Genomic DNA, 230,686 nt, shown 5'->3' on the forward strand with positions numbered 1-230,686 from the left:
ATGCTCACTTTTTGCCAGCTAATTTGCGGAAGGGAGGCGATGACGAGAACAGTGAAAAAAGCCACGGCCAGCGATGTGGCGCTTCTTGCCGGCGTATCGAAATGGACGGTATCGCGCGCGTTTATGCCCGGCGCTTCAATCTCTGAGAAGGCGCGCGAGAAGGTGATGCGCATCGCTAAAGAGCTGGGATATCGGCCAAATTTGCTGGCGCGTAGTCTGGTAAAAAAGAAGACGCATATTATTGGCGTGGTGATCGACGAGCTGAAAAATCCGCATACGCTGATGATTCTCAATGAAGCTACGCAGCAGCTACAACGTCGCGGCTATATGGCGTTGATCCTCAACATCACCGACGGCGAGCCGTATCGATCGGTAATGACGCAGGCGGATCAATTGCAGATCGACGGCATTTTGTTTCTCGGTACGGTGTTATCGGCGCAGCTGATTACGCTGGTGGAGGATATGTACAACATTCCGCTGGTGCAGCTGTGCCGCAATACGCATGCGCAGGGCATCGATGTGGTGGCGATTGATGGTTATGCCGCCGGCAAGCAAATCGCCGAGCTGTTGCTGGCGCAGGGCGCGCAACGGTTTGGTTTTATGCAAGGTCCGGATACACCAACGTCACATCTGCTGCGCAAAGAGGGATTTGAAGCGACGCTGCAACAAGCGGGCTGTCAGATTGATGTGCTGCTTAAAGCCGGCAGCTACGATCGTGCACGCAGCTGGCAAGCGATGAGCGATTATCTGCATCAGCCGGATGCGCCCGCAATTGATGCGCTGTTCTGTGAAAACGATGTACTGGCGCTCGGCGCGATGGAAGCGATGCGCGCCGCCCCGACCAGGCCAAGGATTGCGGTGGTGGGATTCGATGATATTGAAGAAGCCAGCGCGCCAGGCTGCCAACTCACCACCTTTAGCCAACGTATTGATCTGCTGATCGCCGAAGCGTTAAACCGATTGATTGATGGTCGCGAGAGTGCGGATGAGCATTGGCGGCGGGGTGAAATGCGAGTACGGCGTTCGCATTTGAGGTCGCCATAAATGACGACCCACGACGTAAAATCACTGTTCTATGCTGGTCAGTAACGCATTTTGAATAATTCTTTGCGCTTTCAGCGGGTTTTGCTCACGCTGCGCTTCCTGCAACGCGGCGATATCCAGCTTATCCAGCGCGCGATAGATATGTTTGAGGAAGCGAATCGACAGATTGGCGGCTTCAACATGATCTTCACGGAACGGGAATTGATCAAGCTGCCACACGCCGTCCCAGTTATTGATCTTCAGAACATAGAAGAACTCAAAAATCTCGGTCATGTGCACGGTACCGACCACCAAATCGTCATCCCAGCCGCGCAGGTTGTCGTTGACGTCCATACCAAACAGACGACCACGATCGATAATCAGCTGGGCGGAATCCGCTGGGGATTCACCGGCAAACAGTGCATGACCAAAATCGAGCAGCACGCCAACGTTATCCAGTCCAATATCCTCAATGCCAAGCAGCGTACGCGCAGCTGAATCCCAGGTCATTTTCACGCGTGGTTCGCGCGGTTTGTACTCGATAGCAAATTTGACGTCTGGATTGGCGCTCGCCAGTTCGCGCATACCCTCTACGGCCATCTTCCACAGGTTTTTATGATCGACCTGGAACGGATAATCCCAGCCATCCTGACCCGGCCAGACTTTCACGTAGTTAGCCCCCAGCTCACGCACTACGGTGGCGGCTTCGTGCATTAAATCAAACGCCTGTTGGCGAATGGCGGCGTCGGGATTGGTGAAAGCACCGCGTGAAAAGCGGCGCAGATAGATTTCTGGCGTCACGCCAATGGCTTTCAATCCGGCATCGGCGAGCGCTTGTTTAACCTGCGCTACGGTTACGCCTTCGGTGAAGGGATAGGGCACATCAACATAGGATAGGTCCTCGACGCTGCCAGCGAGTTTAATCTGATCGAGGGTACTAAGCGCTGGCCCGTAACCATCTACGGCGTAGCGATCGATATAGTTGGCGAAGTGCCACAATCCGGCACCGAATTTCGGATACGTGTAGGAACTCATTTGACCTTCTCCTCAGATGATTGCGTCATTGAATATATATTCATATATGGTTATATATTCCATTCTGCGCCTCGGCGTGCGCAGTTAACCAGCAATCATTGACGGAAATGCAACCGTAATCACACAATATTCGATGCCATGCCCCTTTGTTCAAACCTGTTTGCTGTGATATCCCATCCGGCTTAACCGGCTGAATAACTCTTTATTGTTGGCGCAGTTGAGCTTGCGAATAATACTCTGCCGATGATGGCTGATGGTTTTGCAACTGAGATGCAGTTTGTAGCCAATATCGGTGAGATTGCTGGTTTGCCCCAGCATGCGCAATAAGCCGAACTCCCGCGCTGAAAGGGTTTGCTTGGTGCGGCGAACATACGCCTCAAATTCTGTAGCCAACGGTAAACCTAATACAGCATCAGAAAGCGCTTTCAGACTGCACTTTTTAGAGAGAAAAGTAACACCTGGCAGCAAACTGACCACATAGCTTATGACCGCTTTCTCATGCAAATCGGTTAGCACGATAATCCGCGTGTCTGGCGAAGTCCGTTGGACTGTCAGCAATAATTCGGTAAAGAATTGCACATCGCGGCCATAAGCGGTTAATTCACTGATGAGCAAATCCGTTCCGGCGATCTTACTCAGCGCTGAGTCAATATCGTCACTATCTATATTTTTTACATGAATAAATTTCCCGGAAAAATAACGCGAAATCCCTTCAGTAATCCATTTGTTATTGTCTATCAGCGTTAATGACAACATAGTTATCCCCATCTTTATTATGCTGGCATTAAAGCGCGATCCCGGTGCTATGAATATCGGACTGGGGAAGGGAGGTTTGTACGAAATTTCCCAAATTCGCGATTACAGATTTAAACGCATGTCAGTGTTGTTGAGATATAACCGCTGGGTGAACGTATGGCCGCGTTGGGTGTTAGCCTTGCATCGGGCTTGCCGCTGGAAAAAATGTGCAACAAAAATAAGAACATGAAGCGATGCACAGCCAGGAAAGGCAGCGAGTGGTGTATCAGCCTGGCGCGTTTCATTTGCTGTTGAGGAAAATAGCCGACATAGTTAACTGGCGCAGCAGCTGGATATTTCTGAAGCGTCACCGTATGCGACGATGCTGGTGTAGGCTCTTCATAAAGTGGAGGAATGATGGAATTAGAAACAACCCGACTGCGGCTGGAACCCTTTGAGCTGGCGCATTTTGGCGGACTGCGAGCGATGGAAAGCGATCCGGAAATTATGCGTTACATCAGCAATGGCGTAGTTAAAACGCCAGAAGAAACCCTGACGAGTATCGAACGCGTTCAATCGCGCTGGCAGCAATATGGTTTTTCCTAGTGGGCGATGCGTGAAAAAGAGTCTGGCGAAATCGTCGGTGCTTGCTGTCTGCAGCATTTAGCCAATCAGGATGGTGCGCCATTGGAAATTGGCTGGCGTCTCAATGCCAATTATCACGGCAAAGGTTTTGCCACCGAAGCCGCACAGGCGATAGTTAAGTTTGCGGTAGAAAAGGTTGGCGTTAAATATTTGGTTGCGGTGGCCGATCCTGAGAATGCCGCTTCGCAAAAGGTGATGCAGCGGCTTGGCATGACCTACAAAGCGATTGAGCAACACTACGATGTGCCTTGCGTGGTGTATGAGCTTCATCTTTAGGCATTCGTGAACAAGTGCTATCAACATTTTATGTCATATTCCAATTCTTCTTATTTTACAGGATTGGAATATGAAAGAGCACGATATTGGTTTTAGCCACATAGCACTGCAAGTGAGAGATATAGAACGCAGCATCGATTTCTATCAACGTTACGCAGGGATGCAGGTGATCCATGAGCGGGCACCAGGCATTGCAGAAGCGCAAAAAGTCGCATGGCTTTCTGATTTAACGCGTCCATTTGCGTTGGTGTTGGTGCAATCTCAAACCACAGTGGATACGCCTCTGGGTCCGTTTGGTCATTTAGGCGTTGCGTGTGACAGTAAAGAAGAGATTGATGCCAGGGTTGCTCAGGCTGAATGCGAAGGTGTGTTACGCCGCCAAGCGCAACAATCAGCCGCTCCCGTCGGTTATTGGGCATTCTTCGCCGATCCCGATGGCAACACGCTTGAACTTTCATATGGCCAACAGATTGGCCTTGAGATTATTACCAGCCGCCTTAACGGGGGTGTTTAACGTTAAACGTCACTTGAAAGGGTGACGGTTGATATCGGGTTTAGACGTGGCTAGAGTGCGTGATGAGACACCTCATTTAACATAATCATGATTATGCGCACTTAGGTTGTGGGTGCTATTTGATAATGTCACCTGCTGGTTTACATCGATGACGCGACCGGTCGTCTGATGCACCTGCGCTTCTGCCAGAGTGAATCGGCCTTTGATTACATGATGGCCACGCGCGTTTTGCCCTTTATCCCAATACCCGCCATGTACCTGAAAAAGTACGAGCGTTCATCGATTTTTTACAGAGCAGAGTTGGAAGCCCCCAATAAAACTGATGCGAGGAGCATCAAACGACTCAATGACCATGCACTGTCAACCCCACCAACCGAACCACAATCGGGCGCACTACCAGTATGCAAACAAAAGCAGCGGGCATCGCAACTTGATATGCATTCATCACATTTTCCATATAATGCGGCCCGATGCCAAATTCGGCGAAGGTAATGAACAGGCTCATCAGAAACGCCATGATAGTCGCCATATACAGCGCGAAGATGTAAGGTGAAACGTGCTTTGGCAGGCGTAGACGAGCACTACTTTTCTCGGTTGCTGTTGTCATAGCGTGATCCTTTTCAGTAAGTTTAAGCAAAACAGCCGCTAACCTATCAAGTTAATCAGGATGCGAGTAGAACGCTTCTGCTTTAATCATTATTAAGTAAAAGTAACGAATCACGCATTGAGGGATCTATGGATTTACTGGGGTTGATCAACACTTTTATTAGCGTAGTTGAGAACGGCAGCATTGCCGCCGCCGCGCGGGCGAAAGGAATGAGTCCAGCAGCGGTAAGCCAAAGTGTCGCGCGTCTGGAGACACATTTGGGTGTGCGGCTGCTTTCACGCACTACCCGCAGCATGACGTTAACCGAAAGCGGTAAACGCTATTTCGAAAAAGTCCGACACATTCCCCATGATATTGACCTTGCCTCGCAGGCCGCTGCGATTGAAACCAAACCGCAGGGTTCGCTTTGCATCGCCACCACGGCGGCCTTTGGCAGACACGTTCTCGCTCCACTGATGCCTGCCTTTAAACAAACTTACCCCGATATTGATATCGAACTGATCAGTACCGATCGCAATGTTGACCACCGCCTGGAAGGCGTTGACGTCAGTATTCGTATTGAGGCGCAACTGAACGATCAATTGATCGCCCGCAAAATTGCCTCATTACCCTTTATCTTCTGCGCGGCACCCTCTTATCTGGCGCGTGCGGGCATCCCTAAAACGCCTGAAAATCTGAGCCAGCACGCCTGTTTGGTTTTCCGCTATCCAACCGACGGACGCTTTCTTCCGTGGACGTTTATGGTCAATGGCCAGCCGGTGAATGCAAAACTCAACCCAGAATTCATCAGCGATGATATTGATATCATCGCGAAAATTGCCGAAAACGGCGGTGGAATTGCCCGGCTGGCGAGTTTTATTGCTCAGCCGTTGCTCGAGAGTGGTCAACTAATACCTTTATTCCACTCAGATCAAGGTGAGAAAAGCGACGTAGTGGCTTCACCGATGAATATTTATGCCTGCGTCAACGAGCGTTCGGCGCTGAATGCAAAGGTAAGAGCGTTTATTGCCTTTCTGGAACAACAACTCGCCGATTGCGTTGATTAACTCTATAATATTGGGTGTTAAAGTCATTTTTGGATAATAAGCCACAATATGCTGGATTTAACTCTCAGGAAACCTGAAGAAATCGTCAAGCTGTTATGTGGGCGCTTACGTAAAGAGCGTCTGGCACAGCGGATGACGCAGGCGGATGTCGCGGCCAGAGCGGGAATTGGCGTAAATACGGTTTCCAATCTGGAAGCGGGTCGTAACGTCGGCTTTGAAAATTTGGTGAAAGTGGCGATGGTGCTCGGTCGGGTTAACGAGCTGGAAGCGCTGTTTGCCCCTCAAATCGATAGTCTCGATGACCTGCTTCGCTACGAAAAGAACGCCAGCCGCAAGCGGGTGAAAAGGAGCAATGTTGATGGTGAGTAAAGTCGATGTCTGGTACGACGGCTGGGGTGAGCGCTTTCATTGGGGCACGCTGGCCTCATCGACCGCCCTAACCGGCCGTCCGGTGATTATGTTTGAGTACAGCGAAGCGGCGGCGCGGCGCGGTCTGGAACTCGCCTCATTTACTTTACCTCTGAAAGGTCCCCGGTTGCGCAGAGATTTCCCTGCTCATCAATTGGGTTTACCCGGCCCGGTCTATGATGCGTTACCCGATGGCTGGGGTATGTTGCTGATGGATCGACTGTTCCGCCAGCACGGGCTTAACGCCGCACGCATCGGCCCGTTAGAACGGTTAACCTATGTAGGCAACAACGCGATGGGTGCGATGTCATTTAAACCGTCACAACCTGAAGCAGATGAACGCCCTGATAACATCGCGCTGGACCAACTCTCGGCCGAAGTCCAGCAGGTGCTGGACGGCGAAGGCGGAGAATTTCTGCAACGATTGCTGCAGATGGGCGGCTCACCGCAAGGTGCAAGACCTAAAGCCCTGCTCTATCGCGATCCCGCCAGCGGTGGCTTCACCACAGCAGCATCAGCAGAGTTAGAAGCCTGGCTGGTAAAGTTTCCGGCGCGGCAGGAACATCCTGAGGTGTGTGCCATTGAAGCTGCGTATGCGCAGTGTCTGCGTGATTGCAACATCAGCACGCCAGATACCGCTTATTTTGCCTTGCCCAACGGTCAGGCGGCTTTCGCTTCGCGACGTTTTGACCGCCAAAACGGGCTGCGCATTCCCATGCAGAGTCTGGCAGCGTTTACCGGCGCAAACTACCAATCACCCGGTGCACTGGATTGCACCAATTTTCTGCGCGCCACCCAACTCTGCACCAATGATGTCAGGGAAAAGGCGCGCGCATTTGAAAGAGTGGTGTTTAACGTCGTTTTCAATAATCGAGACGATCACCCTAAAAACTTCGCCTGGATCATGTCAGCCAGCGGTCAATGGCAATTGGCACCGGCCTATGACGTCACCTATTGCGAAGGTCCGGGTGGCTATCATCAGATGGATGTGATGGGTGAAGCGCTGGATATTAAACGCGCTCACCTGTTAGCGCTCGGGCAACAGGAAACTGAACTCACGCCAGCGCAGGCAGGCGATATCATCGATAATTACTGTTCGGTTGCAACTGGCTTTGCCCGCAAAGCGGCCGATATGTTCCCAGAGCAAATCACTGCGGAAACGCTGCGCTTTCTCCAGGCGCGCATTGACGAAAACATCAAAAACCTGGCGAAATAGATAGCCGCTGCGGCCCCGGAAAAGCGCCGTTTTCTCGGGCCATTCAGCGCCCTAACCTGCTTTTATTACTCCCGCTCATAAACCCATTTAGTGATTACGGATAATGCTTTCGCAGATGCCGACTATGCTTACCCTTCTAAAACCATACAAAAATAAGTTGTACCCCAACATTTAACCCTTTTACTGGAGGTTTGGCATGAGCAGCCAACACTTAACAACACCTGTGCCGTCAATGGTGCCGATCAGCTTCAAAGTCAACGGTATACAGCAGCAATTAAACGTTGATACCCGCACCACGCTGCTGGATGCATTGCGTGAACACCTGCATTTGACCGGCACCAAAAAAGGCTGCGATCACGGCCAATGTGGTGCCTGTACGGTGATGGTCAACGGACGTCGCATCAACGCGTGCCTGACCTTAGCGGTGATGCAGCAGGATGCAGAAATCACCACCATTGAAGGTTTGGGAAATCCGAATGAGCTGCATCCCTTGCAGGCGGCGTTCATCAAACATGATGGTTACCAGTGCGGCTACTGCACGCCTGGGCAAATATGTTCATCTATGGCGGTGCTGGAAGAGATCAAAGCGGGCATTCCCAGCCACGTCACCCACGATCTGGTTTCCGCGCCCAACGTGACTGCGGATGAAATCCGTGAGCGCATGAGTGGCAATATCTGCCGCTGCGGTGCCTATTCCAACATTCTTGCGGCGATTGAAGAGTACGCGGAGGGCCTGGAATCATGAAAGCCTTCACTTACCAGCGGGTCAAAACCCCGGCTGAAGCCGCTACCAGCGCTCAGCAACATACTAATGCCAAATTCATCGCCGGCGGCACCAATCTGCTCGATCTGATGAAGCTGGAGATTGAGACGCCCGCGCATCTTATTGATGTGAATGGTCTTGAGCTGGACAAAATCGAGGCCACAGCCGATGGCGGATTACGCATCGGCGCGTTGGTGCGTAACACCGATCTGGCGGCCGATGCGCGTATTAGCCGCGATTATGGCGTGCTGTCGCGCGCGTTAGTGGCTGGCGCTTCCGGCCAGTTACGTAATCAGGCGACCACCGCAGGGAATCTGCTGCAGCGCACGCGTTGCCCCTACTTCTATGACACCAACCAACCGTGCAACAAACGTTTACCCGGTAGCGGCTGCGCGGCGCTGGATGGCTTCAGTCGCCAGCATGCGGTGGTCGGAACCAGCCAGGACTGTATCGCCACCCATCCGAGCGATATGGCGGTGGCGATGCGTTTGCTGGATGCGGTTATCGAAACGGTCAGCCCGGATGGCCGTGAGCGCAAAATCCCGATTGCTGAATTCTATCGTGCGCCTGGCAATACGCCGCATCTGGAAACCGTGCTCACTCCTGGCGAGCTGATTGTGGCCGTTTCACTGCCGGCTCCGCTGGGCGGCACGCACATTTACCGCAAGGTGCGCGACCGCGCGTCTTACGCTTTTGCGCTGGTCTCTGTTGCCGCCATCATTCAGCCGGATAAATCCGGTCGCGTGGCGCTCGGTGGCGTGGCACATCAGCCGTGGCGGTTGGCAGAGGCGGACAATGCGCTGATTCAGGGCGCGCAGGCAGTGAGCGATCGGCTGTTCGCCACGGCGCAACCTACCGCTGAAAACGAGTTCAAGATCATTCTGGCGCAGCGAACGCTCGCTTCCGTATTGGCAGAAGCGAGGGGATAACTGATGAAATTCGAAAAATCCGCAGGCAATAACCCAATTGATCAGCTCAAGGTAGTTGGTCAGCCACTCAATCGTATCGACGGACCGCTGAAAACCTCCGGCCTGGCGCATTACGCGTACGAATGGCATCACGAAGCGCCCGATGCAGCGTACGGCTATGTGGTCGGCGCGCCGATCGCCAAAGGAAAAATCACCGCCATTGATGTGCAGGCAGCGCAAAATGCGCCGGGCGTGTTAGCGGTGGTGACGGCTAACAACGCGGGAAAACTGGGCAAAGGCGATAAAAATACCGCTCGCCTGTTGGCCGGCGACACCATCGAACACTATCACCAGGCCGTCGCACTGGTCGTGGCGGAGACGTTTGAGCAGGCGCGTGCTGCGGCCAGTTTAGTGAAGGTGGATTATCAGCGTGAGCGCGGCGCTTATGATCTCGCGCAGCAAAAGCCGGGCGTTACCTCCGCGCCCGAAGATACGCCAGATAAGTCCGTGGGTGATTTCGCCGGTGCGTTTGCTGCAGCTGACGTCAAGCTGGATGCGCACTACACCACGCCGGACCAAAGCCACACCGCGATGGAACCGCACGCCTCGATGGCGACATGGCAAGGCGATAAACTCACCGTTTGGACCTCGAATCAGATGATCGACTGGTGCCGCACCGATCTGGCCGCCACGCTCAACATGCCGATGGAGAAGATCCGCATCGTGTCGCCTTATATTGGCGGCGGCTTTGGCGGCAAGCTGTTCCTGCGCAGCGATGCGGTATTAGCGGCGTTGGGTGCGCGCGCGGTAAAGCGTCCGGTCAAAGTGATGCTGCCTCGGCCATTAATCGCCAATAACACCACACATCGACCGGCCACCATTCAGCACATTCGCATTGGCACCGATAAAGCCGGCAAGATTCAGGCCATCGCGCATGAAAGCTGGTCGGGGAACCTGCCGGGAGGCACACCTGAAACCGCCGTGCAGCAAACGGAACTGCTTTACGCCGGTGCTAACCGCTTTACCGGATTACGACTGGCGACGCTGGATCTGCCCGAAGGTAACGCTATGCGCGCACCGGGTGAAGCGCCTGGACTCATGGCGCTAGAAATTGCCATTGATGAAATAGCGGAAAAAGTGGGCATTGATCCGATCGCCTTCCGCATCCTCAATGATACGCAGGTCGATCCGGCCAAACCCGAGCGCCCTTTCTCACGCCGCCAGCTGGTTGAGTGCCTGAATACCGGCGCCGAGCGCTTTGGCTGGTCACGACGCAACGCCAAACCGGCAATGGTCAAAGAGGGACGCTGGCTGGTCGGCATGGGGGTTGCGGCCGGTTTTCGTAACAACATGGTGGCGCCTTCCGGTGCGCGTGTGCATCTCGACAATAAAGGCATCATCACCGTTGAAACCGACATGACCGACATCGGTACCGGCAGCTACACCATCCTCGCGCAAACGGCGGCGGAGATGATGGGCGTGCCGATTGAGCGTGTGGCGGTTCGTTTAGGCGATTCAGACTTCCCGGTTTCTGCCGGTTCCGGCGGCCAATGGGGCGCGAACACCTCAACATCCGGCGTTTACGCCGCCTGCGTGAAATTGCGTGAAGCGGTCGCCAGCAAACTGGGCTTTGATGCGCAACGCGCTACTTTCAGCGACGGTCAGGTGCATGACGGAAACCAGAGCGCGCCGCTCGCCCAGGCCGCCGCTGAAGCCACCATCACCGTGGAAGACACCATCGAGTTTGGCGATCTTGACGAGCAATATCAGCAATCCACTTTCGCCGGACACTTCATTGAAGTCGGCGTGGACGTCGCTACCGGTGAAGTGCGCGTGCGGCGCATGCTGGCGGTTTGTGCCGCCGGACGCATTCTCAATCCCAAAACGGCGCGCAGTCAGGTGATTGGTGCCATGACGATGGGACTTGGCGGCGCGTTGATGGAGGAGCTGTTCGTCGATGAACGCCTCGGTTATTTCGTTAACCACGATATGGCGGGCTACGAAGTGCCGGTTCACGCCGATATCCCGCAGCAGGAGGTGATTTTCCTTGATGACACCGATCCCATCTCCTCACCGATGAAAGCAAAGGGCGTAGGTGAACTGGGTTTGTGCGGCGTCAGCGCGGCAATCGTCAATGCCATTTACAACGCCACCGGCGTACGCGTACGCGACTATCCGGTGACGCTGGATAAGTTACTTAAAGGCTTGCCTGCCCTTGTCTAAAGCTGAGGAGAAGCGCATTGCAGCAGCTACTGATTGATGACGATCTGCATCCGCAGATCAAGCCGCAGCAGGCTTTACAGACCGATGACAGTGAAAGCATCCTGCGCTTCGCGCTTGAAGCAATGGAGGCAGATTCCGCTGCCGTGCTGGTCACGCTGGTTGAGATTCGCGGTGGCGCGGCGCGGGCATTGGGTGCGCAGATGGTGGTGCGGGAAGATGGCCGCTATTGCGGCTATGTTTCCGGCGGCTGCGTGGAAGCGGCGGCGGCTTATGAAGCGTTGCAAGTCATCGCCACTGGTAAAGATCGCTTTGTGAGATATGGCGAAGGATCGCCTTATCTGGATATTGTGCTGCCCTGTGGCGGCGGCATCACGCTGGCTTTCCATCAGCTACGTGACGCGCAACCGCTGAGAAACGTGCTGGATTTGCTGGCAACGCGTCAACCCGCAGCGCTGCGCTATCTGCCGACGTTTCAGCGGCTGGCGAGCGCTGCTTGCACTGAGATAACCGGCTGGCAGGAGGATGCCTTTATCACCGGCTATCTGCCAAAAACACGCGTGGCGGTATATGGACGTTCAGTCGAAGCGTTGGCGACGGCGTCGATTGCGCAGGCCGCTGGTTACGAGGTGCTTTCTGGCGAGGATGTGCAGGCGCAGGCCGTTGATCCCTTTACGGCGGTGATTTTGCTGTATCACGATCTCGATCGCGAACTCCCAGTGCTTCTGTCAGCGCTGCGTTCTGCACCCTTCTATATCGGAGCATTGGGAAGTCGGCGCACGCATGCAACGCGCGTTAAGAAACTGCTGTCGCTAGGGTTTAGTGAGGAAGAGATTGCGCGCATCAAAGCGCCGATTGGCATCTTTGCCCAGGCGCGCGATGCGCGCACACTAGCGCTATCAATTGTCGCGGATGTCGCGGCGGCTCGGCTCAACGTGGTTTAGCCACCACATCGAGATCGCGCTGTACAGCAGCGTCCGCTTCAAGGGTGACCAGTAAGCGCGGGTCCAGCAGCGCTCTGGCACCTTCATCGCCCTGCAAATTGCGTAACGCCTCAGCGTAGCATCCAGCAAACCCGACCGGATGGCCGGGTTTGCCTTTATAGGTAAGACGCACCTGCGCCGCGCCCTTTTCTAACGCCTCTTTTACTTGCCGATAATGATCCACCGTTAGCCACGGCATATCTCCCAGCGTAATGATCCATCCGTTCCAGTGAGCGGTCATCGCCACACCCGCTGCAATGGATTCGCCGCTGCCGCCACTTTCACACAGCACAAGCTGCACGCCCGCCTTTTTAGCATGCTGACGCACCGCCAGATAGTCGGGACGCGTCACCAGCGCCACCGGCAAGCCACTCAGCTTTGCCTGTTCAATCACCGTTTCAATTACCGTCGGCGCATCGTCTTTTATGCTGGCCAGCAACTTATTGCCGCTGCCGCCGCTGGCGATATAACGCGAACCTTTACCTGCCGCGAGGATGAGAATGCCCGGCGTTGCTGAATCCATAGAAGTTTTAAACCTTGCGTTACCATCGATTGTTAATAAAATTATAGCTAATCCTATGATTTATAATAGATATTAACAAAAAATAGCCAATCCAAATTAGATTGACTTCAATCTAATTTATGTCAATATATTCACGTTTTTCAGTCTCAATGACTGCAACTCTGCCTTAAAAATAGTGGTGATATGAAAGAGTTAAACGATGAAGTTTGCTGTGTAGGTCCTGAGAGTGAAGCGCCGGTGACTGTCGACCAGTTTCTCTGCTTCGCGCTCTATTCCGCGTCCCTTGCGATGACCAAACTTTATCAGTCGCGACTGAAACCACTGGGTTTGACCTATCCGCAATATCTGGTGCTGCTGGCGCTGTGGGAAAAAGACCATGTCACCGTTTCAGAATTGGGCGCGCGCGTGCAGCTGGATTCAGGCACGCTCAGCCAGCTTTTAAAACGACTGGAGCAGGCTGGCATTATCAGTAGAAAACGCGATGTCGGTGGCGATGAGCGCAGAGTGTTGATCTCCGTCACTGAGCAGGGACAAGAATTAAAGATCGCGGCGGCCGGCGTTCCGGCTGACATGGTGTCAGTGATGGATACGCCTTATGAAGAACTGGCCGATCTCACTGCACGTGTTACCACGCTGCGCCAGAAACTGATCAATGCCCTGCCCTGAGGGCGCGAAATAATACATTCCTATGAATGCTTTGGAGCAAGCTGAAAAATGTTAATTAGCAAAGGGATTAAGGAGAAGGTGATGTCAGACGAGAAAGCGGAAAATATGGATGACATTCATGCTGTCATTGGTCACGCCGTGTCATGCCTGCTTAAATCCGATCAACCTTTGCAACTTGATCACATTACTGCGCTATTGAAGCAGCAAGAAGAAGCCGCGCCCGTTCAGCTCAAGCAGGATTATGTCAACGCGATGAGTAAGATTGCGGAAAAGTGTTTAGCATCGTAATCAGTGCTTTTTCTGATTCGGGATATTAGCATGCTTCTCACTACTGAAATCTTGTCCGTCGCGTTGCGTGTTGGTCCTGACGCTATGATTTCTGACATCCGCCAGTGCGCGTTGGCAGGCAACTCGCCTGTAGCTTTCCTCTTCTGTTTCCGCCATCTCTTCAAGTTTGGCTATCAGCGCCGCAGAGGATACTGCAACCTGGTCTTCTAAAAGAGCAAGCAGCGCCTCACCAATCATTCGGTCCTTCATCTGTTCATCATAACTGCTGGTCATTTAATTCTCTGTGTAGTCATATTTACTCAAGCTTAAGAGTTATTAACCAATGGCGTTGTTATCTTGAGAAAATCAACGTGCGTCAGTCAGGTTAAGAGAAAACAATTGTTTTGTAAAATCCAATCTAATTCAGCACCGCTATCAGCAAGTCCTGCCGCATAAAAAATGATCGCCTCGGCGCGATGACATTCCCCGATAAAAACAAGCTCATCCAACTTGATTAAAGATAAGAAAAGTCTTAGTGGCCTCGCGTACGTTTTCATGGCGAAAAATCACCACGGGAAATAATTAGTATGAAAGCCGCAAACCCTGCTTTTCTCACCTCACTTTGCTTTACTGTTATCGGTTAGGATGCAGCGAAATTGAAAATCTATCAGTTCAGAAAATTCACTTTTAATGTGAAGAATCATGAAGTCACCTGCGACGGCAAGATGATGGCGGAGATAGCCACCACCGACTCTGCGCGTGTTATGCAAGGCGATGGATTGACCGTTATTTTCTATCACTATTTTCCGGAAAAAGCGGCGGTGATGAAGGATGGCCAGTTTGTCGATTGGGCCAGACTGAAACGTTAACGATAATGCGGGCAGCAAGGAGGCTGCTTCTCTTCTACAAACCTGATAAACACTCGCCAGCGCATTCCATTCGTCTGTGACTTTTATCAATGATTAATAATGTTAAATAAGCCGATTAAAAAGCGTTCACTAAACCGCTTTAGGGTATTACGCTAAAATATCTTTGTTTACAGTTTATAACGGTAGGATTTATTCCACTTACTACACTGGAAGCGTGTATTTACACGCTATTAACTTTATAAGGAATAAATCCAGTGCGTAAATTTTCTCTGATTGTATTAACTGCGGGCGTGCTGCTGTCGGTCACTTCTCAGGTCGAAGCGAAGGGCTGCATCAAAGGAGCGGTTGTCGGCGGCGTGGCGGGCCACGTGGCGCATCACGGCGTTGCGGGTGCAGCAGCGGGTTGTGCGGTTGGTCACCATATGGCGAACAAAAAGCAGAAAGAAGCGGACAGCAAACAGCAGCAGTCTAAGTAATTCCCTGAGCTGCCTGTGCAAACAGGCAGCTGTAACACGCGTTATAAACGTTTTTGCGAATCCGCATCAAACAGCATCGCGCGATCCGCATCAATGGTCACAGGCAGAATATCCCCCGCCTGTGCGCCAGAACGTTGCGTGGTGAATAGCATGATGTCATGCCCCAACAGCGATCCATGAATCAGCTCGGATAATCCCGTCGGCTCCACCAGCGACACTTCTAACGGCAGCGCATTCATCGCGCCCGCTTCGGCAATCGCCACATTCTCTGGTCGGATACCGTAAATTACCGCTCGCCCAGCCTGATGCTGCGACCAATGCTGATTCAACGGCAGCTGTGCGCTATCGCCAATACGCACGCCCTGCGCGGTCATCATGCCATTGATGAAGTTCATTGATGGCGAGCCAATAAAGCTGGCGACAAACTTGTTCGCCGGTGTGTCATACAGCTCGAGCGGCGTACCGACCTGCTGAATCACACCGTTGTTCAGCACCACAATACGATCCGCCAGCGTCATGGCTTCAACCTGATCGTGCGTCACGTACACAATGGTGTTGTTCATCTGCTGATGCAGCTTTTTGATTTCGACGCGCATCTGACCGCGCAGCTGTGCATCCAGGTTCGACAGCGGTTCATCAAACAGAAACACCTGCGGCTGACGCACGATGGCGCGTCCCATGGCCACACGCTGGCGCTGACCGCCGGATAACTCTTTGGGTCGGCGATCAAGCAAATGCGTCAGGCTGAGAATTTCCGCCGCACGCCTCACCTTCTCTTCAATTTCCGCACGCGGACGCTTCTGGATTTCCAGGCTGAAGCCCATATTGCGCGCCACCGTTAGATGCGGATAGAGCGCGTAGCTTTGAAACACCATCGAGATATCGCGATCTTTGGGTGCCACATCGTTCATCAGCTGGTTGCCGATACGAATATCGCCGCCGGTCGCCAGCTCCAGTCCGGCGATGGTGCGCAGCAGCGTCGATTTGCCACAGCCGGAAGGTCCCACCAGTACCACGAATTCGCCGTCTTTGATGGTGAGGTTAATATCGCGCAGCACCTCAACGTTGCCATAGCGCTTGTCGATCTGTTTGAGCGTGATTTCAGCCATGATTTACCCCTTAACCGCACCGGCGGTGAGTCCCTGAACCAAATAGCGTTGAATAAAGGCGAAGAACAGACAGGCCGGGATCAGCGCCAGCACCACCGCCGCCATCATCTCGCCCCAGGAAACGGCAAACTTCGACACGAAGCTGAGCAGCCCAACTGGGAAGGTCATCACTTCGTTTTTGTTGATCAGCATCAGCGAGAACAGCAGCTCGCTCCACGCTGCGGTAAACACAAAACCCAATGTGGCCGCCATGCCCGGCAAGGTCAGCGGCATCAGCACGCGATACAGCGCCTGAAAACGCGTGCAGCCTTCCAGCATCGCCGACTCCTCCAGATCTTTGGGAATCGCATCAAAGAAGGATTGCATCAGGAAGGTGGCAAACGGCACGTTAAACGCGGTGTAGATCAGAATCAGCCCCAGCAAGCTGTTGGTCAGGCCCAGCGGCGCCATCACCTTGTAAATCGGCGCGATGATCATCACCAGCGGAAACATCTGCGTGAACAGCAGCAGTCCGGCGATTAGCACTTTGCCGCGGAACTGGAAGCGCGAAAAGGCATAGCCGGCCGCAGCGGCAATCAGCGTGGTAAGAAACGCGGTGCTAAGCGAGACAATCAGGCTGTTGGTAAAAAAGGTCGGGAAATCACTGTCGGTCAGCACTTTTTTGAAATGACCAAAGGTCACGCCGCTCGGCAATAACCTTACGCCCTGACTAAACAACAGTTGCTCCGGCGTCAGCGAGATTTTGATGATCCAATACAGGGGAAACAGCGCGAACAGCAGATACGCCGCAATACTCAGGCGATGGCCAATCAGCGGTAAGAGTCGCATCGCCGCCTCCTATTTCAGCAGCTGATGACGGATGCGCAGCAACACCAGCGCATAACAGGTCATCAGCAGTAACAGAAACACCGCCATCGCTGAGGCATAGCCAAAGTCGAGCTTTCGATAGGCGGTGGTGAAGATGTAGCTGGAGAGAATCGAGGTCGATCCCGCCGGACCGCCATCGGTCATCACCACAATGAGATCGGCAAAATTGGCGATCCAGATGGTGCGCAGCATCACGGTGATGGCGATCATCGGTGCCAGAAACGGCAGCGTGACGCGACGAAACTGCTGCCAGCCGCTGGCACCGTCAATCGAGGCCGCTTCGTACAGGTCTTTGGGAATCGACTGCAGCGCCGCCAGCAGCGTGATGGCAAAGAACGGAATGCCAAACCAGACGTTGGCAATCACCGGTCCCCACATAGCCAACTGCGGATCGGACAGGATGTTATACGGCTCACTCAGCACGCCCAAATCGCTCAGCCACTGCGGCAGCGGCCCGACGACCGGATTGAACAACCATGACCAGGTCAAGCCAGAAAGAAATGCCGGAACCGCCCACGGCAAGAACACCAGCGCCTGCACCCAACGGCGAAAACGGAATTCGCGATTGAGCAGCAGCGCCAGCGCCAAACCGAAAAAGAACTGCAGCAGCAGCGAGCTGAGCGTCCAGTTCAGCGTGTGGCCCAGCGCTTTGAAAAAGCGCCGGTCATCAAACATCTCGCTGAAGTTATCCCAGCCGACCCAACCGGTCTCCAGCGGATTCAGCAGGTTAATGCTCTGAAACGCATAGGAGATGCCGATCGCCATCGGCACAAAGATGAACAAAGCGATCAGCAACAGGCCAGGCGAGAGATACCACCACGGCTCAGCCAGCCGACTCCAGCGGAGGCGGCGGCGCGCCGGACTGTTGGGCAGAGAAGCATCAAGCATCATAATCACACTCCGCGTGGTTGAAGGTTACTGCGTGGCAAGCCAGGCTTTCTGCTCTTTGCTGAGATAGTTCGCCCAATCCTTCACCATGCTTTCGGTATCGTTCTCACCCAGCAAGGTTTCCTGGCTGCTCTCTTTCACAATCACCGAGTTGAAATAGCCCCAGCCTTTGAGATGGGTTGGCATGGTTAGCGGCACATAGTTAGGATCGTTCAGCTCTTTGAACCAGCCGGCGAACTGCGGCGTTTGGTAGAACGGATCCTGCTCGGCGCCTTTGTAAATCGGCAGCGTGCCGACGAATTTTGACCATGCGAGGTTGTTGGTTTTGTCACTGAGGAAGGTAATCAGCGGCCAGGCGAGATCCTTCTGTTTACCCTGCTTAAACATCGACCAGCCGGTATAGCCAATGGTCGGAAAAGCTTTGCCTGACGGGCCAACCGGCATCGGAGCCACAGCGAAATCATCGGCCGCCATGCTGTTTTTAATCGCGATCAGCGCGTCGGGATCCTGATCGAGCATTGCGCATTTACCTGAATAGAAGCCCGAAACGATCTCATTGAAGCCCCAGTTAACGCTGTCTTTCGAGGCGCCGCCCTTTTGATACATATCCACCAGCAGCTGCGCGCCTTTCATCGCACCCGGCTCGGTCAGCGTGCTGTTACCTTGTTTATCGAAGAACTCCGGCGAACCGTTCATCGCCGCCATAAACATCATCCAGGCGTTGGTGCCGCCCACGCCACCGCGCATGCAGTAGCCGCTGATGCCATTCCCCAATTTGCTGATGCGCTGGGCATCGCTGGCGAATTCCTCCATGGTTTTGGGCGGTTCACTCAATCCTGCCTGCTGGAACAGCTTTTTATTCCAGAACAGCGCGCGCAGATAAAAGCCGTACGGCACCATGGTGGCTTTGCCGTTGGCGGCGCGCGCCATGGCCAGCGTTTTATCGGTGAGCTGCGGCGTGGCATCCCAGCTTTTCAGGCGCGGCTCGAGGTCTTCCAGCATATTGTTACTGGCATACAATCCTTGCCAGGTATCCGGCATTTCCACCACATCCGGCACCTGACCGCTCTGCAGCATGGTGCCGAGCTTTTCAAACGCCTGGCCCCACGGCAGTGAAATCAGTTCAATCTCCGTGCCGGGATGCTGGGTTTTATACTCATCGAGCATTTTTTGCAGCAGCGCGGTGCGCGGCGGGCTGGTAATCACTTCCACTACGGTAAGCTTGGCGGCGAGGCTGCTCATCGCCGCACTCAAACCCACGGCTAACACTAATGCTTTCACGGCAAAACGTTGCGTCATGACTTTTCTCCAGTGAGTGATTACGCGCAATTCGCGCTGGCAAGGGCTTGCTGCAAATCGGCCCACAAATCGTTGGTCTCTTCAAGGCCGACCGAGATGCGGATCAGGCGTGGCGAGACGCCGAAATCCACCGCCGAGTTAAATTCACTGGCCTGGTTGATCACCGAAATCGCCGGCATCACCAGACTCTCAAATCCGCCCCAGCTCACGCCCATGTGGAACAGCTCTAGCGCGTTACACAGCTGTGGAATATCCACCTGCTCCGCCACTTCAAAGGCAAACAGACCGCTGTAGCCGCGCAAGGTGGACCACGACTGCGGTTTCAGCCCCGGATGGCAGACGTCGGTCACTAGCGGATGCTCCGCCAGTTTCTCAGCAATAGTCAGCGCGCTCTGGTGGTGGTGTTTCATGCGCAGCGGCAGCGTGCGCAGGCCGCGCATCAGCAGTGACGCTTCATGCGCCGAAAGTTTGCCGCCGAGGTAAGGACTGATGTGACGCGTAATGTGGTTGATGTGCTGCTGGCTGGCGATCACCAGACCAGCCACCACATCGCTGTGGCCGCTGATATATTTCGACGCCGAGTGCACCACGATATCGATGCCGCACAGCAGCGGCTGCTGGAAAATCGGTGAAGCCCAGCTGTTATCGATCATGCTGACCACGCCCGCTTCGCGCGCCATCGCGCCGAGCTTATTCAGATTCTGTTCACTCATCACCCAGCTTGAGGGACTTTCCAGATACAGCAGGCTGGCATCCGATAAGGCCGCACCAATTGCAGCTTCGTCATCGCCATCGACAAACTCGGTGACGATGCCAAAGCGCTGGCAGAAGCCACGCAGAAAGCGATAGGTATCGGGATAAACGTGATTAACGCACACCACTTTTTTACCCGGCGCCACCACGCTGAGAATCGCATTGCTGATCGCCGCCATGCCGCTGCCAAAAGCCAGACAGGCTTCGCCGCCCTCCAGCGCCGCCATCTTGTCCTGCAGCGCTTTTACCGTCGGGTTATCGACGCGCGAATAGAGCGGCTGATCGCTCTCGCCGCGAAAGCGCGCGATCATGCTGTCGTAATCACTGAAGGTGAACAGCGAAGATTGGTAAATCGGCGTAGTGACCGCGCCCATTTCATGGCGTTGATCGTGAGTGAGCAGCGTTTGTTGCGAAATCAACTTATCGTTTGGCATTCATTACATCCTTCATGTCGCGTTCGGTGATATCGAGAATTTGATGGCAGATCGCGCGCGCTGCCGTGCAATCGCGCTGGCGGATAGCGTTAAAGAGTTCACGATGCAGCGGGAAAGAGTCTGAAAACAGCGCCTGTTCCGGCGGTGATTCAAAAAATGCATGAAATGAGTCGTAAATGCCGTTGAGCATTTGTAGCAGCAATGGATTTCCGGCAGCCCGATAGATACTGGCGTGAAATGCCCAGTCTTCCGCACCGGCAGAACCGATCGCCAGATGCACTTTTTCCATCTCATTAAGACGTTGTTCGATTTCGATCAGATCGGCAGCCGAGGCACGTTGAGCCGCCAACGCGCAGGATTCCGACTCGATAATGCGGCGCACTTCCAGCGCGTGCAGCATGTTGGCCGAATCGTTTTTAAAGCGCAGCGATAAGAAGCTGTCGTTGACGCCCACTTCCGCCTGCAAAAAAGTCCCGCTGCCCTTTTTACGCAGAATAATGCCTAGCGCTTCCCAGCGTTTGAGTGCTTCACGCACCGTATTGCGGCTGACGCCAAGCTTCTCCGCCAGTACGCGTTCCGGCGGCAAGCGGCTGCCGGGCTGCGCACCCGACTGCGCCATATAGCGCGTTAGCGCATCGAGAATCAGCGTATCGCTGCGCGGCGTGGAAATAGGATGAAGCTCAGCCGGTATCTGCATGGCAATGCCTTAATTGGTCCAACATCTCTACCAATCGAATAGCAACGCGCGTGCCAGATTATTAATCCGCTGAATTGAATGAATTTTGTGCGGGGTTATAAGTGGACATTATGAGTTTTGCTGGTGCAAATCGAGGGGATTTGCACCAGTTGGGTACGTGGCAAGGGTATTGATCATCCTGGGAGGGATGTAGCCGCGAGCAACTAACACGTTTTTATTTATTTAAAACCTGCCAGCGTTTATAGACGTCGAGCGCTTGCGGTCGAGGCTGATATTGCATCGGCAAGCGCCGTTGTTCAATTGGCTTGCTGTATTCAGCGTAAAAGGTGTCCAGTTCAAAGTATTTACGATCGTCACGGTAATACGTCGAGTATTCTTCGCGTTTGGTGATGTATATCACCTGCTTTGGACTGCAATAATAGAGTGCACCCAGACACATTGGACAAGGGCTGGCAAGAATGTAAATGTCGCAGTCGGTGAGGTTTTCGCTGCTTGATTGACGGCAGGCTTCGCGGATGGCCAGTATTTCAGCGTGAGCCGTGGGATCATTCGTCTGTGCGACCTGGTTTGCGCTCTCAGCGATTACCTTGCCGTCGCGAACAATGACTGTTGCAAATGGGCGACCGCCCTCTTCAACGTTTTTCATTGCTAAATCGATCGTGCGTTGTACAAAATCCATTCGTTCCTCGCTTGTATACATAATTAACCATGACATGTTGAGCCTGGTTCAGTTTTGTATAATGCGAAAGCGATGAGCAGGCTAAACGTATACGATTTAACCGGTGAATAAGTAAAAGTTTATTTCTGATGGCGGTGATGGGCAGCACCGCCTTTAGAAGAGTAATAATCTTAATCGCAAGCTCGCATTTTAAGACTACTTACTGAGGACTACCATTGATGAGGGTTACGCAAAAATTCAGCCTGGCTCGGCAAAATTTCAAGATCGCGTTTTCCACAAAAAGCCTGCGACGGCATATTTCCTGTTAACGGCGCAATGTCACGCAGTTTCATTTCACGATTAACTTTAGGTAACCACTCTTCGAACTGTTTCGCGTAGGAATCCGCCAGATTTTTATCATGGGTGCGCCCGACAAAAAGCTTGCTTTTAGCGAGACGGGAAATGTCCGTCGCATATATTTCGTAGAGATCGCCACACTGTACAATTTCAATTGCGGTGAAATGCATATTGGGCCAGAAACTCACTTTTGCTGAAAAATTGCTGTAATTCATAAAATATCACTTATTGTTGGATTTATCTGTGTGCCAGATTATTCTGGTCGGGCCAGTAATTATAACGCCATTCTCATGGCCTGATACTGTCAGATAAATCCTGAACTTTTAAAAATGAATCGGTTTAAAACCCACGTTCTTAATTATGGGAGATTATCTTAACTGAAAAAGCCGTCATCATCCGGCGTCTTTCCTACCACGATTTGCAGCGTATTCCGCAGGCAATCCTGGAAAATCACATCATCGGTGCTCTCAAGCTCTGCCAGCAGATAGGCAATAATGCTCTTATTGGTAACAGTTTTTTTGTCTTTTATGATAGCGGTGATAATTGAGCCCAATATTTCGGCCTCAGATTTCAGCTTTACAGAACCACAATTGAAATAAGCGATAAAATCGGTACTGATATTCATTTTTTGCATGCGTTTCCCCTGGCGACGTTAGTGCCAGCACTTTATTGAGTAATAAAAAATTAATGGAATAGTCTGAAAAATGAGATCGCAAATGATCTCGTTAAGTTGATTGAATTTAATAAAAGGGGAATGTTGTTAATTTTAGAGAAAATGTCTATCAAGAGAGCCTGCTGAAGTTTACATTGAGTAGCGTGGGTTTCGGGGTGAAAGAAGTTATGTCACCACTTGATCACAAAAATATACAAACACGTAATAAGAGTACAGAAGTTTCTTATAATAAAACCGCTGTTATTTTAAGCAATTGAAATAAAATCAGCGATAACAGTCAGTTGAGTGATAGTTAGAGTCCAAAGAGAATTGTAAATTAGTCCTGTTAGGTGATTAATGCGCATTGTGGTTTATCGGTTTACAGATCACAGAAGCGCACATTGATGCGCTTCTGCCCCGGTGTCTAAGGCGTTACCGCTTCGCCGCTCACCACTTTTGCCTGCTGCAGGCTGGCCTCTTCCTCGCGGAACTTCAGACGATCCCAGACCCGGAAGAACGGATAGTAAATCACCAGTGAAATTGTCAGATTCACCACCTGCAAAACGGTGCCGGAAATATGCCCGCCGGTGGCCAGATAGCCGCTGACAAAAATCGGTGTGGTAAACGGCAGCGCAATCCCCGCCGGAGGCGCCACCAAACCGGTGCTCATCGCCGCCCACGACACAATCACCAGCACCACCGGCGTCAGGATAAAGGGCAGGAACAGATACGGGTTCATCACCAGCGGAATACCGAACACTAATGGCTCACTAATGTTAAACAGCGCCGCCGGTGCGGCAATTTTACCAAGCTGTTTCATCTGGCGACTGCGCGAACGAATCAGCATGAAAATCACCAATCCCAGCAGCGCGCCGGTGCCGCCGGGCGCAATCCACAAATCATAAAACTGCTGGGTAAAGATGTGCGGGATCGGTTGGTTGTGCTGAAACGCCTCGAGGTTTTCACTCATATTCGACAGCCAAACCGGCTGAATGAATACCAGCACAATCGCATCGCCGTGCAGTCCAAGCGTCCAGAGAATCCCAATCAGCAGCACCGAGAAAATCATGCCAGGCAAGGTGCCGCCCACGTGATGCATCGGCAAACCAATTACAGTAGCAATCAGGTTATTGATATCGCCGAACGGCGATGCTTCCACCGCCAGACGAATCACCAACACCACCGCCAGCACGCAAAAACCGGGCACCAGCGCGAGGAAGGATTTCGCCACCGCAGGCGGCACGCCCTCCGGCATCTTGATTACCAAATTACGGTTGTGCACAAAGCGGTAGATCTCGGTCGAGAGCAGCGCAACCACGATAGCCACGAACAAACCCTGGCTGCCAATCAGTGAAATCGGCAACACGCCGGTGACCAACTGCGTCGGCGCGCCTTCCACCGGGGCAAACAGCGTCTGCTGCGGAATGGTCATCACAAATGCCACTAACGCCATCGCGCCGCTGGTGAGCGGATCGAGCGTGCGATACTTCTCCGCCAGGCGGTAAGCGATGCCGAAGCTGGAGATCAGCGCCATGATGTCGTAGGTGGCGCGCACCGGATAAAGCAGTTTGTTGCGCCACGTCTCGCCAAACAGATCCGCCATTAAATGGCCCCACGCCGGAATCGGCAGATAGGCAAAGATCAGGAAGAAGCTGCCAATCAGCATAAACGGCATGTTGAGAATGATGCCATCGCGCACGGAGAGGACATGCTTCTGACCGGCGATTTTCAGTGCGACGGGCAAGACATAACGGTCTATAAAAGTACGGTTAGACATAGGTGTTCCTCTGGCTCAGTGGCGCAACGGATTATGGCGTGGCGAACTGCGGCAGCCACGGCTTGTTTAGGGTCAGCACTTCGTCAAGCAAGGCTTCGGCGGTCGCGACATCACCGACTAACGGATTGCCGAGCAGCGCCATCAGCGCTTGCTCACGATCGCCATGCACCGCGGCTTCGATAGTCAGGCGTTCAAACGCTTTGATCTGCTGCGTCAGGCCATTCATCAGCGGCGGCAACTCACCAAACGCCAACGGATGCGCGCCTTGCGCATCAACCAGACAGTTCACCTCCACCACCGCGTCATCCGGCAGGCCATGAATCGCGCCATTGTTGCGACAGTTCACCACCAGATTTTTGCCGCTGTTATTGTGAATCGCACTGATCAGCTCAACCGCCACTTCGGAGTAATACGCGCCGCCACGGAAACTCAGCTGCTCGGGTTTGTGCGCCAGATGCGGGTCGGCATACAGCGCGAACAGTTCCGCTTCCACTTTCATCACCTGCTCCGCGCGCGTGCCTTCATGACCGTTTTGCGCTTTCTCCTGCTCTTCGGCCAGCATCTGCGGCGTTTGCCAGTAATAACGGTGATACGGGCACGGAATCGCTTTGAGCGCGCGCAAGAACTGCGGCGACCACGGCATATCTTTGATGTTGTTCATGGTGAGCGATTGGCCATCGCACAGTTGCTCGATCACCTGCGCGGTCACATCCTCGCCGCGACAGGTCACCTGATGCACCCACACCAGATGATTGAGCCCGGCGAAGCGCAGCTGCACGTCATCCCAGGGCGCGTCGAGCATGCCAGCAATCATGTGATGCATATTCACCGGCACATTGCACAGCCCGATGATTTTCGCCTTGCTATAGCGCGACACCGCCTCCGTCACAATTCCCGCCGGATTAGTGAAGTTGATGATGAAGGCGTCCGGCGCCAGCTCCTCGACTTTGCGCGCTACTTTGAGCATCACCGGAATGGTGCGCAATGCTTTGGCAAAGCCGCCAACGCCAGTGGTTTCCTGGCCGAGCCGACCATATTTCAGCCCGAGGCGCTCATCCGCCGCGCGCGCGGCCAACAGTCCCACACGCAGCTGCGTCAGAACAAAACGAGCACCGCGAATCGCGTCATCCAGCTCAAAATGGACGCTCACTTTTACCTGCTCCAGCCCGTTTTGCTGCAGCATGCGACGAGTAAGATCGGCGATGACATTAACCTTTTCGCGCCCTTGCTCAATATCCACCAGCGCCAGTTCCGTCACCGGCAGCTGCGCATAGCGATTGATGATCCCTTCCACCAGCTCCGGTGAATAGCTGCTGCCACCACCAATAATTGCGATCTTAAGCATCTGTGCCTCCTGCCGCTGTGCGGCGGTAGAGTTCAATGATTTCGCCAGCCAGATCCTGAATCAGCATGGCGTTCATCAGATGATCCTGGGCGTGCACCAGAATCAGCGTGACCGGCAACTTACCGCTGCCTTCATCCAGACCAATCAGCGCGGTCTGCTGCTGGTGCGCAGCGCTGATGCTTTCGCCTGCCGCCGCCAGCTGTTGCTGCGCCTCGCTAAAGCGCCCTTCTCGCGCCAGTCGCAGCGCGCTGATGGCCGCGCTGCGGGCTGCGCCGGCCTGCACCAGCAACAGCATAATTTCCTCTTCAAACTCGATAGCCACGATTTCAGACATGCAGAATCCCCCACAGCACAACGCCGTGTAATGTCAGTTGGATGGGTTAAAAAGGACGTTTAAGAAGCGTGTAAGGCCAGCGCTTTATCGAGCACCTGTTCGCCACGCATCATGCCGTAATCCATCATGTCAATGACGGCGACAGATTTGCCTTGCGGCGCGGCAATGGCGCTAAGTCGGGCTGCTTCGAACTGCACCTGCGGGCCAAGCAGAACCACATCGGCATCTGGCAGAATGCGTTCGAATTCCGCCACCGGCACGGCTTTAATGTCAATCTCCATACCGCGACCTGCAGCGGCGTGCTGCATTTTGCTCACCAGCATGCTGGTTGACATGCCAGCAGCACAGCAAAGTACGATGCGCATAATTTCTTCTCCTGTGATTTGTTCCGGCCATTTAAGACCTGTCTCAGAGACGCTGTAAAGTGGCTGTGGGCAGAGGATTTTCTGATGGATAGATAATTTATTAATACAAGTCAGATGGATACGATTAAAATCGTCATGAAAATATTTTTCATGAGTGTGATCTTAACCGTAATTTAACAGTAAAAAGCCCAACAAACGGCGCTAACACCCCGCGATGAGATGAAAAAAAACTCAACATGAAAAATAATTTCATGCATGATGGACCTTCGCTACTGAGGATGTGATGAGCTAATGGATATTGTCTGGCAATTACGACAGCAGTCGGAGCGCGCGGATGCGCAGGAATCGAGGCTGGCGCGTTTTATTCTGGCGAACCTGCACGCCAATGTACACGTCACCATGGAGAGTCTGGCTACACAGGCTGGTGTGAGTCCGGATGTGCTAAGACGCTTTGCCACTTCGGCGGGCTGTCAGGATCTTGATGATTTTCTCCATCAGGTGCGGAAAGCCGGTCAGCAGCAGGATGTTGAATTTATCGATGTCATCCGCCAGAGGCAATCGTCGCTGAGTCAGCAGGAGAAACGTGTTGCCGAAGCGATTCTCAGCGACACTGCTTTTGCCGCTTCCGCCACCATCGAGCAACTTGCCGGCCGCGCAGAAGTCAGCGCCGCCACCATCACCCGCTTTGCGCGTTCGCTGGGTTGCGAGGATATCCGCGATTTGCGTATGCGGCTGGCGCGCGCGCCACAGAGACAACCCCCTCACGCGATTGCGCCGATTGAGGCTATTACTCAAGCGTTAACCCAGCAATATGGTCAAGCGGAAGCGGCGACCTGGCAACGTGCCGCAGAGATGTTGCGTAAAGCCCGAAGCGTACTGCTGATTGGCGCATCGGGGCTGCAAACTACGCTGGTGGCGGACGTCCATCAGCGCCTGCAAAACGCCGGACTGGCCAGCGCGTGGATTCAGGATGACAACCTGCTGAGCATGACGCTGAGCCGTTTGCAGCCGGACGACCTGTTGCTGATTCTCGCGCCTGATACGGTTAACAGCCACGTGCTTAGCGCAGTACACCATGCGCACATTCAAAAAACGCCGGTGATTGCGCTTTGTGCGAAGACATTAGATCTCGCCAATCAGGCCGATATTTGGCTGCCGCTGCCGGAAGCGCAACACGCGCGCCGTTACGGCATTTTGTTTGCGCTGGATCGGCTGGAAGCGGCGCTTTAAGCACAGCGGTTACTGAAACAGATCGCCACGATATTTAAACAGCTCCAAATCCGACGCGATGCCGAGTTTTTTCATGCCGGTCTGCTTATGAGCGCTGATGGTTTTGCGGCTGCGATTGAGTTTTGCAGCGATTTCGAACACTTGCATGCCATCAATAAAACAGCGAATCACTTCCGCTTCACGCGCCGTGAGCAATTTACTCAGCTGTGAAACACGCGAAACCTCGTTCGAATCTTCCTGCAAAATAGGACGATCCCGCTTACGGCCTGGCAATTGGCTTAGCAGGCTGGCGATGTCATCCGGCAGCGAGCGCTTGCCAGCAGCAATATTACGGATTGCCGCAAAGTAAGCCGGGGTCTCTTCACGTTTAGTGATATAGCCTTTAATGCCCAGATGCAGAGCCGCACGAATTACCGCAACACTTTCCATCGACGTTGAGAGCAAAATTTTCAACTGCGGATGATGCATCCGGATGTGTTTAATTAGCGATAAGCCATCTAACTGGTCGTTACCCAGAATGTAATCCAGCACCAATACGTCGGCACTGTTCTGCCCAAGCCAGGCCAACAGCGCTTTGCTGGTGCCAAATGTCGCCAGCATGTTGATATCGGGTTCACGTGTGGCAGCAACTTCGAATGAGAAGCGCATCATGGGATGATCATCCAGCATCACCACCTTAATTTTGTTCGCGTGAAACACGGCCATCTGCCACCTCGGTAACCTGAAACTCATATTGATACGGTTTGGCCCAGCATAGGCATTACCGGGACTTTTCTGAAGCGCTGAATGCTTAGGCGCGCGTAGGAAAATACTTATATTGTTTTTCATACACTTACTACTAAAAACCAAGACCTGGCCTGGCTGATTCCAGGCAGTATTACGTCAAAATCAAGGTAGAAAAATTACCGATTATTTGACGATGAAAAACGGACTGCTTTTTTACCTCTTGCTTGCTCTCCTGACGCTGGTTTTTATGCCAGGGCTGCCACATGCGCAAGGAAACGTGCTGACGCTGGCCCCGCGCATTGAAGTCAATCCGCCGCCGGTGACCTTTGCCGCGAATGTTCGCGCGTGGCTGCTAACGCATCCCGTGGTGCGCGTCGGCGTCTGGGGCGCGTCACAACCGCCGGTTAGCTTGGGCATGGAGCGTGGACAGTTGGCGGGCATTGACGCAGATTACCTGGCGCTGCTCGAATCGACGCTACAGTTACATTTTGAGCTGACTCACTATCGCAGCCGTGAAGAGGCGATTCGCGCGATGAATCATAAAAAAGTCGACATGCTGGCGATCTGGACACCCGATCTCACGCCGCACATGTCGGTGCATGCTTCATTGCCATGGCTAAACGACCGAGCGGTGATCGTCACGCGCGCCGGACAGCAAGCGCCGCGCGGTAAGCTGCCGTTACTCATGCTGGATAGTCAAACGCTGCCAGATATCAGTCCTTCGCCGGAAGCGTTTGAAGATTACTATCAGGCGATCAATTCCATCGCCTTTGGTCAATCCGCTGCCGCCGGTTTTAGCCATGCTACCGCCAGCTATCTTCAGCGTAATAATCAACTCGATAATCTGTGGCTACTGCCGCATCCTTCACTCGGCGAGTTCCGGCTCACTTTTGGCGTGCCGGCTGCCGAACCGCAATTGCTGAGCGCCATCAATAATGTGCTCACTCATCTGCCGCTGGTAAGCCGTTTGCGCATTGCACAAGGCTGGGGCATGGATCGTGAAGCGGTGATCGGTCATCCCGCGTTATCACTCTCGCCGGAAGAGCTGACATGGAGCCAGCAAAATCCGGCCATCACTGTATTGCTGGATGGTCGTCGCGAACCTATCAGTTATATCAGCCAGCAAGGGGAACCCTCTGGACTGGCGGTCGATGTGCTGCGGCACATCAGCGAGCGCTTCGGCTTACAGTTCAACTATCAAATAGCTGAAGACGATGCACAGCTGACCGCGCTCTGGGTGAAATATCCGCAGGCGGTGCTGGCCAGCAGCCTGACCATACCGGGGGAACCGGAAGCCGCCGATCTGTCGATGACGCAAAGTGAGCCCTGGCTGGTGACGCCAGCGGTGCTGGTGATGCAACGCAACACCATTCAGCCTGCTTCACTGCACGAGCTGGAGGGCGAGAGAATTGCTATCCAGCAGAATAATCCGCTGATTCCGTGGCTGGAAACCTGGTATCCCACGTTGCAACTGATCGTCACCGACACGCTGCAGCAGGCGCTGGTGCTGGTCAACAACGGCGAGGCGCACGGCGCGATTGGATCGCAATTCTCGGTACAGTATCAGCTGAAGCGCAACCCATTCCACCGTCTACACCAGTCGCTTTCGCTGCCGGTAAAACCTTACAGCGTGGGCTTTGCCGCCCAACGAGCAGACTCACCTGCTCTCAGTATTCTCAACAAAGCGCTACAACAAACGCCTCCCGATAGGCTGATGAGTATTGCCAGTTCCTGGCGTGACACACTCCTGGCGCCGGATCAGAAATCAGCACGCGCGTTTTCCCCCACCTTAATCGCGATCACCCTGTTGCTGGGGTCGCTGCTGTTCCTGTTGGTAGGCTGGTGGATTGGTCGATTGTGCCAGTCGCTAAAGGCCCTGCGTGAACGTCTCAACAGTAATCAAACCTTGATTCGTCAACTGCAGGAAGCCAAAGCAGAGAATGATCGGGTGCTCGCGGCGCGTAACGCGTTTATGAAGAGCATGGGCCACGAAATTCGCACCCCGCTCAACGCTATTACCGGCCTGCTGGAGTTAGAGCTGGAGCGATTACACAGCCAGCATCAGCACAATGAAAATTTGCAAACGGTGTATGAATCCGCATGCTCGCTGCTCTCCATCACCGGCGATGTGTTTGATATTTTCCGCGCCGAAGCGCGTGATGAACAGAGCCGCATCCGCGTGGTAAACCTGCCTTCATTACTGAGCAGTACGGTGGCGCTATTTCAGCAGCAAGCTGAGGAGAAAGGTTTGCGCCTGCATGTCACACTCGATCCCCATGCGCCGCGCGTGGAGTTCGATCCGCTGCTGATCATTCGGATCACCTCCAGCCTGTTACGTAATGCCATTCAACACACTCAGCAAGGCGATATCACGGTGACGCTGTGCTGTGAAACGCAGGAACCTAATGGCTATTTACCGCTGGCGATCGCGGTTAGCAATCAGAGCGACGGCTTGCTGGCCGAGCGCTGGGAAAGCTTGCAAGGCGCTGACGATACGCGCGCCTGGGCGGAAACCGGCTTTAGCCTGGCCGCCTGCCAGCGTATGGCGCAGGACGCCGGTGCGCAGCTCAAAGTCAACAGCGTTGCCGGTGAAAGCAACAGCGTGAGCTTGCACTTCTCTGCGGCGCCGGTAAACGCATCGCCAGCTGCACCGCGCGCTCCGGCACAGCCCACCCCGAAAGTGCTAATTGTTGACGATTATCCCCCCGCTCGTCTGTTACTGAGCCAGCAGTTGCAAAAGGCAGGTTGCGAGGTACTGAGCGCGTTAGATGGCCAACAAGGTCTGACGCTTTGGCAGCAACATCGGCATGAGATTGGATTAGTCATTACCGACTGCACCATGCCGCAGATGGACGGTTTTGCCATGAGCCTTGCGATTCGGCAACAGGAGAAAAACCAGCAGCTGGCAGCAACACCCATCTACGCTTTAACAGCGATGAGCAGTTTTGATGCCGCCGAAGATTGCCGCAGCGCAGGCATTGATGGCTGCCTGACCAAGCCGATTACGCCAACAGAGTTACGTGAAATTCTGTCGAATTGTCTGCGCACAAAGGAAACCACAGATTCCGCCCAGCGCGCCGGCTTTTAACTATTTACTCCTCTTCGGCGATATCACTCAGAACCGCTGCACTCTCCAGCTGCGCCTGATAAGCTGCCAACCGCGTGACCAGCTCACTCAAGCGTGGCTGCAATGCGTCGCTTTGCTGTTGTGGATCGCGGCAGGCAATCTCCAGTTGCAGACAGGCATCAGCCAACCGATGCTGGCGGGCGATACGCACGCTGCCCGCGATGCGATGTACCAGATCGGCAATTTCAGCACGATGATGGTCGAGGTTGAAATCGTCTAACTGCGCCAAATCTTCCGCCAGCGTGGCAACCATTAAATCGCGCATGGCCGCTTCCATCTGGCGATCAACATCGCTACTCTCTGGCGCTGCAGGCACGGTGACGTCCGCTGGAGATTGTTCTGCACCAATCGCGCGCAGTGCGGCCGCCAGGCTGCTGATCGAGCAGGGTTTAAACAGACAGCTGTTCATGCCGGCTTCCAGGCAGCGTTTGATTACCACATGCATGGCATTCGCGGTAAAGCCCATGATCCAAATCGGTTCACGCCCTAAATCTTCTTCCGATTCACGAATAATCTCGGTTAGTTGATAACCATTTAAACCCGGCATATTGCAGTCGGTGATCACCACATCGTAATTGCCACGCTGCCACATCTGTAATGCTTCATGACCATCAGCGGCCAAATCCGCATGTTGCCCCAACCAACTCAACTGTTTCGCCAGCAGCATACGGTTAGCTGCGTTATCATCCACCACCAGCACCGAACGGAGCGGCAGTTTTTCACCCTCTTCCGCTTTCTCTTCCAGCTCGAGGCTCTGACTTTCCGCCATCGGCAACATCAACGTAGCGCGGGCGCAGGTTCCCACACCTTTTTCACTGCTCAGCGTTAAGGTTCCGCCCATCTTTTCACAAATGGTACGGCTGATATAAAGACCAAGCCCGGTTCCGGCGCGGCGGTTATCGGCCTGGCTGAAGGGTTTAAACAGCGCGGCCTGCTGTTTTTCATCAATACCAATGCCGCTGTCCTGCACTTCAATCACCAGATACACGTGGCCGGCAGCGACATCTTTCCGTTGGGTGAGTGTCAGTGAGACGCCGCCCTGATCGGTGAATTTGATCGCGTTGCTTAACAGATTGGACAGCACCTGCTTGATGCGCAACGGATCGGCGAGCACCTGCTCCAACCCATCTTCGGGAATGTGCCTGGTCAGCGTGATATTTTTGTCAATCGCTAGCCCCTGAAACACCTTCATCAGGTTATCGATCAGCTTGCCGGGATGCACCGCTTCCGGATGATATTCCAGCTGGCCGCCTTCAATGCGCGAGATGTCGAGGATATCGCCAATCAGCCCCACCAGACTTTCCGCTGAATCGTACGCCACTTCTAATGCCTGCAAATCCTGCTCGCCGCTGCGCCCTTTTTTCAGCGCCATATCCAGCATGCCGATAATGGCGTTCATTGGCGTACGGATTTCATGGCTCATGGTGGAGAGAAAAACTGATTTAGCGCGGCTGGAATCTTCGGCCCGCTCTTTGGCCTCGCGTAGTTCGGCAAACAGCGCTTCACGCTCGGAGATGTCCATCCAACCGGCGATAACACCGACCACGTTGCCATCGCTGTCGTTAAACGGCTGGATCCACTGATAAACGGTGACGCCAATCGAAGAATCCGGGTTGTCCCACAGGTCATAACGGCGATCTTCAACGATCGGAACGCCAGTTTTTACCACACCAATCAGCTGATTGTGATAAAACGCCGCCTGCTCTGGCGTGCGTAAGCCGGGATGTTCGGGCATGGTTTTGCCCAACGCCTCTTCATAAATCACACCGGTTTCCACTAAATAGCGCTGGTTACAGTAGGTTAAACGACCATCTTTGTCGCGCAGTGAAACCGGGAACGGCATGCTGGTGACTAACGCTTGTAGCTGCGCCAGCTGCACATTCAGTTCACGCCGCAGCTCGGCTTTTCGGCGAATAATTTGTCGCTGATACAGCGCCCAGCCAATCACCATCAACATGAGCAATACAAAAAAGATGATGCTGGCGATCAGCACCCCCTGATAGCGCTGCCAGAAGCTGTCGTAAACAATCAGGTCGCTGGGCCGCCAGCGGTTCGCCAGCTCCTCAATCTCCACCGGTGGAATGCTCAGCAGCACTTTATCGAGAATGCTGCGCAGTTCGGGATCGGCGCGTCCAACGCCAAACGAAACCCACGCGGGCGAACTGCCAATCGCGCTGACCATCTTTAACTTATTCTGGAAGTGAGTTTTGATCTGATAATCCACCATCACCAGAATATCGACGCCCGCATCGGCCTGGCCTTTTTCCACCTTCGCCATCATTTCTGTGATGTTCTGTACTGGCACAATCTCAATTTCCGGATAACGCGCATGCACCGTATTTTCGACGCTGGTGTTGGCGACCATCGCCAGCCGCTTGCCGCGCAGATCGGGCAGCGAATGAATATCGTTGTTACCCACGCGCGTGGTCAGGGCAAAGGTGCTGCGCAGATAAGGTCGGGTAAACAGAATTTGCTGCTCGCGCTGAGCGCTGGGTGTCAGCGAGGCGAACATATCAAAATCGGCGCTGTTGACGCGGTTAACCAACTCTTGTGAGGTATCGACGGTTTCAAAACTGAAACGCAAACCGGTTTTCAGTGTGACGAGCGTGATGAGATCGCTGACCATGCCGCGCAAGGCGCCACTCTGATCGATAATGGTCATCGGCGCGGCTTTGTCCTGGCTGAACATCACCATTTTTATCACCGGATGCGCCATCATCCATTTACGTTCCTCAGCGGTGAAAGGTGGGGTATTCAGCGACTGGTTCATCCCCACCATGTCGGGCTGCCAAATACGCAACAGTTCGTTTTTCTCTTCCTGCGGCACGTTACTGATTGCACGATTCACCAGCGTTTGAAGTTCTGTCGCCTGCTCGGAAAACGCAAAACTGATCATCTTCTGCGGCAGCTGGCTAAAGCGGACCATGCGCAAATTATTTAAAAAGTTACGGCTGAGGGAAAAACTGTTGCCCAGATAGACACGCGCGGTTCCAAAGGAGACGGCGCTCAGCGCATCCTGATAATTTTCATACATGCGGAAATTAGCGTGCGGATAAGCCTGACGCAGCAGGCTTAAAGGCAGATAGGTCTTCACCACGGCAACATCAATATTGTGGAGATCGCCGGGCAAAGGGTCGTTATCGTTGGCGCGCATGCCGAGAACCGGTTGTTCACTGGCATAAGGATCAGAAAAAAGCAGCGGGCTCTCATCCTGCCGCGCAGTGAGCGACGGCACCAAATCGATCTTGCCACTTTTCAACGCATTGAGTGCTTGCTCCAGCGACGCATATTGCTCAATGTGCAGCGTTAAGCCGAGCTGTTTAGCTACCAGTCCAGCATAGTCGGCGCTCAATCCTTCATATTCGTCCCGCATGTTAGTCATGCCATAAGGCGGTGACTCGCTGGGAAAAATGCCCATTACTAACTGCTTTTTATCCTGCAGCAGATGACGGTCTTCCGTCGAAAGCACTAGCGGTTTGAGCCCCTCAAATGAGGCGCGAGTCAGTAAATGAAACTCTTTCGCCTGCACAGGAACCCGCGCGGCACAGAGCAATATCAGGAAAATGCAGCAAAGCGTACGCATAGCACCGGCTATTTGATCAGGTTGTTACGACGGGCAAAATCGATTAGCTCGATCAGCGACTGCGCATTGAGCTTCTGCTTTAGACGATGTTTATAAGTGCTGATCGTTTTTTCACTCAGCAGCAATTGTTCGCCAATCTGTTTATTACCCATGCCCTTACCGATGCTAACTAACACGCTCAATTCACGATCGGAAAGTTGCTCTAACAAGCCGTCGTCATCATGATAGCTGTCAGTTTGCTCATACGATTGATAGGTTGATTGCGGAAAAAAACTGTATCCGCGCATCACCATTTTGATGGCATCTAATAATTCGCTCATATCATCAGATTTGGTGACGAAGCCATCTGCACCGGCTTGTTTACAGCGCTGGGCAAAATGGCTGCTGGACTGCGATGTCAGCACTAAGATCTTTAGCGACAAATTCAGGGTGCGCAGCCGCTCCAGCACCTGGAAACCATCAATTTTTGGCAGCCCAATATCCAGCAGCACTAAATCTGGCAAACATTCCCGTGTTTTCTGAATAGCGTCGACACCGTTATTGGTTTCGGCCACCACTTCCATCTCATTGCGTTCCAGCAACATTTTTACGGCAAATCGGATAACCGGATGGTCATCAACAATGATTACTTTTTTCATAGAAATGAGATCCTGATGACTACGCTGAGCGGGTTATCAATGAGTTCCCAGGGCGGATTACACTATCCGGTTTTAACAGAATGGTCTGTAGGAAATTACTTATGCTTCCTATTCCTGACCCTGAGCTTTTCAGCAGTTTTGTGCCAATCCGATCCTACTCGTCCTGCTGTAACAATATAACTTAACAACACATTTTACCAAATTGTAGGACTCAGAGAATTTTTACCCAGCGGGAAGATGGATGTGAGTCGTGGCATAGCTTTTTTCTGATACGCCCGTTGCAGAACGGTGCATAAGGATGAGAGGCGTGACCTGTGAATGAGCAGAACACTATTTTTTCAAAGTAGATAAAAATCTCGCTAACGCTGTTTGTACGAAATGCCTTACATAATTGCGATTCCACTCTGATGGAGTGCCGGTAAAACAATTATTAAAATGACGTCCAATCCCTAACTTTGCCTTTAGCACATTCCACTAAACGCGTGAATTCGAGTTTGTCATGAAGAAAATTATCGTCGCTATATTATTTTTACTGATTAATACCACAAGCCAATTGGCTTGGGCAGATCGCTGTGATTATGATCCCGGTTCTGGCCCGGTAAATTTAACTGTTCCGCTTTCAGTTGCGAATATTTCAGTTGGCGCTGACGTTCCGGTTGGCTCGACAGTGCATACCCTTAAGGTAATAGGCAGTGCAGGTAAACAACCTTGGTTAGTTTGTCGTCCTGAAGGAACATCAAATGGGTTCAGTATTGACCAGTATCTTAGCCTGACCAATGCACCGGCATTAGTTCCGGGCTGGACTGGAAATTATGCGGGCGCAGTATTTCAAACAGGTGTTCCCGGTCTAGGTGTCGCCATTGTCAATAATGACGGTACTACCGCCAATCAAGCCATTACCACTTCAGCGGTAAAAAAGTGGACGACGCCGGTGGGAAATACAGCCTATCATTTTTATTATGGTAACTCATTTACTCTTCATTTTATTAAGACCGGCCCAATGAGTGCAGGCACAGTTAATGGTGCACAGCTGCCAACCGTTTTATTAACCACCGGATCTGTTACGCCTGTAGTGAATATTCCTGATACGCCCTATCGACTTAACTTCTCCGGCAGTCTGAATGTGATCGCCGCCAGTTGCACCACACCCGATGTCAACGTCAACATGGGCAAATGGGAAATCAATAGCTGGTTTGGTACAGGCAAAGCCAATGCCACCTCATGGGTGCCATTTGATATTCGATTGACTAACTGCCCAGCATTTCAGGGTAATTATTCCAATCCCAGCGCACCGCCTACGTATCATACTGGCAGCGGATTTGCCGCAGGAACCTGGGTGACGAACAGTATCAAGATTAGATTCACACCGAGTAATGGGGTCATTGACGCCGCTCAGGGCATTATGAGTCTGGACAACAGTGCTGATTCCGCACAAGGTATAGGTATTCAAATTGCCGACGGAAAGGTTTCACCTGCACCGGTCAATCTCAACCAGACGCTCGATAAAAATATGGCCAGTAACGCGGTGGGGACGGTTTTACTGCCTTTCTCCGCGCGCTATATCAAAACAGGCGGCACCGTTTCGCCTGGTGTTGCAAATGGTAAAGTGATTTTCAATATAAGCTATTACTGATTAAGCATTGTTAAATGAGCGGGAATAAGGTTGTATACCTTATTCCCTTTTTTATATCTGAATCCCATCATGTTAGTAGGAAACACGCAAACCAACCGTTTTGGTTAGGTCGCAGTCAATCGCGTTCCATTCACCTGCAATACTCAACGATAGGTCGTCGTAATAATTCCTTTCTGCTTTGTATTATCAATCCACACTAACTTCATACTGCCTTGATGACCAGGCAAAGCCTTGAATCGGACATCAGAGTGAATTGCTGAAATACGCGGTTGAGTGGTTCTGGGACAATGGGTCTTAACGTTTTTTTGCTGCAAGGTTATCTCGCACGTCTCTTCTTTTAAATAACCCTGAAAATGAAGCGTGCTGCCCGAAGCTGGCACATTGGCTGAATATAAGCTGGAGAGAAAGGCAAACAGGATGGCGTTGCGGAAAGTCATGTTGTGGCCTCTTATCAAGAATGACATCTTAATAATCGGCCAGATTGAGTAAAACTAAAGTTTTTAGAGATGTTTAACTGCCCGGCGGAGTTGCTCCACCAGGCACTTGACATTTAGCGACCACAAACCGCATTAAAGGATTGCAGTGCAGGTTTGCTGTTTTTTGCTTCAGGCATACGTTTGTATGGTAACTGACACGATTGATTGGCATCGTTACCCCAGCGCACCGTCAATTTGCCCTGCTCTTGTTCTACCAAGGCGTATGCCTGTCCTGCCTGACCCACGGAACCCACCTGCTTGCCTTTGCTGTCCAGCACATCGGCGCCAAACGGTAAGGGTTTGCCTTGCCAGTTCGCGGAAATCAGTATTGGCAGACCACGGTGCGCCTTGTATTTCACTTTCACCACCGCACCTGAATAAGGTGCGACGCGTGAAGAGGTGTTCTCAAGCTCCACGCCCGCTGACGTGCCTTTGGGATCCACCACGATCTCATTCATCTGATAGGGATTGAGATAAGGTACCAGCGCATATCCGCTGTTATCGACAAACACGCCCGGATAGGACGACACGCTCGCGCCCTGCGCACCTTTGGCTTCCACCAGTGCATAGGTATCGCCGGTGTACGGGCTCAAGGTTACACCACCGCTGTGTGCCACGATCGTACCATTAAGTCCCACAGAACCGCTCTGGTAACCTTTACCCGTACTCAATGAACCGCTGAGGTTAGTAGCACTGGCGCGATATTGTCCATTGAGCGAGCCGCTGCTGCCATCACCTGCCGCAGCATGACGCGCCGTTGCGCCATAGCTGAACTGGTTATCATCTCCCGCCGTACCGGCGATCGAGGCGAGTTGCCCCCAACGCCCATCATTGTCATGTGAAAGTTCAGTGCGTAATAGCGGCGTATGGCGTTGATTATCACTACCCAACGGCATACTGAAACTCAGCAAGTAACTGTTTTGCGAGCTGCCATAGCTGCTGTAGCTACGGTTGACGGAAATGCCCCATGACACGGAACCAGTGCGATTGTTATAGCCAAGCTGGAACTGTTTCTGGTTGCCTTCACGATTCCAGTAATCCTGCATCGAGCCACTGAGGTAGACATTTCCCCATATATCCGGCAGCGTTTGTCCGGCGGTGACCGAGAAACGATTTTTGGCACGATATACGGAATCCAGGCTAGCGCCACGCTGTAGCACATCACGGCTTTGCATCGCTGTCATAAAATCCATATAACCGGACGTTGAGAAGCGGTAAGCAGCGATTGACAGATTACTGCCGCTTTCCGGCACCGCTTTGCTGTAGCTAATACGGTAACTTTGCCCGGTCATGCTGGCATCTTGCTGCTCATCAACATTGCGCAGATGGGTGCGTGCCTGCGTAATATCAAAAGCAAAAGCACCCAGAGGTGTACCTAACGCCGTTCCGCCTTGCAGCGCATAATAATTCTGGCTCGCCTGCAATCCTGCGTAACCGGTAACATTGTTAGTTAAGCCATATTGCCAAGTGCCCTGATAGAGCGCGACGTCATCACGAATGTAGTTGGCACGCAATTTACCCGCCGTCACGTTATAGCGGGATGTTCCTGGGCGCAGCAATTGCGCTACCGCTGCATAAGGCACGCGGAAACTGCTTTTGCTGCCATCCGCTTCAATCACCGTTACCTCGAGATCGCCACCGTAGCCGGTAGGATAAAGATCGTTGATTAGGAACTCGCCCGGCGACACGGTGGTTTCATAAATCACCTGACCTTGCTGACTAACCGTTACGCGTGCGTTGGTGCGCGCGATACCGCGAATTTCCGGCGCATAGCCGCGCTGAGATTCCGGCAACATGCGCTCGTCGCTGGCCAGTTGAACGCCACTGAACGGCAGCGTATCGAAAATCACACCGCTGGTATTTGATTGCCCGACGACAAGGCGTCCACGCAATGGCACTACATCATGCTGCACATAGGTATTAAGCGACTGATAACCGCTGCCGCCTTGTTGCTGCCAGTTGTAGTTGCCGTTGTGACGCAGGTACCAACCGCCGATGTTCAACCCTGCGTTCACGCCGCCAAAGAAGGATTTATACACCTGTCCCGCCGAGCGGCTGGTGTAGGCATTGGTCGAGTATCCCAACATGAAGGCCGGGATCCCTTCATCCCATAACGCTGGATCAACGTAATCCTGTGGCACCTTATTCAGATAGATTTGCGGAATGGAGATGTCGAGACGCAACTGGTTGCTGTCGTAGCTCACGCTGGCGTCCGGCAATACAGACGTTAAATCGCTGCAATCCTTTTCACTCGTGAGCAGATCCGCAGCCGACGCGGGCAGCGCCGAGGCATTAAACGGGATCTTTTTCAGCAATGATGAAGGTATGCAGGCGCGAACTTGCTTATCTGCCATCTCGCGGAAGTTGATATCCTGATTGGCAATCAAGTGTTCATTAACGTACACCAACGTGCGATAGGTGCCCGGTGTAGCCGATGCGCCCTGGTTAAAGCGCGCCAGATCAATGGCTCCCCCTTTGCTGACCTGTAAAAAACTGGCGTCAAACTCCGCCTCTTCAGCGGCAAAGGCTTGATTTGCGCCACTTAATAACGCGGTAAACACCGCGCTCGCTAATAAGGTGTAACGCAGTGGCATTGAAGATTCTCTGGTAAAAGTCATAAGCGTGCCTTCCGGCACGTCCTGACATGCCGGCTATAGGAGATAGAGATTCAAGAGAGAAGTTATTTAATGGCAGCGGTAAAAGGCTGAACGGCCCCGAAATCGTTAACGTAGTCGCCGCTGACGTTGGCACCTGCGCTGGCGCTGATTTTGAAAGTCAACGAGGAGAGTGGCGGCACCATTTCACCGTCAATCGTGCGTCCATTCACCGTAACCGTCACTAGCGAGACGTTGTAAGGCGTTGGATTGCTGGCTTTCAGCTGGCCATTACTCACAGACCAATTCAGCGATTTCACCGCTTCATTCGCATCGCCCTTCAGTCCTGCTGGACGATAAAACAGTTTGATACGGGTGCGGAACGCCATCTGTAAGGTATTAAGTTCCGCCTTGTCTTTGGTTTTAGCCGGAATCTCCAGCACGTTTAGCCATGACACTGATTCACGATCGTGTGCAAACGCACCAGAATTGCTTAAAGACAAACGTAAAGTCTGCCCTTTCCCTGCATCAACACGGTTCACCGGTGGCGTGATGATGTAAGGCGTTTGAATGTTCTCAGGTGTCGCATTGGCATCTCCGTTATCAACCCAGCTTTGGATCAACACGGGTGAAGCTCCCACGTTTTTCAGTTGCACGGAGACTTCTTTGTCATCCTGATGATAGATAACGCGCGTACCGGTAATGACGATGCTGGCTAATGCCTGGCCACTCATTAAAGTTGCCCAAAGCAAAGCAAAAAAAGGCAGGGTTTTGTTACGGGAGATGTTCATGTTGAAATCCTGAGAAAGAAAGGTGGGATTTCTCCCACCTGACGATGACTACTTATACATAATTGAGTAAACGACGTTGCTTGATACCAAACCCGGGGTGGTGGCATTTTCGGCGTAATACTGCACGGCATAGCTCAGCGTTCCACTTCCGGAGGCTACGTCGACGAAGGAATTGTTTGTGATTTGATTCTGGTTGCCCGCCTGAATCACGTTCGAGTTGTCCCCATCCAGCAACTGCAGGCTAACGTTGGTTGCACCACCGTTGGGGGCCGTGACCGTATTTTTCAGACGACCGGTTACGGTGTCCACTGTTGCACCCGCTTCGAAGAAGGCTGATGCCGTTTTCAACGTGCCGCTACAGTTATTCAGCGCCATGTTGAAGCCGGTACGACCCGCAACCTTAGACGCGGCTTTCAGGTCGGCAGTTGATACTATTGGCAGCTGGATAGTGGCATCTGCCCCCTGGCCGTCAACGATAACGTCACAGGTACTGGCAGTCAGTTCACCATTAAAGGTGATGGTACCGTCTGATGCCTGAGACGACGCGCTCATCACCAGCAGAGCCAAAGCGGAAGCAGCGAAAATAGATTGAGTAGTTTTGCTCACGAGAATGATTCCCTGTTTGTCGTTTTTACGTGGAGGCTAATCGCTCCGGTCCTCAGACTGAGTACCCTTAAGAAGACCTGGTGTTGCTTAAGGGAAGGTGTCCGTCTGATGGCGTAAAGATTACGGTTTACAGGGGATGTCAGGTATCAGAGCGGAGGCCTACATTTGTCAAGATAGGCTGTAATTCTTGTAGTCCATTTTGTAGGCCGCTGTAGTCCAATGTAAGCATTGATGCGGGCGTCAGGATTTATTGAGCAGAATGCTGCTCGAGGTAATCAGCAATACTGGCATTGATCTCTTCAACTGTTGAAGAGACTTCCGACCACAGATTGGCTAAGAGGATGTTGTCAGGGAGATATTGCAGGCAGGCTGTTTCTAACTGGCGACAGGCATGTTCAGCGCGACGAGCGCCGATGATCTGCGCGGCTCCGGCAATACGGTGCACGCTTTTGGCGAGTTCACCCCAATCCGCGCGGGCATAAAGCGCTGCAGCTACGTTTAAATCCGTGGAATTACTTTTTAGTGTCATGGCAAGCATGGCGTAAAGCAGGGATTCATCGTGGCCAGTTAACGTGCGCAGGCGCTCCAGGCTAAGTAGTGAATCTAAGGATTTTGCAGATTTAGCCAAGAGAGCCTCTTTCTGTGCAACGCAGCACACTAATCGAGATGATGACGACGCGCGAAATCGATTAATTCGAGTGTAGAATTCAGCGCCAGTTTGGTCAGGATGCGGGTTTTGTAAGTACTGACAGTTTTATTGCTGATGTGCATGATCTCAGAGATATCGATCACTTTCATACCGCGCGCCAGATGCTGCAGAACCTGAAATTCGCGGCTTGAGAGATTTTTAATCGCATCCACTTCCGCTTCGGGCATTTTATTGGTGCCCTTATTATCGCGGCGCTTCAGTGGGAAGTAGCCGTAACCGCGCATCACGGCGCGCACCGCATCACCCAGCTCTTCCAGATTATTACGCTTACCGACAAAACCATCGGCCCCGGTGCTCATACAGCGACTCAAATAGTGGTCATCATCGCGAGCGGTTAACACCAGAATGCCACCGCGATATTCCGCTGCGCGCAATTTCACGATCAGCTCAATGCCGCTTAGTCCAGGAATATCGAGGTCAAGCACGATGAGATCGGGATGATGTTCGTTGATCATTTTCAACGCCTGGTGGCCCTCTTCCGCTTCGGCTACCACCGTATGCCCATCTTTTTCCAGTAAAAAACGAACCGCAAGACGTGCGACTGGATGATCATCAATTATCAAAATACTCGCCATCTTCACCTCTTCTACGACGACAGGAGTTGTTCCATGTAGTTTAAAATAACTTACCAATAAAACAATCAGATAAGCGGTGCGATATTCCCAATTCCGGGGAAATGTCCTACAAAATGGGCGAAATGGATGACAAGCCAAATTTGCAAAAGTAAAACGATCGGTTTACTTTTTAAGGATGAAAAAGAAACTCGATATCATCAATGCCGCTGAGCGGCTGTTCTATCTCAACGGCTTTCACGCCATCAGCACCGATCGCATTTGCAGCGAGGCGAATGTCTCGACGCGCACCTTGTATCGCTATTTCCCCTCGCGTGAAGCGCTAACGGCCGCGGTGCTGGAGGCGCGACAAGATCGTTTCTTCGCCGCGTTGCAATCGCCGGACCATCCACAAGCGGTCAGCCACATGTTCGATGCGATGGCCGACTGGATGCAGCAATATGGCAATAATGGCTGCTTGTTTCTCAAGGCATGGGGCGAATACGCCGGAGAAGATGCCGCGCTAGCTGAACAGGCGCTGGCTTACCGCCACAAGATGCGCGATTACATTGCACGCGCCATTCAACAGGCGCTCGGCAAGCAGCATGTCGCGCTAGCGGATGCGGTTTGGCTGCTGTTTGAAGGTGTGCTGACTTCCGCGCTGATCATCGGCGCGGCGCAGGCGTGCGAAGCCGGTAAAAACGCCGCGCTGCAGCTTATCGCGTTCAGTGAACAGACATGAAGGGTACGGCGCTCGGCATCACCGGATTTGCACTTATCGCGGTGACCTACGGTATGGCGCGTTTCGCCTGGGGCTTGATGATGCCCGAGGTGATGCACGACATCCCCTTTACCCGGCGCGTTTCTGGCGTGCTTTCGGCCTGTAGCTTTGCCGCTTACTGTGTGGCGGTGTTGATCGCGCCGATGATGACCGCCCGCGCCGGGCCGCGATTTCCAGCTGCGATTGCCGCGCTGTGTGCCGCGTTGGGTTTGTTGATCATCGCGAGCGCGGTATCGCCGTGGATGCTGGGCGTGGGATTGTTTATCGCCGGTATGAGCGCCGGTCTCGCCTCGCCTGCGTTAGCGAGCGCCGTCAGCCAGCGTATTGAGGCTGAGCAACAGCCGCAGATGAACACGGTTATCAATGCCGGAACCAGCATGGGCATTATGTTGTCAGTGCCAATTTTGTACTGGCTGCCCGGCGGCTGGCGCATCGCCTGTGCGGTTTTTGCCGCGCTGGCGATGATCTGCCTGGTGCCGATTTGGCGCCTGCTACCCAATCACAGTGAAAACGCTCAACGTGAATCCTGGTTAAGCCACCTGCGGCAGCGTTCGCTGCAGCGCCTTATCTTCATTGCACTGTTCAGCGGCGTCGCCAGCGCGGCTTGGTGGAGCTTCGGCCCGGATCTGCTGCATCACATTCACGTCAGCGACCGCATGGTTAGCCTGTTGTGGCTCATCGCTGGCGCAGCAGGCATTATCGGCGCGCTCACCGGCCCGATGGCGAAATGGATGGGGATGAAGCGGGTTTATTGGCTGTCGCAATGCTGCCTTGCCGTGCCCTTATTGCTACTGGCGTTCAGCCATCACTATTCAGCCTGGCTGTTTCCCGCCGTGGCGCTGGGTGGCGCGGCGTATGTTACGCTCTCGGGCGTGTTGCTGGTGTGGGGCGCAGAAGCAACCAACAATGCCCCCGCCGTTGGCGTAGGCATCTTGTTCGTTATGTTGGCGGCGGGTCAGGTGATGGGATCACTGCTGTTTGGACAACTCTTTATGCTGGCAGGCGCGCCAACCGCATTAACGCTGTTTGCCGCGCTGCCGTTGCTAATGATGTTTGTTATTCGTCGTTAAACGGATCTTTTTTGTCGTCTTCACTGTCATCGCGCGTTCTGGGGATCTCACCGTGTTCGCTGGGATTGTCCTTGGCGGGATGCTTTTCATCATTCACGTCGCGTTTATCTTTAGGGTGATTGCTCATCTGAAGCTCCTTTGTTGATCACCCATTAAGTGTAGTTGATGGGGCGAGGCGTTCGCCCCATACGCTTACTGCAACGCTTTCAGAATCTGCATCGCGACTTTAACCCGCTCGGTATTGGGATAATTTTTGTTCGCCAATATCACAATGCCGACCTGCTTCTCCGGGATGAAGGCGACATAAGCACCGAACCCACCGGTTGCGCCGGTCTTATGCACCCACGACGCGCTGACACGCGGATGTGATTCGGCATCCCGCACCGGCTGCGGCCCAAGCGCCACCTTGTTATCCGCGCCCTTCACCGCCATCTCCGCCTGAGCGGGCCAATCCAGCATCTCCCACCCCAAACCTTGATAGAGCGCATCGGTGCGATAGAAACGCGTTTGCGCGAAATCCAGCGCCTGCTGCAGCGGCTTATCGTTAACCTGCTGCGGATCCATATTGGCCTGCATCCAGCGCGCCATATCTTTAATCGACGACTTCACGCCATAGGCTTCAGCATCCAGCATGCCCGGCGACACGCGCACCGGTTTGCCTTCGCGGTAGCCCCATGCGTAAGCATTTTTCGCGGCGTCAGGCACGGTTATAAAGGTGTGCTTGAGCTGCAATGGCGTGAATACGCGCTGCTGCATTGCCTGTTCAAAAGTCAGCCCGCTGGGTTTCGTCGCCAGCCAGCCAAATAAGCCGATGCTGCTGTTGGCATATTGACGCGTGTTGCCCGGCGCCCACTGCGGTTGCCACTGTTGATAGAAGTTCGCCAGCGCCTTTTCTTCGGTCACGGCATCGGGCACCTGCAGCGGCAAGCCGCCAGCGGTGTAAGTCGCCAGCTGCAGCAGCGTGATGTCGCGCCACTGCGGCGTGTTCAGTGCCGGCCAATATTTGCTGGCAGCATCGCTCAGCGCGATCTCTCCTTTATTCACCGCAACGCCACTCAGCACGCCGGTGAAGGTTTTACTCACCGAACCCAGCTCAAACAGCGTGTCTTGGGTGACCGGGCGCTGCTGTTTGACATCCGCCATGCCCCAGGTGAAATAGTGAGGCTGGCCTTTAATCACCACCGCTACCGCCATGCCGGGAATCGATTGCTGCTGCATTAGCGGTTTGATCGCCCGATCAACGGTTGCTTGCACATCTGCCGTGGTGGCAAACGCCATGGAGCACGCCGAGGTCAGCGCTGTTGCTATCAATGTTTGAGAAATCAATTTCACTGTAGTTAACCTTCCGGGTTGTTGTTCCGCAGGCAGTTTGACCAATTTGACAGGGTGCAACAAACTGTTAATTTTAGCGTCAGACAATAGAAAATCTTACAGGTTGGCGCATGACACGACCCTATATTCCCCTGAACGCGCTTAGAGCCTTTGAAGCCGCTGCTCGTCACCTAAGTTTTACTAATGCGGCGATTGAGCTGCACGTAACCCATGCAGCCGTGAGCCAGCAGGTAAAATCGCTGGAACAGCAGCTCGGTTGCCAGCTGTTTGTGCGGGTCTCGCGCGGTTTGATGCTGACCACAGAAGGCGAAAGCCTGTTGCCCGTGCTCAACGACTCATTCGATCGGATTGCCGATACGCTGGATCGTTTCTCATCCGGTCAAATGCGCGAAAAATTGAAAGTTGGTGTGGTGGGAAGCTTTGCCACCGGCTTGCTGTTGCCGCGCTTAGAGGATTTTAACCGCCGTTATCCGCACATTGAGCTGCAACTCTCCACCCACAACAATCGCGTCGATCCGGCTGCCGAAGGCCACGATTACACCATTCGCTTTGGTAGCGGCGCCTGGCACGGCACCGAGGCGCAGTGTATTTGTCCTGCGCCGTTATCACCGCTGTGTAATCCGGCCATTGCCCGGCAGCTACAACAGCCTGCAGACGTGCACAAATTTACCCTGCTACGCTCGTTCCGCCGTGATGAGTGGAGCCAATGGCTGCAAAGCATAAACGAACATGCGCCATCGCCTGCGCATCCGGTGATGATTTTTGATTCGTCGCTGACGATGATTGAAGCGGCGTTGTTAGGTGCGGGGATTGCGCTGGCACCGGTGAGGATTTTCAATCACCTGCTGCAAAGTGAGAAGCTGGTGCGCCCTTTCGCCGCTGAAATCGATCTCGGCGGCTATTGGTTAACGCGGTTGCAATCGCGGCCCGAAAGCTCCGCGATGACCGCGTTTTCTGGCTGGTTGATGAATACCTTTTTGCCCGGTGCGCACTAATTAAACGAACACGTGATTTATAGCGCGAATGCGCAGGCCGGAGTCACTTTTGGTCCGGTGGTCCTCGCGCCGCAGCAGATGTGTCAGCGCCCGCACGTAAGCCAGGCCTTACGCTATCTGTTTCGCCTTCGCCAGCGTGCGTGCAAGAAGTGCGGAGTACAGCGGTTTGCCGCCGAAGAATTGCGCGGCCAGCGTTGCGCCGAGACAGGTAATGATCATCGGCAAAATCAGCTGATAATTGTTGGTCATCTCCAGCACCAGCACAATGCCGGTCAGCGGCGCGCGCACCGACGCCGCAAACAGCGCGCCCATTCCGGCCACGGCAAAGGTTGCCGGCTCCAGATGTAAACCCGGCAGCCATTGCATGCAGAGCTGGCCGAAGCAGGTGCCGAGCAGCGTGCCTAGCGTCAGCATCGGGGCGAAAATACCGCCTGGCGCGCCGGAGGAGAAACAGCAGACAGTGATGAGCGTGCGCAGTGCGAAGAGCAGAAACAAGGCTAGCGCGCTATAGCTACCGCTGGAGAAATCGGGGATCAGGGCAATCCCGCCGTTGATGGCTTGTGGCAGCACCAGGCCAATCACGCCGCACGCGCCAGCCAGTAAGCTTCCCCACATCACCCAAGGTGCCACGCGACCTTGGTGCAAACGCTGAAACTGATCCTGCGCGAGGAAAATGAAGCGATTAAATGCCACGCCGCAGCCACCGAATAACACGCCTAATACCAGATAAAGCCACAGCGTATTAGTTGGCGCATCCTGCAACTGACCAATATTGATGATCGCCTCGTTACCATTACATACGCGGAAAACAATGCTGGAGACGATAACGCCGACAAACACCGCTTTGATGGAAATCAGGCTGTAACGAAACTGCGGACGCATCTCTTCAATAATAAACAGGATGCCCGCCAGCGGCGCATTGAAGGCGGCCGATAAACCCGCGGCAGCGCCGGTTGCCAGCAGCGTGTGGCGAGATTCAGAAGATTTAACGCGGAACAGATCGACACACATGCCGCCGATATTGCCACCCAACTGCACGGTTGGCCCTTCGCGACCCAACACCATGCCTGAACCTAATGCGCCCATACCACCAATGAATTTCACTGGTAGTACGCGCCACCAGCGCACCGGTCGGAGCTCTTCCAGCGCGCCTTCGATTTCAGGAATACCCGATCCGCCCGCTTCTGGCGCGTAACGTCGCACCAGGAAATAGCCAATAGCGCCTAGTAATGCCGAAAGGAAAAACGCACCGATTATTTTCACCAGCAGATTGTCACCGGCATCCGCGAGCCAGCTCAATCGCGTCTGCACCACAAAATTCACCGCTTTATCAAAGGCTACGCCAACCAAACCGGTTAGCACACCGACCAGCGCAGCCAGCAGTAATAGTGCAACGGGCGTTTTGTCGCGGCGTAATAGTTTCTGCATCAATAAGAAGCGCCCAGCACGTAAAATCGTTTTGGGCTCTGCGGAGTGATGATGAGCAGACATGCAAATCCCTCTGTATTCAGAACAGTGTTCAAACGTTAGTTTGAAAAAAGAGGGATTAGCATACTGAGAATGAAGTGATTTTTAACCCAGGAATTCGCAAGCGGATTTTTCAGGATCGAAGAGGTTGGGCATTTTTAGCCGATGCATCAACCTCTTCTACGGGGAATTAATCCTGCTCTTCAGCAATCAGCGTCAGTTTTTCATCAGTGGCTTTTTCTTCTTCCAGCGTTTCACCCAGTAACCTGGCGGCATCCTGATAATCCAGCTTCAGGGCTAAGGCGCGCAAGGTGCCGTAGGTGGCGATCTCATAGTGCTCAACTTTCTGTGCGGCACCGATCAGTCCAGCATCGCAAACCGGCCCTTTTTCTACTTCATCGATAATTTCCTGCGCCTCTTCGGCCAGACCTTCCAGCGCATGGCATTTCATTCGTTTGATCTGCACGCCATCCGTGAGCTCAACCAGTTGATCAATACGTTCAATTTGTCCGCGCGTTTCTTCGAGATGCTGTTTAAAAGCCGCAACCAGATTAGGATCAGAGGCTGCGCGAATCATTTTTGGTAACGCTTTGGTGATCTGTTTTTCTGCGCTGTAAATATCAGAAAGATCATGCACAAACAGATCTTGCAGTGTTTTAATCGTCATAATATGGCCTTTTAGTAGAATAGAATATCAGGTAGGTAAAAACGTGGGCGAGAGTGAATAAGGAATTACGCCGGCACATAAGCCTGACTTAATCCTGGCGGACAATAAATAATTCACAAGCGAAGCCTGAAAATAAACTCACCGCATTGTTTAAATCATTGCCAGACTTAAACCAGGTCAATCGGAGAGAACATAATGAAAAAGCCAGGCCCGCCAGAGCTCAACGGCGAAATTATTCACGAACGCAGATTAATGCCGCTCGGATTAATTTCTCTGTATGAAGTTACCTTCAACAATGGCAAATATGCCGTTATGCGTCTGGATAAAGTTCAACCCTTTCATCAGGGTGACGTTTTTAAACGCATTAATGACTGCTGGTATTGTGATGAACAACTGATACATCCTTACGCTTTTCAGTTTGTCGATCAGGCTGAAGCGCAACGGTCATTTATCGAATATGAGCGATAATATTATCTTGTGCTCTTTCATATCGGCGAATGAAACGCAGCGAGTTGGTCCGGTTGCGCTGGCGGCAATGACATCCAGAAATTCACCTCCATGCTGGTTTCATATTCCGCATGCGCTTCAAGGAAAATATGCTCGCCGCTGCGCGATTGCCCGCCATAAAGCCAGCCGCCCTGCACCTCACCATTTTCAAATTGCACGATGCACTCCTGCTTGTAGCCGGGCGCTTGTTCGTTTACATCAATCCATTCAAGAATATGGCGCATTCGCTTACTCCTTGGCAATAAACAGTGATTTACAGTGCGGGCACAACATAGCCTGTCCGCGCGCTTGCTTTAAGGAAGATTGTGGGCAAAACTTTTTACAGACTGGACACTGAGTTTTGACTTCCCGGCGTGATAAGCTTTCTAAAAATTGATTTAACCAGCTCATAATTTATTTCCTTTTTCCGTTAACTGATTCTAACACACCTGATTATTTTCATTGCCACTCACACTTGACAACAACGTTAAAGATCCTCAACCCCATCATTACGTTCAGTTAAATGTTTTAAATTAACTTTTATTTTATAAACCAACCGTAAGATCGATTTGGCACTATACTCAAAACAGACAAATATTTCCCTCGCCCTCTCTTATACCGTCAACTTTCCTGTTGATAGTGCTGACTTTTATAATCCATTGGATTTTTTGCGACGCCATTATGAAAAATAAATTTCCCACCGGGCCATTCATTAGCAGTAGTGCGCTTCCAGCAACGGCACGCAGTAGTTTTGAGTTTTTACATCACAGCGGTGTTTATCAGGCGAACCGGCCAGATGTTTTTTCCGAGCGGCAAATGGAAATATATGGCGAGCGTCTGGCAAAAACGCATCATCTTTCCGACGCCAAAAAAAGCTATAAATTATTGCAGCGGCTGACGGAAAACGAACAGGCGCTGATAAAAAGCGCTGAAATATTAAGTACCGGTGAGAAGCGTAATTTGACACCGGCTGGCGAATGGTTGCTGGATAATTTTTATATTATCGAAGAGCAAATTCGGATGGTGCGCCATCTGTTGCCCACCAAATTTGGTCAGGGTTTACCTGCGCTGAAAGACCCCGCGCACTCTTTGCGCATTCAGGCGATCGCGGATGAGATGATCAGCCACAGTGATGGCCGCTTAGAGTCAGCAGTGTTGGCGACCTTTATTCATGCTTATCAACGCGTGACGCCGCTGCTGATGGGTGAACTCTGGGCGCTTCCCGCTATGCTGCGCTTTGCGCTGCTCGATAACCTCGCACGTATTGCGCAAGGTGTTGCTGAGATTCATCAGGAGCGCAGCCAGGCCGAAGCGTGGATTAATGAGATCGTTCATCACTCCGCCAGGGACGCCACTCGCGTGATTCAGGTGATCGCCGATATGGCGCACAAAAACGATCAGCTTTCCGGCGCGTTTGTCGCCGAACTGGCGCGTAAACTGAATGGGCAGAATCACTCGCTGGCGCTAACGTGGGTGGAGCAACACCTGCTGAACACCGGGCGTAATACTGCGGATGTGATTGAACAATTCAACCGCCAGCTGGCACTGAGTCAGCTCTCAGTCAGCAACAGCATTGCCGGATTGCGCCAGCTTGGCGAAATCAACTGGCAGGATTTGGTGGAGTCGCTGAGCCTGGTCGAGCAGGTGTTGGCGCAGGATCCCGCCGGAATTTATCCGCAGATGCATTTTGACAGCCGCGATCAATATCGGCATGTGGTTGAAGAGCTGGCTCGCCAGAGCGAATTCGACGAGCTAAACGTTGCTAATCAGGTTTTGGCGCTGAGCCGTCAGGCCGCATTGCCAGCGCGCCAACAGCATATTGGTTACTTCCTGCTGGATAAAGGGCGTGCGCAGCTTGAGCAACAGCTAAAGCCGCGCCGTTCCTGGCTTAATCAGGCGCGCCATCATCTCAGCCAAACGCCGCTGCTCTCCTGGCTGGGCAGCCTGACGTTATTGACCACCGCTTTCAGCGCCGAAGCGCTGTTTTTCACTCATCAATCCGCGATGTCGGTGGTGCTGTGGCTGTTACTGGTGCCGGCGGTAATTTTAATCAGCAGCCAGCTCGCCCTGCAGCTGCTCAGCGAAGTGACAACCCGCACCCGCCATCCGGTACCGCTTCCGCGACTTGATTACGAGCGGGCGGTACCGGATGGCGATCGCACGCTGGTGGTGATCCCCTGTTTAATCAGCAGCAAACATGGCACCGATGCGCTGCTGAGGTCGCTGGAAACCAGCTATCTCGGTAACGCGCTCGACAACATCAGCTTTATGCTGCTGGCCGATTTCACCGACAGCGCGGCCGAACACGATGACGATGATGCTGAAATCATCGGTTATGCGGTGCTGAAAATTCAGGCGCTCAACCGCCGTTACAGCAGCAAGTCGCACAATGATGGGCTTTTTTCTCTGCTGCATCGCAACCGTATGCTAAACCCTTCGCAGGGCGTGTGGATGGGTTATGAGCGTAAGCGCGGCAAACTGCATGCGCTCAATCGCTGGCTGCAGGGCGAAGCGGAGATGTTTAACGTCATCGTCGGCGCCAGCCAGGCGCAAATGCGCACGGTGAAATACGTCATTACCCTCGATAGCGACACCATTCTGCCGCGAGAAACCGCGCACAAGCTGATTGGCATTATGGCGCATCCGCTCAATGCGCCGGTGTTTGATGACAGCCTGAATCGCGTGGTGGAAGGTTATGCCATTCTGCAGCCCCGTCTGGCGGAGGAGATTCCGCCCTTTGGCCAGGGCCGCTACGCGCGTCTCTCCAGCAGCGTGCCGGGCAACGATGCGTATTCATCGATGTCTTCCGATATCTATCAGGATCTGTTTGGCGAAGGTTCGTTTGTCGGCAAAGGCATTTACGATGTGGCGGCCTTTACCCGCGCGACGCGTAATACCTGCCCGGAAAATCTGGTGCTCAGCCACGATCTGCTGGAAGGCTGTTATGCGCGTTCTGGCGTGGTCAGCAATGTGGTGCTGTACGAACACTACCCGGATAACTATCTCAGCGATGTCGCGCGGCGTTTTCGCTGGGTACGCGGTGACTGGCAGCTGCTGAACTGGCTAAAACTGCGCGTGCGTCTGGAGGATGGCGGCTATCAGGCCAATCCGCTCAGTGCACTGTCGCGCTGGAAATTGTTCGACAACCTGCGTCGCAGCCTGATTGCGCCCGCCTTGCTGCTGCTGATGTTTCTGGCATTTAGTTGGGTGGCGAATCCGCCGTTTTGGCTCGGCTGCATTGCGCTGTTCCTGCTGTTGCCCAGCGCCTTAGCTTTGAGCATGGAAGGCATGCGCAAAAGCAAGACGCGCGCCTGGCAGCATCATCTCTCTATCCTGTCTTTGGATGCGTTAATGCGCCTGAGCCGCGCGGGACTGACGCTGGCGACACTACCGCATGAAAGCTACTGGTCGCTGAAGGCGATTATCGTCACGCTGTGGCGACTCAACGTGAGCGGGCAGTTTCTCCATGAATGGAAAAGCGCCTCGGCGGGCAGTTCATCGCCCACGCCGTCACTGCGCCATTTTTATCAGGCGATGTGGTTTAACCCAGCAGCTGGCGTTGCACTGTCACTTTTAACCGCGCTGGTTAATCCTGAATTGATTGCGCTGGCGTTGCCGATCTCGCTGCTGTGGCTAATCACGCCGTGGCTGTTGTGGCAGTTGAGTAAACCGGCCCATTCGCTCCAGAAAAAGCTCTCCGCTGAGCAGCAACAGTTTTTGCGCCACACCGCGCGTCACACCTGGGCTTGGTTTGAAGATTTCGTCACCGCCGAACATAACCACTTGCCACCGGATAACTTTCAGGAAGTGTTGCAGCCGGTGGTGGCGCATCGCACCTCGCCAACCAATATCGGCCTGTCGCTGCTGGCCAATTTAACCGCATGGGATTTTGGCTACATTACGCAGAAACCGGTGATAGCCCGTTCGCTCGCCGCGCTGGATAGCCTCGATCGCATGGAGCATTTTCGTGGACATCTCTACAACTGGTATGACACTTACACGCTGAAGCCATTAAATCCGCGCTACGTCTCCACCGTCGATAGCGGCAATCTCGCCGCGCACCTCGCCACCCTGCAGGCCGGGCTTGCGCAGTGGAAGCATCTGCCGGTGCTCGCCTTGCCAGTGATCATGGCCGGTCTGCATGACACCTTGCTGCTGGCGAAAGCGCAGATGGGCACAGAGCGTAACGATCGCTGGGATGAGTTAACCGCGCAGTTTGATGCGCTGCAACAGGCCGCGCCCGTTGCGATTGCCAGTCATCTCTCGTCGCTGATCGCGCAGAGTGAAATTCTGCTGGCGCAGATGCAGCTGCCGCCGTTGCAGGTGAAATGGTTCGAACGGTTTATCCACCAGCTCAGCGATTTGCAGCAGGAGTGGACGCTGTTTTTCAGCTGGATCACATCGGATGATGATCTGCCTGCCGCCTTACCTTCTCTGCTGTGGCTGAGTGAGTTGGAACTTCATCGCCCCGGCCTCAACTCTCAGCTCGCGGCGTCTGTGATGTGGGCCGCGCGTGAACGCATGGCGACCTTGCTGGAGCTGGAAGGACGGCTGGAAGATCATGCAAAAATGGATTTCCGCTTTCTCTATGTCGAAAAAACCGCGCTGCTCAGCGTGGGTTACAATCTTGACAGCGGCGCGCTCGATAAAGGCCATTACGATCTCTTCCCGTCCGAAGTGCGCCTGACGCACTACTACGCCATCTCTGCTAATCAGCTGCCGGTAAAAAGCTGGTTCGTGCTGGGCCGTTTGTTCACCCAACTGGATAACAAACCGGCGGTGATGTCGTGGAGCGGCTCGATGTTTGAGTACCTGATGCCGCATCTGGTGATGCCGGTTTACCCGGATACGCTGCTGGAAAAAATGGCACTGTCGGCGGTGAAGCAGCAGATCGCGTCCGGTGATGCCGCGCAGATTCCGTGGGGCGTCTCCGAGTCGGCTTACGCCGCGTTCGATGACAGCCAAAACTATCAATACAAAGCCTTTGGTACGCCAGAGTTAGGGCTGAAGCGTGGCCTCAACGATGATCATGTGGTTGCGCCCTACGCCTCGCTGTTGGCGCTGATGGTGCTGCCGCATCAGGCCACTGACAACCTGATGCGACTGAAGAAAATGGGTGCCTGCGGCAAATACGGTTTTTACGAGGCGCTCGATTTCACCGCGCAGCGCCTGGCGCGCGGCCAGCAATTTGTCGCGGTGAAAACTTACATGGCGCATCACCAGGGCATGGGTTTTCTGGCGATTTCGCACCTGCTGCATGAAGCGCCGATGGTGGCGCGGTTTATGTCGAGTGCGCGCTTCCAGTCTTCCTACTTGCTGCTGCAGGAGCGCGTGCCGGATGACATTGAGCTGTATACCCCGCGTCGGCAGTTCGTTGACACCAGCGAGATCAAACCGCGTTCAGATACGCCCGAACTGCGCGAGTTCAGCGGCTCGGCGGCGCATCTGCCGCAAATCCAGCTGCTGTCGAATGCCAATTATCATGTGATGGTGACGCAATCCGGCACCGGGTATAGCCAGTGGAAAGGATTGGCGTTAACCCGCTGGTGCGCCGATGGCACCAGCAATCAGCACGGTATCTTCTGCTACATCCGCGATCGCCAATCCGGCGAGCTGATTAGCCCGACGTTCCAGCCCAGCGGTGATGTGCGCCCGCAGCACATTGCGCGCTTTACCGACGCCGGCGCGGAGTTTGAATCGCGCATGGAAACGCTCAGCACCCGCACCCAGGTGGTGGTGTCGCCAGAAGATGATGTGGAAATCCGCCGCATCGTCCTGACCAACCATTCACGCCAGCTGCGTGAAATAGACATCACCAGCTATGCGGAAGTGGTGCTGGCTTCTGCCGCCAGCGATATGGCGCATCCGGCGTTCAGCAACCTGTTTGTGCAAACCGAAATCGTCACTGAACTGGAAGCGATTTTGGCGCATCGCCGCCCGCGCGATGAGAAAACCGAGCCGCTGTGGATGTTCCACGCCCTGCTGATTCACGGCACCAGCGAGCGCGATACGCATTATGAAACCGACCGCGCGCAGTTTATTGGTCGCGGCAGAACTGCCGCCGATCCGCAGGCGATGGCAGCCGATGGCGTACTCAGCGGCAGCGCCGGTGCGGTGCTCGATCCGCTGCTGTCGATTCGCCAGAAAATCGCCATCAAAGCGGGTAAATCCGTCACCCTCGATCTGGTGTATGGCGTCACCACGCAGCGTGATGTCTGCCTTGGCTTGATTGAGAAGTATCGCAACAATGTCTACGCCAATCGGGTATTTGAAATGGCGGCCTCGCACAGTCAGGTGGCGCTGCGTCAGCTGAACATCCTCGCTGAAGATGCCAGTTTGTATAACCAGCTCGCCAGCGCGGTAATTTTTGCCAGCCCTGAAATGCGCGGCGACAGCCAGCGTCTGCAGCAGAATCGCCTGGGACAATCGTCGCTGTGGCGACATTCGCTGTCTGGCGACTTACCGATTGTGCTGGTGCGCATCGAAAACGGTACCCAGCTCAGCCTGGTGAGCAATCTGATTAAAGCGCATCAATATTGGCGCCAGAAAGGATTGACGGCAGATTTGGTGATCCTCAACGGCGAGCAAATCGGCTATCAGCAGCTGTTGCAAAATCAGCTAATCAAAATGATTTCATCAGGCGAGATGCAGATGCTGACCGATAAGCCTGGCGGCATCTTCCTGCGCCAAAGCGAGCACTTTGCGCCCGAAGATGTCACGCTGCTACTCAGCGTAGCTGCCGTGGTGCTGGAAGGCCGCAACGGCAGTTTGGCCGACCAGCTGACGGTGCTGGTAAAACCGCAGCCGGTGGCGCCGCCTTGCCGCTTCCTGGCGCATAAACAGGCCTTTGCTGCGCCCGCCCGCCTCGCTGCGCCGGAAAGCGTGCAGTTGTTCAATGGCACCGGCGGCTACTGCGCCGATGGCAGTGAATATCACATTTTGTTGTCCCCACATCAGCAGACGCCCGCGCCCTGGTGCAATGTGCTGGCAAATAAACAGTTTGGTAGCGTGATCTCAGAAAGTGGTCAGGCCTACACATGGTATGAAAATGCGCATGAATATCGCCTGACGCCGTGGCACAACGATCCGGTGAGCGATACATCGGGCGAAGCCTTTTATCTGCGCGATGAGGAGAGCGGCGATGTCTGGTCACCTATGCCGCTGCCGATGCGCGGCGCCGGAGATTATCTGACGCAGCACGGCATGGGTTACAGCCGCTTTATGCATCAGGAGCAAGGCATTAGCAGCACGCTCACCACTTTCGTGGCTGGCGAGCAGGCGGTGAAAATCACCCTGATTCAGCTCAGTAATCTGTCTGGCAAAACCCGTCATTTGTCGATCACCGGCTACGTCGAATGGGTGCTGGGTGAGCTGGTGAGCCAATCTGCCCGCCATGTACAAACTTCTTCGGCGATAGTGGCGGATGGCAGCGCCATTCTGGCGGTAAATCCCTATACCAGCAGCGGATCGATGCGCACCGCCTTCTTCGCCGCATCCGGCAATCAGATTGCTTTCAGCGGTAATCGCCTTGAGTGCCTGGGCCGCAATGGCTCGACGCGTAAGCCAGCGATGATGCAAGCGCGAGGCTTGTCGGGTAACACCGGCGCGGGACTCGATCCCTGCGCCACTCTGCAAACGCTGACCACCTTGATTGACGGCGATACGCGCACGCTGGTGTTCGTGTTAGGCGCGGCGGAAGATACCGCAGCGGCATTGACGCTGATGCAGCAATTTCTTCCCAGCGAACAGGCGGAAGCCGAACTGGCGAAAGTGCAGCAGCAATGGCGCAATCTGTTAAACAAAGTCGAGGTGCAAACGCCCGATACAGCGGTGAATCTTCTGGCGAATAACTGGCTGCTGTACCAAACGCTGGCCAGTCGTTTGCTGGCGCGCAGCGGTTATTATCAGTCCGGTGGCGCGTTTGGCTTCCGCGATCAACTGCAGGATACGTTGTCGCTCACCCACGCCGCGCCCAACTTACTGCGCGATCAGCTGGTGCTGTGCGCTTCCCGCCAGTTCCTCGAGGGCGATGTGCAGCATTGGTGGCATCCGCCTGCCGGACGCGGCGTGCGCACCCGCTGCTCAGATGATTATCTCTGGCTGCCCTTTGCACTCTGCCACTACATCACCGCTACGGAGGATCTTGCGCTGTTAGAACAGCCGATTAGCTATCTTGAAGCGCCACTGCTCACCGCCGAAGAAGAGTCAGTTTACAGCCTGCCGAACGTCAGTCAGCTGCAGGAAAACCTGTGGCAGCATGGCTTGCGTGCCATTCAGCATGGTCTGAGGTTTGGTGAGCATGGTTTGCCGCTGATGGGTTCCGGCGACTGGAATGACGGCATGAGCGAAGTGGGTATTGCCGGTAAAGGTGAAAGCGTCTGGCTCGGCTTTTTCCTCTACAGCGTGCTCACGCGCTTTGCCGCGCTCTCCACACGTATCGATCAGCCGGAAGCCGCCAGCTTGTGCGAACAACAGGCGGAGAAGCTGAAAACGGCGCTCAATCAGCTCGCCTGGGATGGTGAATGGTTCCTGCGTGGCTACTTCGATAACGGTGAAACCCTGGGTTCACAGCGCAACGCCGAATGTCGCATTGATGCAATCGCGCAGAGTTGGTCGGTGCTGTCTGCGGCTGGCGATCACGAAAAATGCGCCTCGGCAATGCAGGCGCTCGATCAGCAATTGGTGGATAGCGATAACGGCCTGATTAAACTGCTGACGCCGCCGTTCAATGGCGCAGGCCCCAATCCGGGATACATTCGCGGTTATCTGCCTGGCATCCGTGAAAACGGTGGGCAATACACGCACGGCGCGCTGTGGGCAATTATGGCGTTCGCCGAGATGGGCCAGGTCGAGCGCGCATGGGCGTTGCTGGCGCTGATCAATCCGATCAATCACAGCCTTGATGCTGCCGCTGTTGCAACTTACAAAGTCGAACCTTATGTGATGGCGGCGGATGTCTACAGCGCCGAGAACCATGAAGGTCGCGGCGGCTGGACGTGGTACACCGGATCGGCGGGTTGGACTTATCAGCTGATCATCGAAAGCCTGCTCGGCATCACGCGCCACGGCGATACATTGCGGCTGCGTCCGCGTCTGCCCAAAGCATGGCCGGGCGCGAAGGTGATTTATCACGAAGGGGCCGCGCGCTATGAAATTGAGATGCTGCGCACGCCTGGCGCTTATCAGCTGTGGCTGGATGATGTGCTGAGTGCCGATGATGCCATCACACTCAGCTGCGACGTCGGGAATCATCAGGTACGAATTCATCTCGCTGAGTAGCAATCACTGCGGTCATTAGTTTTCACCATAGCCAGCAGTGGAAAATATCGCAGCGCCCTGCCAGCGGCTATTTTAGGGTTATTCTTCCCTACAAGGAGAATAATTCATGAGCCTCTTATCACCCGGCAATCGCCGGGATTTTCTCTCCGCCGGCATGAAACTCACCGCCGCAGGCACCTTGCTCAGCGTGGGCATGAGCCGCAGCCTTAATGCGGCTGAAACCTGCCAACCAGCCAATGCCAGCCGCGTTGATGCCACGCATTTTTTGCTGCGCAATGTGCGCCTGGAAGAAGCCTTTATCCGCAAACAGGATGTCATCACCGCCACGCAAACCGGTTTGTATGATGTTGAGGTGAATGCTGGCAAGATTGCCGCCGTTCATCCTTCGGGCGTCAGCCTTAATCTGCCAACGTGGGACGCCGCAGGTTATCTGCTGCTGCCCGCCACGCGCGACATGCATATCCATCTCGATAAAACTTTCTACGGCGAAAGCTGGCGCGCCCCGCTGCCGCGCCACAGCGTGATCGATATGATCCATCAGGAAGATCAGATCCTGCCCGAACTGCTGCCGACTTCTGAAATCCGTGCCGGGAAACTGATTGGCCTGCTGCAATCCAAAGGCAGCAGTTCTGCACGCAGCCATTGCAACATCGATCCGGTCAGCAAATTACACGGTCTGGAGCATCTGCAGCAGGCGATTGCCAGCCATCGCGATGATTTTCATGCCGACATTGTCGCCTTCCCACAGCACGGATTATTGCGTTCGCACGTTGAAAGCATGATGCGCGAAGCGATGAAGATGGGCGCGCACTACGTCGGCGGACTGGACCCAACCAACGTTGACGGCGCGATGGAGAAGTCACTGGATACCCTGTTCAGCATCGCGCTCGACTTCGCCGCACCGATCGACATTCATCTGCACGAAACCGAACCGCACGGTGTGGCGGCGATCCGCTACATGCTGAAAACGGTGCGCGGCAATCCGCAGCTGAAAGGCAAAGTCACCCTCAGCCACGCCTTTGCCCTGGGGACGTTACAGGGTAACGAACTGACGGCGATGATTGAGGAACTGAAAGAGCAGCAGTTTAGTATCGCCACCACCGTACCGATTGGTCGCGTAATCATGCCGCTGCCGCAGTTGCGCGCCGCTGGCGTGCCGGTGTGGTCGGGCACCGACACCATCGCCGATCACTGGCAGCCCTTTGGCAGCGGCAGCATGCTGGAGAAAGCCAACGTCTATTCGCAGCTCTATCGTGGGCCGGATGAGTATTCACTGAGTCGCGCGTTAGGTATCGCCACCAACGAGGTGTTGCCGCTGAATAGCCACGGCGAACAGCAATGGCCGAAAGCGCAGGACCACGCCACCATGATGCTGGTTAACGCCAGTTGCTCTGCGGAAGCTGTTGCGCACATCGCGCCGGTGATGGCGACGTTCTTTAACGGCAAACAGACGTTTGGCAGCCTGAAAAAGGTTTAAATATCGACCTGGTGCGCATCAATGCGCACCCTACGGGGAAAATCCTCACTTGCACCTGCGGGGTGCAGTTGCTGCTCCAACAGCGGCAGTTTATTCATCTCATCAAGCTGATACGCGAGCTATCAGGCCATCCGCAGACTGGCGCGTTTCTTGCGTGTAACAAATTGTGACTTATCGTTCCCTTTCGTCCAAAGAGGTCTGCGCTATGGAATTGAAATGGTTTGAAGATTTTCTCAGTGTCGCCCGCTGTTACAGTTTTACCCGCGCCGCCAATGAGCGGCATATCACGCAATCGGCGCTTAGTCGGCGCATCCGCCAGCTAGAAGAGTGGCTGGGCGTGCCGCTGTTTGACCGCAAAACCTATCCCGTCACCCTAACGCCGGAAGGCCAAACCTTTCTCGCCACCGCCAGCGAAACGGTATTCTCCATGACGCATCTGCGAAACGATCTGCATCAGCGTTATAGTTCACGCACCGCCGTGCTGCGCTTTGCGATGCTGAATACCCTTTCGCTGACCTTCTTTCCCGACTGGATCCAGCGGCTAAATTTGCAGCCGCACCTCAGCTATATCCGCTTATGCAATCAGAAGCCGAGCTTCGTCGAACACATTTCTACTCTGCACAGCGGTGAAACCGATTTCCTGCTGACCTACGCCAACGATGCTGTTTCCTTAATTCACCAGCTGGCGGCTTACCCGATGATTCAACTGGGCCGCGAGCGCGCTATCGCCGTGTGTCGCCCCGACAGCAGCGGCAGACCGCTCTATCCGGTACGCGCTGACGGCGGCCCAATTCCGTGGCTGAGTTACGGCCAGCACACCTTCTTCGCCCACGCGCTGGCGCAGATGCTGAGTAAACGGCCGCTGCCGCTGGAAGCCGTGTATGAAAACGGCATGTCGGTGAACCTCAAAGCGATGGTGTTGGCCGGCGCGGGTGTGGCCTGGCTGCCGCTGAGTTTGATCCACGAAGAGCTGACCAGCGGCAACCTGGTACGTGCCGATGAAAGCAGTTGGGATATCTCGCTGGCAATTCGGCTTTATCGTCAGCCGGTGCTGCAAAACCCGCAGGCAGAACAGCTGTGGTTGCGCGCTTGCGCCAGCGATACGGCAGACGCCGCCTGACGGCAAACTATGCAATTTTGGAATGGGGAGTGTGAATTGCTCATTGGCCTAACGCTGTTGTTTTCCTCCATGCTGCGAGTTCAGAGAGGCTGCCGCCTCTGGCGATACCTGACCAACCAAGCTGAGGACCATGATGGAAAACAAAGCGTTAGTGTGGAAATGGGTGGAAACGCATCAAGCGGACTTTTGTGATCTGAGCGATCGCGTGTGGGGCATGCCGGAAATCTGTTATACGGAATATCGCTCGGTGGCGGAGCATACCGCGATGCTGAAACAGCAAGGCTTTCGCGTCACGGAGAACGTGGCGGAGATTCCCACCGCCGTGATGGGCGAAGCCGGTGAAGGTGGGCCGATCATCGCGTTTCTTGGCGAATACGATGCGCTGCCGGGCCTGAGCCAGGCAGCCGGTGTTGCGCACTATTCGCCGCTGCCGGGCAACGGTCATGGCCACGGTTGCGGGCATAACCTACTGGGTTCAGCCGCTATGCTGGCAGCAACGGCGTTGAAAGCCTGGCTCGAAGAAACTGGCATGCCGGGTCGCGTACGCTATTACGGCTGTCCGGCAGAAGAAGGCGGTGCAGCAAAATCCTTTATGGCCCGCGCCGGTGCCTTTGATGGCGTCGATGTTGCTATTACCTGGCATCCAAGCGCGCACCATGAAGTCGCCAAACCGCTGTCATTAGCCAACACGCGGATGGATTTTGCCTTCAGTGGCCGGTCGTCACATGCTGCCGCCTCGCCACATCTCGGGCGCAGCGCACTGGATGCCGCTGAACTGATGAATGTCGGCGTGCAGTTTTTACGTGAACACGTGCCGCAGGATTCGCGCATTCACTACGCTTTTCTTGATGCCGGCGGCGTCGCGCCCAATGTGGTGCAGGCCAAATCCACCGTGCGCTACGCGATTCGTTCGCGCGATGTGCACGCCATGTTTGATCTCAATGAGCGCGTCAAGCGCGTGGCCGCTGGTGCGGCAATGATGACCGATACTCAGGTCGATATCAGCATCATGAGCGCCGTCTCCAATCTGCTCGGCAATCGCCCGCTGGAACAGGCGATGCAGTTCAATCTCGAAGCGCTGGGTCCAGTGCCGTTTGACCAGGCAGACCTCGCCTTTGCCGCTGAAATTCAGGCTACTTTAACCCCCGAAGAGATCGAAAACTGTTACCGCAAAACCGGCGTAAAGCCCGCCAATCCTAAACCACTCAGCGACTACATCATCCCGCTGGATACTCACGGCGAAGTGATGATCGGCTCCACCGATGTCGGCGATGTCAGCTGGGTGATCCCCACCGTGCAGGCACACGTGCCGACCATGGCGATAGGTACGCCCGGCCACTCATGGCAGCTTACCGCGCAGGGCAAAATGCCCGCGGCGCACAAAGCGCTGTCGCATGTCGCCAAAGTGATGGCAGCGACGGCGGTGGATGTGCTGACCGACAAAGTGCTACTGGCGCAGGTGAAAAAAGCACACTTCGAACAGGTGAGCGAGAAACCGTACCACTGCCCGATCCCTGCGGAGGTTAAGCCGCCGATTCAGCCAAGTCCGGACAATCTGTAACCACTCAGGAGAGAAGCATGACGATGAAAACACTCACTGCCGCCATCGCGCTGGCAGCAGGTTGCTGCGCCGCTTCGCAGGCCGCCACGCCGCCCGACTCGCTGGTGATGGCATGGAATATTGACGCCATCAGCACCTGGGATCCGGCACAAATTGGTGAAGTGGTTACTAGCGAGATCTACTCCAATACCTGTGACACGCTGGTGGATTTTCGCGTCAGCGATGAAACCCAGCTCGATCCCGGCATGGCGAAAAGCTGGGACGTTTCAGCCGATCGTAAAACCATCACCTTTCATCTGCAGGACAACCTGAAGTTTGCCGACGGCTCACCGGCGACGGCAGGCGATTTAGCCTGGTCGATGCAGCGCGTGGTGAAACTCGGATACGGCAACGCTGCCGCCATCAAGGAGTATGGCTTCAGCAAAGAGAATGTTGATAACCGCATCACCGCGCCGGATGATAAAACGCTGGTGATGAGTTTCGACAAAGCCTATCCCACCAATCTGGTACTGCAGGCAATCGCCGCCAATAACGTCTCATCGCTGCTGGATCGCAAACTGCTTGAGAAGCAAGCGGTGGACAGCGATCTCGGCCACAAATATCTCTCCACCCACACGGCGTGCGTCGGTCCGTATCAATTGGTGCGCTGGAACGCCGGTGAAGGCGTGGTGCTACAAGCCTCACCCAACTACTGGGGCAAAGCGCCGCTGCTGAAGCGCATTCTGATCCGTCACGTCGCCGAAACCGGCACACAGCGTTTGCTGGTGACGCAAGGTGATGTGGATATCGCACGCGATCTGTCGGCAGATGATCTGAAAACGCTGGATGAAGGCGGCAAGGTCAAAGTGGAGAAGGTGCTGAAGCCGCAGCTGTTCTTCTGGACCTACAACAACGAAGACCCGATTTTCAAAAATGAAAAAGTGCGTCTGGCGATGCGTTATCTGATCGATTACGACGGCCTCGGCAACAGCGTGATGCCTTATCTCGGCGTGCCGCGCGCCAGCTTTGTACAGCAAGGTGCCTTTGGCGCGTTGGATGCCAAACAAGGACAGCCCTTCCATCTCGATTTAGACAAAGCCAAACAGCTGCTGACCGAAGCGGGCTATCCCAACGGCTTTAGCGCCTCGGTGCTGTTTGGCACGCTGCCACACTCAGCGCCGATCGCGCAAAGCATCCAGCAAAACGCCGCTAAAATTGGCGTGAAACTCAATCTCGAACGCATGGCGAATGCGCAGCTGTTTAGCCGCGTGCGCGGCCGCGAGTTCCAGAGCGCGATGATGGCGTGGCAAACCTCGGTGCCGGATGCCTACGGCAACGCTTCGCGTCTGGTTTATAACCCGGATAACAGCAAAGAGGCGCGCGCCACGCAGTATCCGAGCTGGCGAGCCGCGTATTTCGACCCGCAGATGAACCAGAAAGTGGAGACCGCGCTGCTGGAGCCGGATGACAGCAAACGCAGCGCGCTGTACGCCGATTTGCAGCAAGAGCAGATGCAGAAAGGCCCGATGGCGATCATGTTCCAGATGTACAACAGCGCGGGCATTAACGCCGTGGTGAAGAACTGGACATGGAACGGTTTCCGCGTTTGGTACGGTGACGCAAGTAAATAATGGAGGTGGCTGATGTCTCAGGTGATCTCACCGCTAGCACAGAACACACCTTCCGCTGGCTGGCGTCTGTTGCGACGCCTTTCTAAGGGCGTTATTTCGATCGGTTGCACGCTGTTGGGGCTGGCCGCACTCACCTTCTTTATTGGCCGTTTGCTGCCGATCGATCCGGTGGTGGCGATCATTGGGGATAACGCCAGCCAGGAAGCGTACGACAAGATGTTCCAGCAGCTCGGCCTCGATCAGCCGCTGTGGCAGCAGTTTGTCGCTTACGTCTGGCAACTGCTGCATCTTGATTTTGGTATCGCGCTCACCACCAGCCATCCGGTGGCACAGGACATCGCCCGTGTGTTTCCCGCCACGCTGGAGCTGGCAACGGTGGCGGCGATTATCGGCGTGGGATTGGGCGTACCGGCGGGCGTGCTCTCCGCCATGTATCGCAACACCTGGTTCGATCATCTGATGCGCTTTGTCGGTTTGCTCAGCTACTCCACGCCGCACTTCTGGCTGGGACTAATGGGATTGCTACTGTTTTACGCCACGCTGGGCTGGATTGGCGGTCCAGGACGCATTGATTTCATCTACGAGTTCGATCTGCAACCGGTGACCGGCTTTTGGTTGATTGATAGCGCGCTGAGCGGCAAATGGGAGGTGTTCCGCAACGTGTTGGGTCACATCATTCTGCCCGCCTCGATTTTGGGTCTCAGCGCACTCGCCTATATCAGCCGCATGGTGCGCAGCTTCATGCTGGAGCAGCTTTCGCAGGAGTACATCATTACCGCGCGGGTGAAAGGTTTGTCGTGGGCGCGCTGCGTTTGGGTGCATGCGCTGCGCAACATCGCGGTGCCGACCTTGACCGTGGTTGCGCTGTCGTGGGCTTGGCTGCTGGAAGGCGCGGTGCTAACTGAAACGGTGTTCGCCTGGCCCGGTTTTGGCCGCTACCTCACCAATGCGCTGCTGGCCGGCGACATGAATGCGGTGGTTGGCTGCACCTTGCTGATTGGTGCCATCTTCGTTGCCCTCAACCTGCTGTGCGATCTGCTCTATCGCCTGTTTGATCCCCGCACGCGTCAGGAGGAACCATGACCGATTCCGTGAACAAATCCCCGACGCTGCCCGCCTCGCGGAGCTTACGCGCCTGGCTGCGCGATCCGGCACCGCAATCGCCGTTGCAGGCGCAAGTGCAGCTGATGTGGATTCAATGGCGCCGCTTTTGCGCCAATCACTCCGCGCTGTTTGGTCTGCTGGTGTTGCTGGTGATTATCGCTGCCGCGCTGCTGGCACCGTGGATCGTCAGCCACGATATCTACGCACAAAATCTGGCGCTGCGCCTGCAACCCGCCAACGCTGAGCATTGGCTCGGCACGGATGAGCTGGGCCGCGATATCTACAGTCGCCTGCTGTATGGCGCACGCATCACGCTGTATATCGCCGGGTTGACCGCCTTGATTATTACGCCGCTCGGGCTGCTGGTCGGCACCACCGCCGGTTATCTCGGCGGTTGGGTCGATACCGTTCTGATGCGGCTGGTGGATATTTTTCTCGCCTTTCCCAGCCTGATTCTGGCGCTGGCGTTCGTCGCCGCGCTTGGTCCCGGCATCGAGAATGCCATCATCGCGATTTCACTCTCATCGTGGCCGCCGATTGCGCGTCTGGCGCGCGCCGAAACGCTGGCCATCCGCAAAATGGATTACATCGCTGCCGTGCGCTTACAAGGCGCATCGTCGTGGCACATCATCGTGCGCCACATTGTGCCGATGTGTCTGCCTTCCGTGGTGGTGCGCGTCACGCTCAATATGGCGGCGATTATCCTCACTGCCGCCGGACTCGGCTTTCTTGGCCTCGGCGCACAAGCGCCGAGCCCGGAATGGGGCGCGATGCTGGCTTCCGGGCGTGAATTCATGCTTAACAACGGCTGGGTTGCCGCCATTCCCGGTTTAGCCATCCTGTTCACCAGCCTCGCCTTCAACCTGTTGGGTGATGGCCTGCGCGACGTAATGGATATCCGCCATGACTAATTCCCTGCTTCAGGTCAAGAACCTGAATATCGTATTCCGCAGCGCGCATGGCGAGCAGCATGCGGTGCGCGACGTTAGTTTTCAGGTCGGTCGTGAAAAAGTGGCGATCGTCGGCGAATCAGGCTCGGGCAAGTCACAAACCTGCCGTGCGTTGCTGAAGCTGACGCCGAAAATCGGCCACGTCAGCGCCGATCAGATGCAGTTTGGCGATATTGACCTGCTCAGCTGTAGCGAAAAACAGATGCGCGCTATTCGCGGCAATCGCATCTCAATGATCCTGCAGGATCCCCGCTTCTCACTGAACCCGCTGATGCGCATCGGCGATCAGGTGGCGGAAGCCTGGCGGCTGCATCGTCGTGTCAGCAAAGGCGAAGCACGACTGCGGGCGCTGGCGATGCTGGAATCGGTGCATATTCGCGATGTCGAAAGCGTCGCGCAGCGCTATCCGCATGAAATCTCCGGCGGCATGGGACAGCGCGTGATGATTGCTATGATGCTAATCCCGGAACCGGATTTGATCATTGCCGATGAACCGACGTCGGCGCTGGATGTGACGGTGCGCCAGCAGGTGTTGAGCATTCTCAACGAGCAACTGGCGCGCCGCCAAACCGGGCTGCTGTTTATCAGCCACGACCTCAATCTTGTGTCGCGCTTCTGTGACCGCGTGTTGGTGATGTACGCCGGGCGCATCGTCGAAGAGATCCGCGCCGACCGCCTTGAACAGGCGCAACATCCCTATACGCAAGCGCTATTAGCCAGCCAGCCGCGTCTGCATCAGCCGGTTGAGATGCTGCGCGTGCCGCTGCGTGAAGCCAACTGGCTTCACGGTCCCTGCTACCGCGATGGAGTGGCGCTATGAATATGATCCCAACGTCAGAACGCAGCATCGAACTGGTCGATCTCACCATCGCTTTCGGCAGCGGAACGCGTCGTCGTCAGGTGGTGGATAGCGTGAGTTTTACGCTGGCGTACGGCGAAAGTTACGGCCTGATTGGTGAATCTGGCTGCGGCAAATCGACAATTTTGCGCGCTCTGGCTGGCCTTAATCACGATTATCACGGCCATATTCTGTTCAATAACCGCGAACAGCAGCCACAGCGCGATAAAGCTTTTTATCGCCAGGTGCAGATGGTGTTTCAGGATCCGTATGCCTCACTGCATCCGCGCAAAATGGTATGGGCCAGCCTGCGTGAACCGCTCAAGCTGCACGGATTGGATCGCCATGAGGCGCGCATCAGCGAGGTATTGCACGCGGTGGGACTTTCCGATGCCTTCCGTTATCGCTATCCGCATCAGCTCTCTGGCGGACAGCGACAACGCGTGGCGATTGCGCGCGCGTTGATTCTTGAACCCTCGGTGCTGCTGCTGGATGAACCGACGTCGGCGCTGGATGTGTCGGTGCAAGCGGAGATTCTCAACTTACTCAGCAACATGCGCCGCCAGCGAGGGCTGACCTATCTGATGGTGACGCACGATTTAGCCGTAGTTACGCATCTGTGCAGCCGTGTTGGCATCATGCATCACGGCAAACTGCTGGAAGAGCTGAGCGCCGACAACGTGCGGCAAGGGCTGACGCAGGAAAACTACACGCGTGAGTTTCTCGCGGCCAGCGAGGCCTGACTATGAGGATTCGTTCATGACACTTATTGAAAAGCTGGCGCAGTGGTGCTTCACGCCGCCCGCCTTCTCGCCTCATGCACGCCAGTTAGCCTGCGATGCCATTGCCGATACGCTCGGCTGCATGGTCGCGGGGCGCAATGATTTCTCAACCCGAGCGGTGCTGCAAACCTGGCCCGAACACCCACGCACCCGCTCACTGGATGCGCTATTTAACGCCACCGCCGCGCACGCCATCGATTATGACGACAACTTTGCGCCTGGCATGAGTCACGCCTCGGCGGTGCTGGTGCCCGCACTGCTAGCGGTGGCGCAACAATGCGATGGTGCGCAGCTTATCCGCGCTTACCTGATTGGCCTGCAGGCACAGGCCTTTGTGGGTGAGTCGATTGGCTATCAGCACTACACCGCCGGCTGGCACGGCACATCCACCGTCGGCTGCATCGGCAGCGCGGCGGGCGTTGCGGCGCTGCTGGGCATGGATGCGGCGGGCATTGCGCGTGCACTCAGCATCGCGGTGAGTCTCGCCAGCGGTGTGAAAGGACAGTTCGGCACGCCGCTCAAACCCTTTCATGCCGGAATGGCCGCACGTAGCGCCGTCGATGCCGCGCTGCTGGCGCAAACTGGCATGCAAGGCCGCGCTGATATCATTGAATGCGCGCAGGGTTTTGCTGAGTTGTACGCGGGGAAACTCAGTGTTTCCGCATTGCCTGGTGAAAATGAACATGTTATCGAGCGCATCGGCGTGATGCCGAAAAAGCATCCGTGCTGCGGTTCAACGCATCGCATTCTCGACGCCATTGCCGATTTGCAGCAGCGCCAGACGCTATCGCTGGACGATATCGAAAGCGTGCATTGTCAGGTGGGCATCGCCAACTGGCGCAACCTCGCCTATGCACAGCCGCAGGATGAAATGCAGGCGCGCTTCTCGATGCAATATTGTGTGGCGATGATGCTGGAAAAAGGGGCGCTGAGCGTCACGGACTTTACCGCGCAAAGCGTGCGGGCGCAGACGGATAACGCGCTGATGGCAAATATCAGCATGTCGCCGTGGACAGCAGAACAGGAAGCGGAAAGCCGCGATTTACCCCACATTCTCACATTGCGCTTTAAAGATGGCCGCGAAATGGTGCATTCACGTCGCCATGCGCGCGGCGCGCACGATGAACCTTTTAGCGCAGCGGAGCGCGAGGCGAAATTTCATGACTGCTGTGCGGATTTGCCCAACGCTGGGAATATCTATCAGCAACTGATGCAGCTCGAACAACAGCATGATTTGGGGTTTATGCGTGAGTTGATGGTATGAGTTTTTGATATTGGCCGCCATGAATGGCGCCGCTACAACGAGTGCGCATTCATGCGCACCAGGTAAACATAGTCAATTTAGGCATTTGCCTGCGGCCGTCCTTTTCCATAGCTTGAAATCATCAACAGGAGAGGAACCTATGACAGCATCAGCACTACCGGTCGCGATTGTCACCGGCGGCAACAGCGGCATTGGCCTGGAAACCGTGAAGTTATTGGCGGCCGACCATCAGGTTTACGCGATTGGGCGCAATCAGCAAACGTTGCAGGCTTTAGAACAGGTCACCAATGTAATTCCGGTTGCACTGGATATCACAGATTTTGCCGCCGTGGCCGCGTTCACCGCCACATTAAATCGGGTTGATGTACTGGTGCATTCGGCGGCGATCTCGATTCTCAGCACTACCTTCTCCGCCACGCCAGAACTGTGGCAACAGCACCTGAATATTAATGTCATTGCGCCTGCAGAACTCACGCGCTTAACCTTGCCCGCCCTGCGCGCCTCACAGGGCAAAGTGGTGTTTATCAACTCCGGCTCCGGGACGCTGGCGTTAGCGGGACACGTCATTTACTCCGCCTCCAAATTTGCCCTTACCGCGCTGGCGCATGCGCTGCGTAGCGAAGAGAGCGAACATGGCGTGCGGGTTGCGACAGTCGCGCCCGGCCCAACCGATACGCCGATGAATCAAGCCTCGCGTGCCCGCGCGGGTAACCATGCACCGATCAATCCGCAGGAGTATCTCGATGCGAGTTCGGTGGCGCGCGCCGTGCGGTTTATTGTGGATAGCCCGGAAGATACGCAGATTGCAGATATTGTGATTCGTCCACGCCACGATAAAGCCAGGCGCTGATTCAGCAGTGAAAAATCCATAACGCGAGGCTGCCTTACGGCGGCCTTTTTCTTTTTTACGTTTTTTTAGCAATATTCTCACTGCTCATTCGTCTACCTCATCACCAGCAGTTATCCGTTAATGTCATGAGGACAAAACAGTGAGAGATTTTGATATGCACAGACGCGGTCATCGGGATCATTTTGGCGGTCATCGCCTGGCGAAACCGCTGCTGATGGGCGCGGTGATTATCGCCGCGCTGGGCTTGTTGGTGATGTCGCTGTGGAATGCGTTGCTGCCGGGCATCATCGGCGTGAAAAGCATCGGTTTCTGGCAGGCGCTGGGCTTGCTGGCGTTGTGCCGCATCTTGTTTGGCGGTTTGGGATTCCGTCCGGGCATGTTCGGTATGGCGCGTCGCCGCATGCACGAACGCTGGATGCAGATGACGCCAGAACAGCGCGAAGAGTTTATGCAGCATCGCCGCAATCGCTTTGGTCATCATGATCGTTGCGACTGGCATGGTCGTCGTGATGAGCGAGGTGAAACGCGTCCGCAGCCAGAGAATAATCCGCCCAAATCCAGCGACGCCGGGTAAGCGTGATGGCGCAGGATTCACTGCTGATGTCGGCAATCACCGCCTGCCGCACAAAGCTGAATGCGTTCATTCGCGGGCGAACTGACGAAATAACCGGATAACCCGATTGCCTGGCAATCGGGCATCATTTACCACCACTTTTTCTCTTGCTGCGGCTGCAAAAATTGCACGCCCTGCCCGAGTTGTGGCATCGACACATTAATCTGCTGTTCCTGCGCCAGCGTCACGATTTGATTAAGCGGATCATTCCATGCATGAAACGCTAAATCGAAAGCGGCATTGTGAATCGGGAACAGCCATTTCGCGTTAAGGTCAATAAAGGCTTTGATGGTGTCTTGTGGCAGCATATGAATATCGGCCCAGCGGCGGTCATACGCACCGTTTTCCAGGAAGGCCATATCGAACGGGCCGAATTTATTACCGATCTGTTTGAAACCATCGAAATAACCGGAATCCCCGCCATAGAACAGGCGGAAATCATCGCTGATAATGCTCCATGAGCACCACAGCCGCTTATTACTGTCGAACATGCCACGGCCAGAAAAATGCTGCGATGGCGTGGCGACAAATTGAATACCGCCGATATTCTTTGATTCCCACCAATCCAGCTGAGTGATTTTTTCCGGCGCAACGCCCCAGGATATCAGTAAATCACCGACACCCAGCGGCGTCAGGAAATAGCGCACGCGATCTTTGAGCTGCAAAATGGTGTGATAATCCAGATGATCGTAATGATCATGCGAAAGAATAACCCCTTCGATGGGCGGCAAATCTTCAAGCGCAATCGGCGCAGGCTGGAAGCGTTTCGGGCCAAACCACTTAAAGGGTGAGGCGCGCTGCGTAAATACCGGATCGGTCAGCCAGTATTTGCCCTGCATTTTAAATAGCAATGATGAGTGGCCAAGGCGAAATACGCTGTTATCCGCCGCAGCCGCAAGTTGCTGCGCGTCGAGTTTGATGAGCGGCAGCGCAGATTCAGGTGCGGTATTTTTCGGTTTGTTAAAGGCAAAATCCCAGAATAGTTTGGCGAACTCAGTTAATCCTAACTGCTGGCGTGGGATCTTATTGTTAAACCTTTTGCCATCAAACTGAGCGGATTGCGGATAGCGTTTTATATTGCAGCGACAAATGCTCGAACTATTCAACATTGATCTTTTACCTCTCATCCCGGGTCCTTCAGAATAGTCACTTTTACGGCAACGCACATCGCATATTGGGCGGTTGATGACTTCGCTAACGCCGAGAGTTAAAGTAACGCTTTTGCTTGATTTTATGAGGGAAAATGAAACGTTTATTTGTTTACGGTACGCTCCAGCCCGGCCATTCAAATGCGCATATTCTGGAAAACATCGGTGGCGAATGGCTGGCGGGAACGGTTTCTGGCACCTTTTATGAGCGCGGCTGGGGCGCAGCAGCAGATTTCCCCGGCATTGTGTTGCAGGAAAACGGCCCGCGCGTGCCGGGTTATCTGTTTATGTCTGACAAGCTCGAGCCACATTGGCCGATGCTGGATGAGTTTGAAGATGGCTACGATCGCGTGGAAGTTGATGTCACCACCAGCAATGGCGAGCTGATCACGGCGTGGATTTATCAGTTACAGCCGCAACTTTAACTTCACAATGCCAGTATTTACGCCCGATTTCGTATTACACCCCCAATGCGGTGCAACGTCCTCAATACAACCTGTAATGATCTGCGCACGTCATGATTTCGGCTTCTAGAATGAATCTCAAATAGACGAGAGGAATTCATGATGATCAAAGTCTGCACCGCCTGCGGCACATCTTACGATGAGCAACAGAGTCAAATCGAACACTGTAAAATATGTGAAGATGAACGACAGTTTGTGCCGGCCAGCGGGCAAAAATGGACTCCACTGCATAGCCTGCAAGCCATACACTGCAATAAATGGCAGCAGCACGCTGCCAACCTGTTCAGTCTGCAAACCGTGCCCAGCTTTGCTATTAATCAACGCGCGTTTCTGCTGCAAACGCCGCACGGCAATATTTTGTGGGATTGCATCGCTAATTTCGATAATGCCACCAAAGCGATTGTTACCGCGCTCGGTGGTATTCACGCCATCGCTATATCGCATCCGCACTATTACAGCACCATGCAGGATTGGGCAGCGGCATTCGACGCGCCGATCTATCTGCATGCTAACGATAGTCAATGGATTATGCGCGACAGCCCGCATATTCATCTTTGGCAAAATGACGAGCTGGAAATTGTGCCGGAAGTGAAACTGATTCGTCTTGGCGGACATTTTGCTGGCGGATGCGTATTGCATTGGACGCACGATGACGGCGTGCTGTTGAGTGGCGATATCGTGCAAGTTACGCCCGGCGCGGATGCGGTGTCATTTATGTGGAGCTATCCAAATATGCTGCCGTTACCGGCGGCGGCAGTCAGCGATATTATGCGTCGGCTGGCGGCGCTAAAATTTTCGCGCTTATACGGCGCGTTCGAGCATCGCCAAATTCTCACTGACGCGCAGCGGATCGTGATGCAGTCGGGCGAGAAATATATTGCCTGCTTGCAGAAGTCTCTCTCCTGAACGAATTGTAAGCAAACGCGCCGTGGATGGATGTACAGACGTCTAAACATCCATTATAGTCCGTTCCCTACGTTTAAAGGGAATCCGCGCAATGAAGAAAATTTTACTCACGACGCTGCTGGCTGCATCCGTGGCGCTGCTTAGTGGCTGCAACAAAGACGATGAAAATCAAATCAAAGTGGCCATTAATACCGGACCAGACCAGGCGCTGTGGGATACCGTGAAGCAAGTGGCGCACGACAAATATCAGCTGGATGTCGATGTGGTGGCCTTCAATGATTATGTGCAGCCGAATGAAGCGCTGTTCAACAAAGATGTCGATGCCAACGCCTTCCAGAGCCTGCCTTATCTGGAGATGCAATCCAAAGAGCGCGGCTACCACTTCGCCGTGGTCACCAACACCTTCGTGTTCCCGATTGCAGGCTACTCGCGCAAGATTAAATCGCTGAAAGCGTTGCCTGACGGCGCCACCGTGACCCTCTCCAACGAAGCCACCACGCTCGGCCGCAGCCTGCTGCTGTTGCAGGCGCAGGGCTTGATCAAAGTGAAACCCGAAGCGGGCTTGCTGCCAACCACGCTGGATATCACCGATAATCCGAAGAAGCTGAAAATTGTTGAGGTGGATACACCGCAGCTGGCGCGTACGCTGGACGATCCGCAGGTTTATCTTTCGATCATCAACAACAACTTCGCCGCGCTGGTTAATCTCTCTGCCTCGCGTGACGGCATGTTTATGGAAGGCAAAGCCTCGCCTTATGTGAATGCGATTGTGGCGCGTGAAGATAATAAAGACAGCGCCAACGTGCAGAAGCTGAAACAAGCCTTCCAGTCACAGGAAGTGCTGGATAAAGCCAACGAAATCTACAAAGGCGATATTATTAAAGGCTGGTAATTCGGCGATAACTGCGCAGATATTAACTGCGCAGTTTCAGCTTATTTAAAATCGACCTCCATCAACTCCGCAATAGTTGCATTACGCGTTGAAGCGACACAATGATGCAAATAGTCAGTAAACTTTGACGATGGCGGCATACCCAGCTCCAGCAATTTTTCATTGCTGAACACCACATTCAGTTTTGAAAAATGTCCATACAGATTCATGGCGCGTAATAAGATGCGTTCATTACAGGGACCAAACAGCGAAGAAAATGAGCTCCTGCTCGCTGCCAGTTCACGATAATTCACTTTCTGATACGTTTCGGCCACCGCAACGTGTCCCGAGGCTTGTGCCATCGCCTGATCAATCTCGGCAAACGTGACGCTGCTATTTTCGCCCGCTGAAATATGAATAATCGTTTTCTCCACGTTGGGAGCCGTCAATAACAACTCCAGCGCATCGGCACAGTAATCGACCGGCACCACATCGATACGGTCATTCAGCTCACACATAAATTTGCCTAACGTGAGCACCATGCGAAATACCCAAAAAATGCTCGGCGACGGCGCACAGCCACAGTCCGAATGCCCCACCACAATGGATGGTCGCGCGATGACTAAGGGCAGATTAGGTAACATCTCGCTCATCATTCTTTCAACCGTTGCTTTACTCCACGTATATTCCACAACGTGTTGTTCGCGCAGCGTATTCAACTCACTTTCCACCACCAGCGAATTGGCTTCGGGCGCACACGACATAGCGGTGCCGACATGCACAAAACGCTTGAGTCCTTTCACCCGTGCCATGCGACTGGCGAATGCGAAGGTGCCTTCTACATTGACTTTCCAGATCAGGGGATTCGCGCCAAACGAGGCGACAGCGGCGCAGTTAAGCACATGCGTAACCTTGGTCAAGCGCGCATCGTCAATAAACCGTTCCGGCTCAGCAAGATCGCCTATTAAGATGTTCTCGTGGGTGAGCCTGTTTAATTGACCGGCTTCAACGCCAAATTTAATCAGGTTTTCCTTAATTCGGTCTAATCCTGCAGCTTGACTATTAGCCCGCACTAATAAAAGTAGTCGGTAATGATCACTTTTCTTGAGCAGATTAACCGCGACCGCACCGCCCAAAAATCCAGTTGCACCCGTTATGAGTACTGTATTCATATTTTTTAACCCACCGGTTCGTTACAGGAAAAACTGTGCATTTAGCTGGCTCGAATCTATGCTCGCGTGGGTAAATGATGAATAAATGCCCTGTGCTTTCCTGCGGGCAAAACCGCTCCAGTGAGCATTGGTTTATATATGTTTAAATGTGATATTTGGGCCTCAGTGCGCAGTCAAATATTCCATTACCCTCAGCGTGAAAAATGAGCGCGATATAAAAATGGTGTAAAAATATCGGCGTTACGCGTAAAAATGCTGTACGTAAATTCGCCTGCCACTGTTCGCTTCGGTCGCAAACAGGTATGTTCGCCCTCATTAGCCTCAACCCTGATAAACCACAGGAAATCTATGAGTCAAAGTGAAAAACAGTCCTTGCCTGCTGGCATGCTGGCGGCCGCGGGGATCGTGTTTGGGGATATCGGCACCAGCCCGCTTTATACCCTTAAAGAGTGCCTCTCCATTTTGCCTAATGGCGCCGTCTCCACCACCGCAGTGATGGGATTTTTGTCGCTGATTTTCTGGGCGCTGACGCTGATCGTGACGCTGAAATACGTCTGCTTTGTGATGCGCGCCGATCATGATGGCGAAGGCGGCGTATTAACGCTGATGTCGCTGGCACGCCAGCATGTTGGGCCGAAAGCCTCGCACATCATTGTGTTAGCAGGCTTGATTGGCGGCGCGTTCTTCTACGGCGATGGCGTGATCACGCCGGCGATTTCGGTACTGTCGGCGATCGAAGGTATCGAAGTGGTGTCACCTGAGCTGGATAAATATGTGGTGCCGCTGGCAGTGGCGATTCTCACGCTGCTGTTTATGATTCAAAAACACGGCACCGAAAAGGTCAGTAAAGTGTTCGGCCCGGTGATGTTTGTCTGGTTTGTGTCGATTGCCCTGTTAGGCATTCGCGGCATCCTGCTTAATCCTGAAGTGCTTTACGCGCTGAATCCCTCCTATGCGCTGACGTTCCTGCTTAGCCACAAAGCGCTGTCGTTTGCCGCGCTGGGCATGGTGGTGCTGGCGGTGACCGGCGCGGAGGCGCTCTACGCTGATATGGGACATCTGGGCAAAGCGCCGATTCGCATGGCCTGGCTGGTGATCGCCATGCCCGCGCTGGTGCTCAACTACTTTGGGCAGGGCGCGCTGGTCATTGCCGATGCGCAGGCTCTCAATAACCCGTTCTTTAATCTCGCGCCGGGTTGGGGACAGATCCCGCTGATTGTGCTATCAACGCTGGCTACGGTGATCGCCGCGCAGTCGGTGATTACCGGCGTGTATACGCTGACGCATCAGGCGATCCGTCAGGGATTTCTGCCGCCGATGCGCATCATCTTCACCTCGCACACGGAATCCGGTCAGATCTATATTCCGGTGGTGAACTGGCTGCTGTTTGTCGCGGTGACGGTGATTGTGCTGGCGTTCCGACAATCATCAGCGCTCTCTTCGGCGTACGGCATTGTGGTGACCGGCACCATGGTGATCACCGCTTGTCTGGCGGGCGTGGTAGCGCTGCGTAACTGGAAGTGGCCGCCGCCGGTGGCGCTGGTTTTCCTGCTGTGTATGTTAAGCATTGATGTGCCGCTGTTCAGCGCTAACCTGATGAAACTGCTGTCCGGCGGTTGGGTGCCGGTGCTGCTGGCGCTGAGCATGATGGGATTGATGCTCATTTGGAGCAGCGAGCGTAATCGCCTAATCCGCAGGTTGAATAACGATCCTGAGAGCCTGCAGGCGCTGGTGCGATCGCTGGAAACCCATCCGCCCAGTCGTGTGCCGGGCACCGCAATCTTCCTCTCACGTAAAGAGCATGAGATTCCGCAGGCGCTGCTACATAACCTTAAACACAACCGCGTGCTGCATAAACGTGTGGTGCTGCTGCATATTCGCACCACCGATATCCCGCGCGTCTACAACCAGAAGCGTCTGAGCATCACTCAATTGTCGCCAACCTTCTGGCAGGTGACCGCCGCTTACGGCTGGCGCGAGACGCCATCGATGGCCGAGATCCTGCATTTGTGCGGGTTGGAAGGATTGGGTTGTACCGTCAATGAAGCCTCGTTCTTCACCTCGCACGACACGCTGGTGATGAAGAAGAGAAAAGGTTTGATGCGCATTAAAGGCGGTATTTTCCACTTCTGCCAGCGCAATGCACAGCGCGCACATGAGCAATTTAATATCCCACCGAATCGGGTCATTGAATTGGGCGGGCAGCGCGAATTTTAATCTGCCGATGACATAAAACGCAGGGATTGTAGCGGCGCAGTTCATTGCGCGATAAATCGCGCTGCTACTGTTCAGGCGTTATATTCAACCTCCTGTCGACTGTTAGGGTTAACACACCAAATGTAACCAGATGCAAAAATAGTCGCGTAAGGTTGAGTGAGTTGTGGCTGAATCTTTCTTAACATCTAATTAGCAATTAAAGCTAAAACGCTTAACTTGAAAAGGTGTTTATTAACTTCACCGGCAATCATCACTCGCCGTAAACATTTAGGGTGTCAGCACATTACCAACAATTGAAAGATTCGTAGCTGCGCCCATTGGCTCAGTTATTATTTGCGAGGAGTATCGCCATGAAACAATTAATTAATGACGTAATATCTATTTTCACACCGCAATCTGTTAAACCGGTTTTAATTCGCGGCGATTTAACCCATCGCGAACTTTCATCGATTCATCCGGTAGGCTTTACTTCGGTGAGCTGGGCGACTTCAATGGAAGAGCTGAATGACGCCTTTGTGCAGAAAGCCGTTGCTGCCGGTGCGGTGGGTTATCACATCACCGAAGTGGAATCCCACGAACCGGCGCACGATGGTCAGCACGTCATGGCCGCCACTGCCACCCTTTATCACATCAATAGCAAAGTGGCTTATGGCTAATGTTTATCTTCGATCTGATTAAATCACAGCCTGCCCTTCATCATCGGCAGGCTTTTTTTTGCAAAATAGTCGACAAGAAAATCAATAAACACTTTAATGCGCGGCGATTCAGACGCGCGCTGCGTGTAAACCGCCCAGACATTCGCTTCCTGATACCATTGCGGTAATACATGCACCAATTGGTTTTCGCTTAAATACGGCGCCACATCCCAGGCAGAACGCAACGCAATGCCGTGCGATTTTAATGCCCAATTCAGAATCACTTTTCCGCTATTCGATGAGTAATGGCTATTCAGGCGACAAACTATTTTATTTTCGCCATCGGTTAACGTCCAATGGCCAAACGTGTTGTTATTTTCATTAATAATAAGGCAGCTGTGATCGATTAAATCATCCAGCGTCTCCAGCGGACGCGACCGGGCTAAATAATCTGCAGAGGCACAAAGAATACGCCGATTGGCGGCTAATTTTCGCGCAATGTAGGCGTGATTCACATCATCGCCCACCCGAATATCCACGTCAGTGCCTGACTGCAATAAATCAATATCGCGATCGCTGAGCATCAGTTTGATATTCAGTGACGGGTGGCGCGTCATAAATTCGGCAATCGCATCGGACAAATAATCCTGACCAAAACCAAATGAGCAGGCCACAGTAAGATCGCCGGTCAATTCGCCGCGCCACTGCTGGAAGTTATTCAGAAAGGAATCCATTTCTTGCACCACGTGCAACGCACCTTCCAGCACCTTTTCACCTTCTGGCGTCAGGCGCATCACGCGGTTGGTGCGGAAAAATAGCCGGGTTTCCAGCTGCTTTTCGAGGATGGCAATCCGCTTGCTGATGTAGGATGGCGACTGGCCAAGCTCAATCGCAGCGCGGCCAAAACCTTCATAGCGCGCTACGCTGATAAAGACATACAGATCTTCGACTGACGGCCAACCCTGAAGCGGCTTCTGATAACTTTTTCCGGCAAGCTGTATTTTCATCACCATCACGGCGTTAGCGAAATTTAGCCGGTTATAACACAGAATCCAGAAAGCGCTGAAGCTGACTTAAAAACAGTTCAGGCACTTCCTCATGCGGTGAATGACCGCAAGGTAATGCGTTGCCCTGAATATTGCGCGCTTTATCCCGCCAGGTTTCCACCACGTTATATAACTGGCCAACCGTGCCCTTTTCTCCCCATAACAACAGAAGCGGCGCTTCAATGCGTTTAGCGCTGTCCTGCGCATCATCGTCTAAATCAATCGTCGCCGCGGCGCGATAATCTTCGCACACCGCGTGAATCATCTCTTTATTTTGATAACAGCGCAGGTAATCGTTGAAGATGACCTCCTCGGTGGCGCCCGGCGTTTTTAATTGCCCATCAATGTGTTTACGCAGGAATAACGCCGGATCGTGGCCGATCAGGATTTCAGGTAATGGATAAGGTTGAATCAGGAAGAACCACCAGAAATAGCGCGTGGCAAACGCTTTGTTGGTTAAGGCGTACATGGTCGCGGTCGGCGCAATATCAACAAACACGCAGCAGGAGAGTTTTTCTGGATGATCGAGCGCCAGCCGATGGCCCACGCGTGCACCGCGATCGTGCCCGACAAACGCCACGCGCTCTAAATCCAACGCCTCGATTAACAGGCTGATATCCTGCGCCATCACCCGTTTCGAGTAAGCGCGATGCGTCTCATCACTCGGCGGCTTGTCGCTGTCGCCGTAACCGCGCAGATCTGGCAGGATTACGCGATAATGCTGCGCCAGCTGCGGCGCAATTTTGCGCCACGCCAGATGATTTTGCGGATGTCCGTGCAGCATCAGCAGTGGCGGACCTTCGCCACCCATCGCAACGCGCAGCGTCACGCCGTTCGCCAGACGCACATCGCTCAGCGTAAAGCCGTCAATAAAGGGTGAATCACCGCGTGGCGTAATCTCACTCATGCTGGTGCATCCTGTTGGATTTGATCGCGCTTCAGCCACGGACGCTGGGAAAAATGCTGCGCTTCAAACTGGGTGATGTCAGATTCGTACTGTAACGTCCAGTCCACCGCGCTGCCGCCGCCCAATAACATCTCGCGTTTCAACGCACTGACCGAAAAGGCAATGCGTTGATTATCGAAGAGGATCGCCTGTTGTTCCAGCGACACGGTAATGCGATTACTGGCGGCATTGTTCGCAACCTCGCTCAGGCGCTGATAATCCTCTTCGCTTAACGTCAGCGTCAAAACGCCATTGCGCTGGCAGTTATCGTCGAAGATGCCGGCAAAACTGGTGCCGATAATGGCGCGGATGCCGAGCTGATTAAGTCCCCAAACCGCATGTTCGCGGCTGGATCCACAGCCGAAATTGGCGCCCACCAGTAAGAAGGTGGCGTTTTCCCAACCGGCTTGATTAAGAATGAAAGCGGGATTTGTACGGCCGTCGGGCAGGAAGCGCAGGTCGAAGAACACACCGCGATCCAAATTCTTACGATCGATGCCTTTGAGAAACTGCTTTGGCATGATCACATCGGTATCAATATTGGCCGCCGGTAGTGGCGCCAGCGTGCCCGTCATGTTGTTAAATGCTTCCATCTCAAACCTCTGCAGTCATGAATTTGCGGACATCAACCAGATGGCCGGCAATCGCGGCGGCGGCGACCATCGCCGGGCTCATTAAGTGCGTGCGCGCACCCGCGCCCTGGCGGCCAGGGAAATTGCGATTGGTGCCGGACGCACAGCGATCGCCGGGCGCTAACACATCTTCGTTCATCGCCAGGCACATTGAGCAGCCCGATTGACGCCATTCAAAACCGGCGTTGACGAAAATCGCGGCTAACCCTTCCGCTTCTGCTTGCTGACGCACCTGCGTCGATCCCGGCACGATAATGCCACGCACGTGCGGGGCGATTTTGTGTCCGTCGATAATCGCGGCGGCAGCGCGCAGATCTTCAATGCGCCCGTTGGTGCAGGAACCAATAAAGGCATGCGTGATGGCGATCTCCGCCAACGGCGTGCCGGGTTCCAGCCCCATATATAGCAGCGCGCTCCGCAGCGTCCGCTGTTTCACCGCATCTGTTTCCTGCGCCGGGTCGGGCACGTGGCCGGTAATGGCACTGGCTTGATCCGGGCTGATTCCCCATGTCACTTTGGGTTCAAGATCGCTGCAGTTTATGGCGATGCGGCTATCGAACCGCGCGTCCGCATCGCTGCGTAAATCGCGCCACTCCGCAACGGCCTGCTGCCACAACTCGCCGGTCGGCATTTGCGGTTTGCCGGCGATATAGGCAAACACTTTTTCATCCGGCGCGATAATCGCACCGCGCGCACCGGCTTCCACTGCCATGTTGCACAGTGTCATGCGCCCTTCCATGCTCAGCGCTTCGATGGCAACACCGGCAAATTCAATGGCAAATCCGGTCGCGCCTGATGCGCCAATCTGCTCGATCAGCGCCATGATGATGTCCTTCGCCGAACACCCAAACGGCAGCTCACCGCTCACCGTCACCAGCATGGTTTTTAGGGTGCGATAAATCAGGGTTTGCGTCGCCAGCAGGTGCTCGATTTCCGAGGTGCCGATGCCGAAACCGAGCGCGCCAAACGCGCCGTAAGTGGTGGTATGGCTGTCGCCTGCGGCAATCACCATACCGGGCATTACCAGGCCTTGCTCGTGTGCGACGACGTGTTCGATGCCTTGACGCGGGTCAAGCACATCGAACAGTTCGATGCCAAAATGCGCGGCGTTCTGGCGAAAGTAATCGACTTGTAACTGTCCGCCCGCGTCGGTCATCGCCTCATCACGCTCGGGGCGCGTTGGGTTAACGTGATCGACATTCAGCAAAATGGTGCCCGGATTGCGCACAAGACGCTGGTGATCGCGCAGGCCGCTAAACGCCTGCGGGCTGGTGTATTCATTGAGAATCGAACGATCGATATAGAGCAGCACATGCCCTTCATCATCTAACTTACGAACCACATGCTGATCGATCAGTTTTTCATACAGTGTTTTGTTAGCCATGCCGTTGCCCACGCGAAAAGTAAAACAAGTCATTAGAGATGTTAGGGTAAATCAGTTTGTGCGCGGGGAACGAACACGCTTCGTGAAGTGATGTTTTATGAAATGTGCAGTAGGTAAGTTGGTCGCCATGAATGGCAAAACATCGCGCACGCATTGTAGCGGCGCAATTTATTGCGCGATGAATCGCGCCGCTACGCAATGTGCGTAAAATAGCAGGAGTTTTATTTGACCTAAGTCGCATCTACCGATATAAAGAATAACCGCGCAGCTTAAGCGGTTTATCTCCGATTAATTCCCCCTTCTGCTTATATTTCACGCTATTTTCTTTTTTGTAAGTTAATTAATTAACACCAATACTTTATTAACTAAAAACAAGTTAATCATTCCGTAACAATCTCTTAATGTGCAAACCGAATTTTTAACGTTCACCTGCATTGCATAATAAGTAGGACTGGAATGACTCACACCAAAAAGATCGTGTCTGCCCTATCACTGGCAGCGCTGCTTGTCTCTTCAGCGGTTCGCGCTGAAGACGCACCAGAAAAAACTGACGTTCTGCTGATTGGCGGCGGCATCATGAGCGCCTCGCTCGGCACCTGGCTGCAAGAGCTGCAACCGGGCTGGAAACAGCTGATGGTTGAGAAGCTGGACGGCGTCGCGCTGGAATCGTCCAACGGCTGGAACAATGCCGGTACGGGTCACTCTGCTAACATGGAGCTGAACTACACGCCTGAGCGTGCAGACGGTTCAATCGACGTTAGCAAAGCGCTGGAAATTAACGAATCCTTCATGATTTCGCGCCAGTTCTGGACGTCGCAGGTGCAGCGCGGTGTGTTGCACGATCCGCACTCCTTCATTAACTCGACGCCGCACATGAGCTTCGTCTGGGGCGACAAAAACGTCGAGTACCTGACGAAGCGTTACGATGCGCTGCAGAAAACCACCCTGTTCCAGGGCATGAAATTCTCTACCGATCATCAGCAGATCCAGCAATGGGCACCGCTGGTGATGGAAGGTCGTGACCCGAACCAGAAAGTTGCGGCAACCTGGACGCCAGTCGGCACCGATGTTAACTACGGTGAAATCACCCGTCAGCTGATCGGTAGTCTGAAGAAAGATCAGAACTTCAAGCTGGAAACCTTGTCAGAAGTCACTGATTTCAAGCGTAACAGTGATAACTCGTGGCACGTCACCATCAAAGATGTGAAGAGCGGCGATAAGCGTTCAGTTGATGCGAAATACGTGTTCATCGGTGCAGGCGGCGGCGCGATTAAGCTGCTGCAGAAAACCGGCATTCCGGAAGCAGATAATTACGGCGGCTTCCCGGTCGGCGGTTCGTTCCTGATGACCGAGAACCCAGAGATCGCTAATCGTCACCTGGAAAAAGTATACGGTCAGGCTTCTGTGGGTGCGCCACCGATGTCGGTTCCACACATCGATTCACGTACCCTCGACGGTAAGAAAGTGGTGCTGTTTGGACCTTTCGCCACCTTCTCCACCAAGTACCTGAAAAACGGTTCGCTGTTCGATCTGCTGAGCGCGACCACCACCAGCAACATCATGCCGATGACGCATGTGGGCATCGACAACTTCGATCTGGTGAAATACCTGATTGGTCAGGTGATGCTGAATGACGACGACCGTTTTGCTGCGCTGAAAGAGTACTATCCGAACGCGCGTAAAGAGGACTGGAAACTGATTCAGGCGGGTCAACGTGTGCAGATCATCAAGAAAGATGCCGAAAAAGGTGGCTTGCTGAAACTGGGTACCGAAATCGTGACCGATCAGCAGAAAACCCTGGCGGCACTGTTGGGCGCGTCACCGGGCGCATCGACTGCTGCACCCATTACGCTCGACGTGATGAAAAAGCTGTTCCCAGAGCAGTTCGCTTCGCCAGAGTGGCAGCAGAAGATCCGCGCTATCGTGCCAAGCTTCGGTCAGAAGCTGAACGGCAACACCGCGCTGACGCAGCAAGTTTGGGACAACACCGCAGCGACGCTGCTGTTGACCAAGCCGCCGGTCATCAACATGGGTGATCAGACGGTTGCGCCAACGCAGGCTAAGCCGCGTACCGAATCAGGCAAACAGGATATGGCGCTGTAATTCCCGCCAGAAGTGAATCAAGCCGGACACTGTCCGGCTTTTTTATTGTCTTTTGTAGGGGCGCCATTAACGACGATCTCACGGAGATTTTTACGACTTTTTATAATCGGTGTAGGCGTTTTGTAAAACCACATGGTCGGCAATATATTTGGCATCGTGCCATACGCCATAAATAAACGATGATGCGCGATTCACCAGATTGGGCAAGCCAAGGAAGTAAATACCCCGTTCGGCGGAAATACCGCGTTTATGGAACGGCGCACCATTGGCATCAAAGGCATCCACTTTCAGCCAACTAAAATCAAATTTAAAACCGGTGGCCCAGATAATGCTGGTAATGCCTGCGGCCTGTAGATCCAGTTCTGATAATGGATTAATTAAACATTCTGGATCTGGCAATAATTCCCATGCTTGCGGCTCGGGCGGTAAGTCCAGGCCATTACGCTCAATATAAGCATCGGCATCACGCAGTACGTCGAAATACGCTTTGTCGCCTTCAGCAATATTGTCCATTATACCCTCAGCAAAGCTCAGCACGCCGTTATCCCAGGTTTTGGTGATCCCCACCAACGTAATGCCCATGTGCGCCAGTCGGCGAAAATCGACCGTTTTGCCACCTTCATAACCACTCACGGCAAAAGCAACGTGCTGTTTCTTCGGCTTGATTTTGACTTCATCCCATAAGCCCAGCGCGCCCAGCCACCAGCAATAATCGCGGTCACGATAGGAACGTGGCGGACGGTAATGTTCGCCGATGGAGAGCGTCACTTCACGGCCAGATTTACGCAACTCTTCCGCAATTTGTGAGCCTGAAGCACCTGCGCCCACCACCAGCACGCCGCCCTGCGGCAGCTGCTGCGGATTTTTATACGCCGATGAATGGATCTGATGCAGCGCAGCGCTTTCCGGCACGATCTGTGGAAAAGCGGGTTTCTGGAAAGGACCGGTAGCCGCCACCACATTGTCAGCTTCAAATTCACCGGCCGACGTCAGTATCTTAAAACCGCTACGTTCTGGTAGACGCTCAACCGAATGGACTTCCACGCCGGTACGCACCGGCGCATCGAGCATTTTTACGTAGTCTTCGAAATATTGCGCCATTCGCTCTTTCGGTGGGAACGCTTCCTGGGAAATATTATCGAATTTCATTGAAGGAAAACGATCGTGCCAGGCTGGGCCATTGGCAACCAATGAATCCCAACGTTCTGAACGCCAGCGTTCAGCAATACGGCTACGCTCTAACACCACATGTGGCACGCCCATTAACGACAGATGTTCACTCATCGCAATACCTGCCTGACCCGCTCCGACCACCACGGTATTAATTTTTTCTACTGACATGTGAGATCCCTAAAGATGATCGACCCCGATCTTTTCATGGAAAAGAGTAATCAGGTGCCGGATGACTACTATTCAGATTAATAAATGCTGTGCTATTCAATAAGCACAGCATTCCGTGCGAATACATTAATGCCCTGCTTCGACGTTCAATATTCTCCCCAAGCCTAAAAACTTATTCGCGATAATTAACATCGTCGCCGTTACGGCAATATAAATAACCGACAGTGCAGCCAGCGTTGGGTCGGCAAATTCACGCACATAGTTGTACATTGCCACCGGTAAGGTCTGCGTCGCTTGCGTGGTAATAAACAGCGAAGCGGTAAATTCGTTGAAGGAGAGAATTGCGGCAAATAACCAACCGCCAAACAAGCCCGGCAAAATCAACGGCACGGTTATGGTCCAGACCACGCGCAACGGCGAAGCGCCGAGGCTTGCAGCCGCCATTTCAATACGTTGCTCAAGGTTTTTCAGCGACACATACACGCTGCGCAGCACAAACGGCAGCACCAGCACGACATGGCAGAAGATCACCAGTGAATAACCGCGTCCAATGCCCAACTGCGAGACCAGCATCAGTAAGCCGAGGCCAATGGTGAAGTGCGGAATAAAAAGCGGTGACAACAGCACGCCTTCCAGCACCTGTTTACAGGGGAAAGTGTAACGTTCAATGGCAATCGCCAGCGTGGCGCCAATAATTACCGCCAGCGTTGAGGCCCACGCCGTCACAATCAATCCCGAATAAAAGCCGTGGCGGAAGTCATCGTAGTTCACTGCACGCTCAAACCAACGCAGCGACCAGCCTTTCGGTGGGAAGAACAGCACCGAGGTGCTGCTGAAGGAAGAGATCAACACCACAATGGTTGGCAGCAACACGAACAACAAAATCGCAATCACCAGCGAGCGTCCCGCAAGGGTAATCAGTTTGTCGTTGAGGGATCGGGTCATTTCAGTGGTCTCCCATCGCATGGAGGAAGCGGCTCATACGTTTCAGCGCCATCAGCAGCAGAATGGTCAGAATCAAACCCGCTATGCTGAGCGCAGCGGCAAACGGAAAATTCATCGATGAGAAACCCAGCTGATACACCATGGTAGCCACGGTGCTGACGCGTCCACCACCAATGAGCTGCGGCGTAGCGAAGGCGCTGAACGTCCAGGCAAACGCGGTGGTCAGGCTGGAAACGATGCCGGGAATCGATAGCGGAATGGTCACCGTCAGCAAGGTGCGAATCGGCCCCGCCCCCAGACTGGTCGCGGCTTTCTCATAATCAGGATTGATGTGAGACAGCGCAGTCGCCAGCATCATCACCATGATTGGCATGGTCACATGCACCAGCGCGACTACCACGCCGGTTTGGGTAAACATAAACTGGATCGGCTTATTGATCAGACCCATTGCCAACATCAGGCTGTTGAGGAAGCCACTGTTGCCCAGCACGATGATCCACGAATATGTCCGTACCACTTCGCCGAGAAACAGCGGCGTAATGGCGATAATCAAGATGGTGGATTTGATCCAGGTGGTGCGCGTTCTCACCAGCGCATACGCCAGCGGATAACTCATCAGCAGCCCAAAAATCGCCGTTTTCGCACTGAGCATCACCGTGTTGATAAACGCATCGGCATAGATTTTCTTGAATAGACCGTTAAAGTTCGCCAGCGTGAATCCGCCTACATCTAGCGATCCTGGAATATAGGCCCGCACGCTAAACTGCATCACGGCAAACATGGCCACCACCAGCCCAAGCGCCGTGAACGTAGCGGGGATAATGAACCAGGGTAAGAATGTCGGTTTTTTCGTCATAGACGTTGCTGCCTGAATAAAGTGTTGCGACTCATCGGGCGGCCAATCGGCCGCCGCTATTTATCAATGTGACATGATGTTTTCAGAGAACCACTGACGCCACTCGGCGGTTTTCTCCGCGCGCAGTTGCGGATCGGTGTTGATGGTGGCATTCCACTGCTCAGGTGTGGTCAGCATGCCAGGCAGCTTCGCCAGTTCTGGATCGATATGCGCATTGGTCACCGTTGGGCTGCCGCGATAAATTTTCGCCACTTCCTGCTGGATTTCCGGTTTCAGCGCGATATTTATGAACTTGTAGGCCAGTTCCGCATGTTTGCTGCCTTTATTGATACCGACGGTATCGACGCCCAAAATCGCGCCCTCTTTTGGCACTGCCAGCTTAATGTTGACGCCTTCTGCAATCATGCTGTAGGCGTTCATCGACAGCATCACCTGTACCGGCGTTTCGCCCGTGGAGATCAGCTGCTGGCTGTTGGCATCATCGGTATAGAAGGATTTGATGTTCGGGATCAGCGCTTTCAGCCTGGACTGGCCTTGTTCCCAATGCGCTGCATCCGAGCCAGAAAGTTTGGCGGACACCGCGATGATATGGCTCGGATCCCAATCTGGCAGCGCAATCGAGCTCTTCAGTTCCGGACGCCACAGATCGTTCCAGCTGGTAAATTCTTCGCCCTTCGGCACTAAATCTGGACGGTAGCCGATGGTGTAAACGTAGCCCCACACGCCAAGGTGATACGGGCTGACTTTGGCCTGCTGTACCAGATTCACCGCGTTAGGGATTTTGCTCATGTCGAGCTTTTCAAACAAACCGCTGTTGGCATACAGATAACCGACATGCGCGGTGGTAAAGGTGACATCAGTTTCCGGCGAACTTCCGGCCAGCTTGGCTTTGTTCAAACGGTCGATGGTGCCGCCGGTGACGAACTGCACTTCTACGCCGGTTTCTTTGGTGAACTCTTTGGCGATAGTTTGATCGATCAGATCCTTAAAGCTGCCACCCCAGGTGCTGACAATCAGCTTATCTGCGGCCACTGCATTCCCTGCGCTTAATACACACGTGGTCAATAACGTTAAGGCACCTATCTTACGCAACATATTCTTGTCCCCAATGAATGAAATGGCTGTTGTCGCTGCTTTGCACCACCGTCTGGTCCATCGCGTCGCATTGCTCTAAAACAGTGCGAAGGCGGCTCTCGGGTGTTGAAGCGATAATGCCGTTGCGGTGAGATTGGGTAAAACAGCATTTCCCTCGCTGTTGCATCAGGATTTCTGAGGCTAAAAAAGCGGCCTGCTAAACAAGGATTTTCTGAAGCAGGAGTGAGGCATACGCGAATGGTCGCTGGCGCAAGGACAGGTGATTATGCTGTGAGTCGGAATTTGGCATGAGAAATGCTTGAGTTGAATCGACCTTATTAGAATGACTGACGCGACATGAGCGTGTCAGCGATCTCAGGAGAACCTGCATGCTCAGTCGCATCACCCAGCGTCAGCTGGAATATTTTGTCGCTTCCGGTGAAGCGGGCAGCATTATTGGCGCCTCGGAGCGTATTCACGTCTCCTCTCCGTCAATTTCCGCCGCCATCACCCACATTGAGTCTGAGCTTGGCGTGCAGCTGTTCGTGCGTCACCATGCCCAGGGCGTTTCACTCACCGCAATCGGCCACCAGGTATTAAAAGAGGCCAAACTGATCCTCGAACAGATGTCGAACCTTTACACCATCGCATCGGAATCAATGAACAACGTGCGCGGCCCGCTGCGTGTCGGTTGCCTCGATACGTTAGCGCCAATGTTGACGCCGGAATTGGTGTTAGGCTTTGGCCGCGCCTTTCCCGGCGTGCGTATCTCGCTGGTGGAAGGCAATCATGAGTTGCTGCTAAAACAGCTGCGCTCAGCGGATATCGATATCGCCCTCACCTATGATTTGGTGCCCGCCAGCGATGTGACTTTCCAGTCGCTGGCGCAACTGCCGCCCTACGTGATGGTGGGTGAGCATCATCCGTTCGCCACACAGTCCGCGGTTTCGATGCAGGATCTGGCTGCAGCGCCGATGGTGCTGCTGGATATGCCGTGGAGTCGTGAATATTTTCTTGGCTTGTTCAGCGAAGCCGGGGTGACGCCAAATGTGGTGATGCGATCCAGTAGTATGGAAACGGTGCGCGCGATGGTGGCCAACGGTGTCGGCTTCGGTATCGCTAACGTACGACCTAAAGCGCATTTGTCGCAGGATGGTAAACGCTTGATTCGCGTGCGGTTGGCGGGGGTTAACAAGGCGATGCAGTTGGGTTATGCCACCATGGCGCAGGTACAGCAATCCAGGGTGGTGAGCGCTTTTGCCGAGCGTTGCCGCATGTTTATTTCCGACCAATATATTCCCGGCATGGCGGCACCGAGTTATTTCGATCCGCAAGTGGTGCGAGTGGCGTGAGATGTTTGGTCGCCATGAATGGCGACCAGAGGTTAATACCCCTGCTGCGGGAAGACCTGATGCAATACCGCTTCGCCGCGTGCGGCGCGCTGGATATTCGCGGCGACCTGCGGTGCCGCGCTGGCCGGAATGGCAACCGAAGCCAGATGCGGCGTGATCAATACATTATCCATACCCCACAGCGCATCTTCGGGCGGCAACGGTTCGCGGTCAAACACATCCAGCGTCGCCTCGGCGATCTGTCCACGCTGCAACGCCTGCGTTAACGCCGCCTGATCAACAATCGCTCCGCGCGACACATTGATAAACGCGCAGCCGTGCGGTAACCGTGCCAGTCGTTCAGCACTTAGTAAGCCCTGGGTTTGCGGCGTGAGCGGCAGCATCACTACCAAAATATCGCTGCTGGCGAGGAAAGCATCCAACGCGTCTATTCCGCTGCTACAGGTAATGCCATCGATGGTTTTCTGCGATCGTGACCAGCCGCGCACATTCAATCCCTGGCGCGCCAGCTCCTGCGCGGCGTGCGCGCCCAATTCACCCAATCCCAGCACGCCAACGCGCACGGTTTCCGGCGAACGCGGATGCAGGTAATGCCAGCGTCGTTCACGTTGTGCCCGCTCAAAAGCCGGAATGTCACGCACATAACGCAGCACGGCAAACAGCACGAAGCTGGCCATCATCCGCGCCATATGCGGATCAGACAAACGAACAATGGGAATATCCGGCAAATCATCGCGCCCGACCAGCGAATCAACGCCCGCGCCCAGATTTATAAGCAGTTTCAGGTTGCGATAAGGGGCGAAAAAACCTTGCGGCGGCTTCCACACCAACGCGAAATGCACCTCATCATCGTTTTGCACCTCTTCCGCCCGACAAAGCGTTACGCCCGGCAGATGCGGTGCGAGCAACGCTGACCACTGTTCAAAACTGTCGAACTCGCTGTAAAAGACCAAAATACTCATGCCGCATTCGCCTTGATCAACTCAACTACCGCATCGATTGCCAGTTCGTAACCAACCACGCCCAAGCCAGCAATCACGCCAGTGGCGGCTTTTGATACCAGTGAATGATGGCGGAACGGCTCGCGTTTCCAGATGTTACTCATGTGCGCTTCGATGATCGGGCCATCAAACATCAGCAATGCATCGAGAATCGGCACCGAACTGTAGGTTAAACCGGCGGCGTTAATGATCAATCCGGCAGCCTGCTGACGCGCTTCCTGAATCCAGTCAACCAGCACGCCTTCGTGATTGCTTTGGCGAAATTGCAGTGCGATGTTGTGTGATGCTGCCCGGCGCTGGCAGCGTTCATCAATGCTGGCAAAGCTTTCGCTGCCGTAAGTGCCGTTCTTGTCCATGCCGTACAGATTAGCGTTCGGGCCGTTAAGGAAAAAAATCTGCTGTGTCATCTGAGCTCCTGAGTCACTGTGCAGTTGTCGCCCGAAAGGGTGACCGAATGACGATTAATGGCGATCAATGCGGGCGCGTGGCGGCCATCGCGGGATGGGCGTCGAACAGGACGAACCACGCGGCAGTCAGCGGATGGTTTGCCCGCCAGACAAGAGCATCGAAGCGGAAATCGAGATAACCGAGCGCGCAGCCGATGGCAATCAAACCCACGTCATCAGGCTGCGTACTAAAACCCGCAACCTGACATTCAATTTCCCGTAGCGCCGCATGGACTTTTTTCAGCTGAGCATCGGCCCAGCCTTGCCACTGCTTTTCCAATGGGCGGGCACTGAACTCGTAACGCGCCAGCAAGGCAGCATCGATCAAACCGTCGCCCAATGCCTGGCGCGACAAACTCAACCAGCGCGCATCATCCTGTGACGGGATTAAATCGCCTTGCGCGCGGGCATTGAGGTATTCGCAAATCACGCGGCTGTCGTACAGACATGCCCCTTGTTCGGTTCGCAGTGCGGGCACTTTGGCTAACGGATTAACGATGGCGATGCGCTCATCGCGTTCAACCGGATGCGCCGCCGAATCCAGAAGCTCAATCTCATTCATGAGCCCAAGACAATGCGCAGTCACCATCACTTTGCGCACATAGGCAGAGGTGGTGGCGTAAAACAGTTGCATCATGCCAACCCTCCTTGCTGATCCACGCTCAGCAACACTTTGCCAATGTTGGAGTTGGCCTCAAGGATTCGATGTGCATCCGCCGCCTGCGCCAGCGGCAAAATTTGATGCAGCGTGGGTTTGATTTTGCCTGCTACGATCAGCGGCAGCAGATGTTTGCGGATGCACACCGCCAGGCGCGCCTTTTCAGCAGCGCTTTTGGGGCGCAGCGTGGAAGAGGTCAAACTCAATCCTTTACGCATCACCAATTGCAGATCGAGCTCGATCTTCGCGCCCTGCATAAATGACAAGCTCACATGACGTCCGCCTTGCGCTAATACGCTAAGATTGCGCGCCACGTAATCACCACCCACGTTATCCAGCACCACATCCACGCCTTGCCCTGCGGTTTCCGCTGCAATCACCGCGACAAAATCCTCTTTATGACGATCAATGGCGCGCCAGACGCCAAGCTGTTGCAGCGCCGCAATTTTGTCGGCACCGCCTGCGGTGGCCACCACACGTGCACCACAGGCGTGCGCACATTGGATGGCAAAGGTGCCAACGCCGCTGGCGGCACCGTGAATCAGTACGGTTTCACCGGGGGCTAAACGGCCCAGCTCAAACAGGTTGTGCCACACAGTAAACGCCGCTTCGGGGATGCCCGCTACATGCGCCAAAGGCAGATTATCGGGCACCGGCAAACACAACTCAGCGCGCGCCACGCAATAGTCGGCATAACCGCCACCGTTCAGCAGCGCCATTACTGCGTCGCCGATGGCGAAACCACTAACCCCTGCACCTAACGCCACCACGTTACCTGCTACTTCCAGACCGAATACATCTGAGCTGCCCGGTGGGATTGGCATGCCGTTACGCTGCATAATGTCAGGACGATTAACGCCCGCGCTGGCGACGCGAATCAATACTTCACCCGTCGCAGGTTGTGGCACGGCACGTTCTACCACCGTTAACACCTCTGCGCCGCCCGGCTGGCGGGCAATTACCGCGTTCATCATTTCAGGCACCATCGGATTTTATCCTTGCTTAGCGGCGGTAAAGGCGCACACGCCTTCATCATCAAAGGTGATGCCCACTACGCTACCCACTGGCCAGCGGGTTAGGGATTCCAGACCCGACTGGCGCGCAAACAGCGAGGCGCTGCCGAGGGCTGGCACATCAAGATGCACATCAACGTGATCGCCCTGAAACACATGGGTGATCACCGTGGCGCTCAGGAAACAGTGCGAAGAGAGCGGCCCCAATTGAATGTTTTCCGGACGCACGTACACATCGAGTCGCTCGCCAACGCTCGCCTGCACGCGTTCTGCCGGCAGACGCAGCGCGTTGCCGCCCAGCTCAAGCACCGCAGCGTGATCGCGCCCGGCATAACGTCCAGGCAAGATGTTGACGTCACCGACAAAGCCCGCCACAAACGGATCGCGCGGCTGGCGATAGATTTCATCCGGTGTACCGATTTGGCGCACATGCCCCGCCGACATCACCACCACGCGATCGCTCATGCTAAGCGCTTCGCCCTGATCGTGGGTGACAAACACCGTGGTGACGCCTAACTTGCGCTGGATGGCTTTCAGTTCGACCTGCATCGATAAACGCAGATTCTTGTCCAGCGCGGAAAATGGCTCATCCAGCAACAAGACTTTTGGACGGATCACCAGCGCACGCGCCAGTGCCACACGCTGCTGTTGTCCGCCGGAGAGTTCACGCGGTTTGCGATGGCTGTAACCCGCCAATTTGACCAACGCTAATGCTTGCTCAACGCGCTCCGCGATTTCGGCCTTTGGCACCCCGCGCATTCGCAGGCCATAACCCACATTTTTCTCCACCGTCATATGCGGAAACAGCGCGTAGTTCTGGAACACAATGCCGATTTCACGCTGGTAAGGGGGGATTTCCGTGACCAATTCGCCATCAATAAAAATCTCGCCGCCATCAGCTTCAGCAAAACCGGCCATCAAATTGAGCAACGTGGTTTTGCCGCAGCCCGAGGGGCCGAGCAGGGTAATAAATTCCCCTTCCTCAATAGTCAGGGAAATTTTGTGCAGTGCGATAGCGTCGCCAAACTTCTTCAGCACGCCATCTAACTGTACGGCGATGTTGCTGCTTTTCACTGCGGCGCGCGGCATATCCGGCTGTGGGAATCGGGTGATTTCTGCACTAACCATGAACTCTCCAAAGCAATTGGTGTGACGTTGTCACAGTAATTATTGACGCATCCATGCGGCTAAGCGCTGCAACATGGCGTCACAGGCATCCAACTGAGCGATGCTGATGAATTCGTCGGGTTTATGACCTTGCGCCATGCTGCCAGGCCCACAAATCACGCTGGGAATACCGGCCTGGTGGAACAAGCCGCCTTCGGTGCCAAAGGCTACCGTGCTGAAGTCGCTGGATTGAGTGAGATAGGCGATCAATCGCGCAGCGTCACTTTGCGCATCGGTTAATAACCCGGGGTAGCCACTGATAGGATAAAAACGGATCGCGCTGTCCACTGCGACTGCCTGCATACGCGGCACCAGCTCTGATTGCGCGAAGGTGTCGATCTCAGCGGCAACGGCTTGCGCGTCATGCTGGGGCAGGGTGCGCACTTCAAAGTCAAAGACGCATTCAGCGGGCACAATGTTCAATACGGTGCCGCCACGAATAATGCCGGTTTGCACCGTCGTAAAAGGGGGATCAAAACGTGTGTCATGTTGTTCAGTCTGCGCCAGGCGCTCGCCGATCGCCGTTAATTGATGAACAAGCTGCGCAGCATATTCGATGGCATTGACACCCTGCGGCGCATAGGCAGAATGGCAAGCCGCGCCCTTCACTTCGCAGCGCACACCCAGTTTTCCCTTATGACCGAGCACCGGTTGCAGTTCGGTGGGTTCACCAATCAGGCAGATTGACGGCTTTTCCGGGCGCTGCGACAGCGCCTCCAGCAAGGTGCGCACGCCCAGGCAGCCGACCTCTTCGTCATAGGAGATTGCCAGATGCAGCGGCTGCTTTAGCGGCTGTGCCAGAAAATGAGGCACTGCCGCCAGCATGCAGGCGATGTAACCTTTCATATCGGCGGTGCCGCGCCCGTATAACTTGCCATCACGTTCGGTGAGCGTGAACGGTGGCACGCTCCAGTTTTGTCCCTCCACCGGCACCACATCGCTGTGGCCGGAGAGCATCACGCCGCCATCGCCAGCGGGTCCAAGACGTGCATACAAATTGGCTTTACTGCGTTCCGCGTTGTGAATTAGCTCACCGCTTACACCCAAATCATTCAGGTAACGCCAGACGAAATCGATCAATGCCAGGTTGGATTCACGGCTGGTGGTGTCAAACGCCACCAGCTTTTCAAGCAGTTGTCGGCTGGTAAACATGGAAACTCCTACTCGTCGCCCGGCACGCCATAACGGGGTGCCTGCGTTGGATCAATGGCGCGCGTCACGTAATCGTTCATTTGCGGTTGATAAGCCAGCCACAACTGGACGAGTTCGCTAATTGGATCGCCATCCGTCCAGTCAACACGCAGATCGACAATCGGCCACACCTGATCATCAACGATCGACAAGGCAGAAGAGTGCACCGGCCCCGCTTCCCCGCCCGCCTGCATGCCCGCTTGCAGCGCCGCCATTAAGCGCTCGGCTAAATGACCGGAATGCTGTTCGAAGGCGCTTACCATCGCCGGAATCACCTCAGGATTAGCCAGCAGATTGCCCGCCGCAACACAGTGATGACCGGTTTGCGCGTTATGAATGCCCAGCGTTTTGTCGCCGCTAAAGCAGGCCGCTTGGCCATCGGCGGCTAACACCGTCACCTGGCGATAAAAGGAATAGTCGTCGCTGGCGAGTCCGGCTCTGAGCGCGGCTTCTGCGCTGTCGCCTTGTTGCAGGCGATCAAGAATGCGCGGGCCTAGCGCGGGTAAGGTAATGTTCTGGGTTGATACTGCGCCCACTGCCGCGCGTAGCCATGGGCAACGTGCGCCTACCGCAATGCTGGATGAGCTAATGGCAATGCCGATTTGACCGGTTGCGTCGCAGCGTCCCACAATGGATAACGTCATCGTTTCGCGCCTCTTATTCCGCTTGCCAGTCGTCAGGAATAACCGCGATCACATCGATTTCCATCAACCATTGCGGTTGACCTAAACCGGAAATCACCAAACCGGTGGAGATCGGGAACACACCTTTCAGCCACTTGCCGACCACCTGATACACCGGCTCGCGATAGCGGGGATCAATGATGTAAGTGGTGGTTTTGACGATGTGCGATAAATCGCTGCCCGCTTCTTCCAGTAGCTGTTTAACGTTTTTCATCGCCTGTTCGGCTTGCGCGGCGGGATCGCCTAATCCTACCAGGTTGCCCGCGAAGTCGGTGCCAATCTGCCCACGGACATACACGGTATTGCCTGCGCGCACCGCCTGACAGAGATCGTTATCCAGTGCCTGATTGGGATAGGTTTCTTTGGTGTTGAATTTACGGATGCGAGTATGTGTGGTCATGCTGGCCTGCTCTGCGAAAAAAGGGTTTCGCAAGGTATACCCTCCTACGCCTGGCAGCGAAAACAGCATTAACCGAGGTGTTGCTTTGAAAAATCCGAAGGAGCTAACGGTGATGATTTTTAGCATTAAATTGTGAACATCATCACCTGCCGACTAACCGGCGTTTACCGGACGTGCGTTCTGAGGTATACCACCCTGCTTATTCCCCTAACTCTCAGATAAGGATATAAAAATGTTTGCAAAGCAGTATGAGGTGGATGAAAAGCATATCGATTTTCAGGGCGTGGTCGATGGCCTTTATTATCCGTTTTATATGGAGTGGACGCGTCACGCTTATATGCGTGAAGCTTTAGGTATCGATATTGAAGAAGAGTTTAAACAGGGCAAAATTACGCTCCCGCACCGGATGGCGGTGCGGGGGGAACCCGTTTTCCCCTCAGCCTGTTAATAGAGAAATAAATTTCCACGTAACATCAGTGACTAAATGAGTGGAATCAGAACCCCCAATTTTTCATCACTGAGGGTGATGCGGTCCCGGCCCAACTGATTCACGCATAATTAATTCCCCGGCAAAGGTTTTGTCGTTGCGCATTTCGCCGCCATCCAGCATGGAAATCAGGCGTTCAATGGTTTCCTGAATCATCTCGGTTACCGGCATTTTCACGCTGGATAACGCCGGAATGGTAAACGGCGCCAGCGGGATATCATCGAAACCGATCACTGCCACTTGTGCAGGCACCGCAATCTGCGCGGCCGCCAGCGCTTTGAGCGCGCCCACCGCCATATCATCGTTACTGGCCACCAGCGCCGTGAAATTTCTGCCCTGGTTCAGTAACTGTTGTACCGCTGTCATGCCGTTTTGCGCCTGCCATTTTCCTTCGACCACCAGCGCATCTTCAACGGCAATGCCATGTTTGGTCAGCGCGGCGTGGTAGCCCGCCAGACGTTCGCGGCCGGTCGGCGAATCCAGCGAACCGGTGATAAAGGCGATGTCGCGATGGCCCAGCGCAATCAGCTGCTCCACCGCTGCGCTGCTGCTGCGCTGTTGATCCGAGTAAATGCAGTAACTGTCGTGCTGACGCAGACGGCGGTTGATCACCAATATCGGGTGTTTATGCTGCGCAATGATGCTGTCCATTTCATCGGTGGTGAGAAAACGCGGATAGATGATCACGCCATCGCAGCGCAAATCGAGCAGGAACTGAATGGCCGCACGCTCCTCTTCGGCGCTGTGTTTACCATCCACCAGCAACAACTGACGTCCCTGCTGTTCCATCAGGCGCGCAGAGTGCTGCATCAACTCGCTGAAGTAGCTGCCGGTGTAAAGGGTATTGGTGATCACTAGCCCAATCGTCTGGCTGGATTTGGTCGCCAGATTGCGCGCCAGCAAGTTAGGGCGGAAATCAGTAGCGGCAATCGCCTGATACACCTTCTCGCGTTTTTCCTGGCTGACATAGCCGTTGCCAGACAGCACACGCGACACAGTCGCTTTGGAAACGCCTGCTACTTTTGCCACCTCGATTATCGTCGCCATGATTCACTCTTTTTCCATGCTCATTGCAGCAGTGTACCTAAGCCACGAAATAGGCGGCAATTTTTCTGCCATTACCGCATAGCCGTCCAGTTACTCAAAGCGATCAACTTCACACTTTCAACTATCGAATTTTAAATTTCTTGCCTGGATTACATTGCATCTTCATGATTTTGTGAAACCGGTTTCTCATGATGAAAAATCACGCAGAAACTGTTGTACCCCTACCAAATAATCAGAGATTAAAAATCCATGGCTAAAAATTATGCGGATGTCTCGCGCGCCATCGTGGCTGCGCTCGGCGGCCTGAACAATATCGAAGCGGTGACGCACTGCATGACGCGCCTGCGTTTCGTGGTGAAAGACAGCGCCAGCATTGATAACGCCACACTGAAAGCCATTCCCGGCGTGATGGGCGTGGTGCACACCGACACGCAGTGTCAGGTGATCATTGGTAACAATGTGAACCTCGCTTATCAGGAAGTGTTGAAGCTCGGCACGCCGAACAGCGAAGGCGCCGCGCCAGTGAAACGCAAAATCACCCTACGCAGCATCGGTGCCGGTATTCTTGATGCGCTGGTGGGCACCATGTCACCGTTGATCCCGGCGATTATTGGTGGCTCGATGGTAAAGCTGTTGGCGATGGTACTGGAGATGAGCGGCGTGCTGGAGAAAGGCTCTTCCACAGTGATCATCCTCAACGTGATAGGTGACGGCGCGTTCTTCTTCCTGCCGATTATGGTGGCCGCCTCCGCCGCGCTGAAATTCAAAACCAACATGTCGCTGGCGATTGCCATCGCGGGTGTGCTGGTGCATCCCAACTTTGTCGATTTAATGGCGAAAGCCGCACAAGGCCAGGCGGTGGAATTTGCTTACATTCCGGTGACGGCGGTGAAGTACACCTACACGGTTATTCCGGCGTTAGTGATGACGTGGATTCTGTCGCATATCGAATACTGGGTTGATCGCATCACGCCTGCGGTTACCAAGAACTTCCTCAAGCCGATGCTGATTGTGCTGGTGGCCGCGCCGATTGCCATTGTACTGATTGGACCGCTCGGCATCTGGATTGGTAGCGGCATTTCCGCGCTGGTCTACACCATTCACGGCTATCTTGGCTGGTTGTCGGTGGCGATTATGGGCGCACTGTGGCCGCTGCTGGTGATGACCGGGATGCATCGCGTGTTTACCCCAACCATCATTCAAACCATCGCCGAAACCGGCAAAGAAGGCATGGTGATGCCGTCGGAGATCGGGGCCAACCTGTCGCTGGGCGGTTCTTCGCTGGCGGTGGCATTCAAAACCAAGAACCCTGAACTGCGTCAAACCGCGTTTGCGGCGGCGGCATCGGCGATTGTCGCGGGCATTTCTGAACCGGCGCTGTATGGCGTGGCGGTCAGGTTGAAACGTCCGCTGATCGCCAGCCTGATCAGCGGCTTTATCTGCGGCGCAGTGGCAGGGATTGGGGGACTTGCCAGCCATTCAATGGCCTCGCCAGGCTTGTTCACCAGCGTACAGTTTTTCGATCCTACCAATCCGATGAGCATCGTGTGGGTCGCTGGCGTGATGGTGCTGTCGGTGGTGCTCTCCTTCATTCTGACGTTGATTCTCGGCTTTGAAGATATCCCGGTCACCGAGCCCGCACAGCCAAAGCCGGTGACGGATGATGCCAAACCCGCCAACGTTAATTTATCCAAGGTGTAAATGAGGTTTTTATGTCTGAAGTGACATTTCCAGAGGGATTTTTGTGGGGCGGCGCATTAGCCGCTAATCAGTCAGAGGGGAGCTATCTGGCGGGTGGTAAAGGTTTAACCACGGTGGATATGATCCCCCACGGCGCGCATCGCATGCCGGTAAAGTTGGGCCAGGAAAAGCGTTTCGAACTGCGCAGCGATGAGTATTACCCAAGCCATGACGCCATCGATTTTTACCGTCGCTATAAAGACGATATCGCGCTGATGGCAGAAATGGGTTTTACCGTGTTCCGTACCTCGATTGCCTGGAGCCGTATTTATCCGCAAGGCGATGAATTGACGCCAAACGCGGAAGGCATCGCGTTCTATCGCAGCCTGTTTGAAGAGTGCCAGAAATATGGCATCACGCCGCTGGTGACGCTGTGCCACTTCGATGTACCGATGCATTTGGTGACCGAATACGGTTCGTGGCGCAATCGCAAAATGATCGAATTTTTCAGCCGCTATGCGCGCACCTGCTTTGAAGAATTTAACGGTCTGGTGAAGTATTGGCTGACCTTTAACGAGATCAATATCCTGCTGCACAGCCCGTTTTCCGGCGCAGGTTTGGTGTTTGAACCGGGCGAAAACCCGGAGCAGGTGAAGTATCAGGCGGCGCATCACGAGCTGGTGGCAAGCGCGCTGGTGACCAAAATCGCCCATGAAATTAACCCGGAAAACCAGGTCGGCTGCATGCTGGCGGGTGGCAACTTCTATCCGTGGTCATGTAAGCCTGAGGATGTATGGGCCGCGCTGGAGAAGGATCGCGAAAACCTGTTCTTTATCGATGTGCAGGCGCGCGGCGCTTATCCTTCGTATGCCGCGCGGGTATTCCGCGAGAAAGGCGTGGAGATTGCGATGGAAGCGGAAGATGCCGCTACGCTGCGTCACACCGTTGATTTCGTCTCCTTCAGCTATTACGCCTCACGCTGCGCCTCGGCAGAGATGAACGAGCAAAATAGCAGCGCCGCCAACGTGGTTAAATCGCTGACCAATCCGCATGTTAAACGCAGCGATTGGGGCTGGGGCATCGATCCACTCGGTCTGCGTATCACCATGAACATGATGCATGACCGCTACCAGAAGCCGCTGTTTCTGGTGGAAAACGGCCTCGGCGCGCACGATGAAATCAATGCCGACGGCGAGATCAACGACGATTACCGCATCAGCTATCTGAAGGAGCATATTCAGGCGATGGGCGAAGCGATTGCCGATGGTATCCCGCTGATCGGTTATACCACGTGGGGCTGCATCGATTTGGTGGCGGCCTCGACCGGCGAAATGAGTAAGCGTTATGGGTTTGTTTATGTCGATCGTGATGACAAAGGCAACGGCAGCCTGGAACGCATCCGCAAAAAATCATTCTGGTGGTACAAGCAAGTGATCGCCAGCAACGGGCGGAATCTGGAGGCGCTGTAAATAAGTGGTCGCCATGAATGGCGTAATGCCGATCAGTTAAGCGCCGTTTCAAATCACCGCACCTTCCGTAGCGGCGCGATTTATCGCGCAATGAATTGCGCCGCTACAATGTGTGCTCTCAGTAATGAGGGGTTTTCATGTCTTAACTGACGAGCATTACTCCATGGATGGCGACCCTACTTAATGATTGGCCACGCTTGTTGCGGGAACAGATAGAGCCGAATACTGAACAGATGGAACAGCGGCGTCAGCACCCTTTCGTCGCGCTTCGCCAGTTGTTCCAGCTTCAGCAACAGTAAATCCAGCTCCTCCTGCAAATCCGCATGCGGTGGGGTTTGCAGTGACTTCAGGCGGCGTTTGAGAAACAGCGCCAGCTCATGAAACATCTGTCCACTATCCAGATGATATTGCTGCAGCAGCTCTTTGTGGCGCGCGTAATAATCAAAACTGTTCACGCCCAGCCACACTTCCTTGAGCAACATGCCGGCTGAACGCATATCGGGATGCGGATCGAGCCGTAAGCGCGGCAACACCACATTCACTTTATCCAGCATCAGGCTGATAAAACGTTGCCGTCCCAGCAGTGACGAACCGTTTCGTTCGGTCTCTTTAATAAAGCGCAATAGCTCGCGCAGACCATGTCGCACGGCGCGGCGCGCGGTCCATGATGGGCGTTTGTTACGCATGATGGCGGTGATGATTACCGCAAACATCACGCCCGCCATGGTGGCAATCGCGTTATTGATTAGCAGCACCAAATCAGGTTTTAAATGGTGGCCGAGGCCGATAAAGCCGGGGAGCTGAATCGCTACGCTCAGGCCTATCATGTTGGTCGAGGGCCGCGCGATCATCAGCGCCAGAATCATCAGTCCGGGCGCGAGACAAATCATCAGCGCCTCAAACGAAGTGGCTTGCGGCAGCAGCAGCGCCACATAAATTACGCTGATAATGATCGCCACGATTACGCCACGCACAAACAGCTTCATTGAAGTCAGCGGCGTATCCTGGCTGGCGAGCAATGAGCAGAGAATCGCCGCCATCACCGGTGCCGATGCGCCATCACGCCAGCCTGATCCCATCCACAGCAAGCAGGAACCGAAGGTGGCACAGAACGCGGTTAGCGCCGAAAGCCGAATTAACCCTTTATCGAAAAAGCGGTGCGTGCGTTTGCCGCGCGCCAGTGTGGTGTCGCCCGACAGGTCGCTTACCAATCCACCAACGCTTTGATAGGCCCCGGCAATACGGACAAAATCCGCCAGCCGTTCCATTAATCCGGTAAAAAGCAGCCAGTTTTCAGTAGGCAAGTCGCCGTTTTGCCAGGCGAGGTTAAGTTCAGCCTGACAAGCGCTTAACGTCTGCTGGATGCCGCCGGTTTCCCCTACCGCTTCACCATCATTGAGCCACTGTAGAAACAGCTGAAAGGTTTGCGCCACGTTTTCCGGAAAGGCGATCTGCAGTATCGAGAGCCGCTGCAGGCGCATCTCGATAGCCGTGAGAGTCGGGATCAAATAGGAGAGATGTTGATACTGCACGCTAACCAGGCGAATCAGTCTCCGCGCGGCGTCACCTTCATAAACGCAGTGGGTGATCAGCACTTCCACCTGCTGCGGATGCGTTGCCATGCGGATCAGAATATCGTCACGCTCAGGCGAACTATCGCTGGGAATGCCGGAAAGCAAATCGCTGCACAGTTTGCGCGCGTTAAGATACCAGTGGCTGACACTCTGCTCCAACAGACTGCGCATCGATACCGGAAACAATAGCGCATGCACAAGGCTGCTGCAGACGATGCCGAGCGTGATCTCTTCTATACGCGAAATCACCGTGCTGGTGATCGACAGCGGCGTGGTGACTTCCGGAAAACCCATGATCGCCGCGCTGTAACCGGCCAGCATAAACACGTAACTCTTCGGCGTGCGGTCGTGCAGTGACAGATAGAGGCAAACGCTGACCCATAACGAAATGCAGAAACAGAACAGCAGCGGATGCTGAACGGTCGGCGGAAAGATAAAGAAGACGAATACGCCGCCCAATAGTGTCCCCAGCAGACGGAACACCGATTTGGAAATGGTTGAGGCGGAATAGAGCTGTGATGCGAGCAATACCGTGGTCACCGCCCACGCCGGTTTATCCAGATTCAGTTCGAGTGCGAAATAGAGTGCCAGAAAGGCGGCCAGACAGGTTTTTACAGCAAAAAAAACGGCGTTTTTTGAAAACCACTGCATGACACGGTGACCAGGATGTACTGAATGTTGCGTATCCTGCCAGAATGTGAAAAAGCCTCACCTCGATAAATATGTCGAATTATTTCGTAATCGAAAACCATGTTCATCGCGCGGTTTGCACGTGGCGCAGATGCGTAAGCACGGCTAATGAAAATCCACGTTAAAGATGCGGTTTTGTCGCTAATTTACCCGGCATCCGCGATTTCAGCCGTTTTTACACGTAGCAGTTATCAGGCCGATAAATGTGTGCTGGATCACATTTTAGTGAAATGCGCCCTTTTTGGTCGTTTATCCATAAAATAATTTCGCGCAATGCCGTCTACAAATATCGCAGAAATTTGTGGAATGCTCGGGTGAGTATTTTGCGAGAAAATCGCCATGAATAGCGACCCTACGAACTGTAGGTACATTTTTAACCGTAGCGGTGCTAATATTTGCGCGCTGAATAATGCGAAGAACTCTCGGGAACGCAGTATGTTACGTAAACATCAACTTCATCGGGAAGCCGACGTACTGCTTTCCCTGCTCCACATCTGTAAAATCGTCGTAACTGCCCTATTTCTGCTGCTGTTTATTTCTCGCTCAGCAATTGCTGAAATAAAAGACGATAAAGCCAATCGCATTGTCAGCGGTATTATTAGTTTTACCCATTGGCCGGGTTTAACCGGCGCGCCACAACTCTGCGTATTTTCCTCCGCGCAACATCTCTCATTGCCACAAAGTAGTGTGCCTTCAGCCGTTCCGTTTAGCGTGGTTTATCTCTCCAGCGAAAGTGAACTGGCAACGCAGCATTGCGATGCGATCTATTTTGGCGATCAGACGCCGCAACAACAGGTTGAACTTTTTAATCACCTCAAAGGTAAGGCGGTATTAACCCTCGCTGAAAACAATGCGGAATGTACCATTGGCGCCGCCTTCTGCCTGATTTTTAAACCCGACCACACGCTGTTCTCAGTCAACCTTGATTCGCTTGCCAGGAGCGGCGTCAAGGTGAGTCCGGACGTACTGTTGCTGTCCCGCAATGGAAGCAAATAAGATGAAAATAGAAAATTCACTAAATGACAAATCATCGATTCGTAACAAGCTGCGCAAGATTAGCACCATCAACTCTGCGGTGATTTTATTGCTGTGCTGGCTGCTACTCTCGTCGACTTCCCTGCTGTTTATTAAAAGCTACGAGAAAAGAAATCTGGAATTAATTGCCGCCACGCTCAGCACCACGCTGACGGCCGCCACGGTATTTGAAGACAGCTACGACGCGCATAATAAAATCGCGCGCCTCGGCAATGAAGGCATGTTCGATTCCGCAAAACTGGTGACTGACGATCACACTGTTTTAGTTGACTGGCATGATCGACAAGAACAGACCGGCTGGTATCCGCGATTATTACGTGAGTGGATTTATCTTAAACCGCTCAGCGTTAATATTAACCACTCGGAAGCCAATGTCGGTACGCTGACGCTGGAAGGCACCGTTACCGGTGCGGCCGATTTCATCCGTTATTCGCTGATGATTCTGACCAGCGGCATGCTGTGCGTGTTAATCATCTCCTTCCTGCTGAGTGAATTTCTCCATCGCGGCATACTTGCCTCGTTGCGTAATATCACCAGCTCGATCCACTACGTGATCCATTCTGGTGATTTTTCCTTACGTATCCCGGAAAGCCCGACGCGCGAATTTCAGCTGTTTTCCAATGACCTCAACTCGTTGCTGACAGAGATGCAGACGCTGCAGGCTTCTCTGATCCGCGATAATCGCACGCTGGCCGCCAAAGCGCTGGAAGACCCGCTAACCGGCCTCGCCAATCGCGCCGCCTTTGTGGCGCGTTTAACCCAACTGCTCGATCAGCAACTGGCGAAAGAGCGCTTTGCTTTGCTGTTTCTCGATGGCGATCGCTTTAAAAGCATCAATGATAACTGGGGCCATGCCGCCGGTGATGAAGTACTGAAAGCGATTGGTTCGCGCCTTTCCGCATTGGCGTATAAACAGGATTTAGTCGCGCGTTTAGGCGGCGATGAGTTTGCCATGCTGGTGAGCAGCCGCGCCAGCGAGGCGCAATTGCAGTTGCTGATGCAGGATATTAATGAAGCCATCAGCCAGAAAATAGTTATTGCTGAAGGCACTCCGATTTCCACCTCGGTGACCATTGGCTACGCCTGGTCGCAGCACGGCGATACGGTTGAGTCGATTCTGGAACGCGCAGATACGAACATGTACAAAAATAAGGGAAAGAGTAAGGTGCGGAGATGAAGATGAAAATTTTCCTGATGGTGTGTGTGCTGGCGCTGGTCGGTTGCCAGGCAAAGGGACGTTTCAGCGATGAACAGATCGCAGCGATGCGTAATGCCGGTTTCAGCCAAAATAGCGAAGGTTGGGGATTAGGTTTGTCGGACAAAATTCTGTTTGGCGTCAACGAATCTGAACTCACTCCCGCCAGTAAAAACACCATTCAGACAATGGCGAAAAATCTGGCGACGACCGGCATTAAGCATGTGCGTATTGATGGTCATACCGATAATTACGGCAAAGCGGCTTACAACCAGCAGCTGTCGTTGAAAAGAGCCAACGCCGTTGCGACACAATGGGCGCAAGGCGCGGGAATTCCGCGCGAAAATATCGTTACGCGCGGCTTAGGAATGAGCGCGCCGATTGCCAGCAACAATAACCCGCAGGGCCGGGCGCAAAACCGCCGCGTGGCGATTGTGATTACGGCGCCGTGATGATCTGGCGCTCGACTGCATAATCGTACAAACGGTCGCGCGCTAAATTCTTCATCTTCACTTCGCACATAATATCGAAGGCATCAAACGACAGCGCCCAATCATTTAAGCTTTGATTGAAGTAATAATCGGCATGGGCGCGAAGTTTGGTTTTCGACACCGCTAAATCCTGCTGATCCGGGAAACCGTGATCGGGAATCAAACCTTCCTGCGCAATCGAATAGTGCAAAACTGGCCGCACACCGCGCCACGACGCTTTTATCAGCGCGATGCGCGCATCATCAGCCTGAATATAGTGATTCTCTTTCACCCAATGATGGTGAATATCCAGTACTACCGGACACAACTCACGCGCCTGCAACACATCGTCCAGCGAACATGATATTTCATCATTTTCCACCGTCAGCATATTGCGCGCTTCAGGGGTGAGCCGCAGAAACGCGGCGCGGAATCCCTCAAAGCCCTTTTTGCCGTTCATATGGATGTTGATTTTGAAATCCTGAAACTGTCGGCCATAACCCATTAATACCGCACAGGTGGCGTGATACTCCACATCCTCAATCGCGCGATCGACCACGCCGTCATTATCGGAGGCCAGCACCGTATATTGGCCGGGGTGGAATGAAAGCCGAATATTATTAGCGCGCGCCAGCTCGCCGCAGCGGCGTAGTAACGGCGTAAGATCGGGCAATAATTCACCGTACAGCTGAGCCGCTTGCGGCACCGTGTAAAGCGGCAATAGATCGCTGCCGATGCGCATCATGCGCAGCGCGTCGGGCTGCGTGGCCAGCTTTTCAAGCGTGAGAGTGAGATTTTGCAGATTGTTTTGCGCCAGTTGGTTTAACAGCGTGATGCGTGATTCATCATCGAGACTAAGAAAGCGCGTGCGGGTGGTGCTTTTGAAGGGATACGGCTGTTTAGCCTGTTGATCCAGATACTTACAAGCAAAGCCTAATTTCATTTCATCCCCCGTTTAATCAGCGTGAAAGTGTAGCTGCGATCGGAGAAAGTGCCAGGTGCGCATCGCGGCGCACCTGGCTGACATCATACGTCTGGGAAGGTCATATTGCTGCCCGGCGCTTCACGATGCAGGTGGATAAAGTTCAGGTGACGTTCGTACTGATCGAGAATATCGATGATCACCTGCTCTTTGTTGTAGTCCATCAAATCATTGCCCTGGCTGCCTTCCAGCAAGAAGGTTTCCAGGCGGTAATAGGTCGATTTACCGCTACGTGCGCGATAGGTAAAGCCCGGTACCGAATACTGCTGTGGCCAGATTTGATAAACGAAATCCTGCTCCTCGCCCAGCAACACGCGCAGATCAAGGTGGCCCAGCGGCTGCCCCTCTTCTGGCTCGGCACGCTCCAGCGATACACGTCCACCGCGCAGCTCCAGCTCTTTCGCCACATCCTGCATCGCCGGGAACAGCACCTCTTCCATCATCTTCTGCGTATAGCGCGTGCCCGGATAGTTCATTAGACGCGACAGGCGCTTCTTCCAGCTCAGGCGATCGTTACTGGCCGGAATGTACGGCGCAGTGTCGCGGCTGGCGCTGGCGCGGCGGTGATCTTCCACCTTCAGGGATTTATACAGCCCGGCCATCACAAAGAAGATCACAAAGCTAAACGGTAAGCCCATGATCACCGTGGCGTTTTGCAGGGCAGAAATTCCGTTGGTCATTAGCATGCCCATCGTCAGCACACCAATCGCAATCGACCAGAAGATACGCAGCCAGTTCGGTGCATCGCTGTTGATGTCTTTCAGCTTCGAGGTGAAGTTACCCAGCACCAGCGAACCGGAATCCGCCGACGTCACGTAGAACAGCATGCCGGTGATGGTGGCCACCGAAGCACTGAATTTAAACGCCGGATACTGCGCCAGCAGGCTATAGAAGCCGCGTTCGGCATGCGCCATCACTTCCTGCGCAAAGCCGGCATCGCCGTGAATGATTTCATACAGCGCCGCGTTACCAAACACCGACAGCCACAGCAGCGTAAAGGTGAACGGGATAATAAGCGTACCCAACACGAACTCACGAATGGTACGACCGCGCGAGATACGTGCGAGGAACAGACCGACAAACGGCGACCAGGCAACCCACCACGCCCAGAAGAACAGCGTCCAGCTATTCATCCACTCGCGTGGCTGATCGAAGGCAAAGGTATTCAACGTCATGCCCATAAAGCGATTGATGTAATCACCAACGTTCAGCACCAGCGCGTTGAGCAGGAAATCGGTCTTGCCCATAAACAGCACGAAGAGAATTAAGCCCAGCGCCAGCGCGACGTTCAGCTCAGAAAGAATACGGATGCCTTTATCCACACCGGATGTTACTGAGATGGTGGCGATGATCACCGACAGCACAATTAGCGCGGCCTGCGCCGTGAAACCTTCCGGAATATCGAACAGCACGTTGAGGCCGTAGTTCAACTGCACCACACCAATTCCCAACGTGGTGGCGATCCCAAAGATGGTGCCGATCACCGCGGCGATATCCACCGTGTGACCAATCGGGCCATTAATGCGTTTGCCGAAAATCGGATAGAGCGCCGAACGGATGGTGAGCGGCAGATTGTAGCGATAGCTGAAGTAGCCGAGCGCTATGCCCATTAATGCGTACATCGACCAGCCGGTGACGCCGTAGTGGAACAGCGTCCACACCATCGCCTGACGCGCGGCTTCCATGGTCTGCCCTGCACCTTCTGGCGGCTGCATGTATTGGGTTACCGGCTCGGCAACCGAGAAGAACATTAGGTCAATACCGATGCCGGCGGCAAACAGCATCGCCGACCAGCTCAGCAAACTGAACTCGGGTTTAGATTGCTCCGGCCCCAGCTTGATAGCGCCGTAGCGTGAACACGCCATGTAGATGACAAACACGATGTACAGCGTGGCAGCGAGCATGTAGTACCAGCCAAACGTGGAGGTGACCCAGTTAACGGCGGTCAGAAGCCAGCTGGCAGCTAGTTCGCTGTAAAAAATCGTGACAAGTGAAAATGTCAGAATCAGTCCGGCGGAGGTGTAAAACACCACAGGATTGATTCTGTCTTTTTCACTGGCAGGTGGATTAATCATCGATTACCTCTGGTTAATTTCCTGTAGTACGTGCCAAAGAAGCTCGCGGAGATCGCCATTAACGGCATCCCGACGAGGCAAAATGCGGTTTTCGTGGGATGCGCGTGCATACGCATCCGCTGAGTCCCTTCGCTTCCCCGCTTCGTTTTTGTAACAATCCAAGCACAGCATCCTAACAAATTTCTTTTTTATATTGAACGTGCAATCAAAAAAAGTTTTAATAGTGTTCTAAGATTGAAGTGGAGCTGGAGTGTTATGCCAAAGGTGGGAATGCAGCCGATACGTCGTCGGCAACTGATTGATGCGACCCTGAGCACCATCAACGAAGTCGGGATCAACGATGCCACCATTGCGCAGATTGCGCGACGTGCTGGCGTATCGACAGGCATCATTAGCCACTACTTCAAAGACAAGAACGGTCTGCTGGAAGCCACGATGCGTGACGTAACACGTCAGCTACGTGATGCGGTAGCAGCAAGGTTAAAACCGCTGGCAGACGCCACAACGGAAGCGCGCCTGCTGGCGATTGTGGAAGGCAACTTTGATGATTCTCAGGTGCACAGCGCCGCAATGAAAGCCTGGCTGGATTTCTGGGCCAGCAGCATGCATCAGCCACAGTTGGGCCGCTTAGAACGCGTGAGCAGCCGGCGCCTGTTTTCCACATTGGCAGCCGAGTTTCGTCGCGTTATCCCGCGCGAAAAGGCGCGTCTGGCGGCACATGGCCTCGCGTCATTGATTGATGGCCTGTGGCTGCGCGCGGCGCTCAGCGGCAAACCGTTCGATTTGGCTATCGCCAGACAGCTCACCACCCAATTCATTCGTCAGCAATTGGCTGACCAGAATCACTGAGGAAGGAGAAATCATGTCCCGATTCACCGAGCAACACCTTTATATTGATGGCGCATTGGTTCCCGCTGCGGCAGGTAAGACATTCCAGACCATCAACCCGGCGAACGGCGAAGTGCTGGCCGACGTGCATGAAGCGGAACGCGCAGATGTTGATCGCGCTGTTGCCGCCGCGAAAAAAGGCCAGAAAATCTGGGCGGCGATGACCGCGATGGAACGTTCGCGCATTTTGCGTCGTGCGGTCGATATTCTGCGTGAGCGCAATGACGAACTGGCCGCGCTGGAAACCCTCGACACCGGCAAACCGCTGAGCGAAACCCAATACGTGGACATCGTCACCGGTGCCGACGTGCTCGAGTACTACGCGGGCTTGATTCCTTCTCTGGAAGGCCAGCAGATCCCGCTGCGCGATACCTCGTTCGTTTACACCCGCCGCGAACCGCTGGGCGTGGTAGCCGGGATCGGCGCGTGGAACTATCCGATTCAGATCGCGCTGTGGAAATCCGCGCCAGCATTGGCCGCCGGTAACGCGATGATCTTCAAACCCAGCGAAGTCACGCCGCTGACCGCGCTGAAACTGGCGGAAATCTATACTGAAGCGGGCGTGCCGAACGGCGTGTTCAACGTGTTGAACGGTCGCGGCGCGGTCACCGGCCAGCTGCTTACCGATCATCCGGGCATCGATAAAGTCTCCTTCACCGGCGGCGTTGCCAGCGGTAAGAAAGTGATGGCCAATGCGGCCGGTTCGACGCTGAAAGATGTCACCATGGAGCTGGGCGGCAAATCTCCGCTGATCATTTTCGATGACGCTGACCTCGATCTCGCCGCTGACATCGCGATGATGGCGAACTTCTACAGCTCGGGCCAGGTTTGCACCAACGGCACGCGCGTGTTTATCCCAGCTAATTTGCAAGCGGCGTTTGAAGCCAAAATCGCTGAGCGCGTGGCGCGTATTAAGGCCGGCGATCTCAACCATCCAGATACCAACTTCGGTCCGCTGGTGAGCTTCGCGCATCGCGACAACGTGATGCGCTTTATTGAATCCGGCATCAGCGAAGGTGCGCGCCTGCTGTGCGGCGGTAAACGTCTGAGCGGTGCGGCTTTCGATAACGGCGCATGGGTGGAACCGACCGTGTTCACCGACTGCCGCGATGAGATGACCATTGTGCGTGAAGAGATCTTCGGGCCAGTGATGTCGATTCTGACTTATGAAAGCGAAGAAGAAGTGGTTCGCCGCGCCAACGCCACCGAATTTGGCCTGGCGGCCGGTGTGGTAACCCAGGATCTTAACCGCGCGCACCGCGTAATTCACCAGATTGAAGCGGGCATTTGCTGGATCAATACCTGGGGCGAATCTGACGCCGCAATGCCGGTGGGCGGTTACAAACATTCGGGTGTGGGCCGTGAAAATGGCCTGATGACGCTGCAAAACTACACGCAGGTGAAATCTGTGCAGCTCGAAATGACCCGTTTTCAGTCCGTATTTTAATTTTGGCTTTTAACCTGAGGAACGACTAATGGAATTTGATTACATCATTATCGGAGCCGGATCCGCAGGGAACGTTTTGGCAACAAGACTGACCGAAGATAGCAGCGTCAATGTGCTGCTTTTAGAAGCCGGCGGCCCAGATTACCGCTTCGACTTCCGCACGCAGATGCCTGCGGCGCTGGCGTTCCCGCTGCAGGGAAAACGCTACAACTGGGCGTATGAAACTGAACCTGAGCCGTACATGAACAACCGCCGAATGGAGTGCGGCCGCGGTAAAGGTTTGGGCGGTTCGTCGCTGATCAACGGCATGTGCTACATCCGTGGTAACGCGATGGACCTCGATAACTGGGCCAGGGAGCCTGGTCTGGAAAACTGGAGCTACCTGAACTGCCTGCCCTACTATCGCAAATCAGAAACGCGCGATATCGGTGCCAATGATTATCACGGCGGCGAAGGTCCGGTGAGCATCACCACCTGTAAACCTGATAACAATCCGCTGTTTGCGGCGATGATTGAAGCCGGCGTGCAGGCAGGTTATCCGCGCACTGATGACCTGAATGGCTATCAGCAGGAAGGTTTCGGGCCAATGGATCGCTTTGTGACGCCGAAAGGTCGCCGCTCCAGCACCGCGCGCGGTTATCTCGATACCGCGAAAACCCGTCCGAACCTGAAAATCGTCACCCATGCGACCACCGACCGCATTCTGTTTGAAGGTAAACGCGCAGTTGGCGTGCAGTATCTGCTGGGTTCCAGCAATACCTCGCACCAGGCGCATGCACGTCGTGAAGTGCTGCTGTGCGCCGGAGCCATCGCCTCGCCGCAGATTCTGCAGCGTTCCGGAGTCGGATCCGCTGAATTGCTGAAACAGTTCGATATCCCGCTGGTGCATGATTTGCCGGGCGTGGGTGAGAACTTGCAGGATCACCTCGAAATGTACCTGCAATATGAGTGCAAAGAGCCAGTTTCGCTCTACCCGGCCTTGAAGTGGTGGAACCAGCCGAAAATCGGTGCGGAGTGGCTGTTTAATGGCACCGGCGTCGGTGCCAGCAACCACTTTGAAGGCGGCGGCTTTATCCGCAGCCGTGAAGAGTTCAGCTGGCCGAATATTCAGTATCACTTCCTGCCGGTGGCGATTAACTACAACGGCTCGAACGCGGTGGAAGCGCACGGCTTCCAGTGCCACGTTGGTTCGATGCGCTCACCGAGCCGCGGTCATGTACGCCTGAAATCACGCGATCCGCGTCGTCATCCAGCGATTCTGTTCAACTACATGTCACATGAGCAGGATTGGCAGGAGTTCCGCGATGCGATTCGTATCACGCGCCAGATCATCAACCAGCCGGCGCTGGATAAATATCGCGGTAAAGAGATCAGCCCAGGCCTGGATTGCCAGACCGATGAACAGCTGGATGAGTTTGTGCGAAATCACGGCGAAACGGCTTATCACCCGTGTGGCACCTGTAAAATGGGTAACGACGAGATGTCTGTCGTCGATGGTGAAGGCCGCGTTCACGGCGTTGAAGCCCTGCGCGTGGTAGATGCTTCAATCATGCCGCTGATCATCACCGGTAACCTGAACGCGACGACCATCATGATCGGCGAGAAAATCGCAGATAACATTCGTGGTCGACAGCCGCTGCCGCGCAGCGAAGCGGATTACTTTGTTGCCGGTGATAAACCGGTCCGCGCTGAACCGATGCGTGGTTGAGGTTGATTTGGGGGCGACGTTGGTCGCCCTTTTCTTTGGTGGCTAGCTAGCCCAATCCTGGAGATCCAAATCAACTACCCGAGCGAATTTCCGAATATTGTTAGGGACTAAAATTGTGCCTGCCGCAATGGCATGTCCGGCGATCGCCGCATCATTAGCACCAATCGGAGTACCAGACACATCCAAGGACATTGTCACTTTCGTCGTAGCATCTTTAGCCGCGTTTCACTGTCACAACGACAACCGCACTGCTGCCAGGCTCACGATTAAGGAAACAAGTAAAAGTATGTTGTAACTACAAACCTTAATGCTTTTCCCGTCGCATTTGTTCATACATAGCAACGCCCTCTTCATCTTTTCTGCTGATTTTTCTGCTTCAATAAATCGCCAATTTCATGAGGAGCTGCCATGGAGCGCCGCCATTTTTTGTCGTATCTCACTCTTTCCGCGCTGACAGTGCGCAGCGGGCTAATCTGGGCTGCTTCGAAACGCGTAACAACTCAAATCTTGCCGCTATGGCCAGATTTACCGCCGGGCGGTGGCGGTCCTGCTGGCGATCTGGTGATTTCTACCAAAGGCGCGCAGCGTAATATCGTACAGCCCACACTCACCGTATTAACCCCGCCCTCGCCTAATGGTCGCGCGGTATTGATTGCCGCAGGCGGCGGCTATACGCGCATTGAAATGGGTAAAGAAGCTTGGCCCGCTGCAGCCTGGCTGACGGCGCGCGGATATACCGCTTATGTGCTGAGTTATCGTTTACCGCATGAAGGCTGGAAAGATGGTGCGATGGTTTCACTGCAGGATGCACAGCGCGCGCTGCGCCTGGTGCGGCAACGGGAAAAATATGTCAGCGTGTTGGGCTTTTCCGCTGGCGGTCATCTGCTCGGTATGACGGTCACGCGAGCAGATTTTCGATCTTACAGGGCAACCGATACCCTGGATAACCTGCCCGCCACGGCCGATCGCGCGGCGCTGATCTATCCCGTCATCACGCTGGAAGCGCCTTACACCCACACTTCAACCCATAAAATGCTGGTTGGCAACCACGCGCCCGCCAGTGAAAACGCAGCATGGTCAGTGCAGGAGTTTGTCAATCCGCAATCGCCGCCCTTCTTTCTGGTGCAGGCAGAGGACGATCCGATCTCCGATCCGCATAACACGCTGATTATGGCTGACGCCTGTAAGCGTGAGCATGTGCCGGTTGAGATGCATCGCTACAACAGCGGCGGACATGGATTTGGTATGGGCAGGCCCGGCACGCCGACCATGGCGTGGCCAGAGCACTACGAAAAGTGGTTAAAGAGCTAATCCACCTCAACCGTTTGCTTGCTAATTAATCCCGCCAGCAAGGTCTGCGAACTGGCCACTGCACCAAAAATCCCGCCCTGCATATGGATCATGCTAAGCGCCGCTTCGTGGTGTTTCAGCTCCGTCGCCGCGCAGCAGTCTGACAACACCAAACACTCAAAGCCGCGATCGTTAGCCTCGCGCAGCGTGGTGTGGACGCAGACATCAGTGGTGATGCCGCTGATGATCAGATTGCGAATACCGCGGCTGCGCAGAATCAGTTCGAGATCGGTAGCGTAAAACGAGCCTTTGCCCGGTTTATCGATGATGATTTCTCCCGGCAATGGCGCCAGTTCCGGGATAATTTCCCAGCCCGGTTCACCGCGCACCAGAATGCGCCCGCACGGACCGGGCGCGCCGATTTCCGCCTGCATGCGTCTGGATCGCCAACGCTTATTCGCAGGCAGATCACTTAAATCCGGCCGATGCCCTTCGCGCGTATGGATGATCGGGAAGCCCAACTCGCGCATCGTTGCCAGCACCTGCTGCAGCGGCTTGATAGGCGCGCGCGTTAAGGCAATATCGTAGCCCATGCTATCGACGTAACCGCCCTTACCGCAGAAATCGGTTTGCATATCGATAACGATCAGTGCGGTATCCTGCGGGCTGCAGCGACCGTCATACGGCCACGAGTAAGGGGTTGAATCAATGGCGTAATCAGGCATTTTTTTCCTCCATCACAGTTACGGTGCTTTCACCTTTTAGTTTCACAATCAGCGTATAGCTGGCGGCAGCAGTCACCAGGCCAATCACCGCTTCACCGAACTGTGGGAAGGCGATGTGCGCAATCACTGCACACAAGCTACCAATCGCCCAGGCGGCAAAGGCGCTTCCGCGCATACGGCGCAATTGGCGCTGTTCGCTGATTTTGGCCATGAAGATCAAATCAACAATCATCACTGCGCCAAACGGCGGCACCACGATGCCGAGCAAACTCAGCCATTCGAGGAAATAGGACCACACGCCAGCCAGCGCCAGCGCCCCGCCGATCACGCCGAGGATCACCGTCCACAGACGCATTTTGCTGCTGAACAGATGACTAAAGCCGACTGCGCCGTTATACAGGCAGTGCGTACACACCGAACCGAGATTGATAAACACAAACAGGAAAGCAATCACCGACAGCAGCATGCCATGACCCATTAGCATAGGCAGGAAGTTGCCGCCGTTACTCGCCGGATCAACCGCCGCGCCCACCGCCACAATCACCACGCCAAACAGATAAGAGATGACGTTCGCCACCGGGAACGCTGAGAACGCGGCGATCACCGCCGATTTACCGTCTTTTGACCAGCGGGTGAAATCTGCCGTCATGGTGCCGGAATCGGCAAAACCGGCCACCACCATGGTGACGGCGGTGCCCATGCTCATCGCGCCGACTGCGCTGCTGCTGCCGGTAAACTGCGTGATGGTGCTGAAATCGTGATCCTTACTGATCAGCCACAGCGCCACCAATCCCAACACCACAAACAGCGGCGCAGCGATCATGCCGAGCACGGACAATGCGCGCACGCCGAGGAAGGTGATGGCGGTATACAGCACCATGGCAAACGCCGTCACCGCCAGCGCATTCCAGCCAAAGGTTTGATTAATCACCGTGCCGGTTAACCCGGTCTGGAAGGCGTACCAGCCGATCACCACAGTTGAAAGGAAGCCCGAAACCAAAATGTAGCCTTTGGTGCCAAAGGTGCGTTTCGCCTGCAGCGCGAAGTTCATGCCAGTATTACCGGCGAACCAGCTCAGCGCACCCACATAGGCAAACAGCACAAGATTTCCCAGCAGAATGGCGATAAGCGCCGGCCAGAAGCCGAGATGCCAGGTAATGATGCCGCCAAATAGCGCATTGGTGAGGATCATCGGGAAACCAAACCACACCGCCGACACCGAACCCGTCGAGTGGCGATGGCTGAGCGGAACCGGTTCATGCTCGAACTCCTGCTCTAAAGCTGGTGAATTTTTGTTAGTCATGGGCAACTCCGATTGAAACAGGTGTGATGTGATTCCAGGGTTGTATGCGCTCGAACGCGGCACTCGCCGCCAGCACCAGGCCATCGTCCAGATGACGACCCACGATTTGCATGCCAATCGGCAATCCGCTGGCGGTAAAGCCCGCAGGAACAGACGCCGCCGGTTGGCCGGTGAAATTGAACGGGAAGCAGAATGAGAGCCAGTGATCGCTGCGCACCATGCGGCCATCGATGATCTCCGGTCCCTGCATATTGAGCGGGAACGGCGGCACCGCCAGCGTCGGCGACAGCAGCAGATCGTAATGCTGCATAAAGCGCCACATCTGGTTACACAGCTTTTTGCGTGTGGTATTGGCGTCGGTAAAGGTTTCAGCGCGCCAGTCGCGTTGCAGCATGGCGCTGAGATGCGGTGACATGCGTGCCCCTAGTTCGGCGTGCATGTGACGCATGCCGGTGAGATCGCTCTCAAAAGCCACCAGCGCGGCAAAGGTGGCACCTTCATCGGCGATACCGGGATCGACTTCATCCAGTTCAGCGCCGAGCTCACGGGCAAAACGACGCGCGGCTTGCGTGACAATGTCACGCACTTCAGGATCAACGGCGATGTAGCCGAAATCCGCGCTGAAAGCGATGCGCAGACCGCTCAGCGGTTTTTCCAGCGAGGCCAGCCAATCCACGTCGTTGCAGGGAATCGAGTGGCGATCGCGCATATCTGGCCCCGCCATCACCGACATCATCAGCGCGCTGTCGCGCACCGAACGCGTCATCGGGCCGATATGCTCCAGCGACTCCCAGCTGGAAACGCCGGGATAGCGCTCGTCGCGACAGCCCGGCCATAAGGGTACGCGCCCCATTGACGCTTTCAGACCAAACACGCCGCAGTGCGCGGCGGGAATTCTTACCGAACCGCCGCCGTCGCTGCCCAGCGCAATCGGACACAGGCGCGCCGCCAATGCCGCACCGGAACCGGCGCTCGATCCGCCCGGCGTTTTAGAGAGATCCCACGGATTACGCGGTGATGGAAACAGTGGATTGTGCCCAACGCCGCTATAGCCAAACTCCGGTGCGGTGGTTTTCCCCAGCAGCACCGCATCGGCCGCCAGCAGGCGCTCAACGGTGATGTCATCTTCTTCCGGGACAAAATCAGCGTAGGCATGCGATCCAGAAGTGGTTTTCACGCCTGCGGTACAAATCAAGTCTTTCACCACCAGTGGAACGCCCGCCAGCGCCCCCAGCGTTTCGCCGCGCGCGCGTTTTGCATCAACAGCGGCCGCCTGTTGCAGCGCCAGCTTTGGCGTAGCGGTACAAAACGCCTGAATCTGCGGCTCGCGCTGCTCCATGCGATTGATGGCGGCTTGCGTCACTTCCTGCGCCGAAACGTCTCCGCCGCGGATTAACGCCGCCAGCGTAGTGGCATCTTCATCCAACAGTGCATCAAACATGCGAATACTCCCGATTTATCACTTATCGGAAACGTTGCAGTTTGCGTGCCAGAAAATTCCATAAACGAGGGCGCTAGCGGCCAGGCCAGATGGGATACGCTCTTGGATACAAGATCGAATACTTATGTTTCTTTACAATGCAGCGGTTGCGATAGGAAGCACGAAAATGGCGCAGTCTTGCGCCACGATGGAGAGCGGCTTAATCGGCCGCAGGAATTAACGCATCGACAACCTGTTCGATCACTTCCACCACACGTTTGACGCGCAGCGGGATAAAGCGCGCATCGGGGAATACCGCGTAGAGAAAACGGTCTGGCAGACGATATTGCGGCAAGATGCGTACCAGCGAAGCTGATTTTAATGCCTCCTGCACCAGCGGTAACTGCATGCCGCCGACGCCGATGTCCGCCTGCAGCGCCTGCAACAACCCTTCGCTGCTGTTGGCGCGAAACACGGTATTCACGGTTAGCGCTACGGTTTCCTGGTTGGATATCAGGCGCAGCGGTGCCTGTTTATCGATACCGCTAAAGCGAACATGCGGATGCGCGGCCAGCTCTGCCAGCGAGGTAATCGGTGTTGCGCGTACCCGCTCAGGCGCAGCAAACAGCGGCGTTTCAATACGCGCCAGTAATCGCGCCGGAAACATCTCCGGCGGTGTTTCACTCAGGCGCAACGCGATATCCACGCCTTCACTCACCAGTTCAGCCACACGATCGTCGAGCGCGATGGTCAGATGCAGTTCAGGATACGCGCGTTGCAGCGCCAGCAAAGGCGGCAGCAAGCGCTGGCCTAATCCGCTGGGTAATTGGATATGCACGCTGCCTTGCAGCGCTTGCTGCGCCGGGCGCAACTGGCTTTCAACGTCCTGCATCGCGGCCAGCAGCGGCTGCATCTGCTGTAAGTATCGCTTGCCCTGCTCGGTCAATTTCATCGCGCGTGTGGTGCGGTGCAACAACACGATGCCGAGTTCCTCCTCCAGCGCCGCGATTTGCTGGCTCACGGCGGATTGCTTCATCCCGCTCAGGCGCGCTGCTGCCGAAAACGATCCGGCTTCCGCCACGCGAAGGAAGGTATTGATGGCGTTGAGTTTATTATTCATTTAATGATTTTTCTGATAAGTGGCATCTGGATAGTGGGATATCAGCAATAAAAATAATAGATAACACTGTGCCTGTCTTGTTCACAGGAGAATCATCATGTCGAAAACACATCACGTCGCGCTGGTCGCGGGCGCAACCGGCATTGTCGGTAGTGAGTTGGTAAAAACACTGCGTCAGCAGGATTGGCAGGTGATCGGCCTGACGCGCCAGCCTGCAATCTCAACGCAGAATATCCCTTTCATCCATGTCGATCTGCTGGATGCGCAGCACAGTGCACAGGCGCTGGCCCCGCTCAATCAGGTCACGCATATTTTCTACAGCGCCTGGCTGAATGCAGCCAACTGGCGTGAAATGGTCGAACCCAACGTGACCATGCTGCGCAATCTGGTGGTTAACATCGATAAAAGCGCGCCGTTGCGCAGCGTTAGTTTGATGCAGGGATACAAAGTGTATGGCGCGCATCTGGGAGCGTTCAAAACGCCCGCGCGTGAAAGCGATCCCGGCGTCGCGGGAGCCGAATTCAATGCGCAACAGCTGCGTTGGCTAAGTGACTTTCAGCGCGGTAAAAGCTGGCACTGGCACGCCTTGCGACCCGGTGTGGTCGGCAGCGCGGTACCCGGTAATGCCATGAACCTGGCGCTGAGCATCGCGCTCTACGCATCTCTGTGTAAATCTCAGGGATTACCGCTACGTTTTCCCGGTTCATCGCACGCCTGGCACAGCATGGTCGATCATACCGATGCGGGATTACTCGCGCAGGCCACGCTGTGGGCGGCCAATGCGCCCGGCGCGCGCAATCAGGCTTTCAACGTTAACAACGGCGATTTATGGCGCTGGAGTGAGCTGTGGCCTGCGATTGCCCGCTGGTTTGAACTGGAAAGCGCGCCGGCGGTGAATCTGTCGTTTTCTCAGCTGTTTCAGGATTACCGCGCGCTATGGCAAACCATCGCTATAGAACATCAGCTGATAGAGCCAGATATCTTGCAGCTGAATGATGGGCAGTTTGCCGATTTTGTTTTTGGCTGGGATTACGACATGTTTGGTGATGGCAGCAAATTACGGCGCGCAGGTTTTAACGGCTATCAGGCGACGGATGAGATGTTCTTTGCTCTGTTTGCGCAATTACGCGCAGCACGCATTATCCCTTAACGCTAACAGGGAAGCCTGTGCTCCCCTGTTATTACTTCATTAATGCAGAATGGTTTTGGAGAAAACCTGAATCACCACAATGCCTAACCCGATTAACATCAAGCCCGCCATTGCAGCGAAATCCAGTTTCTGGTTGTAGAAAAAATAAGACATGACCGACACCAAAAATATACCCATTCCGGCCCAGATAGAATAAGCAATGCCGACATTCATCTGTTTAACCACTTGAGATAATCCATAAAATGAAATGGCATAACCTATTACCACAACCACGCTGGGAATAAGGCGTGAGAATCCTTGCGAGGCCTTCATCATGGTTGTGGCAATCGTCTCAGCGACGATGGATATCGCCAGTATCACGTAAACATTATTCATAAAGCCCTCTTAAATGCCCGAGAGTAAACACGCGTTATAGCGTAGCGGTTAGAGGTTGTTTTTCCAACGGATTAAATCGCGCTTCAGTAACGTCAGACCAATCGCCACCACCATGATATCTTTAAAAATAAACGAATCGAGTCCGCCTAACTGCGGTAACAGGCTCAGCGTGACTAACCCGGTGAGAATCAACAATCCAGCGCCTATCATGCCTAAATCCGGACGTTTAAAACCCGCAATAAGCAGAATAACCGTGATGAGTTCAACCACACCAAGAAAATAGCTGCTGCCATGCAGGCCAGGGAAGTAGGGAAAAATACTCAGCCATGTTTTGGTAAAGATGGGTTCCAGAGCCTGAACTTCGAATTCAAACCACTTCGCCATACTAAAACCAGGAAATAATAATCACCGATAATCGCAATACCATCAGTTCTTTGCTCGCGTGGAAATAGACCACTCGTGAAATTCAGACTTGATTAGCTGTTGTCAAAATAAACTCTTCAGTGATTTATGCAGCCAGCTCAATAAGAAATGAGCTGGCATAAAGTCATGGTTCATGATCTCGATTACATCTCAACGCTGTCGTAATAGGTAGCGGGCGCTGACACATCTGCTGCGTCACGGGCCGTCCTCGCGCCGCCGGTCCGTCAGGCAGACGAGCGAAGTGAAGGTACCGCGCAAGCGGCGCGAGGACCGCCGGACCAAAAGTGACTTCGGCCTGCGCACTCGTCGCTGGCTTAACTGACAAACATGAGGCCATGTATTGTGATGTTAAAAACAGTCATATCTCCGCTTACTTAATCGCTATATACTCCGGTGTATATCGAATTCAGGAGCTTTTATGCATACCTCTTTTAAGCGGATTATTCTGGCGGGATTACTGACTTCTACCTCGTTGCATAGCTATGCCGGCCGCATCGTCACCGATCAAATTGGCCGTAAGGTGGAGATTCCGGACAAGATTGATCGCGTGGTGGTGCTGCAGCACCAAACTCTGAACCTGCTAGTGCAGCTCAACGCCACCGATAAAATCGTCGGGATTTTGGCAAACTGGAAACAGCAGCTAGGTGAGGGTTATGCGCAATTAGTGCCGGAACTGACGCACAAAGCGATGCTCGGTGATTTGACGCATGTCGATCTCGAAAAGCTGGTGGCGCTGCATCCGCAGGTGGTGTTTGTCACCAACTATGCGCCTAAAGAGATGATCGACCAGATTTCTGCCCTGGGCATTCCGGTACTGGCGATTTCACTGCGTCACGATGATGCAGGTCAGCAAGGCAAAATCAATCCCAGCATGCAGAATGAAGATCAGGCTTATGATCTCGGCATTAAGGAAGGCATTACGCTGATTGGCAATGTGGTTAACAAGCCAAAACAGGCGCAGGCGCTGATTAATGCCGCCTTTGCCGGGCGCAAAATGGTCAGCGACCGTCTGAAAAATCTGCCTGAGCAGCAGCGCGTGCGCGCCTATATGGCGAATCCCGACCTCACCACCTACGGCTCGGGCAAATATACTGGCTTGATGATGGCGCATGCGGGCGCATTGAATGTCGCTGCCGCGACCGTGCAGGGTTTCAAACAGGTCAGCATGGAACAAGTAGTGGCGTGGAACCCGCAAGTGATTTTCGTGCAGGATCGCTATCCCAACGTGGTGCAGGAGATCCAGCAGGATGCGCGCTGGCAAACCATTGATGCGGTGAAAAACCATCAGGTATGGCTAATGCCAGAATACGCCAAAGCGTGGGGCTATCCGATGCCAGAAGCGATTGGCCTCGGCGAACTGTGGATGGCGAAAAAGCTCTACCCGGAAAAATTCCGCGACATCAATATGCAACAACAAGCCGATCGCTGGTATCAGCGCTTCTACCGGACGCACTATCATGACCACGCTGTAGATTCTGGCGGCCGGTAGTTTGCGCGGCGTGGCCGGATCTGGTGGCGGCATTTATCTCTTCAGCCACAGCGCAGCTCATCTTGCACCAGCATGGTTTTGCATCAGCATGGTTTCCAATCTACGGTTTAAACCGCGATAGCCAACAACACCATGCACAACAGCAGAACATAGACACGCGCATGCCAGACATCAGGCACCGCCGGAATACAGCGTCGGGCGAACACGATCCCGATAAAACCGGCGACCACCAGCAGCAACAATATCTTCAGGCTGATAAAGCCGAGATAACCGCTGACGGGAATCTGCTGCCAGCCGCTGATGGCGTAAGTTATCGCGCCAAAAACGGCGACCGGCAGCGACAGCGGATTGGCCGCGCTGACGCAGTCGCGCATGGCATAACCATGACGCCGCAGCAGCGGCACGGTCATTACGCTGCCGCCAACGCCGAGCATGGCGGCGATCACACCAATCATTGTGCCGCCCGCGCTGACGGTCAACCGCGACAACCTTCGCGGTGCAGTGCGGCTAAAGAAGCCTTTCCGCAGCAGGCAATCAGCGATAGTCACCACCATGTAAAGCATAAACAGCCTGCGCACCCAAATGTCGCTCATCATGCCCGCCAGCCACGATCCCATCACCGCTCCGAGCGCGATAAACCCGATTAGCGGCAGTAAAATATCTGTATTTAATTTGCCAGCCCGCCAGTTTTGATAACTGGCCCAGCCGGCGTTGAAAATCATCACGGCGGTCGAGGTCGCCACCGCGATATGCATCGCCTGAGCCGCCAGTAACGGCTGCTGCAACAACAATTGATAGACAAACGGCACCACGACAAAACCGCCGCCAAAACCAAACAGCACCGTGGTGATGCCGGTAGCAAAACCCGCCAGCCCAATGATTAACAGCTCGTTCATCGTCTTTCTCTGCGTCATGAAAAGAGTGATGTAGCTTACGCAGCAAGCTGCCCACTTCCCATTTGTGCAGCGCTCATTTACCCTTGCAAATCAGTCAATTTGCGGTGGATGTCGGGGATGCGAAATAGCCACATTGATGAATACGACCATATTGATCGTGACGTGGTGGCGCTGGGCAATGACTACGCGCAGAGATTTGTGCTGCCAGAGCATCGCCATCGTCGCGCGCAGCTGCTGTATGGCGCAACGGGTTTGATGCACGTCGCAACGCAGGCGGGCGAATGGGTGGTACCGCCGCAGCATGCGGTGTGGATTCCGCCTGACACCGCGCACAGCGTTAAGTTTGTGGGTGTTTCTACGCGCAGTCTGTATATCGAGCCGGTTTGTGCGGCAGCTCTGCGTGAAAGCGATCGCTGTCGCGTCATCAGCGTCTCGCCGCTGCTGCGACAGCTATTGATTGAAGCCGTTGAATTACCGCTGTTATACGCATCCGATCGCGATAGAGCGCTGGTGCAGTTGCTGCTGCTTGAGTTAGCGGCGATGCCTGTAAGGGAATTTGATATTCCGCTGCCGCAACATCCGGCGCTGTTGGCGCAATGCCAGAACTTCTTACAAGCACCAACCATTCACGACCCGGCCGAACGTTGGGCCAGCACACTGTTTATGAGTCCCAGCACCTTCCGCCGCCATTTCCTGCAGCAGACCGGTTTGTCTTTTTCCGCCTGGCGACAGCGCGCCTGCGTGGTGACGGCGCTGGCGTGGCTGGTGGCGGGCAAATCCGTTAACGACGTGGCGCTCTCGCTCGGCTATGACAGCAGCTCCGCTTTCTCCACCATGTTCCGTCGCGTCACCGGTCAGGCGCCATCATTTTACATCGACCATAACTGAGCAAAGTTTCACCACTCATTTGGCGATTTCAGGCTGAAATCGGCTTTCTGAGGATACGATCTCATGCATAACACACTGAAAATAATCTAATTTCTTTTGAAACAGATACGTGTCGAAATTCAGGCGGTTAACTGCTGCTGCACCGCATCTAAAAACGCCCGCAGCGCCGCCGGTTGCCGTTCGCGTGACATGTAGAGGCCATAGATCGCCAGCGTTTTTGGCTGATAAGCCGGCAGCACGGTTTGTAGCTTTCCATTGTCGAGGGCGTGACGTGCCTCCATTTCCGGCACCATCGCTAAACCGCAACCGGCAATCGCCGCATCACACAACACCGACGAGATACCGGCGCTGAAATTCCCGTGCACTGCCGCTGAGAGGGTTTCGCCCTGCGCATCGGAAAACTGCCAGCTCTGCCCGGCGAAACGGCTGTAATGCAGGCAATTATGCTGTGCGAGATCGGCAGGCGTTTGCGGCGCACCACGCGCCTGCAGATAGCCAGGCGAGGCGCACACCACCGAAACACATTCGCCTAAACGTCGGGCAATGGCGCCAGGTTCGGGATCGTCGGTAATCCGCACCGCCACATCAATGCGTTCGCCGATTAAACTCACCGGTTGATTGTTGATCTCCAGTTCGATACGCACCGCCGGAAAACGCGCGAGAAATGCCGGAATTATCGGGCCCAGAATATGCGTGGCGGTGGAATGTGCGCAGGCGACGCGCAAGGTGCCGTGCGGTTCGCTATCCGCGCCCTGATCGGCAATCTCTTCAGCCAATCTCGCCAGCGCGCGCGATTTTTCGAGGATCTTCTCGCCAGCGGGCGTAATGGTCAGTTTGCGCGATGATCGGTGCAGCAAACGTGCACCGGCCCACTTCTCCATTTCATCCAGATAGCGGCTGACCATCGGCCGCGAAATATCCAATGCACGCGCCGCAGCACTTAAGCTGCCCAGCTCGCAAATGCGGTTAAACACCGTTGCCGCCGTGACTCTGTCCATGTGAGCTCCATCTGATCGTTTTATGAAACTGATCATATCCAGTTTCGGGAATTCTACCAGCCAGCAATTTCTCTACAATAAAGCCCTCAAAGACGGCGAGGTGCCGGATAAAGGAAAATTCGATGAAAATGAAAACGTTGACGCTGGCATTGACCTTTACCGCCCTGCCGGCCTTCGCTGCGCCGCTGAATTTAGACGTGTATAACCCGCAGGAGAACGGCATTTTCCCGGTCTCTTCGACGCTGGTTTCTGGTCCGCATGAAGCGATACTGTTTGATGCGCAGTTCAGCACCAAAGACGGCGAGAAGCTGGTGCAGATGATCAATGCCAGCGGCAAGAAGCTGACGCAGATTGTTATTACCTCCGGCGATCCTGATTTCTATTTTGGTCTGGAACCGATTGTAAAAGCGTTCCCGCAGGTGAAGATCGTGGCAACGCCGGAGGTGGTACAACACATCGAAGCCAGTAAAGCCGCCAAGCTGGCATATTGGGGGCCGCAGATGAAGGACGGCGCACCAAAGCAGCTGTATGTTCCGCAGGTTACGCATGCCACGACGTTTAAAATTGATGGTGAAACGCTGGAACTGCGTCACGCCAATGATTACGCGGCTTACGTGTGGATCCCGGCGAACAAAGCGATTCTCGGCGGCACCGGCGTGGCTTCCGGCATTCACGTCTGGACCGCCGATACGCAAACGCCTGCCATTCGTCAGCGGTGGCGCAATGTGCTGAGCGAGATGCAAAAGCTGCAACCTAAGCAAGTGATTCCGGGCCATTATCTCGGCGAGCGCCCGGCGGGCGATGCGGCTGTTAGCTTTACCCTGAACTATCTGCAAACCTTTGAGAAAACGCTGCAGCAGCACAAAGGTTCCGCGCAGGTGATCGAGACCATGAAAGCCGCTTATCCGCATCTGCCGGAGGAGAGTTCATTGGATTTGAGCGCCAAAGTGAATACCGGCGAGATGAAGTGGTAAATAATGTTTCAGTGAGTGTGGTCGCCATAAATGGCGACCAGCATCGCAGCAGTAAATCGAGCAAATACAAAGCGCGTTTGATTTGATAGGATTTTGGCCCGAATTTGCGAAATAAGGTGGCGGGTCATGCCCCAAAAAAAGGCGACGCTGATTGGCATGCTGGCCATTCTGCTGTGGAGCGCGATTGTAGGACTGATTAAAAATGTCAGCGAAGGATTCGGCGCGGTAGGCGGCGCGGCGCTTATCTACAGCGCCAGCGCTATTATGCTGATTTTCACCGTAGGCTTGCCAAAGTTGCGCACTTTTCCGCGCAGCTATTTGATTATCGGCAGCGTGCTGTTCGTCTGTTATGAACTCTGCCTGTCACTCTCATTAGGCTTTACCCACAGCGGCCGCCAGGCGATTGAAGTTGGCATGGTCAATTATCTGTGGCCAAGTTTGACCATTGTTTTCGCGGTGATAGTCAATCGACAAAAAACCCATCCGCTGATTATTCCGGGTGTGTTGCTGGCGGTTGCCGGCATTTGTCGCGTGTTGGGCGGCGACCAAGGTTTTTCATTCAGCGAAATCACCCATAACGTGATGGATAATCCGTGGAGTTACGGCCTGGCGCTGAGCGGCGCGATTATCTGGGCGGTGTACTGTGTGGTAACCAAAAAAATTGCTGACGGCAACAATGGGATAACGCTGTTCTTTATCCTGACTGCGCTGACGCTGTGGCTGAAGTTTTTGCTCTCACCGCAGCCGCCGTTTGTGTTATCCGCTGAGGTTTGCATCAGTCTGGCGCTTGCTGCGATGGCGATGGGCTTTGGCTATGCCGCATGGAATGTCGGCATACTGCATGGCAACGTGACCCTTTTGGCCGCTGCGTCCTACTTCATTCCGATCATCTCTTCGATTCTCGCCGCCTTTATTCTGCGCTCGCATTTGACCGTCTCCTTCTGGCAAGGTACCGCGATGGTCAGCCTGGGATCGCTGATGTGCTGGTGGTCAACGCGCGTGCAGCAAGCATAATGCTTATCCTTAGAACAAAATTAACTCGTTAATCCTTTCCTGCACAGATGGCGATCTGTTGCTATTATAGCGACGCAACACACAGCAATGCGTTGCTACGAGAATTTCAGATTGGTAACCTTTACCTCGCCCGCGCTTAGCGGGCTTTTTTTTTGCCGGTTATAAATAACGCGGCTTTTCGGTGCGGAAGCCGAGGCCAATCAAGCGGCCGAACAGATGGCGCAGGAACGGAAAACGGCTGATGATCTGCGGCACTTTGCTTGGTGTGCTGCGTTTGCGCTTGTTGCTGCTCATTTTGATTTGCAGGAATTGGGTGGCGACGGTTGGGAACTGGCGGCGCTGCTGCACTTTTTGCAGATCGTGCAAGGCTACATTGCCCTGCTGCAGCGGTTTGGTCAGCATATTGGCTGCGGCCACCGCATCCTGAATCGCCAGATTAACCCCCACGCCGCCAATCGGCGACATGGCATGCGCAGCATCACCGATACAGAGCACGCCAGGTTTCATCCAGCGATCGAGGCGGTCAATGCGAATCGACAACAGCTTAAGTTTGTCCCACTCATCAACTTCCGCCATGCGCTCTGCACTGAACGGAGCCACCTGCGCCATGGTGCTTTTTAGCGCGTCCAATCCCGCCAGCTTTAACTCGTCGAACTGATTTTTCTGAATGGTGTAGCCGCACTGCCAGTAATCACCACGATCGATAACGATAAAGTTTTGCTTCGGACCTTTATGACCCATGCCGAGTTGCGGATCGTCGGGATGTTTCTCAAGCCGAAACCACAATACATCGCGTGGCGCACCAAAGCTTTTTCCGGTTAATCCGGCTTTGGCTTTGACCTGCGAATTGCGGCCATCCGCACCTACCACTAAAGCGGTGCGTATGATGTGACACTCGTTACCCTGTAACGTTTTTACGCCACTGATTACGCCATTTTCATAAATAAAGTCATTAAATTCGGTGGATTGCAGCAGGGTAAACCCCGGAAATTCGGCGGCTTTTTTAGCGAGAAAATTGAGGAAATCCCACTGCGGCATAAAGGCGATAAAGCGGCACTCAACCGGTAGACGTGAGAAATCGGCCATGGTGATCTCTTCACCCGCCACTTCCGCCTGCAGCTTCTCCGCGCGCTGGTGCGGCAAGGTTAGCAGCTCATCGAGCAATCCCAGCTGGCGCATGATCTCCAGCGTTGAGGGATGAATGGTGTCGCCACGAAAATCGCGCAGGAAGTCGGGGTGTTTTTCAATAACCACGGCGCGTAAGCCCGCGCGCGCCAGTAAATAGCCCAGCATTAATCCCGCCGGGCCGCCGCCAACGATACAACAATCCGCGCTTATCGCGTTTTCCTGTGCTACCTGCATCCTCTGCCTCACGCCAAAAATGATAATCGTTATCATTTATAGCATAACCTTGCGCTAATGTGATGAAACGAACGTCGAGGCCTGATGCGCCGGCGGCACGGCAAAGTTACGCTGCATGCGTTTGATCTCCTCGGCCGGCGGTAAACCGAACAGGCGTTTGAACTCACGATTAAACTGCGAGGCGCTTTCATAGCCCACCGCATGACAGGCCGCAGCCGCCGTCATCTCCTGACGCACCATCAACATGCGCGCCTGATGCAATCGCACCGACTTCACATACTGCATCGGCGGCTGATTGGTGATGCTTTTAAAATGGGTGTGAAAAGTGGGCACGCTCATGCCCGCCAGCGACGCGAGTTGTCCCAGCGTTAGCGGCTGCGCATAGTGCGCGTGAATGTGGCTCAGCGCTTTGCCCACTTTGCCAAATTGGCCTTGCAAGGTTAACGCCGCTCGCAGCGCGCTGCCCTGCGCACCGGTCAGCACGCGATAATAGAGTTCACGCACCAGCGCTGGACCCAGCATCTTCGCATCCAGCGGATGATTTAGCGTTGTGAGAAAGCGCAACACCGTCTCGCGCAACGTCTGATCCATGGGGCTCGACATCATGCTCTGCGCCGCCTGGCTCTCAAACGCCACATCTTGCTGCTCCAGCTGCAACAGCAATTCTGTCGCCACGCTGAAATCGAGATGCAGGTAAATCGCCAGCAGCGGATGTTCCGCCGATGCCGCGGTTTCCATGGTAAAAGGTACCGGCACCGCAACCGCCAGATAGTGCTGCTCATCGTAGAGATAAACCTGATCGCCAAAGAAGCCGCGTTTCGATCCCTGACAAACAATCACGATGCCCGGGTCGTACAGCACCGGCGTACGCGCCAGCGGCCGATCGGAACGCAGGATGCGTACGTCCGGCAGCGCGGTGAGGTTGTAACCTTCCTGCGGCGCTAACGTTTTAAGCAGTTTTACGGTTTGCTGCTGGAGCGTTTCTTTCATCGAATAACATCACATTCATAATATTAGGCAAGCATTACACAAGATAAGGCCTTATGGCCGTTTCAGCGCCAGAATATTATGCATCCTCTACTTTTTTGAGGAGAAACTGCAAATGTCCAACGTTAAAACATTATTCATCACTGGTGTCAGCAGCGGATTTGGCCGCGCGCTGGCACAGGTTGCGTTAAATCGTGGCTATCGCGTAGTCGGTACGGTGCGCAATGCTACGGCAAAAGCCGAGTTTGAAAATTTGCATGCGGAAAATGCCTTCGCCTATGAATTGGATGTCACCCATTTCGCCGCCATTGAGGCGGTAATTGCCGATGTTGAAACTCACGTTGGCCCAATTGATGTGCTGGTGAACAACGCCGGTTACGGTCACGAAGGCGTGATGGAGGAATCATCACTGGACGAGATGCGCCGCCAGTTTGACGTCAACGTGTTTGGCGCGGTGGCGATGATTAAAGCGCTGCTGCCCTTTATGCGCCAGCGCCGTCAGGGCCACATTCTCAACATCACCTCGATGGGCGGTTTTATCACCCTGCCCGGCATCAGCTATTACTGCGGCAGCAAGTTTGCGCTGGAAGGGATTTCGGAAACCCTGAGCAAAGAGCTGGCGCCGTTCAATATTCATGTGACCGCCGTCGCACCCGGATCGTTTCGCACCGATTGGGCCGGGCGTTCGATGGTGCGCAGCGCACGCAGCATCGCCGATTATGATGCGCTGTTCGATCCGATTCGACAGGCGCGTGAAGAGAAGAGTGGCAAACAGTTGGGCGATCCGTTTAAAGCCGCCAGCGCGATGCTCGATGTGATCGAAAGCAGCAATCCACCCGCGCATCTATTGCTGGGCAGCGATGCTTTGGCATTGGTGCGGCAGAAGATGGAATCATTCAGCGCGGAGATTGATCGCTGGGAAGCACTGACGCGATCGACGGATGGCTGATGGAATAATTGCGGTGATATTCAGGTGCGCATGAATGCGCACCCTATAAAATCTCGCCACGCTGACATTCATGGCGACCGGTTTACCCTCAACTGACAGGCATTATTGCAGCACTTCCAACCCCTTTCGCTCGATAAGATTGAGCAATCGCAGTGCTGCTCCGTTAGGTTTTTTCTCTTCTCGTTCCCACTTCACTACCGTCCCCACTGACATGCCGACGTAGGCGGCCAGCATCGCCTGGCTCAGATTATAACGTTGACGTAACTGATTTATTTCATCTCCCGACATCATATGCAGGACAGGTAGCGAAGCGCGCAATTCACGCAATCTCACACGAGAATCAATTTTTTCTTTTAGCTCATCGGTGACCACGCCAATTTCATTAAAATCCTTGGCGATCTCTTGTAAATCTTTCAGATGATTAACCATCACATTTTACCTCACGCATCTTGCCAGTATTGATGGCTACTTTTGCTTTTTCTGATGTCATTTCAAACAGTTGTTTGGCCACTTCCTTGTAGAGAGCGAGATCAGATTCAGATATCTCTCGACCACTACTTTTGAATGCAGATTTAGCATAGCCGTTGACGAAAAAAAGATGTTTTTCAGTTTTAAAGGCTACAACCGCCCGGGCCCCGCCACTTTTTCCAGCAACTAAAGGAATGCGCTTCTTGTAAACTCCCCTGCCGAAACTGGCTTCATAAATCCCTGCCATGACTTCCAGCGCCGCTTTGCATAATTTTGCACTATTGATAGCGTCACCTTTGGTGTTTCTATCGAATGGCTTTAAGACATAAATTGCCATGTGTTCCCTCCGTTCTTAATGAGGACTCTCCTTGTCCTGGCATGAAAACCTATTGTACTAAGTGCAATACATATACTCAAGAATAGCCTTCATCACTGAGCATTGTATGAAATACACTCAACCTCCCTGACCTGTTCCTTAAGTGATTGTTAACAATAAATTAGCACTTTTGGCCAAATGACTACGCTACTGATTCGCCATATTCCTGTACATATTAATTAAACTTGTATAAGTTTGATGGCTAAAGTTATACGTCAACCTTGAGGATGGAACCATGCGTCAGGATCGTAACTTTTCCACAGCGTCGGAAGCTATTGCACGCTACTTCAAAGAAGCCTCTTTGCCTTCGCAGCAGGAAACGCTGGGGCAGATTGTGGTTGAAATCTTACGTTCAGGACGGACGTTAAGCCGTAAAACACTATGCACCAAGCTGCTGTGCCGTATGGAGCAAGCACGCGGTACTGAAGCGGAAATTCACTATCAGCAATTAATTGGCCTGATGTTTTCCGTAGAACGAGAAGCCTAAATCAGGCGCCGCTGGCCTGAGAATTAACCAAGTGGTTTCCGCCTCATTCAGCTACTGGTTAGACTGAATCCACTTCGTTATTTGCCGCAGGTCTGCCGCGGTAATCAGAGAGAATATATGTACAGAAGTGATGAAGAACGGCTCACCGACATCATCATGGGCGATGCGATTTTACAGTTGCTGAAAAAATCCGGCCCGGTTTCTACTCGCGCACTGCTTGATAAATTGCGCGTGATGGCTTCGATTGAACGCGATCCGCCGCGCCAGCAAGCGCTGAGCCGTGCGATGTCGGAAGTGATGAATCATATCGAAACCCCGCAGCAGAGCGGAATAGCGATCAAAAACACCGATAACGTGACGCATATTTTCCGCAATCGTGACGGTTCAGGTAATGGAACCAAGCACTAAACGTTGGGCGAATGCTGGTTGATCCTCGTTCGCCCTTTTGTTTTTCAATGTAAACACATCACGCTTGTTTTCTTCGCGCGCCACACTGGACCGGAAGGATCGCCTTTCGCCGAGAGCAGCCTCCTGACTTAGCTTATTCCTGAAATGCAGATGGATGCATTGCAAGATCGGATATTGGTGAAGCGTTATCCTAATAAACTTACATCAACTCAATACCAAAACGCTTGAGCAGCGTGGCCCAAAGCAGAAATAGCAAGATTGTGAGTACGCAACTCGCGATCAACGTCGGCCAGAATCCGAGGCGTTGATAGAGAAATGGAAAGGCGACAAACATCGGCAAGGTCGGCACCACATACCAGAAGGTGTACCACGCGTGACTGGCAATTTTGGCCTGACTTTGGCCTTCCAGCTTCATCCAGATCAGCACCAGCACCGTCACCAAAGGCAGTGCGGCAATCAGCCCGCCAAGGCGATCGCTACGCTTAGCCACTTCAGATATCAGCACTACCATGCCAGCGGTTATGGCGTATTTGGCGATGAGCCAGAGCATCCGACTCTCCTTCCTGCTTCAGGCGATTAATGCCGAATCGCACATCCGCACTGCGACATTTCGCCCGGCACATGTTTGCCGTGATGCGAATGGCGCACCTGCATTTCGCCCTGCTGCCAGGCGTTACTGGTATCGGCACGGTTTTCCAGTAAACGATTCAGCGCTTCGGCCACCAGCAAATCCCGTCGCTGCGCCCAACTGGTGAGATGCCAGGTTGACGCGCGCGCCTCATCGACATCATCAAAACCCACCACCGCAACATGTGCGCCTTGCGCGAAGTCGCGCACCGCTTGTAACGCGCCGAACGCCAACACATCGCTTTCGCAAAACAGCGCATTGATGCGCTCGGCAGCGCGCGTTTTCTTCAAATACGCCATCATTGCCTGATAAGCCAGTTCGCGATCGTTGCCACCGGCAGAGAGCTCGATATTCAGTTCTTTCTGTTCAGCTTGCAGGCTAGCGACAAAACCGTCCATCTGGCGCGCGGGCGCGCTATTTTCCTGACTGTGCATAAAGCCGAAACGTTGATGACCTTGCGACAGCAACAGCAATCCCATCTCTTCGCCTGCGTCATAACCATCCGCAATCACAACGTTAGCATCCGCGCTGGCGCTGTGGCTGAGATGAACCGTTGTCGTCTGCGGCAGAATATCGGCCGCCACACTCAGTTCATCGCTAAACAGCGAAGTCAGAAAAACCAAGCCGCCAACAGGAAGTTGAGCCGCATTACGCAGCGCGCTTTGAAAACTTTCGCGGGAATTCGCATTCAGCAGCAGCGTAATAAAACCACGCTCATTCAACTGGCGCGTGACTTCATTAAGCAGCTTTACGGTGTTGGGATTGATGAACTCATCGCTGACAATGCCGACGATATTAGAATTAACGGCCATGAAATGACTCTCCTGCAACTTAGCGTGCGGTAATTATTTGTAGGTAACAAAGTTAAGCATTCCACGTTACCCGAATAATCCGCGAGCGCCAATCGCTGGTAGCGCTGAGCACGCAATGCGCCATGATAAATTCTCATTCGCTAAAGTTATTAGACCTAAGTGAGAAACAGAAGGATAAATATGAAAGCATTGACTATGCGTATTGCTAGGCCTGCAACTAACCTGACTGAAAGTCGCGATATGTATTGCCGCGGCTTAGGTTTAAATGAGATTGGAACGTTTGAAGATCATGCTGGATTTAACGGCGTTATGCTGGGATATCCCGGCTTGCCGTGGCATCTGGAATTCACCCATTGCAGTGAGCATCCGATTAAACCGCGTCCATCTGAAGAGGATTTGATGGTGATTTATCTACCAGACCACGATGAATGGCAGCAAACCTGCCATAAGATGATTGCGGCTGGCTTTGCCCGCGTCACATCATATAATCCTTATTGGGAGCAGCAAGGCCAGACGTTTCAGGACCATGATGGATACCAGACGGTGATTCAATGTCAACAATGGGCTCAATCATAATCCTCTTTTCCAGGTGCGTATAAATGTGCACCCTACGAAAATCTCGGCTGCAGGGTCGCCATTCATGAATGGCGACCATCCCAAGAGCGTGCAAAATCACGTTTGCTCTCCACTACGCCTCCAGCAAAATCGCGAATCCACCATAGATCATACGCTTACCATCGAACGGCATATTCTCGCCCATCTCTTTCATACGCGGATCGGACATCATTTTGGCATTGGCGGCGTCACGTACTTCCTGCGATGGGTATTCGATCCAGCTGAACACCACCGTTTCGCCCTCTTCGGCTTTTACCGCGCGATAAAAATCGGTCTGCGTGCCTTCGGGAACATCGTCTGCCCAGCACTCGACAACACGCGTGGCGCCAAACTCTTTAAACAGCGGCGCGGCTTTAGCCGCCATGGCACGATAATCCTCCTTATTAGCTTCCGGCACCGCTACGACAAAACCATCTACATACGACATAGCTCGTTACTCCGTCGTCATTTGCGCGGTCAGTAATAACCGCGCATTAATTGTATAAATGATGTGCAACCCGAGCCGAAACAGAGATGAAAATTTGCGCGCTTACTCGCAGATTCTGCGCGCGCCAGACGATTTACGTTACACTGACGCCTTTGATCGTTACGTCACCGAGAAATCTATGCGCATCACCATTGAACCGGCCGATCAGCCGTTTATTCACCGTTTGTTGGGTGAAGAGATTGAGAGTATTGACACCGCATCCACCGATGCCACGTTATTACAGCAGGCGCTACACAGCGCACGACAGCAGAAGAATCACGAAGCCGACCTCGACTGGCGCCGCAACGCGCTGTTTCTGCTACTGTTTGTATTTTTATATGCCGCACTCGGTGCGTCGTTAACGCTGGATCTCACGCCGCAGGCATCGAGCCATAAAAGCCTCGCTTACGCGCTGGAAGCGGTGCCGGTACTGATTGCTTTTTCTGGTTTATTCATCTCGCTGCTGTACGTATTTCTGACTCGCAGCGGCGCTCGACGCTTGCGTAACTGGGAACAGGGAATTTTTGTGCTGGAGAAATACAGCGGCGTGAATTTCAGTCGGCAAATTAATGAAATGGGATCACGCACCACGAATTATTCGCAATCGGCAATTAACGTTGCGCTGGCGCTGTTTATTTGTGTGACCTGGGTGGTGATGTATAACTATTTCACTTTCACCACCAGCGGCGTGATTGGCAGCGTGATTTCACTGTTCATCACCACCATGACCTACGTGATTCTGGATATTCAGCTGCTGAAATCTAATTCATCCATCGCTATTGATGAACCGCTGATTCCAGTTGAAGACGAAAAAGAGAAGCCATAAGGATCTCAATGTGCGACATCCCTGTCGCACATATTTCGCTAGAGTTCTTCGCCGTTGCTGGCGATGACCCGGCGATACCAGTCAAAACTCTTCTTCTTTGAGCGGGAAAAATCTCCGCTACCATCATCGTTTTTATTTACGTGAATAAAACCATAGCGCTTACTGTATTGGCCGGTGGTGAAAGATACGCAGTCAATACATCCCCAAGGGGTATATCCCATAAGATCGACGCCATCTTCGGTCACGGCTTTCTTCATCTGTTCAATATGCGCCCGCAGATAATCGATGCGGTAGTCATCATTGATCTCGCCTTTTTCATCCATTTTGTCGATGGCACCAAAACCGTTTTCCACCACGAATAGCGGCTTTTCGTAACGCTCATAAAGAATATTCAGCACATAACGCAGCCCGACCGGATCGATCTGCCAGCCCCAATCTGAGGCTTTAACGTGCGGGTTCGGTACGCTGCCCTCGAAGCCTGAAAGCGCCGTCCCGCTGCCGGCATTTTCTTTACTGACCGCATTACTCATGTAATAGCTCAGCCCGATATAATCGGCACAGCCTTCCCGTAGGATCTGCGCATCATCGGCTTCCATTGCAATGTGGTATCCCTTGCGTTGCCATTCATTGAGAATATAAGCCGGATAATGACCGCGCATGTGCACGTCACTGAATAGGAATCGCTCCCTCATCGCTTCCTGAGCATACATCACGTCATCCGGATGACAGGAAAACGGATAGAGCGGCACCATGGCGATCATGCATCCAATTTGTAGTGCAGGATTAATTTCATGTCCCAACTTCACCACTTGAGCACTCGCCACAAATTGATGGTGCAGAACCTGATACATGCACTCTTCAGGATTAGGCTCGTGGGTGAAAATAACGCCCGAGCAGCAATAACCAAACAGCGGGGTTTTCCAGTTGCGCTGATTATTAATTTCGTTGAAGGTCATCCAGTATTTTACTTTGTGCTGGAAGCGTTCAATAACTACCGCGCTGAAGCGGACAAAGAAGTCCAAAACCTTTCTGCTTTTCCAGCCGCCATATTCGGTGACCAGGAGGTTTGGCATCTCAAAATGGGACAGCGTAATTACCGGTTCAATCCCGTATTTCAGCAGCTCATCGAATAGCGCATCGTAAAAACGCAACCCCTCTTCGTTCGGCTCGGCTTCATCGCCGCGTGGAAAAATACGCGACCAAGCAATTGAGGTGCGGAAGCAGCGGAAGCCCATTTCTGCCAACAGCGCGATATCCTCAGGATAGCGATGGTAAAAGTCTGATGCCTCGTGATTGGCATAAAAGCAGTCATCCTGAATGCCGGCGGTGATGACGCGATCAACACCGTGCGCCCCGCTGGTCAGGACATCGACTATGCTCGGGCCTTTACCGCCTTTATCCCAGGCTCCCTCGACCTGATGAGCGGCAACAGCGCCGCCCCACATGAAATTTTCTGGAAATGGCTTATTCATAATCTGTATCTCTATTTATCAGAGGGTGCCAGGCTGCGGCACAGAGCGAACGTCAGGTTGGCTGTTTTCTTTGAATCCCGCGACCCAGGAGAAAACCATGCCCAATATGAAGGCGACGAATATGGATACCAGGAAGCCGAGGAACTGCGTCATGTGCCCCTCTTTAAAGAACACCGGCAGGACGGCAATGCCGGGAATGCAGTAACTCCTTGAAACCGCGTTGAAAGCCCCGGCGATCATGCCGCCGGCAGCGCCCGCCAGGCAGCCACAAATCATCGGTCGTTTAAGACGCAGAGCCACACCGTAAATGGCGGGTTCAGTGATGCCGAACAGCGCCGTTACACCCGCAGAGAGCGCCATGCGCTTAAGCTCAGCGTCTTTCGCCTTCAGGTATACGCCCAGCACCGCGCCCGCCATACCGAATACCGCGGAGGCTTGCAGTCCGGTAAAGGTGTCGTAGCCCAGGGTGGCATAGTTACCGACGGTCACTGGCGTGATGCCCCAATGCACGCCCAAGGTAACCAGTGGCATCCACAAGGCACCAACCACAAATCCGGCAATGGCAGGGCTGAGATGATAAAGGGTGTTATAGACGCCACCGATGGCGCCGCCGATCATATTACCGATCGGACCGAATGCCAGAAGCGTGAACGGAACCATGATGGCGAGGCAGAACATGGGCGTGAACAGGTTGCGTATCACCATCGGAAGCAGGCGCTCGAAGAAACGCTGTACATACGACATGCCCCACACCATCAAAATAATGGGGATTACCGACGAGGTGTAACTTAAATACTCTACCGGCAGCCCCATAAAGGTTAGCGGCGCGGCATCAAGCGGAATGCCAGCGATCTGCACCATTACCTTTGAAATCTCGGGATTTTCGACCGCGCCCTTCATCAAAGCCTGCACTGCGGGATCGGCTGAGTTAGCGTTAAGGATTTTGTTGGCCGTCAACATATTCAGATAATCCGGCGACACCAGCGCGCAGGCGGAGATAACCGCTGTGAACGGATTGACATTGAATTTTTTGGCGGCGGTAAACGCCACCATCACGGGCAGGAAGGTAAAGCCGGTCCACGAAACGAAGTTAAGGATGCGATAAGTGCCGCTTGCCGGATCCATCAGGTCGATGGCGGTCAGCAGCGAGATGATGCCCTGAAGCACACCGCAGGCTGCCAGCGGATAGAGAAAAGGCGCAAATATGCTGGAGATGATATCCATAATGCGGCTAACCATACCGACACTAGGCGGTGGTACCGCTGTACTTTCGTCGAAAGTGAGTAGATTCTGCACTTCGCGGTAAGCATCACCAACGTGATTACCAATCACCACCTGCATCTGGCCGCTGGCCTGCATCGCGGTGATAACGCCTTTTACCCGCTTTAGTGATTCAACCTCGACCAGAGAATAATCTTTCAGCACAAACCTCAGACGTGTAGCGCAATGTGTCACACTTATCACATTATTATCGCTACCTATCAGTCTAACGATCTCTTTCGCAGAATCCGCATAATCTATTGCCATGGTTTTCTTCCATTGCCAGAGGGAATTCAGTCCATCAGGAGCGGACTAATTCAGGCAATGTTAGAAAATCATCCCGGCAATGTCACGAGGTCACAATATGTTATAACGGGTCGCTAATTACAAAAATGTCACACCGCGTGACATATCGCTGAGATTATTCACCACCAGCTTTCTGCCTATCGATTCAAGAATAAAAATGACCGGAACCTGAGTGGTAATATCGTATTCGCTTTCAATCAAAATGCGAGAAACATGGTAAGGAACAATAAAGTCAGAAAGTTTTGCCAGTGTTGAATCCGGGTTGCAGGTAATAGAAATCACTTTGCACTTGTGAATAACAAACTGCCTGGCAAGCTTCAATATTTCGGGAGTTTCGCCAGAGACTGAAAGCACGATAGCTACTGAACTCTGCACCATATCGGTACTCACCGGATAATAGGGATCATCAATGTGATTACTGAACTTACCCACATTAGAGAAGAAACGCGCACCATACCTGCCAAGCGTGCCAGAGCTGCCTGCGCCAGCAAAGAATACCCGTTCGGCATCACGAATGTATTGAGCCGCCTGGTTGATCATCTCATCAAATTCATCGTTTCTGATGCTTTTAAAAAAGGTCAATATTTCCTCAGCTCCATGAGGAATCAGTAATGTGCTATTTTTGTTCAGGTGCAACTTCATACTGGCTTTGAGTTCTGAGTAACCTTTGAAGTCCATTTTTTTACAGAATCTCAGAACAGTCGCGGTAGATACGCCAGAATTATCAGCTAGCTCTCTTATCGTCATATAAATAACGGCATTGATGTTTTTAATAATGTAATTATGCACGCTGCTTTCGAGGGCATTTAAGGTTGATAGTTTTCTGGCGTTAAACATCTATTCAAACATCCTGACGATTCAATTATGACGCTTATCATGTCACAAACCGTGACATCTGAGGGATGTTTAACGAGTAAACCCGCGCGGCAAACCAAAAGAAATTGTATTAATTGTGATAGCTCGCACAATTTGGATCAAGCATGGCGGAATGCATATTAGTTTTCCAGCGCAGTAAGGATCGTCGCTTCCATTTTTTCTGGTTTGGTGATCGGTGCAAATCGCTTGATCGGTTTGCCGTCGCGTCCGATCAGAAACTTAGTAAAGTTCCATTTGATCCGCCCGCCCAACACACCGGGTAATTCGGCTTTCAGGTAGCGAAATACGGGGTGCGTTGCGGCGCCGTTAACTTCGACTTTATCGAACATCGGGAAGCTCACACCGTAGTTGATGAGGCAGGTCTGCGCGATATCATCGGCTCCGCCAGGTTCCTGCTTGCCAAACTGATTGCAGGGGAAACCCAATATCATCAGCCCATTGTCCGCGTACTTCTTGTAGAGCGCTTCAAGGCCTGCATATTGAGGAGTAAATCCACAATGGCTGGCGGTATTCACCACCAGAACCAGCTTCCCGGCGTAATCGGCCATAGAGATGGGCTGGCCTCGCAAGCTGATGGCATTAAGTTGATGAAAGGTGGTCATGTATCAATCCTCAGAGCAGAATCAGTTCGGCATTAAAGACGGTGCTTTAATCAGCGGCCTCTGCGCCTTATTCTATGATTAAAGCGCCTGCGATTCATGTTAGACGTGATGTGTGAAAAGTCATGACTACCGCACCAAGAAGTAATAAACCACTCAAGCCGAAAGCACTTTGCCAACCCAGACTGTCGAAAATCAAACCCCCAACGGTTGATCCAAGCGCAATGGAGAGTTGGATGACAGCAACCATCAGACCACCACCTGCCTCTGCATCTTCGGGTAGCGTCCGCGCGAGCCATGTCCACCATCCGGTTGGCGCGGCTGTCGCAAGCATTCCCCACAGGCTCAGCAAAACGGCAACGGTTACTCTGGAAGCGTCATTTCTCTATTATCCGCACCGCAATGTGTCACCCACTTTGCGCGCGGCTATTGATACATTGAGAATTTAAATGATTTTCAATGGAAAATATGTATACCTGTCAATATCATCATCTCTCTCATTCGCCCACTGTTAATTAATCCTGAAGTAAATAAAGGCTTCTTAGCAACCTGAAACTTTAATCAGCATTGGCACTCTCCCTCCCGACGTTTTCTGGAAATCGATTAAACACCAGCAAATACACGTATTTTTGCTGTTTGGCCGTGCATAATTTGACATGTTGGGAAGCGGCGCAAAAAGCAGATTTTGCTCTGGTATCAACAGCCTGAATAACCATGTTGAATTCAGATCTTATCTGAAAAACCATAGCCTTACATAAACTAAATACTTTTTCATCCTCTTAATAACGAGGACATTTAAATTAATTCTGTTAATTTTTTGCACTCGCCAGCAGGGGGAAGAATGAAGATTATCGTCGGTGGAAACGGCTACCCGGAAAAGAGAAACATCATTACAGACCCTGCAAATCGCTATCTGGATTACCGTCCCAGAAATATCTGGACCTGGATCAACGTTATAAGGCGGCGCTTATTGCATAAAAATAAACTCTTTATTTTTCGTCCGCTGCCTCTGATGTCTTCAGGTGATGCGGACATTATCCACCTTTTTAACGAAGTTTCTTCGGGGCCAGGCGACTGGGTAGCGACCTTTGAAACCGAACTGCCCCGTGTTCTTCCCGTTGAGGGAATACCCAAATTTGCCAACCCCGAGCTGGCGCGGGAACTCCGGTACGTCTGCTCTCCGCGCTGCAAAGGTATCATCGCTATCTCAGAAGCCACACGTCAGATCCAACTGCGGCTGCTGGAACATTTCCCCAGGGAGCAGGCTATCATCGGGCCCAAACTGCACGTACTGCATCCCCCGCAGCCGGTACTGCAGGAAAAAAATGCTCTGGTTGAAAGAGGTCCGCTGAATTTTACCTTCGTGGGCAAGGAGTTCTATCGCAAAGGAGGGGCAGAAGTTGTGCTAGCCTTTAGCCAGTTATTAAGGGAAAACCTGATAAGTGTGAACGACGTACGCGTAAATCTGGTTGGTGATCCTGGCAAAACGCATAACGTGGCTCACCAGGCGTTCCAGGATGATGACGCATTTAGAAGAAGCGTGGAGGATACACTTCGTGAATGCCCTCTATTCCAGCACTATACGTCGCTGACCAACGACGCGGTACTGGCGTTGATTAAGACCTCTGATGTCGGGCTGCTGCCCACATGGCAGGAGACATACGGCTTTTCCGTTCTGGAAATGCAGGCCTGCGGCTGCCCGGTAATAACGACGAATGTCAGAGCCTTGCCGGAAATCAATCCGGAAAATGCCGGCTGGCTGATTCGCTGTCCACTGAATAGCATGTCGGAGCTGACGGTTGGATCGCTCAACGATAAAGCCGCACTGAGAAGCACCATCGTTTCTCAGTTAAAAGCCCATATTTTACATATCTTAAGCGACAGAAAAATTGTCAAAGTGCGCGCTATACAGTCAGTCGCTCGCATACGTAATGAACACGATCCTGTGGAGTTCAGAAATTACCTGAGTGCGATATACAGGGGGTTTTGAGCCAGACAAATAAAGAAATTAACCGTTTTCTGTATGGGTATTGTTCACATTGCTCATACGGATAACCTGCCCTCCCAACATTTCGGGCATTCTTAACTGGAAAACAGACCTTTCCGCCACTATCATCAGCTCACTTATTCACCCACTGATAACTAAGGAGGATTACTATGCCACTGTGTGAATTGTTTATTTACTCACACTTCTACAGTAATTGGCCGCGTTCAGGCATTTCCGCACTCGTGCTGCGATAATCCGTCCTGAGCGAAGTTAACTGAAAATCTAATCCCTTCCTCCGGCTTACCGGGTTGTCGTCAGCGATTTCTGACGTCGGGCCTTTTTGCGCCTGCAACTTATGAGTAAGCACATGAGCACTTTACTGTCCGCCCACGCTGTCGGTTTCGATAACGCCTTCGGTACGCTATTTCACGATATCCATTTCAGCCTGAAAAAAGGCGATCGCATCGGTTTGCTGGGTGATAACGGCACCGGTAAAAGCACCTTATTGAAAATTCTCAGTGGTGAACTTGAAGCCAGCCACGGCAGCGTTACGCCGGCTAATCACTGTTTACTGGCGCGCATCGAGCAGCATCTGCCAGCAGAACTGCACAACGCGTCGCTGCTGGATGGCGTGATGGCGCGCTTGCCGGAACAAGCCGATCGCTGGCGCGCCGAAGCGCTGCTGGGCAGCCTGGGTTTTACCGCTGAGCATCAAACGCAAACTGCCGCAACGTTAAGTGGCGGTCAGCATATGCGCCTGCTGCTGGCGCGCGCGCTGATCCTGCAACCGGATCTGCTGCTGCTCGATGAACCCAGCAACCACCTCGATTTGCCAACGCTATTGTGGCTGGAGAATTTCCTCAACGGCTGGAGCGGCAGCTTCGTGCTGGTTTCCCATGACAGCACCCTGCTCGATCGGGTGACTAACTGCAGCTGGATTCTGCGCGATCGCGGTCTGCAATTCTTCCGTCTGCCCTGCAGCGCGGCGCGTCAGGCGCTGATCGAGCAGGATGACGCTGACACGCAGCGTTATCAGGCCGAGCAGAAAGAGATCGAACGCGTAGAGAAAAGTGCCAAACGTCTGGCGATCTGGGGCCGCACTTACGATAACGAAGGTTTGTCGCGCAAAGCGCAGCAGATGGAGAAACGCGCCAATTGGTTGAAAGAAGCACAAACCACGCTGAGCGAAGGATCGCTATGGCGGCTGCAGCTGCAAGGTGAAGCGCTGGATGCCGATCGCGTGCTGGCATTGCCGCAGATGTCGATTCGGCCGGCCGATGACGCACCTGCACTGTTTTCACTACCAACGCTGCAGGTGAAAAGTGGCGATCGCGTAGCGATCGTTGGCCGCAACGGTTGCGGTAAATCGTCGCTGCTGCGCCATTTGTGGCGTGAATTTCAACAAGCAGATAGCGCGCTTTTTCATCCCCGCGCGCGCCTCGGTTATTACGATCAAAGTCTGCATCAGTTGCACGATGCGGAAACGTTAAGTGATGCGCTGGCGCATTTTGCGCCGCTCAGCGATGAGCAGCGCAAGATGGCGTTGATCGGTGCGGGTTTTCCGTATCTGCGTCACCAGCAGCTGATTGGATCACTGAGCGGCGGCGAGCGCTCGCGTTTACTCTTTGTGGGGCTGACGCTGGCGCGCTATTCACTGCTGCTGCTCGATGAACCCACTAACCATCTGGATATGGTAGGGAAAGAGGAGCTGGCGGAGGCGCTGAATCAGTTCGAGGGCGCGGTGTTGCTGGTGTCGCACGATCGTCAGTTAATCGCCAACAGCTGCAATCGTTTCTGGCTGATAGAGGACCAGCAACTCAGCCAGTGGCACGATTTTGACGCGGTGACCGAGCGCCTGCGTGCTGAACAGGTGATATCCATGTCTGAGGTTGTTGCACCTGCGGCGACGGAAAACGCGTTGGATGAAGATGCTTTGCTGCTGGCGTTATTAGAGGTGGAAAGCAAACTGGATGAGGATCTGGCGCGTAAGCCGAAGCATCAGAAACCCGCGTTGCAAGCGCAGTGGCGTGAGGAGATCGCGAAGCTGAAAACCCAGCTCGATCTGTAAATCGGTAGTGAACCGGTCGCCATAAATGACGTAATGCCGCTCAGTTAAGCGTCGTATCAAATCACCGCACCTTCCGTAGCGGCGCGATTTATCGCGCAATAAATTGCGCCGCTACAATATGTGCTCTGGGTGATGAGAGGTTTCGTGGCTTAACTGACAAACATTACGTCATAAATGGCGACCCTACGCCCAATCAGTGACTCAGATACGCTGTAAACAACCCAGCCGCCCTTTCTATTCGGAAAACTTTAATCATTTTTCAACCAGCGCGCATTACCCAGATAAATCCGGCGAATTTTCTCCAGTTTGTTCCCTTAAGTGATTATGATTCTCGCTTCATATAAGGGACGCTTATGCTCAATATCTCAAAAAAGTGGCTATTCGCTACGCTCGCTGCCGTCATTCTCCTGCTGTTGATCTGGCATTTCGCCGGTTCACGCCATAAACCTAACGCGGTGGTCACCGCCGAAGTGCGTCAGGGAAATATCGAAAACGTGATTGCTGCCACCGGCAAAATGGATGCGGTTGAACGCGTCAACGTCGGTGCGCAGGTTTCTGGTCAGGTGAAAAAGCTCTATATCAAATCTGGCGATAGCGTCAGCAAAGGCCAGCTAATCGCCGAAATTGACGATCAACCGCAGCGCAGCGATTTGCGTAACGCGCAGGCGGCGCTGAGCGTGGCGCAGGCCGATTTGGAAACCCGCGAAGCCGCGCTGGTGCGACAGCAAGCGCAATATCAGCGCTTGCAGCAGATGATTAAAACCAATGCGATCTCGCGTCAGGATTTTGATACCGCCGAACAAGAGTGGCGCAGTGCACGCGCCGAGCTAACCGCGCAAAAAGCGCGCGTGATTCAGGCGCAGATTGAGGTGGATAAGAAGCAGCTCGATCTCGGTTATACCCGCATCATGGCGCCAATGGACGGCACGGTCATCGCCATCGTCACTAAGCAAGGTCAAACGGTGAACGCGGTACAAACCGCGCCAACCATCGCCAAGCTGGCGCAGCTCGGCACCATGACGATTAAAGTGCAGATCTCCGAAGCCGACATCAACAACGTGCAGCCAGGCCAGCAAGCGTGGTTCACCACCTTCTCCAATCCAGACAAGCGCTACAACGCCACGCTGCGCAGCCTCGAACTGGCGCCGGAATCGGTGATGAAAGATGACGCGCTGATGGGCAACAGCGAAAGCACGCCAGCCAGCAGCACCAACGCCGCAGTCTATTACAACGCGCTGCTGGATGTGCCAAACCCCGACAACGCGCTGCGCATCTCCATGACGGCGCAGGTCAACCTGCTGCGTGATTCCGCCAAAGACGCTTTGCTGGTGCCGGTGCAGGCGACGAAGAAAGACGCGGATGGCAAAACCTACGTGGAAATCCCCGATCAGGATAACCAGCCGGTCAAACGCATCATCACCACTGGCATCACTGACAGCGTTGATATTCAGGTGCTGAGCGGTTTAAAAGTCGGCGAGAAAGTGATCCTTGCTACGCAGACGGCGGGCGCTGACGAGGTGTTGATGTGAATATCATCGAACTGAAAAACATCCAGCGCAGCTATGTTAACGGTTCGCAATCTCTGCATGTGCTGAAAGACATTAACCTGAGCATTGCTAGCGGCGAGCTGGTGGCGATTATCGGGCCGTCCGGTTCGGGTAAGTCGACACTGCTGAATATTCTTGGCTGCCTGGATGCGCCGGATAGCGGCGACTATTTCATCAGTGGCCAGAACACCGCCACGCTGTCGCCGGATGCGCTGGCGAAAGTCCGTCGCGAGCATATCGGCTTTATCTTCCAACGTTATCATCTGATGCCGGATCTCAGCGCCTTGAGCAACGTCGAGATTCCATCGATCTACGCCAATCTGCAGGGCAAAGCACGGCTGCAGCGCGCGGCGGATCTGCTGGCACGTTTAGGTTTACAGGGCCGCGAACATCACAAACCGGGCGAGCTATCCGGCGGCCAGCAGCAGCGCGTCAGTATCGCGCGCGCGCTGATTAACGGTGCCGAAATTATTCTTGCCGATGAACCGACCGGCGCGCTGGATTCGCATTCCGGCGAAGAGGTGCTGCGCATCCTACACGATCTCAATCGCGAAGGTCACACGGTGATCATCGTCACGCACGACATGAAAGTGGCGCAGCACGCCGATCGCATTATTGAGATTCAGGACGGCGAGATTTTTGCCGACAGCGGCCGCAAACAGGATGCAACCCGCGCGCAATATGTCCCCGCCGCGCCTAAAAGCCAGAGCAAGCTGCGCGGCTTGCTCGATCGCTTTCGCGAATCATTGCGCATGGCGCTGAATGCCATGAACGCGCATCGGCTGCGCACCGCGCTGACCATGACCGGGATTATTTTTGGCATCGCGGCGGTGGTCACGGTGGTGGCGCTCGGCCAGGGCGCGCGGCAAAAAACGCTGGAGAGTATTTCCGGGCTCGGCACCAATGTGGTGTCGATCTATGCCGGTGGTGATTTTGTCGAGGATGAAGCGCATCCGGTGCTGACGCTGGTGATGGCCGATGTCGACGTGATTGGGCGTCAGCAGTTTGTCGCAGCGGTCAGCCCGGAAATGATCGCCAATCAGCCGATTCGCTATCTTTCCAACGCGTCCAAAACCTCGGTGTACGGCGTCGGCAAAGCGTATTTCCAGATTCAGGGCATTAAATTGCTGGAAGGCAGCAACTTCAGCGATGAACGCCACGCGCGTCAGGAGATCATTATCGATACCAACACGCGCAACAAACTGTTTGGCGAACACGGGGAAAGCCCAATTGGCAAGATGATCGTGCTGGGTTCGGTGCCGGTGCGCGTGATTGGCGTGGCGGATAATAACGATGGCATGTCGCCCAATCGCCTCAGCGTGTGGCTGCCGTGGAGCACTGTGATGTATCGCATCAGCGGGCAAACCGCGCTAACCAGCATCAGCATTAAGCTGAAGGACGATGTGGTGAGCGGCCCGGCGGTGGAATCGCTGACGCAACTGCTAACCGCGCGTCACGGCAGCAAAGATTTCCTGGTGTTCAACCGCGACAAATACCGCAAAGCGATTGAAGATGCCGCCGCGACGTTAACGCTGTTGATTCTGCTGGTCGCCTCTATTGCGCTGATGATTGGCAGCATCGGCGTGATGAATATCATGCTGGTGTCGGTAACGGAACGTACCCATGAAATCGGCGTGCGCATGGCGGTGGGCGCACGGCGCGGCGACATCATGCAACAGTTTATGATCGAAGCAGTTTTAGTCTGTCTGGTGGGCGGATCGCTCGGCGTCGCGCTGGCGCTGGTGATTGGACCGATTATCAGCCTGCTGGCGGGCGGCATGATTACCGCGATCTTCTCATGGCAATCAGCAGGCGCGGCCTTTGCCTGCTCCACCATTATCGGCATGATTTTTGGTTACCTGCCGGCGCGCAAAGCCGCACGCATGGATCCGGTGGCGGCATTGGCAAGCGAATAACTGAAATATCGCTTTAATCTATTAGCACTGTTCCGTAGCGGCGCGATTTATCGCGCTCTTTTGACCTTTTTACTTGTGTAAAAACGCGCAATAAATCGCGCCGCTATGGATTTGCCGTTTTACATCAACATCGGCAAGGTCGCCGTTGCTGTCTGCTGGCTGGCCGCCTGATACCGGGCATCATGCGTCATCAACTCGTTAATCAATACTTCCACCAACATCATTGCACCCACTTTACCGCTCAGCGCACCAGCGTTGAACGGGCCTTCCGGCCGCGCAGCCACTAACAGCATATCGGCTAAGCTGCCCATCGGGCTGCGCAGCGTGTTGCTCAGCATCAGCACGCGCGCGTTTTGCTTCTTCGCCACCTTAACCACATGCATTACATCTTTAGTCGAGCCGGAAGCGGAGATGGCGATCACCAAATCGCCCTCTCTGAGCGTCGAGGCATTCATCGCCGCGCGATGCATATCACCAAACAGCTGCGCCGATTTACCTAAGCGCAACAGGCGATAGTGCAAATACTCACCGGTAATCGCGCTGGCCGCCACGCCGTAGATCTGGATAGTTTTAGCCTGATGCAGCGCTTCCACCGCGCTCTGAAGCACCTCGCGGTTAATGAATTTCCCGGTATCGCGCAGCGCCTGCACCGTTTCCTCCACCAGCATGTCGATGCTGTCACCGCTAGCGACGGCGGCGGGCTGATTGTGTTGCACATCCAGCGCCAGCGCCATTTTGAATTCGGTATAGCCTTTGCAGCCGAGATGACGACACAGCCGCGTCACGCTTGCTTCGCTGGTGTCGGTCTCGCGCGCTAATTCAGTGATGGTGAGATACAGCACTTTCTGCGGGTCGGTGAGGATGAAATCGCCCAGCTTTTGCAGCGTCGGACTGTAGCCCGGCAAGCCCTGGCGCAGGTGCAGCAAGATGTTTTCGTTGTCCGTCATGGCGGCCTCTTCTTCACGACATTATGGCGCACAGTGTGCAGCAGATTAGGGCATAAGTGAAAGCTATCACAATAATGATGGAAATTTTCATCTTATGAATGAGATTGTGATAATAATTTTCACCACAAAATCACTTCAGGGATAAAAATTTATGTCATCACTGTTCAGCGGTGCCTCTTCAGGGGGTTGGTTTGAAAAAGCCCAGCGGTTTGGTAAGTCGTTCATGTTACCGATCGCCGTGCTACCGGCGGCCGGTTTGCTGCTGGGCATTGGCGGCGCACTTTCCAATCCCAACACCGTCAAAGCCTATCCATTCCTCGATGTCGCCTGGCTGCAAGGCATGTTCACCATCATGGCGAGCGCCGGATCGGTGGTGTTCGCCAACCTCGCGGTGCTATTTGCGGTTGGCGTAGCGGTAGGATTGGCCAAAAGCGACAAGGGCACCGCAGGATTGGCCTCGCTGCTGGCTTATCTTGTAATGAACGCCACCATCAATGCGCTGCTGACGCTGACCGGCGTGCTGGCGCAGGGCAACCTTAGCGCGGTGGGACAAGGCATGGCGCTCGGCATTCAGACGCTGGAAACCGGCGTATTTGGTGGCGTGGTGATCGGGCTGGTGACGGCCATGCTGCATAATCGCTACAACAAAATCGCCCTGCCGCAATTCCTTGGCTTCTTTGGTGGCTCGCGCTTCGTGCCGATTATCAGCTCCTTCGTCGCCATTCTGGTGGGTGCGGCGATGACCATCGTCTGGCCGCATTTCCAGAAGCTGATTTTTGGTATGGGCGGATTGGTGGATGCCACCGGTTATTTCGGCACCTTTATTTACGGCTTTGTACTGCGCATGCTCGGCCCGTTCGGCCTGCATCACATCTTCTATCTGCCGTTCTGGACCACCGCACTCGGCGGCAGCGAAGTAATCAACGGACATCTGGTGGAAGGCACGCAGCGCATCTTCTTCGCCCAGCTTGCCGATCCCCACACGCAACAATTCTACATTGGCACCGCGCGCTTTATGTCCGGGCGCTTCATCACCATGATGTTTGGCCTGATCGGCGCGTGTCTGGCGATGTACCACACCGCTAAGCCGGAAAACCGTCAACGCGTGGCCGGATTGCTGCTGTCGGCGGCGCTGACTTCTTTCCTTACCGGCATCACCGAACCGATTGAGTTCTCGTTCCTGTTTGTCGCGCCGGTGCTGTATGTCATCCACGCGCTGTTTGATGGGCTGGCGTTTATGATCGCCCACATCCTGCACATCACCATCGGCCAAACCTTCTCGGGCGGCCTGATTGATTTCATTCTGTTCGGCGTATTGCAGGGCGAAGCGAAAACCCATTGGTGGTATGTCCCGCTGATAGGCGCGCCGTGGTTCCTGCTCTATTACTTTACTTTCCGCTTGCTGATCACCCGCTTCAATTTCAAAACGCCGGGTCGCGAAGACGTCAGCGTTGAAACTGTGCCGATGGTCGCCGGAGAACGTCCACTGCAGGTGATCGCGGCTTTAGGCGGCAAGCAGAACATCGCCGAACTGGATTGCTGCGCCACCCGTCTGCGCATCACGCTCATCGACAGCAGCAAACTCGATGAAAACGCATTGAAAGCTACCGGCGCACGCGCCGTGATCCAACGTGGCAAAGGCGTGCAGGTGATTTATGGCCCGCACGTCACCATTATCAAAAATGAAGTAGAGGAGTTACTCGCGCTATGAAAGCACCGATGCTGGCCCAGATTCAGGGGAAACTGGTGGTCTCGTGTCAGGCTCTGGAAGATGAGCCGTTACACAGCCCGTTTATTATGTCGCGCATGGCGTTAGCGGCGATGGAAGGCGGAGCGGCGGCGATTCGCGCCAACAGCCTGATCGACGTACAGCAGATTATGCAAACCGTGGATTTGCCGATTATCGCCATTATTAAGCGCGACTATCCCGGCAGCGATGTGTATATCACCGCGACGCTGCGGGAAGTGGATGAGTTGATGGTGGCGAATCCGGCGATGATTGCGCTGGATGCCACGTTACACACACGTCCCGGCGATTTGCAGTTGCCGGCGTTGGTGGCAGCGATTCGCCAACGCTATCCGCAACTGTTGCTGATGGCGGACATCGCCACGGTGGAAGAAGCGCGTCAGGCGGCGCAATTAGCTTTCGATTGTGTCGGCACCACGCTGCACGGCTACACCGCAGAAACGCAAGGCTGCTATTTGGCCGCCGATGATTGCCGCTTCCTGCGTGACGTATTGGCTGCGGTAAAGGTGCCGGTGATTGCCGAGGGGAATGTTGAAACGCCGGAAATGGCGGCGCATTGTCTGGCGCTGGGCGCGCATGCGGTGGTGGTCGGCGGCGCGATTACGCGTCCACAGCAGATAACGCGCCGCTTTGTGAATGCCATCAATTAATTTTTGAGGTGCCCATTAGGCACCTCGCCTAAGGTTATCCACAATCCCCGTGCGTAGAGTCGCCGTTAACCTGTGGATAAAACTCGCCTCGCACCACACCGCGCCCGATGCGCGCAGGCGGTTATTTTTCGCACGATTGTGAATCTCAAACACGCTAACACACTTGATGCGTTAGCGTGTTTGGGTGAGTCAGTATCCGGCGTTAAACCGAATCTTCTTTTTCGATCACTAATACGCGCGCTTCGCCTTGCGGGTGCGCAACATGCTCGGTGCCGATGCTGGCGTAAAAAATGTCGCCGCTATTCAGCAGCACTTTCTTCACCTCACCTGCTTCGCGGTAATGCATCTCTACCACACCATCCAGCACCGCAAACACTTCCTCGCCATCATTGATGTGCCACTTGTAAGGTTGATTGGTCCAGTGCAGACGCACGCTGGTGCCGAAGAAGTTGGCGATGTCTAACGCATCCCAGGCTTTTGCGGGAGAGAAGTTTTTGCTGACGTAGATTTTCATGCGATATCCGTGTAGGGGAGAACTGCGTTGATGATACACACAGCCCGGGCGTGCGGCGGGACATGCGCAGGCCATTTACGGACATTCAGATACAACAAAGCCGCCCGAAGGCGGCCTTAACACAACTGCTTGTGCAATTAACTTATTTGTATAACTCGGCAGTCATGTGTACGCGGTTGTTAGTGTTGGCTTCAGTAATTTTATACTGAGCGCCCTGCTCTTGCGCCTGCGCTGCGATTTTCGCTTCTGCACCATCCAGAGTAGAAGACTCAACAGATATACTCTGTGCAAAGCTAGCAGCAGACATCATTGAAAGAGCAGCAACAGCGGCGATAGACAGTGTTTTGATAGTTTTCATGGTCATAATCCTTAGTGGTTTAACGAGAAGGCTGTGTGCCTTCGATGAGAATAATAATAACCTAGGTTATCGTTTCAATATTAACCATTAGTGCGATCACGATAACTTACGTAACTGTACAGTTACTGCGTTATATCGACAAAAAAGGCCGCCCGTAGGCGACCTGTTCTGGCACATCCGTATGCAACCATCCGTTATTTGTAAAGTTCTGCGGTCATATGTACGACGTTGCCGTTGCTCGCTTCTAAAATTTTGTACTGCTCACCATTCTGTTTTGCCTGCGCAGCGATTTTCGCTTCAGCACCATCCAGAGTCAGCGAGGTTGCTGAAACGGTCTGTGCGAAGCTGGCAGCAGACATCAGTGAAAGAGCGGCGGCAGCGGCGATAGTCAGAGTTTTGATAGTTTTCATGGTCGTATTCCTTTGGTTGTTTGATTTGAAAGCTGTGCGCCTTCGATAGAAACAATGATAACCATTGAAACTATTATCAGATTAACTATTAGTGCGATCACAGTTAATCAACTCACTATCACTATGCCAGCTCGAGCTCGGTGATGACCTTTTTGACTTTTGCCACATCCATAAGCGCTTTAGCGGTGCGCGGAAACAGTCCGCCGCACACGGAATACCACACTTCACAACCGGCGGTTAGGCCTGCTGCGGCAAAGACATCAGAAACAAAAATGCCCTCTTACGAGGGCATGGATTATCGCTACAAGTCGGGGATTATTTCAGCACGATGCGCGCAATCTGATCCTGGCCTTTGGTTGAGGAGTCTTTGTTGAACTCCGCTTTCAACGTGACATACAGCGTGTTGTTGTCCGGGCCAATCAGCAGGCTGTTTGGATTGTTATCAAACGACCAGCTGTTTTTCACCGCGTAAGTGGTGGCATCCAGCTGCAGCACTTTCTTCGATTCGCGCTGGCTGATGTAGATCTCATTACGCTTAGCGTTGAATTTAATCGCTAGCGCATCACCTTCAATACGCTTGATCACTTTCCCAGTGCGCTCATCAAATACCAGCGTGGCTTTGCCTTTTGAGTCATCGGTTACGAACAGGCGGCCGGTCGCCGGATCTTCCGCCATGTTCAGGAACAGATACTCTCTACCGTCGCCGGCGGTCCAGCGCTTCTCAATTTTGTGGGTGCGTGGATTGATCACCAGAATTTCGCCCGCGCCGTTGGTCGCGTAAATGCGCTCAGTCAGCGGGGAATAGATGATGCCGGTTACCCATTTGCCTGCATTCTTGATGGTGGCTTTCAGCTTGAAGGTTTCCTCATCAACCACCGAGATATAACCCGGATCGGCTACGCGACCGACATACAGCTCGTTGCCGTGCCACAGCACTTCACGCGCGCCCGCCGGATAACCTTCTTTATCTTTCTTACCTGGGAAGACTAAACGTTCCAGCACTTTGCCGCTCTGCGCATCCACTTTAGAGATAGCGCCATCCAGCGAGTTTGTGGTGTAGAACACGTTGCCGGCTTCATCGATCGCCGTACCAAAGTTTTTCAAATCGGTATGCGTAACGCCTTTGGTTTCCAGTGTGGTTGGGTCGAGACGATAAATTACACCACCGTTAACGTCTTTAAAGCTCTGCGCGCTGGCAACGTATAACGCTTTCGCAGCAGGCGAATACGCCATTTCATACAGGCCATCGCCCAGCGTGCGCTGGGTCAAAGAAGTATCAACTGGCTTGGCAGCGGCGGCTGGCGCTTCGGCTTTTTTCGCCGGAGCCTGACAAGCGGTCAGGCTGAATGCAGCGACGATCGCTGCCGCTACGGCGGCTTTGCGCGGGCTAAATAACGATTTCATGCTCAACTCCATCAATGGATGAACGGCTCCGTTACGCGCGTACGCGTACGGAAAATACAAGAAGAATGAGAATCATACGCATTAGCATAAACTTAGCAACTTTCTCGACGATCTTCCTTACGTTGCCGTAGATCGATTCCAGCATGCCGCACACCTTTCTTTACTAAAAACGTCCAAATATCGCCTGAAAAAATAGGAAAACGTGAGCAATTAACAGGTTATTTTCACCCGTAAGCCATTGATTCATAACTTACTTACACATTATTACAATTACAGTTGCAACCTTCCGCAGATTCTTTAAAGCAAATGATTATCATTGGCTTTCTCAATAAATACGCAGTGGCGGTTTGCGTGCCTTATCTTCTGCCCTTTTGGGCGAATGAGTCACGACGTAAACGATAAAAAACGAAGCAAAACAGCTTCCTATAACACGCGTTTCAACAGGAAATTTTATGTCTGGCATTAGGAAAACCTTTAACGTCTCACTGCTGGCGGTGACGATTCATGCCCTGTTTACGCCAAGCCCGGCGCAGGCAGCTAGCGATTCGCCGCAGGATTTGGTGGTCGAGGCATCCGCAACCGGCGACAGCGATAACAATGAAAAGCAGGATTACGCGGTAAAAACCACGCGAGCGGGCACTAAGCTGTTGCTGACGCCACGCGATGTACCGCAATCGATGAGCGTGGTAACGCAACAGCGCATGCAGGATCAGAACCTGCAATCGGTGAACGATGTGCTGACCAACGCCACCGGCATCTCGACCAATCTGATCGACAGTGAGCGCTCGGAATATTATTCGCGCGGCTTTAAAGTCACCAACTTCTCGTTCGATGGCATCCCGACCTCGGTTAATGACGCCTGGAACTACGGCGATGCCGCTTCTGATACCGCCATTTACGAGCGTATTGAGATCGTACGCGGCGCCACCGGATTGATGACCGGCGCGGGCAGCCCGTCAGCCTCGATCAACATGGTACGTAAACACGCCGACAGTAAAACCTTTACCGGTACGGTCAGCGCCAGCTACGGTAGCTGGAACAAACAGCGTTATGTTGCGGATCTCTCAGCACCGCTAAACCAGGATGGCAGCCTGCGCGGACGCGTGGTAACCGGTTACAGCGATGAAGACAGCTGGCTCGATCGCTACCACAAAACCAAAAAATTCCTCTACGGCGTGATTGATGCCGACATCACTGAGCACACCACGCTGTCGCTGGGCTACGACTACGAAGATGCTAATACCGGCAATCCAACGTGGGGCGGCTTGCCGATGTTCTACAGCAACAACGCCACCACGCATTACGATCGCAGCCTCAACTCCGCCGCCAACTGGGCGCGCTACAACACCAATTCGCGCAAAATATTCGCCGACATCGATCATAACTTCGATAACGGCTGGAACATCCACGTCAACGGCACGCACGCCGAGAACACCTTTAACGATAAGCTGCTGTATGTGATGGGCAGCGCCGATCAGGACAGCGGCGAAGGCACCACCGGCTTCGGCAGCATGGATCGCGGTAAACGTCAGATGGATTCGTTCGACGGCTACGCCAGCGGTCCGTTTGAGCTGTTAGGTCGTCAGCATCAGTTAATGGCGGGCGTGAGCTACAGCCGCCAGCACAACGCCACTTACAGCCAGGATGGCGTTACCGATCTGGAAAACTACAACATCGCCTCAAACGATATGGGCATTTTCAATAACAGCTGGAACGGCAACATTGCCGAGCCGCAGTGGCAAGGTTGGTATCAGAATGCCGACGATACCATTCGCCAGAAATCGGCTTATACCGCCGCACGCTTCTCGTTGGCCGATCCGCTGTCGCTGATTATTGGTGCGCGTTACACGCAGTGGAGCACCAACGGCAGCAGCGGTGATATGACGAACAATAACACCACGCCGTACGCTGGTTTGGTGTACGACATCAACGATACCTGGTCGGCGTACGGCAGCTATACCTCGATCTTCCTGCCGCAAACCGATCGTGACATCAACGGTAAATACCTGTCGCCGGTAACCGGCAAAAGCTATGAAACCGGTCTGAAGTCCGCCTGGTATGATGGTCGATTAACGGCGACGGTGGCGGTATTCCGTATTGAGCAGGACAACGTCGGTCAGGCGATTAATGGCGTCTACCTGAGCGGCAACGAACAGGCTTATGCGCCCGCCAAAGGTGCGGTCAGCAAAGGTGCGGAGTTTGAGCTGAATGGCGCGCTAACGGATAATCTGCAGCTGACGTTCGGTGCCACACGCTACGTGGCGCGGGATAAAGAGGGACGTTTCAACAGCTATCAGCCGCAGACTTCCTTTAAGCTGTTTACCCGTTATCAGCTGCCGATGTTGCCGGATCTCACGGTTGGCGGCGGCATCAACTGGCAGAACCGCGTGTTTGAAGATGCCACCAATGCCAGCGGCGATAGCGTGCGTGTTTATCAGGGCAGCATTCCGCTGGCTTCGCTGTTTGCGCGCTATCAGGTGACTAAACAGGTGGCGGTGCAGGCGAACGTCGATAACCTGTTTGATCGCGAATATTACAGCTACATGAACAGCTACGTTTATGGCGCACCGCGCAGTGTTTCGATGAGCGTTTCGTATCAGTTTTAATTAAAGTCTCAAGGTGCGCATTTATGCGCACCTCTCATCAAACCTTGTTTTTATAATTGAAACTGATCTGAGAATTCTGTTCTTTCGGCAAGCGCCGCGCCTCTAAATAAACCGATTTCCAGTATGGATTATTTAGCGAAGAGCGCATCACGCCCTGACTCACCGATGCGTGCAGGAACTGATGATCGGTGTCATAAAAGCCGACGTGCAGCTCACGTTTAATGCGGAAGAACACTAAATCACCGGGTTGCAAATGCGCCTGATCCACCGGTTTGCCCATGGCAATTAACTCTTTGGTGGTGACGCGATCCATCGGAATATTGAAACGATCTTTCAGCGTGCGCCAGACAAATCCCGAGCAATCGACGCCGGTTAATTGTGTGCCGCCCCACTGATATTTGGTCCCTTCCCACGAATGCATTTGATCGTGCAGCGCGGCAATCACCGGGATTAAATCGGGCTGTTTGCCGTTGTCTGCCGAGGTATCAACGCTTTCCTCAGCAGGCGCATGCGAAGACTTCGAAGAACAACCTGCCAGAGTGAAAACAAACAGGCAGGCGATAACTTTGCTGGCGGCAGAATTGATCATGTGTTGGTGATTTCGCTGAGGGAGACAGTGGTCAGAGATTTATACCGTAAAAAAGTTGCAGAAATAAATAGGCGTGCAGTGAAATCTTTTATTTGTCGGTTGATTTTACCTAAGTTTACGCAACGGTAACATCTTGTATTTGAGTTAAAAATCTATTTTCCACGCTGGGCTTTTTCTGTGCAGGAGAATATTTGCGCTCCTGCACAGAACGACATCAATTTCGGCTTACAGCTGTAAGTTTAATACTTGCCGGAGAAATTGGCGCTAATACGCTGCGCCAGATAATCCTTCGCGGAAATAGGCGGGTATTTTTTCTCCGGTCCTTCAATAATCACATCTTCATTCGCCTGGCAGAAAAACGCCAGGCTGTAGCGTGCCGGCACCGATTCACCAGGCAGCGGATTGCTGACGCGATGGAAGTTCGACGGTAACTTGTCATCACTCCAGCGCATCAACATATCGCCGATATTACAGGTAATTAAGCCTTCCAGCGGCGGGATCGGCGTCCAGATTTGCTCTTCCATCTCTTTGCCCGGACACACCTGCAAACCGCCCTGCCCATCACGCTGGAACAGCAAGGTCAGACAATCGAAATCGGTGTGCGCCCCGGCGCGCCACGGACCATCTGGCTCGCCGCTGATGGCAAAGTAGTGCAGCATCCGCAGCGTGCTTTGGTAGGTTTCGTGCGAAGGCTCATGCGCTTTGGCAAAGAAATCGTCGGGGAATCCCAGCTTCAGGGCAAAACAGGAGAGCAAGCGCATGCCAACTTCCCAGCACTGACGCTCGAACTTCAGTACATCATGCTGAAAACCCGACAAGGTGGCCTCATCCGGCCACAAGCCTGCCATGCGCGGACGCGTCACCTGGTACGACTCTTTTTGGTCCGGTTTACCGGTAGATGGACGGATTTGCGCGCGGTATTCCCAGCCGGCATTGCGGCTGAGTGGATGACGCGCTTTGTCACTTTGCGGCAGCGAGAAAAAGCGCTCTGCGTTAGCAAAAGCCGCATTGATGTCGTCGAGCGGAATACCGTGGCCGGAAACCTGGAAAAACCCAATCTCGGTGGCGGCTTGCCACAGCTGATCGGCTATTTCCGCTTTACGTTGGTCGAAATCGGAGAGATCGATGATGCGCACATCACGTGCAGCTTCTACGCCGCGCGCGCCCATACGCGATTCTTTCGCCAGTTCATGCATGTCATAAGTGGTCTTTTCCATTGGTGCACCTCGTTATTGAGCGATAACGGATGACTTACCCGCAGCGTGGCAGTCATCCCCGCGCCTGCTGAATGCCGCAGGCGATCGAGCAATGACCCACCGGGTGAAACCACGGTTGACAGCTTCTACTCAGTTTCAGCCAAGCAAAGGCTGTGCCAGCACGCTGCGCCGCTTAAAATCAATACGTTAGGGAATATCCCACATCCGGTCTGCACAATGGCGGTGCAAAACACGCTGATTTGCCTCATTAATGAGCGATCGATGAAGCAAAAGCCCGGCACCATCAATATCAACTATATTACTTTCAGTGGGTTGCACGAATGGCATGCGCTTTGCTAAATCCCCACTGAGTATAAGCGGTCAGCGTGACAACAGATGCACGCAGGACATTGCTCTACAGCATTAGCTGTACCTCGTCAGGGGACGATGCGCATACGCATCGTGAGCACGCCATGCGCCGCTACGCCCCTGATGACGACAACAAACTCAACGTTTATTGGGGGTTATATGACAATGTCGCGTTTCCGTTTCTCCTTATTCGCTGCTCTGCTGAGCAGCTCTGCACTGTCGCACGCCGCCGACAAACTGGTATTGCAAACCACTTGGGTCGCGCAGGCTGAACAAGGCGGTTATTACCAGGCGCTCGCCACCGGCATTTATAAAAAATATGGGCTGGATGTTGAGGTGCGTTCCGGCGGGCCACAGCTGAATAACATGACGCTGCTGCTGGCGAATCGTGCTGATGTCATCGTCAGCTATGACCTGCAAGTGCTGCGGGGCGTTGAGCGCAACTTCCCACTGAAAGCCATCGCCGCGCCGTTTCAGTTTGATCCGCAAGGCATTGTTACCCACGGCGATGTGAAGTCGCTGGATCAGCTGAAAGGTAAAACCGTGCTGGTTTCTGCCAGCGGGCAAGCCAGCTGGTGGCCGTGGCTGAAAGGCAAATATCAGCTGCAGGATGGTCAGGCGCGCCCTTACACCTTCAACATGCAACCGTTTCTCGCCGACAAAAACACCGCGCAGCAGGCTTATGCCACCTCCGAAGTGCAGCAAATTAAAGAGGTGCAGCCGGACAGCAAATTCTATCTGTTTGCCGATTATGGCTATCCGGCATACGGCGGCATTCTGGTGACGCGCGACGATTTGCTGCAAAAAGAGCCGGATGTCCTGAAGCGTTTTGTGGCGGCATCGATGGAAGGCTGGAAATCCTACCTTGCCAATCCGACTGCCGGTAATGCGCTGATCAAAAAGGAGAACCCGCAGATGACCGACGCGGTTCTCGCCTTTGGCGTATCACAGATGAAAGCCCTGCACCTGATTGACGGCGGCGATGCCGCGCAGCAAGGTCTAGGCGTGATGACGGATAAGCGCTGGCAGGCAACGCGTGACTTTATGGTCAACGCCGGTTTACTCAAAGCGTCCACCGACTGGCAGAGCGCGTTTAGCACGCAGTTTGTCGCGGCGAAAGTGGAGTGAGGTGCTCATGAGCCAACTGCTAATTCAACACTGCGCCGCGATCCTGACCGGCGATAAACAGCAACCGCGTAGCAGCGCGCGCGATATTCGACTGCGCGATGGCCTGATTGTGGAGATGGGCGAACTCGATGCTGTCGCCGATGAAACCGTGATCGACGCCCGCGATTGCGTGGTTTATCCCGGCTGGGTTAATACGCATCATCATCTTTTTCAATCGCTGCTGAAAGGCGAACCCCAAGGTCTGAATCAGAGTCTGGGCGGCTGGCTGGCGGCGACGCCGTATCGCTTTCGTGGTGCCTTCGACGAACAGACATTTCGCATCGCCGCGCGGGTGGGTCTGGTCGAGCTGGTGCGTTCCGGCTGCACCACCATCGCAGACCATCACTATCTTTACTGGCCTGATATGCCTTTTGATGGCGCAGAAATCCTGTTCGATGAAGCCGACAAGCTAGGCGTGCGCTTCGTGCTGTGTCGCGGCGGTGCGACGCAAAGCCGTGGCTTAGAGAGTGACTTGCCCACCGCACTGCGCCCGGAAAGCTTTGACAGCATGATGGCCGATGTTGATCGTCTGGTGGCGCGCTATCACCAACCGCAGAATAGCGCGATGCGCCGCATCGTGATGGCGCCGACCACCACGCTGCACTCCACCACGCCGCAGGAACTGCGCGAGAGCGCGCGCCTGGCGCGTCAGCTCGGTATTCGCCTGCACAGCCATCTGTCGGAAACCGTTGATTATCTCGATGCCGCACGCGCGAAGTTCGGTATGACGCCGCTGCAGTTTTGCGCCGAACACGACTGGATTGGCGATGACGTGTGGTTTGCGCATCTGGTGAAACTGCTGCCGGAAGAGATCGCCATGCTGGGCGCGGCGGGCAGCGGTATCGCGCACTGCCCGCAAAGTAACGCGCGCCTCGGCAGCGGCATTGCCGATTTGGTGGCAATGGAACACGCAGGCGTGAAGATCTCAATTGGCGTTGATGGCGCGGCCTCAAATGAAGCGGCGGATATGCAAAGCGAAGCCCACGCCGCCTGGCAGCTCCAGCGCGCACGCAAAGGCATGCTGGCGCAGCCGCGTTATGCCGGTGGAACCTTTGAAGGCGGTGGCGACGCCGCCCGCATTGAAGATGTGGTGCGCTGGGGCACATCCGGTGGCGCGCAGGTTTTGGGCTTAAACACCGGCCGCCTTGCACCTGGCATGGCCGCCGATATCGCCATCTATCGGCTCGACGACCCGCGCTATTTTGGCTTGCACGATCCCGCCATTGGCCCGGTGGCCAGCGGCGGACGCGCCAGTTTAAAGGCGCTGATTTGTGCCGGAAAACTGCTGGTGCAGGATGATGTGATGGCCGGAGTGGATTTAGCGGAACTGGGCCGCGACGCTGCACAAGCGGTAAAAACCTTGCAGCAACGCGCGGCGGTTTAACCGCGTTACGCCGCTGCGTCTTTCTTGCGCAGCGGTGATTCTGGCAGAAACAGCGACAGCACAAAGGCCAGCAGCATCACACCCGCCGCCATTTGAAAGGCTGAATGCACCGCATCGCCAAACACCTGCAAATAGGCTTGCTGGACATCATGCGGCAAACGGTGCACCGCATCAGGATCGAGCGTACGCGGCAATGCTTTGCCCTGCTCCACCAGCGTGGTCAAACCCGATTTCAGCACCTGACGAAACACCGCGCCAAACAGCGCCACGCCAATCGAACCGCCAACCGAGCGGAACAACGTGACCGACGAGGTAGCGACACCGATGCGATCGGGCGTTACGGTGTTCTGTACCGCCAGCACCAGCACCTGCATCACCATGCCCATTCCCATCCCCAACACGCAGGCAAACAGGTAGATATGCCACAGCGGCGCATCAATGGTCAGCGTGGTCAGCAGCGCCATGCCGATAGTCGCCAGCAAGGTACCGCCAATCGGGAACAGGCGATATTTGCCGGTACGGCTAATAATGCGTCCGCTGACGATGGAAGTGATCAGCAATCCGCCCATCAGCGGCAGCAGCTGTAAACCGGCTTCGGTCGGCTTCGAGCCCTTCACCACCTGCAGATAGAGCGGTAAAAACGTCACGCTGCCAAACAGCGACATGCCAACGATAAACGCCATCAAACTGGCGAGCGAGAAGCTGCGATTGCGAAACAGCGACAGCGGAATAATCGGTTCCCAGGCGCGGCGCTCCTCATAAATAAAACCGAGCACACCAATTACACCAAACGCCAGAATGCACCACAGCAGCGGGTCGGACCATTCACGTAACGCGCCACCTTCGCTGGTAAACAGCGTAATACCCACCAACGCCAGGCTGAGAAACACCGCGCCAGGATAGTCAATCTCATGCGGCTTGCGTTTGTTGTCGGTCTTAAACACCGCGTTGATGATCACCAGCGCAAATAAACCAAGCGGCAAATTGATGTAGAAAATCCAGCGCCATGAAGCGTGCTGCACGATAAAACCGCCCAATAGCGGCCCAATCACCGTTGCCAGACCGAAAACGCCGCCAAACAGGCCCTGATATTTACCGCGCTCTTGCGGTGGAATCACATCGGCGACCGCCGCCATGCTCACCACCATCAAACCACCGCCGCCTAAGCCTTGCAGCGCACGAGTGAAAATCAGCTGCTCCATATTTTGCGCCAGACCGCACAGCGCCGAGCCGATCAGGAATAGAATCACCGAGATCTGCAGCACCGATTTGCGACCAAACAGGTCGCCGAATTTGCCGTACAGCGGCACCACAATCGTCGAAGCCAGCATATAAGCGGTGACGATCCACGACAGGCGATCGAGCCCACCCAGTTCGCCGACGATAGTCGGCAACGCGGTGGAGACGATGGTTTGATCCAGCGCCGCCAGCAGCATCACCAGTAATAAAGCGCTCATCAGTAAGCGGACAGAAGGAGGATTCTCCTGCCCGCTGCCCGACTGCGGCGCGAGTGTTTGGGGTTTCATAACAGACACCAATTGAAATTAATTAAATACACAATTAATATTGCCTGCAGTCTGGCATGAATCAAGTGAGCGAATAAAGATGACCGCACGAAAAGTCCCTGCTGACGATATGGCCAACGCAGTCAAACCCCGCCGTCCCGGCCGTCCGCGCGGCGGCGCGATCAACGTGCAGCAGCGCGAACATCTGCTCGACATCACCTTAGCGCTGTATGCCGAAAACGGCATCGGCGAAACCTCGCTCAACGCGATTGCGCGCAAAGCGGGCGTGAGTCCAGCGATGCTGAATTACTATTTTCAGTCGCGCGAATCGCTGCTGGATATTGTGGTTGAGGAGCGTTTTTTGCCGTTACGCCAGCGCCTGGTGGCGCACTTTATGGATGACCCGCGCGATCCTGTCACCACGTTCAGCGCCTTTATCCGTGAAGTCGCGGACATCGTCACCACACACAACTGGTTCGCGCCGCTGTGGATGCAGGAAGTAATGCAAGGTGAAGGCGGTTTAGGTCAGCACATCAAAAAGCGCTTTGGTCACGGTGAACGTGATGAAGTGAAAAAACTGATTGAAGGCTGGCAGCAGCAAGGATTACTCAACCCACATCTGGAACCGCAACTGCTGATGACTTCGATTCTGAGTTTAGTGCTGGTGCCTTTCACCCGCTTTGCCAGCGATCCCGCGTACTCGCGTGAAATCATTGTCCAGCACACGTTGAGTTTGTTTTGTCAGGGGATCCAACCTACAGTGTAGAGTCGCCATTCATGGCGACCTGGAGTTAAGCAAATTTATTTCCTTAAAGGGATAAATTATGAGAATGGTGCCTGGAAAAGAAAACCCGATTCGCCTGTCGATTCACGCAGTAGCTGTTCCCAATCACTCGGTGGATGTCCGGCATCCAACATCCTCTTAAATGTTTTGTACGCATCAGTCTTACTTTCGTAAGCGCGTAATGTGCCAAAATCATTCACCCAGCCAAGAATGATGGTTTTACTCTGTTCGCTACAGCGGAAAAACAATCGAAACTGCTGCAAAAATTTCGCGCGAAACCAATATCGATTTTCATCCCCTAAAGTTCCCCCTTGTCGAAACTGAGGATTCAGCGGATCTCGCGCAATAACTTCTGTAACGACCTTATAAATTGCTGCCAGCAATTTCGTCTGTTTCTTTTTATGGTATTCATGCGGTTTTTCAACTCTAAGCTGCAACACTTCCTGCGCTAAAGACGTTACCTGAGCACTAAAACAAGCGTGGAAATAAAATTTCCATCCGTTGATTTCCATGTAATCCACACCCTTTCTCCCGCAGTTTAGTCATCCGTGAGCGGAGCATCTAAATCAACATCAATTCCAGCGACCAAATTTTCCATACCTGACCAAAATTCGACAGGAACTGAGTGAATATGCTGGGGATTACTCACCATATCTCGTTCGAGAAAAGTCAGAAAATGCTGTACGGCGGGATCATCCTGCTCATCATTTTGCTTAGACATGATGACCTTGCCGCCAGACAACAGGGAATATTCGATAATTTCACCCGGTTTAAGCTGTAGAGCATCGCGAATTGCCGCTGGAATAGTTGTTTGACTCCGTTCTGTCAGCCTCGACTCTGCACGGAGTGATACATCCACTAGATCAAATTTGAACACTTCTTTCTCCTCAGCCGCTCACAAAGCAACATCGCTTTTAAAGCCGCCTATCCGCCAAGATGCCCCACAGTAATGCATTTTCATTGTGCAATGCAAATGCATTACTGCACCTTTTTAAATTATTTTTCCCAGCACCGAAACTTTCCTCCCTGCCCCAGCGAACTGAACTACTGAGACATCCAAACCGGAACTCCCATACATCGCAGGAGCAGAAAATGAAACGCATCAAATCCCTCGTTTGTACCCTGACCATGACCGCAGCACTGGGTCTTTCCGCCTTCAACGCCGGTGCCGCATTGCCGGTGGGCGCGAAAGCGCCTAACTTCGAACTGCAGGGCGCGTTGGCCGGTAAGCCGTTGACCTTCTCGCTGGAAAAGGCGCTGCAAAAAGGTCCGGTGGTGCTCTATTTCTTCCCGGCGGCGTTTAGCGCGGGCTGTACCATTGAAGCGCACGATTTTGCTGAAGCCACAGACAGCTTCAGCAAAATGGGTGCCACGGTAATTGGCGTGACCGCGGGCAATACCGATCAGGTCAGCGATTTCTCTAAACTCGAGTGCCGCGATAAATTCACCGTCGCCGCCGATCCGGGTGCAAAAGTGGCGGCGCAGTATCAAACCACCATGCAGATGAAAGGCAAAACCCTTTCCGATCGCACCTCTTACGTGATCGCGCCCGATGGCGATATTCTGCTGAGTTACACTGACAGAAATCCGGACACACATATCGAGAAGGCGCTTGCCGCCGTTAAGCAGTACGACGCTTCTCACCCGCAAACTCATTAAGTAAAGAGGCCAGCGATGTTAACCGCCATGCTGGCCGCCTTCATCGGCGGCATCATTCTGAACTTAATGCCCTGCGTGTTTCCGGTGATCTCGCTGAAAGCGCTCGGCCTGTTGCGCCATACCGATAACGCCGCCAGCGCGCGTCGCGAAGGCTTGGGCTTTTTACTCGGCGTTGTGGTGACCATGATGGCGCTGGCGGGCATCCTGCTGGCGGCACGCGCCGGTGGTGCGGCGGTCGGCTGGGGTTTCCAGCTGCAATCGCCGCTGGTGATCGCCTTGCTGTCGCTGGTGATCCTCGCCGCCGCGCTCAACTTGCTCGGCGTGTTTGAAGTGGGCTTATCCGTGCAGCGCGTCGGCTCGGTTGATGTTGATCGCGGTGCCTTTACGCGTTCGGCATTAACCGGTGCGCTGGCAATCGTCGTCGCCACGCCGTGCGCCGCACCCTTTATGGCGAGCGCCATTGGTTATGCGTTGGTGCAGCCGCCTGCCGTCGCGTTAGTGATCTTCTTTGCGCTGGCCATCGGCTTCGCCGCACCGTTCACGCTAGTTTCACTGTTCCCGGCGCTGGCGAAATTCCTGCCGCGTCCCGGCGCATGGATGGATGTATTGAAACGCGGTCTGGCGTTCCCGATGTTTGGCGCGTATGCCTGGCTGGTGTGGGTGCTGGCGCAGCAAGCGGGAAGCGCGGCGCTGGCCACCTTGCTGGCCGCTTCCGTGGTGGTCGCCTTCGCCGGCTGGTTGTACGGCATGGCGCAACATCGCCACTTTGCCGGTAAAAGTCACAAGGTGCTGTTTGCCGTTACGGCGCTGCTGATTATCGCGGTGATCGCCCCGCTGCCAACGCTGATCAAACCCGGTGCAGGCCTGGCGGGCGATCAGTTGACGGCGGAAGTGACCAAAGCCAAATGGACGCCGCAGGCGGTTGAAGCGCAGCGCGGTCACGGGAAAGCGATCTTTGTCGATTTCACCGCATCCTGGTGCATCACCTGTCAGGTGAATGAAAAAACCTCGCTCTCAACCCAGGCGGTGAAAGAGGCCATCGCTAAAACCGGCACGCTGTACATGGTGGCAGATTCCACTAAATTTAACCCGGACGTGGATGACACCATGAGTGAATTTGGTCAGGGCGGATTACCGATGTATCTGGTTTACCCTGCCGACGGCGGACCGCCGAAAGTGCTGCCGCAGGTGCTGACACCGAGTATTGTGGTGAACGCACTGAACCAGGCGAGCAAAAAGGCGTAAGAACAACAAGGCGGATTATGCAAACAAGCGATAGCGCGCGCGAAGGTTGGCCCGCGCTAATGGAACAGGCGCAGGCGGGCGATCAGCTCGCCTATACCCGACTGCTGAAAGCGCTGGTGCCGGTGATTCGTTCGCAAACACGCAAACAGATCGCCGATGATGCACTGGTAGAAGATGTGATTCAGGATGTGCTGCTAACGGTGCATCGGGTGCGTCACACCTATGATCCTGCCTACCCTTTTTTACCCTGGCTGATGGCGATTATCTCGGCGCGCGCGATTGATGCGCTGCGGCGACGTGGCCGCCATCAGCAGTGGGAAGTTAACAACGCTATCGTGCCGGAAGCCGCCAGTGCGCCAGACGCACCGCAGCAGGACTCGCAGGAAGAGCTGGCCGGATATCTGCGTCAGCTCCCTTCGCGTCAGCGCGAAATTGTCGAACATGTGCATCTGCGCGAAATGAGCCTGACGGAAGCAGCCGCGCATAACAATCTGAGTGTGGCCGCGGTGAAATCGCTGCTGCACCGCGCGCTGACCAATCTGCGCCGCTTTGGAGCCAATCATGACCGATCATGACCTGTTAATTGAAAAACTCGGGCGCGAGATGCGACCGGTTAAACCGCTGCGATCCACTAGCTGGCGCGTTATCACCTGGCTACTGCTGGCATTGCCCTGCGGCATTGCCGCCAGCTTCATGGTGCAGCGCAGTGTCACCGACTGGGCGCAGCCGGGCGCGCTGCAGGCGATCTTGCAGCTGGTGCTGGCCTTTGTGCTCGGCACGCTGGCAATCCGCAGCGCCTTCAACATGAGCATCGCCGGACGCCGCAGTATCAGCTGGAAAGCGCTACTGCCAATTGGCCTGCTGTGGCTCGGCATGAGCATCAGCCAGATTCCCGGTGAAGTGCCAATCGAACATGACAATGACAGCGCGCGCTGCTTCACCTTTCTGCTGGTGGTCAGCACACCGATGATGGTGCTGATGATCGCCAGCCTACGCCGCACCCGCGCATTGCATCCGGTGCGCAGCCTGGCGATGGCCGGTTTGGGCGTCTCCTGCATGGCGGTCACGCTGCTGGCATTTTGCCATCCGGTGCATCTGCATCCGCTGGATTTTGTCATGCATCTGGCGGCGATAGCGACGATTGTGGCGATGACGGTGCTGGTGGGGAAACGTTGGGTGACGTTGAAGTGAGTCGAGTGAAAGAGTGCAATGGTTAAGTTAATTCTTTGGTGTGATATTTCCATGCAAAAGATTAAAAATCGGCTCACCCATATTGTAAATACGTTATTTCTAAACTATAGAATAATAGCAATAATTACATTCCCATCAATTACCTCATCCAAGGATACGTATGAAAAAGTTAATTTTCGTATTATTAGCAAGCTCGGTATCTTTCAGCTCACTCGCCGCAGACCTGATGAGCAAAGTTGAGTTTGAAAAGGTAAAAGATCAATATGTAGAGGTAGGGAACATTTCCACCTCAGGTGAAACGGATCCCGCCAGCGCCAGAGAGGAACTGTCTAAATTGGCTGAAGAAAAAGGCGGCGATATCTTTGTCGTAACCTCCGCGAATACCAATAACAAAATACATGGTACCGCCATCGTTTATAAGAAAAAGTAAGTTTCCATTTTGCCTCAGTATAAGCTTAAAAACCTGGCTTATACTGGGGCATTATTTTCAATAAATTAAATTGCCGATCCGGTTGCCTGACAATAAAGCGGATAGTGAGTCGCTATATTTTAATTATGCAAAAGCGGCACCTATGAGCCGCCCTTTTCAATCAAAATTTACTGCGGAATCACTTTCTCCGCTTTCAGTCGATCAAATAACTGCGTAAATGAATCCAGCGTTGAACGATAACCGGTGAAGCCCGCTTTGCGGCTCTTGCTCATATCGGTGAACGCTTCCATCGGGCGTCCCAAATCCGCGTCGGTATGCCACCAGGATGCCAGTTTAGTGATGTCCGCTTCACGCAATTGATAACGTGCCGCCACCTCGCGCCACGTATCAGCCGCATCCTGCATGCGTCCTTCCAGTGGCATCATCTGCGCCGGATACTCCGCCGCTTCCACGCCAAAGTAAGCCGCCAAACGTGGCCACAACCAGTTCCAGCGGAACACATCGCCGTTCACCGCGTTGAAATCCTGATTGGCCGCTTCTGCCGCCGTCGCGGCCCACAGCAGCTGTTCTGCCAGCAAACCCGCGTCGGTCACGTCGGACACACCGTTCCACTGCTCTGGCGAACCCGGGAAGATAAACGGCAAACCCTGCTCGCGGCACAGCGTGGCATACACCGCCAGCGTCTGGCCCATATTCATCGCGTTACCCAGCGCAAAGCCCACAATCGAGTGCGGACGATGTACGCTCCAGCGATAGCCATATTTCTCCGCACCGGCAAACACTTCGTCTTCCTGCGCGTAATAGAAGTTATCGACCGGCTGGCGGCCCTGCTCTTCGCGGAATGGCGTCACCGGCACTGCGCCTTTACCGTAGGCTTCGAACGGGCCGAGGTAATGCTTCAGGCCGGTCACCAGCGCCACATGCGATCCCTTCAGACGCTCGCCCAGTGCTTCAATGACGTTACGCACCATGCCGCCATTGACGCGGATGTTCTCTTTCTCATTTTCCTGGCGCGACCAGACGCTAAAGAACAGCGCATCCGGCTGCTCTTCTGCCAACGCAGCACGCACTGCGTCTGCATCCGTCAGATCGGCGGTCAGGCTGCGGCAACCTTCCGGCACTGCGCCACGTCCGCGCGATAGACCGCTGACCTGCCAACCTTCGCGCTGCAATTTTTCCGCCAGCGCACGTCCAATCACACCGCTAATGCCTACAATCAATGCCTGCTTTTGCATTTCAATTCTCCTTGGTTTCAGTAATGATAAGTTTAATAGAGAATTTAATTCCTATCATTGGCATTAATTCACGGCATTCACAACCTGAGTTCACGAATCCATGCACGATCAGCGCCTGAAAGACATCGTTCCTTTTGTTGCCAGCGTCGAGGGCGGCAGCTTTGCCGCCGCCGCTGAGCGCCTGCATCTCACGGGTTCGGCGGTGAGCAAAAGCGTGACGCGGCTGGAAACCCGCCTGGGTTCGCGCCTGCTGGAGCGCACCACCCGCAGCCTGAAACTCACCGACGCCGGAAACGCCTATTACCAAACCTGTTTACGCATCATGGAGGAGCTGGCCGAAGCCGAAGCGGTGCTGGCGGCGCAGCGCACCATTCCTTCCGGCCGCTTACGCCTGGCGGTGCCGAACACCTATGGACGCCTCGGCGTGATGCCGCTGCTGATTCCGTTTTGCCACCAGCATCCGGATGTGGAGCTCAATCTGACTTTTTCCGAACGCTTTATCGATCTGTTTGATGAGGGGATTGATGTTGCGGTGCGCATTGGTGGATCGCCGGATGTGCCCGCCTCGCTGGGCTGTCGCCAGATGGGCCGCGAACGCATGGTATTTTGCGCATCCCCCGATTATCTGGCGCGCGTGGGTCGGCCCACCAGCGAAGCCGAATTGTTGCAGCATCAGGCGATCATGTATGAACGTGTCGATGGCAGCACCAAGCCGTGGCTGTTCACCACGGAAGATGGCTATCCGCACTGGCGTAACCTGCCGCACCGCATGGCGCTGGGTGATGTGGATGCGCAGATGCAGGCGCTGTGTGCCGGATTAGGCGTAGCGCAGATGCCATCGTGGCTGGTGCGTGAACCGCTGGCGCGCGGTGAGCTGGAGATTATTCTGCCCGAGCAGCAGCCGGACGGCCTGGCCTTGACGCTGATTTGGCCGCGCCGCAAGCAGCTGCTACCCAAAGTGGATGCGTTGCTGGCGGCGTTAGAGGGATTGCAGATCAGATAGAAACATAAGATCAAAAGCGCGCGATGAATCGCGCCGCTATCCCTCTGCACACCTGGCGTAGCGGCGCAATTTATTGCGCTTTTCTTGATATCAACGGTGATTCAACCGGCGCGACAACCTGTCGCCAAAGAACTGCAGCACCGTCACCAATGCCACCAGCACCACAATCACCGTCAGCATCACCTGCATATCAAAACGCTGATAACCATAACGATACGCCAAATCGCCCAAGCCGCCCGCACCAATCGCGCCGGCCATCGCCGAGGCGTTAATCATCGTCACCAGCGTAATGGTAAACCCGCTCACAATGCCGGGCCGCGCTTCGGGCAATAAGACATGCCAGATAATATGCCAGCGATGAAAACCCATCGCCTGCGCCGCTTCGGTCAGCCCTTTATCCACTTCGCGCAGGCTCACTTCGGCGATACGCGCAAAGAACGGCGTCGTCGCCAGCGTCAGCGGCACCACCGCCGCCCACACGCCGTAGGTGGTGCCGACGATCCAGCGGGTAAAGGGAATCAGCGCCACCATCAGAATCAAAAACGGGATCGAGCGGAACAGGTTCACCACCCAGCCCAGCACGCGATTCAGCAGCGGGCTGGGAAACAGATCGCCGCGTCCGGTTACCACCAGAATCACCGCCATCGGCAAACCCAGCGCCAGCGCCAGCAGCGACGACACGCCCACCATCAGCAGCGTATCCAGCAGCCCAATCCATAAACGATCAATAGCCAGTGACATAGCCCGGTATCTCCAGTTGATCCGCAATCGGGGTTAAACGCGTCCGCGCGGTGTCAGCGTCATGCTGCGCATCAAGCAGTAGCAACATTTGCCCGGTGGGTTTGCTGTCCACCCACTCCACCGCGCTATACATTAACGTCAGTTCCCCGCCAACCCGTGCGCTTAGCGCCGCCAAATCCGGCTGTGCGCCCTGTCCGGTGTAGCGCAACCGCACCAGCAGACGCGAATCGCCACGCTCGCGCGTCGGCGTCAGCAGCGGTTGAATCACTTCCGGCAGCGCGCTGAACTGCGGATTGAGCAGCTGTCGCGTAGTCTCTTGCTGCGGATCGCTGTACACCTGCCACACCGGCCCGCTCTCAATGATTTCGCCCTGATCGATCACCGCCACCTGATGACAGAGATCGTGCACCACGTCCATTTCATGGGTAATCAGCACAATGGTGATGTGACGCTGTTGATTGATCTTCTTCAGCAGCGCCAGTATCGAGCGCGTGGTTTCCGGATCGAGTGCCGAGGTGGCTTCATCACACAGCAGCAATTCCGGATCGTGCACCAGCGCGCGCGCAATGCCAACGCGCTGCTTCTGCCCGCCGGACAATTGCGCTGGCCACGCGTGCTGGCGCTGCTCAAGGCCCACCAGCGCCAGCAGTTCATCCACTTTGCGCCGCCGCTGCGCCGCAGGCACGCCCGCCACTTTCATCGGCAACTCGATGTTTTCGCGCACCGTTTTCGCCGACAGCAAATTGAAGTGCTGGAAAATCATGCCGGTACCGCGTCGCCAATCCACCAGCTGACGATCGCTCAGCGTGCTTAGGTCAATCCCGTCAATCACCACCTGACCGCGAGTAGGCTTTTCCAGCCGATTAAGGCAGCGGATCAGCGTCGATTTACCGGCCCCGCTACGGCCAATGATGCCGAAAATCTCGCCGCGCTTAACCTGCAGATCGACCTCTTTCAGCGCATCCTGAGTTTGGCCGGGATAGCGTTTACTCAAGCCACGAATCTGCACGTGGATTTTCCCTGCCGTCTCGGCCGTCGGTGACAGCAACGCATCGCGCTCGCCGGGTAGCGTCAGGCTCACCATGCTTACTGGCTCCAGCCCGGCTGATACAGCTTGCCGTAAAAGTCATCCAGCTTGGCGCGCACCACCGGCGAATGCTGGTAGATATCAACGAACTTCGCCAGGCGCGGATCGTTCTGATGACCGTCGCGGATCACGAACTGAATTACGTATTCCGGATGTTCCAGGCCATCGAACAGCAGCGCGTTGTTCGGATCGATGGTCTTCGACAGGCGCAGATAGTGCGGATAACCCTGCGCTAAATCGACTTCATCCAGCGAACGCGACAGCTGCACCGCTTCCACTTCGATAATCTTCAGATGCTTTGGATTACTGACAATGTCATCCACGGTAGATTTGAGGCCCGCGCCCGGTTTTAAGGTAATCAGCCTGGCTTTTTGCAGCAGCAGCAGGCCGCGCGCGCCGTTGATCGGATCGTTGGCAATCGCCACCGTGCCGCCATCGGGAATCTGGTCAATCGCGGTATGTTTTTTCGAATAGAGCCCGATGTTGTTGATGATCGCCGGCGCGTACGGCACCAGATGGAATCCGCCCTGCTGGTTGGCGTTTTCCAGGAACGGTTTGTGCTGGAAAAGGTTCACATCAATATCGCTGTTTTCCACACTGACGTTCGGCGCGGTCCAGTCGGTGAACTCCACCAGCTCAACGTTCAGACCCTGTTTTTTCGCTTCGGCCACCGCGGTTTCCAGCGGCGGCGCAAAGGCTGCTGTAGTACCGACTTTCAGCGGCCCGCTGTAGTTTTCGGCGGCGACGGCGCTAAACGCCAGCAGTGCGACGCTGGCAGCCAGCGCAAAATGACGTGCAATGTTCATATCAGATCCCTGAGGTTAAATTAACGAAGGTTAACGCCGTCGCGCCAGCGCGCCGCCGGATGGCGATCGGGCAAGCGGTCCTGCTGTTGAAAAATTTTCTGCCGTAACGAACCGGGCTGATACGCGGTCTTGAAGCGGCCGCGCTGCTGTAATTCCGGCACCACCAGATCGATAAAATCGCGGTAGCTCTGCGGATTAAGGATGCGCGTCAGGTTAAAGCCGTCGATATCGCCTTCGTCGATCCACTTAATCAGCGCATCCGCGACCTGGCTCGGATTGCCAACGATCAGCGGATAGCGGCTGCCCATCGCGTGCTGCTCCAGCAAACGACGGCGCGTCCAGCCGCTAAAGGCTTTGCTCACCGATTCTATGGCGCGCGTGTCGCCGGTCTGAATCGGCTCATCGAGTTCGAACGCCGCCAAATCCAGGCCAATCGAGCTGGAGAAGTGCGCGATGCCGGCTTCCGGGCTGGCGTAGGCGAGGTAGCTTTGATGCTTCTCCTGTGCTTCACGTTCGTTAGGCGCGACAATCACGCTAACGCCCATAAAAATGCGCAGATCGTCAGGATGGCGTCCGGCCTCCACCGCCGCCTGGCGCAAGCGCGTCGATTGCTCGCGCATCGCTGCCGGTGACGCAGCATTCACAAAGCTGCACTCGGCGTGACGTCCGGCGAACTGCACGCCGCGCGCCGAGGAACCGGCCTGGAACAGCAGCGGCGTGCGCTGCGGAGACGGGCTGCTCAGATGACAACCCTGCACCTGATAGAACTCGCCCTGATGATTGATTTGGCGGATTTTATTGGCATCGGCGTATTGGCGATTGGCTTTATCCTGCACCAGCGCATCATCCTGCCAGCTGCCTTCCCACAGCTTGTAGGTGACATCGAGAAACTCATCGGCCTGATCGTAGCGGCGATCGTGCGCCAGCAGCTGTTGCTGGCCCATGGCACGCGCGGCGCTATCGAGATAACCGGTGACGATGTTCCAGCCGATGCGCCCTTTGGTCAGGTGATCGAGCGTGGAAAGGCGGCGCGCGAACGGGTACGGCGCTTCATAACTCAGGTTGGCGGTGACGCCAAAACCCAGATGCTGCGTAACGCTGGCCATGCCGGAAATCAGCATCAGCGGATCGTTCACCGGTAGCTGAATCGACTCTTTAGCGGTCAGGCCAATGCCTTGCTGATAGACGTCATACACGCCGAGAATATCGGCGATAAACAGCCCATCAAACAGCCCGCGCTCCAGCAAACGCGCCAGATCCAGCCAGTAATCCAGCGCGTTGAAATCCACCGAACGATCCTGCGGATGCGTCCACATACCGTGATGAATGTGCCCAACGCAGTTCATATTGAAGGCGTTAAGCAGAATCTGTTTTTGGCTCATATCGTCCCCCGACGCGGCGGCAACACGCCATTCAGCTGGTAGTTGCCGATGGCCGGATATTTCCAGCGCACCGGATCGTGCAAGGTGTGCGTACGCGCATTGCGCCAGTGGCGGTCAAAGTTGTGCTCACGCAGGCTGGAACGCGATCCGCCGAGTTCAAACAGCAGATTGCTGGCCTCCAGCGACACGTCCGTGGTCCAGGCGCGCGCTTTGGCAACTTCCACCGACGCCAGCGCGACGTTTTCAGCGCTGGGATCGCGCTGCGCCACGTCAACCGCATCACCCGCAATCGCCAGCAGCGCATCGCTGGCGCTCAAACGTGCGGCCAGACGACCGGTGCGATCAAGCGTCAGCGGATCGTCGCTCGCACGGTCGACGCCGCTGTCCGGCCACGGCCGCGCGCGCTGACGCAGGAAATCGAGCATGTCGTCAAACGCCGCCCGTGCAATGCCCTGATCGATAGCCGCATGCATAATCTGCGCAAAGGGCCCAACGGTGCTCGGACGCTCAAACGCCGTCTGGAACGGCACCACATCTTCCGGCGCAATCGCTACGTCGCGGAACTGCACGCTGCCGCTGCCGGTGGTGCGCTGACCGAAGCCGCTCCAGTCATCAATCACGTTGACGCCGTGCTGATGACGCGGCACAAACACCAGCTGCTCTTTGCCATCATCGGCAATCGCCAGCGTCGGAATGCGGTCGGCATACAGCGCGCCGGTGCAGTAAAACTTGTTGCCGTTGAGGCGCAATCCTTCCGCCTGCTGCGAAACCGCCGTAGAACGCTGATGCGCGGCGGGCGAACTGAATTCCGCCAGCGCGTTGCCGTGATGCACGCCTGCCAGCACTTCGGCGTAGAGCCGCTGTTTCTGCGCCTCGCTGCCGTTGATGCGCAGCACTTCCAGCGCGTAAAAATGGTTCTGCGGCACCTGACCAATCGAACCGTCGGCGGCGCTCAACGTCACAAAAATCCCGGCCAGTTCGGCAGTTGAAATCTCAATGCCGCCAAAGTCACGCGGTACGGTGATGGCACCGAGCCCGGATTGAAACAGCTGCTGTAATTCGGTGTGCGGCAGTTCACGTTCGCGGTCGCGCTGGGCAGAACCGGCACGAAAACGCTCCGCCAGCTCCTGCGCGACCTGCAACGCCTGCTGGGCATTCTCAATGCGCGTCGCGCGCTGTTTAGGCAATACCTGCGTCATGGTTGCTCCTTAAATCCACGCATGACGCGCAGGCAGCGCATCATTGAGGTAATAGTTGCCGATGGCATGAGTTTTCCAGCGCACCGGATCGTGCAACGTGTGGGTGCGCGCATTGCGCCAGTGACGATCGAGACCGTGGCGCAGCAAGGTGCCGCGACTGCCGCCCCATTCCAGCAGCTTCTCACTGGCACGCAGCGCCACTTCGGTGGTCAGCACTTTGGCTTCCGCTACCGCAATCGATGCGCGTGCGCAGTTTTCGGCGGTCAGCGCCTGTTGATCGATGCTATCGAGTACCCGGGCAGCACGAGCCAGCAGCGCGTTGGCGGCGCTCAGTTCGGTGCTGATGCGGCCCACGTCGGCGAGGATGTAGGGATCGTCGGCATTGCGGCTGACATTGGCATCCACCCAAGGTCGCGAGCTGCTGCGCACAAACTCCAGCGCCTCATCCAGCGCGCCTTGCGCAATGCCCGCATCAATCGCCGCCTGAATCAGCTGAGAAACTGCGCCGCGCAGCGTCGGTTTTTCAGCGGGAGGCAACGACATCAATAACGTGGGATCAACCACAACCTGATGCAACTTCACCGTGCCGCTGGCGGTAGTGCGCTGGCCAATACCGGACCAGTCATCCACAATTTCCACGCCCGGCGTCGGCAGCGGAATAAAGGCCATTTTCGGCTGCTGATCGTGCATCGCCGTGGTGACCAGAATGTCGGCGAACAGTGCGCCGGTAGAGTAGAACTTCTCACCGGTGAGCTGCACACCGTGTGACGTTGTCACTAGCTGCGCCTGTACGTCTCGCGTATGTTTGGTGTTTTTCTCCGGTCCGCCGTTACCCAGACGTTTGCCCTGCACCACCGCGCTCAGCAGCCGCTGCTGTTGCGCGGCAGAACCTTCGCCAAGGATGAACTGGATCAGACCAAAGTGGTTTTGCGGGATTTGCCCCAGCGACGGATCGCTGGCGGAGATCAGACGAAACACTTCGGCCATGGTTTGGTACGACAAACCCGCGCCACCCAATTCGCGCGGCACGCTGATGCTGCCAAGTCCCAACGCGGTGAACTGGTTGAGCAGCGCGATGGGGTAAATGCGCTGCTGGTCGCGCTCGACTGCGCCACTTTTCGCCTGCCCGGCCAGATGGCGTGCGGCGGCGATGGCTTCTTCATCGCTGTTTAATACCGCTGCGCGGTTAATAATCTCGTCACTGTTTTGCGTCATAGCTGATTTCACTTTTACTGCACAGCGAAGTGTAAGCCTGCACTGAAAAAATCAGCAGGCCGTGGAATGAATAATGGATTGAAAGCGATGATAATCATCGGGGTTAAAGCAAGTAAATAGCGCGGTTATGCTATATCCGACAATGCGTTGCCATTATTAAGCTATGGATTTATTGAAGCACAACAACAGGCTAGCGGCGGCGCTGCGGGCAATTAGCAAGTATAAAAAAGCGGCGAGTAATTCTTAAGATCAAATAACGCTAAGAAAAGTTTAATTCCGCAAATAATGTAGCGGCGCGATTTATCGCGCGTTGATGTTTAACTTTCAAAAACGCGCGATAAATCGCGCCGCTACGGATGGTGCGGAATTTAAAAGCGGCGCGAAATATTAATTATTTAATTGCGCATCAAACTGCGCGGCAGCGAAACTGCGGGTGGATTCGCTTTTCACACTATGCGGAATCTGCACGCTATCGATCAACTTCGCCAGCTGATAGGTTTTCACCGTCTCATTTTGCGTTAGCTGCTGCGCATAATGCGCGGTCAAATCCCCTTTCTTATTCTGCGTCACCGAGGTCTGGCTGCGCTCTTCATCATCGATCAAATGATACTTATAGTTTTGCGACGACTTCTGTTCGGTCAACTTCGCCGCTGAGACAGAATCCAGTGCGGTGTGGAAGCTGGCATTGAGTTTAAACAACGTTTGCTGGGTCAAATCCTGGGTATCACCATGCGTTTGCGTAGCCGTTTTCTGCGCCACGTTCAGGGAGAAGGTGTCTTGCTCTTCCGGCTTATAAGGATTACCGGAAACCGGCGTCTGCTGATAGCTCGCCGAGAAGTCCGCCAGTCCGCTGATTGCGCCGTTCTTCGCCGCATTGGCATCAATCGACTTCACACGCTGCGTATTGATGCTTTCAGCCGCTTTGCCTTCGGTGGTATTGAGCGCGCGGAAGCTATCTTTAAACAGCGTCAGCATGTCGCTATCGCCGTGACCGCGCGAAGCGGCCTGATCAAATTTGCTGCTCCACTGATCCAGCGCCGCTGCCTGCTGTGCCGCGCTGCCCGCCTGCGTCAGTTTCGAAACATCGGTATCGAGTTTGATGCTGACATCGCCGTTGTGGAAGCCGAGCCAGCGCGCCTGATCGTCGACATGCAAGTTCAGCGACTGCGTGACGTTATTGCCATTACGCAGATCGGTCTTCAAATCGACGCTTTTCAACACTGAAGTGTCGAACTTCATCAGATCGCTGATATCAAGTTTGGTGGTGCTGCCATCCAGGCCATCCAGCGCCTTCTGCAAACCGGCGGATAGCTGACCCATCGCCGCCGCTTCAACGTTGCTGAGCTGGCCGCCGCTGGTTTTCAGCTCCACCACCATCCCGCCCTGTTGACGCGTCATCTGCAAACTCACCTGCACACCAGATTGGGTAGTGATGGTCAGCGCCAGCGCACTTTGGCTGCTGCTCCGCGCACCGTTTACCGCTTCCGTCGCTGGCACGCTTAAGGTTACATCGCCGCGATGGCTGGCCAGATTACTCAATAAGGTGCTGCCGAGACCGTTCATGCCGACGCCGCTGGCATGCGCGGCACCGTTGAGCTGCGCCTGCAAGCTGCTGGTGACATTGACGGAACTCTTGACCTGCGCGGGCTCGATTTTGTAGATCGCGGCGATGGCATCACTCGCCTCGCTGAAGGTGACTTTGGTCGACGCTTCCGCCGTCAGGGCGTTTTGCGCGGATTTGTTGTTCACCGCCGGCGTCACCACCGCATTCGATGCGATTAAATTTCTCAGTACGCTGCTGCCAATCCCATTTAGCATGAAAATAATCCTCGTTGTGTACTATTCCTGAGAGTTATCGGCGAAATGTTCAGCGGCTTTAATGGTTTTTGCCCTCACCCTAACCCTCTCCCATAAACGGGAGAGGGAACCAATTGTGCACCGTCTGCTTCCTCTCCCGCCTGCGGGAGAGGGCTGGGGTGAGGGAAATGTATTGGCAGTTCTGACATAACATCTGTCCGCCTAAACACAGCCGTACTTTGCGCAGTGACTTAGGTTATTCATCAACACATCTCTCACTCACGAGGTAAGGTCACGATGAATAACCTGCATTACAAAAGCTTGCTGGAAATTGGCCGCTTGATTCAGTCGGGCGAAATCTCTTCGGTAGACGTCACGCAAACCCTGCTGACGCGCATTGATACGCTCGATCGCGACTTACACAGCTACTTCTACGTGATGCGCGATAGTGCACTGCAACAGGCGGCCGAAGCCGATGCCGAAATAGCCCAGGGCAAAATGCGCGGTCCGCTGCACGGCGTGCCGATCGCGCTGAAAGATCTGATCTGGACCAAAGACGCGCCCACCAGCCACGGCATGATCATCCACAAAGATCGTTACCCTACAGAAGACTCCACCGTGGTGGAGCGCTTCCGCGCGGCGGGTGCGGTGATTCTCGGCAAACTGACGCAAACCGAAAGCGCCTTCGCCGATCACCATCCTGATATCACCCGGCCCAATAATCCGTGGGGCAGCGCGCTGTGGACCGGCGTCTCCTCCAGCGGATCCGGCGTCGCCACCGCCGCAGGGTTATGCTTCGGCTCAATTGGCACCGATACCGGCGGATCGATTCGTTTTCCCTCCAACGCCAACGGCCTGACCGGCATTAAACCGACGTGGGGCCGCGTCACGCGTCACGGTGCCTGTGAACTGGCGGCATCACTGGATCATATCGGCCCGATGGCACGTAACGTCGCCGATGCCGCCGCCATGTTGCAGGCGATTGCCGGTCGCGATGATAAAGATTCCACCTCCAGCAGCGAGCCGGTGCCCGATTATCTGGCGCTGATGACGCGCGGCATCAGCAAGATGCGTATCGGTGTTGATAAAAGCTGGGCGCTGGAGAAAGTCGACGAGGAGACGCGTGCTGCGCTGCAATCGGCGATCGCCACCTTGAGTTCGCTCGGCGCGACGCTGGTAGATGTCACCTTGCCCGATACCGAAAAAGCCGCCGCCGAGTGGAGCGCACTTTGCGCCGTGGAAACCGCGCTGGCGCATGAAGAGACCTATCCGGCGCAGAAAGATCACTACGGTCCGGGCCTCGCTGGTCTGCTGGATCTCGGTCTTAGCATCACCGCGCTGGAGTATCAACGTTTGCTACTTAGCCGTGCGGCGCTGCGCGGCGATATCTCCGCGCTCTTTACCCAGGTTGATCTGATTCTGGCACCGGCTACCGCGTATGCCGGATTAACCTGGGACACCATGACCCGTTTTGGTACCGATCAGGCACTGTTTAACGGCGTGCTGCGCTATACCAGTGCATTCGATGCCAGCGGTCATCCCACCATCACCCTGCCGTGCGGCAAAACCGCAGGCGGCGCGCCGATTGGCTTCCAATTGGTGGCAGCACATTTCGCCGAAACCACCATGATTCAGGGCGCGTGGGCCTTCCAGCAGGTCACCGACTGGCATAATCAGCATCCTGCGTTATAAATCTGCGTTGTTTGCCGCCCCGATAGCTTCGGGGCGGTCATTTCACCCGCTCATGGCCTGAAACTTGCTTCAACTTCCTGACTTCCGCCCTATTTCGCCATGTTTAGGGGATGCTGATATGAAAGAGCTTTTCACCACCGACGATCTCGATAACCGTCATCGCTTCGATGCCTGGCGTGATGCGGTGTGCTCGCGTCTGATCAACGCCCAAGCGCGACAGATGCATTCAGGCACTTTTTCCGGCAGCTTTGCCTATTCGACGCTCGGTCACATGGATATTGCCAATCACGTATCGCATACCGCGCTGATGTGGCAACGCACAGCAGAATGCATCCGCCGCCATCCTAATCACGATTTCTATCTGGGCTACGTCTGCGCCGGCAGCGGCACGCTGCGGCAGAATGGCCATCAATCACGCGTCAGCGCCGGCGATGTGGTGATTTACGATGCTGCCACGCCGTTTGATTTTGCGATGGAAAAGGTGGCGATCAATATCGTGCATCTGCCACGTCACATCATGGAGAAGGAAGCGCCTGCCACCGCCAAACTGGCAGGCAAAACGCTGGATCTCACGCGCCCCGGCATGGCATCGCTCAAGCTGCTGCTGCAGGAAGCGTTCGTGTTTAATCCCGACCGCGAGAACCCGTTTCTGGCAGAGCAGTTTGCCAACACGCTGCTGAATATGATTTCGGTGAGCGTCAATTTGCAGCACAGCGAAGAGGCGCTGAAGCCGGATCTTTACTCACGCGTAGTGAGTTTTCTGCGTCACAACCTGCAGGAGCCAGAGTTGTCGGTGGCGCAGATCGCCAATGCGCATCACGTCTCGCCGCGCACCATCAGCCGGGTGTTTGCCGCGCACGGCACCACGCCGATGAACTTTCTCTGGCAGGAGCGTTTACAGGCGTGTCATCGCATTCTCGCCGAAGGCAAAGCGCGCAATATCACCCAGGTGGCGTTGGATCACGGCTTTAGCGATATGTCGCACTTCAGCCTTGCGTTCCGCAAAACCTTTGGTTATACGCCCAGCAGCCTGTTACGGCAGCCGGACGCGCCGCTACTTTTGTAGCGTGGTGATTACGCGCTCGGCGGTGTATTCCATGCTGCTGCGCGTGTTCATCGCTTCACTGCGCATCAAGCGGTACGCCCCCGATTCATCCAGCCCGAAGGTTTGCATCAGCACGCCTTTGGCCTGCGCCAACCTTTCTCCGCGCGCTTTACGCGCCTGCTGCACCGCACGCAACCGCTGCTGATGACGCACGGTTTTTAGCGTGCCAATCATTTGCACAATTAAGGCAAACGGATTGAGCTCACGCGCAGCGATGGCATTCGGCTGGAGTTGCAGCAGTAGCGGAAACAGCCGTGCGTTGTGGCTATCCGCCAGCGCGATGATGGGAATATCCCTTTCGCGCGCACTGATAAACAGCGGGGTTAACAGTGGCTGCTGATGCATATCGATCGCCACCAGCAGCAGCTGCGTATCCGTGGAGAGTGACGCGGCAGGCGGCCAGCTGTGCTGCGCGTGACAGCCCAGCTGCGTCAGCGAGGCGCAAAACGCGCGCACACTCTGTGAATCAGGATGGAAAATATGCAGCCGGACACCAGAAAGCGTTGCCAGTAATGATTGTTCAGTCATGGTTCACCCTATGCGCATCCCGAATGAGGAAGCCTCACAGTAAGCGAGCGGATGCGTTAACGCTGTGCTGATGCTGCCGGGTGCTGTGTCAGGGCGGACAAGGATGAGGAACGGTTTTGTAGGGTGCGCATTCATGCGCACCTTTTAAATGATGCTCAAACATGAAACCCCAAAAACGGCTCCGCCACGCTGGCGCTCGACTGGGTTTTCGGATCGATCTTCTGCACAATCTGCCCCTTTTCAATCACATGAATCTGGTCAGAAAGAGCGTAAAGAAACTCAATATCCTGCTCCACCAGAATGATTGAAATATCCATCTCATGGCGCAGCCGCCGCAATGTCTCGATAATCTCCTCGCAGATATTCGGTTGAATCCCTTCCGTTGGCTCATCCAGCAGCACCAGCTGCGGCTGGCCGCACAGGCAGCGCGCCAGCGCCAATAGCTGCTGCTCGCCGCCTGATAGCGCACCGCCGGGCTGCGCCAGCAGGCGTTTCAGGCGCGGAAAATACGCCAGCATCTGCTCGATAATCTCTCCGGCGCGGGAAAAATGTTTCACGCAGCCCATGCGCAGATTTTCCTCAACCGTCAGCTGCGGGAAAATCTGTCGGCCTTGCGGCACAAAACCGATGCCCGCCACCGCCCGCTGGTGCGCCTGATAACGGGTAATATCGATGCCGTTCAACGCGATCTGGCCTTGCCAGGCCGGCAGTTCGCCCATAATGGTGCGCAGCAGCGTGGTTTTGCCCATGCCGTTGCGGCCCAGCACGCCGGTAAACGACTTCGCGCCGACAAACAGCTCGGATAAGTTCAGCACCGGAATCTTGTTGTAACCCGAGACCATCTCTTTAATTTCAAGCATGTTTAATCTCCAGATTGCCGAGATACGCCTCTTTCACCCGCGGATTTTGCGTCACCTCGCGGAAGCTGCCTTCCGCCAGCACCGCGCCCTGGTTAAACACCGTCACCTGCTGCGCAATCATGCTGATGAACTCCATGTCATGTTCCACCACCACCACCGTGCTCTGCTGATTAATCGCCTTGATCAGCTGCGCGGTTTTACGCACTTCCTGATGCGTCATGCCCGCCGCCGGTTCATCCAGCAGCACCAGCTGCGGTTTGGAGATCAGGATCATCCCCAGCTCCACCCACTGCCGCTGACCGTGCGCCAGTTCCGAGAGCACCGCATGTTGCAGATCGACCAGACCGATATCCTCCAGCACCTGTTCTATCGCCGCCGGCAGCGCCGCTTTCGCCAGCTTATTTGCTGCCGCCTGCCACAGGTTTTCCCGCACGCTTAAGCCTTCGAACACGCTCGGCACCTGAGTTTTAATGCCAATCCCCAAACGCGCGATTTCCCATGGCCGTTTGCCGGAGATCACCTGTTCGCGATAGCGGCACTCGCCGCGCGTCGGCGTGACCTGGCCGCTCAGCATCTTGAAGAAAGTGCTTTTGCCTGCGCCGTTAGGGCCGATCAGGCAGCGCAACTCACCTTCACGTAGGGTGAAATCCACCTCTTTCACCGCATGCACGCCGCCAAAACTGACGCCCATTTTGCGGGTTTCCAGTAACACGTTGGCCGTCATGGTTTCACCTCACTGACCTGCGCGCGGCTGGCAGGCGCGGCGGGACGCTTGCGCCGCCACAGACGCTGCAACGTTGGCAGAATGCCGCCCGGAATCAGCAACACAAACACCGCCAGAATCACGCCGAGCACTAAATTGACATCCACGGTTTGCTGCGCGCCCAGCCGCGTCACCATCCACTGCAACAACACGCAGCTGATCACCGGACCCAGCAGCGTGCCGCGGCCACCGACAATCACCCAGATGATGATCTGCGCCGACTGGCTGATGCTAAACACGCCGGGACTGACAAAGGCACCCCAGTTGACGTACAAACAGCCCGCCAGTCCGGCAATGGCCGCGCCGATGGCGAAGGTTGCCAATTTATGCGCCGGCACGTTGTAGCCGAGCAATCCGGCGCGCTGCTCGTTCTCACGAATTGCCACCACGGTTTTGCCAAAACGGCTCAGCAGCACGAACTTCAGCAAGGCGTAGCACAGCGCCAGACATCCGGCGGTGACCATAAAGATCGCCTCGGGCGATAAAATCGCCTCCGGCTGGAACGGCAGGTTAAGCGTCGGCACCGAAGGAATGCCGTTAAAGCCGCCCAGCAACGCCTCGCCGATGTGGTATTCGCTGCCGGAGGTGGAGTTGACCCAGTTAAACAGCACCAGACTCACCGCCAGCGTGATGGCGCCGAGATAGACATCGCTGACGCCGCCATAAAAAATCACATAGCCGAGCAACAGCGAGAACAACGTTGGCAGCAGCACCGCCATCACCACCGCCCAGGTCGAATCGCCCCAGTTGATAGCGCAAATCGCATAGGTGTAGGCCCCTAAACCGAAAAATGCCGCCTGACCAAAGCACAGGATGCCGCCGTAACCCCAGATGAACGCCAGGCTGAGCGACAACAAACCCATCACCAGAAACACCGTCAGCGACAGCAAGGTGTAGAGCTCAATCGCGCCTGACAGCCACAGCGCCACCAGCACCATCGCCAGTGAGATGACGATAATCTGGATCTTTTCCGAGAACAGTTTCATTACAGCGATCTCCTGAAGAAGCGTCCGGTGATGCCCTGCGGCAGCAAGCGCAGCAGCACAATGGCGCTCAGCAATAGCGCGACGGCACCAAACACCGGCGTGGAGAAGTAGGTCACCAGCTGCGAAATGGTGCCGAATAACGTCGAGGCGGAGAGCGTTCCGGCGATGATGGCGCTACCACCGCCAATCACCGTGATAAAGGCTTTGGCGATAAAGCTGACGCCAATGGTCGGGATCACGCCGGTAATCGGCGCTAACAGCGCGCCGCCTAAACCCGACAGCGCTGCGCCCAGGCCAAACGTCAGGCTGTAGATTTTGCCCGGATTGCTGCCGAGCGCCGCCGCCATGCGCGCATTCTGCATGGTGGCGCGCGCGCACAAACCTAAAGTGGTGAAGCGCAGCAACAACCACAGCGCGCCGAGCAAGCCGATCGCAAACACAATCATGAACAGCGAATAACCGCTGGTGCTGTAGTTGCCGATATTGACGCTGGGCAGCGGTGAACTGATGCCCAGCGTGGTGTTGCCGAACAGCATGGTGGCGGCACCAATCAGCGCCAGACTCAGCCCCCATGTCGCCAGCATGGTGTCGATCATCCGTCCATACAGATGACGGATAATCACGCGCTCAATCACCGCGCCAAACACCCCCACAGTGAGCGGCGCAATCACCAGCATCGAGATCCAGATCGGCACGCCCCACTGATTGGTGGCGAGAATGGCGCTGTAGCCGCCCAGCATCATGAATTCGCCGTGCGCCATATTGACGATTTTCATCATGCCGAACACCACCGCCAGCCCGACGCTCATGATCACCAGCACGGCGATGGCATTAAGCACTTCAATGGCGAAGATAATGAACAGATCCATAGCGGCTCCTGTCACAGCTCAATTTGATACTGTTTGGTATCGCGCGGGTTTTTCTTCAGATCGCACACCATCGCGGTATCCACCGGCGCTTGATCGGTGAAGGTTTGCAGAATTTTCATCTGATGGTTTTCCACTTCGGCGATATGCACATCCAGCGAACAGTGATGCGTCGCAGGATCCACGCTCAGCTTGCCGCTCGGCGAGGTCAGCGTGACGCCGGACTCCAGTGCCTCGATCACCTTCATGCGATCGATATCGCCCGCTTTGCGCACCCCTTCCGCCCAGATCAACATGCCCTGATAAGCGCCCATCGCCAGGTCGCTGATGTACGGCGTATTGGCGCCGTAGCGCGCATGGAATCGCTCAACGAAAGCTTTGTTTTCCGGTGAGGGGATTTCCTGCATATAGTTGGCGGCAACCAGAATGCCGTTGCTCTCTTCCGGCGACAGAATGATATGTTCGTTGCCGCCGCCAAACACCGTGGAGGCAATCGGGATCTTGCCGCTCATACCAGCCGCATGCCACTGGCGATAGAAGGAGATGTGCGCGCCACCGACCAGCGCTGACCACACCATGTCGGGTTTGGCGCTCTGGATTTTAGAGATCGCCGCACCAAAATCGGTAACATCCAGCGGGAAGAATTCAACCGTTACCACTTCACCGCCATTATCGTGCACCGACTTTTTCACCCACGCCGAGACGATTTGGCCGTAGTTATAATCCGCCGCCAGCACGTAGACTTTTTTGCCCCACTTCTTCACCGCATAAGGCACCAGCTTTTCCACGGTTTGTGCCGGCGTAGAACCGGATGAGAAGTAATTGCGATCGCACACGCCGCCTTCATATTGCGCCGGATAAAAATAGAGTGAACGGAAACGATCCAATACCGGACGAATAACCTCACGCGAGGCCGAGGTAATACCGCCATGCACCACCGCCACTTTATCTTTCAGCGCCGCCTGCTGCGCATATTGCGCATAAAGCTGCATATTGGATTGCGCATCGTAATTAATCACTTGCAACGGTCGACCTAATAAACCACCCGCCGCGTTGATCTCTTCTGCCGCCAGATTAATGGCGTTCGACATCGGCTTACCGTAAATATCGAGCCCGCCGGATAAGTCGAGAATACTGGCGATTTTGATGGCATCTTTGCTGTCGGCGGCGAAAGAGAATTGAGGCGCAACGCCTGCAGCCAAGCCTAATGCCGAAACGGCTGAACCCTGGATAAATGAACGACGACTAATAGCCATAGCAACCTCTTGAAAAGAGAAGGATCAAACAGGAGTGTTTCCGGGAGGCCGGAGAGAATAAAAGCGATCTACAGACGGCGCTGTCTGCATTGAAAAGAGGGTTGCCACATCGTTGGGGCGTTGTTTTTAATAAAGCAAGAAGTGGGCCAAATTAATTAGACTCTGCACATTCACATAGCGGCGCGATTCATTGCGCGATAAATCGCGCCGCTACGACAACGTGCGCACTGTTAAATGGCAATGGGCACCAATTAGGTGCGAGGTCGCCCTTCATGGCGACCTCAATAACACTTAATTAAAAAACTTAATATCCGTCGGCGTGGCAATCTTCGCCACTTCACCCGCGGCTTTCAGCACACCGCTCTGTTCATCGAAATGGAACAGGGTGATGTTATTGGTAAACACGTTCGCCACATAAAGGTATTTGCCGCTGGCATCAAAGGCGAAAGCGCGCGGTTCAATGCCATCCGCTTTATAGCGCACCGGCGATCCCAGTGAACCATCCTGCTCAATGCGGAACACCACTAAGCTGTTATCCGATCCACGATTAGCGGCTATCACAAATTTGCCGTTCGGGCTGAGGATAATGCCGCCGCCGCTGCGATACTCGGCGCTGCTGTTTTCCGTATTCAGTTTGACGCTAGATTGCTGCTGCAGACGATCGTCCTTAACCGCAAACACCACCACTTCACCGGCCATTTCGGTTATGACATAGGCGTGTTTACCATCTGGTGAAAACACCATGTGGCGCGGGCCAGAACCGGCCGGGAAGGCGACATCGCGCGAGGTATCCGCTTGCAGCGGCTGAGCATTGCCGGCGTGATAGGCATAAGCGTGCAGTTTATCGCCGCCGAGATCTGCAGCGTAAAGGTATTTGCCATAATGAGTGAAGGTGGTGGAGTGCGCATGCCCGCTATCCTGACGATCTTTCACTGCCCCGCTGCCGCTGGCGAACGGGAAATTCTGTACCTGCTCGCCGAGCGAACCGTCGTGATGAATCGGGAATACCGCCACGCTGGCACCGCCTTTAGCCACCGAGTAGTTGGCGACAAACAGGAATTTCCCGTCCGGGCTAATGGTGGCATGCGTCGGCTGCTGGCCGTGGCTATCCACCGCGTTAATCACGCGCACTTCGCCGCCGTGATCAATCGCCAGCGCAGTGACGGCACCGGCGTTTTCTTCGTTAGTGGTATAGGCAAAACGTCCATCGTGCGATTTCACAATCCACGATGGGCTTTTCATTTTGATGAAATCGAGCGGCGTCAGCGTGCCGTCGCTATTGACCTTCAAACGGTATAAACCTTCGCTGGGATGACCTGGATTTTGCACTAACGGCGCATCCGGGATGCTGGTCCATGTGCCCACTAAAGCCGTTTGGTTGTGATGTTCCGCTGCAGTTGCCATTGCACTTCCCGCTAATGTGAAAACAGCTAGCGATAATGCCACGCTTAAACGTGACGCCATACCGCCAGACACCGTTTTATTGTGATTTTTCATTGTGGTACCCACCATAATCGGAATGTTCTTTATAAAAATCGTTCGCAGAGTTGGATTTTTTATTGTGATTGCGGCCAATGCTGCAGGCCGCATAACGACTATAGTGGGATTGCTTTGATTCGCGGCGAACAGGCGTGATCGTGTTCACATTATCGTGGATTTATCCGCCGGCAGAGCACGATTACCTCCAAACGTGGCAGCCGGAATAGCACAAATGCGTAATTCTTATTATTACTGCGTTTTCCTGCATGCTTTAATACAGCCCTATTAACATGCCAGGGATGCTGACGTTGCTATGCTGCAGTTTTCAAATGGTTTTCTGCTGAGTTTGTCGTTATGCCTTGATATTGGTCTCGCCAATATCGCCATGATCACGCTGGCGATGCAGCGCGGCTATTTTCACGGTTTTTGGTTGGGGATTGGCACCTGCATTGGTGACTTAGTCTATGCGGTGCTGGCGCTGGCGGGCATGGCGATAGTGCTGCAGTTCACCGCCGTGCGCTGGATATTGTGGATTGGCGGCGGTGTGATGCTGCTGTGGTTTGCCGGGAAAATGCTGTATGCGGCGTTGCAAAAGCAGGCTGCACTGCCGGAAACCGAACAACAGCCCTATCGATCGCTGCTGCGCGAGTTCAGTCGTGGCGTGATGCTGGCGATGTCATCGCCGACCGCGATTTTGTGGTTTGCCAGCGTCGGCGGTGCGTTGATTTCCCGCATGGGACACGGCAGCGCGGCGGCAACCTCATCGTTTCTTGGCGGCTTCTTTATTGCGGGCGTAGTGTGGACCTGCGTGCTGTGCCTGGTAGGGAGCATGGGCGGCAAGCTGCTGGGGCAGCGTTTGTTGAAGTATTCCTATCTTGCTTCGGCGTTGATTTTTGTTTATTTCGCCATCTATGTGATTTGGTCGGGTTACCGGGAATTTATTCTGGTTTGATAGAAGGTCGCCATTCAATGGCGACCGCAACCAACATCACAACCCGGCAATCCGCTTCAAATCGGCTTCCGCGCCTGGCGCAACCGCCAATACCTGTGCGCCTTTCAACAATCGTTCACCTTCGGTATTGAACGGGTGATACCAGCCGCCCGCTTCCTTCACCAGGCAATAACCGGCCAGGCAATCCCACGCATGCATGTACGGTTCGTAATAACCGACCACGCGCCCAGCCGCGACCCACGCCAGCATCAATGCGCCGGACCCAATGCGGATAAAATTCCCCCCTGCCGCCAGCAGCGAGGCGAGGATTTTCCCTACTTCATCCGGGCTGACGTGGCTGTTGGCACCAAAACCGGTGACGTGGTTTTGCAGCGTGCGCGACGCATCCACCTGCAAGCGCTTGCCGTTGAGCGTGGCACCCTGACCCATCGCCGCCACGTAACACTCCTGATAAGTGGGCGCGAAAATCACGCCAATCACCGGCACGCCGTCATGCAGCACCGCCACGGACACGCACCAGTTCGGCATGCCGTTAAGGAACGGGCTGGTGCCGTCGATCGGATCGACCACCCACGTATAACCCGATGAACCTTCCTGCAATCCGTACTCTTCGCCGAGGAAACCGTCGTCGGCAAACTGCGCGCGAATTTGCTGGTCGAGCATCTGCTCCACTTCGCGGTCAGCGCGCGACACCACATCCTGCAAATCGTATTTGGTCTCCACCACCAAAGTTTCACGCTGATGGAAATACTCCAGCGCCTTCGCGCCGCCGGCGCGTGCCACCTTCTCCGCCAGAATCAGGCGCGATAACAGCGGGTCATTGTCTAATTCACTCATCATCCATCCTTACATTAACCGGCAATCAGGGCCAAACCCTGAGGTTTAAAATCAATCGCGACGTTCGAGGCCAGCGGCAACTGCTGCTCCATCTCGGCATCGACAATAAACAGTGAACCCAATTCGGTGGCGACTTCATATTCGATATGGTCGCCGAGCCACGTGCTGTGCGTCACTTCGCCGCGCAGTGCACCTGCGCCTTCTCCGCGCAGGGTGATGAATTGCGGTCGCACCGACAGCTGTGCTGCGCCGGTTTTCAGGCCGTTGCCGCGCACGCGATAGCGCTGGCTGCCGAGTCGCACCAGCGCTTCGCTGCCATCAAGCTGCTCCACTTCGCACGGCAGGATATTGGCCTCGCCCATAAAGTCGGCGATAAACACCGAGTTCGGCGCGTGATAAAGACTTTCCGGCGCGCCCTGCTGGGCAATATCCCCCTCTTTCATGACAATAATCTTATCGGAGACCGCCAGCGCCTCTTCCTGATCGTGCGTGACGTACACCGCGGTGAAGCCGAGTCGCTGTTGAAGATCGCGGATATCGGTGCGCACCCGGCGACGCAAACGCTCATCGAGATTCGAGAGCGGTTCATCCAGCAGCAGCACCTGCGGCTCCAGCACCAGCGCGCGCGCCACGGCAATGCGCTGTTGCTGCCCGCCGGAGAGCTCAGATGGCAATCGCTGGCCCTGATGTTCGAGGCCCACCAGCTTCAACCCTTCGCGCGCGCGGTCCTGCGCTTCACGCTTATTCATGCCCGACGACTGCAAGCCATACATGATGTTGTCGAGCGCGCTCATGTGCGGGAACAGCGCGTAAGACTGAAACACCATCGCCACGTCGCGCTCATTGGCGGGCAAGTTGGTGACATCTTTGCCGCCAATCAAAATGCGCCCGGCGCTGGGATGCTCGAGCCCGGCCAGCAGGCGCAGCGTGGTGGTTTTGCCGCAGCCGGACGGACCCAGCAGCGTTACCAGCGTGCCGGGCTCCACCGTCAGCGAGAGATCGGGAATGGCATCAAATCCGGCAAAGCGTTTCGAGACGTGTTCAAACACCACAGATCCAGCGGTTACGCGTGTCATACGGCTCTCTCCTGCGTTAATGAGGTTGTTGCGGACGGCACCGCAATATCGACCGGACGGGCCACGCGGCGCAGACGCCGTTCGCCCACCAGCCACTGGAATATGCCGATGATCAGCAGCATCACCACAATCAAGACGGTTGAATAAGCAATCGCCACACCGTATTCGCCGTTTTCCACCAGCCCAACGATGTACGAGGTTGCCATGTTGTATTGCGCGCTCACGAGGAAGATCACCGCACTGATTGAGGTAATGGCACGCACGAAGGCGTAGACCAGCGCGGCGCTGATGGCGGGTTTAAGCAGCGGCAGTACCACTTTGCGCAGCGTGCGGAAGCTGTTAGCCCCGAGCGTTAATGACGCTTCATCCAGACTTTTATCCAGCTGGCTCATCGCCGCGATGCCGCCGCGCACGCCGACCGGCATGTTGCGGAACACAAAACAGGCTACCAGGATCATCGCGGTACCGGTGATCTCCAGCGGCGGCAGGTTATAGGCCATCACATAACTCACGCCGATCACCGTGCCGGGAATGGCGAAGCTCAGCATCAGCAGGAACTCGAAGGTCTGACGACCGGCAAACTTCTGCCGCACAATTAGCCATGCGGTGAGCAGGCCGACAATCGCCGTCAGCGGCGCGGCAATCAGCGCGATCTCTAGCGTGGTCCAGAACGAGTTCCACGCCACGCCGCTCCACAACAGATGCCCGTCGCTGAAGCTGACGCCGAAGGCGCGCACGTAATGCTCGATGGTCAGCGCATCATTCAATCCCCACGACTGCACAAAGCCGCCGACCACAATCATGCCGTAGATCACCAGCGTGAACAGGCCCCACGGAATCACCATGCCGTATACGCCAAAGCGCAGCACGCGCGGCAGCTGCACATGTTTGCCGCCGTCGCCTTTGCCGGTGACGGTGGCGAAGTTTTTACCGCCGAGCCACCAGCGCTGCAGCACAAAGGCCGTCAGCGTGAAGCACAGCAGAATCATCGCCAGCACCGCCGCACGACTTGGATCGTTCTGCGCGCCAACTACCGAGAAGAAGATCTCCGTGGAGAGCACGCCGTGACTGCCGCCCAGCACCATCGGATTACCGAAATCGGCCATGCTTTCGATAAAGCTAATCAGGAAAGCGTTGGCTAAACCCGGCGCCATCAGCGGCAGCGAAACGCGTGTGAAGGTGCGCCAGCGATTGGCACGCAGCGTCTGTGATGCCTCTTCCAGCGACGGACTAACACCTTCCACCACGCCAATCAGCACCAGAAACGCGATCGGCGTAAACGACAGCACCTGCGCAATCCAGATGCCGGTTAAGCCATATAACCAGCGGCCCGGCTCGATGCCAAACAGCGCCGCCAGATGTTCCGTCACCACACCGGAGCGACCAAACAGCAGGATCAGCGCCAGACCAATGACAAACGGTGGCGTGATGATCGGCAGAATGGTCAGCATGCGCAGCGCTTTCTTACACGGCAGCGGCGTGCGCGTGGCGGCTAAGGCAAACGCCAAACCGAGCAGCGTTGATCCGGCGGCAGTCATCAGCGCCAGCCACAACGTGCGCCATGCGGTGCCGCAGGTGCCGCCCGACAAACAGGACAAGCTCCAGATCGACGGATCCTGAATGTTGCTGATCAAGCCATCCGGTTTGAAGCTGCCGTCTACGTCCTGCACCGACACCACAAACATGCTCAGCACCGGATAGAGCACAAAGATGCTCACCAGCGCGGTGAGCAGCACCAGCGACGCCATCACAAAGGCGTCGCCTTTCATCACGCCGCGTTCAGCCAGCGCGAAGGAGAACAGCAGCAGGAAAGTGGTCAGCAACAGCAGCGCACCTGCGCCCATCGCCGGCTGGCCCGATGCGAGCGTGCCGAAGCGGTTTTCCAGCCACAGCCAGCTCCAGCCGCTGTAGCCAATTGCGTGACCTTCGATGATGAGGAACAGCACGCCAAGTGCGCTGAACAGCAGCAGCAAACGGCTGCGCGCCGCGCCCGGCAGGAGGCCGCAGCCAGCGCACAGCACAAACAGCGCGATGGCGATGATGAGCCACGGATGTTCGCCCACTTGCCACAACGCAGGCGCGTTGGCGCTATCGCTCCACAGGCTGGTTAACCAGCCGCGGCTGAAGAAACCGGCTTCCAGGCTGAACCACGGCAGCAGCAGTAACGCCACTGCGCCGATGAGCAGCGCGCCTGTCAGACGACGATTATTTGCATTCATCCAATCCCCCAAAACGTCATTGCGTGCACGTATGCGTAGCGGCGCGATTTCTCGCGCGTTTTTGCTTTTCAACATTCGAACCGCATGCACCGACGAACAACGCGCAATAAATTGCGCCGCTACGGTGTGCGCAAATTCTTACTGCGCGCTGGCACCGATCTCTTTATCCCAACGTCCCAGTAACGCTTTACGTTTGGCCGAATCGCCGTAGGTCTTGAAGTCGTAATCGATCAATTTGATGTTCTCAAAGCGCGGCGCGTACTCTGAAATCTCCGCGTTGCGGTTCGACGGCAGCTGGAAGGATTTGGCCTCTTTCATATGCGATTGCGCTTCGGCGCTCAGCGCCCAGTCGTACCAGACTTTGGCGTTAGCGAGATTGCGCGCTCCTTTAACAATCGACATTGAGCCAATCTCATAGCCGGTGCCTTCGCAGGGCGCCACGGTCTTAATTGGGAAACCGTCGACTTCCATCGCCACCGCATCATGCATAAACACAATGCCCACGGTGGTTTCGCCACGCGCCGCCGATTTCACCGGCGCCGAGCCGGATTTGGTGTACTGCGAAATATTGGCGTTGAGTTTTTTCAGGTAATCAAAGGCCTGATCTTCACCCATGATCTGCACCAGCGTCGCCAGCGTGTTGTACGCCGTGCCCGACGAGTTCGGGTTGGCGATCTGAATTTCTCCTTTGAAGCTTGGGTCCAGCAAATCGGCCCAGCATTTCGGCTCTTTCAGCTTTTTCGACGCCAGTAATTTGGTGTTGTAACCCCAACCGAGCGCGCCGGCGTAGATGCCCACCGTGCGGTAATGGGAGTTTTCCGCCTGCTTCTGCGCCCAATCCTGCTGCTGATCGAGCAGCGGCGATTTGTACGGCTGCGTCAGCCCCTCTTCCGCCGCCTGCATATGCGGATCGCCGGTGCCCGCCCACCAGATATCAGTGCGCGGATTGCGTGCTTCGCTGCGCAGGCGTGCATAAGCTTCGCCCGCCGAGAGGCGCACCATGCTGACTTTGATATCCGGATGTGCCTTGCTGAAGATGTTGGTCATGTGCTCGCACACCACCACATCGGCGGAGCAGACCATGTTCAGATTGCCCGCCGCCGAAGCGGCAAAAGGTATGGCAGTGCAACAGAGGGATAGCGCGATGGCCATTGAGGTGACTCGCATAGTGTTCTCCTGGATTGTAGGGTTGGTGCTTCATTGGCACCTTTTCTTGCACGTGTGTGCAAAGTAGTAATGAACAAGAAATGTCCTGTCAAACACCACGCTGCGCAATTGTTAGGCGATGTCACAAAAATGCAACAAATGAGATCTAAAGCGGTTTGCACAGCTTTGCAATCTGAGGCAGACTCAGTTTCAGCCAGATTGTGAAGAGGTGTTGAACATGCAGCATGAGAAAGCGGTGGTGAGCGCGCAGGATGTCGCTGAACGCGCGGGCGTATCGCGCTCAGCGGTGTCGCGCGCGTTTACGCCGGGCGCCAGCGTGTCACCGGCAACGCGAGAACGCGTGATGAAGGCGGCGGAAGAGTTGGGGTATCACGTCAATCATCTGGCACGCGGTCTGGTGCGTAATCGCAGCAGCATTGTCTGCCTGATCGTCTCGGAAATCGCCACGCCCTATCGCGCCAGTCTGGTACGCTGGCTGACGCAGTTTTTGCAGGAAGCGGGCAAAGTGGCGATGCTGATCAACACCGATCGCTCGGATAACAGCGTTTCGGCGGCATTGCAGCAGGCGATTAATTTCCGCGCCGATGCCTCAATCATTCTCTCCGGCATGCCGGATCGCACCATCACGCGCCAATGCTATAAACACGGCCAGCGCATCATTTTGATCAACCGCGATGAAGCGTTGCCGGGCTCGCTTAGCATCAATCTCGATGCCGAAAGCGCCGCGCAAACGGCGGTAATGGCGTTTCAGCGCGCCGGTTGTCAGCATCTGGCATTTGCCAATTCGCTGGCGGGCACGCCGAGCCTGAAAAAGCGCGAAGACGCCTTTGTGCTGGCGGCCGAACGGGCGGGATTAACCGTGACCATCGAACGTTTTGGTACCACCTCGTACGAGAGTGGGCAGATTCTGGCGCACCGCTTGCTAACGCGTCATCAGCGACCGGACGGCGTGTTTTGCGTCACCGATTTGGTGGCCTGCGGCTTTATGGATGAAGCGCGCCACCGCTTTGCGCTGCGCGTGCCGGAAGATCTCTGTTTGATCGGTTACGACAACATCGCGCAGGCCGGCTGGTCATCCTACAATCTCACCACGTTTTCCCAACCGGTTGAGCAGTTTGCACAGGATGCGGTGAAGTGGTTGATACAAACCGAGCAGGAGGAAACCGGCTTCACGCCGCAAGTTGAACAGCAGCACGACAGCCTGCTGTATCAGGCCGATGTAGTGTGGCGTGGTTCGGTGCGCGGCGGTTGACAAACCTTTTTTACCACGCCGCGTAACCAACGATGCGCCGCGTCATTTTCCAGTCTCGGATGCCACAGTTGTGACACTGTCATTTCTGGCGTGGCGAACGGCAGTTCAAACATCGCTAAGCGGGTGCTGTTTTTGATCAACGGATGATGCAGAAACAGCGAACGCGGCACCAAAGCGATGTGATCCGATTCCTGCGCCAGCGCCACCGCGCTGGAGAATGCCGCTACCACCGCCGCCACCTTGCGGGTTAATCCTGCCTGCTTTAGCGCATCGTGAATCGGCCCGCCAAGCTCACCGCGCCGTGACGCCACGATATGACCAAAAGCGGCGAACTGGGTGATATCCCGCTGCTGCGTGAGCGGATGCCCGGCGCGCACCACGCCAACGAAGCTATCGCGGAACAGCGCCTGCAGGCGAATCTCCGGGCCCATATTGCCCAGCACGCCAATCTCCAGATCGATGTTGCCTTCGCGCAAATCGCGCGCGCTTTTCTCCGGCTTGGGCACAAAACTGAGCCACGCGTGCGGCGCCTGGTGCGCCACGGCAGCGATGAGCGCGCTGCCAAAGGCTTCGACGAACCCTTCATTGGTGCGCAGGGTGAAGCAGCGGTCTAGCTGATGCAGATCCAGCGACTGCGCCGTTGGGCTTAACACCGCACGCGCCTCGCGTACCGTGTGATGCGTGCGCTCGCGGATCGCTTCGGCATAAGGTGTCAGCACCATGTTGCGTCCGGCGCGCACTAACAGCGCATCGCCGGTGGTGGCACGTAAGCGTCCCAGCGTGCGGCTCATCGCCGATTCGCTTAAGCCCAAGCGACGCGCAGCGCCAATCACGCTGCCTTCAATCAGCAGCGCATCCAAAGCAATTAACAGATTCAAATCGGCATCATTCATACGCTTTATCCTCGCCTATTGCGCACTTTGAGACAAGGCGTTTGGCGCAGGTTAATACTGCGAGTGCTGCGCGTTCCGCCTGCCCTAACCCGGCGCTACACTCTTCTTATCGCAAACACCAAGGAGAACAACATGAAGATATTACTGATTGGCGCATCGCGTGGCCTGGGTTTGGCACTGGCGGAAACCATGCTGCAGCGCGGTTATCAGGTGGTCGCCACCGGACGTGAAAACTCGACAGGAAATTTACAACAACTGGCCGATCGCTTCCCCGCACAGTTGACGGTGGAGAGCGTGGATATCAATGAACCGGAACAGGTCCAGGCGCTGCATACGCGGCTGGCGGATTGGCAGTTCGATATGCTGTTCGTCAACGCAGGGGTGAAAAATGATGACCGCGAAACCATCGCCGATGTTTCCACCGAAGAGTTCACCCGCGTGATGGTGACTAACGCGCTAAGCCCGTTGCGGGTGATTGAAACCTTTAAAGATCGCGTTACGCCCAGCGGCACTATTGCGGTGATGTCATCTGGCCAGGGCAGTTTGACCAACAACACCAACGGTAATTACGAGGTGTATCGCGGCAGCAAAGCGGCGCTAAATATGTTTATGCGCAGCTTCGCCGCACGTAGCGGCGGCGAGCGCACGTTATTGTTGATGGCACCCGGCTGGGTGCGCACCGATATGGGCGGCCCGGAAGCGCGCCTGACCATTGAGGAGAGCATTCCGAACTTGCTGAACACTATGGAAAGCTACGCTGGGCGACGCGGAATTCATTATCTGGATTATTTAGGGCGTGTGGTGCCGTGGTAAACGTGCAGGTCGCCATTTATGGCGACCTCATCAAAGCGGCTTACTCTTTATCAGCCCGCGCAGCCTCTCCCGCAGCCAGCGGCTGGCGGCATCTTCGCTGCGCGCGTTATGCCACAGCAGCGACACTTCATAATCCGGCATATTGACCGGTACTGGCGCGGCGCTCAGGTCATACAAATCGCACCAGGATGGCACCAAACCCTGCGGCACCGTAGCGAACAGCGGCAAACGCTTAAGCAGCATCGGCAACGCGGAGAAATTTGGCGTCATATAGCGCACGCGCCGCGCCACACCTTGTTGCTGCAGCTGCCGATCCAGCGCGCACAAATAGCGGATCGTCAAACATCTCGCGCAGCCGTTTTAACGCCGCGCTCACCGCCGGTTGTCCAAGATAGAGTCGATTTGCCGCTTGCGTGACGCTGCGCACCTCGTACATCACCAGCAACACCACCAGCAAATTCAGGTCGATGCGCGAGAAATCATTTTCGTTGATGCTTTGCATGATTCTAATCGATTTAAATAATGATCGAGCCGCCAGTATAGTGAGGCTTCTTCACTGCAACCAAAAACTTTAGGAGCCCCTGATGACGATTCGCGTCGGCGATTGCCTGATTACCAAAGTGAGCGAACAAACCGCCGCCTTCCCGCTGGGCGTGCTGTTTACGCCACATCGCGCGGAAATGAGTAACGAATTAGCTGAGCAGCCCGCCGAAATGTCGATTCATAGCTGGGTTGTGCGCACCGGCGAACACACCATCATTATCGATACCGCCACCGGCAACGGCCGCAGCCGCGACAACAAACCGCTGTTTCACCAGCTGAACACGCCGTATGCCGCAAACCTTGCGCATGCGGGCGTTGATCCAGCGGAAGTGACGCTGGTGTTGATGACGCACATTCATACCGATCACGTTGGCTGGAATACGCATCAACGTGATGGCGAATGGCAGCCGATGTTCCCGAATGCGCGCTATATCTGCTCGGCGCGGGAACTGGCGCACTGTCAACAGAATCCGGCGGCGCAGGAGCTCTATCGCGACAGCATTCTGCCGCTGATCGGAAGCGGCCAGCTTGAGACTATCAACGTGCAGGATTCACCTTTGTTTGCTGGCGTGCTGCGCTATCTCTCCACGCCCGGTCACAGCGTTGATCATGCCTCGATCGTGCTGGAAAGCGCCGGTGAATCGGCGATCTTTGCTGGCGACGTGATGCATAATGCCATCCAGTTTCAGTACCCGCACTGGAACTCACTGTTTTGCGAGAATAAAGCGCTGGCGGTCACTTCACGGCAACGGGTGGTGGACTGGTGCGCACAACATCAGGCAATCTGGTTCAGCACCCACTTTACTGGCAGCGCGTGCGGACGCGTCACGCGCGACGGGCAATGGATTCCGCTGGAGGTTTAACCTAATGCAATACGCTGATTATCTCACCGCTTCGATTAACGATTTACAGCAGGCGCTGACCCAGCAAACGGTGAGCGCGCGCCAGTTAGCCACCTTCGCGCTGCAGCGCATTGCCGAGGTGGATCAACCGCGCTACAACGCCATCACCTGGCTGTTTGCCGAACAAGCCTTAGCGGCAGCGGACGCCAGCGATGCGCGTCGTCAGCGCGGCGAGGCGGCAGGACCGCTGGAAGGGATTCCAGTGCTGATTAAAGACAATATCGAAGTGCAGGGCTGGCCGACCAGCGCCGGTTCGGTGCTGCTGCGTGAGGTTGTCGCCAGCGACGATGCGCCGCTGGTTAGCCGACTGAGAATGGCAGGCGCGATTCTGATCGGCAAAACCGCCATGCATGAGCTGGCGGCGGGCATTACCGGCGCGTCGTCGTTAAGCGGATTTACCCATAATGCGTGGGTTGAAGGCCGCTCGCCGGGCGGATCGAGCAGCGGTTCCGCCGTGGCGGTCGCAGCCGGTTACGTGCCGCTGGCGATCGGCAGCGATACCGCCGGATCGGTGCGCATTCCGGCAGCGTTTAACCATCTTTTTGGCCTGCGCATGACGCGCGGTGCAATCAGCACCGACGGCATTGTGCCGCTGTCGTCAACTCAGGATATTCCCGGCCCGCTGGCGCGGTCAGCGGCGGACTTACGTTTAGCGACTGAAATTCTCAGCGGACAACAGTTTGCGGAGAGCGATGAGCCGCTGCGCATCGGCATCTGGCTGGAAGGGTTTGCTGCCGATGAAGGCGAGATTAATCAGGCGGTGCGCGCGGCGCTGGTGGATTTCGCGCCGCGTGAGGTGAGTTATCCGCAGCTGGAGACGTTGGCCGCCGACGCTAATATCATCGGCTACGAATTTGCCGCTGCGCTGGCGGCGTATCTGGCGGATAAATCGCAGGCGCAGGTCCGCACGCTGGCGGAAGTGGTGGCGTCCGGGCGCTATCATCCTCAGCTGGAAACGGTGTTTACCACGCGGGCCCAGCATCCGGGCGTTGAGAGTGAAGGTTACCGGCAGGTGCAGCAGCGTCAGCGCGATCTGTATCAGCAGCTGGCAGACTTTTTTGCCGCGCAGCAGATCAATCTGCTGGCTTATCCGGTGGTGCGCCGTGCGCCGGTTAAGCACGGTGAGATGCAGGAAGGCAGCAACGCGCTGATTTCAGCGGTGACCGGCGCGCCGGCGATCAGCATTCCAGCGGGATTCAGCGCCGCAGGTTTGCCGATTGGGCTGGAGCTGCTGGCGCTGCGTGGGCGGGAAGATTTGTTGCTGAGCGCGGCGGATAGGTTTGTTTAGTAGTGCCCTCACCCTGGCCCTCTCCCGCAAGCGGGAGAGGGAATGACCAGGTGGAGCGAACGTCAGCTATTGAGCTGCACATTCGGTTCCCTTTCCCGCCCGCGGGAGAGGGAATGAGTAGGTGGAGCGAATGATCATCTACTAAGCCGCACATTCGGTTCCCTCTCCCGCCCGCGGGAGAGGGAATGAGTAGGTGGAGCGAATGATCATCTACTAAGCCGCACATTCGGTTCCCTCTCCCGCCTGCGGGAGAGGGTTAGGGTGAGGGAAAACGTGCTTTACCCGTGCAACGCCAATCCCTTAATCGCCTTATCCACCGCTTTCTTCGGACCGCGCAGCGCAATGCCGACCAGATTCAAATGATCAGCATTCTCCGCCATAAACACTTCGCGGTTCGCCGCGTCGTGGCCGGTGGAAAACATCGCTTCCACGTAAGGAATAATGGTTAACTCGCGCTCCAGTCCCTGACGGTGCGCACGCTGCAAACCGGCCAAATCCCCGGCAAACACCAGCATCGGTTGGCCCGCCATGTTGCCGTATTGTCGCGCTTTGGCATCAACATAGGGTTCGCCCATCATCTCGGGGGCGGCGGACGCCACGCCGGTAGCGAGGAACGCCACCACATTCAGGCGCTGCCAGGTGGCTAAATCATCACGTACGATCAGGGCGATTTTGGTATCAAACATCTGCAACAACTCTCCAATGACAACGAAAACCTCATCATCTAAGAGCAGGTGGGGAAGCGTATAGAACGTTTGTGCACTGACGTTGATAAGCGGCGGGCGTCATGCGATAGGCGCGCTGAAACCAGCGGCCCAAATGACTTTGATCGGCAAATCCTACCTGAGCCGCCACCTGCACCGGCTCAATGCCCTGCGCCAGCAACGCGCGCGCGCTGCGCAAACGCAAACGCACCAAATAGGCATGCGGCGATTGGCCGAACGCCTGTTTGAACTGGCGCGTCAGGCGAAATCGATCAATGCCGGAAAGGCGCGACAGCTCATCCAGACCAATATCCTGCGCCATAAAATCGTGCAGATAGTCGCGCAACAGCTGCATCTGACGCATCGCTTCGCTGTGCTGCAGGCTGGGTTTGGTATCCAGATGGCGTGACAGCAGGGTGAGCAAATGATCGAGGCTTTGATCGCGCGCCAACCGCCCTTCGCCCTGATGCACGGCAAACCAGGCTTGCTGAATGGCGCTGGCTAACAGCGCATCGTCAGTCAACGTGTGGCGGAAAGCGCCTTCGATATTCGACACATCACCCAAGCCGCGACGCTGCATCATCTCCGCCACCCAGCTCTGCGGCAGATAGAGCATCACGTAAGTGAAACCCTCGGCGTCCGGCGCATGGCCATCATGTACCGCACCCGGTTCAATCAGAATCGCCCGGCCCGGCGTGCTGGTGTGCAGTGAACGATGGCAGTTAAAACGTTGCAAACCTTGTTGCGTCACGCCCACCAGCAGTTCATCGTGATCGTGCGGATCGTAAGCGTGTCCGCGAAAGTGCGCGTTGACGCTTTCAATTCCGGTCTCATCATCACGACGAAAATCAACCCAATCATTATTGGCTGGCATAGGCAATCTCTGGCAAAGACATCAGGCATAGCCTAGCAGCCGAAACCACAGATAATCCAGGGGTAACAGCAACACCGCGCTAAGCAGAAAAATCAGTGCGCACAGCTGTAAACCGGCCTTCGCCGGAACGTTGCCGAGTCCCATCGCCACCACCACCGGCGATGCCTGATACGGCAGCAGCGGCGTAGCGTAGGCAAACACCTGCAACATGATCACGGTGAGCAGCGGAAAGCCAGACGCGTTCGCCAATTCTTGCGCCATCGGCGTCACCATCGCCGGTACGCCGTTGGCGGTGAGCACGAAATTCAGTAGCGACACCAGCGCATTGAGCACCGCGAAATTGCTGAAGGATGGGTGTTCGTGCAGCGGCAACACGTTAAGCATCGCGTTGGCGATCATCCGTCCCAAACCGGAATCTACCACCAATGTAGCGACGCCAAGGATCCCGGCAATGTAAATGCAGGTGCGGAAATTCACCCCGCTGGCAAAGTCCTCGCTGGAGATAAAACCTACGCGTGGCAGCAAACAGATACAGGCTGCGGCCAATCCCACCCACGCAGCCGGTAAGCCGTGCACGCTGTCGGTCATCCACAGCAGCAAGGTGATCGCCAGCAGGCCAATCAAGCGCCATTCGCTGCGGCTGAGCGCGGTTAAGCTGTCGCGCTGGTGAACCGCTTTAGGCTGCGCACGAAACAGAAAGAGCAGGCAAGCAATCAACAACAAGCCTTTAGCGATGCCCACCACCGGCAAATGTAGCAACCACCACGGCAACCATTGCAGATGTAGCTGATACGCGCTTTCCGCCGCGCCGCTCAGCACCAGATTCGGCACGTTGGCGGGCAAAATACTGGCGGAGAGCTGGAACGTGCCAAATCCCACCGCCAGCGCCAGGCCAATACTGCCTCGACTGCCCGCTTGGATTCCCGCACGTTCGCCCATCGCCAGCACCACCGGCATCAGCAGCGCGATGCGTCCCATATTTGAGGGCATAACAAACGCCAGCAGATAAGTCAGCAGCACGGTTCCCGTAATCATACGCGGCCAGCTTTGGCTGAGCGGCACCACCAGCCAGTTCGCCCAGCGCTGCGCCAGACCAACTTTGCGGATCGCCGCGCCCAGCACAAATCCGCTGAGCACCAGCCAAAACGCCGACGAGGCAAAACCGCTGAATATGCTGCTGGCAGGAGCCAACTTTAGCAACATCGCCGCCGTGAAAAACAGCAAAGCGGTAACGTATTCCGGCAAACGCGCGCTGGCCCATAGCAAAATGGTGATGCCCACCACCAGCGCGGTGAGCCAGAAGTTGAGATCGGTGGTCATTGATGAACTCCCTTTCTTTTCCAGGTCGCCATAAAGGGCGAAACTACGAGTGGGTACGTTATCCCGCCAGCTGCGTGAGCCAGTGGATTAGCGCAGCGCTGCCCGGCTGGCTGAGCGAGCGCTGCGGCCAGGCGAGGAAATAGGGTTTGCTGAGCGGCAAGCTAAGCGGATCGACAACCACCAGCTCGCCGCGCGCCAGTTGGTTGGCAATCAAACGCCGCTGACCGAGCAGCAAGCCCGCGCCTGCCACGGCGGCATCAATCGCCAGCGAGGTAAGATTGAAACTGAACGACGGCTGCGGCGGCGCATCGTCAATGCCTTTGGTCTGAAACCAGCTGCGCCAGTCAGGTAAGAAACGTCCTTCGTTGCCCCAGTCGAGCTGAATCAGCGGCGCATGCTGCAACACATCCATACCGGCAAAACGATGCAGTAGCGCCGGGCTCGCCACAGGCAACACCTCATCGAGAAACAGCAGCTGCTTATCCAGCTGCGGATAGCGATCTTCGCCGAAACAGATGACAAAATCGGCCGGCGTGGCGTTAAAATCTACCTGCGTATGGGTGCCGTGCAGCGATAAATCGATTTCCGGACAGTGCGCGCGCCACTGCGCGATGTTCGGCAGCAGCCATTTTGAGGCCAGCGCCGGCAGCGAATAAAGCGTTAATCGCGGTGCCGACGCCGCATGGCGCAGGTTTTGCTGGCCGAGGTGCAGAATGTCGAACGCCTCAGTGACATAACGCAGATACTCTTTGCCCATCTCCGTCAGCATCACGCCGCTTTGTGTGCGCACAAACAGCGTGCTGCCCAACTGCTCTTCCAGCTGGCGAATTTGCTGGCTCACGGCGGCGGGCGTTAACGCCAGCTGCGCAGCCGCTTTCGCCAGGCTGCCCAGTTCCGCCGCCACTTTGAAGGATTGAATGACGCTGATTTTGGGCAAACGCGGTGATGGCGCGGGCATTAAGGTTTCCTTAGCAAGGTGTTAAATTTTTATTGTTACGTATTAACATATCAGCGAGTTACAGTCTTTACACACCTGTAACACATGAGAAGTAAAACTATGTCTGCCTTGATTCGTTTCGATCTGCATCCGCTGGCCGATGCCGACTGGCGTCGCACCTGCCGTGAGCAACTTAATCAGCACGGCGCTTTAGTTTTGCGTCAGTTCCTACAGCCCGCTGCGCTGCAGGCCATCATTGCCGAAGGCGATGCGCAGCGCCATCTGGCGTATCACACCGCCAGCAAACACAACGTTTATCTGATGAAAAAAGATGAGGCTTTCAGCGCCGATCATCCGCGTAATCGCGATGTCATTAGCACCAAAGGCTGCATCACCGATGATGTGATTGCCGTCGATTCGCCGCTGCGCCAGCTCTACAACGATGAACTGTTCAAAAGCTTCCTGTGCGATGTGCTGGGTGAAGAGGCGCTCTATCCGTATGCCGATCCGCTTTCGTCGATCAATCTGCACTACGCGCCCGACGGCCAGGAACTTGGCTGGCACTTTGATAACTCGTCGTTCGCCATCACGCTGCTGGTGCAGAAACCGCGCGCCGGCGCCGTGTTCCAGTATGTGAAAGATCTGCGCGATGCCGATGCCGGTGAGATGAATTTCGACGGTGTGGCGGCGGTGCTGGATCAGCGCCAGCCGGTGGAAGCGCTGGCGATTGATGCCGGGGATTTGGTGCTGTTCCGTGGGCGCAATTCGCTGCATCGCGTTACGCCAACCGAAGGCGATATCACCCGCATGCTGGCGGTGCTGGCGTATAACACCGAGCCAGGCATTGCCCTGTCGGAAACCGCCCGCATGACGTTTTACGGACGCTTATAAATCGATCAACGCCCGCCAGCCACGCACAAAAATCTGCTGGGTGCGAAAAGCCACCAGCGCGCGCCAGTCAGCGTCGGCGGGCCAGAATCCTTCCACCAGCTCCTGCTTAATCGCCCGCCCGCTTTCACTGGCTGGATCGCCTTGCAGATGCAGCCAGTGATCGTCGCGCACGCGGCGATGCATCTCCTCGCCAGGATAGGTGCCGCACTCCACCACCAGCGGCAAAATCTGCATCTTCGGTAGCGACGTCAGCAGAAATTGCGACACATAGCCGGTAGCCGTCGCGGTCACGCCGGTTTCGCTGTCGCGCCCTGTTCCGGTGAATAGCAGCGTTAACCATTCTCCATAAATCTCCTTGCCCCAGTCATGTGCGGCAAAACGCTGCTCGGCAATCGACAGCAGCATCGGATGTCCCCATGCGCCCGCGCCGGTGTGCAGATCGAAGCTGATGATGGTTTTGGCCTGCGACAAGTGATCGGCGATGATGGTTTGCAGCGTGCGATACGACCAGCCTGGCTGCTGGCCGCCGTAAAAGAATCCGTCCGCCGCGCCATATTGCCCCGCTTCCACCACGCGTTTTATTGCCGGCCAACCGACGCTGTTGAGCGCGTCAGCTAACAGCTTATCGGCGCGGGCGCGATCGCCGTGGTAAATGCCATGCCACGCGGCGTAATCGGGATTGGCGGGTGTGGGCTGTGAAAAATCGATAAAGTGGCGATTGAGGTCGATGTTGTCTTCATTGACGCGGCGTAAATGCGCCGCGCCCCACGGATTGAGCAAATGCAGCATCACGATAGCGGTATCCGCGGGCAGCGCCGTGAGGTTGAAGGTATCCAGCCAGGCGATCTGGCAATCGGAGCCGTAATAGCCTTCTACGCCGTGCGTGCCGGAGATCACCAGCATCAGCCGTGATGCGTTGGCATCGCCGATTACCGCTACGTCAGTGAAAAGTTCCTCGCCCTGCGGGCCGGGTAACGGATGCGCGTAGGACGTTAATGCGCCGTTTTGCCGTTTGACGGCGGCGAGAAAGCGGGCGCGTTGAGTTGGGTAGTGCGGTAAGTTCGTCATGATTTTTGAGTGAGTGTGGGTGCGGTTGGTGGGCAAGGTCGTCATCAATGGCGACCTTGCGTGCAGATGAATTTTACGGATAGACCTTGAATTTGAAGTACTTCTTCGCCAGTTGATCGTAAGTGCCGTTGCTGTGCAGTTCGGCCAGCGCGCTGTTGATCAACTTCAGATTGGCCGCATCGTCTTTACGCAATCCAATGCCCACGCCATTGCCCAATACCTCTTTATCCACCAGCGTGGCGCTGATGACGTAGTCTTTGCCGGCTGGCGTGTTAAGAAAACCTTGTTCTGCCGAAACCGCATTGGCCAGGCTGGCGTCGAGCCGTCCCGCCACCAAGTCAGGATAGATCTCCATCTGATTAGGGTAAGAAACCACACTCACGCCCTTGGTTGCCCACTGCGCTTTGGCGTAGGTTTCCTGAATGGTGCCCTGCGCGACGCCGATTCTTTTGCCGCGCAGCGCATTAATGTCTCCCGTTAGCATAGCTTTCGCGGGTGTGAGCAACGCGCTCGGCGTGACGTAAAGCATGTCGCTGAAAGCGACCTGCTCGCGGCGTTTCTCCGTCATCGACATCGCCGAAAGAATCGCATCAAACTTTCTCGCCTGCAGCGCCGGAATGCTGCCATCAAAACCAATCTGCACCCATTGGCACGTCACTTTGGCCTGGGCGCAAATCGCGTTGCCGAGGTCGATATCAAAGCCCTGCAAAGAACCGTCGCTGGCTTTGGATTCAAACGGCGGGAACGTTGGATCAACGCCGAAGCGCAAGGTTTGCTGGGCAAATGAAGCGTGGCTAAACGCGCTCAGTGAAAGCAGTAAGGCAAAGGACAAACTTTTCTTCATTGTATCTCCGGCAGGTAGCTAAATTCACAACGTCATACAGAGTTAATAACATGGTGGACATGATCTCACTACAGAAATTACGGATTTAATGCAGAGGAAATACTTATTAAACAGAAGGGGTTAAGCGATTTTATCTTCGGCAGTAAGAGAATCTTAATGCCGAAGATGAACGTTATGCGGAAACAAACTTAGTTTGGATACACTTTATAACTTTGGTCACTGAAATAGTGTCACGCGCAAGCGTATTCATTCCATGTATCGCGGTAAATAATATTTCCTTCCGTGTACTTCCAGGTGATCGCCTCATAACGCAACTCTAATGTTTCAACATGAGTGTTGCTCTGACCATTTGGGGCAAGGTAAGGCGAAACCGTGGTGATTTTAACGTTATCCAAAATGATATTGAAATATTCGGACTCAATGCCTGATTCAAGAATCCGATACATCTTGATCGTAGCTTTTTTAAGTGTGCGCCCTTCACATACAGCGCGATAAAGAATTGGTGTTGTCTTGTCGAACTCTTTTACTATCACGATAGGTTGATGGACTCGCGTTGCGGTCAATTTTCCCCTATTTGGATCTACTGGGATGGTTATGCCGTGTGAAAATGATTTTAATTCGATAGAACCTAACCTCAGTGGGATTAAACAACTTCCAACAATAGGCGAGCCATTTTCATCTTCTAGCCATAAATGTGCGGGCGTCGACATACAATATCCTTATCTGTTAACAGTTTTTTAAACTTCATCATTTTATGTAACGAGCCACGATGACCAGCGCGAATATAAAGAAAACCGCAATAGGCCAAACTGGACTTCCTGGAAAAAAATGAGCCTGAAGTAATGCAAAGACAATGGTCAATATTGCCGGTCCGTATATCCATACTAACGATCTAACTAATGAACACATTGAGTCTTTTATAAATTTAATCATAGCTACCTAATCAACCGGGTAATGATATCTGCAATATTTTCTTCAGTTGCCCACTGAGCATCCAGGGCACTCGCGCGTTGCATTACGGGTTCAATTAGGAAATACATCATTTCCAGATTCTGTAAATAGAGCGCTGAATAATAGACGGGATATTGAGTTTGAAGGCGGTGCGCACTATCTGCTGCCCTCTGAACAATACCATACAAAGCTGCTGCTCCCACTACACCACCGGCTATTCGCCCTGTCAGCGCGCTGATCTCCATACTCAGGTTTAATCCCATGCGAACGGCGCTGGCTGCCGCCATAGCAAAACCTGCGTTAGTCAGTGAACTTGCAGCAATATGAACATTAACCGTCATAAGCTTTTTCTTTATGTATTCTAATTGCTGTGCAGTTTTATATTTTAGCAGTTCTTCAAAATATACTTTAAGCATCTCAAAGCCAATATCTCCATGACTGAGAAGTCGGTAAACCCCATCCCGAAAACGGACATCTTCATTTTTTTGCCGCAGGCATACATCGTTATATTCATCAGTGAAACAGGACGTGTAAAACAACGCTCGGGTAGCACCAGCACCGATTGATTTAACCTGTTCCGCTACCTGTTTCCGACGACATCAACGGCATTGTCAAGTTTCATTGCGAGAATTTTATTTGCTTGAAGATAACTGATGACTTCACTGTTGTTAAACATAACTTTTGCATCCTATATCCTTATAGTAACTGTGGTCTACGATACTGATTATCAAATTTTAGATCCACCTATTACGTTAGGTCATTTCTATATAACAAGTGCGCATGTCATTCTTTTGTCATAACTCGCTCACGCTGATGTCAGAGCCGATTGCATATCCTGATGGCCTACCTTCAAATCAGGAGTATTAAGATGAAATTGAACAAACTCACCCTTGCAGCGGGTATGCTGCTGGCTATCGCAGGCGGATGCGATTGACGTGCGCCTTTTGTCGCAGCGAATGCCTAAACAGGCGGTAGCGGAACTGCAGCCGCTGGTGGCGGCTTTCAATTAGATGCTGGGGCGCCTTGAACGGGGTTATCAACAGTTGAGCCAGGTTTATGTTGATAAGGCGCACGATTTGCGCACGCCGATCCGCAACTGCTGCAACGCGCGCTGGCGAATCTGATGGCAAACGCCTTGTGCTAGGGCGAACGAGATTCCACCGTGCGCATTTTCAATCGGGGCAGCGCTTTGATGGTGGAGAATCAGGGCCCGGCAATGAGCGCGGAACAGCAGGCTCACATCTTTGATCGCTTCTGGCGCGCCGATGCGTCACATCATCAGGGCAGCAGCGGCTTGGGATTGTCGATTGTGCGCAGCATTATGCATTTACATCAGGGAAGTTGTGAGATGCATAGCGAGCAGGGTGTGAACCGTTTTACGTTGCGGTTTCCGTATTGATCTTGCGCGATAAATCGCGCCGCTACAGAAACGTGCGTCCATCCGTAGCGGCGCAATTTATTGCGCGAAATATTTAAATAAAGGTAAAAATCTCGTCACGCGGCAAACGTGATTTCGGCAGCGCGGCGTTGAAATCCGCATCGCTGCGATAGCCCAGCGACACCAGCACCACGCTGGTAAAGCCTTTTTCACGCAGACCCAGCGCCTGATCCAGCGCACGCTGGTCAAAACCTTCCATCGGTGTGGCATCAATGTCCAACATCGCTGCGCCCAGCAACAATCCGCCCAACGCCAGATAAACCTGCTTTTCCATCCACTGCGGCACATCGCGTGATTCATAGCGATGCATATCGACATAGCTGCGACGCACCATGTCATTGTTCGCTTTGCTTTCCGGCTTGGCGTAACGGCCATCAGCATCTTCCTGATCGAGCACGTTCTGCAAATGCGCTTCATCCAGATCGGTGCGCATGCACAGCGCGATAACGTGCGAGGCATTGCGCACTTTCGGGCTGTTATAGGCAAAGGCGCCATCGGTGGATGCGGCGATTTGCTCGCGACCCGCTTCGGTGGACGCCACCACAAAATGCCAAGGCTGGGAGTTTACGGATGACGGGCTGTTGCGCAGCACGTTCAGCAGGGTTTCGATTTCATCCTGCGGCAGGCTTTTACCCTGTTCAAAGGCTTTCACAGTGTGACGACGAGCGACTGCATCATTGAGTGTCATGGCTTAATCCTTTTTCTTTGTAGCGCGATAAATCGCGCCGCTACAGAAGCGTGCGGATATCCGTAGCGGCGCAATTTATTGCGCGTGGTTTGCATGATTTATTGCGTTAATTTGGTTAAAACCCGCTCAATACGATCTTGCCGCGTGCACGACCGCTCTCGATCAGCGCATGCGCTTTGCGCAAATTGGCGGCATTGATAATGCCGTGATGTTCGCCGGCGGTGGTTTGCAGCGTTTGGTCATCAATTAACTGGCTCACGCGCTGCAGAATCTCATGTTGGCGCTGCATATCGGCGGTATGGAACAGCGAACGGGTGAACATCAATTCCCAGTGCAGTGAAATCGCTTTGCGCTTGAGCGGCACCGCATCCAGCGTCTCAGGATCATCGATCAACGCCAGCTTGCCCTGCGGCGCGAGCGCATCAATCAGCTGATCGTAATAGCTGTCGGTATGCGTCAGCGAGGCGACATAGCGCACCTCTTTATGTCCAATCGCCGCCAGCTGTTCGCCCAGCGGTTGAGAATGATCAATCACATGGTGCGCACCGAGTGAACGCACCCAATCCGCCGTTTCCGGGCGGGAAGCGGTGCCGATCACCGTCAATTTGGTTAGCTTGCTGGCGAGTTGCGTCAATATGGAACCGACGCCGCCACCTGCGCCAATAATCAGCAGCGCGGCGTTGTCATCGGCTTGTACCTCAAGACGATCAAACAGCAGTTCCCACGCGGTCAGCGAGGTCAGCGGCAGCGCGGCGGCATCGGCGTCATTCAGTGAACGCGGTTTGTGCCCGGCGAGGCGTTCATCCACCAGGCCATATTCGGCATAGCTGCCGGCGCGCGTGATATCACCAGCATAAAACACCTCGTCGCCCGGCTGGAACAGCGTGACGTCTGCGCCCACTGCTTCCACCACGCCTACCGCATCCCAACCGAGAATGCGCGGCTGATCGGTTGGCGCACCGGCGCGCACTTTGGTGTCCACCGGATTCACCGCAATGGCGTGAATTTTTACCAGCAGATCGCGCGCGCCCGGCGTTGGCTTATCAACCTCAAGCTCATACAGCGCATTTTCATCGGAAATCGGTAAACCGTTTTGGCTATAAACAATGGCTTTCATCAGGCAGATCCTTATTCATCAGCAGGTTTGGTGAAGTAAATTCAGCATAGCGGTCCGCAGCGCAATGAAAAATGCCAGTTGCAGGTGAACACTTTCACTCTTAGAGTGAAAATCCCTGCTGACTACCATGATGAATAAGAAGATGATCCGACTGGAAGATGTCACTCTGTTTGTGCGTTCAGCCGCACTCGGCAGCTTTTCACGCGCGGCGCGCGAGGTGAATTTACTGCCCGGACAGGTCAGCGCGGCAATTCAGCGGCTGGAGCGGGAATTGGATCGCCGCTTGTTCGCCCGTTCTACCCGCAGCCTGCGCTTAACCGCCGAAGGGGAAAAGTATCTGCCCTTTGCGCAGGAGATGCTGGCGCTGATGCATGCCGGTGCCGAAAGCTTGCAGAGCGATGAAGATGCGCTGAGCGGCGAGCTAAAAATCGCGCTGCCGTCGGATATTGGTCGCAATATTTTGCTGCCGTTGATCACTGACTTTTGCCGCGCGCATCCGGCGCTGGCGGTGCGGCTCTCCTTTTCCGACCAGATCAGCGATGTGTTTCGCGATCCGGTGGATATCGCCATTCGCTACGGCAAGCTGGAAGACAGCAGCTACGTGGCGTTGCCGCTGGCGGAGGATAATCGCCGCGTGATGGTGGCGTCGCCGGATTATCTTGATCGTCACGGTCGCCCGCAACAGCTGGAGGATATCGGCCAGCACCATCATGGCCTGCTGTTTATGATGGGCGGCCACGTGTACGACAAATGGACCTTCCCGCAGGATGGCATGCGCCGCCAGATCACGGTGAAAAGCCGCATGCTGTGTGATGATGCCGAAGTGGCGCGCCGCTGGGCCATCGCCGGTATGGGCATCGCTTATAAATCGTGGATTGATGTCTATGACGATGTGCTGTCCGGCAGGCTGGAGCGCGTACTGCCGAAGATGCCGGGCGAAAGCACGCCGCTGCACCTTATCTGCCCGCATCGCAAACAGTTTTCCCCGGCGATCCGCGCGCTGCATGAGGTGCTGCGTACGCCGCTGCGTGCGTTAACCGCGAAGCTCACCCAGCATGAGTAGCGTCGCGATTTATCGTGCAGCTTAGTCATTGAACTTTGCGCGCTGCGTTGTAATTACTGTCACACAGGGGCCCGCATTTAGGTCGTTATGCTCGTCAGTTAAGACGTGAAAATCCTTAGTTACCGAGAGCTCACATTGTAGCGGCGCAATGCATTGCGCGATAAATCGCGCCGCTACGGAAGAAGCGGTGATTTGATACGGCGCTTAACTGAGCGGCATTACGCCATGAATGGCGACCTCATTACATCAACTTACCCTGGAAAATCGGCACCGATTCGAACAGATAGCCATCAAAGTCTGGCGCATCGGCATCGGATAACTCCAGCAGCGTGTTCTTGACGTTTTCCAGGTGCTGCCACATTGCCTGCCAGGAACCCATCACATCCCGGCGTCGCAGCGCGGCCAGAATGGTTTGATGATCGCCCAGCCACTTCAGGCGATAGGCGCGGGTTTCATACTGCGGTCGCAGTTGCTGCCAGAGCGGGCTGGCTTCGTGATGACGCCAGACGCTGGTCACCGTATCGAGCAACATCTGATTTTGCGTCGCGCCTGCCAGTAGCAGATGAAATAACTTGTCGTTATCCTGGCTGCTGTCGTTGAGTGCAATGGCGCGCTGCTCCTGCTCCAGCGTGCGGCGCAGGTTTTCAATATCGGCTTTGGTGGCCATTTTGGCGGCGAAGGCCGCGATGTTGCTCTCCAGCAGCTGACGCGCCTGCAACATCTCGAACGGGCCGACATCGCTGCGGAAAAAGGCCTCTTCCGCATCCTCGCTTTCCGAAGGAATGCGCATCACGTAAACGCCAGAACTTTGACGGATATCCACCGTGCCTTCCAGCTCCAGCATTAGCAACGCTTCACGCACAATGGTGCGGCTCACGCCCCAGGTTTCGGCCAACTGCCGCTCTGGCGGCAGTCGTGATCCAACCGGATAATGACCATCAAGGATTTGCTGACGCAGATGCTGACCAATTTCCTGATACTGCTTTTTCTCTTGTGGCGCTTCGGCTTTTTCCACGCTCTCACCCTTTTGCATCATGGTGCATTCGGCCCGGCCGCGTCCTGTGCGAGCCAAAGCCTGACTGCTATCTGGGCGCTAGTGTACCAAAGCAAGTGCCTGATCGAGTACCTTTGCACCATTCAACGTGCCGTAAGCCACGGTATCGATCACCGCAATCGGCAGTTGATAGCTGTCGGTCAGCTTTTTATTCTCCTCCAGCTTAAAGCGCACCTGCGGTCCCAAAAGCACCACCACCACGTCCTGACCGTAGTTTTGTAACTCTTCACGCAGGTTTTGTTCCGGAATAGCGTAGATCTGATACTCAAGACCGCGTGCTACCGCCTCTTTCTCAATGCGGGTGACTAACATCGAAGTCGACATGCCTGCCGCGCAGGCCAGAATAATGCGTTTCATTGGTGGTCCTTATTTGGCTTCATCGTCAATGTTGAGGGTCAATTGCTGGGTATCGCGCAACTGACGGAACCAGTGCGCGGATTTCTTCATCCGCCGCTGCCGCTGGTTGTCGAGGTCGATCTCGATCAGTCCGTAGCGGTTTTTGAAGGCGTTCATTGGTGAAACGTTGTCGGTGAACGCCCACAGCATATAGCCCTGACAGTTGCTGCCCGCTTCACGCGCACGTACCGCCTGGTAAAGATGTTCGGCAATAAAGTTGATGCGGTAGTCGTCCTGAATTTCGCCCTGCGCATCCTTAAACTGCGCTTCGTTCTCGATGCCCATGCCGCTCTCGGCTACGAACCACGGCAAATTGCCGTACTCCTGTTTCATGCGCTGCGCCATGTCGAAAACGATGCGTGGCTGAATCTCCCAGCCGCGCGAACTGTTCATGCGGCGGCCCGGCAGCTCAAAATGCTCGTAGTAAAAAGCGGGATGGAATGGCGTCTCCGCATGCCAGGCGCGTGATGGCGCTTTAACACGATGCGGATAGTAAAGATTGAGCCCCACTTCATCGACGGTGTTGGCGGCGATGATGGCCAGCTCTTCCTCGGTGACATCCCACTGCACCTCATGTTTATCCAGCAGTTGCAGCAGTTCCGCTGGATAGACGCCTTTGATCGCCGGATCGAGAAACACCCGGTTGTAAAACAGATCGTAGATTTTTGCGGCTTTAACATCGTGCGCCGCCGACGAGCGCGGATAGGTCACTTCCGGATTGAGAATGGTGCCCACCGTACCCGTATAACCTTGCTGGCGGAACAGCTTGACCACCTTCGCCGTGGCGAGATTTTTATGGTGATTCCACTGCATCCACTTATGGGTGTTCTGCTCATACGGCCAGCGCAGCGCATCAAGATAGACGCGCGTCTGCACCACAATCGGCTCATTGAAAACAAACCAGCGCGTCACTTTTCCGGCGTAGCGGGCAAACACCTTCTCGGCATAGCGAGTAAAAAGCTCAACCACATGTTTTGATTGCCAGCCGCCGTACTCTTCCAGCAACTGCAGCGGCAGTTCGTAATGTTCGAGGCACAACATCAGTTCAATGCCCTGACGCTGCATCTCATCAATCAACTGGTCGTAGTAGGCCGCGTACTCCTCGTCAACCACCGCGTTTTCATAGTCGGTGAGAAAACGCGACCAGTTGATCGAGGTGCGATAGTGCGTCAGCCCCGCCGCTTTCATCAGCGCCACGTCTTCGCGGAAGCGGTTGATAAAATCCGTTGCTACCGCCGGTCCATAGCCGTTATGCCAGACGTGGCGATCCTGCTGATACCAGGCATCCAGATACGAATCCTGGCCGGCTTTTTTGCCGCTCCAGCCTTCGGTTTGCCAGGCCGATGCCGCCGCGCCGAGAATAAAACCCTGCGGCAGCGCAATGGTGTGCTTACTCATAGATCCTCCTTAATTTTGTGCCAGTTCGGCCTGCAGATTTTTTGCTTCCGCCGCTTCGGCGCGACGCGCAGCCACTTTGACAAAAGGCAGATAAATCAACACCGAAACCACGATGCAGATGATTTGCGTCACCACCGCGCCCATCGAACCGGCGGTAGAAAGCCACGCATTGATGATCGGCGGCGTAGTCCAGGGAACCATCACCACCGCTTTACCGGCAAAGCCCATCACCGTGGCGAAATAGCCAATCGAACCGGTTACCAGCGGCGTGATGATGAAGGGAATGGCGAGAATGGGGTTAAGCATGATCGGCATACCAAAAATCACCGGCTCATTGATGTTGAATAAGCCAGGTCCGAACGACAGTTTGGCGATTTCACGCATCTCTTTGCGTTTGGTGGCGATCATCACGGCGGTTAACAGTCCGATAGTCAGACCGGAACCGCCGATGCTCATGTACACATCCCAGAATGGCATGGTGATGATGTTTGGCGCTTCCTTGCCCTGCTCGAAGGCGTTCATGTTGACCAGAATCGCCCCCAGCAGCAGCGGCTCACGAATCGGTTTCACCATCTGGTTGCCGTGAATACCAATTACCCAGAACAGCTGGGCAACAAACATCAGCAGCAGAATGCCCCACAAGCTCTGCACCACCGATTCCAGCGGCTGCTGCACCACTTTGTACACTGCGTCGTACAGGTACATGCCGCTGATCTGATGGAAGATAAAGCCAAAGGTGGCGACCAGCGTGACGGTGATGATCGACGGAATCAGCGCAGAAAATGACGCGGCAACGTTCGGCGGCACGGTATCCGGCATTTTGATTTTCAGCCGTTCAACCTGCTCCAGCCGGCAGTAAATCTCCACCGACAGAATGGCGATAAACATGCCGAGGAACAGACTTTTGGTATCGGAGAACTGTTTTGCCAGCACATCGGTTACCACGTGCATCTGGCCATCCACCAGCATTTGCAGCGTGGTGGGCGTCACCGAGATGAAGCAGATGATCGCCAGCAGGCCGGGAAACAGCGTTTTAATGCCGTTAATGCGGCCCAGTTCGATACCAATCAGAAACACCGCGCCGATATTCAGAAAGCTCAGCGTGGCGTAGTTAATGCTGCTGGTGATCGGTTTCAGATCGGCGAGAAACGACAGCGCAGAGAAACTGGCGAGACCATTTTTCGGGTCCAGCACCATGTTGGAAATCAGCACCGAAAACGCGCCGACGATGATCACCGGCATCAGCGTAATAAACGAGGCTTTGATCGCCATGATGTAGCGGTAGCTGTTGAATCGCGTGGCAAAGCTACCCAGTGAATCGATAAGACGTTCCTGTAGAGACATTGGTCAACCCTCAGCGGTTTTAGGTGTTATGCATCAGCTTGATGGTTCGTGGCATACCAAAATGGCGATAATCGCCGTTAATTTCTGTGATCATGCTCGCGGAACTTCTTTTTGGTATTCCGGTAGCATCGTTATTACCAATTTGGCATACCAATAAGTGAGGCGGATATGGGTTTTGAACAAACGATGATGGAGTTGCTGATTAATGCCGGTGAGGCGCGATCGCAAGCCATGATGGCGATCCAGCAAGCGCGTAAAGCTGACTGGCAAGGGGCGGACGAGGCTTTAGCGGCATCCGACGAGGCCGCGAAAGCCGCGCATAAAATCCAGACCGCGTTAATTGGTGCCGATGAAGGCAGCGGCAAAGTGCCGGTCACGCTGATTTTGGTGCATGCGCAGGATCATCTGATGACGGCGATGCTGTGCCGCGATTTGGCAGGCGAGTTGGTGCTGTTGCGGAAGGAGTTGCACGGGAAGTAAGGGTGCAGCAAGGATGAATAGTTAAACCATTCTGGAAGAATGCAGCTTCTGGCGATATAACATTGGTTCACTTCCGCCATCGCAGAGGAACCTATGGCGCTGTCACATGAACTGATTCTGATCTACACCACCTATTTCGTCGCGACCGCCAGTCCCGGCCCGAGCAATATGGCGATTATGGGTACGGCGATGAAACAGGGACGCGGCGCGGCGCTGGCATTAGCGAGCGGCGTGATTGGCGGTTCAATGATGTGGGCGCTTCTGGCGGCTTGCGGGGTTCTCACCGTGCTGGCCACCTTTGCGCAACTGCTGATTGTGCTGAAGATTGGCGGCGGATTGTATCTGCTGTGGCTGGCGTTCAAAGCAGGGAAATCGGCGCTGCGTCGGCCAGATGCCAGTGAATTCGCACCGGTCAGCGAAAAAGCGCGCTTCGGCAGAATGTTTCGTCAGGGCATTTTGATGCACGTCGGCAATCCTAAAGCGATTTTGACGTGGGTAGCGATCATGTCGGTGGCGTTAAAACCGGGTGCGGCGGCATCAACCTTGCCGATGATTGTTGCAGGCTGCGCGGCAATTTGTGTGCTGGTGTTTGGCGGTTACGCGCTGCTGTTTTCCACTGCGGTGATGACGGCTTTCTACCGCCGCATCCGTCGTGGGCTGGATGCGCTGCTGGCTTGCTGCTTCACAGTTGCGGGATTGAAGCTGGTGTTTAGCCGGAGTTGATGTGGGCAGGTCGCCATCAATGGCGACCTGAAAAAACCATACTGGTGCGCATTTGTGCGCACCCATACATCAGGAATTATTCGGCGGCGTGGCGTCGGTTTCGCTGAACGCGGGCTTCTGGCGCGTTACAGAATAGACCACGTTTTTCGGGCTGTTCGGATCGGTGGTGACATCCACGGATGCGATGGTCACTTTGCCAAAACCAAACAGCGTCTGCACGTAACCACCAATCTGGTGTTTACCTGGCGCAACACGAATTTCTCGTTTTTCACCCTTCTTCAGCAACCCCGCATCCTGACCATCTACCGTCACATAGACAGAAGAACCGTCATCGGTACGCGTCACCAGGTGCGAAACGTTAATCACCGTTGGGCCGGTCTCGAATGGAGAAGGCGAATCATTATTGTCGATTGGCGCGCCGGTTGCAGGCTGAGCGGCGGACGCGTCCGCAGTCGCAGTGCTGTCATGAGATGTACCAGTAACGGCGGCAAGGCGGGCGCAGCCGGTGAGCATGATTGTTGCCATCAAAGTGGCTAAAGTGAAGCGCGATAACATCGTGACGAAAAACCCCTGCTAAATGAGAAGCGCGTATTTTAACGTGACTTGCAGAGTGATGACAGTCACACAAATACAGTATTTTCCGAAAACCGCTTAATAAATACCTGGCTGAAAAGCGCGTCGCACGGAATGCGAAACGAAACGGCGGCCACGCAGGCCGCCGGAGGGAATTACCAGCTGTAGCTGACGGAAGCCACAATGGTGCGACCGCTGCCGTAGAAGCAGGCGCTTTCATTACTGCATGATGCCACGTAGTGCTTATCCGCGAGATTATTGACGTTGAGCTGCAGCGTGGTGCCACGCAGCGAGTTCGCCGCTTCGCCCAGCTCATACTTCGCCATCGCATCATACAGCGTGTAGTGCGGTACTTTATCGACGCCAATTTCATCCGCTGGCGCGGTGCCGGTATAACGCACGCCGCTGCCCAGCGTAAAGCCGCTCAGCACGCCATCGAGGAAGGTATAGCTGCCCCACGCCGACGCCGCATGACGCGGAATGCTCGACGGTGAATGGCCGATGCGCTGCGTGATGCTGCTCTCTTTGGTCACCGCATCGGTGTAGGTATAGGCCGCTAACAGTTTGATCTCTGGCGTAATCTGCGCATGCGCTTCGGTTTCGATGCCTTTCGAACGCACTTTACCAATCTGCTCGTTATAACCGGTCACGCTGTTATAAGCAGTGATATTTTTCTGCGTGATATCAAACGCTGACACGGTAAACACCGCATCCCAACCTACCGGCTGATACTTCACGCCCACTTCGGTCTGTTCGCCGGTGGTCGGTTTAAAAGGATCGGTGCCTGGCGCGCCGCTGTTGAGGTTTGGCTCGAACGAGGTGCTGTAGCTGACGTACGGTGAAATGCCGTTATCGAATGCATAAAGCAGACCCGCGCGGCCAGTGAACTTGTTGTCATTCTGCTGGGTTTGGCTGTCGTCGGTGCGATCCTGCGTGCGCACTTCGCTCCAGTCGTGACGTCCGGAGAGCAGCAGGTTCCACTGATTCCACTCCAGCTGATCCTGCAGATAAACACCCACCTGATCGAGCTTCTTGCGCGTGCTGGTAGTGAGTGTCAAATCGCTCTCGTTGATGCTGATGCGCGTCGGATTCGCCCAGTCGAGGATGTACTGATCGCCGCTGTCGCGCCACAGTTTGTTATCGACGTCGCTCCACTTGTAATCGAGCCCGCCGAGCACGGTGTGCGCGATGTTGCCGGTTTCAAAGGTGGCTTTCAGCTGGTTATCAAGACCCAACTCTTTCGACTTGATCTTGTCATGCTGTGGACGACGATTGATGGAGTGATCGTTATCGGCATCAAAGGTATACACCAGATATTTGTACGATTCGTCCATGTTGCTGTAGCGCAGATTCTGCGTGAAGCTGATGTTATCGCTTAAATTGTGCTCGAAGATATAGCCGATCGAAGTCTGTTCGCGCTTGGCTTCGTTGAAGCTCGGATCGCTGACGTTGAAATCGTAAGGGATAAACCCAGCGCTGCTCTCTTTCAACGTACCGCTGGCCGGCAGGAAGTTACGGTATCCCGCTTTCGGCTCGTTCTGATACATCGTCAGCAGCGTAAAGCTGGTGTCCGCGTTTGGCAGCCAGGTTATCGCTGGCGCAATCGCCATGCGCTGCTGTTTATTGTCCTTAACGAACTCATGTTTGGTGCTGGCAATACCGTTCAGGCGGTAAAACAGCGTGTTGTCATCATTCAGCTTGCCGCCAAAATCAAACGCCGCTTCACCCAAATGCTGATTGCCGGTGCTGAGCTGTACTTTGTGAATGCTCTGCGCGGTCGGGCGCTTGCTGGTCATGGCCACGATACCGCCCGGATTCACCTGGCCGTACAGCACAGAAGCTGGGCCGTGGATCATCTCTACGCGCTCCAGCAACCAGGGATCGATCTGCCCCGCTGCGCCCGCCTGGCCGGATAAACCGTAGCTCAGGCCATCAAGGAATTTTGGCGCGTAGCGGAAACCGCGCGCGATGATCTCATCATTACGGTTGGAGTTACCGCGATAGTTGGTCAACACGCCGCTGCTGTAGCTCAGCGCATCCGCAACGGAGGCCGCAGCCTGATCGTCCATCTGCTCGCGGGTAATCACCGAAATGGATTGTGGGGTTTTGCGCAGCGGCGTCGCGGTTTTGGTGCCTGCCGCGCTCTCTTTCGCCACGTAGCCCTGCAGCGGCGAAGTCACGCTTTCACGCGTGTCGGCGTTGACGGTAAGGGTCTCTTCGGCGGCCACGCTGAAGGCGGCCGGAGCCACTAACAGAATTGAGGCCAGAGAAAGGTACAGAGGATTGAATCTGAACTGCCGTGCCACAGCAGGTATTGCTGAATTTTTAGCGTTAACGGACATAGTTGCCATCTCTATTTCAAACTGCCTTGTAAATGAAATAATCCGTTCAGTCGCCCTCGCCTAACGACAATGGCCGTAACGGATTGAAATATTAATCTCTTGCGTTATTGACGGTCCTAATTTCCCTGCGTGACGTCCTTCACAAAATAATCCACTGAAATTACGAAGGTTTATCAGGAACGAAAAATCATATTGCAAATGTAAATCGTTATCAATAGCATTTGCATTAGCTTTGGTTAAGTAAAGACAGTGAACAAAATGTGGAGATGGGTTGCAGGATGTTTCAAACAAGCGCAGAAAATACAACGCAGACGTGGTTGCCCGCCGGGACAGTTGCGCAATGGTTGCAGCAGGCCGAAGTAGGAAGCGAAAGCTGGTGGCAGCGGCTTTACGCGGTCGGTACGCCGCTGGTGGAGCGAGACGAAAGCGGCCAAACGACCATGCACTTCTTCTGGCGCGATCCCGAAGGACATTCCGCACGTTCTTCCACTAAACGGGTTTATGTCGATATTAATGGCGTCACCGATCACCACAGCGAAGCGCCAGAAAGTCTGGTGCGCGTCGGCGACAGCAACGTCTGGCATTGGTCGACTGCCATTGAATCTGACTGGCGCGGCAGTTATAGCCTGATCCCCGCCACCGCGCAGCAGTTACCGCCGCTGTTTTGTGGCGATGATGCCGACTGCCGCGCGCTGCAGCGTAAGTGGTGGATCTCGCTGATACCGCTGGCAATCCCCGACAAATTCAATCCCACGCCGCCGTTTCTCAGCAGCCGCCGTTTTGCGCTGAGCAACGCGCACATGCCGGATGCGCCGGATCAATCGGCCTGGCGCGCGCTGGATGCCGGCATGGCGGAAACCTGGCCGGATACGCTGCAAACCCTGCAGTGGCACAGCGCGTTGCTCAACGTCACACGCAACGTCTGGCTTTATAGCACCGGAACAACCGCTCAGCCCGAACAGCGTCCGCTGGCAATCCTGCTCGATGGACAAAACTGGGTCTACGGTCAACCGATTTTCAGCGCGCTGGATCAGGTCACCGCCGATGGCGCACTGCCGCCCGCCTGCTGGCTGTTTATCGATGTTATCGACAGCCAGCACCGCGAAGCCGAACTGCCGTGCAATGAAACCTTCTGGCAGGCGGTGCAACAGGAACTGTTGCCGCTGGCACGCCAGCACGCGGCCTTTAGTAGCGACGCCGACCGCACGCTGGTGGCCGGGCAAAGCTATGGCGGACTCGCCGCGCTCTATGCCGGATTGCACTGGCCGCAGCGTTTTGGCCGCATTCTTACGCAATCCGGCTCCTTCTGGTGGCCGCATCTGCAATACATCCGCGACTACGCCAACCGCGAGCAGCACGCGCCCGGCTTGCTACTGGAGCAGCTGCAACAGGGCGACTTACCGCCGGGCAAGCTGAAGATTTTCCAGGAAGTGGGCGATCGCGAGGCGGACATGGTGTACGTCAACCAGCAGATCGTCCCGGCGCTACAGGCCGCAGGCCATGAATTACATTTTCGCCGCTTCGCCGGAGGGCACGATGCGTTGTGCTGGCGTGGCGGTTTGATCGACGGCTGCCGCTGGCTGCTGGCCGATTTTCTCTCCCCTACATCAACCTCTGAAGGTAACCACCATGTCTGAACAACAGAATCCGTTTGATAACGACGCGCTCGATTTTTTTGTGCTGCTTAACGCGCGCCAGCAATACAGCCTGTGGCCCGCTTTTGCTCCGGTTCCGGCAGGTTGGCATAACGTGGCCGGACCGCTGACGCGCAGCGCTGCCATTGAGTTTATCGAAGCAAACTGGCACGACATGCGGCCAGCGACGCAACAGACGTCGTCTACCGCGCATTAAATTTTTTTAACTTTCTCTTTTTTAAATTGTTTTTCTCGACAGGAATTGTCCTTTGGCATCGCTAAACAACTATTCTCCAGCCTATCCACTCGTCGCGGCGCAGCCCGGCATCTGGATCGCTGACAGCATTGCGCAGCAGCGCAATCAATTTACCGTGGCGCACTACAGCGTGCTGCACGGCGACATCAATCGCGCGGCGCTGGACAGCGCTATTCAGCAGGCAATGGCGGAAGCCGATACCGTGCAGGCACGCTTCGGCCTGGACGAACAGGGCAATCCGGCGCAGTGGTTTGGTGCACAAGCGCCGGTCGCGCCGGAATGGCATGATTTCAGCCAGCGCGGCGATGCCAGCAGCCAGGCGCACAAACTGATGCAGGCCGATCTCGCTGCCGATCTGCCCGCCGACGGCGACAAACCGCTCTATCGTCATGCGCTGATGCGCATCGGCGACGGCAGCTGGCTGTGGTATCAGCGCTATCACCATTTGCTGGTGGATGGCTTCAGCTTTGAAGCGTTAACTCAACGCGTCGCAGCGATCTACGCCGCCCTTTGCGCCGGCGAAGCGCCCGCGCCCTCGCCGTTTACCCCGTTCACCACGGTGATTGACGAGATTCAGCAGTGGCAGGATTCGTCGGCTTTTGCCCGCTCCGCTAGCCACTGGCAAAGTTACGCAGCGGATTTGCCGGAAACCCTGACGCTTGCCAGTGAAAACGTCAGCGATCCCGGCGATCGCCCGATCAGCTGTCAGGTAACGCTGCCGCAACTGACCACGCTGCGTCAGCAGCATCCACTCGCCGACAGCAGCGAAGGCGATATCGTCAGCGCGCTGTTGGTGGCCTATCTGGCACGCTTCAGCAACAGCCAACGTTTGTCGATTGGCTTCCCGTTTATGCGCCGCATGGGTTCGGCGGCAATTTCTACCCTCGGCCCGGTGGTCAACGTGTTGCCGCTGATTTTCAGCGTCAGCGATGAGATGACCTTGCCGATGCTGGTGCAGCAGGTGCAAGGCGAAATCCGCAAAGCGCGCCGTCATCAGCGTTATGAAGCTGAACAGCTGCGCCGCGATCTTGGTCTGGTCGGCAGCAGCCAGGCGCTGTATGGCCCGGTGATTAACGTCAAGGTTTACCACGACGATCTGCAATTCGATGGCCATGCAGCCACAACGCACACGCTGGCGATGGGCCCGGTCGACGATCTCGAGTTTGAAGTTGGCTTCCGCGCTGGCGCATTGCAGCTGACGCTGGTGGCAAACCCCAGCCGCTACGATGCGCACACGCTACAACGTCACGCCGAGCGCATCAGCCACGTGCTCACGCAATTCGCGGCGGATGGCGACACGCAAATCGGCGCGCTGTCATTGCTGGCGCCAAAGGAACAGATCGATCTGCAACGCTGGTCGACCGGACCAACCATCGTGCCGCCCGCCGATACCCACACCATCGTCGATATCCTGCTGCAAGCCGCTGAGCACTACGGCGAGCAAACCGCGGTAGTGTGCGGCGAACGCAGCTTGAGCTATCGCCAGTTAGCCGATCGCGCGATGCAACTGGCGCATCTGCTGATCTCACGCGGTTTACAAGCAGACGACGTGGTGGCGATTGGCATTCCGCGCTCGGTGGATTCGCTGGTAGCGATGTTCGGCGTGCTGGCGAGCGGCGCGGCCTATATGCCGCTCGATCTCGACTATCCGCGCGAACGCCTGGTGCTGATGTGCGATGACGCGCAGCCGAAGCTGCTGCTGACGCACTCCAGTACGCTGGCGCAAATGCCAGAGTTGCCGCATCTGCTGATTGATCAGATTGCGTTGAGCACCCTTTCCACCGCACGACCCGATACCCAACTGTGCGGCGACGATCTGGCCTACATGATCTACACCTCAGGATCGACCGGCCGCCCGAAAGGCGTGATGAGCACCCATCAAGGGTTGCTCAATCTGTTCCTGTCGCACCGCGAGCATCTGTTTGGCCCGGCGATTGCGCGCTTTAGCGCCAGCAGCCCGCGCCGCATGCGCGCCGGTCACACTGCTTCCTTCTCGTTCGATTCCTCATGGGAACCGCTGTTTTGCATGCTGATGGGCTGCGAGCTGAATATCTTCGACGAAGAGCTGCGCCGCGATGCGTGGGGCCTGATTCAGCAGATGAACGCGGTGCCGGTCGATTTGCTGGATATCACGCCGTCATTCTTCTCGCAGATGATCGACAGCGGCCTGCTGGAAGCCGACAACCATCGTCCCTCCTTTGTGATGATTGGCGGTGAAGCGGCCACGCCAACGCTGTGGAAGCTGATGCAGCAACAGCAGCAGATGGAGATCCACAACTATTACGGCCCATCGGAATACACCATCGATACGCTCGGGGCCAGCGTTATGGCGTCACCGCAGCCGGTGATTGGTCGTCCGGTGGGCAACAGCGAAGTCTATCTGCTGGATAACCAACTGCGTCAGGTGCCGATTGGTTCTGCTGGCGAGCTGTATATCGCCGGAACCGGCATCGCGCGCGGTTATCTGCGTCGTCCCGATCTCACCAGCGGACGCTTTGTCGCTAACCCCTTCCGCGACGGCGATGTGATGTACCGCAGCGGCGACCTGATGCGCTGGCGTCAGGATGGACAGCTGGCGTTTATTGGCCGTACCGATCACCAGATTAAAGTGCGCGGCTTCCGCGTTGAACTCGGCGAGGTTGAAAACGCGCTTGTGGCGCTGCCGGAAGTCAGCACCGCCGTGGTGATCGCCGAAGTGATGGGCGCCACGCATCGCCTGATTGGTTACTGCTCGGTGCAGGATGACGCGCTGCGCGCCGATGCCGATCTCAACGCCCGTTTGCTGGCGCAACTGGCCACGCAGCTGCCGGATTACATGGTGCCTGCGGTGCTGATGGTGCTGGACGAATTGCCGCTCAACGTTAACGGCAAGATTGATCGTCAGGCGTTGCCAAAGCCGCAACAGGCGCAGCAAAGTCAAAGTCGCGCCGCCAGCACGCCGCAGGAGCAGCTGATTTGCCACGCGATTGCCAGTCTGCTGGGGCTGGAGAGCGTTGGCGCGGAAGATGATTTCTTCGCGCTCGGCGGCGACAGCATCTCAGCAATGGGGCTCAGCACCGCCGCCCGTCGCGCTGGCTATCTGTTGCGTCCACGCGAAATCTTTGCCGAACGTACCGCCGCCCGCATGGCGCGGGGTTTGCAGCCGCTGGCGCAGCACAACACCGGCGCGCGCGTGGCGCAACAGGGCGCGATTGGCGGCTTGCCGATTCTGCACTGGTTCAACGCCCAGGCGGGCATCAATGCGCGCTTTGCTCACGGCGTGCTGCTGTCGGTGCCGCCGCAGTTGCAGCTCGTTCAGTTGGAACAACTGATCGATCAGCTGGCGCAGGCGCATCCGGCGCTCAACGCCTTTACGCGCGGCGATCAGCTGATTGTCGGCGAAGCGCTGACGACGCGCCCTGCCCGCGTGCGTGCGCTGGAGGTGCAGGACCGCGACCGCGCAGCGGAACGGGCGTTTAGCGAAGATGCTGAGGCGCTCGACCCGACTAAAGGCGCGCTGCTGCACGCCACGCTGCTGCAGCAAGATGGCGCCAGCTGTGGGCTGGTGCTGACGCTGCATCACCTGATTGTCGATGGCGTCTCGTGGCGCGTATTGCTGGAAGAATTGCAACAGGCTGGGGACGCGCTGCTCAATAACACGCCGCTGGTGATCCCTGCCGAGGAAACCTCACTGCACGACTGGTCTGCCGCGCTGCTGGCGAACCTTGCGGCGCGCGCCAGCGAGTTACCGTTCTGGCAACAGATGCTGGCGGAACCGCTGCCGCTTGTCGGTCAACGGGCGATTCAGTCCGGCGATCGCCAACAGCATCAACGCACGCTGCTGGATGCATCAACCACGCACGCGCTGCTCAACACGTTGCCGCAGCACTATCGCGCCACCAGCGAAGAGCTGCTGCTGACCTTGTTGACCCTCGCTCTGCGCCAGCTCAACGGCAGCGCACAGCAGCGCGTCACGCTGGAATCGCATGGACGTGCCGAACTGCATGCGCAGCAGGATCTGGCGCGCACCGTCGGCTGGCTGACGTCCGAATTCCCGCTGCTGCTGCCGTTGCCAGAAAATCCACATGCGCCGCTCAATGAGTGCGTACGCGCGGTGAAAGCGGTACTGCGTGCGGTGCCGGATCGCGGTATTGGCTACGGGCAGCTGCGCTGGCTCGATGCGCATCGCGGCGTGACGCTGGAAAAATTGGCAGCGCAACATGCGCCGCAGGTGCTGTTTAACTACCTCGGGCGCTTTACACCGCGCAGCGGTGACTGGACGCCACAGCGCACCGCGCAACAGTTCCGTGACACTTTCGCGGTATTACAGGATGACGCGCTGCCGCTGCAGCACGCGCTGGAACTCAACGTCTTCGTTGAGGAGCAGCCACATGCGGCGCAGCTGGCGCTGAACTGGAGCTGGGCGGACGGCGTGCTCAACGCCGAAGCGATTGCCGATTTACATCGGGCAATGGCGGCTGCCGCGCAGGCGCTGATCGCGCTGGCCCAACAGCAACCGCAGCACGCCGCCCACACGCTGGTGGCCGCCGAGGTGGCGCTGGAAGGCGTCGATGACGCGCTGCTGCAACAGCTGCATGCGCGTCACGGTGCGTTTAGCCATGCGCTGCCGCTGTTGCAGCTGCAGAAAGGTTTGCTGTTCCACGCGCAAACCACCGCGCAGCAAGGCAGCTATAACTCGTTAACCCGCCTGACGCTGAGCGGCGATATCAGCCCCGCAGCGGTACAAACCGCGCTCGACGCGGTGTTGCAGCGTCATCCGCAGCTGGCGGCGCGCTTCGACGCCGAACTCAGCCTGCAACCGCTGCAGCTGATACCGGAAGGCGAATTGCACTGGCCGCTGACGCTGCTTCAGTTGGGCGAGGAAGAGAACATTCAGGCGTTGGAACATCAGGCGCTGGCGCAGGATCTGTTTAGCCAGCCAATCATGCTGCACGCCACGCTGATCGCCCATCGCGATGGCGCACGCTGGACGCTGCTGCTCAACGCGCATCACTTGGTGGTGGATGGTTGGTCAACGCCGGTGATCCTCAACGATCTGCTCAGCGCGCTGCGCCAGCAGATCTTGCCCGCGCACAGCAGCAGCTACGCCGACATCGTGCGTCAGCTCAGCCAGCGCGACAGCCATGAAGCGCGTCAGCAGTGGCAAGCTTGCCTGAAAGACGTGCGTCCGACGCTGCTCTATCCGCAGGCCGCCGACAGTGCGGTTAAGGAAAAGCGCATTACGCTGGATGCCACGCTGGAGCGGGAACTCTATGCGCTATGCCGGGCGCGCGGCTTAACCCTGAACACCGTGATGCAGGGATTGTGGGGCTTGCTGCTGTCGGTCGCCAGCGGCCAGCAAGACGTGGTGTTTGGTGCGCCGGTTTCTGGCCGTTTTGGTCAGATTGACGGCATCGATCAACACGTTGGCCTGTTCAGCAACACGCTGCCGGTGCGCGTGCGCTTCGATCATCAGCGTCCGTTACTGGCGCAGCTCGCCGATCATCAGGCGCAGCAAATCCAGCTGATTGAGCAGGATTGCCTCGGCCTCGCCGAGATTCAGCAATGTGTCGGCGCCGGTACGCTGTTCGATACCTTGCTGGTGGTGGAGAACTATCCGGACAACCAAACGCTGCTGGATGCCAACGCCACCGTGCGCTGCGAAGCGATCCATAATCGCGGTTACACGCACTATCCGCTGACGCTGCTGGTGCTGCCGGGCGAACAGCTGACGCTGCTGATAGAGTATCGCGACTGCGTTAGCGAGCCGGAACGTCTGGCCGAGCGGCTGTTATTGCTGTTGCAACAGCTGGTCAGCACGCCGGATCTGCCGCTGACGCAGTGGAAGTTGCAAACGCTGGCCGAGCAATCGCTGCTCGCCTGGGTGAATAACACCGGCGTGCAGCTGGAGAATGAAACCCTGCAACAGGCGATTGCCCAGCAGGCGGCGCGCACGCCGGACGCGCTGGCGCTAATGGATGTCGATCATCGTCTGAGCTACGGCGAAATGCAGCGTCAGGCCGCGCTGCTGGCGGATCGTCTGATTGAAGCGGGCGTGATGCCGGGCGATATCGTCGCCGTGGCGCTGCCGCGCTCGGTGCGTCTCAGCATTGCGCTCACTGCCATTCTGCAGGCGGGCGCGGCCTATTTGCCGCTGGATATCGGTTATCCCGATGAACGTCTGGCTTATATGGTGGAAGATGCGCGGCCGTGGGTGCTGATCACCGAATCCGCGCTGGAAACCCGCTTTGCCACGTTTGGCACGCTGATGATGTTTGATGGTTTAGCCGGTGAACACATTCAGCCGCGCCATCCTTTGCCGCAGGCGGATGCCAATCGCCCGGCTTACGTGCTTTACACCTCGGGCTCGACCGGTAAACCAAAAGGCGTGGTGGTGAATCAGCGCGCCATCGTCAATCGCCTGCGCTGGATGCAGGCCAGCTACCCGCTGCGCGCCGACGATGTAGTGTTGCAGAAGACGCCGTGCAGCTTTGATGTTTCGGTGTGGGAGTTTTTCTGGCCGCTGATGACCGGTGCGCAGCTGATGATGGCGCCGCCGGAAGCGCACCGCGATCCGCAGGCGCTGTGGCAGCTGATCGACGATTATCGCGTGACCACCCTGCACTTCGTGCCCTCGATGTTAGCGGCCTTTGTCGGCCATCTCGCCGCGCAAACCGATCGGGCTTGCCCAACGCTGCGCCGCGTATTCTGCAGCGGTGAAGCGCTGGCGTGCGACCTGGCGCGCAGCTATCAGGAGATGATCGCCGCGCCGCTGCACAATCTGTATGGCCCAACCGAAGCCGCCGTCGATGTCACCTGGCAACCGGCCAGCGGCAGCGCGCTGGAAGGCCTTAACGGGCCGGGCGTGCCGATTGGTCGTCCGGTGTGGAACACGCAGCTGCATATTCTCGATAGCCTGCTGCGACCGGTACCGGTTGGCGTGCCGGGCGATCTCTATCTCAGCGGCGTGCAGTTGGCCGATGGCTATTTGCATCGCGCTGATCTTACGTCACAGCGCTTTGTCGCCGCGCCGTTTGCCGAAGGCGAGCGCATGTATCGCACCGGCGATATCGCCAGCTGGCGCGCCGACGGCGCGGTGGAGTATCTCGGCCGCAGCGACGATCAGCTAAAAATGCGTGGACAACGTATCGAGCCGGGCGAAATCGAACAGGCGCTAGTGGCGCTGCCGGGCGTGGCGCAGGCGGTGGTGGCGGCGCGCGCGCTGACGCAGCACGCCACGCCGGGCGTCGATAACCGTCAGCTGCTCGGCTGGCTGGTGGCCGAAACGGGCGTGGCGCTGGATATCGACGCGGTGAAGCAGCAGCTCGGCGAACGTCTGCCGGCGCATATGCAGCCGGTCAGCTATCTGCTGCTCGACCATCTGCCGCTCAGCGCCAACGGCAAGCTGGATCGTAAAGCGCTGCCGGTGCCGCAGCTCAGCGCGCGCAGCGGCCGCCTGCCGCACAGCGCCAACGAGCGTTTGCTGGCGGATCTGTTCCAGCAGCTGCTTGGTTGCGACAGCGTGTTTGCCGATGACGACTTCTTCGCGCTCGGTGGGCATTCGCTGCTGGCGATGCGTCTGGCGGCGGAACTGCGTCGTCGTGAGGTGCCGCCGCTCAGCGTCGGGCAGATCATCGCCGCGCGCAGCGTGGATAAGCTGGCGGCGCTGCTTGACGGCGGTGCCAACAGTGAAAGCGGTGGCAACGGCGAACTGCTGCCGCTGCGCGCCGGTCACGGCCCGACGCTGTTCTGCATCCATCCGGCATCCGGCTTCGCCTGGCAGTACAGCGCCCTGCTGCACTATCTCGACGGCGACTTCCCGATTGTCGGCCTGCAATCGCCGCGGCCAAACGGCGTGATTGCTGCCTGTCACAGCGTGGAGGCGATGTGCGAACGCCATCTGCAGGCGATTCGCCAGCAGCAGCCGAGCGGTCCGTATTTCCTGCTCGGCTATTCACTCGGCGGCACGCTGGCGCAAGGCATTGCGTCACGTTTGCAGGCGCAGGGTGAAA

The 230,686-nt window shown here is 54.9% G+C and carries 209 protein-coding genes and 8 pseudogenes (1 of these 217 cut by a window edge); 93 read left to right on the forward strand and 124 right to left on the reverse strand.

Annotated features, from left to right (window positions below):
- The first annotated feature begins 39 nt into the window (after positions 1 to 39).
- Positions 40 to 1,044: a LacI family DNA-binding transcriptional regulator gene (locus PO881_RS19575; protein ID WP_110866908.1), complete on the forward strand. Its 1,005-nt coding sequence runs from the start codon at positions 40 to 42 to the stop codon at positions 1,042 to 1,044.
- A 21-nt stretch (positions 1,045 to 1,065) separates the two neighbouring features.
- Here the strand turns inward: PO881_RS19575 and PO881_RS19580 are convergent, their stop codons facing one another.
- Together PO881_RS19580 and PO881_RS19585 are read right to left on the reverse strand one after the other, a co-directional pair.
- Positions 1,066 to 2,058 (reverse strand): sugar phosphate isomerase/epimerase family protein, encoded by a 993-nt coding sequence (locus PO881_RS19580; RefSeq protein ID WP_101761489.1) that lies wholly within the window; start codon positions 2,056 to 2,058, stop codon positions 1,066 to 1,068.
- A gap of 150 nt (positions 2,059 to 2,208) precedes the next feature.
- The gene (locus PO881_RS19585) at positions 2,209 to 2,814 is read right to left on the reverse strand and encodes a LuxR C-terminal-related transcriptional regulator (protein ID WP_280173118.1); all 606 of its coding nucleotides are present in this window, start codon (positions 2,812 to 2,814) and stop codon (positions 2,209 to 2,211) included.
- 396 nt (positions 2,815 to 3,210) lie between these two features.
- Here PO881_RS19585 and PO881_RS24105 point away from each other — a divergent pair.
- Both PO881_RS24105 and PO881_RS19600 read left to right on the forward strand, forming a co-directional pair.
- Positions 3,211 to 3,714 (forward strand): annotated as a pseudogene (locus PO881_RS24105) (GNAT family N-acetyltransferase).
- Positions 3,715 to 3,784: 70 nt separating this feature from the next.
- Positions 3,785 to 4,228, forward strand: a complete 444-nt coding sequence (locus tag PO881_RS19600) for a VOC family protein (RefSeq protein ID WP_280173121.1) — start codon at positions 3,785 to 3,787, stop codon at positions 4,226 to 4,228.
- A 343-nt stretch (positions 4,229 to 4,571) separates the two neighbouring features.
- On the opposite strand, the gene PO881_RS19605 is transcribed toward PO881_RS19600, so the two are convergent.
- Positions 4,572 to 4,835, reverse strand: coding sequence for a DUF2798 domain-containing protein (locus PO881_RS19605; protein WP_280173122.1), 264 nt, complete (start codon positions 4,833 to 4,835; stop codon positions 4,572 to 4,574).
- A gap of 128 nt (positions 4,836 to 4,963) precedes the next feature.
- On the opposite strand from PO881_RS19605, the gene PO881_RS19610 reads away from it, so the two are divergent.
- The 7 genes from PO881_RS19610 to PO881_RS19640 all read left to right on the forward strand — a co-directional run bounded on the left by PO881_RS19610 (position 4,964) and on the right by PO881_RS19640 (position 12,340).
- Positions 4,964 to 5,881, forward strand: a complete 918-nt coding sequence (locus PO881_RS19610; protein ID WP_280173123.1) for a LysR family transcriptional regulator — start codon at positions 4,964 to 4,966, stop codon at positions 5,879 to 5,881.
- Positions 5,882 to 5,932: 51 nt separating this feature from the next.
- A complete protein-coding gene (locus PO881_RS19615) occupies positions 5,933 to 6,250 on the forward strand; it encodes a helix-turn-helix transcriptional regulator (RefSeq protein ID WP_280173316.1) in 318 nt (105 codons plus the stop codon).
- Positions 6,240 to 7,505: a type II toxin-antitoxin system HipA family toxin gene (locus PO881_RS19620; RefSeq protein ID WP_280173124.1), complete on the forward strand. Its 1,266-nt coding sequence runs from the start codon at positions 6,240 to 6,242 to the stop codon at positions 7,503 to 7,505. The genes PO881_RS19615 and PO881_RS19620 overlap by 11 nt, the downstream gene beginning before the upstream one ends.
- Before the next feature lie 196 nt (positions 7,506 to 7,701).
- Positions 7,702 to 8,250, forward strand: coding sequence for an aldehyde dehydrogenase iron-sulfur subunit PaoA (gene paoA / locus PO881_RS19625; RefSeq protein ID WP_277974976.1), 549 nt, complete (start codon positions 7,702 to 7,704; stop codon positions 8,248 to 8,250).
- Complete coding sequence (locus PO881_RS19630; protein WP_280173125.1) at positions 8,247 to 9,197, forward strand: xanthine dehydrogenase family protein subunit M; 951 nt, start codon at positions 8,247 to 8,249, stop codon at positions 9,195 to 9,197. Before paoA ends, PO881_RS19630 begins: the two co-directional genes overlap by 4 nt.
- Positions 9,198 to 9,200: 3 nt before the next feature.
- The gene (paoC, locus tag PO881_RS19635) at positions 9,201 to 11,399 is read left to right on the forward strand and encodes an aldehyde oxidoreductase molybdenum-binding subunit PaoC (RefSeq protein WP_280173126.1); all 2,199 of its coding nucleotides are present in this window, start codon (positions 9,201 to 9,203) and stop codon (positions 11,397 to 11,399) included.
- Positions 11,400 to 11,416: 17 nt separating this feature from the next.
- Positions 11,417 to 12,340, forward strand: coding sequence for an XdhC family protein (locus PO881_RS19640; protein WP_280173127.1), 924 nt, complete (start codon positions 11,417 to 11,419; stop codon positions 12,338 to 12,340).
- On the opposite strand, the gene PO881_RS19645 is transcribed toward PO881_RS19640, so the two are convergent.
- Positions 12,327 to 12,902, reverse strand: coding sequence for a nucleotidyltransferase family protein (locus tag PO881_RS19645; RefSeq protein WP_280173128.1), 576 nt, complete (start codon positions 12,900 to 12,902; stop codon positions 12,327 to 12,329). The two genes, PO881_RS19640 and PO881_RS19645, sit on opposite strands and share 14 nt — an antisense overlap.
- A gap of 183 nt (positions 12,903 to 13,085) precedes the next feature.
- On the opposite strand from PO881_RS19645, the gene PO881_RS19650 reads away from it, so the two are divergent.
- Complete coding sequence (locus PO881_RS19650) at positions 13,086 to 13,568, forward strand: MarR family transcriptional regulator (protein WP_101761502.1); 483 nt, start codon at positions 13,086 to 13,088, stop codon at positions 13,566 to 13,568.
- A gap of 81 nt (positions 13,569 to 13,649) precedes the next feature.
- On the forward strand, positions 13,650 to 13,856 hold the full coding sequence (locus PO881_RS19655; protein WP_101761503.1) for a hypothetical protein: 207 nt from the start codon (positions 13,650 to 13,652) through the stop codon (positions 13,854 to 13,856).
- On the opposite strand, the gene PO881_RS19660 is transcribed toward PO881_RS19655, so the two are convergent.
- The gene (locus tag PO881_RS19660) at positions 13,857 to 14,129 is read right to left on the reverse strand and encodes a hypothetical protein (RefSeq protein WP_280173129.1); all 273 of its coding nucleotides are present in this window, start codon (positions 14,127 to 14,129) and stop codon (positions 13,857 to 13,859) included.
- Between the two features lie 398 nt (positions 14,130 to 14,527).
- Between PO881_RS19660 and PO881_RS19665 the strand changes: the two genes are divergently transcribed.
- Both PO881_RS19665 and PO881_RS19670 read left to right on the forward strand, forming a co-directional pair.
- A complete protein-coding gene (locus tag PO881_RS19665; RefSeq protein WP_158238597.1) occupies positions 14,528 to 14,704 on the forward strand; it encodes a hypothetical protein in 177 nt (58 codons plus the stop codon).
- Positions 14,705 to 14,958: 254 nt separating this feature from the next.
- Entirely contained in the window at positions 14,959 to 15,180 is a 222-nt protein-coding gene (locus PO881_RS19670; protein ID WP_101761506.1) for a hypothetical protein, read from the forward strand.
- Positions 15,181 to 15,221: 41 nt separating this feature from the next.
- On the opposite strand, the gene ugpC is transcribed toward PO881_RS19670, so the two are convergent.
- From ugpC to PO881_RS19735, 13 genes are all read right to left on the reverse strand, one after another.
- On the reverse strand, positions 15,222 to 16,289 hold the full coding sequence (ugpC, locus tag PO881_RS19675; RefSeq protein ID WP_110866891.1) for a sn-glycerol-3-phosphate ABC transporter ATP-binding protein UgpC: 1,068 nt from the start codon (positions 16,287 to 16,289) through the stop codon (positions 15,222 to 15,224).
- A gap of 3 nt (positions 16,290 to 16,292) precedes the next feature.
- Positions 16,293 to 17,117, reverse strand: a complete 825-nt coding sequence (locus tag PO881_RS19680) for a carbohydrate ABC transporter permease (RefSeq protein ID WP_280173130.1) — start codon at positions 17,115 to 17,117, stop codon at positions 16,293 to 16,295.
- Between the two features lie 9 nt (positions 17,118 to 17,126).
- On the reverse strand, positions 17,127 to 18,047 hold the full coding sequence (locus tag PO881_RS19685) for a sugar ABC transporter permease (protein ID WP_192234862.1): 921 nt from the start codon (positions 18,045 to 18,047) through the stop codon (positions 17,127 to 17,129).
- 24 nt (positions 18,048 to 18,071) lie between these two features.
- Positions 18,072 to 19,343 (reverse strand): sugar ABC transporter substrate-binding protein, encoded by a 1,272-nt coding sequence (locus tag PO881_RS19690; protein WP_222183326.1) that lies wholly within the window; start codon positions 19,341 to 19,343, stop codon positions 18,072 to 18,074.
- 20 nt (positions 19,344 to 19,363) lie between these two features.
- Positions 19,364 to 20,530, reverse strand: coding sequence for a PLP-dependent transferase (locus PO881_RS19695; protein WP_280173131.1), 1,167 nt, complete (start codon positions 20,528 to 20,530; stop codon positions 19,364 to 19,366).
- Positions 20,517 to 21,227 carry a FadR/GntR family transcriptional regulator gene (locus PO881_RS19700; RefSeq protein WP_110866887.1) on the reverse strand — a complete coding sequence of 237 codons (711 nt, stop codon included), beginning with the start codon at positions 21,225 to 21,227 and terminating at the stop codon, positions 20,517 to 20,519. Before PO881_RS19700 ends, PO881_RS19695 begins: the two co-directional genes overlap by 14 nt.
- Before the next feature lie 214 nt (positions 21,228 to 21,441).
- The gene (locus PO881_RS19705) at positions 21,442 to 21,906 is read right to left on the reverse strand and encodes a nucleoside deaminase (RefSeq protein ID WP_277974981.1); all 465 of its coding nucleotides are present in this window, start codon (positions 21,904 to 21,906) and stop codon (positions 21,442 to 21,444) included.
- A 209-nt stretch (positions 21,907 to 22,115) separates the two neighbouring features.
- On the reverse strand, positions 22,116 to 22,457 hold the full coding sequence (locus tag PO881_RS19710) for a hypothetical protein (protein WP_192413004.1): 342 nt from the start codon (positions 22,455 to 22,457) through the stop codon (positions 22,116 to 22,118).
- 158 nt (positions 22,458 to 22,615) lie between these two features.
- Positions 22,616 to 22,867, reverse strand: a complete 252-nt coding sequence (locus PO881_RS19715; RefSeq protein WP_280173317.1) for a biofilm/acid-resistance regulator YmgB/AriR — start codon at positions 22,865 to 22,867, stop codon at positions 22,616 to 22,618.
- 451 nt (positions 22,868 to 23,318) lie between these two features.
- The gene (gene celB / locus PO881_RS19720) at positions 23,319 to 24,671 is read right to left on the reverse strand and encodes a PTS cellobiose transporter subunit IIC (RefSeq protein WP_137387379.1); all 1,353 of its coding nucleotides are present in this window, start codon (positions 24,669 to 24,671) and stop codon (positions 23,319 to 23,321) included.
- Positions 24,672 to 24,702: 31 nt separating this feature from the next.
- Entirely contained in the window at positions 24,703 to 26,016 is a 1,314-nt protein-coding gene (locus PO881_RS19725; RefSeq protein WP_280173132.1) for a 6-phospho-beta-glucosidase, read from the reverse strand.
- A complete protein-coding gene (locus PO881_RS19730; RefSeq protein WP_101761518.1) occupies positions 26,009 to 26,350 on the reverse strand; it encodes a PTS lactose/cellobiose transporter subunit IIA in 342 nt (113 codons plus the stop codon). The genes PO881_RS19725 and PO881_RS19730 overlap by 8 nt, the downstream gene beginning before the upstream one ends.
- A gap of 59 nt (positions 26,351 to 26,409) precedes the next feature.
- A complete protein-coding gene (locus PO881_RS19735; RefSeq protein WP_280173318.1) occupies positions 26,410 to 26,718 on the reverse strand; it encodes a PTS sugar transporter subunit IIB in 309 nt (102 codons plus the stop codon).
- A 288-nt stretch (positions 26,719 to 27,006) separates the two neighbouring features.
- On the opposite strand from PO881_RS19735, the gene PO881_RS19740 reads away from it, so the two are divergent.
- On the forward strand, positions 27,007 to 27,945 hold the full coding sequence (locus PO881_RS19740) for a MurR/RpiR family transcriptional regulator (RefSeq protein WP_137387377.1): 939 nt from the start codon (positions 27,007 to 27,009) through the stop codon (positions 27,943 to 27,945).
- A 9-nt stretch (positions 27,946 to 27,954) separates the two neighbouring features.
- Here PO881_RS19740 and PO881_RS19745 read toward each other — a convergent pair whose 3' ends face one another.
- A complete protein-coding gene (locus tag PO881_RS19745; RefSeq protein WP_192413008.1) occupies positions 27,955 to 28,650 on the reverse strand; it encodes a response regulator transcription factor in 696 nt (231 codons plus the stop codon).
- A gap of 268 nt (positions 28,651 to 28,918) precedes the next feature.
- Here PO881_RS19745 and PO881_RS19750 point away from each other — a divergent pair, with 268 nt between their 5' ends.
- Entirely contained in the window at positions 28,919 to 31,759 is a 2,841-nt protein-coding gene (locus tag PO881_RS19750) for a transporter substrate-binding domain-containing protein (protein WP_280173133.1), read from the forward strand.
- 4 nt (positions 31,760 to 31,763) lie between these two features.
- Here the strand turns inward: PO881_RS19750 and PO881_RS19755 are convergent, their stop codons facing one another.
- Both PO881_RS19755 and PO881_RS19760 read right to left on the reverse strand, forming a co-directional pair.
- A complete protein-coding gene (locus PO881_RS19755; protein ID WP_280173134.1) occupies positions 31,764 to 35,267 on the reverse strand; it encodes a transporter substrate-binding domain-containing protein in 3,504 nt (1,167 codons plus the stop codon).
- Positions 35,268 to 35,389: 122 nt separating this feature from the next.
- Positions 35,390 to 36,019: a response regulator transcription factor gene (locus PO881_RS19760; RefSeq protein WP_280173135.1), complete on the reverse strand. Its 630-nt coding sequence runs from the start codon at positions 36,017 to 36,019 to the stop codon at positions 35,390 to 35,392.
- 499 nt (positions 36,020 to 36,518) lie between these two features.
- On the opposite strand from PO881_RS19760, the gene PO881_RS19765 reads away from it, so the two are divergent.
- Positions 36,519 to 37,652, forward strand: coding sequence for a fimbrial protein (locus PO881_RS19765; protein ID WP_280173136.1), 1,134 nt, complete (start codon positions 36,519 to 36,521; stop codon positions 37,650 to 37,652).
- A gap of 143 nt (positions 37,653 to 37,795) precedes the next feature.
- Here PO881_RS19765 and PO881_RS19770 read toward each other — a convergent pair whose 3' ends face one another.
- The 6 genes from PO881_RS19770 to PO881_RS19795 all read right to left on the reverse strand — a co-directional run bounded on the left by PO881_RS19770 (position 37,796) and on the right by PO881_RS19795 (position 43,403).
- Positions 37,796 to 38,089 carry a hypothetical protein gene (locus PO881_RS19770; RefSeq protein WP_280173137.1) on the reverse strand — a complete coding sequence of 98 codons (294 nt, stop codon included), beginning with the start codon at positions 38,087 to 38,089 and terminating at the stop codon, positions 37,796 to 37,798.
- 113 nt (positions 38,090 to 38,202) lie between these two features.
- Complete coding sequence (locus PO881_RS19775; protein WP_280173138.1) at positions 38,203 to 40,746, reverse strand: fimbria/pilus outer membrane usher protein; 2,544 nt, start codon at positions 40,744 to 40,746, stop codon at positions 38,203 to 38,205.
- 62 nt (positions 40,747 to 40,808) lie between these two features.
- A complete protein-coding gene (locus tag PO881_RS19780) occupies positions 40,809 to 41,513 on the reverse strand; it encodes a fimbria/pilus periplasmic chaperone (RefSeq protein WP_210080349.1) in 705 nt (234 codons plus the stop codon).
- A gap of 48 nt (positions 41,514 to 41,561) precedes the next feature.
- Entirely contained in the window at positions 41,562 to 42,065 is a 504-nt protein-coding gene (locus PO881_RS19785; RefSeq protein ID WP_110866986.1) for a fimbrial protein, read from the reverse strand.
- A 301-nt stretch (positions 42,066 to 42,366) separates the two neighbouring features.
- Positions 42,367 to 42,747, reverse strand: coding sequence for an Hpt domain-containing protein (locus PO881_RS19790; protein WP_280173139.1), 381 nt, complete (start codon positions 42,745 to 42,747; stop codon positions 42,367 to 42,369).
- 29 nt (positions 42,748 to 42,776) lie between these two features.
- The gene (locus tag PO881_RS19795; protein ID WP_192413021.1) at positions 42,777 to 43,403 is read right to left on the reverse strand and encodes a response regulator; all 627 of its coding nucleotides are present in this window, start codon (positions 43,401 to 43,403) and stop codon (positions 42,777 to 42,779) included.
- Between the two features lie 175 nt (positions 43,404 to 43,578).
- Between PO881_RS19795 and PO881_RS19800 the strand changes: the two genes are divergently transcribed.
- Positions 43,579 to 44,121 (forward strand): TetR/AcrR family transcriptional regulator, encoded by a 543-nt coding sequence (locus PO881_RS19800; protein ID WP_137387367.1) that lies wholly within the window; start codon positions 43,579 to 43,581, stop codon positions 44,119 to 44,121.
- On the forward strand, positions 44,118 to 45,230 hold the full coding sequence (locus tag PO881_RS19805) for an MFS transporter (protein ID WP_280173140.1): 1,113 nt from the start codon (positions 44,118 to 44,120) through the stop codon (positions 45,228 to 45,230). Before PO881_RS19800 ends, PO881_RS19805 begins: the two co-directional genes overlap by 4 nt.
- Here the strand turns inward: PO881_RS19805 and PO881_RS19810 are convergent.
- Positions 45,217 to 45,357 carry a hypothetical protein gene (locus tag PO881_RS19810; protein WP_167391175.1) on the reverse strand — a complete coding sequence of 47 codons (141 nt, stop codon included), beginning with the start codon at positions 45,355 to 45,357 and terminating at the stop codon, positions 45,217 to 45,219. The two genes, PO881_RS19805 and PO881_RS19810, sit on opposite strands and share 14 nt — an antisense overlap.
- Before the next feature lie 65 nt (positions 45,358 to 45,422).
- Positions 45,423 to 46,556, reverse strand: coding sequence for a PSZ family class C beta-lactamase (gene blaPSZ, locus PO881_RS19815; RefSeq protein ID WP_280173319.1), 1,134 nt, complete (start codon positions 46,554 to 46,556; stop codon positions 45,423 to 45,425).
- Positions 46,557 to 46,672: 116 nt separating this feature from the next.
- On the opposite strand from blaPSZ, the gene ampR reads away from it, so the two are divergent.
- Complete coding sequence (ampR, locus tag PO881_RS19820) at positions 46,673 to 47,557, forward strand: LysR family transcriptional regulator AmpR (protein WP_280173141.1); 885 nt, start codon at positions 46,673 to 46,675, stop codon at positions 47,555 to 47,557.
- A gap of 108 nt (positions 47,558 to 47,665) precedes the next feature.
- Here ampR and clcA read toward each other — a convergent pair whose 3' ends face one another.
- On the reverse strand, positions 47,666 to 49,048 hold the full coding sequence (gene clcA, locus PO881_RS19825; RefSeq protein WP_192413031.1) for a H(+)/Cl(-) exchange transporter ClcA: 1,383 nt from the start codon (positions 49,046 to 49,048) through the stop codon (positions 47,666 to 47,668).
- Between the two features lie 166 nt (positions 49,049 to 49,214).
- Positions 49,215 to 49,691 (reverse strand): ferritin-like domain-containing protein, encoded by a 477-nt coding sequence (locus PO881_RS19830; RefSeq protein ID WP_101761525.1) that lies wholly within the window; start codon positions 49,689 to 49,691, stop codon positions 49,215 to 49,217.
- A gap of 195 nt (positions 49,692 to 49,886) precedes the next feature.
- Here PO881_RS19830 and PO881_RS19835 point away from each other — a divergent pair, with 195 nt between their 5' ends.
- Positions 49,887 to 50,159, forward strand: a complete 273-nt coding sequence (locus PO881_RS19835; protein ID WP_280173142.1) for a hypothetical protein — start codon at positions 49,887 to 49,889, stop codon at positions 50,157 to 50,159.
- Positions 50,160 to 50,176: 17 nt separating this feature from the next.
- Here the strand turns inward: PO881_RS19835 and PO881_RS19840 are convergent, their stop codons facing one another.
- Positions 50,177 to 50,422: a hypothetical protein gene (locus PO881_RS19840; protein WP_101761527.1), complete on the reverse strand. Its 246-nt coding sequence runs from the start codon at positions 50,420 to 50,422 to the stop codon at positions 50,177 to 50,179.
- Positions 50,423 to 50,426: 4 nt separating this feature from the next.
- Positions 50,427 to 50,588 carry a YnfU family zinc-binding protein gene (locus PO881_RS19845; protein ID WP_280173143.1) on the reverse strand — a complete coding sequence of 54 codons (162 nt, stop codon included), beginning with the start codon at positions 50,586 to 50,588 and terminating at the stop codon, positions 50,427 to 50,429.
- 405 nt (positions 50,589 to 50,993) lie between these two features.
- Here PO881_RS19845 and PO881_RS19850 point away from each other — a divergent pair, with 405 nt between their 5' ends.
- The 12 genes from PO881_RS19850 (at position 50,994) to PO881_RS19905 (ending at position 71,586) form a co-directional block, all read left to right on the forward strand.
- Positions 50,994 to 59,456 (forward strand): glucoamylase family protein, encoded by an 8,463-nt coding sequence (locus PO881_RS19850; RefSeq protein ID WP_280173144.1) that lies wholly within the window; start codon positions 50,994 to 50,996, stop codon positions 59,454 to 59,456.
- A gap of 106 nt (positions 59,457 to 59,562) precedes the next feature.
- Positions 59,563 to 60,933 (forward strand): amidohydrolase, encoded by a 1,371-nt coding sequence (locus PO881_RS19855; protein WP_280173145.1) that lies wholly within the window; start codon positions 59,563 to 59,565, stop codon positions 60,931 to 60,933.
- A gap of 205 nt (positions 60,934 to 61,138) precedes the next feature.
- The gene (locus PO881_RS19860) at positions 61,139 to 62,053 is read left to right on the forward strand and encodes a LysR family transcriptional regulator (RefSeq protein WP_280173147.1); all 915 of its coding nucleotides are present in this window, start codon (positions 61,139 to 61,141) and stop codon (positions 62,051 to 62,053) included.
- A gap of 133 nt (positions 62,054 to 62,186) precedes the next feature.
- Positions 62,187 to 63,614, forward strand: a complete 1,428-nt coding sequence (locus PO881_RS19865) for a M20 family metallopeptidase (RefSeq protein ID WP_280173320.1) — start codon at positions 62,187 to 62,189, stop codon at positions 63,612 to 63,614.
- Positions 63,615 to 63,631: 17 nt separating this feature from the next.
- Positions 63,632 to 65,224 carry an ABC transporter substrate-binding protein gene (locus PO881_RS19870; RefSeq protein WP_192413035.1) on the forward strand — a complete coding sequence of 531 codons (1,593 nt, stop codon included), beginning with the start codon at positions 63,632 to 63,634 and terminating at the stop codon, positions 65,222 to 65,224.
- A gap of 12 nt (positions 65,225 to 65,236) precedes the next feature.
- On the forward strand, positions 65,237 to 66,307 hold the full coding sequence (locus PO881_RS19875; protein WP_154157070.1) for an ABC transporter permease: 1,071 nt from the start codon (positions 65,237 to 65,239) through the stop codon (positions 66,305 to 66,307).
- The gene (locus PO881_RS19880) at positions 66,304 to 67,239 is read left to right on the forward strand and encodes an ABC transporter permease (protein ID WP_192234811.1); all 936 of its coding nucleotides are present in this window, start codon (positions 66,304 to 66,306) and stop codon (positions 67,237 to 67,239) included. The genes PO881_RS19875 and PO881_RS19880 overlap by 4 nt, the downstream gene beginning before the upstream one ends.
- Positions 67,232 to 68,098 carry an ABC transporter ATP-binding protein gene (locus PO881_RS19885; RefSeq protein WP_192234809.1) on the forward strand — a complete coding sequence of 289 codons (867 nt, stop codon included), beginning with the start codon at positions 67,232 to 67,234 and terminating at the stop codon, positions 68,096 to 68,098. Before PO881_RS19880 ends, PO881_RS19885 begins: the two co-directional genes overlap by 8 nt.
- A complete protein-coding gene (locus PO881_RS19890; RefSeq protein WP_192413038.1) occupies positions 68,095 to 68,859 on the forward strand; it encodes an ABC transporter ATP-binding protein in 765 nt (254 codons plus the stop codon). The genes PO881_RS19885 and PO881_RS19890 overlap by 4 nt, the downstream gene beginning before the upstream one ends.
- A 16-nt stretch (positions 68,860 to 68,875) precedes the next feature.
- Positions 68,876 to 70,162: an MmgE/PrpD family protein gene (locus tag PO881_RS19895; protein ID WP_280173148.1), complete on the forward strand. Its 1,287-nt coding sequence runs from the start codon at positions 68,876 to 68,878 to the stop codon at positions 70,160 to 70,162.
- 139 nt (positions 70,163 to 70,301) lie between these two features.
- Positions 70,302 to 71,012, forward strand: coding sequence for an SDR family oxidoreductase (locus PO881_RS19900; RefSeq protein WP_280173149.1), 711 nt, complete (start codon positions 70,302 to 70,304; stop codon positions 71,010 to 71,012).
- A gap of 139 nt (positions 71,013 to 71,151) precedes the next feature.
- Positions 71,152 to 71,586 carry a hypothetical protein gene (locus PO881_RS19905; protein WP_280173150.1) on the forward strand — a complete coding sequence of 145 codons (435 nt, stop codon included), beginning with the start codon at positions 71,152 to 71,154 and terminating at the stop codon, positions 71,584 to 71,586.
- Between the two features lie 128 nt (positions 71,587 to 71,714).
- On the opposite strand, the gene PO881_RS19910 is transcribed toward PO881_RS19905, so the two are convergent.
- Positions 71,715 to 72,734, reverse strand: coding sequence for an MBL fold metallo-hydrolase (locus PO881_RS19910; RefSeq protein WP_280173151.1), 1,020 nt, complete (start codon positions 72,732 to 72,734; stop codon positions 71,715 to 71,717).
- Between the two features lie 134 nt (positions 72,735 to 72,868).
- Here PO881_RS19910 and PO881_RS19915 point away from each other — a divergent pair, with 134 nt between their 5' ends.
- The 3 genes from PO881_RS19915 to PO881_RS19925 all read left to right on the forward strand — a co-directional run bounded on the left by PO881_RS19915 (position 72,869) and on the right by PO881_RS19925 (position 75,035).
- Positions 72,869 to 73,198, forward strand: a complete 330-nt coding sequence (locus tag PO881_RS19915) for a gamma-glutamylcyclotransferase (RefSeq protein ID WP_280173152.1) — start codon at positions 72,869 to 72,871, stop codon at positions 73,196 to 73,198.
- 141 nt (positions 73,199 to 73,339) lie between these two features.
- Entirely contained in the window at positions 73,340 to 74,143 is an 804-nt protein-coding gene (locus PO881_RS19920) for an MBL fold metallo-hydrolase (RefSeq protein WP_280173321.1), read from the forward strand.
- A gap of 91 nt (positions 74,144 to 74,234) precedes the next feature.
- On the forward strand, positions 74,235 to 75,035 hold the full coding sequence (locus PO881_RS19925; protein WP_101761535.1) for a MetQ/NlpA family lipoprotein: 801 nt from the start codon (positions 74,235 to 74,237) through the stop codon (positions 75,033 to 75,035).
- Between the two features lie 41 nt (positions 75,036 to 75,076).
- On the opposite strand, the gene PO881_RS19930 is transcribed toward PO881_RS19925, so the two are convergent.
- Positions 75,077 to 76,186, reverse strand: a complete 1,110-nt coding sequence (locus tag PO881_RS19930; RefSeq protein ID WP_192413049.1) for an SDR family oxidoreductase — start codon at positions 76,184 to 76,186, stop codon at positions 75,077 to 75,079.
- Between the two features lie 348 nt (positions 76,187 to 76,534).
- Between PO881_RS19930 and kup the strand changes: the two genes are divergently transcribed.
- Both kup and PO881_RS19940 read left to right on the forward strand, forming a co-directional pair.
- Positions 76,535 to 78,403, forward strand: a complete 1,869-nt coding sequence (gene kup, locus PO881_RS19935; protein ID WP_280173153.1) for a low affinity potassium transporter Kup — start codon at positions 76,535 to 76,537, stop codon at positions 78,401 to 78,403.
- Positions 78,404 to 78,753: 350 nt separating this feature from the next.
- Positions 78,754 to 79,059, forward strand: coding sequence for a DUF1471 domain-containing protein (locus tag PO881_RS19940; RefSeq protein WP_101761538.1), 306 nt, complete (start codon positions 78,754 to 78,756; stop codon positions 79,057 to 79,059).
- Between the two features lie 23 nt (positions 79,060 to 79,082).
- On the opposite strand, the gene PO881_RS19945 is transcribed toward PO881_RS19940, so the two are convergent.
- Genes PO881_RS19945 through leuC form a run of 4 tightly spaced genes read right to left on the reverse strand, consistent with a single transcriptional unit; the run spans position 79,083 to position 83,046 of the window.
- On the reverse strand, positions 79,083 to 80,045 hold the full coding sequence (locus PO881_RS19945; RefSeq protein ID WP_280173154.1) for a LysR substrate-binding domain-containing protein: 963 nt from the start codon (positions 80,043 to 80,045) through the stop codon (positions 79,083 to 79,085).
- 31 nt (positions 80,046 to 80,076) lie between these two features.
- Positions 80,077 to 80,991, reverse strand: a complete 915-nt coding sequence (locus PO881_RS19950) for an alpha/beta hydrolase (protein WP_280173155.1) — start codon at positions 80,989 to 80,991, stop codon at positions 80,077 to 80,079.
- Positions 80,988 to 81,623 (reverse strand): 3-isopropylmalate dehydratase small subunit, encoded by a 636-nt coding sequence (gene leuD / locus PO881_RS19955; protein WP_280173156.1) that lies wholly within the window; start codon positions 81,621 to 81,623, stop codon positions 80,988 to 80,990. The genes PO881_RS19950 and leuD overlap by 4 nt, the downstream gene beginning before the upstream one ends.
- A gap of 1 nt (position 81,624) precedes the next feature.
- Positions 81,625 to 83,046, reverse strand: a complete 1,422-nt coding sequence (leuC, locus tag PO881_RS19960; protein ID WP_280173157.1) for a 3-isopropylmalate dehydratase large subunit — start codon at positions 83,044 to 83,046, stop codon at positions 81,625 to 81,627.
- Between the two features lie 456 nt (positions 83,047 to 83,502).
- On the opposite strand from leuC, the gene mqo reads away from it, so the two are divergent.
- The gene (mqo, locus tag PO881_RS19965; RefSeq protein WP_101761541.1) at positions 83,503 to 85,149 is read left to right on the forward strand and encodes a malate dehydrogenase (quinone); all 1,647 of its coding nucleotides are present in this window, start codon (positions 83,503 to 83,505) and stop codon (positions 85,147 to 85,149) included.
- Positions 85,150 to 85,239: 90 nt separating this feature from the next.
- Here the strand turns inward: mqo and PO881_RS19970 are convergent, their stop codons facing one another.
- The 4 genes from PO881_RS19970 to PO881_RS19985 all read right to left on the reverse strand — a co-directional run bounded on the left by PO881_RS19970 (position 85,240) and on the right by PO881_RS19985 (position 89,386).
- The gene (locus tag PO881_RS19970) at positions 85,240 to 86,490 is read right to left on the reverse strand and encodes an NAD(P)/FAD-dependent oxidoreductase (protein WP_217548293.1); all 1,251 of its coding nucleotides are present in this window, start codon (positions 86,488 to 86,490) and stop codon (positions 85,240 to 85,242) included.
- Positions 86,491 to 86,616: 126 nt separating this feature from the next.
- Positions 86,617 to 87,435 carry an ABC transporter permease gene (locus PO881_RS19975; protein ID WP_192234783.1) on the reverse strand — a complete coding sequence of 273 codons (819 nt, stop codon included), beginning with the start codon at positions 87,433 to 87,435 and terminating at the stop codon, positions 86,617 to 86,619.
- A gap of 1 nt (position 87,436) precedes the next feature.
- Positions 87,437 to 88,291 (reverse strand): ABC transporter permease, encoded by an 855-nt coding sequence (locus PO881_RS19980; protein ID WP_280173158.1) that lies wholly within the window; start codon positions 88,289 to 88,291, stop codon positions 87,437 to 87,439.
- A 63-nt stretch (positions 88,292 to 88,354) separates the two neighbouring features.
- Positions 88,355 to 89,386, reverse strand: a complete 1,032-nt coding sequence (locus tag PO881_RS19985) for a polyamine ABC transporter substrate-binding protein (RefSeq protein ID WP_280173159.1) — start codon at positions 89,384 to 89,386, stop codon at positions 88,355 to 88,357.
- Between the two features lie 368 nt (positions 89,387 to 89,754).
- Between PO881_RS19985 and PO881_RS19990 the strand changes: the two genes are divergently transcribed.
- Entirely contained in the window at positions 89,755 to 90,717 is a 963-nt protein-coding gene (locus tag PO881_RS19990; RefSeq protein WP_280173160.1) for a LysR substrate-binding domain-containing protein, read from the forward strand.
- Positions 90,718 to 90,749: 32 nt separating this feature from the next.
- On the opposite strand, the gene PO881_RS19995 is transcribed toward PO881_RS19990, so the two are convergent.
- From PO881_RS19995 to PO881_RS20030, 8 genes are all read right to left on the reverse strand, one after another.
- Positions 90,750 to 91,679 (reverse strand): glyoxylate/hydroxypyruvate reductase A, encoded by a 930-nt coding sequence (locus PO881_RS19995; protein ID WP_280173161.1) that lies wholly within the window; start codon positions 91,677 to 91,679, stop codon positions 90,750 to 90,752.
- On the reverse strand, positions 91,676 to 92,125 hold the full coding sequence (locus PO881_RS20000) for a type II 3-dehydroquinate dehydratase (RefSeq protein ID WP_110866845.1): 450 nt from the start codon (positions 92,123 to 92,125) through the stop codon (positions 91,676 to 91,678). Before PO881_RS20000 ends, PO881_RS19995 begins: the two co-directional genes overlap by 4 nt.
- 64 nt (positions 92,126 to 92,189) lie before the next feature.
- Positions 92,190 to 92,801 carry a glutathione S-transferase family protein gene (locus PO881_RS20005; RefSeq protein ID WP_280173162.1) on the reverse strand — a complete coding sequence of 204 codons (612 nt, stop codon included), beginning with the start codon at positions 92,799 to 92,801 and terminating at the stop codon, positions 92,190 to 92,192.
- Positions 92,798 to 93,796, reverse strand: coding sequence for an NAD(P)H-quinone oxidoreductase (locus PO881_RS20010; protein WP_280173163.1), 999 nt, complete (start codon positions 93,794 to 93,796; stop codon positions 92,798 to 92,800). The genes PO881_RS20005 and PO881_RS20010 overlap by 4 nt, the downstream gene beginning before the upstream one ends.
- Positions 93,797 to 93,814: 18 nt before the next feature.
- Positions 93,815 to 94,963, reverse strand: coding sequence for an ABC transporter ATP-binding protein (locus PO881_RS20015; RefSeq protein ID WP_280173164.1), 1,149 nt, complete (start codon positions 94,961 to 94,963; stop codon positions 93,815 to 93,817).
- Positions 94,964 to 95,002: 39 nt separating this feature from the next.
- The gene (gene argE / locus PO881_RS20020; protein ID WP_280173165.1) at positions 95,003 to 96,154 is read right to left on the reverse strand and encodes an acetylornithine deacetylase; all 1,152 of its coding nucleotides are present in this window, start codon (positions 96,152 to 96,154) and stop codon (positions 95,003 to 95,005) included.
- Between the two features lie 8 nt (positions 96,155 to 96,162).
- Positions 96,163 to 96,837, reverse strand: a complete 675-nt coding sequence (locus PO881_RS20025) for a DUF1028 domain-containing protein (protein WP_280173166.1) — start codon at positions 96,835 to 96,837, stop codon at positions 96,163 to 96,165.
- A 13-nt stretch (positions 96,838 to 96,850) separates the two neighbouring features.
- A complete protein-coding gene (locus tag PO881_RS20030) occupies positions 96,851 to 97,276 on the reverse strand; it encodes a RidA family protein (RefSeq protein ID WP_008106850.1) in 426 nt (141 codons plus the stop codon).
- A 232-nt stretch (positions 97,277 to 97,508) separates the two neighbouring features.
- Between PO881_RS20030 and PO881_RS20035 the strand changes: the two are divergent.
- A pseudogene (locus PO881_RS20035) lies at positions 97,509 to 97,667 on the forward strand (acyl-CoA thioesterase); the annotation flags it as partial.
- A gap of 123 nt (positions 97,668 to 97,790) precedes the next feature.
- Here the strand turns inward: PO881_RS20035 and PO881_RS20040 are convergent.
- The gene (locus tag PO881_RS20040) at positions 97,791 to 98,810 is read right to left on the reverse strand and encodes a LacI family DNA-binding transcriptional regulator (protein WP_280173167.1); all 1,020 of its coding nucleotides are present in this window, start codon (positions 98,808 to 98,810) and stop codon (positions 97,791 to 97,793) included.
- A gap of 249 nt (positions 98,811 to 99,059) precedes the next feature.
- Between PO881_RS20040 and ascF the strand changes: the two genes are divergently transcribed.
- Positions 99,060 to 100,511, forward strand: a complete 1,452-nt coding sequence (gene ascF / locus PO881_RS20045; RefSeq protein WP_280173168.1) for a PTS cellobiose/arbutin/salicin transporter subunit IIBC — start codon at positions 99,060 to 99,062, stop codon at positions 100,509 to 100,511.
- Between the two features lie 11 nt (positions 100,512 to 100,522).
- Positions 100,523 to 101,959: a 6-phospho-beta-glucosidase gene (locus PO881_RS20050; RefSeq protein ID WP_280173169.1), complete on the forward strand. Its 1,437-nt coding sequence runs from the start codon at positions 100,523 to 100,525 to the stop codon at positions 101,957 to 101,959.
- Between the two features lie 176 nt (positions 101,960 to 102,135).
- Here the strand turns inward: PO881_RS20050 and PO881_RS20055 are convergent, their stop codons facing one another.
- Positions 102,136 to 104,184: an FUSC family protein gene (locus tag PO881_RS20055; protein WP_280173170.1), complete on the reverse strand. Its 2,049-nt coding sequence runs from the start codon at positions 104,182 to 104,184 to the stop codon at positions 102,136 to 102,138.
- A gap of 378 nt (positions 104,185 to 104,562) precedes the next feature.
- On the opposite strand from PO881_RS20055, the gene PO881_RS20060 reads away from it, so the two are divergent.
- Genes PO881_RS20060 through PO881_RS20070 form a run of 3 tightly spaced genes read left to right on the forward strand, consistent with a single transcriptional unit; the run spans position 104,563 to position 106,905 of the window.
- Complete coding sequence (locus PO881_RS20060; protein WP_348273503.1) at positions 104,563 to 105,219, forward strand: YfiR family protein; 657 nt, start codon at positions 104,563 to 104,565, stop codon at positions 105,217 to 105,219.
- 1 nt (position 105,220) lies between these two features.
- Entirely contained in the window at positions 105,221 to 106,435 is a 1,215-nt protein-coding gene (locus tag PO881_RS20065) for a diguanylate cyclase (RefSeq protein WP_110866835.1), read from the forward strand.
- Positions 106,432 to 106,905, forward strand: a complete 474-nt coding sequence (locus PO881_RS20070; RefSeq protein WP_280173171.1) for an OmpA family protein — start codon at positions 106,432 to 106,434, stop codon at positions 106,903 to 106,905. Before PO881_RS20065 ends, PO881_RS20070 begins: the two co-directional genes overlap by 4 nt.
- Here PO881_RS20070 and uvsE read toward each other — a convergent pair.
- Positions 106,892 to 107,866 (reverse strand): UV DNA damage repair endonuclease UvsE, encoded by a 975-nt coding sequence (gene uvsE, locus PO881_RS20075; protein WP_280173172.1) that lies wholly within the window; start codon positions 107,864 to 107,866, stop codon positions 106,892 to 106,894. The genes PO881_RS20070 and uvsE overlap by 14 nt on opposite strands.
- Before the next feature lie 83 nt (positions 107,867 to 107,949).
- Complete coding sequence (locus PO881_RS20080) at positions 107,950 to 109,980, reverse strand: choline transporter (RefSeq protein ID WP_280173173.1); 2,031 nt, start codon at positions 109,978 to 109,980, stop codon at positions 107,950 to 107,952.
- Positions 109,981 to 110,235: 255 nt separating this feature from the next.
- Here PO881_RS20080 and betI point away from each other — a divergent pair, with 255 nt between their 5' ends.
- Genes betI through betA form a run of 3 tightly spaced genes read left to right on the forward strand, consistent with a single transcriptional unit; the run spans position 110,236 to position 114,023 of the window.
- The gene (betI, locus tag PO881_RS20085) at positions 110,236 to 110,829 is read left to right on the forward strand and encodes a transcriptional regulator BetI (RefSeq protein WP_101761563.1); all 594 of its coding nucleotides are present in this window, start codon (positions 110,236 to 110,238) and stop codon (positions 110,827 to 110,829) included.
- Positions 110,830 to 110,842: 13 nt separating this feature from the next.
- Entirely contained in the window at positions 110,843 to 112,315 is a 1,473-nt protein-coding gene (betB, locus tag PO881_RS20090) for a betaine-aldehyde dehydrogenase (RefSeq protein ID WP_280173174.1), read from the forward strand.
- A gap of 28 nt (positions 112,316 to 112,343) precedes the next feature.
- Positions 112,344 to 114,023 carry a choline dehydrogenase gene (betA, locus tag PO881_RS20095; protein ID WP_280173175.1) on the forward strand — a complete coding sequence of 560 codons (1,680 nt, stop codon included), beginning with the start codon at positions 112,344 to 112,346 and terminating at the stop codon, positions 114,021 to 114,023.
- A 42-nt stretch (positions 114,024 to 114,065) separates the two neighbouring features.
- Here betA and PO881_RS20100 read toward each other — a convergent pair.
- A pseudogene (locus PO881_RS20100) lies at positions 114,066 to 114,245 on the reverse strand (VapC toxin family PIN domain ribonuclease); the annotation flags it as partial.
- A gap of 186 nt (positions 114,246 to 114,431) precedes the next feature.
- On the opposite strand from PO881_RS20100, the gene PO881_RS20105 reads away from it, so the two are divergent.
- Entirely contained in the window at positions 114,432 to 115,334 is a 903-nt protein-coding gene (locus PO881_RS20105; protein WP_280173176.1) for an alpha/beta hydrolase, read from the forward strand.
- Here the strand turns inward: PO881_RS20105 and PO881_RS20110 are convergent.
- The 4 genes from PO881_RS20110 to PO881_RS20125 all read right to left on the reverse strand — a co-directional run bounded on the left by PO881_RS20110 (position 115,331) and on the right by PO881_RS20125 (position 119,881).
- On the reverse strand, positions 115,331 to 116,038 hold the full coding sequence (locus PO881_RS20110; RefSeq protein WP_280173177.1) for an isochorismatase family cysteine hydrolase: 708 nt from the start codon (positions 116,036 to 116,038) through the stop codon (positions 115,331 to 115,333). The two genes, PO881_RS20105 and PO881_RS20110, sit on opposite strands and share 4 nt — an antisense overlap.
- Entirely contained in the window at positions 116,031 to 117,341 is a 1,311-nt protein-coding gene (locus tag PO881_RS20115; RefSeq protein WP_222183440.1) for a cytosine permease, read from the reverse strand. The genes PO881_RS20110 and PO881_RS20115 overlap by 8 nt, the downstream gene beginning before the upstream one ends.
- Positions 117,334 to 118,782 (reverse strand): amidase, encoded by a 1,449-nt coding sequence (locus PO881_RS20120; RefSeq protein ID WP_280173178.1) that lies wholly within the window; start codon positions 118,780 to 118,782, stop codon positions 117,334 to 117,336. The genes PO881_RS20115 and PO881_RS20120 overlap by 8 nt, the downstream gene beginning before the upstream one ends.
- Before the next feature lie 199 nt (positions 118,783 to 118,981).
- The gene (locus tag PO881_RS20125) at positions 118,982 to 119,881 is read right to left on the reverse strand and encodes a LysR family transcriptional regulator (protein WP_280173179.1); all 900 of its coding nucleotides are present in this window, start codon (positions 119,879 to 119,881) and stop codon (positions 118,982 to 118,984) included.
- A 97-nt stretch (positions 119,882 to 119,978) separates the two neighbouring features.
- Between PO881_RS20125 and PO881_RS20130 the strand changes: the two genes are divergently transcribed.
- The gene (locus PO881_RS20130; protein WP_192413110.1) at positions 119,979 to 121,031 is read left to right on the forward strand and encodes an SDR family oxidoreductase; all 1,053 of its coding nucleotides are present in this window, start codon (positions 119,979 to 119,981) and stop codon (positions 121,029 to 121,031) included.
- Positions 121,032 to 121,070: 39 nt separating this feature from the next.
- Here PO881_RS20130 and PO881_RS20135 read toward each other — a convergent pair whose 3' ends face one another.
- Entirely contained in the window at positions 121,071 to 121,406 is a 336-nt protein-coding gene (locus PO881_RS20135; protein WP_008106908.1) for an SMR family transporter, read from the reverse strand.
- A 48-nt stretch (positions 121,407 to 121,454) separates the two neighbouring features.
- Positions 121,455 to 121,790: a DUF417 family protein gene (locus PO881_RS20140; protein ID WP_309837481.1), complete on the reverse strand. Its 336-nt coding sequence runs from the start codon at positions 121,788 to 121,790 to the stop codon at positions 121,455 to 121,457.
- 457 nt (positions 121,791 to 122,247) lie between these two features.
- Between PO881_RS20140 and PO881_RS20145 the strand changes: the two genes are divergently transcribed.
- Positions 122,248 to 123,318 carry an ABC transporter substrate-binding protein gene (locus PO881_RS20145; RefSeq protein WP_280173180.1) on the forward strand — a complete coding sequence of 357 codons (1,071 nt, stop codon included), beginning with the start codon at positions 122,248 to 122,250 and terminating at the stop codon, positions 123,316 to 123,318.
- A gap of 107 nt (positions 123,319 to 123,425) precedes the next feature.
- Here PO881_RS20145 and PO881_RS20150 read toward each other — a convergent pair whose 3' ends face one another.
- Positions 123,426 to 124,214 (reverse strand): sulfite exporter TauE/SafE family protein, encoded by a 789-nt coding sequence (locus PO881_RS20150; RefSeq protein ID WP_280173181.1) that lies wholly within the window; start codon positions 124,212 to 124,214, stop codon positions 123,426 to 123,428.
- 117 nt (positions 124,215 to 124,331) lie between these two features.
- Here PO881_RS20150 and PO881_RS20155 point away from each other — a divergent pair, with 117 nt between their 5' ends.
- Positions 124,332 to 125,102, forward strand: coding sequence for a helix-turn-helix transcriptional regulator (locus tag PO881_RS20155; protein WP_280173182.1), 771 nt, complete (start codon positions 124,332 to 124,334; stop codon positions 125,100 to 125,102).
- A gap of 119 nt (positions 125,103 to 125,221) precedes the next feature.
- Here PO881_RS20155 and PO881_RS20160 read toward each other — a convergent pair whose 3' ends face one another.
- A complete protein-coding gene (locus PO881_RS20160) occupies positions 125,222 to 126,100 on the reverse strand; it encodes a LysR family transcriptional regulator (protein ID WP_280173183.1) in 879 nt (292 codons plus the stop codon).
- A gap of 122 nt (positions 126,101 to 126,222) precedes the next feature.
- Here PO881_RS20160 and PO881_RS20165 point away from each other — a divergent pair, with 122 nt between their 5' ends.
- Positions 126,223 to 127,074 carry a Vmh family MBL fold metallo-hydrolase gene (locus PO881_RS20165; protein WP_280173184.1) on the forward strand — a complete coding sequence of 284 codons (852 nt, stop codon included), beginning with the start codon at positions 126,223 to 126,225 and terminating at the stop codon, positions 127,072 to 127,074.
- A 126-nt stretch (positions 127,075 to 127,200) separates the two neighbouring features.
- Positions 127,201 to 128,088: an aromatic amino acid DMT transporter YddG gene (gene yddG, locus PO881_RS20170; RefSeq protein ID WP_192413124.1), complete on the forward strand. Its 888-nt coding sequence runs from the start codon at positions 127,201 to 127,203 to the stop codon at positions 128,086 to 128,088.
- 159 nt (positions 128,089 to 128,247) lie between these two features.
- Here the strand turns inward: yddG and PO881_RS20175 are convergent, their stop codons facing one another.
- On the reverse strand, positions 128,248 to 129,450 hold the full coding sequence (locus PO881_RS20175) for an FAD-dependent oxidoreductase (protein ID WP_192413126.1): 1,203 nt from the start codon (positions 129,448 to 129,450) through the stop codon (positions 128,248 to 128,250).
- 54 nt (positions 129,451 to 129,504) lie between these two features.
- Positions 129,505 to 130,440, reverse strand: a complete 936-nt coding sequence (locus PO881_RS20180; protein WP_192413128.1) for an AraC family transcriptional regulator — start codon at positions 130,438 to 130,440, stop codon at positions 129,505 to 129,507.
- 112 nt (positions 130,441 to 130,552) lie between these two features.
- On the opposite strand from PO881_RS20180, the gene PO881_RS20185 reads away from it, so the two are divergent.
- Positions 130,553 to 131,386 (forward strand): oxidoreductase, encoded by an 834-nt coding sequence (locus PO881_RS20185; protein WP_192413130.1) that lies wholly within the window; start codon positions 130,553 to 130,555, stop codon positions 131,384 to 131,386.
- 102 nt (positions 131,387 to 131,488) lie between these two features.
- Here PO881_RS20185 and PO881_RS20190 read toward each other — a convergent pair whose 3' ends face one another.
- Positions 131,489 to 131,815 (reverse strand): helix-turn-helix domain-containing protein, encoded by a 327-nt coding sequence (locus PO881_RS20190; protein ID WP_101761582.1) that lies wholly within the window; start codon positions 131,813 to 131,815, stop codon positions 131,489 to 131,491.
- Positions 131,808 to 132,191: a type II toxin-antitoxin system RelE/ParE family toxin gene (locus tag PO881_RS20195; protein ID WP_280173185.1), complete on the reverse strand. Its 384-nt coding sequence runs from the start codon at positions 132,189 to 132,191 to the stop codon at positions 131,808 to 131,810. The genes PO881_RS20190 and PO881_RS20195 overlap by 8 nt, the downstream gene beginning before the upstream one ends.
- A gap of 274 nt (positions 132,192 to 132,465) precedes the next feature.
- Between PO881_RS20195 and ycgZ the strand changes: the two genes are divergently transcribed.
- Positions 132,466 to 132,717, forward strand: coding sequence for a regulatory protein YcgZ (gene ycgZ, locus PO881_RS20200; protein ID WP_110866812.1), 252 nt, complete (start codon positions 132,466 to 132,468; stop codon positions 132,715 to 132,717).
- A 117-nt stretch (positions 132,718 to 132,834) separates the two neighbouring features.
- The gene (locus PO881_RS20205; protein WP_101761585.1) at positions 132,835 to 133,125 is read left to right on the forward strand and encodes a hypothetical protein; all 291 of its coding nucleotides are present in this window, start codon (positions 132,835 to 132,837) and stop codon (positions 133,123 to 133,125) included.
- 199 nt (positions 133,126 to 133,324) lie between these two features.
- Here PO881_RS20205 and PO881_RS20210 read toward each other — a convergent pair whose 3' ends face one another.
- On the reverse strand, positions 133,325 to 133,675 hold the full coding sequence (locus tag PO881_RS20210) for a DUF3147 family protein (RefSeq protein ID WP_008102074.1): 351 nt from the start codon (positions 133,673 to 133,675) through the stop codon (positions 133,325 to 133,327).
- A 26-nt stretch (positions 133,676 to 133,701) separates the two neighbouring features.
- Positions 133,702 to 134,565, reverse strand: coding sequence for a substrate-binding domain-containing protein (locus tag PO881_RS20215; RefSeq protein WP_280173186.1), 864 nt, complete (start codon positions 134,563 to 134,565; stop codon positions 133,702 to 133,704).
- A gap of 180 nt (positions 134,566 to 134,745) precedes the next feature.
- On the opposite strand from PO881_RS20215, the gene PO881_RS20220 reads away from it, so the two are divergent.
- Positions 134,746 to 135,141, forward strand: a complete 396-nt coding sequence (locus PO881_RS20220; protein WP_192413135.1) for a VOC family protein — start codon at positions 134,746 to 134,748, stop codon at positions 135,139 to 135,141.
- A 112-nt stretch (positions 135,142 to 135,253) separates the two neighbouring features.
- Here the strand turns inward: PO881_RS20220 and PO881_RS20225 are convergent, their stop codons facing one another.
- Positions 135,254 to 135,607, reverse strand: coding sequence for a DUF1428 domain-containing protein (locus tag PO881_RS20225; protein WP_192234707.1), 354 nt, complete (start codon positions 135,605 to 135,607; stop codon positions 135,254 to 135,256).
- A 178-nt stretch (positions 135,608 to 135,785) separates the two neighbouring features.
- Between PO881_RS20225 and PO881_RS20230 the strand changes: the two genes are divergently transcribed.
- Entirely contained in the window at positions 135,786 to 136,472 is a 687-nt protein-coding gene (locus PO881_RS20230; RefSeq protein WP_110866982.1) for a hypothetical protein, read from the forward strand.
- A gap of 38 nt (positions 136,473 to 136,510) precedes the next feature.
- On the opposite strand, the gene PO881_RS20235 is transcribed toward PO881_RS20230, so the two are convergent.
- From PO881_RS20235 to PO881_RS20255, 5 genes and pseudogenes are all read right to left on the reverse strand, one after another.
- Positions 136,511 to 137,947 carry a 6-phospho-beta-glucosidase gene (locus tag PO881_RS20235; protein ID WP_280173323.1) on the reverse strand — a complete coding sequence of 479 codons (1,437 nt, stop codon included), beginning with the start codon at positions 137,945 to 137,947 and terminating at the stop codon, positions 136,511 to 136,513.
- A gap of 15 nt (positions 137,948 to 137,962) precedes the next feature.
- Entirely contained in the window at positions 137,963 to 139,471 is a 1,509-nt protein-coding gene (locus tag PO881_RS20240) for a PTS transporter subunit EIIC (RefSeq protein WP_280173187.1), read from the reverse strand.
- Between the two features lie 117 nt (positions 139,472 to 139,588).
- On the reverse strand, positions 139,589 to 140,347 hold the full coding sequence (locus PO881_RS20245; RefSeq protein WP_192413137.1) for a MurR/RpiR family transcriptional regulator: 759 nt from the start codon (positions 140,345 to 140,347) through the stop codon (positions 139,589 to 139,591).
- Between the two features lie 158 nt (positions 140,348 to 140,505).
- On the reverse strand, positions 140,506 to 140,988 hold the full coding sequence (locus PO881_RS20250; protein WP_280173188.1) for a glutathione peroxidase: 483 nt from the start codon (positions 140,986 to 140,988) through the stop codon (positions 140,506 to 140,508).
- Between the two features lie 94 nt (positions 140,989 to 141,082).
- A pseudogene (locus PO881_RS20255) lies at positions 141,083 to 141,346 on the reverse strand (MFS transporter); the annotation flags it as partial.
- Positions 141,347 to 141,353: 7 nt separating this feature from the next.
- Between PO881_RS20255 and PO881_RS20260 the strand changes: the two are divergent.
- The 5 genes and pseudogenes from PO881_RS20260 to PO881_RS20280 all read left to right on the forward strand — a co-directional run.
- A pseudogene (locus tag PO881_RS20260) lies at positions 141,354 to 141,434 on the forward strand (hypothetical protein); the annotation flags it as partial.
- A gap of 392 nt (positions 141,435 to 141,826) precedes the next feature.
- Positions 141,827 to 142,975: a glycosyltransferase family 4 protein gene (locus PO881_RS20265; protein ID WP_280173189.1), complete on the forward strand. Its 1,149-nt coding sequence runs from the start codon at positions 141,827 to 141,829 to the stop codon at positions 142,973 to 142,975.
- 364 nt (positions 142,976 to 143,339) lie between these two features.
- Positions 143,340 to 145,040: an ATP-binding cassette domain-containing protein gene (locus PO881_RS20270; RefSeq protein WP_192413144.1), complete on the forward strand. Its 1,701-nt coding sequence runs from the start codon at positions 143,340 to 143,342 to the stop codon at positions 145,038 to 145,040.
- A 353-nt stretch (positions 145,041 to 145,393) separates the two neighbouring features.
- Positions 145,394 to 146,569 carry an efflux RND transporter periplasmic adaptor subunit gene (locus PO881_RS20275; RefSeq protein WP_110866794.1) on the forward strand — a complete coding sequence of 392 codons (1,176 nt, stop codon included), beginning with the start codon at positions 145,394 to 145,396 and terminating at the stop codon, positions 146,567 to 146,569.
- Positions 146,566 to 148,503, forward strand: a complete 1,938-nt coding sequence (locus PO881_RS20280) for a MacB family efflux pump subunit (protein WP_192234685.1) — start codon at positions 146,566 to 146,568, stop codon at positions 148,501 to 148,503. Before PO881_RS20275 ends, PO881_RS20280 begins: the two co-directional genes overlap by 4 nt.
- Positions 148,504 to 148,622: 119 nt before the next feature.
- On the opposite strand, the gene PO881_RS20285 is transcribed toward PO881_RS20280, so the two are convergent.
- Positions 148,623 to 149,450, reverse strand: coding sequence for a MurR/RpiR family transcriptional regulator (locus tag PO881_RS20285; RefSeq protein ID WP_271460491.1), 828 nt, complete (start codon positions 149,448 to 149,450; stop codon positions 148,623 to 148,625).
- Positions 149,451 to 149,601: 151 nt separating this feature from the next.
- Between PO881_RS20285 and PO881_RS20290 the strand changes: the two genes are divergently transcribed.
- Positions 149,602 to 151,161, forward strand: a complete 1,560-nt coding sequence (locus PO881_RS20290; protein ID WP_280173190.1) for a PTS transporter subunit EIIC — start codon at positions 149,602 to 149,604, stop codon at positions 151,159 to 151,161.
- The gene (locus tag PO881_RS20295; protein ID WP_101761682.1) at positions 151,158 to 151,847 is read left to right on the forward strand and encodes an N-acetylmannosamine-6-phosphate 2-epimerase; all 690 of its coding nucleotides are present in this window, start codon (positions 151,158 to 151,160) and stop codon (positions 151,845 to 151,847) included. Before PO881_RS20290 ends, PO881_RS20295 begins: the two co-directional genes overlap by 4 nt.
- A gap of 202 nt (positions 151,848 to 152,049) precedes the next feature.
- Here PO881_RS20295 and PO881_RS20300 read toward each other — a convergent pair whose 3' ends face one another.
- The 5 genes and pseudogenes from PO881_RS20300 to PO881_RS20320 form a co-directional block, all read right to left on the reverse strand.
- Positions 152,050 to 152,361 (reverse strand): cupin, encoded by a 312-nt coding sequence (locus PO881_RS20300; protein ID WP_192413150.1) that lies wholly within the window; start codon positions 152,359 to 152,361, stop codon positions 152,050 to 152,052.
- A 142-nt stretch (positions 152,362 to 152,503) separates the two neighbouring features.
- Positions 152,504 to 152,719 (reverse strand): YdgH/BhsA/McbA-like domain containing protein, encoded by a 216-nt coding sequence (locus tag PO881_RS20305; RefSeq protein ID WP_110866788.1) that lies wholly within the window; start codon positions 152,717 to 152,719, stop codon positions 152,504 to 152,506.
- A gap of 194 nt (positions 152,720 to 152,913) precedes the next feature.
- A complete protein-coding gene (locus PO881_RS20310; protein WP_007890154.1) occupies positions 152,914 to 153,129 on the reverse strand; it encodes a YdgH/BhsA/McbA-like domain containing protein in 216 nt (71 codons plus the stop codon).
- 121 nt (positions 153,130 to 153,250) lie between these two features.
- Positions 153,251 to 153,373: pseudogene (locus PO881_RS20315) on the reverse strand (dihydrodipicolinate synthase family protein); the annotation flags it as partial.
- A gap of 71 nt (positions 153,374 to 153,444) precedes the next feature.
- The gene (locus PO881_RS20320; protein ID WP_255527759.1) at positions 153,445 to 154,533 is read right to left on the reverse strand and encodes a YncE family protein; all 1,089 of its coding nucleotides are present in this window, start codon (positions 154,531 to 154,533) and stop codon (positions 153,445 to 153,447) included.
- Positions 154,534 to 154,985: 452 nt separating this feature from the next.
- On the opposite strand from PO881_RS20320, the gene fhuE reads away from it, so the two are divergent.
- A complete protein-coding gene (gene fhuE / locus PO881_RS20325; RefSeq protein WP_280173191.1) occupies positions 154,986 to 157,139 on the forward strand; it encodes a ferric-rhodotorulic acid/ferric-coprogen receptor FhuE in 2,154 nt (717 codons plus the stop codon).
- Positions 157,140 to 157,176: 37 nt separating this feature from the next.
- Here fhuE and PO881_RS20330 read toward each other — a convergent pair whose 3' ends face one another.
- Together PO881_RS20330 and PO881_RS20335 are read right to left on the reverse strand one after the other, a co-directional pair.
- Positions 157,177 to 157,728, reverse strand: coding sequence for an NlpC/P60 family protein (locus PO881_RS20330; RefSeq protein ID WP_101761687.1), 552 nt, complete (start codon positions 157,726 to 157,728; stop codon positions 157,177 to 157,179).
- A 239-nt stretch (positions 157,729 to 157,967) separates the two neighbouring features.
- A complete protein-coding gene (locus tag PO881_RS20335) occupies positions 157,968 to 158,945 on the reverse strand; it encodes a 2OG-Fe(II) oxygenase family protein (protein ID WP_280173192.1) in 978 nt (325 codons plus the stop codon).
- 45 nt (positions 158,946 to 158,990) lie between these two features.
- Between PO881_RS20335 and PO881_RS20340 the strand changes: the two genes are divergently transcribed.
- From PO881_RS20340 to PO881_RS20350, 3 genes are all read left to right on the forward strand, one after another.
- Positions 158,991 to 159,284, forward strand: coding sequence for a hypothetical protein (locus PO881_RS20340; protein ID WP_280173193.1), 294 nt, complete (start codon positions 158,991 to 158,993; stop codon positions 159,282 to 159,284).
- Positions 159,285 to 159,458: 174 nt separating this feature from the next.
- Positions 159,459 to 160,421, forward strand: coding sequence for an ABC transporter substrate-binding protein (locus PO881_RS20345; protein ID WP_280173324.1), 963 nt, complete (start codon positions 159,459 to 159,461; stop codon positions 160,419 to 160,421).
- Positions 160,422 to 160,428: 7 nt separating this feature from the next.
- Positions 160,429 to 161,844, forward strand: a complete 1,416-nt coding sequence (locus tag PO881_RS20350) for an amidohydrolase family protein (RefSeq protein WP_280173194.1) — start codon at positions 160,429 to 160,431, stop codon at positions 161,842 to 161,844.
- A 5-nt stretch (positions 161,845 to 161,849) separates the two neighbouring features.
- On the opposite strand, the gene PO881_RS20355 is transcribed toward PO881_RS20350, so the two are convergent.
- Positions 161,850 to 163,370, reverse strand: a complete 1,521-nt coding sequence (locus tag PO881_RS20355; protein WP_277975059.1) for an MDR family MFS transporter — start codon at positions 163,368 to 163,370, stop codon at positions 161,850 to 161,852.
- 79 nt (positions 163,371 to 163,449) lie between these two features.
- Between PO881_RS20355 and PO881_RS20360 the strand changes: the two genes are divergently transcribed.
- Positions 163,450 to 164,115: a TetR/AcrR family transcriptional regulator gene (locus PO881_RS20360; protein ID WP_277975060.1), complete on the forward strand. Its 666-nt coding sequence runs from the start codon at positions 163,450 to 163,452 to the stop codon at positions 164,113 to 164,115.
- Positions 164,116 to 164,171: 56 nt separating this feature from the next.
- On the opposite strand, the gene PO881_RS20365 is transcribed toward PO881_RS20360, so the two are convergent.
- Together PO881_RS20365 and PO881_RS20370 are read right to left on the reverse strand one after the other, a co-directional pair.
- A complete protein-coding gene (locus tag PO881_RS20365; RefSeq protein WP_277975061.1) occupies positions 164,172 to 164,654 on the reverse strand; it encodes a type II toxin-antitoxin system YhaV family toxin in 483 nt (160 codons plus the stop codon).
- A 17-nt stretch (positions 164,655 to 164,671) separates the two neighbouring features.
- Complete coding sequence (locus PO881_RS20370; protein ID WP_277976470.1) at positions 164,672 to 165,010, reverse strand: type II toxin-antitoxin system PrlF family antitoxin; 339 nt, start codon at positions 165,008 to 165,010, stop codon at positions 164,672 to 164,674.
- 215 nt (positions 165,011 to 165,225) lie between these two features.
- Between PO881_RS20370 and PO881_RS20375 the strand changes: the two genes are divergently transcribed.
- The 5 genes from PO881_RS20375 to yahO all read left to right on the forward strand — a co-directional run bounded on the left by PO881_RS20375 (position 165,226) and on the right by yahO (position 168,658).
- Positions 165,226 to 165,792 (forward strand): peroxiredoxin, encoded by a 567-nt coding sequence (locus tag PO881_RS20375; RefSeq protein WP_110866778.1) that lies wholly within the window; start codon positions 165,226 to 165,228, stop codon positions 165,790 to 165,792.
- A 15-nt stretch (positions 165,793 to 165,807) separates the two neighbouring features.
- Entirely contained in the window at positions 165,808 to 167,037 is a 1,230-nt protein-coding gene (locus PO881_RS20380) for a thioredoxin family protein (protein WP_280173196.1), read from the forward strand.
- Positions 167,038 to 167,054: 17 nt separating this feature from the next.
- Positions 167,055 to 167,612, forward strand: a complete 558-nt coding sequence (locus tag PO881_RS20385; protein WP_192234665.1) for a sigma-70 family RNA polymerase sigma factor — start codon at positions 167,055 to 167,057, stop codon at positions 167,610 to 167,612.
- Positions 167,599 to 168,228, forward strand: coding sequence for an NrsF family protein (locus PO881_RS20390; protein ID WP_280173197.1), 630 nt, complete (start codon positions 167,599 to 167,601; stop codon positions 168,226 to 168,228). The genes PO881_RS20385 and PO881_RS20390 overlap by 14 nt, the downstream gene beginning before the upstream one ends.
- Before the next feature lie 160 nt (positions 168,229 to 168,388).
- Entirely contained in the window at positions 168,389 to 168,658 is a 270-nt protein-coding gene (yahO, locus tag PO881_RS20395; RefSeq protein ID WP_101761698.1) for a DUF1471 family periplasmic protein YahO, read from the forward strand.
- Between the two features lie 167 nt (positions 168,659 to 168,825).
- Here the strand turns inward: yahO and PO881_RS20400 are convergent, their stop codons facing one another.
- A complete protein-coding gene (locus tag PO881_RS20400; RefSeq protein WP_280173198.1) occupies positions 168,826 to 169,893 on the reverse strand; it encodes an SDR family oxidoreductase in 1,068 nt (355 codons plus the stop codon).
- 100 nt (positions 169,894 to 169,993) lie between these two features.
- Here PO881_RS20400 and PO881_RS20405 point away from each other — a divergent pair, with 100 nt between their 5' ends.
- Entirely contained in the window at positions 169,994 to 170,896 is a 903-nt protein-coding gene (locus PO881_RS20405; RefSeq protein WP_280173199.1) for a LysR family transcriptional regulator, read from the forward strand.
- Positions 170,897 to 170,986: 90 nt separating this feature from the next.
- Here PO881_RS20405 and PO881_RS20410 read toward each other — a convergent pair whose 3' ends face one another.
- The 7 genes from PO881_RS20410 to PO881_RS20440 all read right to left on the reverse strand — a co-directional run bounded on the left by PO881_RS20410 (position 170,987) and on the right by PO881_RS20440 (position 179,144).
- Positions 170,987 to 171,637: a methionine ABC transporter permease gene (locus PO881_RS20410; RefSeq protein ID WP_280173200.1), complete on the reverse strand. Its 651-nt coding sequence runs from the start codon at positions 171,635 to 171,637 to the stop codon at positions 170,987 to 170,989.
- Positions 171,621 to 172,721, reverse strand: a complete 1,101-nt coding sequence (locus PO881_RS20415; protein WP_280173201.1) for an ATP-binding cassette domain-containing protein — start codon at positions 172,719 to 172,721, stop codon at positions 171,621 to 171,623. Before PO881_RS20415 ends, PO881_RS20410 begins: the two co-directional genes overlap by 17 nt.
- Before the next feature lie 2 nt (positions 172,722 to 172,723).
- Complete coding sequence (locus tag PO881_RS20420) at positions 172,724 to 173,530, reverse strand: MetQ/NlpA family ABC transporter substrate-binding protein (RefSeq protein ID WP_280173202.1); 807 nt, start codon at positions 173,528 to 173,530, stop codon at positions 172,724 to 172,726.
- A gap of 20 nt (positions 173,531 to 173,550) precedes the next feature.
- On the reverse strand, positions 173,551 to 174,912 hold the full coding sequence (locus PO881_RS20425) for an LLM class flavin-dependent oxidoreductase (protein WP_280173203.1): 1,362 nt from the start codon (positions 174,910 to 174,912) through the stop codon (positions 173,551 to 173,553).
- On the reverse strand, positions 174,909 to 176,111 hold the full coding sequence (locus PO881_RS20430; RefSeq protein WP_280173204.1) for an SfnB family sulfur acquisition oxidoreductase: 1,203 nt from the start codon (positions 176,109 to 176,111) through the stop codon (positions 174,909 to 174,911). Before PO881_RS20430 ends, PO881_RS20425 begins: the two co-directional genes overlap by 4 nt.
- Positions 176,112 to 176,120: 9 nt before the next feature.
- Positions 176,121 to 177,326: an SfnB family sulfur acquisition oxidoreductase gene (locus tag PO881_RS20435; RefSeq protein WP_280173205.1), complete on the reverse strand. Its 1,206-nt coding sequence runs from the start codon at positions 177,324 to 177,326 to the stop codon at positions 176,121 to 176,123.
- 387 nt (positions 177,327 to 177,713) lie between these two features.
- Positions 177,714 to 179,144, reverse strand: coding sequence for a hypothetical protein (locus PO881_RS20440; protein ID WP_280173206.1), 1,431 nt, complete (start codon positions 179,142 to 179,144; stop codon positions 177,714 to 177,716).
- A gap of 276 nt (positions 179,145 to 179,420) precedes the next feature.
- On the opposite strand from PO881_RS20440, the gene PO881_RS20445 reads away from it, so the two are divergent.
- Together PO881_RS20445 and PO881_RS20450 are read left to right on the forward strand one after the other, a co-directional pair.
- Positions 179,421 to 180,815 carry an amidase gene (locus PO881_RS20445; RefSeq protein WP_192413194.1) on the forward strand — a complete coding sequence of 465 codons (1,395 nt, stop codon included), beginning with the start codon at positions 179,421 to 179,423 and terminating at the stop codon, positions 180,813 to 180,815.
- A 118-nt stretch (positions 180,816 to 180,933) separates the two neighbouring features.
- Positions 180,934 to 181,881 (forward strand): helix-turn-helix domain-containing protein, encoded by a 948-nt coding sequence (locus tag PO881_RS20450; protein ID WP_192413196.1) that lies wholly within the window; start codon positions 180,934 to 180,936, stop codon positions 181,879 to 181,881.
- Here PO881_RS20450 and PO881_RS20455 read toward each other — a convergent pair.
- From PO881_RS20455 to PO881_RS20485, 7 genes are all read right to left on the reverse strand, one after another.
- Positions 181,870 to 182,448 (reverse strand): ANTAR domain-containing protein, encoded by a 579-nt coding sequence (locus PO881_RS20455; protein WP_192413197.1) that lies wholly within the window; start codon positions 182,446 to 182,448, stop codon positions 181,870 to 181,872. The genes PO881_RS20450 and PO881_RS20455 overlap by 12 nt on opposite strands.
- 155 nt (positions 182,449 to 182,603) lie before the next feature.
- Complete coding sequence (locus PO881_RS20460) at positions 182,604 to 183,308, reverse strand: ABC transporter ATP-binding protein (protein ID WP_192413198.1); 705 nt, start codon at positions 183,306 to 183,308, stop codon at positions 182,604 to 182,606.
- On the reverse strand, positions 183,301 to 184,032 hold the full coding sequence (locus PO881_RS20465; protein WP_137387268.1) for an ATP-binding cassette domain-containing protein: 732 nt from the start codon (positions 184,030 to 184,032) through the stop codon (positions 183,301 to 183,303). Before PO881_RS20465 ends, PO881_RS20460 begins: the two co-directional genes overlap by 8 nt.
- On the reverse strand, positions 184,029 to 185,057 hold the full coding sequence (locus PO881_RS20470; protein ID WP_222183586.1) for a branched-chain amino acid ABC transporter permease: 1,029 nt from the start codon (positions 185,055 to 185,057) through the stop codon (positions 184,029 to 184,031). Before PO881_RS20470 ends, PO881_RS20465 begins: the two co-directional genes overlap by 4 nt.
- Entirely contained in the window at positions 185,057 to 185,926 is an 870-nt protein-coding gene (locus PO881_RS20475) for a branched-chain amino acid ABC transporter permease (protein ID WP_280173207.1), read from the reverse strand. The genes PO881_RS20470 and PO881_RS20475 overlap by 1 nt, the downstream gene beginning before the upstream one ends.
- 11 nt (positions 185,927 to 185,937) lie before the next feature.
- Entirely contained in the window at positions 185,938 to 187,179 is a 1,242-nt protein-coding gene (locus tag PO881_RS20480; RefSeq protein ID WP_110866760.1) for an ABC transporter substrate-binding protein, read from the reverse strand.
- Between the two features lie 291 nt (positions 187,180 to 187,470).
- A complete protein-coding gene (locus tag PO881_RS20485) occupies positions 187,471 to 188,691 on the reverse strand; it encodes a lactonase family protein (protein WP_280173208.1) in 1,221 nt (406 codons plus the stop codon).
- 280 nt (positions 188,692 to 188,971) lie between these two features.
- On the opposite strand from PO881_RS20485, the gene PO881_RS20490 reads away from it, so the two are divergent.
- The gene (locus PO881_RS20490; protein WP_192413203.1) at positions 188,972 to 189,610 is read left to right on the forward strand and encodes a LysE family transporter; all 639 of its coding nucleotides are present in this window, start codon (positions 188,972 to 188,974) and stop codon (positions 189,608 to 189,610) included.
- Positions 189,611 to 189,646: 36 nt separating this feature from the next.
- Here PO881_RS20490 and PO881_RS20495 read toward each other — a convergent pair whose 3' ends face one another.
- The 4 genes from PO881_RS20495 to PO881_RS20510 form a co-directional block, all read right to left on the reverse strand.
- A complete protein-coding gene (locus PO881_RS20495; RefSeq protein ID WP_280173325.1) occupies positions 189,647 to 190,447 on the reverse strand; it encodes an inositol monophosphatase family protein in 801 nt (266 codons plus the stop codon).
- 14 nt (positions 190,448 to 190,461) lie between these two features.
- Complete coding sequence (locus PO881_RS20500; RefSeq protein WP_061719127.1) at positions 190,462 to 191,523, reverse strand: ABC transporter ATP-binding protein; 1,062 nt, start codon at positions 191,521 to 191,523, stop codon at positions 190,462 to 190,464.
- Complete coding sequence (locus tag PO881_RS20505; protein ID WP_280173209.1) at positions 191,520 to 193,742, reverse strand: iron ABC transporter permease; 2,223 nt, start codon at positions 193,740 to 193,742, stop codon at positions 191,520 to 191,522. Before PO881_RS20505 ends, PO881_RS20500 begins: the two co-directional genes overlap by 4 nt.
- Positions 193,743 to 193,880: 138 nt before the next feature.
- A complete protein-coding gene (locus tag PO881_RS20510; RefSeq protein ID WP_101761718.1) occupies positions 193,881 to 194,909 on the reverse strand; it encodes an ABC transporter substrate-binding protein in 1,029 nt (342 codons plus the stop codon).
- Positions 194,910 to 195,126: 217 nt separating this feature from the next.
- Here PO881_RS20510 and PO881_RS20515 point away from each other — a divergent pair, with 217 nt between their 5' ends.
- The gene (locus tag PO881_RS20515; protein ID WP_277975076.1) at positions 195,127 to 196,161 is read left to right on the forward strand and encodes a LacI family DNA-binding transcriptional regulator; all 1,035 of its coding nucleotides are present in this window, start codon (positions 195,127 to 195,129) and stop codon (positions 196,159 to 196,161) included.
- Here the strand turns inward: PO881_RS20515 and PO881_RS20520 are convergent.
- Complete coding sequence (locus PO881_RS20520; RefSeq protein ID WP_277975077.1) at positions 196,119 to 197,054, reverse strand: LysR family transcriptional regulator; 936 nt, start codon at positions 197,052 to 197,054, stop codon at positions 196,119 to 196,121. The genes PO881_RS20515 and PO881_RS20520 overlap by 43 nt on opposite strands.
- 132 nt (positions 197,055 to 197,186) lie before the next feature.
- Here PO881_RS20520 and PO881_RS20525 point away from each other — a divergent pair, with 132 nt between their 5' ends.
- Positions 197,187 to 197,867: an SDR family NAD(P)-dependent oxidoreductase gene (locus tag PO881_RS20525; RefSeq protein ID WP_192234620.1), complete on the forward strand. Its 681-nt coding sequence runs from the start codon at positions 197,187 to 197,189 to the stop codon at positions 197,865 to 197,867.
- A gap of 30 nt (positions 197,868 to 197,897) precedes the next feature.
- Here PO881_RS20525 and PO881_RS20530 read toward each other — a convergent pair.
- Positions 197,898 to 198,369 (reverse strand): annotated as a pseudogene (locus tag PO881_RS20530) (LysR family transcriptional regulator).
- Between the two features lie 82 nt (positions 198,370 to 198,451).
- On the opposite strand from PO881_RS20530, the gene PO881_RS20535 reads away from it, so the two are divergent.
- On the forward strand, positions 198,452 to 199,273 hold the full coding sequence (locus PO881_RS20535; RefSeq protein ID WP_280173211.1) for an MBL fold metallo-hydrolase: 822 nt from the start codon (positions 198,452 to 198,454) through the stop codon (positions 199,271 to 199,273).
- Between the two features lie 4 nt (positions 199,274 to 199,277).
- Positions 199,278 to 200,600 (forward strand): amidase, encoded by a 1,323-nt coding sequence (locus tag PO881_RS20540; protein ID WP_280173212.1) that lies wholly within the window; start codon positions 199,278 to 199,280, stop codon positions 200,598 to 200,600.
- A gap of 278 nt (positions 200,601 to 200,878) precedes the next feature.
- Here PO881_RS20540 and PO881_RS20545 read toward each other — a convergent pair whose 3' ends face one another.
- Genes PO881_RS20545 through PO881_RS20560 form a run of 4 tightly spaced genes read right to left on the reverse strand, consistent with a single transcriptional unit; the run spans position 200,879 to position 204,456 of the window.
- Positions 200,879 to 201,286, reverse strand: coding sequence for a DUF2000 family protein (locus PO881_RS20545; protein WP_280173213.1), 408 nt, complete (start codon positions 201,284 to 201,286; stop codon positions 200,879 to 200,881).
- A 34-nt stretch (positions 201,287 to 201,320) separates the two neighbouring features.
- Positions 201,321 to 202,178: an AraC family transcriptional regulator gene (locus tag PO881_RS20550; protein WP_101761724.1), complete on the reverse strand. Its 858-nt coding sequence runs from the start codon at positions 202,176 to 202,178 to the stop codon at positions 201,321 to 201,323.
- Between the two features lie 21 nt (positions 202,179 to 202,199).
- Positions 202,200 to 203,498: an SLC13 family permease gene (locus PO881_RS20555; RefSeq protein WP_280173214.1), complete on the reverse strand. Its 1,299-nt coding sequence runs from the start codon at positions 203,496 to 203,498 to the stop codon at positions 202,200 to 202,202.
- 58 nt (positions 203,499 to 203,556) lie between these two features.
- Positions 203,557 to 204,456 (reverse strand): LysR substrate-binding domain-containing protein, encoded by a 900-nt coding sequence (locus tag PO881_RS20560; protein ID WP_280173215.1) that lies wholly within the window; start codon positions 204,454 to 204,456, stop codon positions 203,557 to 203,559.
- A gap of 99 nt (positions 204,457 to 204,555) precedes the next feature.
- On the opposite strand from PO881_RS20560, the gene PO881_RS20565 reads away from it, so the two are divergent.
- On the forward strand, positions 204,556 to 205,326 hold the full coding sequence (locus PO881_RS20565; RefSeq protein WP_280173216.1) for a 2OG-Fe(II) oxygenase: 771 nt from the start codon (positions 204,556 to 204,558) through the stop codon (positions 205,324 to 205,326).
- On the opposite strand, the gene PO881_RS20570 is transcribed toward PO881_RS20565, so the two are convergent.
- The 4 genes and pseudogenes from PO881_RS20570 to PO881_RS20585 all read right to left on the reverse strand — a co-directional run bounded on the left by PO881_RS20570 (position 205,321) and on the right by PO881_RS20585 (position 208,865).
- Positions 205,321 to 206,394, reverse strand: a complete 1,074-nt coding sequence (locus PO881_RS20570; RefSeq protein WP_280173326.1) for a DUF2817 domain-containing protein — start codon at positions 206,392 to 206,394, stop codon at positions 205,321 to 205,323. The genes PO881_RS20565 and PO881_RS20570 overlap by 6 nt on opposite strands.
- Before the next feature lie 73 nt (positions 206,395 to 206,467).
- On the reverse strand, positions 206,468 to 207,238 hold the full coding sequence (locus tag PO881_RS20575) for a transporter substrate-binding domain-containing protein (RefSeq protein WP_137387253.1): 771 nt from the start codon (positions 207,236 to 207,238) through the stop codon (positions 206,468 to 206,470).
- A gap of 230 nt (positions 207,239 to 207,468) precedes the next feature.
- A complete protein-coding gene (gene tssD, locus PO881_RS20580; protein WP_061719111.1) occupies positions 207,469 to 207,948 on the reverse strand; it encodes a type VI secretion system tube protein TssD in 480 nt (159 codons plus the stop codon).
- A gap of 225 nt (positions 207,949 to 208,173) precedes the next feature.
- Positions 208,174 to 208,865 (reverse strand): annotated as a pseudogene (locus tag PO881_RS20585) (hypothetical protein).
- A 516-nt stretch (positions 208,866 to 209,381) separates the two neighbouring features.
- On the opposite strand from PO881_RS20585, the gene PO881_RS20590 reads away from it, so the two are divergent.
- On the forward strand, positions 209,382 to 209,588 hold the full coding sequence (locus PO881_RS20590; protein ID WP_280173217.1) for an ATP-binding protein: 207 nt from the start codon (positions 209,382 to 209,384) through the stop codon (positions 209,586 to 209,588).
- Between the two features lie 73 nt (positions 209,589 to 209,661).
- Here the strand turns inward: PO881_RS20590 and nfsB are convergent, their stop codons facing one another.
- Positions 209,662 to 210,315 carry an oxygen-insensitive NAD(P)H nitroreductase gene (gene nfsB, locus PO881_RS20595; protein WP_280173218.1) on the reverse strand — a complete coding sequence of 218 codons (654 nt, stop codon included), beginning with the start codon at positions 210,313 to 210,315 and terminating at the stop codon, positions 209,662 to 209,664.
- Between the two features lie 115 nt (positions 210,316 to 210,430).
- Positions 210,431 to 211,432: a zinc-binding alcohol dehydrogenase family protein gene (locus PO881_RS20600; protein WP_192413224.1), complete on the reverse strand. Its 1,002-nt coding sequence runs from the start codon at positions 211,430 to 211,432 to the stop codon at positions 210,431 to 210,433.
- A gap of 142 nt (positions 211,433 to 211,574) precedes the next feature.
- Between PO881_RS20600 and PO881_RS20605 the strand changes: the two genes are divergently transcribed.
- Complete coding sequence (locus PO881_RS20605; protein WP_280173327.1) at positions 211,575 to 212,495, forward strand: LysR family transcriptional regulator; 921 nt, start codon at positions 211,575 to 211,577, stop codon at positions 212,493 to 212,495.
- 241 nt (positions 212,496 to 212,736) lie between these two features.
- Here the strand turns inward: PO881_RS20605 and PO881_RS20610 are convergent, their stop codons facing one another.
- The 4 genes from PO881_RS20610 to PO881_RS20625 all read right to left on the reverse strand — a co-directional run bounded on the left by PO881_RS20610 (position 212,737) and on the right by PO881_RS20625 (position 216,687).
- The gene (locus PO881_RS20610) at positions 212,737 to 213,510 is read right to left on the reverse strand and encodes an FCD domain-containing protein (RefSeq protein WP_036650080.1); all 774 of its coding nucleotides are present in this window, start codon (positions 213,508 to 213,510) and stop codon (positions 212,737 to 212,739) included.
- A gap of 78 nt (positions 213,511 to 213,588) precedes the next feature.
- Positions 213,589 to 213,906, reverse strand: coding sequence for a PTS sugar transporter subunit IIB (locus PO881_RS20615; protein WP_008110135.1), 318 nt, complete (start codon positions 213,904 to 213,906; stop codon positions 213,589 to 213,591).
- A gap of 9 nt (positions 213,907 to 213,915) precedes the next feature.
- Positions 213,916 to 215,343, reverse strand: coding sequence for a glycoside hydrolase family 1 protein (locus PO881_RS20620; RefSeq protein ID WP_280173219.1), 1,428 nt, complete (start codon positions 215,341 to 215,343; stop codon positions 213,916 to 213,918).
- Between the two features lie 9 nt (positions 215,344 to 215,352).
- Positions 215,353 to 216,687 carry a PTS transporter subunit EIIC gene (locus PO881_RS20625; protein ID WP_222234279.1) on the reverse strand — a complete coding sequence of 445 codons (1,335 nt, stop codon included), beginning with the start codon at positions 216,685 to 216,687 and terminating at the stop codon, positions 215,353 to 215,355.
- Positions 216,688 to 216,855: 168 nt separating this feature from the next.
- Between PO881_RS20625 and PO881_RS20630 the strand changes: the two genes are divergently transcribed.
- Positions 216,856 to 217,167, forward strand: a complete 312-nt coding sequence (locus tag PO881_RS20630) for a PTS lactose/cellobiose transporter subunit IIA (RefSeq protein WP_280173220.1) — start codon at positions 216,856 to 216,858, stop codon at positions 217,165 to 217,167.
- Positions 217,168 to 217,260: 93 nt separating this feature from the next.
- A complete protein-coding gene (locus PO881_RS20635) occupies positions 217,261 to 217,890 on the forward strand; it encodes a LysE family translocator (protein ID WP_280173221.1) in 630 nt (209 codons plus the stop codon).
- 69 nt (positions 217,891 to 217,959) lie between these two features.
- Here PO881_RS20635 and PO881_RS20640 read toward each other — a convergent pair whose 3' ends face one another.
- Positions 217,960 to 218,445, reverse strand: a complete 486-nt coding sequence (locus PO881_RS20640; protein WP_101761737.1) for a hypothetical protein — start codon at positions 218,443 to 218,445, stop codon at positions 217,960 to 217,962.
- 173 nt (positions 218,446 to 218,618) lie between these two features.
- Positions 218,619 to 220,805, reverse strand: coding sequence for a TonB-dependent siderophore receptor (locus tag PO881_RS20645; protein WP_280173222.1), 2,187 nt, complete (start codon positions 220,803 to 220,805; stop codon positions 218,619 to 218,621).
- 278 nt (positions 220,806 to 221,083) lie between these two features.
- Between PO881_RS20645 and fes the strand changes: the two genes are divergently transcribed.
- The 3 genes in view from fes to PO881_RS20660 are tightly spaced (at most 52 nt apart) and all read left to right on the forward strand, a layout consistent with a single transcriptional unit that may run on beyond the window.
- On the forward strand, positions 221,084 to 222,442 hold the full coding sequence (fes, locus tag PO881_RS20650) for an enterochelin esterase (RefSeq protein ID WP_280173223.1): 1,359 nt from the start codon (positions 221,084 to 221,086) through the stop codon (positions 222,440 to 222,442).
- Positions 222,435 to 222,656: an MbtH family protein gene (locus PO881_RS20655; RefSeq protein WP_110866731.1), complete on the forward strand. Its 222-nt coding sequence runs from the start codon at positions 222,435 to 222,437 to the stop codon at positions 222,654 to 222,656. Before fes ends, PO881_RS20655 begins: the two co-directional genes overlap by 8 nt.
- A gap of 52 nt (positions 222,657 to 222,708) precedes the next feature.
- On the forward strand, positions 222,709 to 230,686 hold the 5' portion of the coding sequence (locus PO881_RS20660) for a non-ribosomal peptide synthetase (RefSeq protein ID WP_280173224.1). The gene runs 425 nt beyond the window's last position; only the first 7,978 of its 8,403 coding nucleotides appear in the window; it begins with the start codon at positions 222,709 to 222,711; its stop codon lies off the right edge, out of view.

It is taken from the genome of Pantoea sp. SS70 (genome assembly GCF_029866845.1).
Classification (GTDB): Bacteria; Pseudomonadota; Gammaproteobacteria; order Enterobacterales; family Enterobacteriaceae; genus Pantoea; species Pantoea leporis.

Coding starts and splice junctions, on each gene's coding strand:
- PO881_RS20215 (WP_280173186.1), bottom strand. CDS start 134,565: ATGGCCGTTAATTCTAATATCGTCGGCATTGTCAGCGATGAGTTCATC.
- PO881_RS19765 (WP_280173136.1), top strand. CDS start 36,519: ATGAAGAAAATTATCGTCGCTATATTATTTTTACTGATTAATACCACA.
- uvsE (WP_280173172.1), bottom strand. CDS start 107,866: ATGAAATTAGGCTTTGCTTGTAAGTATCTGGATCAACAGGCTAAACAG.
- PO881_RS20440 (WP_280173206.1), bottom strand. CDS start 179,144: ATGCTAAATGGGATTGGCAGCAGCGTACTGAGAAATTTAATCGCATCG.
- PO881_RS20460 (WP_192413198.1), bottom strand. CDS start 183,308: ATGCTTGAAATTAAAGAGATGGTCTCGGGTTACAACAAGATTCCGGTG.
- PO881_RS20655 (WP_110866731.1), top strand. CDS start 222,435: ATGTCTGAACAACAGAATCCGTTTGATAACGACGCGCTCGATTTTTTT.
- PO881_RS20335 (WP_280173192.1), bottom strand. CDS start 158,945: ATGGAAAAGACCACTTATGACATGCATGAACTGGCGAAAGAATCGCGT.
- yahO (WP_101761698.1), top strand. CDS start 168,389: ATGAAAAAGTTAATTTTCGTATTATTAGCAAGCTCGGTATCTTTCAGC.
- PO881_RS20570 (WP_280173326.1), bottom strand. CDS start 206,394: ATGACGAACTTACCGCACTACCCAACTCAACGCGCCCGCTTTCTCGCC.
- PO881_RS20050 (WP_280173169.1), top strand. CDS start 100,523: ATGTCTGAAGTGACATTTCCAGAGGGATTTTTGTGGGGCGGCGCATTA.
- tssD (WP_061719111.1), bottom strand. CDS start 207,948: ATGTCGACGCCCGCACATTTATGGCTAGAAGATGAAAATGGCTCGCCT.
- PO881_RS20525 (WP_192234620.1), top strand. CDS start 197,187: ATGAAGATATTACTGATTGGCGCATCGCGTGGCCTGGGTTTGGCACTG.
- PO881_RS19830 (WP_101761525.1), bottom strand. CDS start 49,691: ATGACGATTAAAACACTGCAAGATCTGTTTGTGCATGATCTTTCTGAT.
- PO881_RS20640 (WP_101761737.1), bottom strand. CDS start 218,445: ATGTTATCGCGCTTCACTTTAGCCACTTTGATGGCAACAATCATGCTC.
- PO881_RS20620 (WP_280173219.1), bottom strand. CDS start 215,343: ATGAGTAAGCACACCATTGCGCTGCCGCAGGGTTTTATTCTCGGCGCG.
- PO881_RS19695 (WP_280173131.1), bottom strand. CDS start 20,530: ATGCCAAACGATAAGTTGATTTCGCAACAAACGCTGCTCACTCACGAT.
- PO881_RS19645 (WP_280173128.1), bottom strand. CDS start 12,902: ATGGATTCAGCAACGCCGGGCATTCTCATCCTCGCGGCAGGTAAAGGT.
- PO881_RS20305 (WP_110866788.1), bottom strand. CDS start 152,719: ATGAAAACTATCAAAACACTGTCTATCGCCGCTGTTGCTGCTCTTTCA.
- betB (WP_280173174.1), top strand. CDS start 110,843: ATGTCCCGATTCACCGAGCAACACCTTTATATTGATGGCGCATTGGTT.
- PO881_RS20430 (WP_280173204.1), bottom strand. CDS start 176,111: ATGACGCAGGTATTGCCTAAACAGCGCGCGACGCGCATTGAGAATGCC.
- PO881_RS20635 (WP_280173221.1), top strand. CDS start 217,261: ATGGCGCTGTCACATGAACTGATTCTGATCTACACCACCTATTTCGTC.
- PO881_RS20160 (WP_280173183.1), bottom strand. CDS start 126,100: ATGGACAGAGTCACGGCGGCAACGGTGTTTAACCGCATTTGCGAGCTG.
- PO881_RS20625 (WP_222234279.1), bottom strand. CDS start 216,687: ATGTCTCTACAGGAACGTCTTATCGATTCACTGGGTAGCTTTGCCACG.
- PO881_RS20130 (WP_192413110.1), top strand. CDS start 119,979: ATGTCGAAAACACATCACGTCGCGCTGGTCGCGGGCGCAACCGGCATT.
- PO881_RS20040 (WP_280173167.1), bottom strand. CDS start 98,810: ATGGCGACGATAATCGAGGTGGCAAAAGTAGCAGGCGTTTCCAAAGCG.
- PO881_RS20500 (WP_061719127.1), bottom strand. CDS start 191,523: ATGACACGCGTAACCGCTGGATCTGTGGTGTTTGAACACGTCTCGAAA.
- PO881_RS19970 (WP_217548293.1), bottom strand. CDS start 86,490: ATGTCAGTAGAAAAAATTAATACCGTGGTGGTCGGAGCGGGTCAGGCA.
- PO881_RS20060 (WP_348273503.1), top strand. CDS start 104,563: ATGAATAGCGACCCTACGAACTGTAGGTACATTTTTAACCGTAGCGGT.
- PO881_RS20375 (WP_110866778.1), top strand. CDS start 165,226: ATGAAACGCATCAAATCCCTCGTTTGTACCCTGACCATGACCGCAGCA.
- PO881_RS20015 (WP_280173164.1), bottom strand. CDS start 94,963: ATGGTTAGTGCAGAAATCACCCGATTCCCACAGCCGGATATGCCGCGC.
- PO881_RS20455 (WP_192413197.1), bottom strand. CDS start 182,448: ATGACTGAACAATCATTACTGGCAACGCTTTCTGGTGTCCGGCTGCAT.
- PO881_RS20465 (WP_137387268.1), bottom strand. CDS start 184,032: ATGACGGCCAACGTGTTACTGGAAACCCGCAAAATGGGCGTCAGTTTT.
- PO881_RS19775 (WP_280173138.1), bottom strand. CDS start 40,746: ATGACTTTTACCAGAGAATCTTCAATGCCACTGCGTTACACCTTATTA.
- PO881_RS19715 (WP_280173317.1), bottom strand. CDS start 22,867: ATGAATATCAGTACCGATTTTATCGCTTATTTCAATTGTGGTTCTGTA.
- PO881_RS20265 (WP_280173189.1), top strand. CDS start 141,827: ATGAAGATTATCGTCGGTGGAAACGGCTACCCGGAAAAGAGAAACATC.
- PO881_RS19730 (WP_101761518.1), bottom strand. CDS start 26,350: ATGTCTGAAATCGTGGCTATCGAGTTTGAAGAGGAAATTATGCTGTTG.
- PO881_RS20645 (WP_280173222.1), bottom strand. CDS start 220,805: ATGTCCGTTAACGCTAAAAATTCAGCAATACCTGCTGTGGCACGGCAG.
- PO881_RS19710 (WP_192413004.1), bottom strand. CDS start 22,457: ATGAATTACAGCAATTTTTCAGCAAAAGTGAGTTTCTGGCCCAATATG.
- PO881_RS20005 (WP_280173162.1), bottom strand. CDS start 92,801: ATGATGCAACTGTTTTACGCCACCACCTCTGCCTATGTGCGCAAAGTG.
- PO881_RS20380 (WP_280173196.1), top strand. CDS start 165,808: ATGTTAACCGCCATGCTGGCCGCCTTCATCGGCGGCATCATTCTGAAC.
- PO881_RS19620 (WP_280173124.1), top strand. CDS start 6,240: ATGGTGAGTAAAGTCGATGTCTGGTACGACGGCTGGGGTGAGCGCTTT.
- PO881_RS20510 (WP_101761718.1), bottom strand. CDS start 194,909: ATGCGAGTCACCTCAATGGCCATCGCGCTATCCCTCTGTTGCACTGCC.
- PO881_RS19865 (WP_280173320.1), top strand. CDS start 62,187: ATGGAAAACAAAGCGTTAGTGTGGAAATGGGTGGAAACGCATCAAGCG.
- PO881_RS19585 (WP_280173118.1), bottom strand. CDS start 2,814: ATGTTGTCATTAACGCTGATAGACAATAACAAATGGATTACTGAAGGG.
- PO881_RS20270 (WP_192413144.1), top strand. CDS start 143,340: ATGAGCACTTTACTGTCCGCCCACGCTGTCGGTTTCGATAACGCCTTC.
- PO881_RS19845 (WP_280173143.1), bottom strand. CDS start 50,588: ATGAGCTGGTTAAATCAATTTTTAGAAAGCTTATCACGCCGGGAAGTC.
- PO881_RS19855 (WP_280173145.1), top strand. CDS start 59,563: ATGAGCCTCTTATCACCCGGCAATCGCCGGGATTTTCTCTCCGCCGGC.
- PO881_RS19745 (WP_192413008.1), bottom strand. CDS start 28,650: ATGGCCGTGTTTCACGCGAACAAAATTAAGGTGGTGATGCTGGATGAT.
- PO881_RS20495 (WP_280173325.1), bottom strand. CDS start 190,447: ATGAGTGAATTAGACAATGACCCGCTGTTATCGCGCCTGATTCTGGCG.
- PO881_RS20330 (WP_101761687.1), bottom strand. CDS start 157,728: ATGATCAATTCTGCCGCCAGCAAAGTTATCGCCTGCCTGTTTGTTTTC.
- PO881_RS20410 (WP_280173200.1), bottom strand. CDS start 171,637: ATGTCACTGGCTATTGATCGTTTATGGATTGGGCTGCTGGATACGCTG.
- PO881_RS20520 (WP_277975077.1), bottom strand. CDS start 197,054: ATGAATGATGCCGATTTGAATCTGTTAATTGCTTTGGATGCGCTGCTG.
- PO881_RS20300 (WP_192413150.1), bottom strand. CDS start 152,361: ATGAAAATCTACGTCAGCAAAAACTTCTCTCCCGCAAAAGCCTGGGAT.
- PO881_RS19780 (WP_210080349.1), bottom strand. CDS start 41,513: ATGAACATCTCCCGTAACAAAACCCTGCCTTTTTTTGCTTTGCTTTGG.
- PO881_RS20230 (WP_110866982.1), top strand. CDS start 135,786: ATGCGCATCACCATTGAACCGGCCGATCAGCCGTTTATTCACCGTTTG.
- PO881_RS20400 (WP_280173198.1), bottom strand. CDS start 169,893: ATGCAAAAGCAGGCATTGATTGTAGGCATTAGCGGTGTGATTGGACGT.
- kup (WP_280173153.1), top strand. CDS start 76,535: ATGAGTCAAAGTGAAAAACAGTCCTTGCCTGCTGGCATGCTGGCGGCC.
- PO881_RS20025 (WP_280173166.1), bottom strand. CDS start 96,837: ATGACGTTATCCATTGTGGGACGCTGCGACGCAACCGGTCAAATCGGC.
- PO881_RS20420 (WP_280173202.1), bottom strand. CDS start 173,530: ATGAACATTGCACGTCATTTTGCGCTGGCTGCCAGCGTCGCACTGCTG.
- PO881_RS20405 (WP_280173199.1), top strand. CDS start 169,994: ATGCACGATCAGCGCCTGAAAGACATCGTTCCTTTTGTTGCCAGCGTC.
- PO881_RS19920 (WP_280173321.1), top strand. CDS start 73,340: ATGATCAAAGTCTGCACCGCCTGCGGCACATCTTACGATGAGCAACAG.
- PO881_RS19895 (WP_280173148.1), top strand. CDS start 68,876: ATGACACTTATTGAAAAGCTGGCGCAGTGGTGCTTCACGCCGCCCGCC.
- PO881_RS20575 (WP_137387253.1), bottom strand. CDS start 207,238: ATGAAGAAAAGTTTGTCCTTTGCCTTACTGCTTTCACTGAGCGCGTTT.
- PO881_RS20195 (WP_280173185.1), bottom strand. CDS start 132,191: ATGGCAATTTATGTCTTAAAGCCATTCGATAGAAACACCAAAGGTGAC.
- PO881_RS20185 (WP_192413130.1), top strand. CDS start 130,553: ATGTCCAACGTTAAAACATTATTCATCACTGGTGTCAGCAGCGGATTT.
- PO881_RS19690 (WP_222183326.1), bottom strand. CDS start 19,343: ATGACGCAACGTTTTGCCGTGAAAGCATTAGTGTTAGCCGTGGGTTTG.
- PO881_RS20240 (WP_280173187.1), bottom strand. CDS start 139,471: ATGGCAATAGATTATGCGGATTCTGCGAAAGAGATCGTTAGACTGATA.
- nfsB (WP_280173218.1), bottom strand. CDS start 210,315: ATGACACTCAATGATGCAGTCGCTCGTCGTCACACTGTGAAAGCCTTT.
- PO881_RS20125 (WP_280173179.1), bottom strand. CDS start 119,881: ATGAATAATAAACTCAACGCCATCAATACCTTCCTTCGCGTGGCGGAA.
- ascF (WP_280173168.1), top strand. CDS start 99,060: ATGGCTAAAAATTATGCGGATGTCTCGCGCGCCATCGTGGCTGCGCTC.
- PO881_RS19940 (WP_101761538.1), top strand. CDS start 78,754: ATGAAACAATTAATTAATGACGTAATATCTATTTTCACACCGCAATCT.
- ugpC (WP_110866891.1), bottom strand. CDS start 16,289: ATGGCTGAAATCACGCTCAAACAGATCGACAAGCGCTATGGCAACGTT.
- PO881_RS20470 (WP_222183586.1), bottom strand. CDS start 185,057: ATGAAACTGTTCTCGGAAAAGATCCAGATTATCGTCATCTCACTGGCG.
- PO881_RS20320 (WP_255527759.1), bottom strand. CDS start 154,533: ATGAAATCGTTATTTAGCCCGCGCAAAGCCGCCGTAGCGGCAGCGATC.
- PO881_RS20220 (WP_192413135.1), top strand. CDS start 134,746: ATGAAAGCATTGACTATGCGTATTGCTAGGCCTGCAACTAACCTGACT.
- PO881_RS20120 (WP_280173178.1), bottom strand. CDS start 118,782: ATGTTTGATGCACTGTTGGATGAAGATGCCACTACGCTGGCGGCGTTA.
- PO881_RS19760 (WP_280173135.1), bottom strand. CDS start 36,019: ATGAAAAAAGTAATCATTGTTGATGACCATCCGGTTATCCGATTTGCC.
- PO881_RS20105 (WP_280173176.1), top strand. CDS start 114,432: ATGGAGCGCCGCCATTTTTTGTCGTATCTCACTCTTTCCGCGCTGACA.
- PO881_RS19950 (WP_280173155.1), bottom strand. CDS start 80,991: ATGAGTGAGATTACGCCACGCGGTGATTCACCCTTTATTGACGGCTTT.
- paoC (WP_280173126.1), top strand. CDS start 9,201: ATGAAATTCGAAAAATCCGCAGGCAATAACCCAATTGATCAGCTCAAG.
- PO881_RS19850 (WP_280173144.1), top strand. CDS start 50,994: ATGGAAATATATGGCGAGCGTCTGGCAAAAACGCATCATCTTTCCGAC.
- fes (WP_280173223.1), top strand. CDS start 221,084: ATGTTTCAAACAAGCGCAGAAAATACAACGCAGACGTGGTTGCCCGCC.
- PO881_RS20445 (WP_192413194.1), top strand. CDS start 179,421: ATGAATAACCTGCATTACAAAAGCTTGCTGGAAATTGGCCGCTTGATT.
- PO881_RS20070 (WP_280173171.1), top strand. CDS start 106,432: ATGAAGATGAAAATTTTCCTGATGGTGTGTGTGCTGGCGCTGGTCGGT.
- PO881_RS19870 (WP_192413035.1), top strand. CDS start 63,632: ATGACGATGAAAACACTCACTGCCGCCATCGCGCTGGCAGCAGGTTGC.
- PO881_RS20535 (WP_280173211.1), top strand. CDS start 198,452: ATGACGATTCGCGTCGGCGATTGCCTGATTACCAAAGTGAGCGAACAA.
- PO881_RS20590 (WP_280173217.1), top strand. CDS start 209,382: ATGGTGGAGAATCAGGGCCCGGCAATGAGCGCGGAACAGCAGGCTCAC.
- PO881_RS20175 (WP_192413126.1), bottom strand. CDS start 129,450: ATGCAGGTAGCACAGGAAAACGCGATAAGCGCGGATTGTTGTATCGTT.
- paoA (WP_277974976.1), top strand. CDS start 7,702: ATGAGCAGCCAACACTTAACAACACCTGTGCCGTCAATGGTGCCGATC.
- PO881_RS19680 (WP_280173130.1), bottom strand. CDS start 17,117: ATGCGACTCTTACCGCTGATTGGCCATCGCCTGAGTATTGCGGCGTAT.
- PO881_RS19700 (WP_110866887.1), bottom strand. CDS start 21,227: ATGCAGATACCGGCTGAGCTTCATCCTATTTCCACGCCGCGCAGCGAT.
- PO881_RS20485 (WP_280173208.1), bottom strand. CDS start 188,691: ATGGTGGGTACCACAATGAAAAATCACAATAAAACGGTGTCTGGCGGT.
- PO881_RS20345 (WP_280173324.1), top strand. CDS start 159,459: ATGTCGCGTTTCCGTTTCTCCTTATTCGCTGCTCTGCTGAGCAGCTCT.
- PO881_RS20145 (WP_280173180.1), top strand. CDS start 122,248: ATGCATACCTCTTTTAAGCGGATTATTCTGGCGGGATTACTGACTTCT.
- PO881_RS19975 (WP_192234783.1), bottom strand. CDS start 87,435: ATGACCCGATCCCTCAACGACAAACTGATTACCCTTGCGGGACGCTCG.
- ycgZ (WP_110866812.1), top strand. CDS start 132,466: ATGCGTCAGGATCGTAACTTTTCCACAGCGTCGGAAGCTATTGCACGC.
- PO881_RS20205 (WP_101761585.1), top strand. CDS start 132,835: ATGTACAGAAGTGATGAAGAACGGCTCACCGACATCATCATGGGCGAT.
- PO881_RS19995 (WP_280173161.1), bottom strand. CDS start 91,679: ATGAGTATTTTGGTCTTTTACAGCGAGTTCGACAGTTTTGAACAGTGG.
- PO881_RS20630 (WP_280173220.1), top strand. CDS start 216,856: ATGGGTTTTGAACAAACGATGATGGAGTTGCTGATTAATGCCGGTGAG.
- PO881_RS20490 (WP_192413203.1), top strand. CDS start 188,972: ATGCTGCAGTTTTCAAATGGTTTTCTGCTGAGTTTGTCGTTATGCCTT.
- PO881_RS20290 (WP_280173190.1), top strand. CDS start 149,602: ATGTCATCACTGTTCAGCGGTGCCTCTTCAGGGGGTTGGTTTGAAAAA.
- PO881_RS20210 (WP_008102074.1), bottom strand. CDS start 133,675: ATGCTCTGGCTCATCGCCAAATACGCCATAACCGCTGGCATGGTAGTG.
- PO881_RS20140 (WP_309837481.1), bottom strand. CDS start 121,790: ATGGCGAAGTGGTTTGAATTCGAAGTTCAGGCTCTGGAACCCATCTTT.
- PO881_RS19900 (WP_280173149.1), top strand. CDS start 70,302: ATGACAGCATCAGCACTACCGGTCGCGATTGTCACCGGCGGCAACAGC.
- PO881_RS20180 (WP_192413128.1), bottom strand. CDS start 130,440: ATGAAAGAAACGCTCCAGCAGCAAACCGTAAAACTGCTTAAAACGTTA.
- PO881_RS20285 (WP_271460491.1), bottom strand. CDS start 149,450: ATGACGGACAACGAAAACATCTTGCTGCACCTGCGCCAGGGCTTGCCG.
- PO881_RS19750 (WP_280173133.1), top strand. CDS start 28,919: ATGCCAGGGCTGCCACATGCGCAAGGAAACGTGCTGACGCTGGCCCCG.
- PO881_RS19605 (WP_280173122.1), bottom strand. CDS start 4,835: ATGACAACAGCAACCGAGAAAAGTAGTGCTCGTCTACGCCTGCCAAAG.
- PO881_RS20165 (WP_280173184.1), top strand. CDS start 126,223: ATGAAAATGAAAACGTTGACGCTGGCATTGACCTTTACCGCCCTGCCG.
- PO881_RS20000 (WP_110866845.1), bottom strand. CDS start 92,125: ATGACACAGCAGATTTTTTTCCTTAACGGCCCGAACGCTAATCTGTAC.
- PO881_RS20435 (WP_280173205.1), bottom strand. CDS start 177,326: ATGACGCAAAACAGTGACGAGATTATTAACCGCGCAGCGGTATTAAAC.
- ampR (WP_280173141.1), top strand. CDS start 46,673: ATGACACGACCCTATATTCCCCTGAACGCGCTTAGAGCCTTTGAAGCC.
- PO881_RS20155 (WP_280173182.1), top strand. CDS start 124,332: ATGCGAAATAGCCACATTGATGAATACGACCATATTGATCGTGACGTG.
- PO881_RS20245 (WP_192413137.1), bottom strand. CDS start 140,347: ATGTTTAACGCCAGAAAACTATCAACCTTAAATGCCCTCGAAAGCAGC.
- PO881_RS19990 (WP_280173160.1), top strand. CDS start 89,755: ATGCTCAGTCGCATCACCCAGCGTCAGCTGGAATATTTTGTCGCTTCC.
- PO881_RS19600 (WP_280173121.1), top strand. CDS start 3,785: ATGAAAGAGCACGATATTGGTTTTAGCCACATAGCACTGCAAGTGAGA.
- PO881_RS20385 (WP_192234665.1), top strand. CDS start 167,055: ATGCAAACAAGCGATAGCGCGCGCGAAGGTTGGCCCGCGCTAATGGAA.
- PO881_RS19575 (WP_110866908.1), top strand. CDS start 40: ATGACGAGAACAGTGAAAAAAGCCACGGCCAGCGATGTGGCGCTTCTT.
- PO881_RS20545 (WP_280173213.1), bottom strand. CDS start 201,286: ATGTTTGATACCAAAATCGCCCTGATCGTACGTGATGATTTAGCCACC.
- PO881_RS19650 (WP_101761502.1), top strand. CDS start 13,086: ATGAAAGAGTTAAACGATGAAGTTTGCTGTGTAGGTCCTGAGAGTGAA.
- PO881_RS20605 (WP_280173327.1), top strand. CDS start 211,575: ATGATCCGACTGGAAGATGTCACTCTGTTTGTGCGTTCAGCCGCACTC.
- PO881_RS20615 (WP_008110135.1), bottom strand. CDS start 213,906: ATGAAACGCATTATTCTGGCCTGCGCGGCAGGCATGTCGACTTCGATG.
- PO881_RS19685 (WP_192234862.1), bottom strand. CDS start 18,047: ATGATGCTTGATGCTTCTCTGCCCAACAGTCCGGCGCGCCGCCGCCTC.
- PO881_RS20480 (WP_110866760.1), bottom strand. CDS start 187,179: ATGGCTATTAGTCGTCGTTCATTTATCCAGGGTTCAGCCGTTTCGGCA.
- PO881_RS19785 (WP_110866986.1), bottom strand. CDS start 42,065: ATGAGCGCGTCGTCTCAGGCATCAGACGGTACCATCACCTTTAATGGT.
- PO881_RS20115 (WP_222183440.1), bottom strand. CDS start 117,341: ATGACTAACAAAAATTCACCAGCTTTAGAGCAGGAGTTCGAGCATGAA.
- PO881_RS20295 (WP_101761682.1), top strand. CDS start 151,158: ATGAAAGCACCGATGCTGGCCCAGATTCAGGGGAAACTGGTGGTCTCG.
- PO881_RS20150 (WP_280173181.1), bottom strand. CDS start 124,214: ATGAACGAGCTGTTAATCATTGGGCTGGCGGGTTTTGCTACCGGCATC.
- PO881_RS19985 (WP_280173159.1), bottom strand. CDS start 89,386: ATGTTGCGTAAGATAGGTGCCTTAACGTTATTGACCACGTGTGTATTA.
- PO881_RS20560 (WP_280173215.1), bottom strand. CDS start 204,456: ATGCCCGCGCCATCACCGCGTTTGCCCAAAATCAGCGTCATTCAATCC.
- mqo (WP_101761541.1), top strand. CDS start 83,503: ATGACTCACACCAAAAAGATCGTGTCTGCCCTATCACTGGCAGCGCTG.
- PO881_RS19980 (WP_280173158.1), bottom strand. CDS start 88,291: ATGACGAAAAAACCGACATTCTTACCCTGGTTCATTATCCCCGCTACG.
- PO881_RS19725 (WP_280173132.1), bottom strand. CDS start 26,016: ATGCTTAAGATCGCAATTATTGGTGGTGGCAGCAGCTATTCACCGGAG.
- PO881_RS19805 (WP_280173140.1), top strand. CDS start 44,118: ATGAAGGGTACGGCGCTCGGCATCACCGGATTTGCACTTATCGCGGTG.
- celB (WP_137387379.1), bottom strand. CDS start 24,671: ATGTCTAACCGTACTTTTATAGACCGTTATGTCTTGCCCGTCGCACTG.
- PO881_RS20310 (WP_007890154.1), bottom strand. CDS start 153,129: ATGAAAACTATCAAAACTCTGACTATCGCCGCTGCCGCCGCTCTTTCA.
- PO881_RS19800 (WP_137387367.1), top strand. CDS start 43,579: ATGAAAAAGAAACTCGATATCATCAATGCCGCTGAGCGGCTGTTCTAT.
- PO881_RS20030 (WP_008106850.1), bottom strand. CDS start 97,276: ATGACCACACATACTCGCATCCGTAAATTCAACACCAAAGAAACCTAT.
- PO881_RS20250 (WP_280173188.1), bottom strand. CDS start 140,988: ATGACCACCTTTCATCAACTTAATGCCATCAGCTTGCGAGGCCAGCCC.
- PO881_RS19795 (WP_192413021.1), bottom strand. CDS start 43,403: ATGGCGAGTATTTTGATAATTGATGATCATCCAGTCGCACGTCTTGCG.
- PO881_RS19890 (WP_192413038.1), top strand. CDS start 68,095: ATGAATATGATCCCAACGTCAGAACGCAGCATCGAACTGGTCGATCTC.
- PO881_RS19740 (WP_137387377.1), top strand. CDS start 27,007: ATGGATATTGTCTGGCAATTACGACAGCAGTCGGAGCGCGCGGATGCG.
- argE (WP_280173165.1), bottom strand. CDS start 96,154: ATGTTTACCAGCCGACAACTGCTTGAAAAGCTGGTGGCGTTTGACACC.
- PO881_RS20350 (WP_280173194.1), top strand. CDS start 160,429: ATGAGCCAACTGCTAATTCAACACTGCGCCGCGATCCTGACCGGCGAT.
- PO881_RS19860 (WP_280173147.1), top strand. CDS start 61,139: ATGGAATTGAAATGGTTTGAAGATTTTCTCAGTGTCGCCCGCTGTTAC.
- PO881_RS20390 (WP_280173197.1), top strand. CDS start 167,599: ATGACCGATCATGACCTGTTAATTGAAAAACTCGGGCGCGAGATGCGA.
- PO881_RS20425 (WP_280173203.1), bottom strand. CDS start 174,912: ATGAGCCAAAAACAGATTCTGCTTAACGCCTTCAATATGAACTGCGTT.
- clcA (WP_192413031.1), bottom strand. CDS start 49,048: ATGTCTGCTCATCATCACTCCGCAGAGCCCAAAACGATTTTACGTGCT.
- PO881_RS20540 (WP_280173212.1), top strand. CDS start 199,278: ATGCAATACGCTGATTATCTCACCGCTTCGATTAACGATTTACAGCAG.
- fhuE (WP_280173191.1), top strand. CDS start 154,986: ATGTCTGGCATTAGGAAAACCTTTAACGTCTCACTGCTGGCGGTGACG.
- PO881_RS20065 (WP_110866835.1), top strand. CDS start 105,221: ATGAAAATAGAAAATTCACTAAATGACAAATCATCGATTCGTAACAAG.
- betI (WP_101761563.1), top strand. CDS start 110,236: ATGCCAAAGGTGGGAATGCAGCCGATACGTCGTCGGCAACTGATTGAT.
- PO881_RS20550 (WP_101761724.1), bottom strand. CDS start 202,178: ATGCCAGCCAATAATGATTGGGTTGATTTTCGTCGTGATGATGAGACC.
- PO881_RS20360 (WP_277975060.1), top strand. CDS start 163,450: ATGACCGCACGAAAAGTCCCTGCTGACGATATGGCCAACGCAGTCAAA.
- PO881_RS19910 (WP_280173151.1), bottom strand. CDS start 72,734: ATGTTGAATAGTTCGAGCATTTGTCGCTGCAATATAAAACGCTATCCG.
- PO881_RS20355 (WP_277975059.1), bottom strand. CDS start 163,370: ATGAAACCCCAAACACTCGCGCCGCAGTCGGGCAGCGGGCAGGAGAAT.
- betA (WP_280173175.1), top strand. CDS start 112,344: ATGGAATTTGATTACATCATTATCGGAGCCGGATCCGCAGGGAACGTT.
- PO881_RS19610 (WP_280173123.1), top strand. CDS start 4,964: ATGGATTTACTGGGGTTGATCAACACTTTTATTAGCGTAGTTGAGAAC.
- PO881_RS19930 (WP_192413049.1), bottom strand. CDS start 76,186: ATGAATACAGTACTCATAACGGGTGCAACTGGATTTTTGGGCGGTGCG.
- PO881_RS19835 (WP_280173142.1), top strand. CDS start 49,887: ATGAAAAAGCCAGGCCCGCCAGAGCTCAACGGCGAAATTATTCACGAA.
- PO881_RS20555 (WP_280173214.1), bottom strand. CDS start 203,498: ATGACCACCGATCTCAACTTCTGGCTCACCGCGCTGGTGGTGGGCATC.
- PO881_RS20010 (WP_280173163.1), bottom strand. CDS start 93,796: ATGATGAACGCGGTAATTGCCCGCCAGCCGGGCGGCGCAGAGGTGTTA.
- PO881_RS20450 (WP_192413196.1), top strand. CDS start 180,934: ATGAAAGAGCTTTTCACCACCGACGATCTCGATAACCGTCATCGCTTC.
- PO881_RS19580 (WP_101761489.1), bottom strand. CDS start 2,058: ATGAGTTCCTACACGTATCCGAAATTCGGTGCCGGATTGTGGCACTTC.
- PO881_RS20135 (WP_008106908.1), bottom strand. CDS start 121,406: ATGAATAATGTTTACGTGATACTGGCGATATCCATCGTCGCTGAGACG.
- PO881_RS19840 (WP_101761527.1), bottom strand. CDS start 50,422: ATGCGCCATATTCTTGAATGGATTGATGTAAACGAACAAGCGCCCGGC.
- PO881_RS20565 (WP_280173216.1), top strand. CDS start 204,556: ATGTCTGCCTTGATTCGTTTCGATCTGCATCCGCTGGCCGATGCCGAC.
- PO881_RS19880 (WP_192234811.1), top strand. CDS start 66,304: ATGACCGATTCCGTGAACAAATCCCCGACGCTGCCCGCCTCGCGGAGC.
- PO881_RS19630 (WP_280173125.1), top strand. CDS start 8,247: ATGAAAGCCTTCACTTACCAGCGGGTCAAAACCCCGGCTGAAGCCGCT.
- PO881_RS20110 (WP_280173177.1), bottom strand. CDS start 116,038: ATGCCTGATTACGCCATTGATTCAACCCCTTACTCGTGGCCGTATGAC.
- PO881_RS20600 (WP_192413224.1), bottom strand. CDS start 211,432: ATGAAAGCCATTGTTTATAGCCAAAACGGTTTACCGATTTCCGATGAA.
- PO881_RS19945 (WP_280173154.1), bottom strand. CDS start 80,045: ATGAAAATACAGCTTGCCGGAAAAAGTTATCAGAAGCCGCTTCAGGGT.
- PO881_RS20080 (WP_280173173.1), bottom strand. CDS start 109,980: ATGATTAATCCACCTGCCAGTGAAAAAGACAGAATCAATCCTGTGGTG.
- PO881_RS20225 (WP_192234707.1), bottom strand. CDS start 135,607: ATGTCGTATGTAGATGGTTTTGTCGTAGCGGTGCCGGAAGCTAATAAG.
- PO881_RS19875 (WP_154157070.1), top strand. CDS start 65,237: ATGTCTCAGGTGATCTCACCGCTAGCACAGAACACACCTTCCGCTGGC.
- PO881_RS19925 (WP_101761535.1), top strand. CDS start 74,235: ATGAAGAAAATTTTACTCACGACGCTGCTGGCTGCATCCGTGGCGCTG.
- PO881_RS20190 (WP_101761582.1), bottom strand. CDS start 131,815: ATGGTTAATCATCTGAAAGATTTACAAGAGATCGCCAAGGATTTTAAT.
- PO881_RS20475 (WP_280173207.1), bottom strand. CDS start 185,926: ATGGATCTGTTCATTATCTTCGCCATTGAAGTGCTTAATGCCATCGCC.
- yddG (WP_192413124.1), top strand. CDS start 127,201: ATGCCCCAAAAAAAGGCGACGCTGATTGGCATGCTGGCCATTCTGCTG.
- PO881_RS20515 (WP_277975076.1), top strand. CDS start 195,127: ATGCAGCATGAGAAAGCGGTGGTGAGCGCGCAGGATGTCGCTGAACGC.
- PO881_RS20055 (WP_280173170.1), bottom strand. CDS start 104,184: ATGCAGTGGTTTTCAAAAAACGCCGTTTTTTTTGCTGTAAAAACCTGT.
- PO881_RS20275 (WP_110866794.1), top strand. CDS start 145,394: ATGCTCAATATCTCAAAAAAGTGGCTATTCGCTACGCTCGCTGCCGTC.
- PO881_RS20505 (WP_280173209.1), bottom strand. CDS start 193,742: ATGAATGCAAATAATCGTCGTCTGACAGGCGCGCTGCTCATCGGCGCA.
- leuD (WP_280173156.1), bottom strand. CDS start 81,623: ATGGAAGCATTTAACAACATGACGGGCACGCTGGCGCCACTACCGGCG.
- PO881_RS19705 (WP_277974981.1), bottom strand. CDS start 21,906: ATGGATTTTGTACAACGCACGATCGATTTAGCAATGAAAAACGTTGAA.
- PO881_RS19915 (WP_280173152.1), top strand. CDS start 72,869: ATGAAACGTTTATTTGTTTACGGTACGCTCCAGCCCGGCCATTCAAAT.
- leuC (WP_280173157.1), bottom strand. CDS start 83,046: ATGGCTAACAAAACACTGTATGAAAAACTGATCGATCAGCATGTGGTT.
- PO881_RS19810 (WP_167391175.1), bottom strand. CDS start 45,357: ATGAGCAATCACCCTAAAGATAAACGCGACGTGAATGATGAAAAGCAT.
- PO881_RS19660 (WP_280173129.1), bottom strand. CDS start 14,129: ATGACCAGCAGTTATGATGAACAGATGAAGGACCGAATGATTGGTGAG.
- PO881_RS19770 (WP_280173137.1), bottom strand. CDS start 38,089: ATGACTTTCCGCAACGCCATCCTGTTTGCCTTTCTCTCCAGCTTATAT.
- PO881_RS19885 (WP_192234809.1), top strand. CDS start 67,232: ATGACTAATTCCCTGCTTCAGGTCAAGAACCTGAATATCGTATTCCGC.
- PO881_RS20415 (WP_280173201.1), bottom strand. CDS start 172,721: ATGGTGAGCCTGACGCTACCCGGCGAGCGCGATGCGTTGCTGTCACCG.
- PO881_RS19655 (WP_101761503.1), top strand. CDS start 13,650: ATGTCAGACGAGAAAGCGGAAAATATGGATGACATTCATGCTGTCATT.